We start from the raw sequence: 226,193 nt of genomic DNA on the forward strand, positions 1-226,193 counted from the left end.
GCGGGTTCGGCAGCCGGCACGTGATCCAGGGCTACACCTACGAAGGCCGCGGCGTGATCACCGTGGAACATGTGGAGAGCGTGAACAACGTGACCTGCATGCCAAGCGGGCCGGGGGGATGCCGCTTCGACCGCTACGCGCTGATTGAGGACTAGGCCCATGCCCTGTCGAACGGGGCACGGCTCTTTGGTCCTGTTTTCCCTAGCCCTGACGCCAATTTCGCGTTACGCTTGCCAGATAGACCCGGGAAAACCCGGGCAGAGCAGTATCGCAGCGCATAAGCGCTGCACGAGGCAAGGCAGGCATTCCATGACGGAAATGGCGCATGGCACCGTAGTGGTGCACACGGGCGACGCGGTTATTCCGCGATGGTGGAGCACGATTGATCGTGTGACCTTGGGCTGCGTTTTCGCGCTCTTTGCCATCGGCATCCTTCTGGGCTTCGCCGCCTCACCGCCCCTGGCCGAGCGCAATGATCATGAGCCGTTTTACTACGTCATCCGGCAGGCCTTCTTCGGCGGGCTAGCGCTGAGCGTCATGGTGCTGGTGTCGATGATGTCGCCCATTGCCGTGCGCCGCTGGGGCGTGATCGGCTTTTTCGCCGCCGTGGCCGCCGTGGCGCTGCTGCCGGTCTTTGGCACGGACTACGGCATGGGGGCGACGCGCTGGTACTCGCTGGGGTTTGCGTCCTTGCAGCCCTCCGAGTTCCTGAAGCCCGTGTTCGTCGTCTTCACCGCCTGGATGATGGCCGCCAGCCAAGAGGTCGCGGGCCCGCCAGGCAAGACCGTGTCGCTGTTTGTGACGGTGATGATCGTGGGCTTTCTGGCGCTGCAGCCGGACTTCGGCCAAGCGGCCCTGGTGATTTTCGCCTGGTCGGTGATCTACTTCGTGGCGGGCGCGCCGATGCTGATCCTGGCGATGGTCATCGCGGCGGTGGGTCTTGTGGGTGTCTTCGCCTATTCCGCGTCCGAGCACTTTCGCCGTCGCATCGATGGCTTCCTGAGCGACGACGTGGGGGAGAATACGCAGCTGGGCTTTGCCACAGACGCGATCCGGGAGGGCGGGCTTTTTGGCACCGGCCTTGGCGAGGGGTCCGTGAAATGGACGCTGCCTGACGCGCACACTGATTTCATCATCGCCGTCGCGGCAGAGGAATACGGGCTTGTCCTGGTGTTCGTGATCATCGCGCTTTACCTGACCATCGCGCTGCGCAGCTTCTCGCGGCTGATGAAGGAACGTGACCCCTTTGCGCGGCTGGCGGGCACCGGCCTTGTGTCGCTTCTGGCGCTGCAGGCGTTCATCAATATGGGCGTGGCCGTGCGGCTGCTGCCCGCCAAGGGCATGACCTTGCCTTTCGTCAGCTACGGCGGGTCGAGCCTGATTGCGACGGGGATTGCAGTCGGCATGCTTCTGGTGTTCACCCGCACCCGTCCACAAGGCGATATCGCCGATCACCTCTTGTCCCGCCAACGGTAGACCCATGTCGAAACACATCATCATCGCAGCAGGCGGCACGGGCGGGCATATGTTCCCGGCCCAGGCCCTGTCCGAGGCGATGTTGCGCCGGGGCTGGCGGGTGACCCTGTCCACCGACGCGCGGGGCGCGCGCTATGTCGGGGGCTTCTCCCATGCGGTCGAGATCCGGCAGGTGTCTTCGGCCACCTTCACGCGCGGGGGGGTTTTGGCCAAACTCGCGGTGCCGTTCCGGATTCTGGGCGGTGTGTTCAAAGCCACCACCCGGATGATGCGCGAAAAGCCCGACGTGGTCGTGGGCTTCGGCGGCTACCCGACGATTCCCGCCATGGCCGCCGCTTGGGCCACACGTCGTCCCCGAATGCTCCATGAACAAAACGGCGTTCTGGGCCGGGTGAACCGGATTTTTGCCAAACACGTCGCCCATGTGGCCTGCGGCACCTGGCCCACGGATGTGCCCTTGGGCGCGGATGCCGTTCATACCGGCAATCCGGTCCGCGCCGGTATCGTCGACCGGGCAGGGGCCCCCTACACGCCGCCCGGCGATTGGCCGATGAGCCTTTTGGTCTTCGGCGGATCCCAGGGCGCGCGGATCCTGTCCGATGTGGTCCCCGCCGCCGTTGCGCTGTTGCCAGAAGACCTGCGGGCGCGTTTGCGCATCGCGCAACAGGCCCGCGAAGAAGATGTCGCGCGGGTAAGCGAGGCCTATGACACCCTCGACATGCGGGTGGAGGTGGAGACGTTCCTGAACGATATGCCCCGCCGTCTGTCCGAGGCGCAGCTGGTCATCTGCCGCTCGGGCGCGTCGTCCGTGGCTGATATCAACGTCGTGGGCCGCCCCGCGATTTACGTGCCGCTGGCCATCGCCGTGCGTGATGAGCAGACGGCCAACGCGCGCGGGCCCGTGGATGCGGGCGCGGCCGTGCTGATGCCGGAAAGCCAGTTGACGCCCGAGGCTTTGGCCCAGACCATGACCCAGATCCTGACTCAACCCGAGGCTGCCACCGCCATGTCCGTTGCCGCCCTGTCCGTTGCCGTGCCCGATGCGACCGAGCGCCTTGTGGCGCTTGTCGAAGGCCTCGCCCCCCATTCTGCGCCGAAAGGTTAAGCCATGAACGCCGCCGTCACCAAATTGCCGACCCAATTGGGCTCCATCCATTTTGTGGGCATTGGCGGCATTGGCATGTCCGGCATCGCCGAGGTGCTTTTGAACCACGGCTACGATGTGCAGGGCAGTGACTTGAAGGCCTCGCCGATCACCGAGCGGTTGTCGGCGTTGGGCGCGCGGGTGTTCATTGGCCAGGTGGCCGAGAACCTGGCGGGGGCGGAGGTTGTTGTGATCTCCTCCGCGATCAAGCCGGGCAACCCGGAGCTGGACGAGGCCCGCGCGCGGGGCCTGCCCGTGGTGCGCCGGGCCGAGATGCTGGCGGAACTGATGCGCTTGCGGTCCAACATTGCCGTGGGCGGCACCCACGGCAAGACGACGACCACCACCATGGTCGCCACGCTGCTGGACCATGGTGGCGTCGACCCCACGGTTATCAACGGCGGCATTATCCACGCCTACGGCTCCAACGCGCGGGTCGGGCAGGGCGATTGGATGGTGGTGGAGGCCGATGAGAGCGACGGCACCTTCAATCGTCTGCCCGCCACGATTGCCATCGTCACCAACATCGACCCGGAACACATGGAGCATTGGGGCAGCATCGAGAACCTGCGCCAGGGCTTCCTCGATTTCGTGTCCAACATCCCGTTCTATGGCCTTGCCGTGTGCTGCACCGACCACCCGGAGGTCCAGAACCTTGTGGGCAAGATCACCGACCGCCGCGTGGTGACGTTCGGGTTCAACGCCCAGGCCGATGTGCGCGCGATCAACCTGCACTACAAGGCGGGCGTGGCCTGTTTTGATATCGCGCTGCAGGCCGAGGATATGGTGATCGAGGGCTGCACCCTGCCGATGCCCGGCGATCACAACGTCTCCAACGCCTTGGCCGCCGTGGCCGTGGCGCGGCACTTGGGCATGAAAGCCAGCGAAATCCGCGAAGCGCTCGATGGGTTCAAGGGCGTTAACCGTCGGTTTACCAAAGTGGGCGAAGTTGGGGGCATCACGGTGATCGATGATTACGGTCACCACCCGGTGGAGATTGCTGCCGTGCTGAAAGCCGCGCGCCAAGCCAGCGAAGGGCGGGTCATCGCCGTCCACCAGCCGCACCGCTATTCGCGGCTGCATTCCTTGTTCGAGGATTTTTGCGCCTGTTTCCATGAGGCCGACGTTGTCGCCATCGCCGAGGTCTACGCCGCAGGCGAAGACCCGATCGAGGGTGCGTCGCGCGATGATCTGGTCGCGGGCATGATCCGCCATGGCCATCGCCACGCCCGCGCGATCCTGAATGAGGATGATCTGGAACGTCTGGTGCGCGAACAGGCGCGTCCGGGCGATATGGTCGTCTGCCTTGGCGCCGGTACGATCAGCGCCTGGGCCAATGGCCTGCCCGCTCGCTTGGCCGATCTCGACAAAAAGGTCGTGGGCGCATGAGCCTCGCCCTCACCCTCGCGTGTATTTGGGCCGTGCTTTCGGCCTTTGTGGCGATGATGCCGATGCGTTTTCAATGGCCGCTGGGGTTTCCGCTGCTGGTCCTGTCGATCCCGATGGTGGGCTACGTCGGCTATAGCCACGGCTGGATCTGGAGCGCGGTGATCGTGGCGGGCGTGATCTCCATGTACCGCAATCCGTTGCGCTACTTCCTCAACCGCGCCCGCGGGAAAGTGTCCTGATGCCGGTGTCCCTGATCCTTGCATGCCTTTGGGCGCTGACCGCCTGCCTTGTCGGCATGGGACCGCGCCGGTTTCACATTCCCGCAGCCTGGGTTCTGATCCTCACCGGGATCCCGCTTCTGGGGTTCGTGACCTATCAGACCGGGCCGTTCTGGGGCGTTCTGCTTCTGCTCGGCGGCATGTCGGTGCTGCGCTGGCCGTTGATCCGAGCCGGCCAGCGGATGCGCCGCGCCATGGGCGGGAAAGCCGAGGAAAAGACCCCATGAGCGCGACCTTGTTGGCGGGTTTCGGGGCGATTGCCGGGGTTCTGGCGGGCTTCCTGACGGCGCGTCTGGCGCCCCTGCGCATCTTCGTGCTGCTCCTGATTGTCAGCCTTCTGGCGGGCGGATTGGCGACACTTGCGTTGCGCGTTCCGCTGATCGAAACGGACCCCTGGACCCTCATCGCCGTTTTCGTTGCCGTCGCGCCCTTTGCGATCTGCGTGGTTTTTGCCGGCGGCATCGGCCTTCTGGCGCGCCGCATCGCCACCCGGCGCGACGCGTCATGAGCCACACCATGCCCACCCCGCGCGGTCGCCTGACCGCGAACCGAGACCTCTCGGGCCTCACCTGGTTGCGCGTCGGCGGCCCCGCGGAATGGCTGTTTCAGCCCGCGGACACAGAAGATCTGTGCGCCTTCCTCAAGGCGCTGGACCCCGCCGTCCCAGTGTTTCCCATGGGCGTCGGCTCGAACCTGATCGTGCGCGATGGCGGTATCGACGGCGTGGTGATCAAACTGGGCCGCCCGTTCATGGATATCGTGGTGGACGGCAATGAAGTCACCGCTGGCGCCGCCGCTTTGGACGCCCGCGTGGCCCGCGCGTCGGCGGATGCGGGCCTTGATCTGACGTTTCTGCGCACGATCCCCGGCTCGCTCGGCGGCGCGCTGAAGATGAACGCCGGGTGCTATGGGTCATATCTCGCCGATCATTTTGTCTCGGCCCAGGCGGTGCTGCGCGATGGCACACCTGTGACGCTGACACCGGACGACATCACTTTCGCTTACCGCCAGACCGACATCCCCGACGGCGCCACGGTGATTTCCGTCACGCTTCGGGGCAGCTGCGAGGACAGCCGAGCGTTACACGCGAGGATGGAGGAGCAGTTGGCAAAACGCGACGCCACCCAACCCACAAAGGACCTGACCGCCGGATCGACGTTCCGCAACCCGGCAGGCTTCAGTTCCACCGGCCGCGCCGATGACACCCATGACCTCAAGGCCTGGAAGGTGATCGACGACGCAGGCATGCGTGGCGCCACGCGCGGCGGGGCCGAGATGTCGACGATGCACTCCAACTTCCTGGTCAACAAAGGTGGCGCAACTGCCGCAGATTTGGAGGGATTGGGAGAGGAAGTGAGAAAAAGGGTTTTCCAAACCCAAGGCATAGATTTAATGTGGGAAATCATGCGGGTCGGCAGGCCTGCGGGTCACTAAGCACAGCCTGAGAAGTGGAAACCGGTTTTCGGATCAAGCTGTGCGAAAGAGAAGACAGCACCGCCTGAGAACTGGGATCCAATTCCAAGATCACGCGGTGTGACATAAAAAGAATGCAAGGCCCTGCGCACAAGCGGGGACAATCGATCCGGCAGGCAACGTACCGGCTGGACAAAACAAGGACGTAAGCGGTGGCAGGGTTGAGCAGCCTTCCATCCCGTGTCGTCGTCTTGATGGGTGGCCCCTCTGCGGAACGCGAGGTGTCGCTCAGCACCGGGCAAGGGTGCGCAGAGGCGTTACGCGGTGAGGGATTTGACGTAATTGAACTGGACCCGGGCGTGACCCACGCCGGGGCGGAGCTGTGCGCGCGCCTCGCTGAAATCGCCCCCGATATCGTGTTCAACGCGCTCCATGGCCGCTGGGGGGAAGATGGTTGCGTGCAGGGCCTTCTGGAGTGGTTGCGCCTTCCCTACACCCATTCTGGCGTGCTGGCCTCGGCCCTCGCCATGGACAAGACCCGCGCGAAGGTCGCGCTGAAAGCGCACGGTCTGCCCGTGGTCGACAGCATGATCGCCCGCAAGGAAGACGTCTGCGCCGCCCATGTCATGCCCACGCCCTATGTGGTCAAGCCCAACAACGAAGGCTCTTCCGTCGGGGTCTATCTGGTGGAGGACGGCGCGAACCGCCCGCCGCAACTCAGCTCTGACATGCCCGATGAAGTGATGGTCGAGACCTTCGCCCCGGGGCGCGAGTTGACGACCAGCGTGCTTGGCGACAAGCCCGGCGATCCCGGTGCGTTGACGGTGACGGATATCGTCACCGACGGCTGGTATGATTACGACGCCAAGTACAAGCCCGGCGGCTCTCGCCACGTGGTGCCCGCCGATATCCCGCAAGAGATCTGGGACGCCTGCATGGATATGGCCACCCGCGCCCACACGGCGCTGGGGTGCCGGGGTGTCAGCCGGACGGACTTCCGCTGGGATGAGGCCCGAGGTCTTGAGGGATTGATTATTCTGGAAACGAACACCCAGCCCGGCATGACGCCGACCTCCCTGACGCCTGAACAGGCGCAGGCGGCGGGTCTGTCGTTCGGGCAATTGTGCCGCTGGTTGGTGGAGGATGCGTCATGCGACAGATAGAGGCCGGAGCCCCCGCGCAGCCGTCCATTGTCCGAACCTCGGTGCGGTCGATCATCCCGCGCCGCGCCGCACCCGCGCCCGGGTCTGCGCCCCATGATCCGGCGCCTTCCAAGCTGAGCTACCGGGTCACGCGGCTGTGGCTGACCCCGATCTTTCGCAAGGCCTTGCGCATTGGCATCCCGCTTTTCGCGCTATTTGCCGCCGTCGCCTGGTACCTCTCGGACGAGACCCGCATTGCCGGGCTTTTCGATGCCGCCTACGAGATCCGCCGTGAGGTTGAGAACCGGCCCGAGTTCCGGGTCAACGTCCTGGGCATCGATGGCGCGTCAGACGAGGTGACAGAGGTCGTCCGCGCCGCCCTGGCGCTGGACCTGCCGATTTCCTCCTTCGATCTCGACCTGGATGAATTGCGCGGACGCCTGGAGGCGCTGCCGCCGGTGCGCACCGCCGATCTGCGCATTCAGTCCGGCGGCTACCTGGCCGTGCGCATCGACGAGCGGTTGCCGGCAGCCCTGTGGCTGACCCATGAGGGGTTGAGCATCGTCGACGACGAGGGACATTTCGTGGCCGGTTTCGGCACGAGAGAGCTGGACGCGCCGCTGCCGCTGATCGGCGGGCAGGGGGCCAATCTGGTTGTCCCCGAGGCGCTGGCGCTGATGGAGGCCAGTGACATTCTGGGCGACCGGGTCCACGGCCTTGTGCGCATGGGCGAGCGGCGCTGGGACGTGGTGCTGACCAACGGCAGCCGCATCCTGTTGCCCGAAATGGGCGCCAGCGCTGCGTTGGACCGGGTGCTGGCCCTCGACGAAGTGGGCGAGATCCTGTCGCGCGACGTGACAGCAGTAGATTTACGCAACCCCGGTCGGCTGACCGTGCGGTTGACGGATGCGGCAATGGACGAGCTGCAGCGCATGCGCGCGCTGGCGGCCGAGCGAGCTGACGGAGATTCGGCGGGATGACTCTGCTCTATCAAACCCAACGGGCGATGCGGGCCAAGCGTACGGAAGCCATGCGGCGTGGCGTGATTGCTGTGCTGGACATCGGCACCTTCAAGGTCGCCTGCCTGGTGCTGAAATTCGACGGCACGGAGCCCGAGGATGACGGCATCGGCGCCATGGCGGGCCAGTCGTCCTTCCGCGTGATCGGGGCGGCCACGACACGCTCGCGCGGGGTGAAATTCGGTGAGATCGACGCGGTGCAAGAGACCGAGCGCGCGATCAGAACGGCGGTCCAGACGGCCCAGAAGATGGCTAACGCCCGCGTGGATCACGTGATCGTCTCTCTCTCCGGCGCGCGGCCCCGCAGCTACGGCCTGACCGGCGAGGTCGATCTGCAAACCGGCGCGGTGGAAGACCCCGATATTGGCCGCGTTCTGGCGATGTGCGACATGCCCGACATTGGCGGCAACCGCGAGGTGCTGCACGCGCAGCCGGTGAACTTCTCGCTCGACAACCGCTCGGGCCTGTCGGATCCGCGCGGCCATGTGGGCAACCGTCTGACGTGCGACATGCATCTGCTGACCGTCGATGGCCACGCGATCGAGACGCTTCTGCATTGCGTGAAGCGGTGCGATCTGGAACTGGCCGGTGTGGCCAGCGCGCCTTACGTGGCTGCGATGTCGTCGCTGGTGGAGGACGAGCAGGAGCTTGGTGCCGCCTGCATCGATCTGGGGGCAGGGGCCACGAGCCTGTCGATCTTCATGAAAAAGCACATGATCTTTGCCGATACCGTGCGCATGGGCGGGGCCCATATCACCCGCGACATCAGCCAGGGTCTGCACATTCCGGTGGATAAGGCCGAGCGGATCAAGACCAAGTTCGGCGGCCTGATGGCCACGGGGCTCGATGATCGGGAGATCATCGAATTGGACGGCGATACCGGCGATTGGCACCATGATCGACGTACCGTGTCGCGCGCCGAGTTGATCGGTGTAATGCGTCCCCGTGTCGAAGAGATCCTGGAAGAAGTCCGCGCGCGTCTTGATGCGGCGGGGTTCGAGCATCTGCCATCCCAGCGTATCGTGCTGACGGGCGGCGGCTCTCAAATTCCGGGCCTCGACGGGCTGGCCTCGCGCATCCTCGGCAACCAGGTGCGCCTGGGTCGGCCCATGCGCGTCGCGGGTCTGCCGCAGTCGGCCTACGGCTCTGCGTTTTCGGCCTGCGTGGGCCTCGCGCTCTTTGCGGCAAGCCCCCAGGACGAGTGGTGGGACTTCGATTTGCCCGCCGACAGGCTGCCTGCGCGGTCGGTCCGACGGGCGGTAAAATGGTTCCGCGACAACTGGTAACCCCTTCATCTGGGGTGCCAACGCTAAATCGCCGATAAAATCGCCACAAAACGGCCACATTTCGCGCATCCGGCGCATTTTCTACGTGACGACGCGGGGGAAGCCCGGTACGCTTGTGTCCAATAAATGAGGCAAATTCGGCAATTCCGACCAGAAGATCGGGGGCCAGGACTAGAAACAGGCGGACAGTACCCATGACTCTGAATCTTACCATGACCGACGCTCAACCCGAGCTGAAACCCCGTATCACCGTCTTTGGTGTCGGCGGCGCAGGCGGCAACGCCGTGAACAACATGATCGATCAGCAGCTCGATGGCTGTGAGTTCGTCGTGGCCAACACCGACGCCCAGGCGCTGCAGCAGTCCACGGCCCATGCGCGGATCCAGATGGGACAGCGCGTCACCGAAGGTCTTGGCGCAGGCGCCCGTCCCCAGGTCGGCGCCTCCGCCGCCGAGGAAAGCATCGAAGAAATCGTTGATCACCTTGCGGGCGCCCACATGGCGTTCATCACCGCAGGTATGGGCGGTGGCACCGGCACCGGCGCGGCCCCGATCATCGCACAAGCCGCGCGCGAGTTGGGCGTTCTGACCGTCGGCGTTGTGACCAAGCCGTTCCAGTTCGAAGGCTCCAAGCGGATGCGCCAGGCCGATGACGGCATCGAGGCCCTGCAAAAGGTCGTCGACACGCTGATCATCATTCCGAACCAGAATCTGTTCCGCCTTGCCAATGAGAAAACTACGTTCACCGAGGCCTTCGCCATGGCCGATGACGTGCTTTATCAAGGTGTTAAGGGCGTCACGGACCTGATGGTGCGTCCCGGCCTGATCAACCTCGATTTCGCCGACGTGCGCGCCGTGATGAACGAGATGGGCAAAGCCATGATGGGCACCGGCGAGAGCGACGGCGAAAACCGCGCGCTGCAGGCGGCTGAGAAGGCCATCGCCAACCCGCTGCTGGACGAGATCAGCCTGCGCGGTGCGCGCGGCGTGTTGATCAACGTCACCGGCGGTTACGATCTGACGTTGTTCGAGCTTGATGAAGCCGCCAACCGCATTCGCGAGGAAGTGGATCCTGAGGCGAATATCATCGTCGGCTCCACCCTGGACACGGCCATGGAAGGCCAGATGCGCGTCAGCGTTGTCGCCACCGGCATCGATGTGGCCGAGCGTCAGGCCGATGTGCCAATGCCCTCGCGTCAGTTCCACGCGACCGGATCGGCGCTTGCCGCCACTGAGGCCGCGTCAGAGCCCGCACCGGCCCCTGCGCCGGAAGTTGTTGAGGCCGACGTCGCCACAGCGCCCGAGGCTGGCCCGGAGCCCTCGCTGTTTGAGAGCTTCAACGCCGGGACGGACGATGCCGCCCCTGAGGTCGTGGCCGAGGATGACGTTCCGGCCCCCGCCTACCAACCCGCCGCCGCAGCACCCGCGCCTGCGCCGCAGCAACCCACGCCAGCCGCCGTGGCCGCCGAAAGCCAGGAGGCCTATATCGCCCCCAAACCGGCCGCAGGCGGATCGCCGACGCCGGAGGCTTTGGCCCGCTTGCGTGCCGCCATCCAGCGTGACGCACCGCGTGCCCCGCAGCCCGCCCCCGCTGCGCCGCAGCCCAAGGGCGGCTTGATGGCCGAACAGCCGCAGCAAAAGCGCGGCTTTGGGATCAATTCGCTGATCAACCGCATGACCGGTTCCGGCGAAGATGGCGCAGCGCCGGTCGAGCGTCGCCAGCCGACAATGGCCGCCCCTGCACCCGCGCCGATGCCCCAGGGCCACGCCGCGGACGATGGTGTCGTGGATCCCGATCAGGAGCGGATTGAAATTCCCGCATTCCTGCGGCGTCAGGCCAACTGAACATAGTCACTTTGTGACAGGAAAGACCGGCCCCGCGCCGGTCTTTTTCTTTTTAATCCCAGGGGTTTAAGTGGTTATCCACAACATGTCGGCAAGTTTTCGCCCAGACCACTAGGCATTGTTGCAGGGCGTCATAAACCTTGAATTGCCCCTAGCCCTTCGCCCCGGTACCCCCATATGCAGCGGAAACCGCGTGTGCCCCCTGGGCGCGAAACGGTGGACGTCTCCCGGCAGAGCGCCCTGACGCAATGGGCGACGCGGGACCGGACGGGACAGGAAAAGCAGGCGATCTGATGCAGGCAACTCTTCGAAAGACAGCGACGTTTACGGGCGTAGGGCTCCATACGGGCCGCTTGACCCGGGTGGCGATCCTGCCCCAGGCCGCGAACGTGGGCATCTGGTTCCGCCGCACCGACCTTGACGATGCCGCGATGATCCCCGCCCGCTACGATCTGGTTCCCCAAAGCCGCCTCTGCACCAAGCTGGTGGCCGAGGATGGCACCGAAGTCTCGACCGTTGAACACATCATGGCTGCGCTGATCGGGTCGGGCATCCACAACGCTCTGATCGAAGTGGATGGGCCGGAACTGCCCATTCTCGACGGCTCCGCCGCGCCGTTTGTCCGCGCGATCCTGGACGCGGGCATCCAGCGTCAGGCCGCGCCGATCCACGCGTTGGAAATCCTCAAGACCGTCCGTGCCAAGGATGGGGAGGCCTGGGCCGAACTGAGCCCCTCCGCCTGTCTCGAGATGGATTACACGATCGAGTTTGCGGACAAGGCGATTGGCTATCAGCGCCGAATTGCCAACCTGGCCAATGGCCGTTTCGTGCGCGAGCTTTGCGATAGCCGCACCTTTTGCCGCCGCGCCGATGTGGAAATGATGCACGAGGCCGGGCTGGCCTTGGGGGGCACCTATGACAACGCTGTTGTCGTCGACGGCGACGATGTGCTGAGCCCCGGCGGCTTCCGCCACGCCGATGAAGCGGTGCGCCATAAGATGCTGGATGCATTGGGGGATTTGGCTCTGGCAGGCGCCCCGATCCTCGGTTGCTACACCGGGTTCCGGGCCGGGCATATGGTGACGAACCAACTTCTGCGCAGGCTGTTCGCGACGCCGGGCGCGGTGCGCATTGTCGAATGCACGGACGTCCAGGCCGCGGCGCTGCCGGGTGTCGGGGTCAAGACCGCTGATCTGGCCCACGTGGCCTGACCTTGGTCTATCGTGGCCCGATGATCACGATCTGTCCAAGGGATTGCTTGCACGCGGTTGAGGGATTTTGCCCGCAAAAGGAATGTGCTAGAGCAATGCCATTGGGGGTCCGCTGCGGGCCCGACGCTCTGGGTTTGAGGCTATTCGCATGACAACCAACCGCTTTCGACTTTCCGGTGCGGCCCTTGGGCTGACGCTTGTCTTGGCGGGTTGCGGCGGTGGCGGTGGCAACGGACTTCTGGGGACGGGCTTGTTCGCCGGTGGCGGAGGCGGCGGGTTCTTCGCCGGGCGCAACGCCAACATCCCCTTGGAAGAGCTGGACGCAGAGACGATCTACCAGCAGGCCGAGTTTGAGCTGGAAAACGGCCGCCCCGACGACGCGGCCGAGCTGTTCATTGAGGTCGAGCGTCTGCACCCCTATTCGGCCTGGGCCGAGCGGGCGTTGATCATGGCGGCCTTTGCCTACCACGAGGATGGCGACTACGAGTCTGCGCGCGTTTCGGCTCAGCGTTACCTCGATTTCTACCCGGGCAATGAGGATGCGGCCTATGCGCAGTATCTTCTTGCGCTTTCCTACTACGATCAGATCGATCAGGTTGGCCGCGACCAGGGCGTGACGTTCCAGGCGCTGCAAGCGCTGCGCGTGGTGATCGAGCGTTATCCTGACAGTGAATACGTGCAGGACGCGATCTTGCGGTTCGACCTCGCCTTTGACCATCTGGCGGGCAAGGAAATGGAAGTGGGCCGCTATTACCTGCGTCGCCAGCACTATACCTCTGCGATCAACCGTTTCCGCGTTGTTGTTGAAGAATTCCAGACCACATCCCATACCCCCGAGGCGCTGCTGCGCCTGGTGGAGGCCTATCTGGCCCTCGGCCTGACGGATGAGGCGCAAACCGCGGGTGCGATCCTGGGCTACAACTTCCAGTCCTCGCCCTTCTACGACGATGCCTTCCGCCAGCTGACGGGGCAGGGGCTTTCGCTGGAAGCCGCCGGGGAAAACTGGTTGCGCGAAGTGTGGCAACAGACGGTGCAGGGCGACTGGCTGTAGCCTCTTGACCGGGCAGCACGCTTAGGCAACACACGATCTATGCTGCGTCACCTCGATATCCGCGATATGTTGATCATTGATCGGCTGGAGCTTGCCTTCCAGCCGGGTCTCAACGTGTTGACCGGCGAAACCGGGGCAGGCAAATCCATCCTGTTAGATTCCTTGGGTTTTGTGCTGGGATGGCGCGGCCGCGCCGATCTGGTGCGCGCGGGAGCTGAGCAGGGCGAAGTCGTGGCAGAGTTCCATCTGTCTGACGGCCACCCGGCCTTCGCGGTCTTAGAAGAGGCCGGGCTGCCTGCGTCCGACGAGCTGATCCTGCGCCGGATCAACACGCCCGAGGGCCGGAAAACCGCCTGGGTCAACGACCGCCGCGTTAGCGGCGAGGTGTTGCGGGCGCTCTCGGACGTGTTGGTAGAACTGCACGGTCAGCAGGATGACAAGGGCCTGCTGGACCCCAAGAACCACCGCGCCATGCTGGACGAATACGGAAACCTGGAAGCCCTGCGCGCCAAGGTGGCAAAGGCCTGGGCGTCGAAGAGAGACGCCGCCAAGGCGCTCTCTTTGGCGGAGAAGCAGTTGGCTGAGATGCGGGAAGAAGAAGACTTCCTGCGCCACGCGGTGGCCGAGCTGACCAAACTGGCGCCAGAGCCCGGCGAGGAAGCGGAGCTGGACGCCAAGCGCCGCCTGATGCAGGCCGCAGAGAAAATGCGCGAAGATGTGGCCCAGGCGATCACCGCCCTGGGTCTGAACGGCGCCGAAGGCGCGATGAGCGACGCGAGCCGGTGGCTCGACGGTGTGGTGGAGCATGCCGAAGGGCGGTTGGAAATGCCCATGGCCGCGCTGGAACGCGCGCTGGTCGAATTGGGCGAGGCGCAAGCCGGTATCGCCAGTTTCGCGGAGCGGTTGGAGTTCAACCCCTCTGAGTTGGAGATGGCGGAAGAGCGGCTTTTTGCGCTGCGTGGGTTGGCGCGAAAGCACAACGTGCTGGCCGATGATCTGGCGGGGCTCGCTGATACGCTTGGGGAGCGTCTGGCTGCGCTTGATGGCGGCGAGGCCGAGATTGCGGGGCTGACGCAGGCCCGCGATGCCTCCGATGCGGCCTATGCAGAGGCGGCTGACAAGCTGACGGCGGCGCGCGCGAAAGCGGCGCTCCGGCTCGACAAAGCCATGGGCGCAGAGCTGGCACCTTTGAAAATGGACCGCGCGGTTTTCGAGACCCGGCGGGAAGAAGCCCCCGCTGGCCCCGACGGCGTCGACACCATCACTTTCACGGTGGCCACGAACCCGGGCGCGCCCTCGGGCCCGCTCAACCGCATCGCCTCGGGCGGGGAGTTGTCGCGGTTCCTTCTGGCGCTCAAGGTCTGCCTGACCTCCGATCAGGCGGGGCTGACGATGATCTTTGACGAGATCGACCGCGGCGTCGGCGGTGCCACGGCGGATGCCGTCGGGCGGCGGCTATCGACCCTGGCCGAGGGCGGGCAGGTGCTGGTCGTGACCCACTCCCCCCAGGTCGCGGCACTTGGCGCGCACCATTGGCGGGTGGCAAAATCGGTCGAGAAGGGCGTGACCTTCAGCCGGGTCGTGCCGTTGTCTGATGCGGAGCGCGTGGACGAGGTCGCCCGCATGGTCGCCGGAGACACGATTACCGACGCCGCGCGAGAGGCCGCGCGGGAATTGTTGAAGGGCTGAGGCCACCCCTGCAAGGGAAACACTGAATTGCAAGACGCGCGGCTTTTCAAAGCCTTGGGCCTCGTCTACCGTTTCAGGCCAGACCTGGTTGCAGGGAAGATGGCCGCGCGGTGCCGACCCTTGCAGAACTCCGGCCACCTGACCCGCGCCAGAAAGCGAGCCCTCCCGTGGCAGATGATGCGCGTGGTTTCATCCAAGAGCAGGCCCATCGGGCCTCCATGGGGCTGCGCGGGGTCTGGTCGCTGCTGCTGGAAAAGGGACCGAGCCAGTTCCAGTTCTGGCTGATCGCGCTTTTCATCGGCATCGCGGCGGGATTTACGGCGCTGGGGTTCCGTAAGGGCGTCAGCTGGCTGCAAGAGACGCTTTATGGCGTCGATGACGTCCGAATGCTGCACAGTTTCGCCGAAAGCCTGCCGTGGTGGATGATCCTGATCATCCCGGTCGGCGGCGGCCTGATCGTGGGCGCGATCTTGCATAAGTTCACCCCTGACGGGCGCGTCCGCTCCGTCGCCGACGTGATCGAGGGTGCGGCATTGAACGAGGGCCGGGTGGAGGGGCGCGCGGGCCTCGCCTCGGCGCTCGCGTCATTGATCACCTTGGGCTCGGGCGGCTCGACGGGGCGAGAGGGGCCGGTGGTCCACCTGGCGGCTGTGATTTCGTCCAAGATCTCGCGCTGGATCAACGCGGACGGCATCACGGGCCGTGATCTTCTGGGCTGCGCCGTGGCCGCCGCCGTCTCGGCCAGCTTCAACGCGCCCATTGCGGGCGCGATTTTCGCCCTTGAGGTCGTGCTGCGCCACTTCGCCGTCCACGCCTTCGCGCCCATCGTCATCGCCAGCGCCGCCGGCACGGTGATCAACCGGCTGGAGTTCGGCGATGTGACAGAGTTCGCGCTGGCGGGCGATGGGATGCTGCGGTTTTACGTGGAGCTTCCGGCCTTCCTGATCCTTGGGATCCTCTGCGGTTTCGTCGCCGTCCTCTTCATGCGCGGCACCTTTTGGGCCGAGGATCTGGGCACCGCCTTGCAACAACGCATCAAACTGCCGCGCTACCTGCGCCCGGCCGTGGCGGGCTTGCTGTTGGGTGCCATCGCGATCTGGTTTCCGCATATCATCGGGGTCGGCTATGAGACGACCTCGGCGGCGCTCACCGGGGAATTATTCTTATGGGAGGCGATTGTCTTCGCCATCCTCAAGGCCATTGCCGCGGCCATAACCATCGCCGGGCGCATGGGGGGCGGCGTGTTTTCCCCCTCGCTGATGATCGGGGCGATCACGGGCCTGGCGTTTGGGCTGGTGGCGACGGGGATCTTCCCCGACGTCTCGGGTTCCGAGACGCTGTACGCGCTGGCGGGGATGGGGGCCGTGGCGGCGGCAGTTCTTGGCGCGCCCATCTCCACAACGCTGATCGTGTTCGAGCTGACGGGGGACTGGCAGACGGGCCTTGCCGTGATGGTGGCGGTGTCGATGTCCACGGCCATCTCCTCCAAACTGGTCCACCGCAGCTTCTTCCTGACCCAGCTGGAGCGGCGCAATATCCACCTTGCCGCGGGGCCCCAGGCCTACCTTTTGGCGATGTTCCGCGTGGGCCGGGTCATGCGGCCGATGACCCACGAGAATTCCGCCTCCGAAGAGCGTTTGCTGACGTTGATCGAGCAAGGGATCTTCACCGACACCAATGCCACGCTGGAGCGTGCATTGCCGATTTTCGAGCGTACAGGCCTCGATTTCGTGCCGGTTGTGCAGCTGTCGCCCAAGGGCGGGGCACCGGCGCTAGAGGGCGCGCTTTTCCACGTCGACGCGCTCAAGGCCTACAACAAGGCATTGGCGGCGACGGCGGCGGAAGAGCATAGCTGACGCGACATTTGGCCCCCGGTGTGGAAACAGAGTTTTTCTTTGGCGAATGGCGCGGCGCGCGGCATGGTTAACCCCATGATACGCAAGATTCTCATCGCTTTCGCCGTGCTGACGTTCAGCACCCAGATCACCCAGGCCCAAGGGGCCGCCGGGCGGTTGCAAACCGTGCTGTCCGGTGTGCCGCAATCGGTGTTTGAGGGCGGCGAAGGGCCGATTATTGCGGGGTTCGGCAATGGCGACGCGGTGCGCTGGATCGCCGTGCGCGGGGCCCAGGCCGGGCGCAATCCGAACACGCCGAACCGTTTTGCGGCCCTCCGGTCTGCCGCGCCGATGCAGCGTGAGGTGATTGATGGCACGCCCGACGCCGCAATCCGCGCCGCCGTGGGCCTGACCGCGCTCGATTGGGTCCAGACCTGGGAGGTGGCCCAGGGTCCGATCCGCATGGGGGCGATGGACATTTTTCCAGACAGCGAGATGCGCCTGCGCGGCGCGCTTTTCTCCAACGGCGCGTCTGAGGATCAGCGCGGTGGCGCGCCCGTGATGTGGCTGGGGGAGACGGATTACACCCCGGACCCTGCGCGCGTCGATCCTGCCCACCCGTTCGGCGGCGACATGGGCCTGCCCATGCGCATGGCGTTCCTGGGCAACCGCGCGATCTGGGCCACGGGATGGGCGGCGCTGGACGCGGTGCGCGCGCCTTCGGGCGCCAATTTGGCCGCGCGCGAGGATGCACAAGCGCTTCTGGGTGGGCTCCGCCGGGTCGGCAACCTGGGCGGGTTGGTGTCCGTTCGGTGTTGGCTGCGCAACGGGGGGGAGCTGCCGATCACAGGCGCCGAAACCGCCCCGGTGGAAGCTTTGGCGCTGGCCGATTACGCCAACCGAGAGACCGAGGGCGCTGCGATGGTGCTGGCCCTGGCCGAGGGTGTGGACGCCGATGCCCTTGCCACCCGCCTCCGCGATGCCTGGCCGATCCTCAGCGATCTGCCGTCCCCTGCTGAGCCCGAGATCACCTCGGGAGGGGGCTCGATCACCGTGACCATGCGCAGTGGCTGGGGGGAGGACGGGGCCGCGACGAATGCCGCCTATGAGGTGTTCCTGAACGCCCTGAACGGCGGGCGTCTTGGGTTCCTGTTGAACCGCTAAGCGGCTGACGCGGCTACAGTTTCTCGACGGCAACCCGGTCGCTGAAGAACGCGATGTGCCCGGCGATGGCCTCGACCCCTGCGTTCGGCGTCTCGTAGCTCCACGCCGCATCCACTGCGTCCCCGTCGGGGCCCGAGACGGTGTAATAGGTCGCCGTTCCCTTGTGCGGGCAACGGGTCGTGGACTCCGTCTTCTCCAGAAAGCTCATGCCAACGTCGCTGCGGGGGAAGTAGATCACTGGTTCCGCCGCGCCCTCGGTCAATTCCAGCGCGTCAGAGCTTTCCCCCAGAACAGCCCCGCTGGCGCGGACCACCCATGTGCCGGATGCTTTGCGGATCGAGATATGATCAGCCATGAGTGTAACCCCCTGAAATTTATGTGAGTGCGTTGTGTATCCCGAGCGGGGTGTGCTGCACAAGGTGTGTCCGATTTACATGACACTTGTATGTCAGATGCGCGCGATCAAAGCGGCGCGCAGGCCTGTTCCAGCCAGGCCGCCGTGGCGCTGTGGCCTTCGGCCTCTAGCAGCGGGGCGATCTTGGCCAAGACCTGTCCGTGGTAACTGTTGAGCCAGGCAATCTCTGCCGGGCCGAGCATGGCCGCGTCGATCAGGCGGCGGTCGATGGGGGCGAAGGTCAGTGTCTCAAACCCGAGCATTTCGCGGTGGGCATCGGCCCCCTCGGGGGCCTCGACAACGTGGATCAGGTTCTCGATCCGAATGCCGAACGCGCCTTCGCGGTAGTAGCCCGGCTCGTTGGAGAGGATCATGCCCGGCTCCAGCGGAACCTTGCCGCGCCGCGAGATGTTCTGCGGCCCTTCATGGACGCTCAGGTAGACGCCGACACCGTGGCCCGTGCCATGGTCATAATCGCGCCCTGTTGCCCAAAGCGGGGCGCGGGCCAGCGCATCCAGATGCATCCCCGCCACGCCCTTGGGGAAGCGGGCTCGGTGGACGGCGATCATGCCTTGCAGCACCAGCGTGAAGCAGGTGCGCGCCTCTTCATCGGGCGCGCCGACGGGCAGGGTGCGGGTAATGTCGGTGGTGCCATCCTCGTACTGCGCGCCGCTGTCGATCAGGAACAGCTGCCCCGGCAGGAGCGGCGCGTTGGTCTCGTCGGTCACCCGGTAATGCACAATCGCCCCATTGGCGCCCGCGCCCGCGATGGTGTCGAAAGAGATATCCTTTAGCGCGCCGGTCTGGGCCCGGAACGCCTCCAGCTGTTTGGCGACGTCGATCTCCGTCAGGGTGCCGCCGGGGGCGGTCTCATCGAACCAATGCAGGAACCGCGCCATAGCCACGCCATCGCGCAGATGCGCCTTTGTGGTGGCGCGAATCTCGGCCGTGGTTTTGCGGGCTTTGGGCAATACGCAGGGGTCGGGGGCGTTTGAAATCTCGATGCCGGCATCCGCGAGGATCTGGCGCACGGCCTGGGGCGCCGTCGCGGCATCGACCCGCACAGGGCCGGTTAACGCCGTTAACCCCTCTTCGAACGCGTCCCAAGGAGCTATTGTGACGCCGTCGCCCAGATCCAAGCCATCGAGCTTTGAGGGGTCCGAGAAGATCGTGACGGAACCGTCCACGCGCACGATTGCGAAGGCTTGGACAACCGGCAAATGCCCAAGATCCTGTCCGCGAATGTTGAGAAGCCAATTGATGGAATCGGGAAGGGTCAATATCGCGGCGGCCTCCCCTGCGCCGTGCAGGGCGTCGGCAATCGCGGCGCGCTTTTCGGCGCTTGATTGGCCTGCAACGGCGTCGGGGTAGGCCATCGCCGGGCCATCCGGGCGCGCAGGGCGGTCGGCCCAGATCGCATCCACCGCATTGGCGACGGGTCGCAGGGTGATGTGGTGTTTGGTCAGCGCCGCCTCCAGCCGCTTAACCTCGGCGCCCGTGTGCAGCCACGGATCATACCCGATAACGCCGCCGCTTGGCAGCGTTTCGATCAACCATTCCTCCAGGCTGGTCTCGGGCCAGTTAACCGGTGTGAAAACATCGGCGACTTGCGATTTTACCTGCACCCGGTAGCGGCCATCGACAAAGACTCCGGCGACATCTGGCAGCACGGCGGCGAACCCGGCAGAGCCGGTGAAGCCCGTCAGCCAGGCCAGCCGCGCGTCGCAATCTGCCACATATTCGCCTTGGTGCGCGTCAGCGCGGGGCACGAGAAAGCCGTTCAGGCCCTCGCTTGACAGATGCGCGCGCAGGTCGGCCAAACGTCCGACACCATCTTCGGGTCGCGTGGTTGCCGAGAAACTTTGAAACATCGCCATACTCCCCCTGTGCCGCACAGCGGCGACCGCGCCCGAGGCCGTCCCCGTCAGGGGACAAAGGAGGGCGCCCTGCGGCCCGCCGGGCCGAAAAACCGCCCGTTAACTCGCGCGTTTGATGCCCATCACCCGGGCCCGCGCCCGGGGATCCGTGTCAAAAAGCGATGCCAATTGCTCTGTGATCGCGCCCGCCAATTGCTCTGCGTCGGTGATCGTCACCGCGCGCTCATAATACCGCGTCACGTCGTGACCGATGCCGATTGCCAAAAGCTCCACCGCGCGGCGTTTTTCGACCATGGCGATCACGTCGCGCAGGTGCTTCTCCAGATAATTCGCCGGGTTCACCGACAGCGTGCTGTCATCCACCGGCGCCCCGTCCGAGATCACCATCAGGATCTTGCGCGCTTCCTGCCGGTTCACCATCCGCCGATGCGCCCATTCCAGCGCCTCGCCGTCGATGTTCTCCTTCAACAGGCCCTCTTTCATCATCAACCCGAGGTTGTCGCGCACCCGCCGCCAGGGCGCGTCGGCGCTTTTGTAGATGATGTGGCGCAGGTCGTTCAGGCGTCCGGGTTGCTGCGGACGGCCTTCGCCCAACCATTCCTCCCGCGCCTTGCCGCCTTTCCAGGCCCGCGTGGTGAAACCGAGGATCTCCACCTTCACGCCGCAACGCTCCAGCGTGCGCGCCAGAACGTCCGCGCAGATCGCCGCAATGGAAATCGGCCGGCCCCGCATGGAGCCGGAGTTATCCAGCAACAGCGTCACGACGGTGTCGCGGAACTCGGTGTCGTGTTCCACCTTGAACGACAGGGGCGTTGTCGGGTTTGCGACCACCCGCGCCAAGCGGCCCGCGTCGAGGATGCCTTCCTCGCGGTCAAATTCCCAGGATCGGTTCTGCTGTGCCTGCAAGCGGCGTTGCAACTTGTTGGCAAGACGCGACACCGCGCCTTTCAGCGGGTCCAACTGCTGATCAAGGTAGGCGCGCAGGCGTTCCAGCTCCTGCGCCTCGGCCAGTTCCTCGGCTGCGATCTCTTCGTCATTCTCGGTGGAGAACACGATGTAATCGGGGTCCGCGTCGGAATGCGGCATCGGGGGCAGGGGTTCCTGCGGGGCTTCACCGTCGGGCAGTTCCTGCTCTTCGGCTTCCTCCATCTCACCGTTGTCGTCCATCTCGACCTGGGCCTGAGACGCATCCTGCTGTTCTTCCTGGGACCGCTCGGGCGAGGCCTCGGCCTCTTCATCGTCGTTGTCGTCTTCGCCGGTGCTGTCGGGTGCGTCGTCTTCGTTTTCCTCGCCCGCATCATCCTCGGCGTCGTCATCGATATCGTCAGGGTCATCGCCCAATTGGTCGCCGTAGCCGAGGTCATCAATCAACTGCCGCGCGAATTTGGCAAATGACGTCTGGTCCGACAGGACGTCGCCCAGATCTTCGAGGGTCCCGTCGCAGCGGTCCTCGATAAACCCGCGCCACAGCTCCATCACATTGGCCGCTTCCGAGGGCAGCTCACGCCCGGTGGCGAGGTGGCGGATCAGGTAGCCCGCGGCCGTCGACAACGGCGCGTCGGAGGCGTCGCGGATCTCGCCATAGCCTTTGCGGCGGGCGTCGTTACCGATCTTCGCGTCGATGTTGCCTGCCGTGCCGGGCATGTCGCGGGCGCCCATCGCCTCGCACCGAGCGGCTTCCATGGCGTCCATCAGGTCGCGCGCCATGGCGCCCTGGGGGGCGTAGCGCGCGGCGGTGCCCGTGTCGTGATACTTGTGGCGCAGCGCCAGGCTATCCGCCGTCCCGCGTGCCAAAAGCACCTCGTCGCGGGTCATGCGGCGGCTGACCTGGGGCAGGCGCACGCTGTCGCCCGTCAGCCCGGGAGGGTCGACCGTGTAGGTCACGGCCAGATCGGGGTCATCCGCCATCACCCGCGTCGCATCGGCCAAGGCCTTCTTGAACGGGTCGGCGGGGTTATCGGAGGGATTGAACTTGCTCATCCCCGATATCTGGACCGCGAAGGGGGCAAGGGCAAGGGGCGCGCGCGGCTCTGGGGGCTAAAATCAGCCCTCGCTGGCGTCAAACCAGGCATTCACCGCGCAAGCGCAGGGGGCGGGCAGGCCTTGGTCCCAAGCCCAAGTAGCCAGGGTAGGGGGCGCGCCCTCGATCTGGCCTTGGTCCGAGACGTCATGGATCGTCTCACCGCTTTCGGGATCGGGGCGGTCCCAGTCCAATGCCCAATCGCCGGCCAAATAATCCACGACGCAGGAGAAGCCTCCGCCCATGGGGCGATCGTAGGTGGAATAGCTGAGGCCCACCACGACGAGGCCCGTATCGCCATTCGCAATCGTCAGGGTTTGGGTCCAGGGCGTGCGCCCGATGGCGATTTGCTCTTCATGCAGTAACAGCTGCCCGTCCGCTCCGGCCTCTAGCCGGGGCATCTGACCCATCCACGCCCCCGAGAAAGCGACAGCGCGCGCGACGGCCAGGATCTCTTGCGAGTCTGGGGCGGGCGCGGCGCTGAAGATGATCAGATCGGCGGCATCGGGTTCAGTTTCCGACGCGAGAAGCACGGCGGTTTCACAGCCAGGATGCCCGTCGAGCAGGTCGACGCAGGCCATGTCGATGATCCGGGGCAGCACGTTGGCCTCCGCCTCGGTCACCTGCGCGGATGCGGGGGCAGGCAGGGCGGCAAGGGCGCAGGCAAAAAGTGGGCGGCAAGCGTAGGACATGGAAAAGGCTCCGGTAACGACCGGATCAGATGTACCCAAGGCGTGCTGGCGCGTCGAGGGACGGATATCCCTAAAGCGGGTAGCGTTCCGTGCAGGATTGGACAGCCATAACCAATTCGCGCCCGTCGTCGGCCAGATAGGGCGTGCCGTCGCCGATGAGCACCGGGTAGAAGCTGGTGCGCGCCACGCTTTCGGCGTGGGCGTGGTAACCCTCGGCCTGCACAGCGATGTCGGGCAGGCGCATTTCGCCCCCGGCCAATTGCACCAGCGGCGCGGGAAGGGCGCTGACGGGAAGGGACGGCTGGCCTGTCAGGTCGACGGCGAAGGCATAGGCGTGGCCATAGGCTTGCAAGACCGCGGCACAGTGGAGCGCCATTTCTTCGCCCTCCTCCGTGGGCCAGTCGAGCGGTGAAGCCGAGGCGGGCGACAGGGCCGAAAGGAGGGCCCAGGACAGGGATAGTGTTGCGGCCAAAGCCACAGCAGACGTCACGGTAAGACGCATATCGTTCCCCTTTACGTGTTGCGGGGGCCGATCATGCAGGCGCCAGCCCCTCGCATTCAGCGTAGCAGTGCAGGTCACTGGACCCAAATCACGATTGCCCCGCGCGCGCGGTTACCCGGCGTCAGATTGCAGGGCCTCCACCAGGGCGTTGCAGAAGTCGAACTGACCCAAGATCTGGTCGTCAAAGGGCGTGTCGAGGGCCTGCGCCGTGGCGTCCATATGGGCCAGGTAGTGGTCTGTGGCCGCGTTGATCATCGGCAGCAGAACCGCAAAAACCTCATCAGGTGATTGCCCGGCGCCGCCTGGGCTGTCGGCCCAAAGCACGCCGGAGATCGAGGCCATGGCCCCTTCACGGGTCTGAAACCCCTCAAAATTCTCACTGTCGGGGCCGAAGATCAGCGACAGAGAACGGAAGAGGGCGGTGCAATTGAGCGTGTCCGAGAGGCTTTCGACCTCGGCCACAGGCGCGAGTGTCGCGTTGAGGGTCTGGGAAAGGTCGGTTTGGGCGGAGGCAGAGTTGGCAAGGCAGAGGAGGGCCGCGCAGGCCAGATGCCTCACGTCAGGAACCAATCGGGCGCCGCATTGCCACCGCAGAGCACGACGCAGACCCGCTCATCCGGCGTGGGCACATAGGCGCCCGAGGTCAGCGCGGCGAGGGCCACGGCGGCGCCGGGCTCTCCCGTCAACCGTGTGGCGTTCCAAAGGCGGGCGGCGGCGTTGAAGACCTCGGTGTCAGGCAGAACGATGGCCTCATCGACGAAAGCTTTGATCAGCGCGTAGCTGTCGACCCCGAGCCTTGGCCCGCCAAGCGAGCCGGCTGCGATGCCGCTGGCAGGCTCGTCGATGTCCGGGCCCTCGCGCAGGGATTTCTCCAGCGTGTTGGTGCCTTCCGTCTCGACCGAGACCACCTTCACGCGGTCCCGAAACCAGGCCGCGATGCCGCCGATCAGGCCCCCGCCGCCGGTGGCGACGATGATCGTGTCAATGCCGTCCATCTGGGCTTCGATCTCGCGCGCGAGGGTGCCCTGACCGGTGAGTGTGGGGATGGTGTCGTAGGGATGCACGGAGAGTGCGCCCGAGGTCTCTGCATAAGCTGCGTATTGCTCCATGCAGGCGCCCACGGAGCCCTCGGTCAGGATCACTTCGCCCCCGAAGTCCCTCATCCGCTTAAGTTTTTCTTCCTTGGCGATGACAGCGGGCACGAAGATGCGGCTCTTGTGCCCCAACGCCGTTGCCGCATAGGCCACGGCCGCGCCATGGTTCCCGCCCGAGGCCGCCACGACGCCCACGTCGGGCACATCGCGGGTCAGCATGTTGTAGAAGGCGCCACGAAGTTTGAACGACCCGGTGATCTGCGTGTGTTCCAGCTTGAAGGTCACGGGGCAGGGCAGGTCGAGGGCCTTGGCCTCGACCGACAGAACCGGGGTCTGGCGGATGTAGGGCGCGATAAGCGGGGCGGCGGCGGTGATGGCGTCGGGCAGGGGCTGTGTCATGGCGCGACGATGGACGGCTGCGCAGGTCGGGTCAACGGGGCGCGGCAGGCTTTTGCAAAAGCCTGGGCAGAGCCTTGCAAGGCTCTGTTCACCGCCCTTGGCCGGGCGCGTGCAGGAATTTGCAAATTCCTGGGGGTGCGGGTGTCAGAGGCCGGCGCAAGGATCAGGCGGCGCGGGGGCCGCGGGGCGGCCTTCAATCCGGCGTGCGATCTCCTGGCTGCGGCGCAGGATGCCCAGGGTGTTGCCGGGCAGGCCCGCCGCCCCCAGCACCGCGCCTTCGGCGGCGCCGCGTACGCGGGCCTCGGCGTATTGACCCGCGCGGCATTCCGCCTCGGCCTGGGTCTGCGGGATCGTCGGGATGTTTGGCACGCCAGGCACGTCGCTCAGCTGGATGCCGGGGGCAAGTTCGGGGTTCAACTGGGCGTTGATATCTGGGGTTTGGATGTCCGCCACGATGATCCCACGCTCTGGACAATCGAGCCGCGTGCCATTGGTCGCGGGACCAAGGACGGTGCAGGTCTCGCCCCTGGCAAGCGTCACCGTTTGCCCGGGAGAATACGTGGGCACGCAGGCTGCCAGCGCCAGCATCAGGGGCAAAAGAACAAGGCTTTTCATGGGGCCATATGGCCACGGAGTAGGCGTTTGGTCGAGGGGAAACTGGGCGGCGATAGTCCCGCTAGGACGTCGCGAGACTTCCGAAGCTGGCGAATAGAAAGACCAGCAATGACACGACGAAATACGCGATCCCCGCGCGGCGGCGGTAGAGAAGGCCCACGCACCCCACCGCCATGGGCAGGGCGACGGAGCCAAGGGAATATCCAATGAAACCGGCCCAATCAAAGCCATCCAGGCGGTCTTGGGTGATCACGATATAAAGGATCGGGCCCGCTTGCAGGGCGATCAGGCATGTGAAGGTGACCAAAACCCACCACGCGACAGGGGGGCGGGGTTTGGCCGGTTCCGGGTCAGCCAAGCGACATGGAGGCCGCGCTTTCCGGCAGCTCTTCATCGAAGCAGCGTTGGTAGAACTCGGCCACGGTCTGACGCTCCAACTCATCGCATTTGTTGAGGAAACTCACGCGGAAGGCGTAGCCCACGTCGCGGAAAATCTCAGCGTTCTGGGACCAGTTGATGACGGTGCGTGGCGACATGACGGTGGACAACTCGCCATTCATGAAGGCCGTGCGCGTCAACTCCGCCACGGTAACCATCTGGTTCATCGTCTTGCGGCCCGCCTCGGTGTTGTAGTGCGGGTTCTTTGCCAGAACGATGTTCACCTCGGCATCGTGGCTCAGGTAGTTCAGCGTTGCCACCAAAGACCAGCGGTCCATCTGCGCCTGGTTGATCTGCTGCGTGCCGTGGTAAAGGCCCGTCGTGTCGCCCAGACCCACGGTGTTGGCCGTGGCGAACAGGCGGAAGTTGGGGTTCGGCGTGATGATCTCGTTCTGGTCCATCAGCGTCAGCTTGCCGTCGGTTTCCAGCACGCGCTGGATCACGAACATCACGTCCGCGCGGCCCGCGTCGTATTCGTCGAACACGATCGCAACCGGATTGCGCAGCGCCCAGGGCAGGATGCCCTCGTGGAACTCCGTCACCTGCTTGCCGTCACGCAGCTTGATCGCGTCCTTCCCGATCAGGTCGATCCGAGAGATGTGGCTGTCGAGGTTCACACGGACGGTCGGCCAGTTCAGGCGCGCGCCGACTTGTTCAATGTGGGTGGATTTACCGGTGCCGTGGTAGCCCTGGACCATCACCCGGCGGTTGTAGCCGTAGCCCGCGAGGATCGCGAGCGTGGTGTCGGGGTCGAACTTATAGGTGGAATCGATCTCAGGCACGCGGTCTGTGGGCTCGGCAAAACCCTTTACTTTCATGTCGGTGTCGATGCCGAACACCTCACGGACCGAATATTCCTCGGTCGGTTTTGCATCGATGCTCAAGCTGGTGCCGTCGGCCATGGTGCCCTCAATCTCTCTGAAATCTCGTCGCGTCGGGATGCAACATATCTCGGGGGGCTGCAAGGGGAAGGGCGGCTGCACTGTTCACAACGTAAAAGGCCGGGCATCTGTGCCCGGCCGATTGCTTTATCAGGTGGCACCTGCGTTCTTTTCCGAACGTTAAGTCCAGATCTGGCTGTCGTTAGTTCCAGCAGCTGACGCGCACCGTCATGTCCTGGGCTTCGCGGCTGACATTCTCGCGGTTGAGCACGCCCAGGGGCTGCGCCGTCGTCACGCCGACGCCCGCCGCCTGCAACACGCCGATCAATTGATCGGCCCGCAGCGCCAGTGTCACGTCAGAGGGCAGGGTGCGGTCACCGACCGTCCCCGGCAGCACCATGCCGATCACATTGCCCGAAAGGTCGAGCACGGGCCCCCCTGCTTCGGTATCGGCGGTGTTGACGGTGAGGCGTTGGACGGTGTCTTCGCCATTCACGCCGCGCAGATCCGCCAACGAGCCGAATGACGTCGAGGCCGAGGACAGGGCCCCCCCGAACGGGTAGCCCGCCACGGCGATATCGGCGCGCAGTCGGGCCGGGTCGGTCGCCATGCGTGCAAACCCGAGGGGTGCCAGTTGTTGCGAGGGCGACAGTACGGCAATGCCGAGCGCGTCGTCGCGGTAAGTGACCGTGGCCTCATAGGCATTGTCGATCAGGATTTGACCGCATTGGCCCACCGCCTCCGTCGTCGTCAACACGGTGCCGCGCGCATCAAGGAAGAACCCGGTGCGCACAATGTCAGGGCGGCGCACGGTCAGGCCCGAGACCATGTCGATGCTCTCGTCCAGGCCCTCAGGCACCGCTGCGGGGTCGAGCGTGCCGTCAACAGCGGCGAAGCTCGCCTGCATCATCGGCAGCACCCGCTCCATCTGCGCGTCGGCCTGAGGCTCCCAAATCAGGGTGAAGCCCTTGACCGCGCCGCCGACCAGGCGCGCCTCGGTATGGCTGCGCAGGGTGGCGGATTGGCCGGTAAGCGTGAAGCTGTCGCGCCCCCGCTCGCGCTCGCCTTCCAGGGGCACGATGTCGAGGGTCTGCATGATCTCGTAGAGACCGAACAGCGTGGCCCGGTCGCCCGGCTGGCTGATCAACATGACACGCACGCCGCTGTCGTTGATTTCCTCATATTGGGCGAAGGGGAAGTTGTAACTGTCGAAACGAACCATCGACATCGGCAGATCCATCTGGATGCCCGCGCGCTGGTCCAACACGTTGCGCATGCCAAGCGCGTTCAACTCGCCCTGGTATTCTTCAAGCAATTGCGCCCGCTGGCGCGTGGTAAGGATGCCCGAAGGCTCCATCCCGCGCGAGGTCTGATAGGCCTGCATGGAGCCACGGGTGCCGGGGCCGAAGGCACCGTCGATGCGACCGGTGTAAAAGCCGAACCATTGCAGGGCGATCTGAAGCTCATCACGCTGCTCGCGGGTCAATTGGGCCTCGGACTGGCGGGCTTGCTGCGGGGTTTCATCGGGGGCGGCGACGGCGACTTCTTCTACCGGGGCTTCCGCGGGCGCCTCTGCGGTTTCTTCCTGGGCACCGGCGGCCACGGGGAAGAACTGCGTCGCATAAAGATCGCCGTCCTCGATGAAGCTGTCGCGCGGGATCAGGCCCTGGCCAAGCAATTGTTGCAGCACCAACTGACCGGTGCCCGCATCATAGGGACCAAGCGCCACGGCATAAAGGCCAGTGGTCGCGCGAAAACCGTTCACGTTTTCGACCAGCTGCGCATAGGCGCGGATGCGTTGTTCCGCCGTTGCAAGGTTTGGATGCGCCTCGATCTGGACCCAGACCTGGCCCTGTGCATGGGCGCTGGACGTCGTCGCGCCGATGAAACCGAAAACCACAAAAGTCAGGGCAAAAAGCCCCTGCAAAAACCGCATCGCCATATCTATCCTGAAGCCCTGTCTGTAATACTTGTGCGCGCTTGAGCGGCGCAATACGCAGCCCAAGCGACAACTTATCGACGCTTTGCGTGGATTGCACCCTGTTTTGCAATAGTTTTCCACAAGTCGTGACCGGGGCGTGGCGCAGATGCGGCAGGTCGTTAACGCCGTTAACCCTTTGGTTGGCCTGTGCGGCGTCTGGCGCGCCCACCGTTGAGCCTGGCCCACGCTTCATTGACCACGGCCCCCGCCCCGTCTAGAGCGTTGCGCCAAACCCGACCCACCCCGGAGCCCTGTCCATGGCCGACGCCAGCCCCCCTCGTTCGTTCCAAGAGATCATTCTGCGCCTACAGGCCTATTGGGCGGGCAAGGGCTGCGCGATCATGCAGCCCTATGACATGGAAGTTGGCGCAGGCACGTTTCACCCCGCCACGACCCTGCGATCCCTGGGCACGCGGCCCTGGACGGCGGCCTATGTTCAGCCCTCGCGCCGACCGACGGATGGACGCTATGGCGAGAACCCGAACCGGTTGCAGCACTATTATCAGTATCAGGTGATCGTCAAACCCTCGCCGCCCGACCTGCAGGACCTATACCTGGGATCCTTGCGGGCGATTGGCATCGACACGGACCTGCATGACATCCGCTTTGTGGAAGACGATTGGGAATCGCCCACCCTCGGCGCCTGGGGCCTGGGGTGGGAGGTCTGGTGTGACGGCATGGAAGTCAGCCAGTTCACCTATTTCCAACAGGTCGGCGGCCACGATTGCCACCCGGTCTCGGGCGAATTGACCTACGGGCTGGAGCGTCTGGCGATTTACATCCTTGGCATCGATCACGTCATGGACATGCCTTACAACGACCCCGACGCGCCGATCCCGCTGTCCTACGGCGACGTGTTCCGCCAGACGGAAAAGGAATACTCGCGCCACAACTTCGATGCCGCGACCACCGAAGCGCTCCTGCGCCATTTTGAGGACGCGGAGGCCGAGTGCCAGCAGTTGCTGTCCCATGAAGCGACAGATCCCAAGACCGGCAAGCACATCATCATGGTCCACCCGGCCTATGACCAGGCGATCAAGGCCAGCCACCTGTTCAACCTTCTGGACGCGCGCGGCGTGATTTCGGTGACGGAACGCCAGGCCTACATCGGGCGCGTACGCGCGCTGACCAAGATGTGCGCCGATGCGTTTGTTCAAACCTCGGCTGGCGGGGCTGAAGTGGCGTGACCTCCGGCCGGTTCATCGTTTACCTGATCATCGGCATCACGGTGGTCTTTGGCGTGGCGCTGTGGTGGTTCAACACCCGCGCCTACTACACGCCCCTGGAGGTTGTGGAAGTGTCGGTTCAGCGCCCCGATGGCGCACTTGTGCCATTGGACATCACCGGGGCAGAGGGCATCGACGCCACGACCTCGCCCCTGCGGTTTCGCGCGTGTTTTCAATTGGTTGACGTGGCCCCCCTGGCAGAGGCCGCGACCTATGACGACCCCACGCCGCTGATCGGCCCCGGCTGGTTTGACTGTTTCGACGCCACCGCCATCGGCGAAGCGCTGGAGGCGGGCGCGGCAACCGCCTACCTCGGCCAACGCAACGCCGCACGCGGTGTCGACCGCGTGGTGGCCATCTTCCCCGACGGGCGCGGCTTCGCCTGGACACAACTCAACGGTACTTTGGAGTAATTCCCATGCCCGATCTTCTGCTGGAACTCTTCTCCGAGGAAATCCCCGCCCGCATGCAGGGCAAGGCTGCCGCTGATCTCAAGCGGCTGGTCACAGACGGGTTGGTGGAGGCAGGGCTGACCTACGCCTCGGCCGGATCTTTCGTGACGCCCCGGCGGTTGGTCCTGACGGTTGAGGGGCTGACGGAAGCCTCGGCCACGACCGTGGAAGAACGGCGCGGCCCCAAGGTCGGCGCGCCCGAAAAGGCGTTGGAGGGCTTCTTGCGCGGCGCGGGCGTGGCGCGCGCGGCTTTAGAAGAGCGCGCAGAAAAGAAGGGCACGTTCTACTACGCCAAGGTCACGACCGAGGGCCGCGCGGCGTCAGAGATCATCGCAGAACTGGTGCCCCAGATCATCCGCAGCTTCCCATGGCCGAAGTCGATGCGCTGGGGCGATGGCGCCTTGCGCTGGGTGCGGCCGTTGCAGTTGATCCTCTGCATCTTGTCGCGCGAAGACGGCTCGGAAATCGTGCCGTTCGCCGTCGATGGCATCACCTCGGGCAACACGACAGAGGGCCACCGGTTTATGGCGCCGGGACGGTTCACTGTTTCGTCGTTCGAGGACTACGCGGCGAAATTGCGCGCTGCAAAGGTGGTCTTGTCCGCGTCGGACCGGGCGGAGGCGATCTGGCACGACGCCACCACGCAGGCCTTCGCAGCAGGGCTTGAGGTTGTGGAAGACAAGGGGTTGCTGGACGAGGTCGCGGGGCTGGTTGAATGGCCGGTCGTGTTGATGGGCGCGATTGATGAGGCGTTTCTGGGCTTGCCTGCCGAGGTGCTGCAAACCTCGATGCGCGAACACCAGAAGTTCTTCTCGGTCCGCAATCCGGCGACGGGCCGGATCGAGCGGTTCATCACCGTGGCGAACCGAGAGACGGCGGACGACGGCGCAACGATCCTTGCGGGCAACAGCAAGGTGCTGTCGGCGCGTCTGGCGGACGGAAAGTTCTTCTGGGACAACGACTTGCGCATCGCGCGAGAGGGCATGGGAGACTGGCGAAAGGCGCTGGAAAACGTGACTTTCGAGCGGCGCTTGGGCTCTCAGGCCGAGCGGGTGGAGCGGATCGCGGCACTGGCGCGAGAGATCGCGCCGATGGTCGGCGCAGACCCCACGGCGGCGGAAACGGCAGCGCGGATCGCCAAGGCCGATTTGAGCTCCGAAATGGTATACGAGTTCCCGGAACTGCAGGGCACGATGGGCAAATACTACGCGCTGGAGGCCGGGTTGGACCCCGCGATTGCGGCGGTCGCCGAAGAGCACTACGCGCCGCTCGGGCCGACGGATGACGTGCCGACGGCGCCTTTGTCGGTGGCCGTGGCGCTGGCCGACAAACTGGACCTGCTGACGGGCTTCTGGGCAATTGACGAGAAGCCAACGGGGTCGAAGGACCCGTTTGCTTTGAGGCGCGCGGCGTTGGGGGTTATTCGGATTGTTTTGGATGGGGGGCGACGTCTGCCGCTCCGTGCTCTTTTGGGTGAAGCCCAGGGCGCTTTGGCATCGCAATTCAATAAGCGTTTATCTGAATTGAAAGAAAAACGTCGCGGTCAGGCGGATCTAGCAGGTGTTGACACGACTGCCGATGGCGAAGGGCTAAGTATAATTCGCGGCGAGAACGATCCCTGGACCGAACTGCTCGGATTTATGCCTAAACCAGTTCTCGGAGCAGACCATGACCTCCTCGCCTTCTTCCACGACCGCCTCAAAGTCCACCTGCGCTCGGAAAGCATCCGCCACGACGTCATCGACGCGGCCCTCTCCATGCCGCCAACCGACGACCTCACCCTCGTCGTGGCCCGCGCCCGCGCGCTTCAAGCTTTCCTCGACACGCCGGATGGCGAGAACCTGATCCAGGGCTACAAGCGCTCGGCCAATATCCTGGCCCAGGCCGAAGCCAAAGACGGCGTCGAATACCGCTACGGCGCGGACGTGAAATATGCCGAAACCGACGAGGAACGCGCGCTGTTCACAGCGCTTGAAGCAGCGCGCAAAGCCATCGGCCCCGCGCTCCAGGACGAGCGGTTTGAAGAGGCGATGACCCAAATGGCCAAGCTGCGCGCCCCCATCGATGCCTTCTTCGAGGTCGTTCAGGTCAATGCCGAAAATGACATCATCCGCCGCAACCGCCTGAATTTGCTGCATGATATCTCGGAAACCTGCGGCTCGGTCGCGGATCTGACGAAGATCGAAGGCTAGAGCGGGCTGGCGCGGCCCCGCGCGGTTCGCAACACTCCTGCGGTAAACTGTCTTAGACCTGTCCACCAAACTGGACAGTTAACCTTTGGGTTGTATGTTTCGCGAGACCCAACCCTTGAGCCCGGCCCATGCTGACCACGCCCGATTTCACCGAGATCACGCCCACCGCCGATATCCGCACGGATCGGCACGGGAACCGTGCGAAATGCCTGCAGCGGTTGGCGCGGCTGGACATGCCAGTGCCCCATACGGTCGCGCTCAGCTTCGAGACGGTGCGCGCGATTGCCGATGGGCAAATGCCGGATCTGGAGGCGCTTGTGGGCGTTTTTGGCCCCGGCGCGTTGTTGTCGGTGCGCTCGTCCTCGCAGACGCCCGATTGGGGCGGTCCGGGCACAATCCTGAACGTCGGCATGTGCGACGCCACCGCGGATGCGCTTTCGGAGACCCACGGGCCGGACGTCGCGGGCGCCGTCTATACCAGCTTCATCCGGTCCTACGCCGTCGACGTTCACCGCCTCGACGCTGAGGAATTTGAGAACCCGATCACGCCGCGCCTGGCCAAACAGGCCTATGAGGCCGAGATGGAGGAGGCGTTTCCGCAAGATCCCACCACGCAATTGGCGGAAGTCCTGCGCTCGATGGCGCGGGCCTGGGAAGGCACGACGGCGCGATTATTGCGCCAGGCCCAGGGCGCGCCCGCGGATGCGGGACTTGGGCTGGTCGTGCAGAAGATGGCGCTGGGGCCGGGCCAGGGAATTTCCGGCGCCGGTGTCGTTCAGTTCGTCTCCTCAGATACCGGCACGGCGCAAATCACCGGGCGCTATCTGCCGCGTGGGCAGGGGCGTCAGGCCCTGACGGAAGGGGCGGCGCAGTTCATCGAAAGCGATCCGCGCGGGCCCGCGTTAGAGGATATCGCACCCGCCCAGGTGCAGGCGCTGCGCGACGCGCACGTGCTGATGCGCAAGCGTCTGCGCGAGGAAATGCAGATCGAATTCACCTTGATGGATGGTGCTTTGTCGATCCTCGACGCGGTACGGACCCCGCGCTCGGCCCGCGCGGAGGTGGAGGTCGCCGTCGCGCTGGCCAGCGACGGCATCATCGCGCGGGAAGAGGCCATAACGCGGATCCCCCCGTTCACGTTAAACGGGCTGTTGCACCGCCAGATCAAGGCAGGCGCGGCGCGCGATGTGTTGACCACCGGCATTCCGGCAGCTCCGGGTGCCGCGTCGGGCAAGATCGTGTTCTCTGCCGCCGCGGCCCAAGCCGCCGCCGCCCAGGGCGATCCCTGCATTCTGGTCCGCCGCGAGACCTCGCCCGAGGATATTCGCGGCATGCACGCGGCCCAGGCGATCCTGACGGAGCGGGGCGGCGTGACCTCCCATGCCGCTGTTATTGCTCGCGGATTGGGCCTGCCCTGCGTGGCCGGGGCGACGCAGTTACAGCTGGATCAGCGCAAGAAGACGATCACCGTGCCGGGCCGCAAAGTGTTCCATGAAGGCGATGTCATTACCCTCGACGGCTCCGCCGGAGAGGTCCTGGTGGGTGCTGCCGCGATGGTCGAGCCCGCCCTTGGCGGTGCCTTTGCCACGTTGATGGATTGGGCCGACGCGTTCCGTGACATCGGCGTGCGCGCGAACGCCGACACGCCCGAAGACGCTGCGATGGCGCAGCGTTTTGGCGTCGACGGGATTGGCCTGTGCCGGACCGAGCACATGTTTTTCGACAGCAACCGCATGACCGTGATGCGCGAGATGATTTTCGCCGAGAACGCTGAAGATCGCGCCGCGTCCCTCGACCGGTTGCTTCCGATGCAGCGCAATGATTTCATTCAGTTGTTCGAACTGATGAAGGGCCAGCCGGTCACCATCCGCCTCTTTGATCCGCCCCTGCACGAGTTTCTGCCCCGCGACCGCGACGGCATCCGCGCGCTGGCCGAGGCGCTGGATCTGCCGGTCAGCCGGGTTGCGCAGCGAATCGAAGCCTTGCAGGAATTCAACCCGATGCTGGGGATGCGGGGCGTTAGACTGGGCATCACGGTGCCCGAGATTTACGAAATGCAAGCCCGCGCGATTTTTGAGGCGACGGTGAAATCGTCCAAGAAGGGCGCCAAGGTTGTGCCCGAAATCATGATCCCTCTGGTCACCGCGCGCCGTGAGGTGGAGCTGGTGAAATCCTCTATCGACGCCATCGCGGCGGAGGTCCGGGCGAAGACTGGCAGCGATTTCACCTATTGTCTCGGCGTGATGGTCGAGACGCCGCGGGCCGCGTTACGCGCCGGTGAAATCGCTGAGCATTCCGAGTTTTTGTCGTTCGGCACCAATGACATGACCCAGATGACTTATGGCCTGTCGCGTGACGATGCCGGGCGTTTCATGTCGGCCTATGTGCAACAGGGCGTCTACCCCGAAGACCCGTTCCGGCAGCTTGATGTGGACGGGGTCGGGGAATTGATGCATTTGGGCGCAGAGCGGGGCCGCGCCGCGCGCCCGGAGCTGACCCTGTCGCTGTGCGGTGAGCATGGTGGCCACCCGGAGTCAGTCGACTTTTCGCGCAAGGCGGGCTTTGACTATGTGTCATGCTCTCCGTACCGGGTTCCGGTCGCAAAACTGGCTGCTGCGCAATTTGCTATCAAAGACAAGGCATTGGACGGCGACATTAAAGTATAGCTTTAACGGCGTTCACTAAATCTTGCGGTCGCTTCGGGCGTTTGCGCAGGATTCAGGGCGCGTTTTGTCATTTTTCCGATTTGCGTTAACACCCCTTCAAAGAAGACCGGTCAGGCTCCGCATCAGAATGGATCCGGCCAATTCCCTTGGAAGGGTGCAGTGATGAAGTTACGGTTTTTGTCCGCGGTGGCCGCGGGCCTTATGTCCTTTTGTGCGGCAACGGGCGCGTTTGCCCAGAACGTGTCGGCCACGGATGTGACGCTCAGCACGTCAGCCTCGGCCAATGGATTGTCAGGCGTCCTAGATCAATTGATGGGTATGGAGGCGGCGTCGCTGTCGGGCCTTTCGGCCAGCCGTCTGCGCCAGATCGGATCAGCCTTTGACGCGGGCCGCGCCCGCAACGACCGCCGTATCATGGATGTCGCTGAGTTGGACGCCCTTCGCGCGCCGCGCGGCAACGCGCAATGGCAGTGCCTAACGGAAGCGCTGTACTTTGAGGCACGGGGTGAGCCGATTGAGGGCCAATATGCCGTCGCCGAAGTGATCCTGAACCGGGTCGATGCCGCGAACTACCCCGATACCATTTGCGGCGTGATCACCCAGGGCACCGGCCGCCAATTCGCCTGCCAGTTCACTTACACCTGCGACGGCCGTCCGGAAGAGATGACCGACGCCGCCGCGATGCACCGTCTGGGCCATATCGCGCGCATCATGATCGACGGCGCGCCGCGCGATCTGACGGCAGGGGCGACGCATTACCACGCCGATTGGGTCAACCCCCGTTGGGCCAGCGTCTATCCGCGCACGACTGAGATCGGGATCCATCACTTCTATCGCCAGCAATACTGAGCGCACGTCGGATTTGGTCTGATTGACGCCGGAAGCTGGCTCTGTCGGCCTGCGCGTGCTGTGGTAAACGGCCCCAAACCGCAGTTTGGGGCGCGCCATGACCGACGAGATTACACAAGCCTTCAGCCACCCGATGGAACGGGCAAAGGCCACGGCTGATGATACGCCGCGCGACCGCATTTCGATGACGGATCACATCCGTGAGGTCGAGATCGGGGCGTTTCAAGCGGAACGGGGCGTGACCCAGAAGATCCAGTTCGATGTCGTTGTCGAGGTCGAGACGCGGGCCGAAAGTGCCACCGATGATGTGGACCGGATCCTGAGCTATGACACGATTGCCGAGGCGATAGACGCGGCCCTGGCGGCAGAGCGCGTGAACCTGCTGGAAACGCTCGCCGCACGGATCGCTGACGGTATTCTGGAGCATCCCCTGGCCGCGCGCGTTTTCGTGCGCATCGGCAAGTTGGACCGGGGGCCCTACACGTTGGGTGTCGAGATCTTGCGCGAAGCCCCGAAAGGCCGGCGCCGTTTGCGCCTGCTGGCGGATGCCGCGCCGCATCCGATTGTCGTCTATCTTTCGGACGCCGCGATCCATCGCGCTGATATGAAAGGTCTTTTGGATGCGCTGGAGCGTGCGGATGCGCCGCTGATCCTTTGCGTAGACGCCCCCAACCTGGCCCTCCCCGAGGCTGCCCATGCGATGCCCCAGCGGCGCATCGCGCTTCTGGCCATCGAGCAATCGGCCTGGGTTCTGGCGGCGCGCGACCCGCGCTGCGTGGTGGTCGATAGCCGAACCGAGCTCGATTGGGCGATGCGGCAAGGCAAGATCAGCGTCTGGGCGCCGTCGAAACTGGTGCTGGACGCCGTAGACGGGCCGGGCACCGACGTCACGGACCCGGTCGCACTGACCCATTGGCTGGCCGAGGCGTTTGAAGCGCAGCGGGTGATCTCCATCGGGGGACCCGAACCAGAGGCGTATCCCACCGATGCGATACCGGATCTTACCTGAGCCGCATCAAAAGGCGCGGGCCCTCGTTGTAGGGCGCGGGCTCGAACCCGGCCTTCTCCATCACGCGCAGGGAGGCGGTGTCTTCGGGTGCGACATGGCCGAAGAAATGGTCTTCCCGCAGGGTCGTGCGGGCGTGATCGAGCGCCGTGTTGAGGAACTCACTGGCCAGGCCTTGGCCCCAAACCTCTGGAATGAAATGGAAAAGCACCTCAAGCCCGTTCTCGGCAAAGCCGATGCGAAAGCCGCCGACGCCCACGTCGTGGCCCGCGTGGGTCAGGGTCCAGGGCGCAATCGCGTGGCGCGCCCAGTCCTGCTGGTCGCGGCTCAGGTCACCGGCGCCGGCCTCTGCGAAGAGGCGGGTGTAAAGCGGCAAGGCCTGCGGTTCGGGCGGGCGGCCCGTCAAACGCAGGGTCCGAAAGAGTGGCGTCTGAGTGTCCATACGCAATCGTGCCAGAGAAGAGGCCATCGCGCGAGCCTTGCTTTTATTGCTCGTGCAACGATCTGTCGCCCGCTTGTGCCCCTGCGCCGTGCGGGGTACGCGGTGCCATGAGTTGCTATTGGCGCGCCATTCCCAGCCTTGACCCCGCCCGCCCCACGGGCGCTTTGCCGATCGCCGGGGGCAGCGCTTGGTTTGACCATGTGGAATGCCTGAGCCGAGACGCCGCGCCCACAATCGTCCCCGTGGCAGAGGCGCCCTCACAGATCTTGCACAAGATCCAGGCCCCCCGGGCGGATTTGGCGGGGCTCTCCCTCGACCGTCCCCGGCTCATGGGGATCCTGAACACCACCCCCGATAGTTTCTCGGACGGAGGGCGGTTCAGCGGGCTGGAAGCGGCGGTCGATCATGTGAGGAAAATGCAGGCCGAAGGCGCGGATCTTATTGATATCGGGGGCGAATCTACGCGGCCCGGGGCGGAAGAGGTGCCCGTTGCCGAGGAAATCGCACGCACGGCCCCGGTGATCGACGCGTTGCGAGGCAGCGGTACGATCCTCAGTCTCGATACCCGGAAAGCGGCAGTGGCCGAGGCGGGAATGGCAGCGGGTGCGGCGATCCTGAACGATGTCTCGGGCCTTCGCTTTGACCCCAGGCTTGCGGAGGTGGCGGCCAAGGCGGGCGCGGACCTGATCCTGATGCACTCCATTGCGACGCCCGAAACCATGCAGGCCGAGGCGGCGACGGCCTACGACAACGTGCTGCTTGACGTCTACGACGGTTTGGCGGCTGCGATTGCGCGGGCAGAGGCGGCGGGCGTGGCGCGCCGCAAGATCGTGGTCGATCCTGGCATCGGGTTTGGCAAAACGCAGGCGCAGAACCTCGCCCTGATCCAACGGATTTCTCTGTTTCACAGCCTGGGCTGCGCGATCCTGTTGGGCGTCTCGCGAAAGGGCTTCATTGGCACTCTGGGGGCGGAGCCACAGGCGGACAGACGCGGGCCGGGCTCGGCGGGTGTTGGCCTATGGGCGCTGGGACAGGGCGTACAAGTGCTGCGTGTCCATGATATAGCTTTGCACAAGCAGGCCGTGGCGCTTTGGAGCGCCGCCCATAGTGCGTTGTAAAAAAAGACTTTTGAGAGAGTAGGGCGAATCATGACACGGAAACTATTCGGAACGGATGGGGTAAGAGGCCAGGCGAATACCTATCCGATGACAGCCGAAATGGCTTTGAAGATGGGTGCCGCAGCGGGGCGCTACTTCCGCCGGGACGGATCAGCGGCACACCGAGTGGTGATCGGAAAGGACACGCGTCTGTCCGGCTACATGATCGAGAACGCTTTGACGGCGGGCTTCACCTCGACCGGCATGAACGTGCTGCTTTTGGGGCCGGTGCCGACGCCCGCCGTGGGCATGTTGACGCCGTCGATGCGCGCGGATGTGGGCGTGATGATCTCGGCCAGTCACAATCCGGCCGTGGACAACGGCATCAAGTTCTTTGGCCCGGATGGCTACAAACTGGATAACGCGGCGGAATTGGCGATTGAAAACATGACGTTAGAGGGGGTCGAAGCAGCCCAGGCCGCCAATATCGGGCGCGCCAAGCGGATCGACGACGGGCGTTCGCGCTATGTGGAGCGGGTGAAATCCACGTTCCCGCCCGAATTGCGCCTCGACGGGCTGAAAGTGGTGATCGACTGCGCCAACGGCGCCGCCTACCGCGCAGCGCCCGAGGTGCTTTGGGAACTGGGCGCTGATGTCGTCAGCCTTGGCGTGTCGCCCGATGGTTTGAACATCAATCTGGGCTGCGGATCCACGAAGCCCGAGGCGGCGGCAGCAAAAATTCGAGAGGTCGGCGCCGATGTGGGCATCTGTCTTGATGGCGACGCGGACCGGGTCATCTTGATCGACGAGACCGGGGCCGTGGCCGACGGCGACCAGATTATGGCTTTGTTTGCAAAGCGTTGGGCCGAAGAAGGGCGCCTGAAGGGGAACACTCTCGCCGCCACGGTGATGTCGAACCTGGGGTTGGAGCGGTTTTTGGCGGAATCTTCCATCGCGCTGCACCGCACGGCGGTGGGCGACCGCAATGTGGTCGAGGCGATGCGCGCCAGCGGGTTTAACCTGGGTGGAGAGCAATCGGGCCACATCGTGATGACCGACTATGCGACCACGGGCGACGGCCTGATCGCGGGGCTGCAATTCCTGGCCGAGATGGTGCGCACGGGAACGCCCGCCAGCGCGCTTGCCCGCAATTTTGAGACCGTGCCGCAGATGCTGAAGAACGTCCGTTTTGAAAGCGGCGCCGCGCCGTTGGAAGCGCCTGGCGTGAAGGCGGCGATTGAGGCGGGTGAAGCCCGGCTGAACGGCTCGGGCCGCTTGCTGATCCGCAAATCGGGGACCGAGCCGCTGATCCGCGTCATGGCCGAGGCCGAGGATGAGGCGCTGATGACCGCGGTTGTCGACGACATCGTCGGCGCTGTTCAGGACGCAGTCTAAGCCTTTTTGGCCGGGTTTCCGGCGATGTAGGTCTGGGTGACGGCGCGGTCGTCGCCCATCATGATCGTTGGGAAGACCGCCTCCCAAATCGTCTCGGCCCGCGCGCTGCGCTGCGCGATGGCGGGGGTTGAGGCGAGGTCGAGGACGCAGAGGTCGGCCTCAAACCCTGTTGCGAGCCGCCCGATTTTTTCTTCCAGATGAAGGGCTTGCGCCGAGCCGCCGGTGGCGCGCCATATCAGCTCTGCCGGGTGCAATGCTTCGCCGCGCAGCTGCGCGATCTCATAGGCCGCCGCCATGGTGCGTAGCATCGAGAAGCTGGAGCCGCCGCCCGTATCCGTGGCAAGGCCCACGGGGATCGTGTCCGCCAGCGACATGTCGAAAAGGCCCGAGCCGATGAAGGTGTTGGACGTCGGGCAATGCACCAGCGCCGCGCCAACCTCGGTCAACCGGGCAATCTCGCGCGGCTCCAGATGGATCGCGTGGCCGTAAAGGCCGCGCGCGCCCAGAAGTCCATGGGCTTCATAGGTGTCCAGGTAATCGCGGGCCTCGGGGTAGAGGTCGCGGACCCAGGCGATCTCGTCCACCTGCTCGGACAGATGGGTCTGCATCAGGCAATCGGGGTGCTCGGCCCACAGCGCGCCGAGCGCGCTCAGCTGCTCGGGCGTTGAGGTGGGTGAAAAGCGCGGGGTGATGACGTAGCTGAGCCGATCAACGCAGTGCCATTTGCGCAGGAGCGCGCGGCTGTCGTCATAGGCCGATTGCGCCGTGTCCCGCAGGTTTTCGGGCGCATTGCGGTCCATACAGGTCTTGCCCGCCAGCAGCCGCATGCCGCGCGACTGGGCGGCAGTGAAGATGGCATCCACAGACGTGGGGTGGATGGTGCAGTAGCTGGCCACGGTCGTGGTGCCGCTCGACACGATTAAATCCAGATATCGCCCCGCGATATCAGCGGCATAGGCGGGGTTATGGAACCGCGCCTCTTCCGGGAAGGTATAGGTATTCAGCCAATCGATCAGCCGCTTGCCCCAGGACGCGATCATCGCCGTTTGGGGGTAGTGGGCATGGGCATCGATAAAACCGGGCAGGATCAACGCGTTGCCGTGGTCGATGACATCGGCATCCGGGTGCGCCGCGCGCAGATCCGCGCCTTCGCCGACCGCTGCGATGATCCCATCGCGGATGAGTGCGCCGCCCTTCGCCTCATGGCGCACTGCCTGTAATCCAAGCGTGCGGGGATCGCCCTCAAACGCCAGAACCTGCCCTAAAATCAGTCGCTGCGTCACGCGCGCCTCCGGTTTTTCCTGGCCGATGATAGCCCTTTCCGCGTGCCCATGTTAGGCCATTCGCACAGGCAAGACAGGGGTATGACGCATGGTAGTGGACGGCGAGGAACTCACCGAGGACGCACGCGACGCCTACGCCTTGGACAAGTCCCTACGCGCGCGCCTGCGCGAGGCGGTCGAGGCCCATGATGGTGCGGCCATCGACGCCCTGATGGAGCCGCTGCACCCCGCCGACATCGCGGACTTGCTGGAGCAGGTCTCGGCGGCGGAACGCGAGGCCTGGCTGACCCAATGGACGGGGATCGATGGCGAGGTCTTGTCCGAGCTGGAGGAGGGCCTGCGCGAGGAAGTCCTGACCCTGCTGCCCGACGCACAGATCGCGGTCGCGGTACGCGAGTTGGACTCCGACGACGTGGTCGACCTTCTGGAAGACGCAGCCGAAGATCAGGTCGAGGTCATTCTGGACGCGCTAGAGCCCGCGGACCGGGCCGCCGTCGAAGCGGCGATGGGCTACCCGGAGGATACCGCCGGTCGCCTCATGCAGCGCGAGATCGTCGCGGTGCCCGAGCATTGGACCGTCGGCGAGACGATTGACTACATCCGTGGCCAGGCCGGGCATTTGCCGGAAGAGTTTTACCACGTAATCCTCACGGATCCCCGAATGAAGCCAACGGGTTACGTGATGCTGGGGCGGTTGCTGGCGACGGTGCGCGGCGTCAAGCTTGCTGACATCACGGAAGACAGCTTTCGCCCCATTCCCGCAAGTCAGCCCGAGGAAGAGGTGGCCTACGCCTTCAACCAGTATCACCTGATCACCGCGCCGGTTGTCGATGACGACGGGCGGCTCGTGGGCGTAATCACCATCGACGACGCGATGATCGTTCTGGATATGGAGGCCGAGGAGGACATTCTGCGCCTGGCCGGTGTGGGCGAGGAATCGAGCCTTTCAGACGGTGTGATCGAGACCACGAAGCAGCGCTTTCCGTGGCTGTTCGTGAACCTTGTGACCTCGATCATCGCATCGCTGGTGATTGCGCAGTTCGAGGTCGCCCTGGCAACCATCGTGGCGCTTGCCGTGCTGATGCCGATCGTCGCGTCGATGGGCGGCAATGCGGGCACGCAGTCCCTGACCGTGGCGGTGCGCGCGATTGCGACGAAGGATTTGACGCCGTCCAACCTGCTGCGCGTCATCACGCGAGAGGCGGGCGTCGGCCTGATCAACGGCGCGATCTTCGCGGTTGTGATGGGGGTCGTGGGCGTTGTGTGGTTCGGGATGCCGTTGTTGGGCGTGGTGATCGGCGGGGCCATGGTGATCAACCTGCTCGTCGCGGGCCTCGCGGGCATCCTGGTGCCGGTTATTCTCGACCGCCTGCGGATCGACCCTGCGCTGGCGTCGGGCGCTTTTGTGACGACGGTGACCGATATCGTTGGCTTTTTCTCGTTCCTTGGATTGGCGGTGCTTTTGCTGCTTTGAGGGTCGCACAGGAGGAGCGCGACCGCCCGACGGGTCGTTACGGTTTAGATTGAATGACAAAAAAGGGGGGAGGCGGGCGTCAGCCGGGGACTTCCAGCGTCACCGTGCGGCCACTGCGGACGTATTGAAGGGTGGTCTCGCCAATCGCGGCGACCCGGCCGCCGTCCAGACGGTCTCCGACGGTGACGCGAACAAAGCGGCCCGAGGACAGGCGCACCAGCGCGCGGCGGTCTGACGCGGAGCCGCTGACCCCGATCAGGTTCACGTTGCGCAGACGGATTGCGTTGCGCTCGGTCGCGGCGCGGCTGACATCGGCGTTGGACGGGATCGAGGGCCCAGCGGCTACGGCGGAGGCCGCGACGGCGGTGGGTGCTGCGGTGGGCGTGCGATCCGCGCTGGCCACGATCTGAGCGATGTTGCCGGGGCGAGTGCGCGGTAGCAGGGACCGCGCCACGGCCAGTTCCGTGCCCTCCAGCGCCTGGGCGACGGCGGCCTCTACGGCATCGGGATCGGCCCCGCCATCCCCGCCTGGAAAGAGGGAGGCCTGTGCGGCAGCTTCTTGCGGAGACGCGGGTCGCGCAGCAGGCCGACGCTCGCTCAATTCCACCTGGGTCAGGCCGCCCAGAACCTGCCGCTCTCGGGTTTCCGCCAGGTCCTCGGGGCGCTCGGACGGGCGGAACGTGCCCAGGACCGCGTCTTCGATCTCTTCCGCGGCAGGGGCCGCTGCCGGAGCGATTTCGCGCGGGCGCGGGATGGCAACGAAGCCGGGCGGGGTGCCCAGAATAACAAAAGCGCCCTCGGGCGTCAGAACGCCCTGCGGCGTGGCGGCCACGAGGCCATCTTCTGTGAGGTCGAACTCGGTCCCGAAGGGCGGCGGCGGTGGGAACCGGCGCAGCGTTTCGCCCGGGTTCACGCCGGGATCAGGCAAGGCAACGGCGTCAAACGCGCTGACCTCAGGGTCGATTGAGGCGGTGTAGACCCGGTCCAGCAAGTCGAACGGCGCAAGATCCGGGCGCTCGGGCGAGCGTGCCCAGATCCCGTCCTCCGCATAGAGCGCCTCGGCCTCTTCCACCGAGGGGTTCAGGCCCTGATCGATGACCGGCAGGGGCGGCAGATCCAATTCCGCGTCAATGTCCGGCAGTGCGGCTTCGGTATCCTCGGGCACCACAGCGGCGGCGACCTCGACCGGATCGGCATCTGCAACGACCGTCGGATCATTCTCTGCCAGATCGACCCCATCGGCGGCGGCTTCGTCGGCCAGGGACGGTTCAACCGCGTCGACACCCGCCGTGCCATCCGCCGTTGTTCCGATCACCGGTGGCGCCGAGGTGACCTCCGGCGCGGGCAAGCCGCCTGTGGTAGCGACCTCTTGCGAGCCTGCGCCAAACAGGCGGGCGACGGCGCTGTTGGGCAGGAAGATCGCCGACCAGATCGCAACGAGTGCCAGAAGAAGCAACAGGATCGCGGTCAGCACCAACCCGGTCTTGAACGAGCCCCCCGTGGGGCGCACGGACTTGCGCATCAACAAGCCCGACGAAAAAGTCTCATCCCCCGTGGCAACGGCTGCGGCGTCGGGCGCCGGGGCGGCGTCGGCTTTGGGGCTGCGGCGCAAGAGGCCGCCCAAGGGCTTTGTCCGCGCCGCAGGCGCTGCGGCGGATGTTTCCGGCGCGTCCGGCGTCGCAGCCTTCGGCGCGATTCCGCCTTTGTCCCGGTTCAATAGCCCAGAAAGGCGACCCGTTTTGGGCGACGCATCCGGAGCTGCGTCGGTTGGCGCGTCAAAGGGCGAGGGGCGTCGCGGGGCGCTGGAACCGAGGTTGGGCTGCGGTTTGATCTCGACCCGGGGACGGGGCGGCTGCACCGCCGCCGCCGGGGCGCCGGTGGGCCGCGACTTGCTGGCATTGCGCACACGTTGCAATTGTTCCGCCAGCCGCGGCATCGGGGCAGCGCCGGACGCAGGCGCAGGCGTCGGCTCGGGGGCTGGCGGCGAGGCGGGCGGGGCTGCTTTCGCAGGTCCATCGGGATGCGCGAGACCCAGGCGAGAGCTGCGCTGTCCCACCAAAGATCCCCGCGCGGGGGGCGGCATCGCACGTCTGGCAGGGGTTGCGTCGGGCGCTGTCGGGGACGTGTCGGGGGCTGCTAGCGGACGCTCGACGCCATCAGGCGCTGTCGCTGGACCGCGCGTGGCCGAGACGGGACCGGACGTTCCCGGTGCGGGGGGCGTCGGTGTATCTGCTGGTTCGCCGCGTAACGCGCGCGCCCGTTGGCGGGCGGTTAGGGCGGCAGGTGACAAGGCCGGAGGAAGCGTGTCGTCATCCTCACCCGCGTCGCCGATAACCTCCGCCGGGGCGGCAGGGGGCGGGGGGGCCTTGGCGTCAGAAGGCGCGGGCGCGTCCGGTACCGCCGGTTCCGGTGTGGTGTCAGGACTTGGATCGGACGCAATCGGGGCGATGGGCCCGGAAACGCTTGGATCATCAATGGGTTGCACTGGCGTTGCTTCGGCGGCCTCGCGCTCTGCGGCGGTCGCGGCAGCAACCTGCAAGGCCTCGGCAAGCGCGGAGTTCTGATCCTCCGGCGCGGCGGGCGGCTCGGGGGCTTCAGACGCCTCTGGCGCGGCGGCTTCCAGTTCAACGGCTGCCTCGGGTTCTGAGGGAGGCTCAGGTCTCGGCTCCGGGCGCTGTTCTTCGGCGGCCTCAGAGGCCTCCGGCGCTGGCTGAATTTCCGGTTCCGGTTCCGGCTCGGGTTCTGGGTCAGGCTCCGGCTCGGGCTCGGGTTGGCCGAACATATCAGGCCCAAAGGCGATGCCATCGGCGGTGAAGCCCATCGCCTCCACCTCGTCGCCCAGATCGAAGGTCGGCACGCCCGGGAACCGCTCCATCGGCGGCATCGCGGCAAAGCCTTTGCCTGCAAAGCCATATTGCGACGCAAACCCGCGCGCTTCGTCCAAAGTCTCGCGCGCGACGACAGCGATCTTCACGCGATCCTCTTCCAGGGTGCGCCAGTCGTACTCCAGCTCGGTCACCGCGTAGGGTGTCAGGCCTTCAAGGCCATCCTCGATCCGGTAGGCGGTCAGGTCCGGGTCCGATGTCGGGGCGGTCAGCGAGGTATAGAGGATCTGGTCGTCTGGCAGCACCAGAAGCGTGCCAAACGCTTCGCCCTCCCGTTCGACCGCAAGAGCGCGCAGCTCAGCCAATGCGGCGCTCAGGTCCGGCACATCAAGGGACGTCTCTCCGATCATTGCCCAATGGCCAGCCGACTGGCGATGGGCCAGAGCGATGCCGTCAGACGACAGGAAGAGTGCAATATTCACAGTCAAGTCAGACCTCGATATTTCGTCTTTGCCGTGGCGCAAGTGCCACAATCCCCCCTCTTACAGGGGAATCCCGGCGGGTCAAACCATTCCAGCCGCCGCAACCCACCCATCGGCGATTTTTAGACTAAACCTTTTGCGGGCATGGCAAAAGGGGTTGGCTTGCCAAAGAAAAACGGCACCCAGCGAAAGGGGCGGCGGGAACCCATGCCCCGCCGCCCCCAAATTAGGCCGAATTGGTTAACGAACCCCTAGCTCGTTGCCGCCGAGAGCGCGCGGTCGAGGTCTTCGATCAGGTCCTTCACGTCCTCCGTGCCGATGGAAACGCGCACCACATTGGGTGCGGCACCCGCCGCTTCCTGCTGTTCGGGCGTCAATTGCCGGTGGGTGGTGGAGGCCGAATGGATGATCAGCGAGCGCGTATCGCCGAGGTTGGCGACATGGCTGAAGATCTCCAGCGAATCGACCAGCTTGATGCAGGCGTCGTAGCCGCCCTTGACGGCAAAGGTGAAAAGCGCGCCCGCACCCTTGGGGCAGACGTCCTTGACGCGATGGAAATACGGGCTGCTCTCAAGGCCCGCATAGGTCACGAAATCGACGCGGCTGTCGTCCTCCAGCCACTTGGCGATGGCCTGGGCGTTTTCCACATGCCGCTCCATCCGCAGGCTGAGCGTCTCGATCCCCATCAGCGTGTAATGCGCGGCCTGGGGGTTCATCGTCATGCCCAGATCGCGCAACCCGATGGCGATGGAGTGGAACGTGTAGGCCAACGGCCCGAACGTCTCCGAGAACTTTAGCCCGTGGTAGGCAGGCTCCGGCGCGCTGAGCGAGGGGAACTTGTCTGAGGCACCCCAGTCAAACGTCCCCGAATCGACGACGCAACCGCCGGTGACGGTGCCGTTGCCGGTCAGATACTTGGTCGTGGAATGCACGACCAGCGTGGCCCCATGCTCGATCGGGCGGTGCAGGTAGGGCGTGGCCGTCGTGTTGTCGATGATCAGCGGGATGCCTGCCTCATCGGCGATATCGGCCACGGCGCGCACGTCCATGATGTAGCCGCCGGGGTTGGCAATGGCCTCGCCAAAGATCGCGCGGGTGTCGTCGTCAATCGCAGCCTTCACGGCATCCAGATCGTCCATGTCGACGAATTTGGCCTCCCACCCGAAGCGCTTGATGGTCTGGGAGAACTGCGTAACCGTGCCGCCATAAAGGCGCGTTGAGACGACAACATTCCGCCCCGGCGCCATGATCGGGAACAGCGCCATGATCTGCGCCGCGTGACCGGACGAGCAGCACACAGCCCCCGCGCCACCTTCAAGCGTTGCGATCCGCTCCTGCAGCACGGCAACCGTGGGATTGGTCAGGCGCGAGTAGATATACCCCACCTCCTGCAGATTGAACAAAGCCGCCGCATGATCGGCATCGCGGAAGACATAGGCCGTGGTCTGGTAGATCGGCGTCTGCCGCGCGCCGGTGGCGGGGTCGGGCCGCGCGCCTGCGTGGATCTGAAGGGTGTCAAAGCCGTAGCTGGGGCCGTCTGTCATGGTGTCTCTCCGCCGTTTGAATTGAGGTTGGGCCGCTCTGCCCAACGAATTTCGCTCGCTTGTAGGCCACCCGGCCCAAGGCCCGCAACATCTCAGCCCCATCCAAGACCGTATGTTCTGCAAATCACCCGCCTGCCAAAACGCTCGGCCCGCTCCTTCATCTTGCCAAAAACAACTCAATCCTGCCCCAGGCCCCAAGCGCGACCCCATGGCACTGGACGCCGCCCGCCCAACAGGGCACAACCCGGCATAACGACCCAAACCGCGCGGAACATGACCCATGGCCAGCATCCTCAATCGTATCTTCACCTGGTGGAACGGCCAAACCATCGGCACGCAGATTTTCACCGCTCGAAAGGGCGAGAAAGTGGGCGAGGACGCGCAGGGCAATATCTTCTATCGCAACGGCGATGACAGCAAACGTTGGGTGATCTTCAACGGCGACATCGAAGCCTCGCGGATCGATCCCGAATGGCATGGCTGGCTGCACCGCACCTGGGATGAGCCGCCCTCGGAAAAGCCCGTGGTCCACAAGGCTTGGGAAACGCCGCATCTGCCGAACCTGACCGGCACTGGGATGGCCCATGCGCCCGCAGGCTCGATCCGCCGGGCAGAGCCTGCGCCGCGCCGCGATTATGAGGCCTGGACGCCGGAATAGCCGCGCGCATTTCTGCCCATCTGAATTCCGCCCCTTGGCCTGAGCCTGCTTGCAGGCTATCGAAGCCCTATGTCTGAGACCGAGTATTCTTTTACCGAGATCGCCACCGGCGGCGCCGTGCTTGCGGCGGCTGTGGGGTTTTTCCTCTACGCGTCGGGTCCTGGCGGGCCGTCGTCGGCGGGCAGTTACGAGCTGATTGCCGCGTTCCGCTCGGCAGAAGGGATCACCGTGGGCACCGAGGTGCGCCTGGGCGGCGTGCAGATCGGCACCGTCACGGGGATGGAGTTGAACCCGCAGACGTTCCTGGCCGAGACGACGTTTTCCGTCGCCAGCGACATCATCCTGCCCGACGACAGCGCCATCGCGATCGCTTCTGAGAGCCTTTTGGGGGGATCCTACGTCGAAGTTATCCCCGGCGGCTCGCCGTTCAACCTGGAAGCGGGGGGAGAGATCCTTGATACCCAATCCTCGGTCAGCCTGATCACGCTGTTGTTGCGGTTTGTCGGCGGAGCGGCGGACAATTGATGCGTGTTTTCCGTGCCTTATGCCTGTCCGCCCTCGTCTCCGCCGCGCCTGCCATGGCGCAGCAATTCGACGTCATTGATGGTGACGGCACGTTTGACGGCTTCCAGCTGGACACCGGGCAGGGCGACGGCACCGGCCTGACCCTGTCAGAAGGCGCGACGGGCGATATTGAGTTGAACCTCGGCACGGGCGGGGCTGGCGCGTTAACGACCTTTCCCGGCGTCACCGGCCCCGTGACCTCGATCAGTCAACCGGCCACGGAATTGGGCGCGGTGGTGTCGTTGCGCGCGCTCGACAAGATGTTGGGCCAGCCCACGGATATCGAATTGTCGATGGGCCAGACCGTGGTCTTTGGCCGCGTCGCGATCCGGGTTATCGAATGCCGTTTCCCGACTGCTGACCCTGAGGGCGACGCCTTCGCCCATCTGGAAGTGCTTGATCTGGAAGGGGAAAGCCTGTTCGACGGCTGGATGATCGCCTCCAGCCCCGCGTTGAACGCGCTAGAGCATGCGCGCTACGATGTTTGGGTTCTGGGGTGTTCAGCCTAGACGACCAGCGGCGCGTCTTCGGGCAATGCCATGAAATCGGCGGGTAGCATCAGCGCATGGCTCAATTCGGCGCGGTAGTCCGAGCGGGGCAATTCCACGGCGCCAAGGCTCATCAAATGATCGGTCACGAATTGAGTGTCGAAAAGCGTGAAGCCGCCCGCGCGCAGGCGGTGGATCAGATGGGCCAAGGCCAGTTTCGACCCGCCGGTGCGGCGCGAGAACATGCTTTCGCCGAAGAAGGCAGCCCCCAGCACGACCCCGAAAACGGCGCCCGCCATCCCCTCCTCATCCCAGATCTCGACCGAATGGGCGAGGCCTTTGGCGTGAAGCGTCAGGTAGCAGGTGGTCAGATCAGCGTTGATCCAGGTGGGCTCGCGATCCGCACAACCTTCCAGGACGCTGGCAAAATCGCGATTGATATGAACGCTGTATCCGCCCCGGTTGATCTGTCGGCGCAGTGAGCGCGAGATATGGAACCCGTTGAGAGGGAAGACACCGCGCCGCTGCGGGTCGACCCAGAAGACCTCCGGGTCCTCGGCGCCCTCCGACATCGGAAAGATCCCCGCCGCGTAGGCGCGGACCATGAGGTCCGGCGTCAGGATCGGCCGCGTCTTGGGATACATGTCATGTGCCATTGTGCCAGACATAGGTGTCTGGCACTAAAAAGCCCATTAAAACTTGGGAAATTGTGTAGTTTCGTTTTTTTCTATCCACTTAACCCGGCATTAAGACTGTTATTGTTTATTGTCGCTCAAGGACGTTTCACCGGGCTGACCCTTTGGCCAGCTGTTCCCAGCGGGAATGACGGTGAACAACCTTTGCACAGACGGCGCGACTTGAGGGTCTTTTCAGGACTTTCTCCGGCGCTCATTTGCCAGCGGACCTCACCCCGCTTGCAAGGTCGGCGCCAAGACGAGGCGCGCGCTCACATCCCGTGTACGTGATACCAGACAACCGGTGCCCCCTTGGAGGGACACCGGTTTGTCCGGTGTTACGGGTGATTGCGGCCAAAAGCCCGCTGCCTTGAATGGAACGGTCCGCCTTAAAGACGTAGTCGTGCGCTACAGGTTCTCTTCCAGCCACTTTTCCAGCCAGTGGATCGTGTAGTCACCGGTTTGCACGGCCTCGGCCTGCAACAACTGGTGAAACAGCGGCACCGTCGTGTCGATGCCGTCCACGATCAGCTCTCCCAACGCGCGGTTCAGGCGGGCCAGCGCCTCGGGCCGGTCACGTCCCTGGACGATCAGCTTGGCGATCAGCGAGTCGTAGTAGGGCGGAATACTGTAGCCGTCGTAAAGCGCGCTATCCATGCGCACGCCAAGCCCGCCAGGGGCGTGGTACTGGCTGATCCGACCGGGGCAGGGCGAGAAGTTGGGCAGTTTCTCGGCGTTGATGCGCACCTCGATGGCGTGGCCCTGCACCTGCAGGTCTTCCTGGCGGAAGCTCATCTCCTCTCCGGCGGCGACGCGGATCTGTTCGCGAACAAGGTCCACGCCCATGATCGCCTCGGTCACCGGGTGTTCGACCTGCAGGCGCGTGTTCATCTCGATGAAGAAGAACTCACCGTTCTCATACAAGAACTCGATGGTGCCTGCGCCTTCATATTTCATCTCGGCGACAGCATTGGCGCAGATCATGCCTATATGGTCTCGCATCTCGGGCGTGATGGAGGGGCCGGGCGCCTCTTCAAACACCTTTTGGTGGCGGCGCTGGAGCGAGCAATCGCGCTCGCCCAGATGCACGGCGCGGCCCTTGCCGTCGCCAAAGACCTGCACCTCGATATGGCGCGGGGTGCCGAGGTATTTCTCGATATAGACTTCATCATTGCCGAAAGCGGCCTTCGCCTCGGTCCGGGCAGACTTGAACGCGGTGTCGATTTCATCGGCGGATTTGGCCAGCTTCATGCCGCGCCCCCCGCCGCCTGCGGTGGCCTTGACGATGACCGGATAGCCGAAATCCTCACCGATCTTGCGCGCGTCCTGCACGGTCGGCACGCCCCCGGCAGAGCCCGGAACGCAGGGAATCCCCAGCGCCAGCGCGGTTTCCTTGGCGGTGATCTTGTCGCCCATCATGCGGATGTGTTCGGCCGAGGGGCCAATGAACTTGATGCCGTGGTCTTCCACCGCCTGCACGAAGGCGGCGTTCTCGGACAAGAAGCCATAGCCCGGGTGGATCGCCTCTGCGCCTGTAATCTCACAGGCCGAGAGGATCGCAGACATGCTGAGGTAGCTGTCGGTGCCCGGCGGCGGGCCGATGCACACGCTCTCGTCGGCCATGCGCACATGCATCGCGTCGACATCGGCGGTGGAATGTACGGCGACGGATTCGATGCCCATCTCGCGGCAAGCGCGGATGACACGAAGCGCGATCTCGCCCCGGTTGGCGATCAGGATCTTGCGGAACATGGGCAAAACCCCTTTTGGCTATTCGATGATCATCAGCGGCGCGCCAAATTCGACCGGGGCGCCGTCGCCCACGACGATGCGCTTCACGGTGCCTGCGCGGGGTGCCGGGATCTGGTTCATCGTTTTCATCGCTTCGATGATCAGCAGGGTCTGCCCCTCGGACACCTTGTCGCCGACGCTGACAAAGGCGGGCGTCCCGGGCTCGGCCTGCAAATACACGGTGCCGACCATCGGAGAGGTCACGGCACCGGGCGCTTGCGAGGGATCCTCGGACGCCGGGGCAGCGGCGGCGGGTGCGGCAGGTGCAGGGGCTGCCGGGGCAGGGGCGGCAACAGCGGGGGGCGCTTGCATCGTCACAGGGGCACTTGGTGCGGGTTGCTTGGCAACGCGGACGTTGAGCCAGTCATTCTCACCATATTCGCGCTTCACGTGCAGTTCTGTCAGGTCGTTTTCCCGCAATACGTCCGCCAGCGCCTTGATGAAGGCCACGTCGTTATCGTGCGTCTTTTCTGCCATGATGCTCCTACCCGTCTGTCGTTGCTTACTTGCGCTATAGCGCAGGGGTGACGTGGGGAAAACCCGCTGCGTGGGGTCATATGTGGGGACTTGCGCGGGCGTTTGCAGGGGGGATTGCCCAATAATGCGGCGTTTCTGGCGCATAATATGGCCTTTGCCCCACGGACGCGGTCCTCACGAAATTTTACCGTTTGATAAATTTTTGAACCCGTGCCAGCCTGATTCCCAGTCCAGCCATGTTTCAAGCGAGGCCCGATGCGTAACACTCCCTTCACCCCCGGTATCGCGCCGGCGCGCCTTGAGGCGTCCGAGTTGGCGCAAAACTTCACCGATCTGCATGCGCCCCTTGATGATCACGAGGCGCTGGTGGCGGCCGACCGCTGTTACTTCTGCCATGACGCGCCCTGCATCACGGCTTGCCCCACAGATATCGACATTCCGCTGTTCATTCGTCAAATCGCCACCGGCACGCCGGAGGCGGCGGCCAAGACGATCTTTGAGCAGAACATCCTGGGCGGCATGTGCGCCCGCGTCTGCCCGACGGAAACGCTCTGCGAAGAGGCCTGCGTGCGCGAAGCCGCCGAGGGTAAGCCGGTGCTGATCGGCCAATTGCAGCGCTACGCCACCGATGTGGTGATGGGCGCGGGCGTGCATCCCTTTTCCCGTGCCGAGGCATCAGGCAAACGGGTGGCCGTTGTGGGCGCGGGGCCTGCGGGCCTTGCCTGTGCGCACCGCCTGGCCATGCACGGCCATGACGTGGTGATCTATGATGCGCGCCCCAAGGGCGGTGGCCTGAACGAATACGGGATCGCGTCTTACAAAAGCACCGATGATTTCGCGGCGGCGGAGGTCGATTGGCTGATGAAGATCGGCGGCATCACTTTGGAGACGGGCCGCGCCCTGGGCCGCGATTTGACCCTGGACGGGCTGCAATCAGAGTTCGACGCCGTGTTCTTGGGCATGGGTTTGGGCGGCGTGAACGCCCTGCGCGCCGAGGGCGAAGATCGAGACGGCGTCTCCGATGCCGTGGATTTCATTGCCGACCTGCGACAGGCAGACGATCTGGGTGTGCTGCCCGTGGGGCGCAACGTGGTGGTGATCGGCGGCGGCATGACGGCGATTGATGCCGCCGTGCAGTCCAAGCTTCTGGGTGCCGAAAGCGTCACGGTCGTCTACCGGCGCGACCGCGCGGCGATGCCCGCGAGCCGCTATGAACAAGATCTTGCGGCCTCCAAGGGCGTGCGGTTCATTTTCAACGCGATGCCCCTGAAGGTTTTGGGGAATGGGGCCGCCGTGGCCCTAAAATGCGAATACACGCGCAGCGAAGGGCGCAGCCTCAGCGGCACCGGAGAGACCTTTGAAATCCCCGCCGATCAGGTCTTGAAGGCGATCGGCCAGACGCTGGACGGGGCGCCGGACGCGGTGGCTTTGGACGGCGGCAAGATCGCCGTGACCGGGCCAGGGCGCACCAGCGTGGACGGTGTCTGGGCGGGGGGCGATTGCGCGGCGGGGGGCGAAGACCTGACCGTGACCGCCGTGGCAGAGGGCCGCGACGCGGCGGAAGATATCCACGAAAGGCTGTCGTCATGATCCGCGCAACCCTCCTCGCTACGCTCCTCGCAGCGCCCTTGCCTGGCCTCGCCGATGTCATCCGTGAAGACGACGAATACCAGCGCGCGCGTGTCGCCGCCGGCGAACGGATTTCGCGCGCGGTCGGCTGCCGCGAGGGCGAATTGACAGGCGGCGGCTACCGCATGTCTGGCGCAGATACCGACGCGGCCTTCATCGTTCTGGCCAATTACCCGCTGGCCGATGGCCGCTGGCGCGTGGCCGTTCGCAACCAATCAGATGAGGCTCAGCCCCTGACCCTGTGGGTCTATGCGCTGTGTCTGATCGACTAACCGGAGAGTGATCCCATGGCTGACCTGACGTCCAACTTCCTCGGCATCTCATCCCCCAACCCCTTCTGGCTGGCTTCTGCGCCGCCGACGGACAAGGAATACAACGTCCGCCGCGCGTTCGAGGCCGGGTGGGGCGGGGTCGTTTGGAAAACCCTGGGGGCCGAGGGGCCGCCGGTGGTGAACGTCAATGGGCCGCGCTACGGCGCCATTTACGGCGCGGACCGGCGGCTGCTTGGTTTGAACAACATCGAGCTGATCACCGACCGTGACCTCTACATCAACCTCGAAGAGATTAAGCGCGTTAAGGAAGACTACCCGGACCGCGCGATGATCGTGTCGATCATGGTGCCTTGCGAGGAGGAGGCCTGGAAAGCGATCCTGCCCTTGGTTGAAGAGACCGGCGCCGATGGGATCGAGCTGAACTTCGGCTGCCCCCATGGCATGTCCGAGCGCGGCATGGGCGCGGCTGTGGGCCAAGTCCCTGAATACATTGAGATGGTGACGCGCTGGTGCAAGCAATATTACTCCAAGCCTGTGATCGTGAAGCTGACGCCCAACATCACCGACATTACCAAACCTGCGGCGGCGGCGATGCGGGGCGGGGCCGACGCGGTCTCATTGATTAACACCATTAACTCCATCACCTCGGTCAATCTGGACACGATGTCGCCTGAGCCGTCGATTGGCGGAAAAGGCTCCCACGGCGGCTACTGCGGCCCGGCGGTCAAGCCGATTGCCATGTCCATGGTCTCCGAGATCGCGCGGCACGCGGAAACCCACGGCCTGCCGATTTCTGGCATCGGCGGGGTGACCACCTGGCGCGACGCGGCAGAGTTCATGGCCCTCGGTGCGGGCAACGTGCAGGTCTGCACGGCGGCGATGACCTACGGCTTCAAGATCGTCGAGGAAATGATCAGCGGCCTGTCCCAGTACCTTGATGAGAAAGAGATTTCTTTGGACGACTTGGTTGGACGCGCGGTGCCGAACGTGACGGATTGGCAGTATCTGAACCTCAACTACGTGGCAAAAGCCAAGATCGACCAGGACGCCTGCATCAAATGCGGACGCTGTTACGCGGCCTGCGAGGACACCTCGCATCAGGCGATTTCTATGAGCGCGGACCGGGTGTTTGAAGTGATCGACGCGGAATGCGTGGCCTGCAACCTCTGCGTGAATGTCTGCCCGGTGGAGGATTGCATCACCATGGTCGAGATGGACGCGGGCGCGGTCGACCCGCGGACCGGCACGCCGGTCTCGCCCGACTACGCCAACTGGACGACCCACCCCCACAACCCGGGCCGCTTGGACGCGGCGGAATGATCGAGCGTCTTGATCATGTTAACCTGCAAACGGTGCAACTGGGCAAAATGATCGCCTGGTATGAAGAGATTTTGCTGATGAAGAGCGGCTACCGGCCGAATTTTCCCTTCGCCGGTGCCTGGATTTATGCGGGCGATGTCCCGGTGGTGCATCTGGTCGAGGTCGCCACACCACCGCCCGAGGCCAGTGACCTGGCGCTAGAACACGCGGCCTTCCGTGCCAAGGGCCTCGGCGATTTTCTGGAGCGATTACAGGCGGCTGGGGAGGCGTTTCGCGTGGTCCGCGTGCCCGATATGCCGCTGGTCCAGGTCAATGTTTGGGATCCCGACGGCAACCACTTGCACGTGGATTTCGACGCCGCTGAGGCCGAAGGGATCGAGATCGAGGACTTCAAGACCTCTAAGATCGAGGCGTAAGCAGGCGGGTGAAAAGCGTGTCGAGGAAGACCTCGGCCTCCGCCAAGGGATCGCGGCCGTCGCCCAGGACCGCGCGGACCTGCACGTCAAAATCCGCATAATGCTGCGTCAGCGACCAGATCGAAAAGATCAGGTGATGGGGGTCTGAGGGGGCGACTTTTCCAGCCTCCATCCAGGCGCGGATCACCTCGGCTTTCTCATCCACCAGCGCCTTCAGATCCGTCGACAACCCGTCGACCATGCGCGGCGCGCCTTGCACGATCTCTTGCGCGAAGAGCCTGGATTCACGGGGGAAATCCCGGCTCATCTGCAGTTTGCGCCGGACGTAGGCCAGCAGCTCGGCCTGTGGATCGCCCTCGGCGCGCATCTCGCGCAGCGGGGCCAGCCAGGTGTCCACCAACCCCTCCAGCAGGGTCACGTGGATCTCTTCTTTTGAGGCGAAATAGTACAGCAGATTGGGTTTCGACAGCCCGGCCTCAGACGCAATCGCATCCAAGGTGGCGCCGCGAAACCCGTGGGTCGAAAAGACCTCCAGCGCGGCTTCCAACACAAGCGCGCGGTTTTTTTCCTGGATGCGGGTCCGGGGTTTGGGGGCTGTCATCGATGCGCCTGTTCAAACGCTGCCCAAAGGCGCAGCAATTGGTTTCGCTCGGTGCCTAACTTGTTCCATCCGGAACCATAAGCCCCGGCGGGGTTATCGTTTATCAGCGGGCGAGGGTGGTTAACATTGACTGGCACGATTCATTTGCTAGCGTAGCCTTGACCAATTGGTCAAAAGAATTTGCATCGAAAGGGTGCAACAGGGGGAAAAAGCCATGGCTCTCGACCGCAGCAACCCGGTCCCCAACGACCTGAGCGCCTTTTGGATGCCGTTCAGCGCAAACCGGCAGTTCAAGAAACAGCCGCGCATGTTCGTGGGCGCCGACAAGATGCATTACACGACTGCCGACGGGCGGCAGGTGCTGGATGGCACCGCCGGGTTATGGTGCTGCAACGCCGGCCACAACCAGCCGCGCATCGTGGAGGCGATCCAGAAGCAAGCCGCCGAGATGGACTACGCGCCCGCCTTCCAGATGGGCCACCCCAAGGCGTTCGAGCTGGCCAACCGCTTGCGCGACATGGCCCCGAAGCCTTTCGAGCATGTGTTCTACACCAACTCTGGCTCAGAAAGTGTTGAGACGGCGTTAAAGATCGCGATCGCGTATCAGCGGGCGATCGGGCAGGGGTCCCGCACCCGGTTGATCGGGCGTGAGCGCGGCTACCACGGGGTGAACTTCGGCGGCATCTCCGTCGGCGGGATCGTCAACAACCGCAAGGTTTTCGGCTCCTTGCTGACGGGGGTGGACCATCTTCCGGCGACGCATCTGCCGGATCAGAACCGCTTCGTAAAAGGCCAGCCCGAGCATGGCGCGCATCTGGCCGACGAATTGGAACGCATCGTGGCGCTGCACGGGGCGGAAACGATTGCCGCCTGTATCGTGGAGCCGATGGCGGGCTCCACTGGCGTGCTGATGCCCCCTAAGGGTTACTTGGAACGCCTGCGCGAGATCTGCACGCGGCACGGAATTATCCTGATTTTTGATGAGGTTATCACCGGATTCGGGCGCCTTGGCAGCAGCTTCGCGGCTGAGCATTACAACGTCATGCCCGACCTCATCACCACGGCCAAGGGCCTGACCAACGGCGTGATCCCTATGGGCGCAGTGCTGGCCACCAAAGAGATCCACGACGCCTTCATGGGCGGGCCGGAACACCTGATCGAGCTGTTCCACGGCTACACCTACTCCGGCAATCCGATTGCCTCCGCCGCAGGTCTCGCGACGCTGGAGACCTACAAGGAAGACGGGCTATTCGAGCGCGCCGCCGAACTGGCGCCCTATTGGGCCGACGGTGTGCATTCGCTTCGCGACTGCCCCCATGTAATCGACATCCGCAGCGAAGGCCTGATCGGCGCAGTGGAGCTAGAGCCCATCGCCGGAGAGCCCACGAAACGCGCCTTCCAGGCCTTCCTTGATTGCTACGACAAGGGCGTTTTGATCCGCACCACCGGCGATATCATCGCCATGTCGCCGCCGCTGATCATCTCGAAATCCGAGATAGATCAACTCTTTGGCACGCTCCGCAGTGTTTTGCAGGGGCTCGACTGAATGGCAGAGACGGTCAGCGATAGCGCCCAGATGATCGCCCAGATGAACCCCGTGCAAATGCCGGGCCGTTGGGCGTTTCGCACCGTCTCGGCTCAGGAGTTAACGGCGTTAACAGATGTCCAGGCGATGTTTCGGGAGGGCGAGGGGATCTCCGTCCTCGTACCCGCCGCCGCGAATGAGCCGGCCATGGTGCAGATCACCTTGCAAGTCTTCTCGGACCTCGAAGGCGTGGGCCTGACCGCCGCCGTCTCTACCACGCTCGCCGAGGCGGGCATTCCCTGCAACGTCATCGCCGCCACGCTCCACGACCATATCTTCGTCCCCGAGGACCGCTGCGAGGAGGCAATCTTGCGCCTGCGCAAGAGGGCCGAGGAGGAGCCGAACTGATGGCAGAGGCAACCGCCACAACCCTGATCGATGAAGCCCGCGTCCGCGTCACCCGCTTCGACTTCGCCCCGGGCGACGAGACCGGCTGGCACATCCACGGCATGGACTACGTCATCACCACGCTGACCGATTGCCAGATGCGCCTGGAAGAGCCCGGTGGCGAGACGCGAGAGGTCTTCATCGAGGCTGGAACGGTCTACCGCCGCGACCAAGGCGTGGAGCACAACGTGATCAATGGCGGCACAGCGCCGATGACGTTTATCGAGACGGAACTGAAGTAAGGAAACCCCATGGCATCGCCCGCAGAAAACATGAAGATCGACGGCGCCCGCCTGTGGGACAGCCTCATGGAAATGGCCAAGATCGGCCCCGGCATCGCTGGCGGCAACAACCGCCAGACGCTGACGGATGAAGACGCCGAAGGGCGCGCGTTATTCCAAACCTGGTGCGATGCGGCGGGATGTACGATGGGTGTGGATACGATGGGCAACATGTTTGCGCGCCGTGAGGGCACGGACCCCGACGCGCTGCCGGTCTACGTGGGCTCGCACCTTGATACACAACCCACGGGCGGCAAGTACGACGGGGTTTTGGGCGTCCTCGGCGGGCTCGAAATCATCCGCTCTCTCAATGACTTGGGGATTAAGACCAAGCATCCTATCGTGGTCACCAATTGGACGAATGAGGAGGGCACGCGCTACGCCCCCGCCATGCTGGCGAGCGGTGTCTTCGCCGGAAAACACACGCAGGATTGGGCCTATGACCGCGTCGATGCCGATGGCAAAAAGTTCGGCGACGAGCTGAAACGCATCGGGTGGGTCGGTGATGAGCCCGTCGGCAACCGCAAGATGCACGCCTTCTTCGAGTTGCACATTGAACAGGGCCCGATCTTGGAGGCTGAGGGCAAGGACGTGGGCGTCGTCACCCACGGCCAAGGCCTGCGTTGGATCGAATGCACGGTGACGGGCAAGGAAAGCCACACCGGCTCCACGCCCATGCACATGCGCAAGAACGCCGGTCGTGGCCTCGCGCTTGTGACTGAACTGGTCCACGAAATCGCCATGAAAAACCAGCCCAACGCCGTGGGTGCCATCGGCCACATCGACGTCTACCCCAACTCGCGCAACATCATCCCTGGCAAGGTCGTCTTCACCGTCGATATGCGCACGCACATTCTCGACAAGCTCGAAGCCATGGTAGCCGAGCTGATGGAACGCGCCCCGAAACTCTGCGACGACATCGGCGTCAGCTTCGAGGCCGAGATCGTCGGTCAGTTCAACCCGCCCGCCTTTGGCGACAAATGTGTCACGGCGATCCGACAAGCGGCTGAAAGGCTTGGATATAGTCACATGGATATCGTATCCGGGGCAGGGCACGATGCGTGCTGGATCAATGATGTGGCCCCGACGGCGATGGTGATGTGTCCCTGCGTGGACGGGTTGAGCCATAACGAGGCCGAAGAAATAAGCCCGGAATGGGCGGCGGCCGGTGCGAATGTCCTGTTCCATGCGGTCGTGGAAACGGCGGAGATTGTAACATGAATTCAAAGATTTGGCTGGCAGTAGGCGCATGCCTGGCACTTACGGGCTGTGTGACGCCCACGCCTGAGGGTGAAAGCGAGATCCTGCCTGAAGAGGTGCTGGCGCTGGTGGCGCCGGGCCAGGATACCAACTCGGTCCGGCTCCAGGATGACGGCTGCTACTGGTATCTGCACCGCAATGTGGTCGAAAGCGTTTACATCCCACTTCTGACCCGCGACCAACGGATGATCTGCGTGGTGGCCCAGGGCTGACGGGCGCCATGCGTTAACGGCATTAACCAAAGCAACCTTGGGGGGTTCCATGAGCAAAGTGATCAAGGGCGGCACGATTGTGACCGCGGACCGTCAATGGAAGGCGGACGTGCTGATCGAGGGCGAGAAAATCGCCCAGATCGCAGAGAATCTCAGCGGTGATGAGGTCATCGACGCCTCCGAGGCCTATGTGATCCCCGGCGGCATTGACCCCCATACCCACCTGGAAATGCCCTTCATGGGCACGACCGCGGCCGAGACGTTTGAGACCGGCACCTTCGCCGCCGCGGCCGGCGGTACGACCATGCTGGTGGATTTTTGCCTGCCCGGTGAAGACGGTAGCCTGCTGAACGCCATCGATGCGTGGGACGCCAAGTCCAAGGATCAGATCTGCGTCGACATCTCCTACCACATGGCGATCACCGGCTGGAATGAGAGCATTTTCAATGAGATGGAGGAGGTCGTTAAGACGCGCGGCATCAACACCTTCAAGCATTTCATGGCCTACAAGGGCGCGTTGATGATCGAGGACGACGAGATGTACGCCTCGTTTAAGCGCTGCGCCGAGTTGGGCGCTTTGCCGCTCGTCCATGCCGAGAACGGCGACATCGTCGCCGAGTTGCAGCAGAAATATCTGGCCGAGGGCGTCTTCGGGCCTGAGGGCCACGCCTATTCGCGCCCGCCGGAGGTGGAAGGCGAGGCCGCCAACCGCGCGATCATGATCGCGGACGCGGCGGGCACGCCTTTGTACATCGTCCACGTCTCTTGCGAGCAGGCCCACGAGGCCATCCGCCGCGCGCGCCAGAAGGGGATGCGGGTCTTTGGCGAGCCGTTGATCCAGCACCTGACGCTCGACGAGTCCGAGTATTTCAACAAGGATTGGCAATACGCCGCGCGCCGCGTGATGTCGCCGCCGTTCCGGTCCAAGGACCACCAGGACGGGCTTTGGGCAGGCCTCGCGGCGGGCTCTCTGCAGGTTGTGGCCACGGACCACGCGGCCTTCACCGACGAGCAAAAGCGGATGGGCGTCGACAACTTCGCGATGATCCCCAACGGCACCGGCGGGCTGGAGGAACGCATGGCAATGCTCTGGACGCGCGGCGTCGAGACGGGCCGTTTGACGCCCGAGGAATTCGTCGCGGTGACGTCGTCCAACATCGCCAAGATCCTCAACATCTACCCGCTGAAGGGCGGTATCAACGTCGGCGGTGACGCCGATGTGGTGGTGTGGGACCCAAAACTTGGCCGCACGATTGCGACGTCTACGGCGAAATCTATCCTTGATTACAATGTGTTCGAGGGGATGGAGGTCAGCGCCTCCCCCCGCTACACGCTGTCACGCGGGGATGTGGTTTGGGCGGCGGGGCAGAACAGCCAGCCGCAACCGGGCCGAGGCCGTTTCGTGAAACGCCCGCCTGCGGCGAGCGCGAGCCAGGCGCTCAGCAAGTGGAAATCGCTCAATACGCCGCGCAAGATCGAGCGTGATCCGATGAACATTCCGGCGGGGGTTTGAGCTCCGTTTTTGAAAAGCAGTCCCGCCCGGCGGCACGCCGGGCAGCCCCCGACCGCCCCCCCGGGCGGGGGCTTCACCCCCACCCGCGGCCGGGGGCAGCCCTATGAGCAATACGTTGAACACAAACGGTAATCCGGGCGCGATGTCACCTGTCATTCAAGCCCAATCCCTCGACCTGACGTTTCAGACCAACGACGGCCCGGTTCAGGCGCTGTCGGACGTGTCGCTGAATATCAACAAGGGCGACTTCGTCTCCTTTATTGGCCCTTCGGGCTGCGGGAAGACCACTTTTCTGCGGGTCATTGCGGCGTTGGAGCAGCCCACCGGCGGCGAGGTCACCGTCAACGGCATGACGCCGGACGAGGCTCGCAAAGCGCGCGCTTACGGGTATGTGTTTCAGGCCGCGGGGCTCTACCCGTGGCGGACGATTGAGAAGAACATCAAGCTGCCGTTGGAGATCATGGGATACTCCGCCGCCGACCAGCAGGAGCGGGTGAACAACGTCTTGCAACTCGTTGATCTGGAAGGGTTTGGCAAGAAATTCCCCTGGCAGCTATCGGGCGGCATGCAGCAGCGCGCCTCCATCGCGCGGGCGCTCGCGTTTGATGCGGATATCCTGCTGATGGACGAGCCCTTCGGCGCGTTGGATGAGATCGTGCGGGACCGGTTGAACGAGGAACTTCTGAAGCTTTGGGCGCGGACGGAGAAGACGATTGGCTTCGTCACGCACTCGATCCCGGAGGCGGTTTACCTCTCGACCAAGATCGTCGTCATGTCGCCGCGTCCGGGGCGGATTACCGATGTCATCGAGAGCGATTTGCCGCGCGAAAGGCCGCTCGATATCCGCGACACGCCGGAATTTTTGGCCCTCGCCCACCGGGTCCGCGAGGGGCTGCGCGAGGGGCATGCCTATGACGACTAGCCCGTATTTTCGCCGTACACCCGCGCGGCACAGCCTGTACACAGTCTGTACACACGCGATTTGCGCACCCCGGTGGCTGACATGTGGCGAGAGCGTGCGCAAATGCGAAGGTTGCGCGCCATGACGGCCGTGGCAGAGCCCGACGCGCCCTGCGCCTTTTGCCTGGCGATGCGGCGGATCACCGGGGCGGTGTTGCCGATCCTGGTCGTGGTCGGCGTGATCATCGCGATCTGGTACGCCGCGGCCTACAACATGAACCGGGCCTGGACGCTCGATCAGGCGGAGCGGCGGGGGCTGGAGGTGACGGCCTCTGAGTTGTTCCAGGACACGATGTGGCAGGAACGCCCGCGCCTGCCGGCGCCCCATCAAGTCGCGATTGAGCTCTACAACACCACCTTTGGCGAGGCGATGTTCCGAGAGCGACGTGGAGAGCTACGCCCCAACCCGCGCAGCCTGTGGTTCCATGCCTTCCAAACCCTCGCGCCGACGCTTTTGGGCTTTGTGATCGGGACGCTTGCGGGGATGCTTCTGGCTGTTGCGATTGTCCACAACCGGGCGATGGATATGAGTGTGATGCCCTGGGCGATTGCGTCGCAAACCATCCCGATCCTTGCCATCGCGCCGATTGTGATCGTGGTTCTGAACGCCGTGGGGCTGACGGGGCTGGTTCCCAAGTCCTTGATATCGGCGTATCTTTCGTTCTTCCCGGTCGTTGTGGGCATGGTGAAGGGGCTGCGTAGCCCCGGCGCGATGGATCTGGATTTGTTGCGGACGTACTCGGCCAGCCGGGCCGAGACGTTCTGGAAACTCCGGCTACCGGCCTCGGTCCCGTTTCTGTTTGCCTCGCTGAAAGTCGGCATCGCGGCGGCGCTGGTGGGCACCATCGTGGCAGAGCTGCCGACGGGCGCGCGGTTCGGCCTGGGCGCGCGGCTTTTGACCGGCAGTTATTACGGCCAGACGATTCAGATCTGGAGCGCGCTGTTCATGGCGGCGATCTGCGCAGCGGTGCTGGTGAGCGTGTTGGGCGCGGTGGAGCGGGCGACGTTGCGGCGCATGGGGTTGGACCGATGAGCGGCGCGCGTGTGGTGAGGACGGGAGTGAGTTGTATTTGGCAAGATGAAGCAGGGAGCCTGTGCCCATGACGTCCCTTGCGCGCAGCGGCGGCGGTGGTGTCGCGCCTGTTGTCCTGGCGGGGGGCGTTGCGGCCACGGCTCTATTTGATTGGCGATTGACCGTCATGTTGGCGATTTGGCTCGGGGCCTGGGCCTTGAACGCCTGGTTGGCGCGCAGGGACGCCTCGGGCGCGCGGATTTTGGTGCCGGTGCTTTTTGGGTTAACGCTGTTAACCCTTTGGGAGGTGGCGGTGCGCCTCTATGAGGTCAGCCCGGTTATCCTGCCCGCGCCCTCTGCTATTGCCGCGGCCTTCGCGGCCAATTTATCCACGCTTTGGGCGGATTTCGTGCAGACCATCGTGCGGGGCGCGCTTGTGGGATATGTGCTCGGGTGCGGTCTGGCTGTGCTGACGGCGCTGGCCATCGACCGGTCGCGGTTTTTGCAACGGGGTCTTTTGCCGGTGGGCAATTTCATCGCGGCGCTTCCGATTGTGGGCACGGCGCCGATTTTGGTGATGTGGTACGGGTTTGGGCCGTCGTCGAAGGTCGCCGTTGTCGTGGCGATGGTCTTCTTCCCGATGCTGGTTAATGCGGTGCAGGGGCTGAAGGAAAGCGACGCGATCCAACGCGATCTGATGCACACCTATGCGGCCAGCTACGGGCAGACGCTGATGAAACTGCGCCTGCCCACGGCGATGCCGTTCCTGTTTAATGGCTTGAAAATCTGCACAACCCTTGCGCTAATCGGGGCTATTGTGGCTGAATTTTTCGGCTCACCCACGGTGGGCATGGGCTTTCGGATCAAGATCGAGGTGGGGCGACTGGCCATGGATATGGTCTGGGCCGAGATTACGGTCGCGGCCCTGGCGGGTTCGGGTCTTTATGGTCTGATGGCGCTGGCGGAGCGGCAACTGACATTCTGGCACCCGTCACAACGGAGTTCGCGCGCCTGAGGGGACGCCGAGGGGATCATGGCGCGATTGAGATAAAAAACGACAACCAAACTGGAGGGAAATACGATGAAACATCTGACATTTGGCGCCGCGGCGCTTTTGGCAAGCGGCGGTATGGCGTTTGCGGATGGTCATGCGGCGGAGGTCAACTTGCAGCTGCAATGGGTCACCCAGGCGCAGTTCGCGGGCTATTATGCGGCGTTGGAGAACGGGTATTACGACGAGGAAGCGCTGACGGTGAACATCATTCCCGGCGGGCCGGACATTGCGCCGCCGCAGGTTCTTGCGGGCGGCGGTGCCGACGTGATGCTGAACTGGATGCCGTCTGCATTGGCCGCGCGCGAGAACGGCTTGGCCGTGGTGAACATCGCGCAGCCGTTTGTGCGCTCTGGCCTGATGCTGACCTGTTGGGCCGATAGCGGCATCACCGAGCCTGCCGATCTGGCCGGTCACACGGTGGCGCATTGGTTCTTCGGTAACGAATATCCGTTCCTGAGCTGGATGTCGCAGCTCGGCATCGGCGTGGAAGGTGGCGAGGATGGCGTGACGCTGTTGCAGGCGGGCTTCAACGTGGATCCGTTGTTGCAGCGCCAGGCCGATTGCATGTCGACGATGACCTACAACGAGTATTGGCAGGTGATCGACGCGGGCGTGACGCCGGAGGAGCTGGTGACGTTCCGCTATGAGGACTACGGCGTTTCCACCCTGGAAGACGGCATCTGGGCGTTGGAAGAGAACCTGGAGGATCCAGAGTTCGTCGACCGCATGGCGCGGTTTGTGCGCGCGTCGATGCGGGGATGGGCCTGGGCCGCGGAGAACCCCGATGAGGCAGCGATGATCGTGCTCGATTATGACGAGACCGGTGCCCAGACCGAGGAGCATCAGTTGCGGATGATGGGGGAGATCGCCTTGCTTGTTGAGGGCGGCGATGGCCGTCTGGACGAGGAAGCCTACCAGCGCACGGTGGATACGCTGTTGGCGGGCGGCTCGGACCCGGTGATCTCGGCAGAGCCTGTGGGCGCGTTCACCCATGTGATCACGGACGCTGCGCTGGCGGAGTAATCCTGCCCATGTGACGGCAAGGGGCCCCGGGCGCGGCTGCGTGCGGGGCTCTTTTTATGGCGGCTTGGCCCGAGGCGCGTTAGCGGCGGATGTCAACCGTCGGATTCTCGGGCCCGGCCTCGATGTCGCGCAGGGAGGCGGACAGAGCCTCAGGTGCCGGCGCGGGCTCCGGTTCGTCGGACGTGTCGCTGGCGATCAGCGCCAGCACGGTCGCCTCGCGCGGCGGTTCAGGCGGGACGGGCACATGGTCATTGTCGCCGACCTCGAAGGTATCAAGCGGCTGAAAGTCATCCGTGGGCGCGGTCCGCGTCTCGTCCGCTTTGGCAGCGGCCAGAACCGGGCGCGCGGTGTCGGCGGGCGTGCTGAGCGCATCCGGCGTCTGGCGCTGGACGGCAGCTGTGCCCAGGACTGCGGGTTCCGCCCTGGGCGGAAGATTTGAGAATTCCATTCCACTCCTCCTAAACAAAAGTTCAGAGATCCCCGCGCACAATGCTGCGCGCAACAGGTTCACGAAGGGTTAATCCGCGCGGAAAGCTACGGCGAATTTGAATTGGATTGTCGGCCCCGTTGCCAGAACGGCGCGACCTCTGTAAAAAATCTGAAAAGCCTGTAAAGCCCAAGCGCTTCAAAGAACGGACCGGACATGGCGCAGACGCCTTCAGATCACCTGACCGGTAGCCGGATCCGGGAGCGGCGCCTGGCCCTTGGCCTCAAGCAGGGCGCTTTGGCGGAAGAGGTCGGCGTCTCGCCCTCTTACCTCAACCTGATCGAGCACAATCACCGCAGGATTGGCGGCAAGCTGCTGCTGGAACTGGCCCGCGTGCTGGAGGTTGACGCCTCGGCGCTTACCGATGGTGTGGATGCGGGGATCAGCGAATTGCTCGACGCCGCTGCCCGTGCCCTGGGCGATGTCCCGGCAGAGACCGCGCGGATCGACGAATTGGTGGCCCGCTTCCCCGGTTGGACCGCCCTTATCGCCGCGCAGGAGGCCCGCGCGCGCAACCTGGAAGGGCAGATCGATGCCCTGCGCGACAGGTTGGCCCACGATCCGGCGCTGGCCGAGGCGATGCATGAGGTGCTGTCCTCCGTCGCCGCGATCCGTACCACGGCGGATATCCTCGTGCGCGAGGCGGACCTGGACCCGGCCTGGCGCGGCCGCTTCCACCGCAACCTGCACGAGGATGCGGAGCGGCTATCGGAGCGCGCCACGGGGCTTCTGGCGCAGTTCGAGGCGCCCGGTGCCGGGGCGGATGTGTCGGCCCCGGAAGAAACCGTGGAGGCGATGTTCGAGGCGACGGATCACTACTTCCCCGAGATCGAGGCGGCTGGCGATGACCCGGAGGCGGCCATAAAGGCCATCCTGGCGCGCAGCGCGGGCATGGAAGACGCCCCCGCGCGGGCGCGGGGAGAAGCGCATTTGCGCGCCTATGCCGAGGACGCCCGGCGCTTGCCCATGGCGGGGTTCGCACCCGTGGCGGCAGAGGCGGGCTATGATCCGGCGCGGGTTCTGGCGCAGGTTGGCGGCGATGTCGCGCTGGTCCTTAGGCGTATGGCGAGCTTGCCCGCAGCCGATGGCCTCCCCGCGCGGGGGCTGGCGATTTGTGACGCCTCGGGCGCCTTGCTGCACCGTAGGCGGCTGCAGGGTTTCGCGATGCCCCGGGTGGCGGCGGGATGCCCGCTTTGGCCGCTTTACCGGGTGTTGGGACGGGTGGGGCAGGCGGATGTGGCGGTGATTGAGACGCCACAAGGGGCGCGGTTCAAGGCCTGGGCCGTGGCGCAACCTGTGGGCATAGGGCAAACGTTTGGCGGCGTGCCGAGGGTGGAGGCGACGATGCTGGTGATGCCGGTGGGTATGGACCCCGCCGACACAGAGGTGATTGCGGGCGGCCCCGGCTGCGGCATCTGTCCGCGGGAGGGCTGCGTCGCCCGCAGGTAAAGGCGCCGACAGCGGCGCGGGACGAGACCATTGCGTGCACGGGCTTGTCCATGCACAGTTAGACCAACCGGATCCGGGCTGTCGGGAGGCAGGGCGGATCAGGCTGCCTTGGGAGGAGGGCAGAAGATGAAGGGACCTGATCAAAACGGCGATAGCCCGCGCGCGCCCTCGGGCGGCGGCCAGGCGGAGGGTGCCGCATCGGCCCCCCGGTCCGGGCCCATCGGGCGTATTTTGATTGTCGAGGATGAAAGCAACATCCTGGAGGCGTTGAGTTTCATCCTCAGCCGCGCGGGCTGGGACGTGCGCGGCCATGGCAAGGGCGAGGACGCGCTACAGGAAATCGCCCGCCTGTCGCCCGATATCCTGGTCCTCGACGTGATGTTGCCCGGCCGCTCGGGCTTTGACATTCTCGCAGATCTGCGCGCAGCACCCGAGACCAAGGCGCTTCCGGTGCTGATGCTGACGGCCAAGGGCCAGGCCAAGGACCGTGAACAGGCGATGGCGCTGGGGGCCAACGGATTCCTGACCAAGCCGTTTTCCAACGCGGAGTTATTGCAGGTGGTCGCGTCGATGGGGGCCGCAACGACCGAAGACATCTCGGGTGGAGAGGGCTGATCCATGGCCCGCCGCCTGTTTCTGGAACGTCGCACCTACCGCCAGAACCGTCTGCAGGACGCGGCGCGGTTGCTGCCGTTTCTGGGCGCGATCCTGATTTTCGGCCCGATTTTCATTCGGGATGACGGCGCAGGCGCGCCGACCTTGGCCACGACGCTGGTCTATTTCTTTGCGGTCTGGCTTGGCATGATCGCCCTGACCGCCCTGGTCAGCCGCGCCCTGATCCGCTCTACCCCCGGCGAGGGTGAGGAGGGGCGCAAGGCCGCGCCGCCGCGCAAGGTGACTGCCGAGGAGGAGCCCTAGGATGCTCAGCCTTGACGGTCTGATCGCCGTTTGTGTGCTCTATGTGCTGGGGCTTTTTGCCATCGCCTTCTGGGCCGAGAAATCGGCGCGGCGCGGTGGGGCAGGGTGGCTCAACTCTCCGATCATCTACACGCTATCGCTGTCGATCTACGCGACCGCCTGGACGTTTTATGGCGCGGTCGGCTCTGCCGCGCGGTCGGGGCTGGAGTTTCTGACGATCTACCTGGGCCCCACGTTGGTCTTCGTGGGCTGGTTCTGGGTCCTGCGCAAAGTGGTGCGGATCGGGCGGGCGCAGCGTGTTACGTCGATCGCCGACATGATCTCCAGCCGGTACGGCAAATCCGGCGGGCTGGCGGCGCTGGTCACCTTGCTCGCCGTGGTGGGCACCACGCCTTACATCGCGTTGCAACTGCAATCGGTGACGCTGTCGTTCTCGGTTTTTGCGCAGCCCGGCGCGTTTGGCTCGGCGGGCAGCGGGGCGACGGCGGCCTGGCTTGCCGGCGGTTTGGCGCTGTTCACCATCGTGTTCGGCACCCGATCCCTTGACCTGAACGAGCGTCACCCCGGCCTCGTCAGCGCCATCGCGGCTGAGGCCGTGGTGAAGCTGGCCGCGATCCTTGCGGTGGGGGTCTTCGTGGTCTGGGGCGTGGCCGACGGCCCGGGCGACATGCTGGCGCGGATCGAGGCCAGCGCCGTGGCGCGAGAGCCCATCAATGGCGCGCGCTGGTTGGGCCTGACCGTTCTGGCCGGGGCCGCGATCCTGTGCCTGCCGCGCATGTTCCAGGTGCTGGTGGTCGAAAACTCGGACGAGCGGCACCTGGCCGTCGCCGGATGGGCCTTCCCGCTTTACCTGATGTTGATCTCGCTTTTCGTGGTGCCCATTGCCGTCACGGGGATGAGCTTGCCCGGAACCGGCGACAACCCGGACCTTTACGTTCTGACGGTGCCCCTGTCGCTGAACCAGGACGCGCTGGCGCTGCTGGTGTTTTTGGGCGGCTTTTCGGCGGCGACATCGATGGTGATCGTGGCCGCGCTGGCGCTGTCGACCATGGTCTCCAACCACATCGTCGTGCCGTTGTGGTTGCGGCTGAGCAAAAGCGGTGCCGCCATGGGCGGGGACATGCGCGGCGTGGCCCTGATGGCGCGGCGGATTTCCATTGCCGTCGTGCTCTTTCTGGGCCTGATGTACTACCGCCAGTCCGGTGGCACGGCGGCGCTGGCCTCCATCGGTTTGATCTCGTTTCTTGGCGTGGCCCAGGTGCTGCCTGCGCTGGTCGGCGGCATCCTGTGGCGCGGCGCCACGCGGGTGGGCGCGGCCCTGGGGATTGGGGCGGGGTTCGCCATTTGGGGCTGGCTCTTGTTGCTGCCCAACGTGGCCGAGACCGGCGGACTGATCGCGCCGATGCTCTCGGAAGGGCCGTTTGGCATCGCCTGGTTGTCGCCCGCCACGCCCTTGGGCTTGCAGGCCACGGACCCGCTGTTGACCGCGATGGTGCTGTCGCTGGGGGTCAACACGGCGCTGTTCATCCTGGGGTCGCTGTTCAGCTTCCCCTCACCGCTGGAGCGTTTGCAGGGCGCGCAATTCGTCAACGTCTTCGACCATTCGCGCGCGCTCAAGGGCTGGCGCGGGGCCGTGGGGACAGCGGATGACCTGTTGATCACCGCGCAGCGGATCATGGGGCCGGGCCGGGCCGGGCGTCTCTTTGCAGAGGTGGCCGAGGCCCAGGGCCGCGAGGGCGACCTGCCCGAGCCGACGCCCGATTTCCTGGAACGGTTGGAGCGCGAGCTGGCAGGCTCGGTCGGCGCGGCAACGGCCCATGCGATGGTGTCACAAATCACCGGGGCGGCGGCGGTTTCCGTGCGCGATTTGCTGGCCGTGGCCGATGAGACGGCGCAGATCATGGAGTATTCCAGTCAGCTGGAGGCAAAATCCGAGGAGCTCGCCCAAACCGCCCGCCGCCTGCGCGAGGCCAACGCCAAGCTGACCGAGCTGTCGGTGCAGAAGGACGCCTTCCTGTCGCAGATCAGCCACGAGCTGCGCACGCCGATGACGTCGATCCGCGCGTTCTCGGAAATTCTGATGCAATCCGACCCGGTCGACGACGCGGCGCGGGCACGGTTCAGCCGGATTATCCACGATGAAAGCCTGCGCCTGACGCGGCTGCTGGACGATCTGCTGGACCTAAGCGTGCTGGAAAACGGGCGGGTGACGCTGAACATGGATACGGCAGTGTTGGCCGATGTGATGGACCGCGCGATTTCCGCTGCGGGCGCCGAAGCCCATGCCCGCATGACCATCAAGCGCGACCGGTCGGCGGAAGATATCGTGCTCTGGACCGATGCGGACCGGTTGAGCCAGGTGTTCATCAACCTGATCTCCAACGCCCAGAAGTATTGCGATGCCGACGCACCGGAGTTGACGATATCCGTCGTCCAATCGGGCGCGGGGCTGACGGTGGAGTTTGCCGACAACGGATCGGGCATTCCGCCGCGCCAGGAGGCGCTGATTTTCGAGAAGTTCGCCCGCCTCGACACCGCGCGCGGGGCACCGGGGGCGGGGCTGGGGCTGGCGATCAGCCGCGAGGTGATGACCCGGCTTGATGGGCAGCTAAGCTTCCTTCCGGGACCCGGCGGCGCACGGTTCCGGGTGGCGCTGCCGGTGGCGGCGTTGCGGGCGGCGTAAGGAGTTTCTTAACGGGTTTTGTGCGAGGACTTGATCCATGTGACCCGCCAGAAGGCCCCGCCCAGAGATGTCCGACCCCGACACGCGCCCCGTACTCTCCCGCATCATTGCGGCCCATCTTGGCGTCGGTGCCCAGGCGGCGGCTTTGGAGCCAGCGCTGCAATCGGGCCTGACCCGCGCGATCCGGCGCGCCGCGATGCCCTTCGCGACGCTGACGCCCCAGGTTGCTGAGGTCAGCGTTATGGCCGAGGCGCGCCTGAGCGATGCGCTGGCGGCGATGCCGGACCATGGGCTGATCGCCGCGATGGAAGACAAGGAAGGCCGCCGCGGCCTCGTGGTGCTGGAACACCCCCTTGTCGATGCCTTAATCGAGGTGCAGGCCACCGGCCACGTGGAAGAGACCGAGCAACCGCCGCGCAAGGTCACCCGCATCGATGAAGCGCTGTGCCGGGATTTCATTGACCTGAAGTTGGGGGCCTTTGCCCTGGAAACGGCCGAGCAGGCGGGCCGCGATTGGCCGGACCGGATGCATTACGGCAGCAACATCGCAGATCGCGCGCAGTTGAACCTGTTGATGCCGGACCGGGGCTACCGGCTTTTGCGCACCTCTGTCACCTTGGGCGGGCGCAAGACCGGCACCCTGGTCATGCTGTTGCCCTGCGATCCCGCCGTGGCGCGGCGCCGCGCGCTTGTTGACCCGAAGGCAGAGGCGCCGGTGGATTGGAGCGCGCAGATGCTCGCCTGCCTCGGCTCTGCGCCGATGGCGCTCGACGCTGTTCTGATGCGCGTGACCCTACCGCTTGGAGAGGTTGAAGCCCTGGAAGAGGGGGATCTGGTGCCGTTTGACCACAGTGATCTGAGCGCGGTGACCCTGGAGGACGAGACAGGACACGTCTTTCTGCGCGGCGCGTTGGGGCAACTCTCAGGCAAGCGCGCGGTCCGCGTTGCGGGTCCGCAAAAGGGTGCAGCGGCACCGCAAGCGCCTGCAACGCCACCCGCGCCTGCGTCGATGCCCCAGGCGATGGCGCATCAGGAGAAGCCCGGCGCCTTGGCGGACCTGCCGCCGATGGCTGAGGCGCCCGCGCCCATGGGTGATCTCGACCCCGGCGCGCCAGCGGCAGGGGCGGATCCGGACGTGCCCCCGGGCGCGGTTGATCCCATCGCCTCGATGAAGGATTTCGACCCCAACGCCACTATGGCCTGAGGTCAACGCACTTCGGGCTTCGCGCCCAAGCTCTTGCCTTCCGCCGCGTCGCCCGCCAAAACCCTCCGCAATCGGCGCGTGGCGTCGTCCCAGCCGGAGCTTGCCCCATGTCGATCGCCACCTTCCGCACCACCGTTGCCACGAACCGCCCCCTTGCGGGCACCTTCATGAAGACACCCTCCGTCGATATCCTGGAGGTGCTGATCCTCTCGGGCCTCGATTTCGTGTGCATCGACGGCGAACATGCCCCCTTTGACCGCCAGTCGCTCAACGCTTGCCTGGCGCTGTCGCGGGCGGCGGATTTCCCGGTGCTGATCCGGGTGCCCTCGGGCACGCCCGAGAACATCGGCGCAGCCCTTGATCTGGGTGCTGTGGGCGTCGTCGTGCCCCATGTCACGGACGCCGACACCGCCGCAACCGTCGCCAAGGCCGCGCGCTATGGCCACGGCGGGCGCGGCTATGCGGGCTCCACCCGGTGGGCGGGTTATGCCACCCGCGCCATGCCCGACATCCTGGCCCAAAGCCAGGACGAAACCATCGTCATCGCCCAGATCGAGGACCCCGAAGCGGTGGAGGCCGCCTCCGCCATCGCCGCCACGCCTGGTATCGATGCGCTGTTCCTGGGCCCCGCTGATCTGACCGTCGCTTACGGCCAGACCGATCAGGATTGCGCCGAATTGCACGCCGCCATGGCCAGCGTGGGCGAGGCCGCCGCGGCCCACGGTAAGGCCTATATGACTTTTGTGGCCCATTCAGACCGCGCCAAAGCCCTGCGCAAATACGGCTTCGGCGCCTTCTTCATCGGCTCCGAGCATGGCTGGATCCTGGCCGGTGCGCGTGCCCAGATTGCGGGCATCCGCGAGATCGACTGACGCGCCAGCAGCCCAATTTCCGTCGCATTTGCCTCAAATCCGCCCCACCTCGGGCGGGTTTTTTCCCGCGTATCACCTCGGAAAGGGCGCAGCTCCCCCCACTTTCCGCCCCGCTTTGCCATCATACCTGTCCCATCGCTCCCGTGTATTGAGGGCAGCGCGTAACGAGGCAGCTAGTTTGGCACAACGGGACGAAAAAGGGTCCCACTTGCAGGAGCAGTCTTATGATGAAGTCTCGTTTCATCCCCGTCCTTATTCTTGGCGCCGCCCTGGCCGTATCCGGCTGCGTTGGCACCACCGACGTGTCCCGTGGCATCGGCACCGATGCCCTTCCCGTGATCGAAAACATCGAGGTCCAGGATTGGGACGTCGTGAGTGTCGAAGTGAACGTCCCCCACACGCTGACGTCTTCGGAAGCCAACACCATCAAGCCGCGCGCCGACATCGTCTGGCGCGAAGATCCGGCCGGTGACCGCCACGCCCAGGTTGATGCCCTGATCACCGCCGCGCTGGAGCCCGCCTTTGAGGCCGTGAACGGTGCCATCCCCGTGGTCGTCACCCTGGACCTCGCGCGTTTCCACGCCCAGACCCAGCGCGTCCGCTACACCTTTGGCGGCGAGCATGAGATCGAGTTCGTGATGACCGTGCGCCATGCGGAAACCGGCGCGATCCTGTCCGGCCCGATTGAGGTGGACCTGACGTTCGACGCCCTGGGCGGCGATGACGCCGTGGCTGCCGACGCCCGTGGTGAGACGCAGCGCGTCCGCATCACGCAGCGTTTCACCCAGTGGGTGCAGGATGAGTTCATCGGCCCCGCCGCCAGCACCTTGCTGCTCGCCTCGAACTGAGGCTTTCAGCCCACCCGATAACCCGCTAGAGGGGGCGCTATGACAGCGTCCCCTTTTCCCGTTCTTCGCCTGAAACCCAAAGCCGATGCCCGCCGCATTCGCCATGGCCACCCCTGGGCCTGGGCCGATGACCTTGTGCTCGACCGTCGCTCCAAGGGTGTGTCTGCGGGCGCGCTGGTGATGCTGGAAGATGCCGAGCGTCAGCCGATCGGCATCGGCATCGCCACCGTGGGCGCGCGCATCGGCCTGCGGGTGCTGGACCGCGCGCCGGGCGCGGTCATCGACACCGATTGGCTGCGCGCCAGGATCACGGCAGCCCACGCCCTGCGCGCGGCGCTTTATGACGCGCCGTTCTACCGCCTGATCCACGCCGAAGGCGATGGCCTGCCGGGCCTCATCGTGGATCGCTTCGGCGACACGCTGGTGATGCAACCCAACGCGATTTGGCTGGAAGAGCGGTTGGACGCCCTTTCAGCGCTGTTGCTGGAGGTGACGGGCTGCACAATCCTGATCAAGAACGGCACCTCGCGCGCCCGCGCGCTCGAAGAGCTGCCCGAAGAAATGCTAACGCTTACGGGCACGGCACCGGACGGCCCGCTGCCGGTGCCGATGAATGGCGCCACCTATATGGCCGACGTCATGGGCGGCCAGAAAACCGGCCTGTTCTACGACCAACGGCCCAACCACGCGTTGATCGCAGGCCTCTCCAAGGGCGCCCGCGTGCTCGACGTCTTCACCCATGTCGGCGGCTTTGCCCTCGCAGCGCTCGCCGCCGGGGCCGAGACGGCGCTGGCCGTCGATGCCTCGGAGCCTGCCTTGGCCTTGGCCGGGCAGGGGGCCGAGGCCATGGGCTGCGCCGCGCGTTTCACCACCCGCCAGGGCGACGCCTTCGCGGTGATGGAGGCCCTGGCCGCCGAGGGGCAAACCTTCGATGTCGTCATCGCCGATCCGCCCGCTTTCGCGCCGTCAAAACAGGCCCTCGACAAGGGCCTGCGCGCCTATGAGCGGGTGGCACGCCTGGCCGCCTCGCTTGTGGCCGAGGGCGGCACGCTGATGCTCTGCTCCTGTTCGCACGCGGCGGATCTGGGCAAATTCCGCGCCTCCTGCCTGCGCGGCATCGGGCGCGCGGGCCGCGATCCGCGCCTGATCTACACCGGCTTCGCAGGCCCCGATCACCCGGTCCACCCCAGCCTGAGCGACACGGGCTACCTCAAGGCCCTCGCGTTCAAGCTATGATCGCGGTGCTGGACGCCTGCGTGCTCTATCCAACGGTGCTGCGCCAGATCCTTCTGGGCTGCGCCGAGCGCGGCCTATACACGCCGATCTGGTCGGCGCGCCTGCTGGAGGAATGGGCCCGCGCCGCCGCCCGCAATGGCGGCGCGCAGGACGAACAGATCGCCCGGGCCGAGGCCTCTGCCGCCAACCGCCGCTTCCCGAACGCGCTGACCCCACCCGGCGATGAAGCCCCCCTCTGGCTGCCTGATCCTGCCGATATCCACGTGCTAGCGACGGCGATCCAAAGCGGCGCGCAGACCATTATCACCCAAAACCTCAAGGATTTCCCGGCGCGCGAGCTGGCCCACCATGGCGTCAAAGCCAGAGCCCCCGACGCGCTGCTCTATGATCTTTGGCTCGCCACTCCTGAGGCCGTCACCGACGCCGTCACCCAGACCCACGCTGAGGCCGAGCGTCTCTCAGGCCAAACACTCCCCCTGCGCGCCCTTCTCAAACGTGCGCGCCTGCCGCGCCTGGGCAAAGCCCTCAGCCGTTAGGCCGCTCCTTCATCTTGCCGATACAACTCCGGGGGTATGCGATCTTTTTCCCTGGAAAAAGACGCACAGGGGGCTGGCCCCCTGCGGCACGGCGCCGGCCACTCACTCCGACGGCAGTTCCGTGCGCCACCGCGCCTCCATCGCCTCGATGGCGGCGATCCGGTCGGCGGTCTTGGGATGGCTCATCAACCACGCCGGTGCCCCGCCGCCCTTCAGGCCGGCAAGGCTCTCCAACTTGGCGAACATGCTCTTTTGCGGCCCGGCGCCAAGCCCGGCGGACACCATCAGGGACGTCGCATAGGCGTCCGCCTCATACTCATCCTGGCGGCTTAACCGCGCGGCCAGAAGCGAGGCCACCGCGCCGCCGATCAGCGGCCCGATGCCGGGAATGAACCGGCCCAACACGCTGGCCAGCACCGCGCGTACCGCGTTCTGGCCGGAAAAATCCACCATCCGACGCCGCGTATGCCCCAGCGCCACATGGCCCAGTTCATGGGCGATCACGCTGGCCATCTCTTCCGCCGTCACTTCGCCCGCGAGGTAGCGGTTATAGAATCCGCGCGTCAGGAAAATCCGCCCATCGGGCGAGGCCAACCCATTGACCGCGTCGACCTCATAGACATTCACCCGGATCTTCTCGACATCCAGCACCTGCGCAAACTTCTCGGTGATCTCGCGCAGGCGTGCGTCCGCCAATTCGGTCGAGCGCGCGTCAAGGTCGCGGTTCGTGCGCCAGGCCGAGAACAGGTAGCTCACCAGGCCGTAGCCCACGGCAAGCAGGATGGGGGTCAGCTTCAACATGACTGGGATATGGGGCGTGCGGGCACGCTCGGCAATGGTTACGCCGTCAACAATTCCGTGCCGTGCCGCGAGAGGCGTTCGACCCCATCCGCGCCGACCAGCACCGTATGGCCCAAGGTCATCGCACGGCCCGGGTCGCTGTCCATCAAGATCATGTGCAGGAAGAAGGCCTGCCCCTCGTGCATGATTGTCGGGTTTCCCGAATAAAACATCGGGAACTCGACCCAGATCGGGTTGTAGGCGATCCCCATGCCATAGCCGCAGGCCTGCAGCCGCGCGTGCGATAGCCCGCGTTTGTCGAAGACGGCGGCGTGGGCGTCGAACACCTCCGCCATCGGACGCCCGGGGCGGATCGCGCTTTCGCAGGCCTCCAGCGCCTCTTCACAGGCCGCGTGCATCTCGCGGTGCTGCGGGGTCGGCGCGCCGATGATCACCGTGCGCATGGCGGCCGCGTGGTAGCGCGCGGCGCTGCCGGACCATTCCAGCGTCAGCTGATCTGAGGCGTCGAGGTGCCTGCGCCCCGCGTAGGACCGGCACAAAAGCGCATTTGCGCCCGAGCCGATCACCGTCTCGTTGCCCGCGGGTTCCCCTCCGCGCGACAGGATCGCGGCTTGCATGGCCGCATGGATATCGCCCTCAAACGCGCCGGGGCCTGCCGCTGCCAGGGCTGCATCCAATGCGGCGTCGGTCATCTCGGCGGCGTGGCGGATCTGCGCGACCTCTGCCGGGGTTTTCATCCGCCGCAGGTTGGCGATCAGATCTGAGGCTTCAATCATCCCTGGCAAGGCGCGTTCCACGGCGCGGCCATTGAAATGGCTCAGCCCCGCCGTCCGCGTCTCGATGCCCAGGCGCTTGCCCGATAGCCCCATGCGCGCCACCAGGGCGGCCAAATCCGCCGCCGGGTCCGCGCCTGCGTGCTCGGGCCAGACGTGGATGTGTTCATGAGGAATGACCGAGGTGTTCTGGGCCTGTCGCAGGTCGGGCAGGCGGGTGAGCAGTTCGATCCGCCCCTCGGCGTCCAGCACCATCGCCTGAAACATCGCGAAACCGAAGGTGTCATAGCCGGTCAGCCAATAGTGGCTTTCAGGCGCAAACAGGACGATGCCGTCGAGGCCTTCTGCCCGCAGTGCCGCGACGGCGCGCGCGGTTCGGGTGGCATATTCTTCCGGAGCAAAGAGGGGAGGTGTCATGGTGTCTCTCTTGTCGGGTGTGATTTCAGGCGGTGGCGCAGGGCGAGGCCCAGGCCGAGGGTGACCAGCCCCGCCACAAGGAAGCCCGACGCATTGCCCAAAAGCGAGGATAAAGCGTCGATGCGGTCGCCGAAGGCGTAGCCCAGGCCCAAGTAGACGCTGACCCAGATCGCCTCTCCGGCCATGTCGAAGATCGCAAAGCGGACCCAGCCCATGCCGATGCTGCCCGCGATGAAGTTCACGTAAGGCCCCAGCGGCGCGAAAAGCCAGGTGGACAGAAACACGCCCATCGCATCATAGCGGTCCAGCGAGGCCTGGGCGCGGGCGATCACCTTGGCGCGCGCGGGCCCGCGGGAGAGGCGGTCCAACACGCGGGTGCCGCCGGTCCGCCCAATCAGGTAGCCGGTATTGTCGCCTAGAACCGCCGCCGCCCAGGCCGCGAGCCAGACCTGCGCAAAGGTCAGATCCCCCGCCGCCACGAAGGCGCCCGCCGACAGCATCACCAGCGAGGTTGGGATCGGGATCAGAAGGCAGGAAAGGAAGGCGCACAAAGCCACGATCAACGCGCCATAGGACGAAACGAGCGATAGGACCGTATCGGTCATTGCGCGCGGTCACGGTGGGCCTGGATCGCGGCCTCGATCCGGGTGATCAGCGCGTCCAGCGGCACGCCTTGCTCTGCCGCGATGTCTTCAAGGCGATGCGGCCCGCCGCCGCCCGGTGCGCGGTTGACGGCCTCGATCATCACCTCGCGCGGCACGTCCCAGGATAGGGCGACATAGCCCGGCGACATCCAGCCCGCGATCTCCTGATCGATGTGGCGGGGATCGGCCCAGTAGATCGCATCCAGGATGGCGCTGATGGCGAAGAACAAGGTCAGCGCCACGGCGAGGGCGAATGCGGTCGTGAGCCAGGGGGCCTTGGTCCAAGCGGTCTTCAGGCGCGCGATCATCGCCCCAGCTCGCGCATCCCGCGGTCGAGGCCTTCAAGGGTCATCGGCACCATGCGGCCTTCGAAAATCTCACTGATCATCTGGGTGGACTGCGTGTAGCGCCAGTGCCGCTCGGGCGTGGGGTTGATCCACATGTGATCGGGCCATTGGGTGCGGGCGCGTTGCAGCCAGGTGCTGCCGGGCTCTTCATTCCAATGCTCATTGGCGCCGCCCGCGAAGGCGACCTCGTAGGGCGACATCGCCGCGTCGCCCACGAAGATGCATTTGTAGTCCGGCCCGTAGGTGTTCATCACCTCAAACGTCGGGATCGTTTCCGTCCAGCGGCGGCGGTTGTCGCGCCAGACGGATTCGTAGAGGCAGTTGTGGAAGTAGTAGTATTCGAGGTGCTTGAACTCGGCCTTGGCCGCAGAGAACAGCTCTTCCACGACCTTCACGTGATCGTCCATGGAGCCGCCGACGTCGAGAAACAGGATCACCTTCACCGCATTGCGCCGCTCGGGCCGGGTCTTGACGTCGAGCCAGCCCTGCTCAGCCGTCGCGCGGATGGTGCCGTCGAGGTCCAGTTCCTCCGCCGCGCCGTCGCGGGCCCATTGGCGGAGGCGTTTGAGCGCGACCTTGATGTTGCGCGTCCCAAGCTCGACATCGCCGTCGAGGTTCTTGAAATCTCGCTTGTCCCAGACCTTCACGGCGCGCCTGTGGCGGCTTTCGTGTTGGCCGATCCGCACGCCTTCGGGGTTGTAGCCGTAGGCCCCGAAAGGCGACGTCCCCGCCGTGCCGATCCACTTGCTGCCGCCCTGGTGGCGGCCTTCCTGTTCCTTGAGCCGCTCGCGCAGGGTCTCCATCAGCTTGTCGAAGCCGCCGAGCGCTGCGATCTCGGCGCGCTCTTCCTCGGACAGGTGCTTTTCGGCGAGCTTTTCCAGCCACTCGCGGGGGATTTCGGTGGCCTCCAGCACGTCCTCGGCGCTGATCGCCTCCAGCCCGCCGAAGGCGTGGGCGAAGGCCTGGTCGAAGCGGTCGAGGTGGCGTTCGTCCTTCACCATCGCGGCGCGCGCGAGGTAGTAGAAACCGTCGATATCATAGGTCACGAGACCCGCCGAGACACCTTCTAGGAAGGCGAGATATTCCCGGAGCGAGACGGGAATTCGGGCGGCGCGCAGGGTCTGGAAGAAGGGCAGGAACATGCCCCCTTGTAGCCCAGGGGGTGGGGGGCGGGAAAGCGAATATCAGGCGGGGTGCTCAAGCTTGAGCACCCAGGTCAACCCCTTGAAAAACAACCAAAAGGCAAAATTCGTTTACCTTTTGTTAACCTCAAACAGGCCGCTGCGAGGAGCGCGCATAGCGTGCGAGGAGGGGCGGGATCCCATGGGATATCAAGTCGGCGCAGGCAGCACGAACATCGCGATCGTGCCCACAAGGAAGCCGATGATCGCAAAGACAGCACCGTATTGGGCCATGTCGGCGCGGTTGCCGCCGCGGTAGCGCGCCAGGATCACGCCTGCCAGAATGCCAATGCCAGCGCCGATGAAATTCAGCATGTCTCAAGCCCCGTTTACCGGCCCGGCGACAGTGCCGCGACCTCGGTCAATCGCGCGCCGACGGCGGCGTTCGAACCGAAGCCATAACGGCCCCAGGCCAGGCCATCAAGGCGGACGCTGCGCGCCTCGGACGCGCGGCCCACATCGTCCAGCGCTTCGGCGCGGATCATCAGAAGCGTCGACAGGAGCGAGGCGTTTTGGGCGCGCGTGGCGGCGGGCAGGGCGCGCTCTGTCAGGCGCAGGGCCTCGGCCGTGCGGCCTGCTGACAGCGCAAAGGCGGCCAATTGCATGTCCACATGGGCGGATTGAATGCCGCGCGGGGCGACCCGCTCGAATATGGTAGAGGCCGATTGGAACGCCTCGATGGAGGTTTCCACATCGCGCGAAAGCGTAAGACGCCCGAGCGCGAAATAGCTGAACGCCAGGCGCGTGTCGTTCCACTGCTGCTGGCGGGCGATGCGCACGGCGCGTTCCGCCGCCGTGATCCGCGCAGCATCCGAGGAGCCCGGCCCAAGGGCCGCCTCAATCGCGGTGATCCAGGTGCGCGGCGTTTGCGAGCCCTGTCCGCCGCCCGCCTGGCCGCCGCGCGGATTGATCCGCGACAGCACGCCGGGCAGGGCAGAGGCCACCTGCGCGCGGGTCATGCCCGATTGCAGGGCGTCGTCGTAGTAGGTGCGCAGGACCAGCATATCAAACCCGGTCAGCACGGCGTTGAAATTGTCGTCGTTGAACACCGAATCCGACAGGCGGTAGAGGTCATTGAGCGGCCCGAGGGCTTGGGCGATTTCCTCGTGCAGGCAATCGCGGATTTCCTGGGGCGAGACGTCCGAGGGGATGAAGACGGCGACCCGTTCGCGGGTCTCCAGCGTGGTCCAATCGAGCGTCCGGCCCGCGCGGGCGCGGCGGAACTCGGCCCAGGAACTGACGCGGGGCACCACGAAACAGGCGGCTTGCGGCACCACGCGCTGCATCCGCGCGCGGGGCAGGGTTTCGATGGTGATCGAGGCGCTGCCAGAGGTGGCGCGGGTGATGTCGATGTCAGCCTCTGCCCGCAAACGGGCGAGCAGCAGGTTGAGGTCATGGGTCAGCGAGGCGGGCGCGCCGGAGGCGACGGCCACGGTGATCGGGCCTTCAAACCGGCTCATCCGGTCGATCACCCGGCCCGATTCCATCTGAAAGCTGAGGTCCAGGAAATCCGCCGCAATCGAGGTGTTGGACCGCGCGGGCGCAGCCACGCGCGCGGCGCCGAAGGTGTTCATCGCGGGCAGGGAGCCGTCCAGCGCCGCCACACCGCGCGCGGGCAGATCCGTGCCCACGCTGGGGGTGCAGGCGGCAAGGACAAGGGCGACGGCGGGCGCCAGAAGGGTCAGGGTACGAGACAAATACGAAAGCCTTTAGGTTCGAGAATACTTCATGAATTCAGTAGGCTGCCCGATGCGGTCGTAGAGCGTGCGGGCCGTGGTATTGCTGCGCTGGGTCAGCCAGTAGACGGCACTGCGCCCGTGGGCATCGGCGTCGGCATAGACCTGTTCGATCAGCGCGCGCCCGACGCCTTGTCCGCGCACGGACGGGGCCGCGAAAAGGTCTTGCAGGTAGGTCACGGGCTCCGCGCGCCAGCTGTGGGCGTGGATGATGATATGGACGAATCCCACCAGCGCGCCGTCGTGTTCCGCCACCCAGGCCTGCATGTCTTCAACGCCCGGGTCGCGCAGGCGGGCAAACAGCAGATCGTCATGGTCCTTTGCGATCTCGCCGCCATAAAAATCAAGGTAGCCACGCCACAACACGCCCCATGGGGCCCGATCCAGCGCGCCCAGGGGGCGTATGTCAAAGGAACTCGTCAAAGGGGTCTGCCATGGATTAGAGCGCGGGGCCGGAACGGATACACGAAGGCAATTTGCCGCGCGATTATGGCAGGAATCGGGCGTGCAGAAAGGTTCCTATAATCACATCCCGGCGATTGCCCGCCTACCGTTGCCCCCGGGCCATAAACGCAAGGCGTTCGAAGAGCGCCACGTCCTGTTCATTTTTCAGGAGCGCACCGTGCAGCTTGGGCAAGCTGGAAGCGCCGTCGCGGCGCAGATCCTCGGGCTGCAGGTCCTCGGCCAGAAGCAGCTTCAGCCAGTCCAGCACTTCCGAGGTAGAGGGCTTTTTCTTCAACCCCTGTTGATCGCGGATCTCGTAGAACTGGGTCAGCGCGGTGGTCAGAAGGGCGGGTTTGATGCCGGGGTGATGCACCTCGACGATCTTTTTCATCACCTCGATGTCGGGGAATCGGATGTAGTGGAAGAAACACCGGCGCAGGAAGGCGTCGGGCAGTTCCTTTTCGTTGTTTGACGTGATGATGACGATGGGCCGCACCTGGGCTTTCACCGTCTCGCCGGTCTCGTAGACGAAGAACTCCATCCGGTCGAGTTCCTGCAGCAGGTCGTTCGGGAACTCGATATCGGCCTTGTCGATCTCATCAATCAAGAGCACGCATTTGTCTTCCCGCGCGAAGGCCTGCCACAGCTTGCCCCTGCGGATGTAGTTGTTAACGTCGTTAACCTTCTCGTCGCCCAACTGGCTGTCGCGCAGGCGCGAGACGGCGTCATATTCATAAAGGCCCTGCTGCGCGCGGGTGGTGGATTTGATGTGCCATTCGATGATTGGCAGCCCCAGGGCGTCGGCCACTTGCCGCGCCAGTTCCGTCTTGCCGGTGCCGGGCTCCCCCTTGACCAGCAGCGGGCGTTCGAGGGTGACGGCGGCGTTGACGGCCACGGTCAGGTCTTGGGTCGCCACGTAATCGGCGGTGCCATCAAATCGGAGCAAGGGGTGTATCCTTCTGGGGTCGTTCACCAAATTGGCTACCTCACACACTATCTAGGTGACAAGCGATCATTGCAGGTGTAATCGACCGCGGAGGGCACCCATGGACTGGCAAAGGTTAGACACCATGAACGACACGAGCCCCACAGAGGGGAATACGATGAAAGCAGAAGTTTTCCTGCCGGATGACTATCGTCCCGCGGACGATGAACCATTCATGAACGAGCGTCAGGTGGAATATTTCCGCCGTAAACTGCTGAACTGGCGCGAAGAGTTGCTGGACGAAAGCCGCTCGACCGTCACCACGCTGCAAGACGGCACGCGTAATATCCCGGACGTGGCTGACCGCGCGTCCGAGGAAACCGACCGCGCGCTGGAGCTGCGCACACGGGACCGCCAGCGCAAGCTGATCGCCAAGATCGACCAGGCGCTGCGGCGCGTGGAAGAGGGCGAGTTCGGCTACTGCGACGTGACCGGCGAGCCGATTTCGCTCAAGCGGCTGGATGCGCGGCCCATCGCCACGATGAGCCTGGAAGCGCAGGAGCGTCACGAGCGCCGCGAAAAGGTCCACCGCGACGACTAGGCCAGCGACAACTGGCCACTTGGCGTTTTGAATTCAGAAGGGGCACCCATCGCGGGTGCCCTTTTGCGTGGAGGTGGCAGGATGCTGATTGGCAAGCAGGTAACGGTGATCGGCGGCGGCATTGGCGGCCTTGCGGCAGCGCTGGCCTGCGCGCGCCACGGCGCGGCGGTCACGGTGCTGGAGCGTGCCGAGGCGATCCGCGAGGTCGGCGCGGGCCTACAGATCTCGCCGAACGGCTGGGTCGTCTTGCAGGCCCTGGGCCTGGATGAAGCCGTCGCGGCCCAGGCCACGCGCGGCCAGGCTGTGCGTCTGCGCGATTTCCGGCGCGGGGCGGAGGTCTTCACGATGCCCCTGCGCGATCCGTTTCACTTCGTCCACCGCGCGGACCTGATCGAGGCGCTGCACGCGGCAGCCGTTGAAGCTGGCGTAGAGATTCGCCTCGGCGTGCAAGTGGCGCAGGTCGAGACGCAGGCGCATGAGGTGCAGCTGACCCTCGCCGATGGCACCAAGGAGGTCCACGGGCTGACGATTGCCGCAGACGGGTTGCATTCCGCCGGGCGCGCGCATCTCAACCCGCGCTCAAAACCTTTCTTCACAGGCCAGGTCGCCTGGCGCGCGCTGGTGGCGACCGAGGCGCTGCCGCCCGAGGTCCATGTCTTCATGGGCCCGGGCCGTCACTTGGTGCGCTACCCGCTCAGGGGCGGCGCGCTGACCAATATCGTCGCCGTGGAAGAGCGGGACGCCTGGGCGCCAGAGGACTGGATGCTGACCGATGATCCGCGCAACCTGCGCGCCGCCTTCATCGACTTTTGCCCTGAAATCAAAGACCTGCTCGGCGACGTTGAAGTGCCCAACCTCTGGGGTCTCTGCCGCCATCCGGTCGCGAGCCAATGGGTCAACGGCCCGCTCGCGCTTCTGGGCGACGCCGCGCATCCGACGCTGCCGTTCCTGGCCCAGGGCGCCAATATGGCCCTGGAAGATGCCTGGGTGCTGGCCGAATGCCTGGCGGGGATCGCCGACACCGGCGAGGCGCTGCACAGCTATCAATCCGCCCGCAAACCGCGCACCGCCCGGATCGTGGAGGCTGCCAACGGAAACGCCGCCAATTACCACCTGCGCCCGGGTCCCTACCGTTTCGCTGCCCACACCGCCCTGCGCGCGGCGGGCCGCTTCGCGCCCCACGCGGTCACCAACCGGTTCAACTGGCTCTACCACCACGACGTGACGCGCTGAGCCTCCCTTTCATCTTGCTCGAAAAACTCCCCCCGGAGGGCCGGTTTGCCACCCGCACCGCAAGTCGACATTCAGGAACCAAACAAACCCAACACTGAAATCAAAGATTTCAACGCCTTAAGGGACACGCCAGGTCCAATGTCGCCCTACTCCAGCGAATACTCCGGTAGGGTATCAAAGGCCTCGCGCAGTTTTTCGCCCCATCCGCTGGAGATTTCGGCGAAAAAGTCGTCATCGGCTTCGATCCGGCGGCGCAAGCCGTGGCGCAGGCTGTCGGTCTCGTAGAGATGCAGATCAAGGGGCATGCCGACGCTGAGGTTCGCCTTCAGGGTCGAATCAAAACTGACCATCAAGAGCTTCACCGCCTCTTCAAAGCGCATCGCCGGATCATAGGCGCGCACCAGGATCGGTTTGCCGTATTTCGTCTCGCCGATCTGAAAGAAGGGGGTGTCGTCGCTGGCCTCCACGAAATTACCCTCGGGATAGATCAGGAACATCCGCGGCTCGCCGCCGCCGACCTGACCGCCCAGGATCATCGAGGCGCCAAAGGCGCGTTCCGCCTTTTGCCCGCTTTGACCGGCCTGATCCGCGATGACCTCGCGCAGGGTTTCCCCGATCAACTTGGCGACCTGGAACATCGAGGGCGCTTCGACAATCGACAGCACGCCGCGATCTTCCGCCGCCAGCGAACGTTCGTTCAGCAGGCTGACAACGGCCTGAGTCGTGGCCAGATTGCCCGCCGTCATCAGGGTAATCGACCGCTCGCCCGGCACTTCCCACTGAAACATCTTCTTGAACACAGAAATGTTGTCGACACCCGCATTGGTCCGGGTGTCGGACATGAATACCAGACCGCGATCCAGTTTCATCCCCACACAATATGTCATCGCCCGTCGCCCCTTTGCCGCCCCCTATGTAGGGGCCACGTATTAAGGAAACACTACTACTGCTGTGCAACCTGGATGTCGACAGACATTGCTTCGCCCGAGGCGCCATAATGCAGGCCCGAGATCGGGGCGGCTTCGCGGTAGTCGAGCCCGGTGGCGACCCGCACGTAGCGCGGATCGGGCGAATAGCCGTTGGAGACGTCAAACCCGACCCATCCGATGCCGTCCACATGGGCCTCGGCCCAGGCGTGGGAGGCGTCCTGGTGGACCCGGTCGTTCATCATCAGGTAGCCTGAGACATAGCGCGCCGGGTAGCCCATCGCGCGGGCGGCGGCGATGAAGATATGGGCGTGATCCTGGCACACGCCCGCGCCCCCGGTGATCGCGCCTTCGGCGTCGGTGCCGGGCCCCGTGGCGCCGATGGTGTAGGGCACGGCCTCCACGATCCGGGCCGAGAGGGCGTGCAGGCGGGGCAGGTCGTCGGGCATTTCGTCCGCCAAACCATCCAGCAGTCCAAGGACCTTGGGACCCGCCGTGGTCAGCGCGGTGGAGCGTCGGAAATACCACAGCGGCGCATAGCTGCCGTTCTTGCCGACGGTGTGCTTGCCGATGACACCTGCGGTGTCTTCGACCTCCACCTGCCCCTCGCAGAGCACGGTGATTTCGCGCGCGCCCTCATCGAAGGAGACGAGGGCGACATGGTTCTGGTGCTGGTCGCGGAACGTCGTCTCGATCACGCCGCCGGTGACCTGCATGTTCCAGGTCAGGACATTTTGCAGACCGGGCCAGGACAGCGGCGTCAGGCGCAGCTGTTGCAGGCCGTAATGGGCGGGTTCCTCGAACTGGTAGGTCGTCGTATGTGAAATCGTTAACTGCATTAACCTCTACCCCAGGAACCTGTAATCGTGCTCGATCTGGGCGCCGAGCGTGCCGATGTCCGTCAGGAAATCCGTGAGGAATTCGTGCAGCCCGTCCTCGAACACATCGTCGATGGTGCCGTGTTTGAGCCGTGCCAGAACCACGTCCATCTGGTCGTGGCAGGGGTGACGCGCGCCGTAGTTTTCGGCCAGATACTCCAGGTTCGACGCCATTTTCTTGACGGTGAACCGCAGGCTGCGCGGCATCCTTGTATCAAAAATCAGGAAATCCGCGATGCCCTTGGGCGTCACGTTGCCGCCCATCAGCCAGCGATAGGACCGGTGCGAGGCGACGGCGCGCAGGATGGTTTCCCATTGCACGTTATCAAGGTCCGAGCCGACCTGCGTCATCGACGGCAGCAGCACGTAATACTTCACGTCGAGGATCCGCGCGGTGTTGTCGGCGCGCTCGATGAAGGTGCCGAGGCGACAGAAATCGAAGATATCCGTGCGCAGCATGGTGCCGTGCATGGCGCCGCGGACCAGCGCGGAATGCTGGCGGATCGTGGCGAGTGCTGCGGGCAGATGCTTGGGCGACACCGGATGTGCCAGCAGGTCCTTGAGGTTCATGTAGGCGTCGTTGATCGCTTCCCAGACCTCTCGGGTCAGCGCGGTGCGGGTGAGACGCGCGTTCTGGCGCGCCTCGGAGATCGACGACAGGATCGACGAGGGGTTGGCGCGGTCGCGCAGCAGGAAATCGATGGCTTTGGTTTCCTCAACCTCGCCGTAGAGGCTTTCGTAAAGCCCGCGCACCGCCGCCGTTTGCAGCACCGAGCGCCATTCATCATCGGACCCATCGGGCCGCGTCAACGCGATCCGGAAGCCGGTTTCAATAAGACGTGCCGTATTCTCCGACCGTTCCAGGTAGCGGAAGAGCCAGTAGAGACCGCCTGCGGTTTTGCCTAGCATTGCCCTAGTCCTCCAATACCCAAGTGTCTTTGGTGCCGCCGCCCTGGGACGAGTTCACCACAAGGCTGCCTTCCTGCAAGGCGACGCGGGTCAGCCCGCCGGGAGTTATGGTGGTCTTGTTCGGCGCCATCAGCACGAAGGGCCGCAGGTCGACGTGGCGCGGTGCCAGGCCCGCTTCGGTCAGGATCGGGCAGGTGGAAAGCGCGAGGGTGGGCTGCGCGATGTAGTTCGACGGGCGCGCGATCAGTTTGGCGCGGAAATCCTCCAGCTCTTTCTTGGAGGCCGCGGGGCCCACCAACATGCCGTAGCCGCCCGAGCCGTGGACCTCTTTCACCACCAGCTCTGCCAGGTTGTCGAGCACGTATTTCAACGCGTCGGGTTCCGAGCAGCGGTGGGTGGGCACGTTCTGCAGAAGCGCCTTTTCGCCCGTGTAGAACTCAATGATATCAGGCATGTAGCTATAAAGCGCCTTATCATCCGAGATCCCGGTGCCCGGCGCGTTGGCAATGGTGATGCCGCCCGCACGGTAGACATCCATGATGCCGGGCACGCCAAGCATCGAGTCCGGGTTAAAGTTCAGCGGATCCAGGAAATCGTCATCGACACGGCGGTAGAGCACGTCGATGGGTTTGTAGCCCTCCGTCGTGCGCATCGCGATGCGCCCGTCCTTGACCCGCAGGTCGTGGCCTTCCACCAGCTCCACCCCCATCTGATCGGCCAGGAAGGCGTGTTCGAAATAGGCGGAGTTGTGGATGCCCGGCGTTAGCACCGCGACGGTGCAATCGCCGTCGCAGGCCAGCGGCGCGCAGGCCGCCAGCGACCGGCGCAGGTTGGTGGGGTAGTTCTGGACCGGGCGCACCTTGATGCGGCTGAAGAGGTCCGGGAACATCTGCAGCATCGTCTCGCGGTTTTCCAGCATGTAGCTGACGCCCGAGGGCGTGCGGGCGTTGTCTTCGAGCACGAAGAAATCATCCTCGCCGGTGCGCACCAGATCGGTGCCGACGATATGGGTGTAGATGCCGCCGGGGGGGGCCACGCCGATCATCTGGGGCAAAAACGCCTCATTCGCGTCGATCAACTCACGCGGGACGCGGCCGGCGCGCAGGATCTCCTGGCGATGATAGATGTCATAAAGAAACGCGTTGAGCGCGCGCACGCGCTGCTCGATCCCCCGCGTCAGCCGCGTCCATTCGCGGCCCGAGATGATGCGCGGGACCACGTCAAAGGGGATCAAGCGCTCGTCCGCCTCGGTCTGTCCGTAGACATTGAAGGTGATGCCGGTGCGGCGGAAGAAGCCTTCCGCCTCGGCAGATTTCTTGCGCAGATCGTCCAGGTTCTCCCCCTGGAACCACGCGTCATAGGGCGCATAGGGCCCCCGTGCTTGCGGCGTGCCGCCGGTCATTTCGTCGAAAAATCGTGTCTGGTCAGTCATAAGTCCTCCAAGCCCGTGACCCTATCAGATGAGTCCCTGAGCGAAAGGGCCAGCCTTTTTTGCCTTGTTTTCCGAGGTCTGGAGGTACTTTGCCCAAAAAATGGGCGCTATGCAGACGTGTCCATCCAAATGGTGACGGGTCCGTCGTTGACCAGATGAACGTCCATATCAGCGCCAAACTGGCCCGTTTGCGTCGCAATGCCATGGCCGCGCAGAAGCGCAACCGCATGAAGATAAAGCGCTTCGCCTTGGTCCGGGGCGGCGGCGGTGGAGAAACCGGGCCTATTGCCGCGCGAGGTGTCGGCGGCGAGGGTAAACTGGCTGACCACCAGAGCGCTGCCGCCGGTATCGATGAGCGAGCGGTTCATCTTGCCCGCGTCGTCCTTGAAGATCCGCAGTTTGACGATCTTGGAGATCAGGCGCGCGGCCTCGGCCTCCGTGTCGCCGTCCATGGCGCAGAGCAGGATCAACAGGCCGGGGCCAGTCTGGCCGATGGTGGCACCGTTGACGTCCACGCGCGCCTCGGACACGCGTTGGAGTAAGGCCCTCACGTTAATTCGTCACGGCGCGGTGGGTTGGCGCCCGCGCGGGTCACGGTCACCGCCGAGGCCTGGACCCCAAGGGTCATCGCCGCGCGCAGGATATCTTCGGGTAAGCCCTTGGCAATCATCGCTTTATCCAAGGCACCCGCATCTTCCAGCCCGGCCAGAACGCCCGCATTGAACGTGTCGCCCGCGCCCACGGTGTCGACGACTTTCACCGCCTGGGCGGGCACGTGAATCTCGCCACCCTCATAATACCCCGTCACGCCCGACGCCCCTTGGGTGACCAGCACGATCTTGGGGCCCTTGGCGCGCAGGGCCTCGGCCAGGCTAGGCAAAGGATGATCCCCCAACAGCCAGCGCAAATCCTCGTCCGAGGCCTTGATGATGTCCGTATGGGACAGCATCTGGTCAAGGCGCACCCGGAACCGGGCTTCATCGGCGATGAAACCGGGGCGGATGTTGGGGTCAATCATCACCAGACGGCCCAGATCATCGGCGCGCTTGATCAGGGCGGCATAGGCATCGGCGCAGGGTTCGACCGCTAAGGAAATACCGCCGAAGAAACAGGCCTTCGCCGTCTCAGGGATCGCGGGCAGATCATCTTCCGTCAGCATCCGGCCTGCGGTGTTTTCGTCATAGAACGCGTAGCTGGCGTGACCATCGGTGAGGGTCACGAAGGCCAGCGTCGTGGGGCGATCAGTACGGTGGGCCAGCGCAGAGCCCACGCCATTGGCCATCAGGACACCGTCCAGACGCTCGCCAAAAAGGTCCGTGGACAGGCCCGAGAAGAAATCGGTCTGACTGCCAAGCCGCGACAGCGCCACGGCGGTGTTGAAGACCGAGCCGCCGGGGTAGGGGGCAAAAGCGGCCTCGTGGGCGTCGGTCTGACGGGGCAGCATATCGATCAGGGCTTCACCGGCGCATAGGATCATCGGGCGCGTCTCCATCTGGTTGCGCTGCCCGTGTTAGCGGTAACGACGACTACGGGGAAGCCAAAACGCACTCGGACCGCCGCGAGGAAGACCGCTGCGAGGAGGCCCGCCCGACAGGGAGGGCCGAGGAGGGCGGGGAAAAGCGAGCGCGCGTTCAGCGGTCGACCACTTCCAACCCGTAGAACACCGCGCCCGCCACAACCACGGCAGCAATCACCGCCAGCGCGATCTTGCCCCAGCTATAGGGCCGCTCGCCCTGGACCTTGCCGGTCTGGGCGTTGACGACAAAGCGGAAGCTTTTGTCGCGGTATTTATAGGCGGCGATCCAGACCGGCAGCAGGATGTGCTTGAAGGTGACGTCGTCCACATGGGTGTTCATTCGGTCGATCTTCTGGGCATCGCCGCCGATATCACGGCGGATGTCGCGCTGGATCTGCGCATCCATGATCCGCCGCGCCTCGTCCATGCCTTCGTCCAGCTCCACCGTGTAGCCCTCGGCCCGGAAACCCGACAGGAACTCGGGCTTGTATTCGGCCAGCGCCTTCAGATCCCAGGGCGCCAAAGCGTCGGTGTAGCGTTTGGGCAGCGATTTGGAGGCCAGCACCAGGATATCGTCAAAGAACCGCGCCACCCGGCCCGAGGCCGGGGTCCAGCGAATGCGCCGTTCCTGCCGGGGTTTGCCATCGGGGCCTTTTGTGGTCACGTAATAGGCCGTGCCGCGCTGGCCCCGGTAGCTGGTCTTGGTGTCGGCGTCATAGGTCCAGTAGGGCACATAGATCCCGTCGAGCGAGCTTTCCTTGCGGGCGTATTCCTTCAACCCGCCTGGCGCGAACCACAGGCCTTTCAGCCAATCGCTCATCGCGGCCTTGGCCTCACGCTCGGTTAGCTGGAATGGGATCAGGCCCTTGGGTTTGATGTGGCGGTGGGTGCCGGTGTCTGCGACCACGGGGGTGGCGCAGAAGGGGCATTCCTCGGAATGGGTGGCGCCGTCAAACTGGACCTGCGCGCCGCAAGACGGACAGGCAGAAACGCGGGTCTCTTCCATCTCGGCAGCCGCAACCTCGCCGCGCAGGGCGGCCTCGAAATCGTTTTCGACCAGCTCCGCACCGCCGCCCCAGGGGCCATCGCCGACCTCGATCCCTTCCTCGTTGCCGCAATGATCGCAGATCATTTTGCCTTCATTGGGCGCATAGCGCATGTCAGAGCCGCAGTTGGAACAGGGGAAGCGGTGCTCGTCTTCCGGGCGGGCGGTCTCGGGGGTGCTGTCGAAGGTATCGGACATGGGGCAGGGGTCTTTGCGAAGGGAGGGGTTGGCGCGAGTGTCCTGCGAGATGCCCTCGGGATCAAGCAGGGAAATCCGTAGGCGGGGCCCGCGGCTTCAGAGGAAGCGGTGCAGCGCGCGCGGCGCCATGATCCGCAGCGCGTTGTCGCGCAGGTGCAGGTGACGCCAGATGTGGAACGCGGCGTGGACACCGGCGATCAGCGCCAGGGCGTAGAACTGATAGACGTGGATCCAGGACACGATCCCATGGGCTTGCGGCAGATTCAAAGGCGGCGCGATGGGCAGAACGCCACCGGCTTTCAGCAGCACTGCAGAGGTCAGGCCAAGGCCAAAACCCGTGAGCGCCACGGCAAAAAGCCCCCAGATCAGCGTCTTGTGCAGGAGCGGATGAAACCTGCGGGCGGGGCCGGGCAGTTTTGGCCCGGGGCGCGAGGCGAGGCCCGCGCGCAGATGCCCGCCGGTCCAGATCAACGCGAGCGTCACAAAGATCAACCCGTTGATCGAATGCAGCTGAAACCACCCCGGCCCCATGCGGCGCAGGGCGTCGGGATCGGCGAACATGAACCAGATGAAAAACGGCAGGATGCCCCAGTGCAGCGCCTTGAGACGGGTGCGGCGGGAGGGGAGTTTGGGGCGGGGCAGGGTCATGTATCTCGCTTTCAGAACCCTCAAGGTAGCGCGATTGCCGCGTTTGGGCGGTCACATGGGCGTGTGTCACTTGGGCGATTGTCAAATGGGCGTGTGGCGGCCCGCTACCCGCGGAGGTTCAGGGAGACACCGGCGGGCGCGCGCAGGCCGGGGCGGTTGAGCCATTTGGGCGGGCGGGCCAGGGACAGGTCGGGGTGGCGCGCGAACAGCGCGGTGAGGGCGACGTTGGCCTCGATCCGGGCCAATTGCATGCCCAAACATACGTGGGGGCCGAAGCCGAAGCCCAGATGGGCGTTGGGGCGACGATCCGGGCGCAATTCGCCAGGGGCCTCCACGCGGTCGGGGTCATGGTTGGCGGCCAAAAGCAGCGCCGAGACCATGTCGCCCTTTTTGACCGGCGTGCCGAGAATTTCCGTGTCCTGGGCCGCGAACATCGCCTTGGTCATCATCACCGGCGAGAAATAGCGCAGAAACTCTTCTATCAGAAGGTGTCGCGTATCGGGCTGCGCCTTGAAATGCGCCTTCAGGTCAGCGTCCTCGGCCAAGGCGACGATGCCTGCGTTGATCAGATGCACCGTCGTCTCGTGACCCGCCAGAAACAGCAGCAACGTGATCGACAACAACTCCTCATCGCTCAGCCGGGCGCCGTCATCTTCGGCATGGACAAGGGCCGAGATCAGGCCGGGCCCGGGCGGCCTCTGCCGGGCCTGGGCAAACATCTCGCGAAACTCTCGGTGTACCCCGCTGAGCCGCAACACGGCGTAGATGGCGCGCAGCGGATTGCTGACCGCGCTGAGCGGCGCGATGCGCGCGGTCAGGCGGGCGTGGGTGTTTTCGGGGATGCCCAGAAGCGCGCAAATGGCCAGAAACGGCAGCGGACGGGTGTAGTGACGGACGATGTCGACGGGGTCGCGCGAGGGCAGCTTATCCAGCAATTGCCGGGCGCTGGCTTCGATCTTCGGGCGCATATCCTCGATGCTGGTGCGGGCGAAGGCCAGCTCCACCAGTTTGCGCTGGCGCTTGTGGGCCGGGTCATCCGTGACGATCATCGTGTGGAGCATGGGCTTGATCGCGGGGGGCATCCACCAGAACCGTTTCGCCAGGGACTTGCCGGTAATAGGCTCAGGGTCGCGGGGGAACATCTCGGGCGATTTCAGCAGCTTGCGCGCGGCTTCATCGGTTGTCGTGGCCCAGATCGGGCCCACCACGGGCACCTTCACCTTCACTAAAGCCCCCTCTGCCCGCATCCGCGCCAGTTGCGCGGCGGGGTCATCCAGAAAGGCCGTGTCGTTGAGCTTGTAGATCATCGCGTCGCCCATTTTTTTGGCATGTGCGTAGATGCGCGGCCCCTTGCGCGGCAAAGCGCCTTTTACTTGGTCGTCTGCGCCGCTAGGTTCCCACCATAGCACAAACAGGACCCAGCATGCAGCGCCCCGTCATTGGCATCATCGGTAACCACCACCTGATCAACGATCAATATGCAACCCATGCCGGCGGCGTGATGAACTCCGAAGCGGTGGCCGAGGTCTCCAACGGGTTGCCGCTGATCGTGCCATCGGACCCCAGCGTTGTCGACCTGGAAGCCCTGCTGGAGACCTGCGCAGGCTTCGTGTTCACCGGCGGGCGGCCCAACGTCCACCCCGAAGAATACGGCGAGGATTATACCGAGGCCCATGGCACCATGGACCGCAACCGCGACGCGCTGACCCTGCCGCTGATCCGCGCCTGCGTGGAGCGCGGGCAGCCGTTCCTGGGCCTGTGCCGGGGGTTTCAAGAGGTTAACGTGGCGATGGGCGGCTCGCTTTATCCAGAGATCCGCGATTTGCCGGGCCGGATGAACCACCGTATGCCCCCCGACGGCACGATTGAGGAAAAGTTCGAGCTGCGCCACGCCGTCACCTTCACCGAGGGCGGGCCGTTCCACCGCCTGATGGGCGCGCAGGAGGTGATGACCAACACGCTCCATGGCCAGGGCATCAAGAAGGCGGGGGCGCGGGTGATCATCGACGGCCATGCGCCCGATGGTACGCCCGAGGCCATTTATATTGCCGACGCGCCGGGCTTCACGCTGTCGGTGCAGTGGCATCCTGAATACCGCGCGGCGGAAGACCCGGTGTCGCGCCCGCTTTTCGCGGCCTTCGGAGAGGCCGCGAGCGCCTGGGCCGCGGGCAAGCGCCCGGTGTCTGTGGGCGAGGTCGCCTGAGGGGTCTTTGACGCCCCCAAACCTTCTCAAATGCAAATTCTTGTTGCCTGCGCGCAGGCGGCTCGGGCATTGTTGGGCCCATGGGATAGCGTCCCATGGGCAATGATTGTTGACGTATTGGGGCCGTGCCCACCCCGTTTTTTATGATGCAAGCCTTTGTGCTCAATTGAAAAAACCGAAGAGGTCCCTGCCATGATTTCCAACGCTTTGAAGTCTTCCGTTGCTGCTTTCGTCCTCCTCTCCAGCCCCGCATTCGCGGATTGGAGCGCGAATTTGATCTCGCTGGGTGCGACCGGCGCGGGGGTGTCGGGGCAGGTGGAATGCGCCCCGAACGGGTCCTTTGCGACCGTCTGGGGGACGGGAACCTATACCTCGGACAGCTCGATCTGCACCGCGGCTGTGCACTACGGCTGGATCGCCCACGCCGAGGGCGGCGTGGTCAGCTTCCGCCAGGTGCCGGGGATGGCCTCCTACGCGGGCTCGACCCAGAACGGCGTGACCTCCTCGGATTACGGCAGCTGGGATTCCAGCTTTCAGATCACCGGCGCCTCGCCGTTGGCGGGCGGCGTGACGCCGATCAACTGGGGTGACAACGCTGACAGCCTGGGCGTCGCCGGATCGCTTGGCACCTATTTCACCTACGCCTGCCCGGCGGACAGCGTCGGGGGCGGGTCAGTCTGGGGTACGGATGTCTACACATCTGACAGCGTGATCTGCGCCGCAGCGGCGCACCGGGGCCATATCTCGGCGGCGACGGGCGGGATCGTGACGATCATGATCCTGGGCGGCCAGCCCTCGTTCACCGGGTCGAACCGCAATGGTATCGTGTCCTCGGATTACCCGGAATGGCCGCGCAGCTACGTGTTCCAATAGGGCCGTCAGGCGCCTGCTCAGGTCTGGCGGGCGCCGCGTAACTCTTTGATATGCAGGCGAATGCTTTGCCAGCGCTCGGCCTCTTGTCGGGCGCCGATCTCGCGGGCTTCCTTGGCCTTGCGCGCGGCCTCAAACTCGGCGCGGTCGCCGTGTGCGGTGTAGAGCGCGTGGGCATATTCAGTGATGGAACTGGTTTGCATGGGCTGATCCTCCGATTGGTTTCGGGTCGTGAGCTTGCTAGGGCAAGTGTACCATAAACGGCGGGGTCTGACGAGCGCCGCAATATGGGGAGACTCCCCCAGTGTGGGGCGCGGGACGCGGGGTTAGCGTCCTGACATGCCGCATTTGCGCGGCGCGTGACCCCTCCGTCCACCGATCCGGCTGGACATCTTTTATGAGAAAGCCTGTTCCATGTTCAAAGCCCTTGCCCTATCCGCTGCCACCCTTCTGAGCCTTGCCGCATTCCCGGCCACGACCCACGCCGGTCCCGGTCAAAGCACCGAGGCCACGCAACCCGCCCGGACCTTCGCCCAGGGCTTCACCCGGATTTCCTGGGCCACCACGCTGGACCATTTGTTCAACGGCCAGGGCGGCGGGATGTGGGGCATGGTCGTGTGCCCGCCGGGATCTGCGCGCGGCGCGCCGATTTGGGGCAGCGGTGTTTACACCTCCGACAGCCCGATCTGCGTGGCGGCGGTCCATGCCGGGCTGATCACCCCAAGTGCCGGCGGAAACGTCGTGATTACCATCGCGCCGGGCCAGCCATCTTACGCCAGCAGCACGCGAAACGGCGTCACGTCCTATGGCTATGGCTCCTGGCACCGGAGCTACACGCTGCACTGAGCCGTTTCAGCCGTACTCCGCCAACATCGCGTTCAGATCGTCGAGGGTATTGGCCTCGTCCAGCGGCTTGTCCTTGCGCCAGCGCGCCATGCGCGGGAAGCGCAGGGCGACGCCTGATTTGTGGCGGGGGGAGGCCTGGATGCCCTCGAATGCGATCTCGAACACATGGTGCGGGGTCACGGCGCGGACGGGGCCGAAGCGGTCGGTGGTGTTCTTGCGCACCCAGGCCGTGATCTCGCGGAATTCCTTGTCGGTCAGGCCGGAGTAGGCCTTGGTGAAGGGCACCAGATCGGGCCCGTTCCAGACCGCGAAGGTGAAATCGGTGTAGAGCGTCGCGCGCCTGCCCGAGCCTGCCTGGGCGTAGATCATCACCGCGTCGATGGTCAGCGGGTCGACCTTCCATTTCCACCAATCGCCCTTCTTGCGGCCCGCCAGATAGGGCGCGGACAGGCGCTTGAGCATCAACCCCTCCGCCCCGATCTCGCGGCTGATCGCGCGAGCGGCGCGCAGCTCGTCCCAGGTTTTGGCGGGTACGGCGGGGGAGATCCGCAGCGGCGCCTCGGGTGGAAGGGCTGCGACCGCCTCTTCCAGGATCGCGCGGCGATCGACCAGGGGCGTCTGGCGCAGATCCGCGCCCTGCCATTCCAGCAGGTCGTAGGCCATGACGATGCAGGGGGCGTCCGTCAGCAGCTTTTTCGGCACCGTCTTGCGCCCGATCCGGGGCTGCAGCTTGTTGAACGACATCGGCGCCTCGCGCGTGCGGTCATAGGCCAGCACTTCGCCGTCAATCACCGTGCCCGAGGGCATGAAATCGAGCAGCTGCGCGAATTCCGGGAAGCGGTCGGTCATCAGCTCTTCCCCGCGCGACCACAGGTAGCGCTCGCCCCCGCGCAGGATCAGCTGGCCGCGGATCCCGTCCCATTTGCGCTCGGCCAGCCAGTCGGCGACATCGCCCTGATCCTCGGGCTCCCCCTCCAGTTGATAGGCGAGGTAGAACGGGTAGGGGCGGCTGAGGTCCGCCGTCGGGTCCGGCGCCTCGATCAGGCTTTCCCACGAAACGCTGTCGGGCGACCAATCGCCCATCAGGCGGTGCGTCAGCTCGGCCTCTTCGATGCCCGTGGCCTGGGCCAGCGCCCGCGTCATCAGCTTCTGGCTAACGCCCATGCGCCAGCCGCCGGTGATCAACTTGTTGAAAACGAAGCGTTCTATCGGCGGCAGGCCATCCCAGGCCGCAAGAATGGCGGCCTTGCGGGTGTCCTCTTCCGCGTTGTCGAGCCCGCGAAGCGTGGCGATCCAGCCGCTGAGGGATTTTTCGATGCGCGTCTGGGGTTCCGGCAGGACCAGCGCGATGGTCTCGGACAAATCGCCCACGACCGGGTAACAGGCCTCGAACAGCCACAGCGGAATGCCCGCGCGCTCCGCCGCCCATTCTCGCAGCTTGGTGGTGGTGATCATCCGGCGCGGACGGCGGCCTGACAGGAGCGCGATGGTCCACAGGCGGTCATCCTCGGGCGCGGTGCGGAAATACTCGGCCAGCGCGGCGGTCTTGACGCTGGTCTTGGTGGTCTGGTCCAGCGTGGTGAAAAGGGCGGCAAAGGCCTTCATGTGTGTGCCTTGAGGAAGCTGCCAAGCGCGTTACAGGCCTGGGTTGCCGCAGGCGCGACGCCCGCTTTCAGGTGCCAGACATGTTGCAGACCGGGCCAGAGATCGAGGCTCGCGTCATCCATCCGCGCCGCCAGCGCGGCGGCATCCTGGGCCAGAACCTCCCCTTCCGCCGCCTGCAGCAAGGTTGGCGGCAGGCCCGTGAGGTCGCCGTTGAGCGGGCTGACCGAGGGATCGCTGGCGTCCACCCCGGGCAAATACGCCCTCTCTATCCGCTTGGCCCAGGCGGCGGGGATCAAACGCTCAGATGGGGCGGCGGAAAAGCGCGCCTCCAGACTGTCGCTGAGATCGGCGATGGGCGCGATCAGCGTCGCCGCTTTGGGCAGCGGCAGCCCGGCGTCGCGGGCGCGCTGCAGGGTCAGCACGGCAAGGTTGCCGCCCGCGCTGTCGCCGCCGATGGCGATGGGCGCATCGCCGCTTTGCACCAGCTGTTGATAGGCGGCGAAGACCGCGTCCGAGGCGGCGGGGCAGGGGTGCTCGGGCGCCAGCGGGTATCGGACGAGGTAGGCGCGCAAGCCAGCCGCCGCCGCGATATGGGCCACCATTGCGCGGTGGGTGCCGGGGCTGCCGATGGTGAAGCCGCCGCCGTGGATGTAGAAGAAAAACCCTTTGCCCTCCGTGCCTTGGGGGGTGAGGATCTGGGATCCGCCAGGCAGGATTTCCACTGTCGTTCCCTTGGGCATGCGGCAGGTCAGCGGGGCGGTCAGGGCGAAGATCCGGCGCGCCAGCGGCTGGGAGGCGACGAGCCACAAAAGGCTCCGCTCGACGGATTTTGCGTAGAGGGCGAAGAGCCGGTCGATCGGGGTCAGGACGCTCATGCGGTCTCTTCCACCTCATCGAGGTCTTCGCCGCCGAACTCCGTCTCGACGATGCCGGCGTCATAGCCTTGTTCCGACAGCCATTTGGAGAATTGGGCCGTGTAGCCGTGGGTGACGAAAACGCGGCTGGCCCCCGTGGCGGCGATGGCGGCGTTCAGGCCCTTCCAGTCGGCGTGATCGCTGACCACGAAACCACGATCCGCCGCGCGCCTGCGCCGCACACCGCGCAGGCGCATCCAGCCCGAGGCGAAACCGGTGGAGGTCGCGCCAAACCGCTTCATCCAGGCCGAGCCAAGGGCAGAGGGGGGCGCAAGGACGATGGCATTGGGGTGGCTTTTGGCGTCGACACCGTCGATCACGGGCACGGTCTCGGGCAGGGAAAGGCCCTGGGCGCGCAGCACGGCGTTTGTCCCCTCCACCGCGCCGTGGGTCAGGATGGGGCCAAGGGACGGGTCCAGCAGGCGCATGATTCGTTGTGCTTTTCCAAGGGCATAGACGCCCAGAACGGCGCGCTTGCCCTCGGTCACGCAGGCGGCCCACCAGGCGTTGAGGTCACGCGCCAGCGCCCCTTGAGAGGGCCAATCATAGATCGGCAGGCCGAAGGTGGATTCGGTGATGAAGGTGTCACAGCGCACCGGCTCGAACGGCTCGGACAGGCCATCGTCGATGGTCTTATAATCCCCCGAGGCGACCCAGACCTCTCCGCCGACCTCGACGCGGATCTGGGCGGAGCCGGGCACATGTCCGGCGGGGTGAAAGCTGATCTTCGCATCGCCGATCTGGTGAGTGACGCCGTAGCCTGTCGTTTCCATCCGGATATCGCCCAGGCGGTGGCGCATGACCGGGGCGGAGCCCTCGGTGGCCAGATAGGCGCCATGGCCGGGGCGGGCGTGGTCCGAGTGGCCATGGGTGATCAACGCCCGCGGCACGGGGCGCCACGGATCGATATAGGCATCGGCGGCGGGGCAATAGATGCCCCTTTCGGTGAATTCCAGAACCATGCCCGAACCATAGCCCGAGCCGTGCCGTCCGGCGAGGGCAGGGCGGCGTTATTTCGCGTCTCCCGGAGGGCCGCGCTATTCGGGGGGCGGCAGCAGTTTCAACTCGCCGCTGGCTTCCAGATCGCGGATCGTGCTGATCAGATCTGCCATGGCGGCTTCCCCCTCTTCTGGTTTGGGCGTGCCCAGACCTTCCGCCTCGTCGCGCATTTGTTCGGCCAGGCGTTTGGACATGTTTTCCAACAGAAACTCGACCGACAGGGGTGCTGCCGTCAGCCCGGCGGCAAAGGCCACGATGATCGACTGCGGATCCGCTTTGCGCACGATGATCGGCACGTCGGTCGGGTCCACACGAACGGGGATGTGGTTGAACGAGAAGATCGACTTGCGCACTTCCTTGGCAAAGGGCGCGTCGCGGGTGTTGAGCCCGTCGAGCATCTTTTCGCGGGTCGCCTGCGGGGTGGAGTTCAGGATCGCGCCCACCCGTTCGGCGGCTGTCTTGACGAAGGCCTGGGGCGGGATCGCTTCAAGGACCTGGGCGATATGCACACCGATCCGTTCCACCAGCTCTGGCGTAATCGTCTCGGTCAGGGCGACGGTATGGGCCAGGATTTCACCGCGATCCTCGGGCATATCGGCCAGCAGCGCGGCGGCTTTGGCGACGGTCAGCTTCGACAAAAGCACGGCGCAGACCTCGGCGCTTTCGCTTTCGAGAAGCGGCGCGAGGATCTCGACCGGCTGTTTCGCGACCCGCGCCCAGGGGTCATGGCCTTCGCTACGCTCCGCGTCTGTTTTCAACGCGCTGAGGGCGTTTTGGCTCAGGTGCGGCTCCAGCAGAGTCAGGGTTTCTTCCAGCCCATCCGGGAAACTGAGCGCCAGATTGTCGATCAGGAAGGTGAATTCACGCACAATCTCGGCCAGCGTCTTGCGGTCGATCGTGCCAAGCCCGGCGATGATATGGGCGATCCGCGTTTGGTGGTGGGGCGCTAGCCGTTGCACCCCCGGAGACACGCCTTGCCCCAACAAGAGCCGCACGATGACGGCCGCCTTTTGCTGCGGCCCCATACGGCGCGGGGTCACATCGATCATTCGCAGTGGCGGCTCAGCGTCGACATCCAGCGTTGCCGGTTGAGATCCTTGGTCAAATTCGCGCAGCAAGCCCATGTCGGCCCTCTCTCGTCACCCGAGGACAGGCCTAGAGCAAAAGCCTTAAGGATCAGTTAGGGGCGCGGGGCCACCGCGTAAGTCATTAAAAGCGCTCCTTTCGGCGCCCTAATTGGGGTCCCGCCCACGCGGTCGCGCGGGCAGGATCAGGTGCTCTAGCTGGTGGCCGTGGCCACGCAGGTCATCGCCTCTGCGTCCCAGGTCATGCCGCCGGCGCAGCTGATTTGCGCCTCTGCGGCGGGCATGTGCCAGCTGCATTGCGCCTGAGCAATCGCGGGAACGACAAGCAGGATGCTGGCGGCAAGAAGGGTCTTGATCGTCATGAAAGAACTCCTGTTCGGTTGAGCGAAACGTTTACGCAGGGGAAAGGTAACACGACAGCCGCCCCCGGCAAGGCGCGACATCTGTGCCGCCCTTGTCCCGCGCGGGGTGCCTGATCTTTGTGCGTCGCGCGGCGGTGTTAGTCGCCAAAGACGCGGGCAAAGATCGTGTCGACGTGTTTCGTGTGATAGCCGAGGTCGAATTTCTCCCCGATCCCGTCCACGCCGAGCGCCGCCACGACGGCCTCATCGGCCAGAAGCTCCTCACGGAAATCCGTGCGTTCTTCCCAGACCTTCAGCGCGTTGCGCTGGACCATGGCATAAGCGTCCTCGCGGCTGACACCCGCTTGCGTCAGCGCCAGCAGCACCCGCTGGGACATCACCAGACCGGGGAATTTGTTCATGTTGTCCATCATGTTGTCAGGGAAGATCAGCATCTTGTCGACAACACCGGTCAAGCGGTTCAGGGCGAAGTTCAGCGTGATCGTGGCGTCTGGCCCAATCGCCCGCTCGACGGAGGAATGCGAGATATCGCGCTCGTGCCAAAGCGCCACGTTCTCCATCGCGGGCACGACGGCCATGCGCACCAGACGGGCGAGGCCCGTCAGGTTTTCCGTCAGCACCGGGTTCTTCTTATGCGGCATCGCGGAAGAGCCCTTTTGCCCGACCGAGAAGAACTCCGCCCCCTCCAGCACTTCGGTGCGTTGCATATGGCGGATCTCGGTGGCGACGTTTTCGATGCTGCTGGCAATTACACCCAAGGTGGCAAAGAACATCGCGTGGCGGTCGCGGGGGATGACTTGGGTGGAAATCGGCTCGGGCGACAAGCCAAGCTGCGCGCAGACGTGTTCCTCCACGCGCGGATCGATGTTGGCGAAGGTGCCGACAGCGCCTGAGATCGCGCCGGTGGCCACTTCCTCGCGGGCGGCGCGCAGGCGTGTCCGGTTGCGGTCCATCTCGGCATAGAAGCGCGCGAACGTCAGGCCCATCGTCGTCGGTTCGGCATGGATCCCATGGCTGCGCCCCACGCGCACGGTCATCTTATGCTCCAGCGCGCGGCGTTTCAAAGCTGCGAGGAGACGATCTAGATCGCCGAGGAGGATATCGGCCGCCCGCACGAGTTGCACGTTCAGGCAGGTGTCGAGCACATCAGACGACGTCATGCCCTGATGCACGAAGCGCGCCTCTTCGCTGCCCACATGTTCCGCCAGATGGGTGAGGAAGGCGATGACGTCGTGCTTGGTGACGGCCTCAATCTCATCAATCCGGGCCACGTCGAACTCTACGTCGCGGGCCTTCCACACGGCCTCTGCATTCTCGCGCGGGATCACGCCCAGATCGGCCATCGCGTCGCAGGCATGGGCCTCGATCTCGTACCAGATGCGGAACTTGGTCGCGGGCTCCCAAATGGCGGTCATCTCTGGGCGGGAATAACGGGGGATCATGGGCTTGCCTTTCGCGGAGGAATTCGGCTGTCTGATACGAAGCTACGGCAAGGGGGGCAAGGGAATGCGGCGATTGGTGGCTTTGTGGGTCCTGTGCCTCGCAGGCGGCGCCCAGGCCGATGCCTGGGAGGCGCTGGACGGTGCTAGTCTTGTCGCGGCCCTGACCGACCGCACGGTGACCTACGACACGGGCGCGACCCAGCATTTCTATGCCTCAGGCCGCACGCTTTACACCCATGGGGAGCCGTCGTGGGGCTCCTGGCGCGCGGAGAACAACCAATATTGCAGCAATTGGCCGCCCTCGCCGACGTGGGATTGCTATGATGTGTTTCGGGGCGGCACGGCGGGGATCAGTTTCCTAGATGAATGGGGCAATGCCTACCCCGGCGTGATCGAGCCGGAATGAAGCGCCTTGCCGATCTGGAAGGGCGCTGGCGTGTGACGCGTGAGGTTGACGACCGCAGGGCGGGTCTGACCGGACGGTTTGAGGGAGAGGCCGTTTGGGCCCCGGATGCGGAAGGTTTGATCCAGACCGAGGAGGGCGTGTTGAGTTATGGCACGGCACCGCCGATGCAGGCCACGCGCCGCTACCTGTGGCGCGAAGAGGGCGGCGCGCTTCGGGTATTCTTCGAGGACGGGCGCGCATTTCATACCGTCCCCAAGGCGGGGCAGGTGGCGCTGCACGATTGCCCGCCTGACATCTACCGCGTGCGCTATACCTTTGATAGCGCTGAGGTTTTCACAACCATCTGGCACGTCACCGGGCCGCGCAAGGACGCGGTGCTGACCACGCATTTCACAAAGGTAAACGGCGTTAATCCTTAGCTTGCTTTCAGGGGTGACGCGGGCAACTCTCGGACCATGCCGCAATCACTGGAAGTGTCCGCCATGCGCCTGCCTGCCCTCGTCTGTCTTCTGTCCGTCAGTATGGTTTTGCCGGGTGCAGCCCAAGACGGGGAGGCGTTTTTCTGGCATTACAGCGCCGAGTTTCCCATCGATCCAAGCCAAGCGCAGCTGAACCTTGTGGCCACGCAGCCCGGTGACACGTCGACCGGGGATCTGCCCGGCGGGTTGATCTGGGCGCGCTGCGTCCCCGGCAATGCGGCGGGCAATGTGGCCCTGCGGATGGAGGCATATCCCTCCTCCGGGATCGCCTTTGATGCCTATGATGTGCGCATGTCCGACGTGCCGGTCGGCAATGAGTTGATCGTGGCCACGAACATTGTCAGCCCGGAAGTCGGCGACCCCACCGGCGGGCATGAGACCTTCGTGAATGCCCAAGGCCCCGAGATGGCCATGCTGGCCAATGCGCCCTTGTTTTACTACGGCATCACCGGGTTTGACGATTTCTACTACCCCTTCGATCTGACCGCAAACCAGGACTACGTGGGGCGCTTCATCGCCGATTGCGCCAGCCTTACCGCGCCGCCCATCGTCCCCATTTTGCCCCTGCCGATCACACTCGCGCCGGACCTCGGCCCCAACATCTCGGGCCACGACTGGGTGCGGTTCACCGAGATCAGCGATGACATTTTTCAGACGACCTTGCAGGTCAGCTACGGCGTGCCCGAGACCGACGATGTGGTGATCATGGGCCAATGTTTCATCGGCGCCCAGGGGCCACTGGTGGCGCTGCAAGTGGCAGCGGACATCGACGGTTTGGCCGAAAATGCCGCCGCCATCCTGCGGATCAGCAACGGCGCGGGGCAGGAGGTTGAGGTGGAGGGCAGCGTCGTCGGCACGGCGATTGAACTCGGCATCTCGGGGATCGAGCTGGTTCTGGAGATGTCCGACCCCGCATGGCTGGTGATCGCCGGCGATCCCACGGTCCGGTTTGAACGGGTCGGTGGCGCCGGGGGCTTCACGTTGACCGGCAATGGGCCAAGCACCCTCGGGCCGTTTCTTACGGATTGCGATCAGATCGGGGATCTGACGCCCGAAAGTGGCCTAAGCCCTGCCGCTCCGACTGAAGCGCAGGACGGTTATCTGTCCTGCGACAACTTTGGGCGGGTCGCGTCGCGCGAAAGCGGGCGGCCCACGGTCGTCACCTTCCGAAACGAGACGGGCCTCTACCGCGGGCTGCTGTGGATTGACCCCGACGGCGTGCCCGTGGACCAGGGCGGCCTGAACCCGGGTGAGGCGCTCAGCTTCACGACAGACCCCGGCCATGTCTGGATGGCGACCGATGGACCCGGAAATTGTCGTGAGATGATCCAGCCTGTGCCGGGCCAGACAGGTTATGATCTGACAGTGCAGTAATCATTCAAGCGCAATATCTTGCGGCGCGACGTTAAAGTATCACTTTAACCGCTCTCTGCCACTTTGGCGGCGGCCATGATCCGGTCCGCCTTCTTGCGCACGAGCACGCTGCGCAGGTCATGCATCGCCAGCAGAAGCCTGTCGGTCACGTCCTCCAGATCATCTTCGCTGGCACGGCTCTGGGCCCAATGGGTCGTCAGGTTGAGGTAGTCGACCGCGCGGTGGATATCGTCAATATCGCGGTCCGCCAGAACCGCGCGACGCTCCTCCAGCCACTCGGTGATTACGGCGTTCTCCTCGGCGCTCAGCACATGATCGCCGTGGGGTTTGATGTTGCCGTTGCGGGTGTTGACCATCGCGATCTCGTCCATCTCGATCCGGCGCTGCCGGTTCTCGGTGGAGACCCGAAACACCGCAGCGCCGTTTTCGCGAATGCGGAAGTAGAATTCGGGCAGGTCAGTCATGGGGCTTGGTCCGTTGCGGGGCGTTTGGGTGACTGTCCGGGCTAAGGGCGCAGGCGTCAAGGCGCAGGGCTAAACGCGCCGGGCCACCATGTAAAGGCGCGGGGGCGTGCCGGGCTGGGTCAGTTCTTCCACCGCCTCGAACCCAGCGCCGAGGATCGCCGCGCGCAGCGCGTCCACCCGCTGGTGGGTCACGAAGGGCGCCTTGCCAAGAAGCGTCATGACGCTGACGAGCGGCTTGAAGAACCACCTTTCGCCAAGACACGCGGTCTTGGAAATGAACAGCCCGCCGGGTTTCAGCATGCCGTTGATCTGCGCCAGCGCCTCCGCCTGATCGGGCAGCAGATGCAAGAGGTTCAGGGCAAGGATCGCGTCATGGGGCGCGGTTTCCGTGATCTCCGGATCTCCCGTGGCGCCGGTCACGAAGGTGATGTTGTTCGCTCCTGCTTTCGCCGCCTTTTCCCGTGCGATCTCGATCATCGCCGGCGAGATATCGGTCGCGGTGATGCGTGCCACATTGGGGGCCAGCTCCAGCGCGGTCGAGCCGGTGCCGCATCCCAGCTCCAGCACCCGGTCGGTGGGCGACAGATGGGCGATGGTCCGCGCGAGCGTGGCGCGATAGCCCTCCATATCCGAGATCGCCGAAGTCGCGTATTTGGGCGCGGCTTTGTCCCAGAATGTCTTGGATGAGGTCACGGCTGAGGCTCCTTCTCTGCGCCGATCCTACGGCGCGGCGGGTGGGGAGGCCACGGGGAAACTTTGCCCACAACGCCCCCCTTCAGGCCTTGATGGGGGCCAATCCCTTGGCGATCCAGCGCTGTGCGATGGCGAAAACGATCAGCGGCGGCACCATGGCGATGACCGCGAGGGTCAGCGAGGCGGAGGAGCCGATGCGCAACAGGGCGATGCCGCTGACCACCGTCGCGCGGTCCGGGGCGGACGGGTTGGCGACCAGCGGCCAGAGGTATTGGTTCCAGCCGAGTACGAAGAAAAACGCCAAAAGCGCCGCCAGGATCGGGAGGGAGAGGGGCACGATGATGTCGATGAAAACCCGCCACGGACCGGCACCGTCGAGGCGTGCGGCCTCCACCACTTCGGGGGGCAATTGCTTGAGTTGCTGGCGCAGGATCAGGGTGCCGAGGCCCGTGGCGGTGACGGGCAGGATGAGGCCGGTGTAGGTGTTCAGAAGGCCCAGGGCATCCGTGACCAGGATCGTGGGGAGGATGCGGGATTCGATGGGCAGGAACAGCGGCAGGATCAGGAGGGGGAAGATCACGCCCGCCCCCGGCACGCGGAAAAAAACCAGTGCGAAGGCGGCCAGAAGCGAGGTCGCGGTCTTCACGAGGGCCACGCCCGTAGCGATGACGAGGGAGGTGCCCAGAAGCTGCCAGAGGTCGGGTCGCGGGGACGTGGGCGACGGGGGGGCCACCAATTCGGCCAGCGCCGTGGGGGAGAATCCGGCAATCAAAAGGAGTGCGGGCGGCCCCAGCATGAGGACGCAGCCGAGGATCAGGATCACGTGGTCGGTGAGGCGCGCGCGGGGCATGGATAGGGGGTAGCGGGCGGCGGGGGAATGGGCAAGGGGCGGTGGAGAATGCGGGATTGCTCAAGCTTGAGCAGGATACCTAACCCATTGAACAGGCAAGATATTCGCTTTGAACTTAACGATTTGTTAAGGATTTTAGCGCCGCTTTGGGGCGCGGGGCAGAGGGATGGCGCCGGCGGTTAAAGCGTTGCGCCAGAAACCCGAGACATCAGCTTGTTTCGGACCGCGCGCAACATCTCAGTGTCGGGGGCGTTTCCATTTGATCTGCTGACGCAGGTTCAAATCGGAACGCTTTAGTCGAGCAGACGGGCCACCAGTAGCGACAGTGCTCCGGCCGTCTCAGGCATGCCGCGCGCTTGCAGGTCGTCGAGGCCGACGAAGGCGCCATAAAACAGCATTGCGGCGGAGCGGGGGTGGCCGAGCGGCTCTAGAAGGTCCGCGACGTAATCGATGCGCGCCGTGTCGATGGCGGCGACGGCCCGGGCGACCTCGGCGTCGCGCAGGGACCAGGCGCGGATGGCGGGCTCGATCAAGAGGCCGCCGAACCGATCCGGCGCGCCGTCGTTCGCGATCTGCGCCAGGTGGCGCAGCTTGGCTTCGGGCGAGGGGAGGTCGTCTAACGCGGCGACAATGCCGGTGAAGGCCTTGTCCTGCCACATCGCGAGCATGGCGGCGTGGAAGGCGGGGACGTCCTTGAAATGATGGTAGAAACTGCCTTTTGTGGACCTCAGGCGGCGGGCCAGCGGCTCGGCCTTCACGGCCTCTGGCCCGCTTTCAGCAAGCGCGCGGAAGCCTGCGGCGATCCAGTCATCGGGGGTGAGGCGATTTGTCATGAAGGGACCATACGGATGCGTATTGTGCGGCGCAATGGGTTGAGCATACGGTAGCGTATGGAAATTTTACGAGAGGGATTCCCGATGACTGTGCGCGCTTTGAATGTTCCGATTGCGGTGGCCGGGGGGCTGTATCTGGCGACGGCGGCGATCCACGCGTTGGTGGGCGGGCCAGAGGTCAACGCGCCGGTGCAGGCGAGCGACTTGGACCCGCTGGTCCGCGCCGTGTCGGCGGTGGTGTGGCACGCGCTGACGGCCCTGTTCATTGTGCTCGGGGTGGCCCTGCTGTGGACCGCGCGGCGGGTGAGTGTGGCGTTGGTGTGGGTGGTACTGGCGGTGTCGGTGGCGTTTGTGGGCTTGTTTTTGGGGGTTGGAGTCGTGGCGCTGGGGAGCGTATGGCCGATGCCGCAGTGGGTGCTGTTTGGGGGGATTGCGGGGGTTTTGGGGTGGGGGGTTAGGGTGTGTAGCGATGGTCGGTTCTGAGCCCAGGTTCACCGATGCTGCAACCTAAACCAACTGCTCCTTCTTTTGAGCCGCCAAGAACGTGACGAAATCAAAGGCAGTTCTGCTAAGAGTTTGTGGCACAGGATTTTCGACGATTTCGCCGTCAGTGCTGCTTGTGACAGAAACGGCCGTTTTTGGCTTAATTGTTTTGGCAGCTCGGTAATGTCATCAAAATCTTAGATCGAAATATGAGGTGGCGACGCTCTTCGAGAAGAAGGCGATGATAAGGATCACACCACAAACGAACACTGGCCGCGCGAAATGGCTCCGTATCGTTAGCATCTGATATGGCAGGTAGAGCCCAAGCATGAAGCATAGAAAGAACTTCAAGGATGTTTGGGCTCCTAGATACTGACTGATGGACGGCAAAACTCCAAGCTGCTGCGCCCGGAAGATGGCAAGATAGAGTGTCGAAACGCCGATTAAGGTGGTTACAGTGACAAACGCAAAATAAGCACCTCCAAACATCTTCATCCGAAAATAGGCACCATCCCAACGCTGGAATTCACTACGGAAAGAAATTGGCTCTATCGTCTTTCCAACACTTGGCACCGCCATCCAAACTTCTGCAGTAATCTTGTCGAGTATCCAGTCTATCATTCGAGCTGCAAGCAGCATGTGTAATGTCGTGAGTGCCAAAAATATCATTTGTAACAGTTCGGTGCCTGCTTGCTGATGGAGAAAGGCGGCAGCGCTCATGAAGACCGCCGCCAACGCTAGAAGAACGGCGGTGAAACCCCTAGCAACGTCTATAACTGTTTTGGCCTCTAGCGCCTTGACCTCAGGCATACTTAAATCGGCTCCCTTTGAATGCTTTGAAAAAAGTCACAACGAACCAGCTACTTCAAGCGGTTTTTTTCGAGCTAATTTATGACCGGAAAAAGCTCATACGTTCCTGTCACCGGCGATAACAACCGTATTTGGCAAAGTGCTTTTTGAAAGCTGACTTAGACGCTTGCAAAGCGAAAACTCACTCAGTCCCGCAGAGTCGACTCTTCTGTGGCTCGAGCCTTCAGTTCTTTAAAACCTTGCCGAAACTTTGATTCGATAGCGCCCGAACCGCCCCCATGGGGCGGGCTCTTCACGCCCTCCCCTCGGTTCGGGCGCGGTTGCGCGGAGAGGGTGGGGTTTGGGATAGGTAAGGCGGGCCGAGGCCCGCCCTACCGTTCAGCTCAGGTCCGCGCAGAACATTTGGATGCGGGTGCAGGCTTCCTTGAGGTTCTCGTCGGACGTTGCGTAGGAGACGCGGAAGGCGGGGGAGAGACCAAACGCCCCGCCGAAGACGACGGCGACGCCGGTTTCCTCCAGGAGCGCTTTGGCGAAGGTCTCGTCGGTGTCGATTGTTGTGCCTCCGGCAGACGTCTTGCCGATGCAGCCGTGGATGGAGGGGTAGACGTAGAAGGCGCCCTCGGGCGTGGGGCAGTCGATGCCCTCGGCCTCGTTGAGCATCTCGACGACCATGTTGCGGCGGCGCACGAACTTTTCATTGTTGGGGGCGAGGAAGTCCTGGGTGCCGTTCAGGGCCTCGACCGCGGCCCATTGGGAGATGGAGCAGGGGTTGGAGGTGGATTGGGACTGGACCTTGCGCATGGCCTTGATCAGCTCCAGAGGGCCCGCCGCGTAGCCGATGCGCCAGCCGGTCATGGCGTAGGCCTTGGAGACGCCGTTGCAGGTGAGGGTGCGGTCGATGAGGGCGGGCTCGACCTGGGCGGGGGTGGCGAACTGGAAGTCGTCGTAAACGAGGTGTTCGTACATGTCGTCGGTCATCACCCAGACGTGGGGGTGCTTGAGCAGGACATCGGTGAGTTGCTTGAGCTCATGCGCCGTGTAGCCCGCGCCGGTGGGGTTGGAGGGCGAGTTGAAGATGAACCATTTGGTTTTGGGGGTGATGGCGGCGTCGAGTTGCTCGGCGGTGATCTTGTAGCCGGTCTGGGAGGGGCCTTCGACGAAGACGGGCTCGCCCCCCGCCAGCAGCACCATATCGGGGTAGGAGACCCAATAGGGCGCGGGGATGATGACCTCATCACCCGGGTTCAGGGTGGCCATGAGGGCGTTGTAGAGGATCTGCTTGCCGCCGGTGCCGACGGTGACCTGGGAGGTCTCATAGGACAGGTCGTTGTCGCGCTTGAGCTTGGCGACGATGGCCTCCTTCAGCTCGATGATGCCGTCGACCGTCGTGTACTTCGTCTTGCCCGCATCCATCGCCGCCGCGGCCGCGTCCTTGATGTTCTGGGGGGTGTCGAAGTCAGGCTCACCGGCGCCGAGGCCGATCACGTCCTTGCCCTGAGCCTTCAGCTCATTGGCGAGGTTGGTGACGGCGATGGTGGGGGAGGGTTTCACCCGGGCGAGCGTGTCGGAAAGGAAGGGCATCGTGTCGCGTCCTTTGGGGATGGAGGCCGGGATTTCAGGCCTATATTGCGGGTAAGGATTGCATAGAGCGGCCTCCCGCCGCGATCAACCTCTAGGAGGGATTTCCGATGGACGACCTGCCACTGGACGCAACAACGTGGTTCGATGCTGACACGACGACCTTCGGCGACCGCGTCACCGGCGCGCGCGAGGCGGCGGGGCTGACCCAGCCGGAGCTGGCGAAACGGCTGGGGGTGAAGGTGAAGACCATTCGCGCCTGGGAGAACGACCAATCCGAGCCGCGGGCTAACAAGTTGGGGACGCTGGCGGGGATTCTGGGCGTGTCGATGATGTGGCTGCTGGCGGGGCAGGGCGAGGGGCTGGACAGCCCGGAGTTGTCGCAGCCGGTGGACAGCGACGTGGAGAAGATCCTGATCGATCTGCGCCAGATGCGGCAGGAACAGGTCTCCCTGGCCGAGCGCATGGGGTTGATCGAGAAGCGGCTGCGGGCCGCGTTGGGCAACCCATGAGTGAAACGCGGGAAATCCGGCTGAAACGGTTGCGCCTGCGGGCGTGGCATCGGGGCATCAAGGAGATGGATCTGATCCTGGGCGGCTGGGCGGACCGGAATCTGGAGGGCGTAGATGAGGCGACGCTGGACGCCTTCGAGGCGGTGATGGCGGAGTCTGATCACGACCTCTATCAATGGGTGTCGGGCCAGATGGAGGCGCCTGCGGAGCTGGCTCAGATGATCGAGCGGATCGGCGCGGACATGCGTCCAACCTTGGGGCGCGGCGCCTGAGGGGTGAGGTAACCCCCTCATTTGCAAGGATCTTTTTTGACTTAACGGAATGTTCGTGTTTTTCCCCGAATCTACAGCGAAAGCAGTGATTGCGGAGCTAAAATCATGAGTATGCATGCGCCCCTTGCCTCGCCAACCCAGTCCGGGTTCCTGGTGGGCTATTTGGAATCCCTCGCCATGGTGGAGCGCCTGCATCGGCTGCTTCTCGATGTGATCAAGGATGAATTCGAACGGCTGGGGGTGCTGGACATCAACGCCGTCCAGGCCCTGTTGTTGTTCAATATCGGCGACAATGAGGTGACGGCCGGCGAGTTGAAATCGCGCGGCTATTACCAGGGCTCCAACGTCAGCTACAACCTCAAGAAGCTGGTCGACATGGGGTATATGCACCACCAGAAATGCGAGATTGACCGCCGCTCGGTGCGGGTGCGCCTGACCGAGAAGGGCCGCCATGTGCGCGACACCGTCGATGGGCTGTTCGAGCGGCACTCGGAAGGGCTGGAGAAGCAGGGCGTGCTGAGCGCGGACGGCGTGGACCGGCTGAACCACTCGCTCAAGCGGATCGAGCGGTTCTGGTCAGATCAGATTCGCTACATTTATTGAGGCGGTTGCGGGCCTGGGGACGGGTCCGGCAGTCGCCTCGCAGAACGGTTTTGGCCGGGTGATGACACGGGTGATTTGACGTCGTTGGTTCGGTGTAGGTGGTTTGACGTCGTTGGTTCTAGGTCGTTTGTTTGACGTCTTTGGTTTGAGGCCGCTGGTTTGACGTCATTGGTTCGGGGTCGACGGATCGACGTCGGCGGTTTTGAGCGCGGCTCTTGGGGCCCAGTTGGGTGCGAAAATGCCATCAGATCGGTCAATTGGGTAAGGTCGGACCGGGGCAGAGGCGTCGCCCACCCACCCACCCCGACACCTCTGCCCCGGGGCGCTTCTCTGAGTAGGTCGCGTGGGTATCGGAGGATGCGAAGGGCGCATCTCAGAGGGCGTTTTGTCAGGGGGCCGTAGGCCGCGTGTGGGCGTCGTCGATGCGGTGCCGAATGGGACGCTCAGGTTCGGAGGGAGCGCTTCATAGGGCGTTTCGTTGGGGCGATGAGCCGCGAGAGTACGTCGTGGATGCCGTCGCGGATGCGGCGCCAAGTGGGCCGCGCGGGTGCGGGGGGGCGTGTCGGCGGGCGTTTCGTTGGAGGCGTTGAGCCGCTTTAGGACGTCGCGGATGCGGTGCGGAATGGGTCGCTCGGGTGCGGAGGGCGCGTGTCAGCGGATGTTTTGTTAGGGGTGGTGAGCCTCGCAAGGAGGTCGCGAGTGGACGCCGAAGGGGCCATTTGGCTACTGGGAAGGTTAGCCTGGGGCGTTGAAATTGCCGGCCTCAGAGGCCAGGGCTTGGGCTCAGTTGGTTTGAGCGGCGCCAAGGGGGGCGAGGTCGGGCAGGCTGTATCCGGCTTCGGCGAGGGCGGGGCGGATCTGATTGTCGAGGGAGCGCCGAACGACGGGGCCTCGGAAATGCAGCACGATCACGCCGTCGGCGTTGATGAAGAACGTCTCGGGCATCGCGACGACGCCCCAGTCGCGGCCATTTCGGGCCTGCACGTCCGCGCCGATCAGATCATAGGGATTGCCCAGTTCGTCGAGGAAGGACAGCGCCTGGCCCTCTCGATCCCGGTAGTTCACGCCGTATAGCGGCACGCCGGCCTCGGCCAGGGCGGTCAGGGTCGGATGCTCGGCCCGGCAGGGCGGGCACCAGGAGGCGAAGAAATTGAGGATCACGAGATCCTCCTGCTCCAACGCCTCGCGGGTCAGAAGCGGCGTGCCGGGCAGCTCGGTCAGATCCAGGGCGGGGGCCGGGTTGCCCTGCAGCGGCGAGCGCAGGGATTGGGTATCGACGCCGGTGTTCAGCGCATTTTGATTGTTCGCCAATTGCCACCCGGCGATGCCGAAAAAGCCCGCCGTCAGGGCCAGCGGCAGAACCATCAGCCAGTTGATCTTCATGGATTGGCCCCCCGCGTGCGGCGCGCTTCCACGTCCGACAGCCGTTTCGCGACCCGGCGCGCGCGCGCGATGGAGGCGACGATGAGCACCAGTACGCAGGCGATCGTTCCGGCGTAGGCCGACAGGACCGGCACGGCATAGGGTCCAAGATCCACCATCATGCCATTTGCTCCTGCGCGATCAGGGCTTTGAGGCGGCGGGCGCGAATCTCGGTCCGGGTGCGATAGAGAAGGAGCGCGAGGAACAGCAGGAAGAAGCCGCCGATGCAGGTCCAGAGCGGATAGGCGAAAACGTCGGCGACGTTTTCTTCTGCGTCCAGGCTCAGCGATGCGCCCTGGTGCAAGCCCTGGTTCCAGAACAGGATCGCGTAGCGCGAGATGACCGCGAAGACGGTGCCCACGAGGCAGAGGACCGAGGTCAAATCGGCGGCGGCGTCGGGGTTTTCGACCGCCTCCCACAGGGCCATGTAGCCGAGGTAGAAAAGGAATAGGATCAGGAAGGACGTCAGCCGCGGGTCCCATTCCCACCACGTCCCCCACATCGGTTGGCCCCAGACCGCCCCGGTAAAGAGCCCGATCAGCGCGAAAACCATGCCGATGGGCGCGGCGGCCTTGGCGGCCAGCGCGCTGACGTGGTGGCGGCGGATCACCCAGATCAGCGAGGTCACCAGCATCATGAACCAGATGGACGTGGCCATGATCGCGGCGGGCACGTGGATGTATATGATCTTGACCGTCGAGCCCTGGCGGAAGTCATTGGGGGTAAAGAAGAACCCCCAGACCAGCCCGCCGACAAGGCACACGAGTGCCGCGGCAGACACCCAGGGCAGGAGCGCGCCGGAGGTTGCCATGAACCGTCGCGGGTTCGCGTATTCCCAAAGCGAGGACATGGCGGGAACATAGGCCCGCATTTTACCCGTCACAATGCGACGTTCTCGACCGTCCTAGCGCAGATTGACGCGGAGTGCGGCGGCGGCGGCGAAGGGCAAAATCGCGCAGGCCCCAAGGGTGATGCCCGCCGTCAGGATCAGGGGCGTGGCGGCGTCGAGCCCCTGGACACCTCGGGTCGCGGTGAGGGCGCCGAAGATCAGCGTCGGCACGTAAAGCGGCAGGACCAGCAGCGACAACAGGAGCCCGCCGCGCTTGATCCCCACGGTCAGCGCGGCGCCGAAGGTGCCGATGGCCGAAAGCGCGGGCGTGCCGACAAGGAGCGAGGCGATCAGCCAGGGAAACCCCGCCGCGGGCAGGTTCAGCATCACGCCCAGAAGCGGCGCGGCAGCAACCAGCGGCAGGCCGGTCGTCAGCCAATGGGCCAGCGCTTTCAGGGCGGCGGCGGCTTCCAGGGGCAGGGGAGAGGTGGCGATCAGGTCCAGCGTCCCGTCCTCCCAATCCAGCTGGAAGATCCGGTCGAGCGACAGAAGGCAGGCCAGAAGCGCCCCGAGCCAGAGGAGACCGGCGGCGATCTCGGCCAGGCGGTCGGACTCGGGCCCGATGCCGAAGGGGACGAGGGCGGTGAAAATCAGGAAGAAGGCGAGGCTGAGGCCGAAGCCGCCGCCCGCGCGCAGCGCCAGGGCGAGGTCGCGTTTCAAGAGCCCGATCACAGGGAGGCCCTCAGGAACGGATCGTCGGCGAAGGGGTCATCGGCGGGCAGGCCCTTGGCGATGAAAGGCGTGATGTCGAGGGTGCGGGCGCGCGGCAGGCCCAGGTCGATGTGGGTGGCGATGATTGCGGCGCCGCCCGTTTCCAGATGCGCCTCGACCGCGCGGGCAAAGCGCGCCGTGTTTTCCACGTCGAGAGAGACCGTCGGCTCGTCCAATGCCCAGACGGGCCGGCCCGTGACCAAGAGCCGCGCGAGCGACAGGCGGCGCTTTTGCCCGGCGGAAAGCTCTCCGGCCAGGCGGTCGGCGAGCGGTGCCAGCGCGAAGGCCTCGATGGCCGGCGCGATGGTGGTGGTGCCGAAGATGCCGGCCCAGAACGACAGGTTCTCGGCGACGCTCAATTGCGCTTTCAGCCCGTCGGCGTGGGCGGCGTAGGCGATGGCCCCTTCGGCGCACGCCAGGGTGCCTGCCAGCGGCGGGGTCAGCCCCGCCAGGGTGCGCAGGAGCGTCGTCTTGCCCGCGCCATTGGGGCCGCGCAGGATCAACGCCTCCCCCGAGGTCAGGGAAAACGACACGCCAGCAAGGACTTGCGCGGGCCCGCGGGCGCAGGCGAGGTCGGTGACGGTCAAGACCATGGGGCATTCGGTAGCGGGTTTGGCGGAGGGGGGGAAGGGGACGGTGCGCCCCCACACCTGCGAAAAGCTGCGAGGAGCGTGCGCGGAACGCGCCAGCGAGGAGGGGTTGGAGGTGATTGACGCGGGCTCAACGGCAATGTATGCGATTGCATACCAAACCCCGTAGAGACGTTTTGCCCGATTGTTTGCCGCGCGCAACTGGGGGCACATGCACCATACCAGACCTCGCAGCACCGAAGCAGGAGCAGCCCATATGCCCATCACTGTTGGCCACGACACATCCAAGACCCGCAAGACCCTGACCGTAGGGGGCCAGTCGGTCGCCTATTACTCGATCCCTGCCGCCGAGGCCGCGGGCCTGGGCGATTTCTCCAAGCTTCCCGCCGCCCTGAAAGTGGTGCTGGAGAACATGCTGCGGTTCGAGGATGGCAAGACCGTCTCCGTCGACGACATCAAGGCGTTCAGCACCTGGGCGACCCAGGGCGGCAAGAACCCCCGCGAAATCGCCTATCGTCCCGCGCGCGTTTTGATGCAGGACTTCACCGGCGTTCCGGCGGTCGTTGACCTCGCCGCCATGCGCGACGGGATCAAGGCCCTTGGCGGGGATCCGCAAAAGATTAACCCCCTTAACCCTGTTGATCTGGTCATCGATCACTCCGTCATGATCGACGAGTTCGGCAACCCGCGCGCGTTCCAGATGAATGTGGACCGCGAGTATGAGCGCAATATGGAGCGCTACACTTTCCTCAAGTGGGGTCAGACCGCGTTCAACAATTTCCGCGTGGTGCCGCCGGGCACCGGCATCTGCCACCAGGTGAACCTGGAGTATCTGTCCCAGACTGTCTGGACCGACACGGACCAGACCGGCGCGACGGTGGCCTATCCTGACACGCTCGTCGGCACCGACAGCCACACCACCATGGTCAACGGCGCTGCCGTTCTGGGCTGGGGCGTGGGCGGCATCGAGGCCGAGGCCGCGATGCTGGGCCAGCCGATTTCGATGCTGATCCCTGAGGTTGTGGGCTTTGAGCTGACCGGCGCGATGATGGAAGGCACGACGGGCACGGACCTGGTGCTGAAGGTCGTGGAGATGCTGCGCGAGCGCGGCGTTGTGGGCAAATTCGTGGAGTTCTACGGCAAGGGCCTCGACACGTTGCCGCTCGCCGACCGCGCCACCATCGCCAACATGGCGCCGGAATACGGCGCAACCTGCGGCTTCTTCCCGATCGACGGAGAGACGCTGCGGTATCTGCGCACCACGGGCCGGGACGAGGACCGGATTGCGCTGGTCGAGGCCTATGCCAAGGAGAACGGCTTCTGGCGCGGCGACGATTACGCGCCGGTTTACACCGACACGCTGCACCTGGACATGGGCACGATTGTGCCTGCGATCTCGGGGCCGAAACGGCCTCAGGATTACGTCGCTTTGACCGGCGCGAAGGAAGCCTTCGCGAAGGAAATGGCAGAGACCTTCAAGCGTCCCATGGGCAAGGAAGTGGCCGTCGAGGGCGAAGATTACACGATGGAATCGGGCAAGGTTGTGATTGCTTCGATCACCTCCTGCACCAATACCTCGAACCCTTACGTGATGATCGGCGCGGGCCTTGTGGCGCGCAAGGCCAAGGCGCTGGGCCTGAACCGGAAGCCCTGGGTGAAGACCTCGCTGGCACCCGGCAGCCAAGTCGTTTCGGCCTATCTGGAAGCGGCGGAGTTGCAGGACGATCTGGACGCCATCGGCTTCAACCTGGTGGGCTATGGCTGCACGACCTGCATCGGTAACTCGGGTCCGTTGCAGGAGGAAATCTCCAAGGCGATCCATGAGGGTGACTTGGTGGCGACGTCCGTGTTGTCGGGCAACCGCAACTTTGAGGGGCGGATTTCGCCTGACGTGCGGGCGAACTACCTGGCGTCTCCGCCGTTGGTGGTGGCCTATGCGCTGGCCGGAACCATGGACATCAACCTGGCCACGGACCCGATTGCACAGACGCCCGATGGGAAGGACGTCTATCTGAAAGATATCTGGCCCACGACCCAGGAAGTCGCTGAATTGGTTGAACAAACCGTGACGCGTCAAGCCTTCCAGGAGAAATACGCATCGGTCTTCACGGGCGATGAGAAGTGGCAGGACGTCTCCGTTCCGCAGCAGGAAACCTACGACTGGCCCGCGACCTCGACCTACATCCAGAACCCGCCCTACTTCCAGGGCATGACCATGGCGACCAAAGAGATCGAGAACATCGAAGGTGCGAAAGTGCTGGCGCTTTTGGGGGATATGATCACCACCGATCACATCTCGCCTGCCGGGTCGTTCAAGGACACGCACCCCGCCGGTCAATATCTGGTGGAGCGTCAGGTGCCGGTGCGGGAGTTCAACTCTTACGGCAGCCGTCGCGGCAACCACGAGGTGATGATGCGCGGCACGTTTGCCAACATCCGGATCAAGAACGAGATGCTGGATGGGGTTGAGGGCGGTTACACGCTGGGGCCGGACGGTCAGCAGACGTCGATCTTTGACGCGGCCATGGCCTATCAGGCACAGGGCACGCCGCTGGTGATTTTCGGCGGGGAGCAGTACGGCGCGGGGTCCTCGCGCGACTGGGCCGCGAAGGGGACGAACCTTCTGGGCGTGAAGGCGGTCATCGCCGAGAGCTTTGAGCGGATCCACCGGAGCAACCTCGTGGGCATGGGGGTTATCCCGTTCGAGTTTACGGGTGGCGATACCCGTAAGTCCTTGGGATTGAAGGGGGATGAGACGGTGTCGATCCACGGGCTCGATAGCGTGACGCCGCTCGCCGAGGTGCCCTGCACGATCACCATGGGCGACGGTTCCGTGAAGGAAATCACGCTGAAGTGCCGGATCGATACGGGCGTGGAGATCGAATATATCGAGAACGGCGGCGTGCTGCATTACGTGCTGCGCAATCTCGCCCGTGAGGATGAGCCGATCGCGGCGGAGTAAGCGACGCGCTACAAGACATGCGGCGGGGCCTTTTCGGAGGCCCCGTTTGCGTTTCAGGACATCAGGCCGACCTGGTCGTAGTGATCGCGGACCCACTCCTCGAACCCGATGCCGGTGCTGGCGTGGGCCTGGGCGTAGGCGTCGAGCAGAAGGTTGACGATGGAGGCGCGCCCGAACGGGTTGTGGATGTAGCGCAGGCCCAGTTGCTTGCGCGCCTCGTCCAGGGGCACGCCCTTGAAAACATGCAGATATATCGTGGCGGCAAGGCCCGTCCGGTCCGAGCCGGATTTGCAGTGGATGACCATGGGTTTGGGCATCTCGCGGATCGCATCGAGCAGGCCCAGAAGCGCCTCACGCCGGGGCAGGATCACGGCGCGCATTTCCAGCGCGCGGAACTCCAGGCCAAGATCGGCGCAGGCCTGGGCCTCCAGCAGGCTCGGCACCGAGGTCGACCCGCGTAGGGTCAGGACCGAGGCCGCGCCCTTCGCCTTCAGGCGCGCCAGCCGCGCGGGGCTGGGATGGTTCTGGCGCCAGACGTCCGCGTCCAGCTTGTGGAAGTTGGTCCAGAGCGCGCGCAACGCCCCGTGGTCCTTGAACCAATAGAGGAACCAGTGCCGGAGGGCGGAGCGGGGAGGCGTCTGCGTCATCGGTGTCGCGGTATCATGCACGGCCCCGTGAGGTCCAGCGGCCTTGCGCGGGGCCCCTGGCCTCGCCAAGGTGCAGGGATGAAAGGCTTTCCCGATCTTCCGCCCCTGTGGCTTCTGGCGTTCATGGGCCTGGCATGGGCCATGGCGCGGCTCGTGCCGATCCTGACGGTGCGCGCGGGCGCGCTGCAAACTATAGGAACGCTGGTTGCGATTGCGGGCGTTGGCCTGATCTTCTGGTCGGCGTGGTGGTTCTGGCGCAAGAAGACCACCATCGAGCCGCACCACACGCCGGGCACCTTGATCATCGAGGGGCCCTACAGGCTGAGCCGCAACCCGATTTACCTGGGCATGATTGTGATCCTGACAGGGCAGGTCCTGTGGCTTGGCGCCCTGTCGCCGGCCCTGTTGCCGCCGCTGTTTCTGCTGGTTCTGACAACGCGTTTTGCCAAGCCGGAAGAGGCCGCACTGCTGGCGGCGTTCGGCGAGGAGGGGCGCGCCTATCTGGCGGCCACGCGCCGGTGGGTCTAGGGCTCACGCGTTTTGTCACACTGTCTCGCGAACGCTTGATTGGCCTTCGCCGCGCCGATGCCCTACCTATCGATGGACCGGGGACAACGGACGGATGACCACCTTATGACGCACCGCTTTGGGATACTGAGCGCCGCCGCGCTTGCGGTTTTCGCGACGCCTGCCTTGGCCGATGACCCGGTCGTGGTGGAGCTGTTCACCTCGCAGGGGTGCTCGTTGTGCCCGCCCGCCGATGCGCTTCTGGGCGAATTGGCCGAGCGCGAGGACGTCATCGCCCTGGCGCTGCATGTGGATTACTGGGACTACATCGGCTGGGCCGATACCTTTGCCCACACCGCCTTCACCCAGCGCCAGCACGCCTACGGCGAGGCGGCGGGGTCCACAGTCGTCTACACGCCGCAGATGGTGATTGGCGGCGTCGACCACGTCATCGGCAACCGCACCATGGAAGTCGCCGACGCGATTGCCGCCCATCGCAGCATTGCCAACCCCGTCTCGGTGGAGACGACGCCCGAGCAGGGCGGATGGCAAGTGCGCGCGGTCTGGATCGGAGAGGGGCAGGCGCCCCAGATGATCGTGCAGGTCGTCACCTATTCGCCCCAGGAACATGTCGACATCACCCGCGGCGAAAACGCAGGGCTATCGACGGCGTACCATAACGTCGTGCGGTCCTGGCAGGTCGTGGCGGATTGGTCCGGCGCGCAGGCGTTTGAGGCGCAGGTCCTGCCCACGGGCGATATGCCCCATGTGGTGATCGTGCAGACCGACGGCCATGGCGCGATTCTGGGCGCGGCCCGGTTGGACTAGGACTTCAGTTTTTAGGACGGCGCCCGCGCGGCTGCCTTCTCGGCCCGTTCGGGCTTCCAGCGATTGTGAACCCAAAACCACTGCTCTGGCGCGGCATGGACCCGCGCCGCCAGGCTGTCGTTGAGCGCCTGGGTCATCGTATCGGCATCGGTGTGGGGGATCGGCGCTTCCAGCTCGATCGTGAAATCGAGGCCGTTTTCCAGACGCGTGGAATAGATCGGCACCAGCAAGGCGTTGTATTTCAACGCCATTTCGGCGGCGGCAGTCGAGGTCGGGGCGGGGTGGCCCATGAACTCGAATATCTTGCCGTCAAAAAGGTATTGATCGATCAGGATCGCCCCCTGGGCGCCCGAGCGCAGGTGTTTCACGAAGCCCGCGAGCCCGCGCCGGTCACGGGTGAAGGCACCGCCGCCCACGTCTTCAATCGTCGCGATGTAGTGGGCATTCAAGTAGTCGTTGTTCAGGGGCCGGTAGAGCCCGCCCATCCGGTAGCCGCGCGCGTTGAGTGCCGCGCGCCCGGCCTGGTAATTGCCGTAGTGGCCCGAGATGAAAAGAATCGGCCGCTCCTCGGCCCGGGCCTCCTCGCAGGCGGCCCATCCGGGGCCGGTGGGCTCCCACATCAGCGCGCGAGTCATCTGGTGGGGGGTGGCGTAGTTCTCCATCACCACGCGGCCCACGTTGTCCAGCACGGCGCGTGTCAGGCGGGCGCGCTCGGCCTCGGCCATGTCGGGGTAGATCATCGCAAGGTTCTTGTCGGCCTGCCGTTTGCGCCCGGTCAATGGCCCGACGACAGTGCGAAAAAGCCAGCCCATGGCCGCCACGCGGGCCCGGTGGGGCAGGCGCAGGGCGACCCAGATCAGCCCGCGCCACAGGCGGTCGATCAGCCAGTCAGACGGTTTGCGCCCGGGTGTGGACATGGAATTACGCTCCGGGGGCAGGGGCGGCAGATAAGCGGGTTTCGAGGTGCCAGACATAGACACCGGCCCCCACGATCACAAGCGCGCCCAGAAACGTCGTGGCGTCGGGCACCTCGGCAAAGAGGATCAGGCCCCAGATTGTGGAATAGAGGATCCCAACATAGCCAAAGGGCGCGACGGCCCCGGCCTCGGCCGTGGTGAGCGACCGGATCAGCAGGAATTGCCCGGCAGCACCCACGATGCCGAGGCCCAGGAAGATGCCCCAATCGGTGGCGGCGGGCGGTTGCCAGACCGGGACGACAAGGGTGGAGGCCGCCAGCGTGCCGATGAGGGCTGTGTAGAGGAACGAGGTCAGAATCGGCTCATCCCGGCCCAGAAACCGCGTGGTCAGCGCGTAGGAGGCGTAGCAGAACCCGGCGGCCAACGGCAGGAGAGAGGCCCATGACATCACGTCGCCGCCGGGGCGGATGATGATCAACGCGCCGGTCAGCGCCAGGGCGATGCCGAGGATCCGGCGCGGGCCGAGGCGTTCGCGCAGGACCAGCGCCGCGCCCAGGGTCAGCAGGACCGGGTGGATGTTCATGACGGCGGTGGCGGAGGCGATTTCCATGAACGACAGCGAGGTGAAAAAGCACCAGGTTGCCGTGAAAAGAAACGCCGAGCGCAGCAGTTGCAGCCCCAGGTGCCGCGTGCGGATCAGCGCGCGCAGGCGCGGCGCGAGGATCAGCGCGACCACCAGCATTTGCCCGGCGTAGCGCGCCCAGACCACCTGCATCACGTCGAACCGCGTCGTCAGGATCTTGGCCACGGCGTCCATCGCCGAGAACAGAAGGATCGCGGAGAGCATCAGGAGGATGCCCTGGGCGGTGGGGGAGAGGTTTTTCACCCGCCAGATTGCTCGGGGGCAGTGTTACGCGCGGCGGCGGCCTCCAGCGCGGGGCGGAGTTGCTCGAACGGATAGCCGTGGGACGTGCCGATTTCGATGATCGTATCGACGGGCACATGGCCTGCCGCGCCAAAGGCCCAGACGACGGTGCAGCGGTTACCCGAGGCACAGTAGCCCACCACGGGGCCTTCCGCATCGGCCAGCGCATCGACCTGCTCATCCACGTGATCCTGGCTCATGGTGTGGCCCTGGAACGGGTTGTAGATGAAATCGATGCCATGGGCCTCGGCCTCGGCCTGGAAGACGGCGGCGTGGAGCGCGGGCGGGTTCTCCATATCGGGGCGATTGCAGATCAAGGTCTTGACGCCCATCGCCGCGAGGGTGGCGACATCGGCAGGCTCGATCTGCGGGGTGACGGAATAGGTGGTGGTGATTTGGCGAAGGTCCATGGGGCAAGTCCCGGGCTGATGCGTGTGGGCGCAACCTGCCCGATCCCAGCGCCAAGGGCCAGAGCGCGGCGCGGGAAAGTCGGGCGCTCCATTTGATGCATATCAAGGTGGGGCGCGCGGTGCTTTGGCAGGTTTATCCCCAGAGGGCGCCGTCAGGGGCCATGGAGAGGAGTGCGCAGGGATGCGAGACGACTTCAAACAACGGCGCAAGGCGTTGTTGGCACGGTTGCAGGACCTGACCCAACGGATGAGCCGGATCGACGCGGAGCTGGATGTGCCCAAGACCCGGGATTGGGAAGACCGGGCGATCGAGTCGGAAGGCGACGAGGTGTTGGAAGGCCTGGGCCATGCCAGCGAGGCCGAGGTCGCGGCGATCCAGGCGGCTTTGGCGCGCATGGACCGGGGCGAGTTCGGCATTTGCACGTCATGTGGGGAAGAAATCTCGGCCGAGCGGTTGGACGTGTTGCCGTTCACGCCGCTTTGTCGCGACTGCGCAGCGGAGCGGGCGTGATGGGAAAAGGATCATGCGCGGGGTGCACGGGCACCGGCGGTTGCGCCCGGATGGAACAGATCAACGCCCAGTTTATGGGCCATAAGGGGGATGTCAAAGGGCAGCCAGTTCTCGGTGATCAGCCCGGCGGCGTCGAAATGGTAGAAGTCCATGACGTCCATCCAGACCGCCCGTCCGGTGGCGGGCATCCCTAGGTAGGGGCCGGTCTGGGTGGCGTAGAGCCGCCCGCCGGTCAGCGCAAAACGGCCATCGGCGATGCGCACGAAATGGCCCTTGGAGTGGCGGTCCGGCACGGCCTCGCGAAACGGGATCTGGTGGTGGCGGCGAAAGCCCTCCACCCCGCGGCAGATGCCAATGCCCGCCGCCGCATAATACATGAAGTTCGGGTCCCAATGGTCCATGTTCAGCTTGGCCACGTCCGTGCCCACATAGGTGTTGAGCCCGTGGTGCATGTCCAGCACCGCCGCCATGGACGCAGTGCCGCCCACCACGTCGACCTCGCCCATCCGCACCCCGCCCGCGCCCTTGGGGCCGGGCCACATGCCGGGCGCGCCGGGCATCGGCGGCAGCGGGAACTGACCCGCCTGATCCATCAGGTCGAGGAAATCGGGCAAGATCCAGGCCCGCACGATCTGGCCCGCCTCGTTGAGGTGATGGACCTCGCAGATCCGCAGATGCACAGCCCCGCCGGTGGGCGCGATGCCCAAGAGCGGCTCGGTGAACGTGCCCTGCCAATGGCCGAAAGAGCCCACGAGCGGAGAGAATCTTTGCGCGTCGGTGCGCGGATCGGGGTGGTTGTCGCCCGCGATGAAGATCTCGGGCCGCCATTCGGCATCGGGCAAGGCGCGGTGTAGATCCCCATAGAAGCGCGCGATCTCCGCGCCGGTGCTGGTGCCATAGGGATGGGCGATTTCTGCCACGGCATCAGGCGCGTAGGCCTGCGCGACGTTCCCGCCCTGTGCCAGCGCCGTCAAATGCGCCCACACCCGTGCCTTGTCTTGACCCAAATCCCGCATCTTCCCGGCCCGCTCGTTTTTTTGCAATCCTATGCAAAAACCTTGCGTCAGTTGCGAGGGGCTGTCTAGATGCAGATGACACATGGGCGCGAGGGGTACTTCAGATGGCACAGATTCAGCTTAAACATGTCGCCAAGCGGTGGGGCAGTTTTGTTGGCGTGGATGATTTCCACCTGGATATCGCGGATCAGGAGTTCCTGGTGCTGCTGGGCCCGTCGGGCTGCGGCAAGACCACGACGATGCGGATGATCGCGGGCCTCGAAGACCCCACCGACGGCGAGATCTGGATTGGCGACCGGGAGGTCACCGCGCTCGACCCCAAGGACCGCGACGTGGCGATGGTGTTCCAAAGCTACGGGCTCTACCCCAACATGACGGTGTGGGAGAACATTCGCTTCCCCCTCAAGGTGCGCAAAGTGCCCGAGAGCGAGCACGAGGAGCGCGTGGCGCGTGCCGCTGCGATGGTGGAGCTGGAAGACTTCATGCACCGCAAGCCCGCCGCCTTGTCGGGCGGCCAACGCCAGCGCGTGGCCTTGGCCCGCGCGATTGTGCGCGAGCCTCAGGTGTTCCTGATGGACGAGCCGCTGTCCAACCTCGACGCAAAGCTGCGGGTCAGCACCCGGGCACAGATCAAGAACCTGAGCCATGAGTTGAAGGTGACGACGATCTACGTGACCCACGACCAGATCGAGGCGATGACCCTGGCCGACCGTGTGGTGGTGATGAAAGCGGGTGTCGTTCAGCAAGTGGGCACGCCCACGGATATCTACGACAAACCGGCCAACACCTTCGTGGCGGGCTTCATCGGCTCTCCGGCGATGAACCTGATGGAAGGGGAGATCACCGATGGCACCTTCAAGGGCGACAACGTAGACGTCTCGGGCCTGTCGGGGCCAAACGGCAAGGTCACGCTGGGGTTCCGGGCCGAGGATGCGCTGGTGACGGAGGCGGGCCAGGGCGCGATCAACGCGCCGGTATACTCCATGGAGCTTCTGGGCGATGCGACAATGGTCACGGTGCGCGCCGGCGGCGCGATGGTGGCGGTGAAGGCGGCCAAGGATTACCGGGCGAAGATCGGTGAAGCGGTTGGCATCAGCCTGCCCGAGGGGATCACGCATTTGTTCGATGCCACGACGGGCGACCGCGTCGGGGGATGACATGGGCCGTGATCTCTACGGCAAACGCTGGCAACCGGGCCCGCAGGGCGGTCATTACCTTAACGTCGACCCCAAGCACGCCCGCGCGGCGCTGAGGGCTGAGACCCCGGCGTCGGTGCATCGCACCAAGTGGCTGTGCCTCGATTGTCTCAAGACGCTGCAGGACTTTCACACCTACGGCAGGGAAAGGCGCACCTGCCCCTCCTGCGGCGGGACGGCCAAACGGGTGGGGGTGCGGTTCCGACCGCCGAAACTGAGGGATTTCCGCGCCTGGAAAGCGACGATCACCTGGTTGGAGACCGGGCGCTGGCCCGCCGATGACATTACCCGCTTGCGCCAGGCCCTGGACCGACGGCGGGGGATCAGACGACACTAAGGCAGGCCGCCGGGATCGGCCTGAGGCTATCTTTCAAGGAGAAATGACGATGAGGGGATCGCGTCCCGAGCAGGCGGTGTTGAGCCGCGACACGGACATGGACAAGACCGAGGCCACCCGCGCGGTGATCGAGGGGATGGTGGACGGGCTGAACGACCACCGGATCGCCGATATCGGCGAGTTCTTCGCCGAGGGCTTCAAGTGGATGGGCAACCGGGGCTGCGGCACCAAGAAGGGGCTGCGGGAGTTCCAGGACAACTGGCAAAAGCCGTTCCAGGCCGCGTTCTCGGACAAGGTCTGCGTCGATGAGGCGCGGCTCTACATGGGCGAATGGGCGGCGGCGTTCGGGCGCCAGGAAGCGACGCATTCGGGCCGCTTCATGGGCGTGGAGCCCACGGGCAAACGGGTGAGCATCCGCTACATGGATTTCTGGAAAGTGGTCGATGGCAAGATCGTCGACAACTACGTCATGGTCGATTTCCCCGACGTCCTGGCGCAATTGGGCGTGGATGTGTTTGGCGGCGAGGGCTGGGAAGCCTTTGACGAGGGCCGCGCGGTGCCGCCCGCGCCCTGAGTCTTCACAAATTGAGCGGCTTGCGCCGCAAGTTTTTTGTTCAAGAGCCGCCCCCCAAGGGGGCGGGAGGGGGCGCTGCCCCCTATGCGCCTTTTCCAAGGGGAAAAGATCGCAGACCCCCGGAGTTGTAAGGGCAAGATGAAGGGGAGGGGCGCTCCTGGCTTCATCTTGCTAAATACAACTCCCGCCGGAGGCAGGGTTGGGCTTGGTGCTGTCTTATTCTCCCAAAGCGATGCCTTCGCGGCGCGGGTCGGCGCCGCCCATCAGCCCCTCGGGCGTGATGGCGATGGCGTGAAGGCCGGAGGTGAGGCCGCGGATGTTGACCTCGTACCCCAGCGCCTCGAGGGCGGGGGCGAGGGCCTCGGCCTCGGTGCCTTCTTCCACGTCGTAGGTGCCGAAGCGGTTCACGGCGTGGGGCAGGGCGAGGGCGTCCTGGATGTCCAGGCCCCAGTCGTAGTGGGCGATGATGGCGGTGGCCACGTAGCCGATGATGCGCGAGCCGCCGGGCGAGCCGATGGCGAGGATCGGCTGGCCGTCCTGCATCACGATGGTGGGTGACATGGAGGAGCGGGGGCGTTTGCCGGGCTCGAGCCGGTTGGCGATGGGCACGCCGTCGGCATGGGTGCGGAAGGAGAAGTCGGTGAGTTCGTTGTTGAGGAGGAACCCGCCGGGCGTCATCAGGCGCGAGCCGAAGCCGTTTTCGATCGTGGTCGTCATCGACAGCACGTTGCCGTAGCTGTCGACGATGGAGATGTGAGAGGTGGAGGGGAATTCGATGCTTTGGTCATCGGCGTAGAGCATCGCGTGGTCCCATGTGGGGGTGCCCGGCGCGACCTCTTCGAGGGCCATGTCGGTTTCCAGGAGGGCAGCACGCTCGGCGATGTAGGCAGGATCGACGAGGCCTTCGGTCGGCATCGGCACGTAGTCGCTGTCGGCCATGTAGCGGCCCCGGTCGGCGAAGGCGAGGCGGGAAGCGTCGCCGATGATGCGCCAGGCGTTGGGGTCCTCGGGCGTCGTCAGGTCGTAGGCGGAGGCCATGCCGAGGATCTGGCCCACGGTCAGCGCGCCGGACGAAGGCGGGCCCATGCCGCAGACGTCCATATCGCGGAATTCGGCGCAGACGGCGGGGCGCTCGATCACCTCGTAGACGGCGAGGTCGCGCATCGACAGGACCCCGGGATTGCCCTCGGCGTGACGGATGGTGGCGATGATCCCTTCGGCGATGGGGCCTTCGTAGATCGCGTCCGCACCCTGGGCCTGCATGGCGCGGAGCGTTGCGGCATAGGCGGGGTTCATCAGGGTGCTGCCTTCGGCCAACGGCGTGCCGCCGGGTAGGAAATAGGCGGCGGTGGCGGGGAAGGTGGAGAGCCGCTCGGCATCTCCCGCGATGGAGCCTGCCATGCGGGGGGAGACCTGGAAGCCGTCCTCGGCCAGGGCAATTGCCGAGTCCAGAAGGTCGCCCCAATTGGCGCGGCCCCAGCGGCGGTGGGCGTCTTCCATCAGTGCGGGTGTGCCGGGGGTGCCCACGGAGAGCCCGCCGACGACCGCGTCCCAGAAGCCCATGGTCTCGCCGTCGTCGGTCTGGAACAGGGTTGGCGTGGCGGCGAGCGGGGCGGTTTCGCGGCCGTCGAGGGTGGTGAGCTCTCCACTAGCGGCATCATACCAGACGAGGAACGCGCCGCCGCCGAGGCCGGAGGACTGCGGTTCCACCAGACCCAGCACGGCCTGGACGGCGATCATGGCATCGGCTGCCGTGCCGCCGGCGGCCAGAACGTCGGCCCCGGCCTCGACCGCCAGGGGGTTGGCGGCCACGACCATCCAGTCCTGCGCCACAACGGGATCGCCCGCATCGCGGGCGGCCATGGCAGCGGCGGCGCGGTCAGACAGGGCGTAGGGCGTTGTTTCGGTGGCAATTTCCGGGTCGACGGCGTCGGCGGCTTGCTGTGCAAAGGCGGGCGCAACGCAAGTCATGGCGACGAGCATCAGGGGCAGAGTTGGGCGCATGGGGCTTCTCCGAGGCTAGGGGACAGGTCTTGCAGGGTGACGCAACGGCACCCAAAGGAAAAGCCCCCAGCGTCCAGGCAGGCGGTGATCAGCCGAGGAAAACGCCTAGGACCACGCACATCAGGCCCAGGACCGATAAAAACAACGCGCCCATGTTGATCGCCACGACCCGTTGCAGGCGCGCGCGCATGGCGTCGTCTTCCAACCCTGAGCGTTTGGCAGCGAAGGCCTCATAGATGCAATATCCCAGCAATCCCAGGCCGATAACGGTTACCGCTGCGCCGCCCCAGACCAACCATTCCATCTGTGCACCTCTTGTTGCCTGGCGCGACACTAGTGATGTCTTGGCCGACCGCAAGCCTTGCGGGGGGCGGGCGGCGCGGCTACGGAAGGGGCTTCGAGATGCCACCGCAACAAAGAGGTCCGAGCCCCGATGGATGACATGCAAGACAACACGATTGAAGGCGGTGCCCGCCCCGACAGCTACCGCGTCACAGCAGATGAGCTGCGCCAGTTCATCGAGCGGATGGAGCGGTTGGAGGCCGAGAAAAAGGACCTTGCCGATCAGCAGAAAGAAGTGATGGCCGAGGCGAAGGCGCGCGGCTACGACACCAAGGTGATGCGCAAAGTGATCGCGCTGCGCAAGCGCGAGCCCGATGACATCGCCGAGGAAGAGGCGGTTTTGGAGATGTACAAAGAAGCGCTCGGGATGAGCTGAACGCCTTCTTGGGTGCGGTGATCGTTCCAAGGTAACGGATCGGTCCAATGCGCCCTGCGTTTGAAGGCCCTGCCTTGGCGGCGGGCTATCTCTTGCCGTGTATCATGTGGCGCAGCAGGTCGCGCAGGGCGCCGATGTCGGCGCGGTTCGCCTGTGCTTTGGGGTGCAGCTGGGCATAGGCCTGATCGGCCCGGCCGGGGTGGGTCAGAAGCGCCTGCAGGTCCCGGGGCGCGATGGGAATTTCGACGCGATAGTCGGCATGGCCCGAGGCGACGGGGACCTCGTAGATCAACCGCCCGTCGGCGCGGCGCGTCACCAGGGGTTTCCACGCGCCACCGTAGAACAGGATCTCATCCGCGCCACCCAAGGCCCGCGTCAGCACGTCCGTGTTGGCGCCGCCGTGGGGCAGGGTGGCCACGCGCCGAAACCCGGCCTTGCGCAGAACCCGGCCCGAGGCGGGATTGACGGGCCGCACGAGGCCGTGAAGGTAGGCCGCGAGGCGATGATCCTCGGCCAATTGCACCAGGCCTTCGGCGATCTCACTGGCATAGCCGTGGCCCCAGGCCCCAGGCGCGATGTGGTAAGAGATGTTGAGCCCCGGATACCCCCCGCGATGGGTCAGCCCGGCCAGGCCCAGGGGCGCGCCATCGGCCAGGACACACCAGCGCCCAACCCCGTGGGTATCCCAATGGCGTAGGTCCTGGGCCAGGGTCTCTGCGATGGCCTCGGGGGTGGGCGGCGTCGGGTCGGGCCTGTGCCCGTGCATCGCGGGGTCCGACATCAGCTTCACGACGAAAGGCAAATCGTCCTGTGCGATTTTGAGGGCGCTCAGGCGGCCGGTCTGAAAGCGCTCTGGCGCTTTCATGGGGCGAGCAAAGTCACCCCGGGGATGCGGGCGATCACGTCCATATCCTCATCATAGCTTTGGGACATGTCATCCATCAGCGCTTCGGTCCAGCCGGGCAGGTTGAGCGTCTCTTCGATCTCACCCTCCTTGGCGTAGCGCTCCAAGAAGGCGGCCAGGACGCGGCGGCGCTGGGTTTCGGTTTCAGGCGGATTGTCATCCAGCCAGACCCGCATGCGCCGATAGCCCTCTTCCTCCATGATCGAGGCGGCCAGATCGTCGATCCCGTCCAGATCCGCCGTCGGGCCAACGCCCGCCATTTCACGCAGGATCTCACCCCAGAGCAGCGGCGTATCCTCATTGCACCAGGTGGTGATGCGGCAATCGGGGTGGGCCAGTTGCAGGCGGCGCAGGGTCTCGGACCAGGCGACGGCGTGGGGCTGCATGTTCTCGGTGAACTCGCGGAAATCCGAGAAGCGGGAGGCCTTGAAAAGCGCCGGGATCAGGGTGGCGGGGTCGCGCATGCCGATGAAGAACTCCACCTGCGCCTCGGGGAAAAGCGCGCGCAGGCCAGTGGCGGCACGTTCGATCATCGGCCAGATCTGCGCGCCTTGCACGACGAGGCGGTTGATGCACACGAACCGCGGATCGGAGAGGACCAGCCTGTCGACCTCGGCGTCATCGACAATGGCATCGAGCAGCGCATCCTGCACGTCTTCCCCCGCCGGGCGTCCCTTGAGCGCGCGCGCGGTGTCGCGGATGACCGCCCGGTAGCGCCCCGGCGTCGGCACGCAAATGCCCGCCTGCGCAAGGCGCAACCGGTTCTTGAGCAACGACATAATCAGTTGATCGGCGTCGGTGCAGGGCGCGCCGAGATGATAGACAACCTGCATGGCCTGTGTACTGCCCTGATCTATTTTCAGGGAGTGTATACCCGAGGCGCAAGCGGGCGCAATTGCCGTTCTATCGGCGCCCCGCGCTTGTCTGTGACCCGGCCCTGCCGGTCTTGGTGCCTGCCGTCGTTTTCCCCGTTGCCCGCAAGCGCCAAACCTTGCTATAGCGCGCCTGAGGCGCAGATTGCGCGCCCATGTGCCCCTATAGCTCAGCTGGTAGAGCAACTGATTTGTAATCAGTAGGTCCGCGGTTCGAGTCCGTGTGGGGGCACCATTTTCCAATCCGAACATGGATGAAGACATCCGGCAGGGCACATATTTGCGGGGCCTTGCGGTGAGATGTTGTCCGGATTGGTCCAGCTTCATCCCAAGAAATGCCCCTAGATTGGGGGCGTTATTGGGGGAAGACCACTGACGGCAGCCATGGCGGCCTTCGTGGAGATTGACTATGAAAAACCTTGATCTCGCGACGGCGTCATACAACCACGAGGTGGTTGTCCCATGCCCAACGCGTTGTTTCGACGTGGACTGGTGTAGCGCCCAAAAGGGTGATCACACGGCCTAGCCCACTCGTCAGCAGTGCCTGACCGGAGCGTGACACTGCAAGTCCGCATACGTCATTCACCTCGGCTTGGGAGATACAGGCCCCGAGTGTCGCGTCGAAGAATTGAACCAAACCGCCGCGGGGCGAGGTCACTGCGATGAGCCGGCCCGCGTCCAGAAAAGCGATGCTGCCGACGTATCCTTGGATCTGGCGATGCGAGGCTTGCGGGGCTTCCAGCATCTGCGGGCGCGCGCCTGGGGAATGCAGCATCAACAAGGGAGGGTGTTCCTGATCGGGGCCGTTCCATTGGAGGCCCGCTGCCACCCTGCCGTCGGGCGTCACATCGAGGTGGCGAATGGAGTTCATGCGCAGGGGATCATCGAGTTCGACGATGTCCCGGACGCCCTGATCGACATCAACGTAGGCGAGATTTGAGCGCATGGTCGCGAGGTTCAACGGCGTGCGCCCGCTTTCGGGATGCGTGGCGATCCCGCCGTTTGCGATGACGAGCGTGTCGCTGCCGGGCAGCAGGGTCACGTCGTGCGGTCCAATGCCTCCTGACGGCACATCACCCAGGCGGGCATAGCCTTGCCGCGCATCCCAAAGACCGATGCGGCCTTCGAGCGTGTCGAGATCATTCTCCGTCGTGAACAGGAGACTTCCGTCCTGGGAAAACACGCCGTGGCCGTAGAAGTGCCGGTTGGGCGGCGGCGTGAGACGGGCCACTTCGATGCCGCGGACACAATCGACGACCAACGCAAAGCGGCCGGGGCGGCGCGCGAAAGCGACGGCTTCCGGGCGTTCGGGATGGGCGGCGGCGGCATGGCCACGATCAGGAATTGGCAGGTTGAAAAGGACAGAGCCGTCCTCTGCGAGGCCGCAGAGGTGGTAGCTGCCGTCTGAGTGCCGGGCAGCGGACAGGAAGGCCGGAGCATGGGCATCTGCCCAGGTCACGTTCGGGATCAGAGTTGCAGCACCGATCCCGGCCATCAAGTCCCGTCGGTTCATGGACTAGTCCCCATCCAAAGAGTTGAACCCGGCAGCGACGCCGAGCGATGGCCCAAGTTGGGTTGCGATCAAGGCCCGCACATCTTGAATACGTTGTTGCAGCACCTCGATCCGGATGCGCCCCTGGGGATCAGCCACGGCTGCGAAGGTGGGCTCTTCCAACGCCCGCAACCTTTCAACGGCGGAGGAGAATTGGGCGTCGATGTCCGATTGAAGCTCTGGGTCCGTTTGCGACAGGATCCGGGCCAGGTCGGCCAGGGCCTGCAGTGATCGATCCACATGTCTGGCGGACCGTCCCGAGCGACGCGCCTCGGCCCGGTTCGGTCGTGGCGCCTCGAAGCTTCCCAAGGGCCGACCGAGCCGAAGATCGGCGGTGAATTCCAAACCCGTAGTGAGCGCTCCGAACAGGACCCGCATGGCCTCGTCCGGGCTTTGGAACCGTTCGTTGGAACCCGCGGAGAGCATGAGGGGCGCGAACTCGCTCAACCACTGGTCATGGATCAGCTGCGAGGTGGCTGCGATGTCGGTCGCGATGGCTTGCGCCAGGGCACAGCGATACGCAGGGTTTCCCATAGATGAAACTTCGGGGTTGTAGAGAAGGAATTCCAGGGCGTAGAAGCCGCGGGCGGCTACGGAAACCGTGGCATATTCGGCGGGATCGGCAACGGCGGCATCTTCGTCCGCGATAAGGCCTGTAAGGCTGCGCCCCGTCATGCCGCGGGTGTCGGGCCAGAACGACAGGGCAAAGTAGCGCCCATCGGTTTCCACCGGACCGAAGGTGATGTGGCTCACATCAATCCAAGCGTCAAATGCCGCGTGAAAGGCGGCTTCGAATTCCGGGTCGCCGGGCAGGCACGCCTCCTGGGTCACCGAGGCCATGGCGGCTGTATCGGCTACCAAGGCCGCGTAACGCGGCAGGATGTGGGTCTCGACGGCCTCGGAGATGATGTTTGGAACGGGTTGAGTGGCAGCGCTTTGCGGGAGGACGAGAGCGGCGCAGAGAAGTAGGCGTCGAAGCATGTCAGAGGCTTTCCAGGAAGCGGATGAGGGCGGCGCGATCCTCGGGTGGCATTTCCACCACCGCATCCCGCTGAGCCTGCGCCTCACCGCCATGCCAAAGGATCGCTTCAAGGAGGTTCCGGGCGCGGCCATCGTGGAGGAAATAGGTGTGGCCCGAGACCAGCTCGGTCATCCCGATCCCCCACAGGGGCGGCGTTCGCCATTCGTAGCCGTTCGCGCGGGCCTCCGGGCGGTGGTCCGCCAGGCCCTCGCCCATGTCATGGAGCAGCATATCGGTGTAGGGCCAGATCAGCTGGAAGCTCTGCGCCGGATCGCGCTCTAGCCTGTGGGTGACAAAGTTGGGGCGGTGGCAGCCGGTGCAGTTGGTCTCATAGAACACTTCCCGGCCGCGAAGGACTTGCGGGTCATCCACGTCGCGCCGCGCCGGGACGGCGAGGTTCTGGCTATAGAACGTCACGAGGTCGAGGCCGATCTGGTCGATCTCAAACCCGTCCTGTTCCGGGTCATCCCCGTGGACGCCATCGACACAGGCGACCTGCAGGGCGGTGCATTCGCCCCAACCGTTCGGATGAACGGGGCTGGATATGCCGATGTCACCGGCAAAGGCGCCGGCAGATTGCTCCAGCACTGTTGGACTGCCGGCTTTCAGACCGAAGCGCCCGAGCATCGGCGCGTCGTAGACGCGCGACCATACGATGTTCGGGCGACCTGAAATCCCGTCACCGTCGCGGTCGTTCGGATCGGCCCAGGCCAGAATATCCTCTGCCGGGATCGCTTCCAAAAGACCCAACCCAATCATCTGTGGGGCCACACGCGGGCTTAACATAGCCTCGGGGTGCAAGGGGCCGTAGCCAAGGTCATCCGCGCTGTAGGTCGGTTGGCGCAGGACCGCGACCTCACCGCCGGACAGCGCGACCTCAAACTCTTCGTATTGGATGCCGAGGCTGTATTCGGCCTCATGGCCCGGCAGGCTGAAGTCCTGCAGCTGCGTCCCATAATTAGGTTCCGGGAGCGTCGCGAAGTAATCCTGGATCGCACCTGCGTCGAACTGTTCCGGGCCGGGGATGGAGATGCGAAGGAACATCGAAACGGCACTGTCCTGCGGTCCTTCGGGCGGGTGCCCGCGCCCGTCTTTCAAGTGACATCTTTGGCAGGACCGGGCGTTATAGAGCGGCCCAAGACCGTCCGAGGCAAGGGTCGAGGCGGGCGGAGACACCCAAAGCCGCCGGAACAGCCCGTTGCCGACCCGGAAGTTCAATTCGTCCTCGAAGCTGAGGTTGGCAGATGGCTGCGAAAACGCATCGGCATTCAAGCGGGGGCGCACCGTTGCCGCGCCACCGGAATTCTCTTCAAAGGCAAAGGGCGCCGACAGGTCTGCTGGCAGCGCCGTGACTGCCGCGATCCGCTCGCGTTCCTCGGCGGTGCGTGGGATCACGTCAAGGTGGAGGTCTTGCAGGCCCGCCCATGCGGGTTGTTGCGGCTCTTGTGCAAAGATGATCGCCGGAATGGTGAAGGCCGTCACGACGGGCACCAGATAGAGGAAGCGTTTCAGCATGAGTGAACCCCGGGACATGGGATGCGCCGAAGCGCATCCCACCGCGTTTGCTTTATTGGAAAACCGCCGAGGGGTTATCCAAGCTGTCAGAGCCTTCGAACTCGATGCCGTCGAGGCCAAGGGCTGCGACGACCCTCTCGATCGAGCGGGTTTGCTCGATCAGGCCATTGACGCCGCCCATGATCAGCATCTCGCCGCCTTCATTGCCGCGTTCGAGCATCTCGTCATAGGCGAAGCCGCCCTCTGCTGCGGTTTTGATGGCGCCAAGTGCGAGGACAGCTTCGGCAAGGCGGGTGCGCATCTCGACATCCAGTTCTGCATCCGCGGCGATGACCAAGTCGGAAAGGGACGGGCCAGAGACGAGCGTCCCGTCAATCCGGGAGTACTGGCCGAGATAGACGTTCCGCACGCCGACACCATTGAAGAAATGGTCGTTATGGGTGTTGTCGGCGAAGCAGGAATGCTCTTCCTCCGGGTCGTTCAACATCAGGCCGAGGCGCATCCGTTCCCCGGCGGTCTCGCCGTAGCTGAGGCTGCCCATACCGGTCAGCATTGCTGCCAGACCGGCCTGTTCATCCTCCATCAGGGCCGCACGGGCGGCGCCGTCTCCGACCCATTGGGCCGCCATCCATTCCAGGTCCGAGACCAGAAGCTCTGTTGCAGCCACCAAATAGTCGACACGGCGGTCGCAATTGCCGCCGGTGCAGCCGTCACCTTGGACGAAATCGGTGTACGGCCGGTCGCCCGCGCCGTCGCCGTGACCGTTCAGGTCCTGGCCCCAAAGGAGGAATTCGACGGCGTGGTAGCCCGTGGCGACATTGGCCTCGACGCCATCGGCCTCATGTAGGGTTTCTTCCAGCAAAGCGGCATTGATCACCGACGCATCAACCTGCGTGCCGGACAGGGTGAAGGTCGCGTTGGCGATCACGTTGAGCGCTGCCAGTTCGTTTTCATCCGTGGGCCCGCCATAGGCACCGTCGACGTAATCAATCAGCCCCTCATCAAGCGGCCAGGCGTTCACGCGGCCTTCCCAATCATCGACGATGGCGTTGCCAAACCGGAAGACCTCGGTCTGCTGATAGGGTACGCGGGCCTCCAGCCACGCCGCGCGGGCCGCGGTAAGAGCCTCTGCTGACGGGTCAGCCACAAGGGCGGTAATGGCCTCTTCCAGGGCCTGGGCGGTGATCAGGCTGTCTTCATAGCCCGCCGCCGCAATATCGGCATAGGTGTTCAGCACATCAGCGGCCTCTTGGCCAACGGCAGGTGCCGAGAGGCAGGTGGCCAGCGCCGTCGTGGTTAAAATCGTTCGTATCATCGCGCTCATTCCTTTGGTGCGTGGTCGGTTCGGTCGACTGGCTGGGCCAAAGGCTGTGGCTGGGTCGATGGAAGTGGATCAAAGAGAAGCTCAAAGGACGGCGACGGCTCTGCATCACAACACATGCATTCCAACAGCAGCTCACGGCGTCTGATGCTGCATTCGTCGGTTGCTCGCTTGGCCGTCATCTGCGCCCCCAAACTCCAGGGCTGACTCGCCCTATGGATGTAAAGCTGACTCAAACTGTCGGAAAAGGCAAAGGCCAATGCAGGGTCTGCGACGTTGTCGCATGGGGCGCGGTAAGTGGGCCTGACGAAATTCATCGGTAACCTCATGTGCCTGAAGCTAGGAGCACCGATTGCGTGGGGGTAGCATTTTCCGTTTGAAGCCCGTTGTGGCCAAGGGACCGGGTCCGTGCGTCAGGCCTCCAGATCCAGAAGGTCGAGGATATCGCCGCAATTGCGGACTTTTCCGCCGCAGCAATCGGCCAGCAGGAAGCCCACGAGAGAATTGATCGCGGCGATGTTCGCGGCGTAGTGGATCTCGCGTTGATGCCGGGTGCTGGAGACCAGCCCGGCGCGTTTCAGGACCGCGAGGTGTCCCGACAGCGTCGAGGGTTTCGCCGCCAGATGCTCGGCGATGGAGAGGGAGGGCACGCCTTCGGGCGCGCGCCGGACCAGCAGGCGGAAGGCGGCCAGGCGCGTTGGGTGCGCCAGGGCGGCGAAGGCGTCGATGGCGGTGTCCTGCTCCATGCTTCGGTAATGCCCGAAATATCGAAGCTTGACCAGAGGGGGCATTTGCCATAGCCCGGTCCTCAATTCGGCAAGTGCCGAAATGAGGGGCGCTTTGAGCGATACATTGATCACGTCCGAGGTCGATTTCGACGCTGACGGCAAGCAAACGGGCTATCTGCGGGTGCCCCATTCGGTAAACCGCTCGGCCTACGGCTGGATCCCGGTGCCGGTGAGCGTCATCAAGAATGGCGCGGGCCCTACGCTGGTGATCAGCGCGGGCGTCCACGGTGATGAATACGAAGGGCAGATAGCTGTCGCCAACCTTATCCGCGATCTGCAAACGAGCGATCTGCGCGGCCGCCTGATCCTTCTGCCGATGCTCAATTTTCCTGCTGCCGAAGTGGCCCGCCGTGTCTCGCCCATCGATCAAGGCAACCTCAACCGCCTGTTCCCGGGCGAGGCCAAGGGCACGCCCACGGCGATGATCGCCCATTTCCATGAGGAGGTGATCCTGCCGCTCGCCGACTATGCGGTCGACCTGCACTCCGGTGGCACCTCATTAAGGTATCCCGCGACGGTGCTGCGCGGCCCGGCCCATTCGTCCGCCGAAGAAGAAGGGCTGGCGCTGCTGACCGAAGCCTTCGATCTGCCCTACGGCTGGCTCTTTACCAGCGGCGGGGGCACCGGTAGCACGGCGCGCACCGCGATGGGTGCGGCAAACCGCAAGGGCGTGATCAACGTCATGGCCGAGTTGGGCGGGGGAGGGGGCGTCACCCCCGACATCCTGCGCCGGACCGAGCGGGGATTGCGCCGCATTTTGGCGGCCCTTGGCATGTTGCCCGGCGTGGCGCTTGATCCTCCCCAGGGCACCCGGATGCTGACGTCCGAAGGGATGATCCCCTCCTATCAGCCCGGTCTGTTCGAGCCCCTGAAAGGCATCGGTGATGACGTGGCCGAAGGGGAGCAAATTGCCTTGATCCACCATCCCGAGACGCCGGGGCAACCGCCCGATGAGGTCTTTTCGCCCCATGACGGTATGGTTCTGGCCCACCGCGCCCTGGCGCAGGTCCAGCGCGGTGACGTCCTTTTTCAGATCGCCGCCGATGTTTGACAACACAGAATGCATGGCGCGTAACGCCCTGAATTTAAGCCACTAAAACAGGTTGAAGGACACCCGATGACACTCTCCCGCCGCCTGATGGCCGAATGGCTCGGCACGTTTTCGCTGCTCGCCACCGTCGTAGGGTCGGGCATCATGGCCGAGCGACTGGCGGACGGAAACGTTGCCGTGGCGCTTTTGGGAAACACCATCCCGACGGGCGCGATCCTGGTGGTGTTGATCACGGTCTTCGGCCCGATCTCGGGCGCGCATTTCAACCCGGCGGTGACGCTCTGTTTCGCCCTGCGCCGTGAGATCGCGCGGCACGAGGCGGCGCTCTACGTCGCGGTCCAGATCTTCGGCGGCATTGTCGGGGTCCTCGCGGCGCATCTGATGTTCGAGCATCCGCTGATCGACCCCTCCACCACGTCGCGCACCGGCATCGGCCAATGGGCGGGGGAGTTTGTGGCCACTTTCGGATTGGTCGGAACGATCCTGGCCTGCCTGAAGGCGCGCCCGCAGGCGGTGCCGATGGCGGTCGGGCTCTACATCACGGCGGCCTATTGGTTCACCTCATCGACGTCCTTCGCCAACCCCGCCGTCACCATCGCGCGTGGGTTCTCGGACACGTTTGCAGGCATCGCACCCTCCGATGTGGTGGCGTTTATCGCGGTGCAATTGGTTGCCGCCGTCCTGGCGACGGGGTTCTTCGCGTGGTTGCTGGAGGACGGCGCGCCTACAGGCTGAACGCGCCCTGCACAGCGTCACGGGTGGTGTCGGCCTTGGCGGAGGCGAACACCGTCTCGCCGCGTTTGAGGACGTAGAACCTGTCCGCCAGATCGAAGGCGAAGTCGAAGTATTGCTCGACCAGTACGATCGCCATTTCGCCCTCATCGCGCAGCTGCGCGATAACGCGGCCGATCAGTTGGATGATGTTGGGCTGAATGCCCTCCGTCGGCTCGTCCATCAGCAGAAGCTTGGGCTTTGTGACCAACGCGCGACCAATGGCGAGCTGTTGTTGTTGCCCACCGGACAGGTCGCCGCCGCGGCGGTTCTCCATCTCGCGCAGAACCGGGAACATCTCGTAGATGCGCTCTGGCACGTGGCGGTCTGCCTTGGGCAGACACGCCAGCCCGGTCTCCAGGTTTTCGCGCACCGTGAGAAGGGGGAAGATCATCCGGCCTTGGGGCACGTAGCCGACACCCATCTGAGCCAGTTTGTGCGCGGGTAGCTTTGGCACCGCCGTCCCGTCCAATGTTACCTCGCCGCCCGAGCGCGCGTGGGTCCCCGCAATCGCCTTCATCAAGGACGTCTTGCCCACGCCATTGGTGCCCATGACGCAGGTCACATTGCCCTTCGTGGCCTCGATGGACACCCCATTGAGGATCTGGCTGCCGCCGTAGTGGAGCGTTAAATCGCGTGTTTCCAGCATGTTAGCGCCCCAGATAAACTTCAACGACACGCGCATCGGCCATCACATGGTCGAGCGTGCCCTCGGCCAGAACCGCGCCTTCGTGGAGCACGGTGACGCGGCAATCGAGGCGGCGCACGAATTCCATGTCATGCTCTACCACCACCACCGCGTGGCTTTCGGCAAGGCGCTTGAGCAGCGCCGTCGTATGCTCGCGCTCTGCGGTGGTCATGCCAGCGGCGGGCTCATCAACCAGCAGTAGCTTGGGGTCCTGGGCCAGCAGCATGCCGATTTCCAGCCACTGCTTTTGCCCGTGGGACAGAATGCCCGCAGGCTCGCCCAGATGGTCGGACAGGCCGATCTCTTCCGCGATCTCCTCGATCCGGGCGCGGTCCGCGTCGCTGGTCTTGTCGAAGATCGCGGCCAGGGGGCCGCGCGGTTTTTTCAAAGCGACGCGCAGGTTGTCCTCGACCGATTGATCCTCGAACACGGTGGGGCGCTGGAACTTGCGCCCGATCCCTTCCTGGGCGATCTGCGCCTCGGACATCGACAGAAGCGAATGGCCCATGTCGCCCCAGCGCACGCTGCCGGTGTCGGGCCGGGTCTTGCCCGTCACGATATCCATGAAGGTCGTCTTGCCCGCGCCGTTGGGGCCGATTACGGCGCGCATCTCGGGCAGGCCGATGGTGAAGCTGAGGTTGTTGATCGCGCGGAAGCCGTCGAAGGTGACGGACACGCCCTGGACCTCAAGAAGCGTGCTCATGCGCTTTTCTCCGATTTCGGCTCCGCCGGGGCCTTTCTGACGACGTAGTCGACCAACCCGCCAAGGCCTTTGGGCGCAAAAAGCGTGACCAGAACGAAGCCCAGGCCAAGGAGAACCGGCCACCAGTCGACCCATTCAATTGTGAACGCCCCCAGCGTCACATCGGGCGCGCGCCCGCCGGTGAAATAGGTCGAGAGTAGGGAGACGACTGCCGCGCCAATAACCGCCCCATAGAGCCTGCCGCGCCCGCCGATGGCGACCCAAACGGCGAGGTAGATGGAGGCGATGGGCGCGATTTCATCGGGGTTGATGATGCCCGCCTGCGGATAGTAGAGCGCGCCCGCCACGCCGCAGAGGATGCCGGAAAGCGTGAAGACGAACAGCTTGAACACCTCCACCCGGTAGCCCAGGAACCGCACCCGCAACTCATCATCGCGGATGCCGCGAATGATGTTGCCGAACTTGCCCGAGATCAGCCAGGCCGCGCCGATATACGACAGGCCAAGGGCCACGGCAGAGGCCCAGAAAAACCAGATGGAGACGCGATCCTGGCCCGCTTCCACCCCGGGAATGTTCTGCAGGCCAGAAAGGCCGTTGTTGCCGCGCAGGCCGGTGTCGTTCTGGAAGAGGTAGAGCGAGAGCGCGAGGGTCATCGCTTGCGTCAGGATCGACAGGTAGACGCCGGTCACCCGGCTGCGGAAGGCCAGCCAGCCAAAGACCAGCGCCAGAAGGCCCGGAACCGCCACGATCAGCAATAAGGACAGGAACAGGCTGCCGGAGGCCGCCCACATCCACGGCCAATCATCCGCGCCCACGACGCTGAAGATCTGTAATGCGGTGGCCTGGCTGACCTCGGTCTCCGTGGGGGGGATGACCCCCTCGGCCAGGTTGGCGCGCACGACCGCCTGGGTCCGCGCGGTCATCAGCCACATGCCGATGACGTAGCCGCCCAGGCCGAAGAACGCGAAGTGGCCGAGCGACAGGATCCCGCAGTAGCCCCAGACCAGATCCATGGCGAGCGCGGCGAGGCAGAGGCACAGGGTCATGCCGAGGGTTTTGGTGAACGAGATCGACATGGCGCCGGTCCCGTAGGCTTCCGACAGGACGGTCACGCCAAGCGCGAAAAGGGCCAGCGCGCCGATGAAGATCGGGACGGAGCGGTTGCGGGTGAAGATGCTCATGCGCTCAATCCCCCGCCGCACGGCCCTTGAGGGCGATGATGCCCCGCGGCCGGAACTGGATGAACAGGATCACGAAGAGGATCATGTAGGTCTGCGCGGCCAGCGTGTTGGAGGGGTTGAGCCATTCAACGGCCTTCTGGAACCCGCCGATCATGCTGGCGCCAACAAGCGTGCCAAAGATATTGCCGACGCCGCCTACCACGACGGTCATGAAGCTTTGGACGATGTAATTCGCGCCCATGTCCGGCGTCACCTGGGCGAAAAGGCCAATCGCCACGCCCGCGATCCCTGCAATGCCGGAGCCGAGGCCAAAGGTCAGCATGTTGATCCGGTCCGGGTTGATGCCCATCGACGCCGCCATTGCCGGGTTCTGGGTCACGGCGCGGACCTCTAGGCCCAGGCGTGTGCGGTTGAGGATCAGCCAGAGGACGACGAAGAAAACGAGGCCCAGGATGAAAATCGCGATGCGGATGGACGAGATGGAGACGACGTCATTGATCGTGACCGAGCCTGCCAGCCAATCCGGCGGCGTGAAAGGGCGGGCCTGGGTGCCGAAGATCTGACGGGTGATCTGTTGCAGGGCAATCGAGATGCCGAAGGTCGCCAAGAGCGTTTCTAGCGGGCGATGGTAGAGCCATCGAATGACCGAGCGCTCCATGGCGACGCCCATCGCGAAGGTGACCGCGAAGGCCAGGGGCAGGGCGATGGCGATCGACAGTGTGTAGTCGGGCACCAGCGTCTGGACGAGGTAGCCAGTGTAGGCGCCCGCCATGATGAACTCGCCATGGGCCATGTTGATCACGCCCATGACGCCGAAGGTGATGGCGAGGCCGATGGCGGCGAGGAAGTAGATCGATGCAAGTGACAGACCGTCGAGCGACAGGTCGACGAAGCGATAGGCGCCCACGCGGGTCTCGATCCCGTCGAGCGTGGCGCGGGCGGCGTCGGTGACGGGTTGCGAGGGCTCGACATATGCTTCGAAGAAGACGTGGTTGGCCAGTGCGTCGGCCACATCGGCGTCGCTCGGGATCGGCTCGGCGAGGCCCTCTGCCACCAGCGCGGCGTAGGCCGTGTCACGGGCAGCCTCCGACGACAGCGTGGCCACGGGCACGCCGCCGACACGGCCCTCCACGATATTGGCGGCCAGCACGTCACGTTGCGCGTCGCGGCTGATCCGGGGCGGGGCAAGCTCGGCCTCCACCAGCATCGCGTAGGCGTCGTCTTCGGGCAGCACCGCTGTTCCCGGCGTCAGGACGTCAGCGATATTCGCGTCCTCGGGCAGGGTGGCGCTTACATTGCGGCGGGTGGACAGCAGTTGGTTGAGCGTCGCGCGCGCCTCAAGGCTGACGTTGCCCGTCAGCGTTTCAATCGCCGCGATCCGGTCCGCGTCCGCTTCGGCAAACGCAATCACCAGTGACGGCAGCACGATCTCCAGCCGGGCACGAACTGCCGGGTCATCTTCGGCGTCCAATCGCGCTTCCAGCAGCGGCAGGTAGCTTTCCTCGGGATCATCCGCGACGGTTTCCAGCGCCTCCAGCCGCGCCACGGGGTCCGCAGCGCCCAGTTGGAACTGCACCAGCGCGCCGCCGATCACCCGGCGCACGCCGCCGTTGGGGCGCAGCTGCGTGACCTCGCGTGAGCCCGCCTCGCCAATCGCCTCGCCTGAGGAGATATCGAGCAGAACAAGCGGGTCGGCGTCTTCATGTTCGACATAGACGAACAGGCCGTCTGCATCGCGGCGAAAGACCTCGCGCGCTTGCCAGCGGGCGAGGAAACCGGGAAGCTCGGAATGTCCGCTGGCAACCAGCGCATCCAGCGTCTCCCCCACGGTGCGGCGGGACGGATCGCTGATCTGCTCGGCGTGGGTTTGCAGCAGGTCCTGCAGCGGGGCGTCTTGCGCTGACGCCACTGCGGGGACGCAAAGCACCGCAAACACGGCGAGAAGTCGTATGAATTTCATGGGGTTGCCTGACAGCAAGAGTGGTATGGCGGGCCGCATGACGCGACCCGCCGCAAGTCTTAGTAGTTGGACTGGATCTGCACGCAGGTCTCGGTCTCGGTGTTGTACATGCCGCACTCCAGACCGGGCCAATCGCTGACCAGAACCGCCGATTCAGGCAGGAAGTCGGTCCAGGCATCGCCCGGCACCGGATCGGTCTGGCTGATGATGTCGAACTGACCATCGGGGCGGATCTCGCCGATCAGCACGGGCTTGGTCAGGTGATGGTTGGGCAACATTTCCGCAATCCCCCCCGTCAGGTTCGGCACCTGGATGCCGTACATCGCGTCACGCACGGCGTCGACATCGGTGGTGCCTGCGGCCTCAACGGCCTGCACCCACATGTTGAAGCCGATGTAATGCGCCTCCATCGGGTCGTTGGTCGGGCGTGCTTCATCGCCGATGAACGCGTGCCAGTTGGCGATAAACTCCTCGTTTTCGGGCGTGTCGGCGGACTGAAAGTAGTTCCACGCGGCCAGGTGACCGGCCAGGGGCCCGGTGTCGAAACCTGCGAGTTCCTCTTCCCCGACCGAGAAGGCCACGACGGGGATGTCATCGGCTTCCACGCCCTGGGCCACAAGCTCGTTATAGAAGCCCACGTTGGCGTCGCCGTTGATGGTGGAGATCACGCCGACCTGATCGCCGGTTTCCCCCAGCGCCACGACGTCGGCCACGATGGAAGACCAGTCGGAATGGCCAAAGGGCGTGTAGTTGACGAAGATGTTCTCCGACGGCACGCCCGCGTCGAGCAGGTATTGCTCCAGAATGCGATTGGTCGTGCGGGGGTAGACATAGTCGGTGCCCAGAAGCGCGAAGCTTTCCACGCCCAGTTCTTCAAGGAAATAATCCACCGCCGGGATCGCCTGCTGGTTCGGTGCGGCGCCGGTGTAGAACACGTTGAGCGAGGATTCTTCGCCCTCGTACTGGACCGGGTAGAACATCAACCCGTTCAGCTCTTCCAGGACCGGCAGCGCGGATTTGCGCGACACGGAGGTCCACGCGCCGAAGATCACGTCGACCTCGTGGACCGTCAGCAACTCGCGCGTGCGCTCTGCAAAAAGCGGCCAGTCAGAGGCCGGGTCGACGACGACGGGGACGATTTCTTCACCCAGAAGCCCGCCTGCCGCGTTTTGTTGTTCGATCAACATCAACATGACGTCGCGCAAGGTCGTCTCGGAAATTGCCATCGTGCCGGTCAGCGAGTGCAGGATACCCACACGAATTTCTGCAGATGCAGCATGTGCGGAAACCAGCGACAGTGCGCTGGCAAGAAGTAGTTTTTTCATGGAGCCCCCTCAGGCGTAATCAAGTGTCTTTGCGCGTGCAGCATAATGGATACCCATTGACGTGGTGTTGTCTGCCGCTACTTTTGCGCCTGGCTGGTGCGTTTATTGCACCAGGCGGTGGGGGCCCCATGAAACACTTGAAAATCTACCGCGCGATCCGGCTGATCCACCGCACAGGCTCGATCCGAAAAGCCGCCGCAGAGCTGGCGATCTCTCCCTCGGCGCTCAACCGGTCGATCCAGGCGTTCGAGGATGAGCTGTCTTTCGCGGTGTTCGAACGCCTGCCCGGTGGCGTCCGCCTGTCAGAAGCCGGAGAGCTGCTTTTGGACGTCATCGACCGCCATTTGCTGGAATTTCACCAGTTGCAAAGCCAGCTCGGATCGCTGCGCGATGGCGAAACCGGAGAGTTGCGGATCTCCATCGGGGACGACATTGCCGCTGGTCTGATCCTCGAGGCCTGCCTGGAGATGCAAGAGCGTTTTCCCAAGGTCGCCCTCGACATCACCTACGACACCAGCGTCGACAGCCTGCGCCAGAGGCGCGTTGACCTGGCGCTGCTGACCAATCCCGCGACCGACGACACGACCGAGGTCGTCCATGCCAGCGCGTGCCGGATCGTGGCCTGCGCGTCGGGGGGTGAGACGCCCCGGGGCATCTGGGATCTTTCCGACACCCGTGTATTGTTGCCCGGTGAGGCGACGGGCACGCGCACGGCGATCAACCATGTCTTGCGGCGCAATCAGCTGTCGTTCCCCAAGGCCACTGCGCTGTCGGCTTCTCATCTGGCGCAGTATCACCCGGCGGCCTGTGCGGTGGCGATCTTTCCGGAGGTCATTTTTGGCTCCGGGGCCAAGCCCCTGCCGTTCGATTTCGGGACGGTCCAGATCTGCATTCTGCGCATGGCGCGCAGGCCACTGATCCGCCCGGCCCAGACGTTCATTGGCGTTCTGCAGCGCCGTCTGGATGAGGCTTTAGCCGCGTAACGCCAAGAGGTTGGCCATCAGCCGGTAGGCGCCGGGCACCAGATGCGCAAGTTGATGGTGCAGGTTCAGCGCGACATGGGCATGCCAGCCCTTGCCGATGTTCCCCACCAGAAGCCCGCCATCGAGCGGCGCCTCATCGGGATCAGCCATGCGCAGAAGCGGCTGGTAGACGTCCGACCAGGTCTTGGCGAAGTAAAGCCCGCGCTCTTTCTGCCATCCTGCCCAATCCTCGGGGCCGATCGGGTTGGGCCCCGCGAAAACCGGGTGGTCCGGCTGCAGAACTGTCACCTCAGCCTCGGCATCGGTGATCCGCCAGCGCAGGGACGGAGAGCCGATTTCGATGGGGGCGGGCGGCGTCGCGCCTGGGTCCCAATTGTCCCCAGGGCGGTGATAGAGCGTGACAAGTGTCCCGCCCGCAGCAACCCAAGCGTTCAATTTGCCCACCAAAGGCCCCAAGGCGGGGCGGAAGCGGTAGGCGAAGACGCCGACCAGCACGGCGGCGAAACCCTCAAACGGGGCTGCGTTCGCCAGATCCGCGTCTGACAGATCCGTCACATCCATCCCCACCGCGCGCAGGGCGTCTGCCACCCGGTCATTGCCCGCGCCGATGTAGGCCACGCGCCCCTCGGGCAGCGCCACATCCGCCAACCGCAGTGAAAACACCGCCGGGCGGTGGCTGAGCGTGGGCGAAATGTGATCGTGCTCCAGCAGTTTTGCCGTGCGCGCCGGGGTGTTGCCGATCATGACGGGCAGCATATGCAGCCCCTCCGCCGCGTCTTCGGGAACGATGAGCGTCACGCCGTCCGCTTGCCGTTCCTGCTCAAACCCCTCGGGCAGATCAAAACGCGCACCTTCGGCTGCCACGCCCACCTGCACCGTCCGCGCGGGCCTGCGCAGGTTCAGGATGGCACGCTCCTCCGCGACGTCGGCCAGTGGTGTCGGAAGCACCAACACGGGCCGTTCCAGCGTGACTTCCACGCTTACGTCAACGCCGTGGATCGGCGCGGTGACGCGCACGGCGGGCCGGCGCGGCACCAAGGGGTCGAATGTGTCGGGGTAGGAGTCACTGGGCGGCGCATCGTCGGCGATCCGCAGGCCGCCCGCCACCACGTCCATCCCGGGACCAGGCAGGAGTTCTACTGCCGCGCCGCCTGTGACCTCGATGGCCACGTCCACGCTGTCCCCCGGGAGTGTCGCAACCCGGTCCGGCAGCGCCCGTGCCGAGACACTTGCCACCAAGTGAAGCAGCCGCGCCATTTGAAGGCGCTTTCGTTCCAGCCGATGGGCGTGGACCTCGGGCACCGAGGCCCAGGTCAGCGCCGCGTAGGCCTCCGCCCCGATCCGCGCCATGACGTCGAACTTCGGGAAGGCGTCGAGCGTCGCATCGACCAACCCCTGCTCTGCCTCTAAGCCGATATCTGCTAGTGTTTGCGGTAGGTTATCTGTCACCGCGCCGCTGTCGTCGCCGACATTGGACCATGCCAGATGCAGCGGCCAATCCCGCTCCCTCCCTGCAGGCACCCAATGTCCCATGCCCTGGGTCCGGTGGAACTGCCGCGACCATTGGCCGATCCGCTCATAACTCATCCCTAGAACCGGGTCGCGGCCCTTCGCCGCGACTGTGACCGTTGCGGGCGGGGGCGGCACCTCATCATCATAGGACCCGCCCGCGCCTGAGAAGGCGGGCAGATAGAGTTTTGACACCTGCCAGGGGGGTAGTTCGCATTCAAACGCCGGGTCTGCAGCCGCTGCCACAACGGCCATCGCGGCCTCGGTCATCGCGCGGTGGTGGCCGTGCTGGCCGGGGATGTCGAGGAACGTGGGGCAGATGATATCGGGCCGCTCGGTGCGGATGATCTCCACAAAGCGGGTCATTAGCCGTTCGCGCCCCCAGATCGCCATGGTCTCCGTGCCGGATTTTGAGAACCGGAAATCCGTGATCGTGTCGTCGGCCGATTGCCCATGCCAATACTGCACCATGTCCAGCACGTCCGCCGCCCCCTCCATCTCAGCGGTGCGCAACGCGCCCAGATCCGGGCCCGCCTCGGTCCCGATGTCGTTCTGCCCGCCTTCCCCCCGGGTGGAGCAGGCGTAGGACAGGTTCACCCCGTCGCGCAGCCACAGCGCAGCCAGCATCGCGGTCGTCTCATCATCGGGATGGGCCCCGGTGTTCATGAACCCCACGACGCTGCGCAAACCGGCCATGGCGCGCCAGACGCGGGCGATCAGCGGGTCGTGGGCTTCCGTCAGGATGCGGGTCTGGGTGGGGTTTGACATCTGCAACGGCTCCTAAACGGCGTCCATAAGGCGGGGGGAGAGGGCGGTATTCACGACCAGTGCTGCGGCACCCAGCGTCGCGGCCATGCGCCCGGCGGTGCCCGCGATCAGGCGCGGTCGGGCGCGATCCTCGCGGTTCGAGACCGAGCGTTCGGGCAAGCTCACGCGGCCCGCGAGTTCCTCCAACAGGGCAGGGGGCATGGCGCCGGTCATGACAATCGCCTCGGGGTCGATCAGGTTCTCCAGCATCTGGACCGAGTGGCCCAGGGCCTCGGCGGCATCGGCCAGCCAGGCCTCCAGCGCCTGAGGGCGGGCCGCGTATTGCAGCGACAGATCATCGACGGTGCGCGCGGCGATCCCCTCTGCCTCCAACGCGCGCACCAGGGAGACGCGGCTGGCGCGTTTTTCCAGCGGGCAATGCCCATTGCGCGTAGCGACGGGAATGTGCCCGATCTCTCCGGCGTTCCCAAAAGCGCCTGCAAAGACGGCGCCGTCGATGACGACGCCCAAGCCAAGACCCGCCCCGAAGTACAAACAGGCAAACGTCCCCAAACCCTGCGCCGCGCCCAAGATCCGCTCGGCCATGGCGGCGGCGTTGGCGTCGTTTTCCAGCGTGACCGGCACGCCCAAGGCATCGCGCAACACGGCCTCGGGGGCGACATCGCCCCAGCCGGGGAGCTGCGTCGCGACGTCTGAAAGGCCAGTCTGCCCGATTGGGCCGGGCATCACCACGCCCGCCCCGAAGACCGTGCCGTGGCGCAGGCCCGCCGCTTCGCCGCGCGCGGGAAGCTTTGCCACCAGCGGTAGCACGTGTTCGGGCCGGGCCGAGGGCAGGGCCATCCGTTCGGTGTGCAGCACCTGCCCGCCCAGATCGATCCAGGCTGCCAGCACCGCGTCAGGCCGGATCTCCACCCCCAGCGCCAGATGCGAGCCGCGCGCCAGCGCGTACGTGACGGCGGGCAGGCCGCGCTGGCCCTCGCGTTTGCCGGCCTCCACCACCCAGCCTTCGTCGGAAAGCTCGGCGATGATGTTGCTGACCGCTTGGATGCTGAGGCGCGAGGCGCGGGCGATCTCGGCGCGTCCGGCCTCACCCTCGCGGCGCAAATGTCCCAGGACCAGCCCCCGATTGTAGGTGCGCGAGCGCAAGGCGTTGGAGCCGGGAGGGGGAAGCGCGCTGGCCATGTCTGACGAATAACTCAACTTACTTGATAGCTCAACGCCTCTGCGTTAGCGTCATTGCAATGACATCGGCCGGAAGAGCCGTAGGCCCAAGTAAATCAACGACTTACAAACGCATCTCAGGGAGAGACTCATGCTTCTTAGACCCCGGACCACCCTTGCGACCCTTGCTGCAACCGTTGCCCTCACCGCTGGCGCGGCCTCCGCGCAGGAGCAGGTCACAATCGAATACTGGCAGTATTTCTTCGAGGCCCGCGTGACCGCGATGGAGCAGCTGATCGAGAATTTTGAAGCCGCCAACCCCAACATCAACGTCGAGATGACGCATTTCCCCTACGCCGATTATCGCACGCGGACCGCCGTGGCTGTGCCCTCGGGCGAGGGGCCGGACATCGTGCAATTGTTCTACGGCTGGCTGAACGACTACATCGACGCGGGCCTGATCCAGCCGCTGCCCACCGACACCTTCTCGCCCGAGATGGTCGAGGCCGAATTCTTCCCGATGGTCCAGGCGATGGAGCGCGATGGCGCCTATTTCGCGCTGCCCACCGCGGTGCGGTCGCTGGCGCTGTTCTATAACGAACGTCTGCTGGAAGCAGAGGGCGTCGAAGTTCCCACCACGCTGGATGAGCTTGTCGCTGCCGCCGCCGCGACGACCGAGCGCGATGGCGCGGGCAACATGACCCAAGCGGGCTTCACCACCGGCATGACCGCCCAGGACCACCATTGGTTCCGTGAAGTTCTGGTGCGTCAGATGGGCGGCGATCCCTATACGGATGGCTATCAGACGGTGAACTACGACACCGAGGCGGGCCGCGCCGCGCTTGATTTCTACCTTGGCCTGGAAGAGCAGGGCGTGACCCAGTCGGGCTTCATGGATGAGCCCCAGGCCGCCTTCCGCTCGGGTCGCGCGGCGTTCCACATCGACGGCTCCTTCCGGATCGGCGCGCTGAACGGCGAGCGTGGCTTGCGCTGGGGCGTGACAGAGCTTCCCGCTAATGCCGACGGCGTGCGGTCCAACTACTCGTCCTACTGGGTGAACGCGATCACCTCGTCGGCGGAGGGGCCGGAATACGACGCGTCGGTCCTGTTCATGGAGTACATCACCTCGCCCGAGGCGATGCAGATCTGGCTCGACACCGTGGGTGAGTTACCCGCGCGCGTCGAGGTTGGCATGACCGAGGAGAACGCCAATGATCCGGTCTTCGGGCCGTTCATCCGGGGCTTGGAATACGCCAACACCACGATTTTCGCTGATGAAAGCGCGCAGCGCCAGGTGCTTGTGGACATGGTGGAACGGGTGCAGCTGCAAGATATGGACCCCGGCGAAAGCCTGAGCATGGCCGCCGAGGCAGAGCAGGCGATCCTCAACGAATACTACGGCGACTGACCTCCCTGTCGCGACTGGCCCCGGGCGCCCTTGCGCCCGGGGTTGGCCCTATCACCTCTCTGAGGCCTGATCCCCATGGCGAGCACCTCCACCCCCGACGCCGCCCGCCCCCGCACCACGTCCGAGGGCAAGGGCGGGCTGACCATTGCCCAAAAGCGCACGCTCTGGGCCTGGGGGTTTCTGGCTGTGCCGGTCATTTTCTACGTCGTGATTCGGTTCTACCCGACCGGAAACGCGATGGTCCTGTCGTTCCAGGAATGGAACCTTCTGGGCGACAGGACCTGGGCCGGGCTGGAGAACTACCGCGTACTTTTTGCCGACCCGGTGTTCTGGCAGGTCTTCCGCAACACCTTCATGTATTTGCTTCTGGGCACGCCGATCAGCCTCGTGATCGCGTTTGTGATCGCCTATCACTTGGACCAAGTCCGCTTCATGCACGGCACGATCCGAGCGTTGTATTTCGTGCCGTTCATGACCAGCGCCGTCGCCATGGCCTGGGTCTGGCGCTGGTTCTATCAGGACGTGCCCATCGGGTTGTTTAACAACTGGCTGGCCACTTTCGGCATCCCGCAAATCGACTTCCTGGATAGCACAACCAACGCGCTGCCGTCGATCCTGGCGCCCGCGATCTGGGCCGGTCTGGGCTTCCAGATCATCATCTTCATGGCGGGCCTGCGCGCCATCCCGCGTACGTTTTACGAGGCCGCGAAAATCGACGGTGTCTCCACCTGGACGGTGTTGTGGGAGATCACTTTGCCTCTGCTGCGACCCACCATAGTCTTCGTTGTGGTCCTTAGCTCCATCGGCTTCCTGCGCATTTTCGACCACGTCTTCAACATGACCACCCAGAACCCCGGCGGGCCGCTGAACGCCACCAAGCCCTTGGTTCTTATGATCTACCAGACCGCTTTCGACAGCTTCGACATGGGCTACGCCGCGGCCCAGACCGTCGTGCTCTTCGTCATCCTGCTGATCGTCAGCCTGATCCAACTGAGCCTGTTGAGGGATCGCTAGATGAGTACCGCTGATGACCTCACCGTCCGCGCCTCATCCGAGGCACTGCTGAAGGCGCCCGCCGCGCCGCGCAAACGCAATCTGGCGCAATACATCCGCTGGAGCATCCTGTTCGCAGGCGGCCTGCTGATGGTCATGCCGCTGGCCTACATGATCTCCACCTCGATGAAGTGGCCGTGGGAGGTCTACGAGATCGGTCTGATCCCCGAGGAACCGACGCTCGAAAACTACACCTACGTCCTTGAAGACGGGCGCTTCTTCGGCTGGTTCATCAACTCCCTGATCATTGCCGCGATCACCACCGTCTCATCGCTCTTCTTCGACAGCCTCGTCGGCTACACGCTGTGCAAATTCCGCTTCCGGGGCCGCTACATCATCTTCATCGCGATCCTCTCGACCCTGATGATCCCCACGGAGATGCTGGTGATCCCATGGTATATGATGAGCCAATCGCTGGGTTGGCTCGACACCTATTGGGGCATCATGTTCCCCGGCCTGATGACCGCTTTCGGCGTCTTCCTGATGAAGCAATTCTTCGAGACGGTCCCCGATGATTTCCTAGAGGCCGCGCGCATCGACGGCCTCAATGAGTTCCAGATCTGGTGGCAAGTCGCCATGCCGATGGTGCGCCCCGCCTTGGCGGCGCTCGCGATCTTCATTTTCCTGGGCAACTGGACGGCGTTCCTCTGGCCGCTGATCGTAACGACCTCGCCCGACCTCTATACGCTGCCCGTGGGCCTGTCGTCCTTCGGGGATGAGGCCGATGTCGCGTGGGAGCTGATCATGACGGGTGCCGCAATTTCGACCCTGCCGACACTGATCTTTTTCCTGATCTTTCAGCGATTTATCATTCGGGGCGTCGTTATGGCGGGTCTTAAAGGGTGAGCGGCGATCCGGCAAAGCCGGTGAAAGATCCAGTGGATCTTTCAAGCCGCGAACGGGCGGAGCCCTGGCAAGGCGGTGGTCCGGCAAAGCCGGTGAAAGGTCCAGTGGATCTTTCAAGCCGCGAACGGGCGGAGCCCCGGGACACCTCCGTTTTCCCGGACCCAACTTACCGCGACACGGTCCTTGCCCCTCTGTTTGAGGGCGTGAAGACTCACTTCGCGGACCACATGGACACGATCAACCGCGCGCATCTTGTGATGCTGGTGGAGACGGGGATTTTGGTCCGCGAAGATGGCGCGGCCATCGCCAGCGCGATGGTCGATATCAAGATGAACGTCGACCGAGAAACCCTTGAATACACCGGCGAACACGAGGATTGGTTTTTCCTGGTCGAGGCGGAACTACGCGCCCGCTTAGGGGATCTGGGCGGTTCGTTGCATACCGCCCGGTCCCGCAACGACATGGACCATACCATGTTCAAGATGGCCCTGCGCGCACGGGCCGAGGAGGCCTTGGGGCGCATGATCACCCTCGCGCAAGCCCTTCTGGATAAGGCGAAAGCCGAGAGGGATACGCTTATCGTCGCTTATACCCATGGCCAACCGGCACAGCCCTCCACCTTCGGGCATTACTTGTCTGCCGTGATCGAGGTGCTGCTGTCCGACGCGAAACGCCTGCAAGGGGCGATCCACCACGTCGATCATTGCCCCATGGGGGCGGCAGCGATCACCACGTCGGGCTTTCCGATTGATCGGGAACGGATGGCGGAATTGTTGGGTTTTCAATCGGTTAAGGTGAACTCCTACGGTTGCATCGCCGGGGTGGATTATGTCACGGGCCTCTACTCTGCGCTGAAACTTCCGATGGTCCATCTGGGCCGCGTGGTGCAGGATATGGCTTTCTGGTCGGCGTTTGAGGTTGGACAATTGCACGTTCCGCGCAGCCTTGTGCAGATCAGCTCCATCATGCCGCAGAAGCGTAACCCGGTGCCGATTGAACATCTGCGCCATCTCGCCTCCGTTGCGGCAAGCCGTTGTGATACAATGATAAATGCGATGCACAACACGCCGTTCACAGATATGAATGATAGCGAGGGAGAGGTGCAGCAAGCGGGCTATGGCGCGTTTGATCATGCGGGACGCGTTCTTGATCTGCTGACGGCTTTCCTGCCAGCGTGCTCGATCAACGCGGACCGGGTGGCGCGGACCACGGACGCGGCTTGCATCACCATTACCGAATTGGCCGATACATTGGTGCGTGACGAGGGGCTGAGCTTCAGGCAAGCCCATGATATCGCGGCAAAAACATCTCGTGCAGTGATCGCTGACGCTCAGCCCCTCCGCGGCGGCTACGCCGCCTTCTCGCAGGCCTTTGAAGCGGCAATGGGCCGGGCGCCCAAGCTTGATGAAAGCGGCTTCGCCACGGCGGTGGACGCGCGCAGTTTCGTTGCGCGCCGGGACCGGACGGGTGGCCCTGCGCCGGGCGCGCTGGATGCAGCCTTCCAAACATATCAAAGCAATATCAGCGCTTTATTGAGCGATCTTGAAGTATCACTTCAACGGCGTGCCGCTGCCGAAACCACCTTGAACACCGCTTTTGATGCCCTCCTGAAAGGCCCCCGATGACCGACCTGATCCTGAGCGACCTTGTCAAACGATATGGTGACACCGAGGTGCTGCACGCGATCAATCTGACCGTGGCACCCGGCGAATTCGTCGTGTTGGTGGGGCCGTCGGGATGTGGGAAGTCCACCACGCTCAGGATGATCGCGGGTCTGGAAGAGGTCACATCCGGCACCATCGAGATCGGCGGGCGTGTGGTGAACAATCTGGAGCCGAAAGAGCGCAATATCGCGATGGTGTTCCAGAATTACGCCATTTATCCGCATATGTCGGTGCGCCGGAACATTGGCTTTGGGCTGAAGACATCCAAGCTGTCGAAAGCCGAAAAAAACGCGCGGATTGAAGAGGTTGCGGGTATCCTCGACATGACAGACCTTCTTGAACGTAAACCCGCGCAGCTTTCGGGCGGGCAGCGCCAGCGGGTCGCGATTGGCCGCGCGATGGTGCGTGACCCGGCGGTGTTCCTGTTTGATGAGCCGTTGTCGAACCTAGACGCGCAACTGCGCACGCAGATGCGGTTGGAGATCAAGAAACTCCACGCCAGTATGGGCCGGATGATGGTGTTCGTGACCCACGATCAGGTTGAGGCCATGACCATGGCCGACCGTATCGTGATCATGAAGGACGGCCACATTCAGCAGATCGGCACCCCGGCCGAGGTCTATCACACGCCTGCCAATACCTTTGTCGCGCAGTTCATCGGGGCGCCCGCCATGAACCTTTTACCCGTGGAAAGCACCGGGTCCGGTGTGCGACTGAAGAACGGACATGCCTTTGATCTTCCGGGGTTATCTGCCCCGGAGGGTGAGGCGATTCATCTTGGCATCCGGCCTGAGGACCTGACGGCGGACGGCGACACCTTCCTGACCGGCACCGTCTCGGTCGCAGAGCCGCTTGGCTCGGAAACGCTTGTCTATGTGGATGTTGATGGGACCGAGTTGACTGCGACTGCGTCGGGGCGCACGCCACCCAAGCCGGGCGACACGATCCATCTTGGGTTTGCGCCGGAGACCGCGCATCCGTTCGATGCAAACACCGGTCGACGGCTGTCGATGGGCGCCTGACCGAGGCGCCAGTCCGGCCATTGGTAACTTGTTCCCTTAGGCGCCCGACAACACCAAGCAGAGGGCATTCAAAGAAGAGAGCTGCAATCCCAGCGCGGGTGACGAGGGCTTTTCCACCGACCTTGGGCTCGATCTCAGCCCACAAACCTAGGCGCTTTTGAGCCGTTGCGTTAACTCGCGCCGCCGCATGAATTTGCGGGCCAGGGCGCCGTAGGCATCTTCGGGGGGCGTTTGGCGAGTGATGTCCTTGAGCGCGGGGAACAGGTCCAGCAGTTCCAGGCGCGGGGCCAGGCCCATCATCTGCATCGCCATCGGGCCGGGGTAGAAGCTTTCGCTGGGAGCGTCCTCGGCAAAGATGATCTGGTGCGCCTCGAACATCAGGTGGACGTAGGTCACCTGCCGTTTCCCGTTGGCGATACGGATGCCCGGCGGGCCGCCGCACAGATGCACCGCGCGCGCCAGCGTGTCCCGGTCAAGCAGCATCCCATGTTGACGCGAGACCAACAGATCGCGCGCGACCCCGAGCACGCCTTTGGGGATTAGCACGGGCCGCAGGGTCGGCTTGGCGCGCAAGGCCGCGGTATCCAGCGCGCGCCGCCCGATCCACTGGATCGGCTGGGGGCCGTTGTCCATGGTGCAGACCAGATCGCCGACGCGCAGATCGTCGATCAGGACATCGCCCCGCGGCGTGCGAATGGCGGTGCCCGAGGTGAAACAGACGACGCCGGTGTTTTCCTGGGTGAAGGTTCCATCATCGGCGGTGGCGCCGGTGAAGGTCAGGGAATTGCCCGCGCCGAAGCGCGTGTTGTTCGTGTAGTCGACCGCCTGACCTTCGGTATCTAGAGTATTGGATTGGTTGAGAATTCCGTCATCGGCCTGGTCGGCATAAAGCTCTTTCAGGTTGTCATAGTAGCCCGCGAGATTGATGAAATCGTTGTTGGTTGAGGACCCGTCGTTCAGCCCGCCACTGTTGCCGGCGTTGAAATCCGTGATGGTGTCGTGGCCATCGCCCGTCTGATAAATGAAGGTATCGTCGCCATCCCCGCCGGTAAGCACGTCATTGCCGGTGCCGCCGTCCAGCGTGTCATTGCCCGTGCCGCCATCAATCGTGTCGGCGCTGCTGCCGCCGGGCGGCGTCGTGGTAAAGACGGTTGCCGGATCGAAGGAGCCGCTGTCGTAGAACAACGTGAAGCTTTGCTCGTTTCCGTTTGCGTAGGTCAGCGTGACGTCGGTGAAGCCGCTGCCAGAGCTGGTGCTGATCCCGGTGTAATCCTCTTGCAGGACGATCTTGTCGATGCCGAGGTCAAAGTCCCCAATCGTCAGGGTGCCGCTGTCATTGGTGTTGGACACCAGCACGTAATCGGCGACGCCATCGCCTTCCCCGGCGCCGGGGCTGTTGTTGAAGCGGATGGTGGCCGAGCCGCCGACAGGTGCGGTCCACTCGAAGTAGTCCTGGCCGCTGGTGCCTTGGAAATTGTCACCCGAGACGACCTGTTGATAGCTCGGCGCCGTGCTGTCGCCCCCGGAAAGGGAATCGTTTCCGGCACCGCCCCAAATCAGGTCATCACCCCCGCCGCCGTCAATCGTGTCTGCCCCGTCGCCGCCATCAATCGCATCATCACCGCTGGTGATCTGATCGCCGTCCGCGTCGGTATAGCCCACGCCCATCGTGTCATTGCCGCTGGTGCCATCGACAACCAGAACCTCCGCGATGCCGTCGTTCACATCGAAAGAGAACGTGCCGTTGGGATCGCCGTTGTCGAAGTCATTGGTCTCGTAATTCAGCATGTTGCTGGCGTTGCCCGAGAACTCCAGCGCATAGGTGGTGCCTGCGCCATCGGTAAACCCGGCGACAGCGTCCGAGCCGCCGGCGGTGGCAAAACTGATGTCCTGGTAGATGTATTCGACGTTGAAATCGCCGCTGCCGGTGTCCGTCAGGACGACTTGAAACGAATTGTCAGATCCGCCGCCGAATTCCTGGACGTCGTCCCATGTGATGGTGATTTTGCCGTTGGTGGCGTCGAAATCCCAATAGATCTCACCGCCTTCTGTGATGTCGATGTCGGTGAAGAAGGGCAGCAGCGTGGGCACGGAGAAATCGGAAAAGCCCGTCTGGTTGAAGCTGTTGTCGGCGGTGCCAAAGGTGATTGCGCCGTTGGAATTGACGTAGATCTCGGTGTAATTGCCGCCGAAAAAGTCGAGCCCGCCTGAAAAAACCGACGTGACGTCGATCTCGACGGCCCCGTCATCGTTATTGCCGAGTGCTTTGGTGCTCGTCGAAAAGACGTTTTCGCCGAAACCCGCAGGTCCGCCCAAGCCAGAGTTCATCGTCGCCATTCTGCCGTCCTTTTCACCATTCTGATGCCGTCGCACGGGGCGGCGGTCTGGGGGCAAGGAAGCTGGGACTCCTGAAAAATCCGGTTAACGCGGCCAAGAACTGCGCGGAAAACTGTCGCAAATTTTAAAAGGTTTGGCGCGGAATTCAGGTCAACTGGAACTGTTTGCGAAACTCTGAGGGCGAGGTGTTGATCTGGCGCACAAAGGCGCGGCGCATCCGCTCGGCGTCGCCAAACCCGCAGCGGGTGGCGATGGTCTGGATGCTGTCGTCCGTGCCTGAAAGCAGATCTCGGGCGCGGTCCACGCGGATTGCCTCGACCGCCTTGGCGGGCGGCGTGCCCATGGTCTGGGCGTAGCGGCGCGCGAAGCTGCGCGGGCTCATGGCGCAGGCGCGCGCCATATCCTCGACGGTGATCTTGCGGTGCAGGTTTTCCCTGATCCAGCCGTGCAGCGGCGCAAAACGGCCCTGGGTGTCGCGCGCCTGCCGATCCAACTCGGCGCTGAACTGCGATTGCCCGCCCGAGCGGACCATTGGGGTGACGAGTGAACGGGCCATGGCCATCGCCGCGTCAGGGCCCAGGTCCTCGTCAATGATCGCCAGGGACATGTCGATTCCCGCCGTGATCCCGGCCGAGGTCCAGACTGCGCCGTCCCGGATGTAGATCGGGTCGACCTCGACATTTACGGCCGGATACCCTTCGGCCAATTGCCTGCAATCCTCCCAATGGGTCACGGCGCGGCGGCCATTCAAAAGGCCCGCAGCGGCCAGCACGATGGCGCCGGAGCAAACCGAGCAGACCCGTTGCGCCTTCCCCGCCAGGTGTTTGATCTGGCTTATGAATCCCGCATCCTCAGCGGCGGGATAGGCGCCGTCACCGCCGACAATGACGAGCGTGTGGAGCGGTGTGTTTTGCCACGCATCAAGGGGCGTCGTGTCGATCTGCAGGAGGGTGTTGGTGGCAACAGCGCCGCCGGATTTCGACACCACATGGGTGGCGTAGGCGTTCGGGGTGTCGGGGGTAGCGCGGGCATGGGTGAAGACCTGAAGCGGCCCGACAAGATCCAAAAGTACGCAATCGGGGTAGACGACGAAGACGACAGTCTTGGGGACGAATTTGGCAGAAAAAGAGGTCATGTTGTCCTTTATGCCAATCGTGATCGCGGTAATCTAGGGTCAATAACCACCCGATCCGGAGGCCACAGATGCTGATCCTGAAACCCAATTGTGAATGCTGCGACGCTGATCTGCCCCCCGAAAGCCCGCAGGCGCGCAGCTGCTCGTTCGAATGCACCTTCTGCGCCGATTGCGCCGCGACACGCTTCAACCACATCTGCCCGAACTGCGGCGGAGAGCTTCTGCGCCGCCCGATCCGACCGGCGGCACTTTTGGCGAAATACCCCGCCTCGACCGAGCGGTTCAACAAGGCCCACGTGGAATGCGCCGACCTTCAGGGTGCCCTATGAAGACCCTTGCAGCACTGGTGTTTGAGGGGTTCGAAACCCTCGATTATTTCGGCCCGATGGAGATGTTGGGTGGTTTGGGCGAGCAGACGGAGATCATCACCGTCGCCCAAACCCTTGAGCCCGTTGCCAGTGTTCATGGCCAACGGATCGTGCCGGATCGCGCGATTGCGGGCGGAATGGACTATGATCTTCTGTTCATCCCGGGCGGCGACACGGCGATTGAGGTGGCAGACGATGCGGCGCTGGTGGCCTGGTTGCAGGAGGTATCGGAAAGGGCCGAGCGGGTGATGACCGTTTGCACCGGCTCCATCCTCTTGGGCATGACAGGCGTGCTGGACGGCAAGCGGGCGACGACCAACAAGCGCGACTTCATCGCCACGGTGCCGCTTGCGCCCAAGGTGGATTGGGTGCGAGAGGCGCGCTGGGTGCAGGACGGGAAGTTCTACACTTCATCCGGCGTGTCAGCGGGCATGGACATGGCGCTGGCGGTCATGGCGGATCTCTTCGGCATGGCGCTCGCGGACCGGATCGCACTGGGGTGCGAGTATGAATGGCAGAAGGACCCGGCCCGGGACCCCTTCGCGCATCTGGCCGGGTTGGTATAGGTTAACGGCGTTAACCTTCCCACAGCAGCGTGTCGGGGTGGAACTGCGACCAGGCGAACCAGAACGCCTGGTGGCTGCCCAGGTCCGCCCCGTCCGCGCCTACGGCCCGGATCCCGCCGGCGTCCAACTCAAGCCGCACGTTCTCCACCGCAATCTCGGCCCCGCTGCGCAGCGCCAGAAGCGCGCTGGCCCGGGGGAAGGCAATTGGCTGGCCCGAGGCGGTGATCACACCGATCACATCCTCCTGGATCGGCAGGCGCGGGTCCACGTCGCCCACGGGGAAGATGGGCCCATTGGCGTCGCGGGTATTGCGGAAGTCGAAATCACGGCCCAGGGCAAGGGCTTCGACCAGCACGGTCGTCTCGGGGTAGGCCTCACGCCAGGCGCCCCATTCAGTGGTGATGACCGTGGCTTGCTCCAACTGGATGCCACGCTCCAGCAGCGGCCCAGTCACGGCGCGCCCGGTGAAGGTGTCGAAAAGCGACCAGGTCGTGATGTCATACATCACCTTGTTGGACCGGATCAGCAGGCCGGTCGTTCGCAGAATGGGCCGTTCAACCCCCACGGGCATCTCATCGGTGAAATAGGCCTGCGCCGCGCCGCAGAGGGTGCAGTAGGGAATGCCCAGATCGCGCCCGCCGAGGGTGTCGTTGACCATCTCGCGCACTTCCATGATCCGACGCGGATAGGCGCGGGCCTCTCCATTGATGACGATGCCGAAGACGACATCGTCGTCGTCAAGCCACGTCGCCTCCTCGGCGGAGGTCACGCGCGGATTGTCGGCGGCGGGGATGCAGTTGCAGGTCTCGTCCGAGCGGCCATAGGCGCGGTCGTCGATCAGCACGCCGCCCCAATCCACCAGATGCCAGTCGATGTCGCCTTCGGTAAAGATCCGCTCCCACCCGGGGATGAAGTTCATGAAGATCGTGCTCTTGTGGTCCAGATAGCCGTCATAGGCGGGCATGTCCCAGGCCATCAGATGATCGATCACCTCGCTGCGGTGGTGGAAGCCGTCGACTTCGATATCCAGTAGCGCAAGGACCGTTTCCGTCAGGACGGCATTGAACTCGGGCCGCCAGGAAAAGCGCATCATGTCGGTCAGCGCCCAGGCCACGCGCGGGTCGCCCGCCGCGACGATCGTTTCCATCGCGGCGCGGTCCGCCAGGTCCCAGTCGCGCTGGTTGGTGCCCAGGGCCACAAGGTCTGTGACGGCAGAATAGAGGTCATCGGACAGGGGGCCGTCTGGCACAGCGGGGGGCGTGCCAAACTCGGCGATGACATAATCGGGCAGCTCAGTCGTCTGCGCCTGGGCCAAGGGCGCCCAAAGCAGAGTCAAGGCGGCAAGCGCGCCCCAGAGCGGTCGAAAAAGCGTCGTCATCTGTGGGTCCCCCAGCCTATGCGTCCTGGCCGCAGCATAGGGCGACTGCGCCGCATCCGGCTTCACGTTTGCATGACAGCTGCGTGAGCCTGTTCTTTGGGGACAACTTGCGGTTAGGCTTGTGCCGCATGAGGTACCGATCAGACATCAGCGGCACGCGCCACACCTTCGCCTCGCTCAAGGAGCTCTTGGCCAAGGCCTCGCCCGAGCGGAGCGGGGATCACCTGGCGGGCCTTGCCGCAGGCAGCCCGTTGGAGCGGTTGGCCGCGCAGATGTGCCTGGCCGACGTGCCCCTGCGCGATTTTCTGGGCGACGTGCTGGAGGTCGACGGCGACGCGGTCACGGCGCTGATCGCCGATCAGCACGACGCGGGTGCCTTTGCCCCGATCAGCGCCCTGACGGTCGGGGATCTCCGCGATTGGCTTCTGGACCCGAGCGTCAAAGGCAAGGAGCTGGCCGCAATTGCCTGGGGTCTGACGCCCGAGATTGTCGCCGCCGTCAGCAAGATCATGCGGGCCCAGGATCTGATCGCCGTTGCCGCGAAGGTGGAGGTTGTGACCCGCTTCCGCTCGACCATCGGTCTGCGGGGGCGGCTTTCGACCCGCAATCAGCCCAACCACCCGACGGACGACAGCCGCGGGATCGCGCTGTCGGCTCTGGACGGCCTGCTTCACGGCGCAGGGGATGCGGTGATCGGCGTGAACCCGGCCAAGGACACGGTGGCGGATTACACCCGCGTTTGCGAGGTGCTGGAGGCGATCCGGGTGCAGCTCAACATCCCCACGCAGCACTGTTGCCTCGGCCATGTGACCACGGCATTGGGCGCGATGGAACGCGGCGCGCCGGTGGATCTGGTGTTCCAGTCCGTGGCGGGCTCTGCGGCGGCAAACGACGGCTTCGGCGTCACGCTTCAGATCCTGGACGAGGCCCATGAGGCGGTCCGTGCGTTGGGCCGCGCCGACCCGGACGCCAATCTGATGTACTTCGAGACCGGGCAGGGCGCGGCGCTGTCTGCGGACGCCCACCACGGCATGGACCAGCAAACGATGGAGGCCCGTGCCTACGCCGTCGCGCGCCGCTACAGGCCGTTACTGGTGAACACTGTCGTGGGCTTCATCGGGCCAGAGTATCTGGCCGACGGCAAGCAGATCATCCGCGCGGGCCTGGAGGATCATTTCTGCGGCAAGCTTCTGGGTCTGCCGATGGGCGTGGACGTCTGCTACACCAACCATTCCTACGCCGACCAAGAGGATATGGATATCCTGCTGACAACGCTGGCGGCGGCGGGCGTCAGCTTCGTGATCACCGTGCCGGGCGCCGATGACATCATGCTGAATTACCAGTCGCTTTCGTTCCACGACGCCCATTTCATTCGTGACACCCTGGGCCGCCCCCCGGCCCCGGAATTTGAGGCCTGGATGGCGGCCCACGGCATCGGCTCGCCCGATGTGAGCCTGCCATCGCTGGAAACGGCCTTAGCGCAGTTAAGGCTGCCGGGCGCATGAGCGAACAGGTCCCGGGTCCCCTCGCATCGATCACCCAGGCGCGTCTGAGCCTGGGTCCGCGCAAGCGCGCGCAAGACACGAGCACCGCGCTGGCCTTCGTGCTGGACCATGCGCGGGCGCGGGAGGCGGTCCTGTCCGAGTTGGACGTCGAAGGGCTCTCGCACAGTCTTGAGAAGTCCGGGCTCCCGCATCAGGTGCTGACCAGCGCGGCGGGGACGCGGGACACCTACATTCGTCGCCCGGATCTGGGGCGTCGGCTGACGCCAGAGGACCGGGCGCGCATTTCCGGCGCGAACCCGGCGGATGTCGCGCTCGTTCTGGGCGACGGGTTGTCTGCTATCGCCGTGGCGCTCAACGGCGCGGCCTTCATCACGGCTTTGGCGGAACGGCTGACCGCGCGCGCGCTCAGCTTCGGCCCGGTGATCCTTGCCCGCCAGGCCCGCGTGGCGCTTGGGGACGATATTGCGCGGGCGATGGGCGCGCAGACCATCGTCATGGCGTTGGGAGAGCGGCCGGGCCTTTCCGCGGCCGACAGCCTGGGCGTCTACATCACGCACCGCCCCTCTGACGCCACCCCGGACAGTGCGCGCAACTGTTTGTCCAACATCCGCGAGGCCGGATTGTCCGTCGCCGAGGCGGCACAAACGGCAGAGGGGCTGATCCTTGCGATGCGCGATTTCGGCGGCAGCGGTGTGGCCCTGAACACTGCTTTGCAGGGCGGGGCGATCACCGACGATTAAGCGGTGATGCGAACCGGCACGCTTGCCAGGGCATGGATCGTGCTGTTGATCGCGGGCACGATTGGCCCTGCCAACTCGAACCGTTCGATCCGGTCGGCCAGGGCATTGAACAGGCACGTCATCTCTAACCGCGCCAGATGCATGCCGAGGCAGGCATGGACGCCGTGGCCAAAGCCCACGTGGCCGCGCGTGGTGCGGGTGATATCGAAGCGGTCCGGGTCCACGAACTGCGCCGGATCCCTGTTGGCGGCACCGTAAACCATCAGGACGCGTTTGCCCTGGGGCAGGGCAAACCCCGCGACCTCCGTATCCTCGGTGATATAGCGTGAGAACGCCTTGATCGGGGTGTTCAGGCGCACGACCTCTTCAATGGCGTTCTTTACCAACGTGCGATCCTCGCGCAGCCTCGCCCACTCCTCCGGGTGCTGAGCAAACAGCATCATGGCGTAGCCGATGGCCGAAATCGTCGTGTCGAGGCTGGGGGCGATGTAGTCGCGCATCAAGGCGGTGGCTTTCTGGACGTCCATGCCCTGTGCCAACCCGCGCCGCATTGCCTGGTTGGCCATGCCCCCCGGCGACAGCGCGTCAAGCGTTGCGGGATCGTCGAGGTAGGCGCGCAGGGCGCGCATCCCGTCCCAGGCGGCTGCCCGCCGCTCCCTCGGGTCGCCCATCAGTTCGAAGGTGGCAGCCCCCCATTCCAGCATGTTCTCCTTGCCTTCACCGCTCAGCCCCACGAGGTCGCGCACGACTCTTAGGGGCAGGTAGGGCGCCAGCTCTGCCGCCGCGTCGAAACTGCCTTGGGCGGTGACGCGCTCGGCAATCACCCGGGCTTCGAACTCAACCCGGTCGCGGACCGCTTGCAGCGCCTTGGGCGTCAAAGGTGCAAAGGTAATGGCGCGGGTGACATCGTGTTGCGGTGGGTCGGAGTTGAGCGTGCTGCCAATGAGCCGCGCGTTCACGTCTTCATTGACCGAAACACCCTTGCCCGAGGCAAAGACACGCGTGTTGCGCAGCGCGGCCGTCAGCGCTCCGTGCCCGCAAATAGCAAAAAGCCCGTTGCGCGGCAGCCAGACGACGGGGCCATGGGACAGCATCTTCCTGTACGCCGGGACGGGGTCCGCCACGTTGTTGTCGCTGTAGAAATCCACGTCGCAGGGGGGCGGGTTCGGAAGGGACAGGGCTTCTTCCTTTCAGCAGAGAACTCGAACGACATTCTGCGGGGAAGGGGGCCGGAAGCAAAGACCATATGACGAGCCATACTGCGCCGTGCTGTCTGTCGGGTCGATACTGCTTCCAATCCAAGACAAATCAAGGCCACTTTGTTGGGGAGATTGCCGGACTTCTTGCAAAGCGGGCGGATCTGTTAACGCGACCGGCAAGAGTTTTTGGTAGGCATACCGCCAAAGTCATGTTCAAAACTGGCCAAGACGATCCGATGACGAGGCACGCTATCCCCGACAAAAGTGACAAATTGGACCTGCGCGCTGCCAGCGCCGACCTCCACAAAGTGGCGGAGAAGCTTCAATTGGCCTTTGAAGCCTCGCAAATGGGGGTTTGGGAGTTCGATGAAGCCACAGGCCAGGTCCATTGGGATGACCGGATGCTGGAGATCTACGGGATCGAGGATGGCAAAAACATCCGCCCCGATGACTTCTGGGAAAGCCATCTGCACCCCGATGACCTAGAATCGACCCTTGCCTACGCCGAGAAGTGCAAGGCCGAGAACACGGATTTCCGGCGCGACTACAGGATCCTGCGCGAAGATGGCGGCATTCGTCACATTCGCAGCCTCGCGCGCAGTGTCGTCAGCCCCGGCCAACCCAGCCGGCTGATCGGCGTCAACATCGACGTCACCAAGGATTACCTGCGGGCAGAGGAACTTCAGAAAGCGCAGCACCAACTGAAATACGATGCGCGCCATGACGCCCTGACGGGTCTGGGAAACCGGCGCGGCCTAGATGAGATGACGCGGGCGCTGTTCAATCGCCTGTCGGCGACGGACGAATACTGCGTGATGCATGTGGATCTGGATCACTTCAAACAGGTCAATGATCGTCTGGGCCATCTTGCGGGCGATCACGTGCTCGTCTCGATCGCAGCGGCGCTGGTGCGGGTGATCGGGCGTCTTGGCACGACGTTTCGCGTGGGCGGGGACGAGTTCGCGGTGTTGTTTGAAAAGGCCCCGACGGAGGAGAAGATCATTGCGCTTTGTGAGGCATTGGTGCGTGCCTGCGCCGCCCCATTGTCGTTCGGCGGGCAGGATTGCACCGTCAGTGCCAGCATCGGCTATGCCGTTGGCAAGGGCCCTCCGCGCAACCCGTCAGAGGTGTTCATCAACGCCGACGCCGCCCTTTATGCGGCCAAGAAGGACGGGCGATCGGGCTACAAAGGTTACCACGCGGACATGGCTGCCAGCGCCCCCGCGATGATCCGGGAGCAACGCGGTGATATCTTCAAGGCCGATGAATTGGTCTGTTATTATCAACCGCAATTCGATGCCCGCACCCTCGATATCGTGGGCGCCGAGGCATTGGTACGGTGGCATTGTCCCAAACGCGGCGTTCTGGCCCCCGATGCGTTCCTTCCCCAGGCAGCCCGGGCGGGGCTGCTGCACGAGGTGGACGCGCGTGTGTTCGACATTGTGGCGGGCCAACAGACGGCGTGGTGTGAGGCGGGCATTACCTTCCCCATCGTGTCGGTCAACACCTCGCCCGCGCGGTTGCGCGCGCCCGGCCTGCTCGCCATGGCCCGCGCCGCCCTGGAACGCCACCACAGGATCTCGCTGGAACTGCTGGAGACGGCGTTCCTAGACACAATCGACGACGCCCTGGCCATGACGCTGACCGGACTTCGGGATCTTGGCCTGCGGATCGAGCTGGATGATTTCGGGTCCGGCCATTCCTCTGTCGCCGCGCTGCAGACGATCCAGCCGGATCAGGTGAAGATCGACCGAAGCCTGATCGCACCGCTGGAGAGCAATCCGCGCCAGGTCGAAACGCTGCAATCCCTGTCGCGCATCGCCCGGCTGGCCGGGGCAAACGTGGCGATTGAAGGCTTGGAAAGCGGGCTGCAACTGGCGGCTATTCGCGACGTGGACTGTGATGTCTTGCAAGGCTACACGCTGCAACGCCCCATGCCCGCCGATGCGTTCACCGCCGTTCTGGCCCGCGCCCAAGATGGATTGTCCCAACGCCGCGCGTGACGCGACGAAGCAACGCGTGGAGGCGCAAACCCCCTGACGTCGGGTGCATTCCCACTCCCCCACGAACACGACCGATCCGCACTGGTCTTTCCCGCCGGATTTTCGCAAGCTGCCGCCGATCCCCCTGCCTCAGCCTAGCGGAGAAATTGATGCGCCAGCCCTTCACCCCCCCGAAATCTCATAAGGCCGCGCGATGACGCGGGTGGTTTCAATCGGCGAATGCATGGTGGAACTGGCGCCTGCGGGCACCGAGACGAGCTTTGAGATGTCGTTTGCGGGCGATACCTTCAACACGGCTTGGTATCTGGCGCGCCTCGCGCCGGGCTGGCAGGTGGAGTTTCTGACGGCCATCGGCACCGACAGTATCTCGGACAGCTTCCTGTCGTTCGCGGCAAAGGCGGGCGTTGGGACCCAGCATATGGCGCGCCGCCCGGACCGGGGCCTTGGCCTTTACCTGATCGAGCTGACGGACGGCGAACGCGCCTTCCACTATTGGCGCGACACCTCGGCCGCCCGCACGCTGGCCGACGATGAAGAGCAGTTGACCAAGTCGCTTCAAGGTGCGGACATCGTGTTTTTCAGCGGCATCACCCTTGCGATCCTGTCGGAAGAGGGGCGCGAAGTCCTGTTTGATGCCATCTCCGAGGCGCAGGCCGGCGGCGCGGTCGTGGCGTTTGACCCTAACATTCGCGAACGGCTCTGGAGTGACCCGGACGAGATGCGCGGCGCGATCATGGAGGCCGCGCTAAGCTCGGAAATCGTGCTGCCGTCGTTTGATGAGGAAGCCCATCACTTCGGGGACAAGGACCCCTCTGCGACGGTCGCGCGCTACCTGTCGGCGGGTGCCACCAGCGTTGTGGTCAAGAACGGCGGCGGCGATGTGCATTTCTCCTGCGGCGGAGAGGCGGGCGTCGTGACGCCTCCGCCCGTGGGCGAGTTGGTCGATACTACGGCGGCGGGCGACAGCTTTAACGCGGGCTTTTTGGCCAACCTAATCGCTGGAAAATCCCCCGCAGAGGCTGTCGCAGCCGCCTGTGCCGTCTCGGGCCAGGTGATCCAGGCCCGGGGCGCGTTGGTGGACAGCGTCACCTGAGCCAAGGGGGCGCGCGTGTTTCGGTTCATCCATTCCTCTGACCTGCACCTCGGGAAATCTTTCGGGACGTATCCTGAGGATGTGCGCGTGCGCCTGCAACAGGCCCGGCTGGAGGTGATCGGAACGTTGGCCGGGATCGCCCGCGACAACGGGGCGCGCGATGTGCTGCTGGCGGGCGACACCTTCGACAAGTTGAACGCGGCCCCCAAGGTCATTCGCGGCGCGATCAACGCGATGAAAGAGGCCTACGACATCACCTGGTGGGTGATGCCGGGCAACCATGATCATGTGAACGCGTCCGAGTTGTGGCGCACGTTTACGCGCGATGCGCCGGACAACGTGCAGGCGCTGTTGGATGCAGCACCGGTGGACCTGGCCGATGGCGTCGTGCTCTTGCCCGCGCCGCCCACAGAACGCCATCCCGGCCGCGACCTGACGGAATGGTTCATGGACGCCGCAACCGGCGATGCGTCCCGCATCGGGTTGGCCCATGGCTCGATCCGGGGCTTTTCTTCGGAAGAGGGCGGCGCCTCGATCCTGTCGCCCGACCGCGCGCGCGACGCGGGCCTTGCGTATCTGGGGTTGGGCGATTGGCATGGCCAGCTGCAAGTCAATGAAAACACGTGGTATTCCGGCACGCCTGAGGCTGATAGCTTCAAGCACGCGGCCACGCCCTCGGCGCTTCTTGTGGAAGTCGATGGGGCGCGTGTATCGGTGACGTCGCATCCGACGGCCCGGATGATTTGGCGCGCGATCGAGGTCGAGCTAATGGGAGAGGAGGAAACAATCGCACTTCCATCCGAGGCTCGCGCTCAAACCTTAATGGCGTTAACCCTTTCGGGCCGTGCCCGTCCGGCCCTGCGCCAGTGGATTGAGGCCGACTTCGCCCAAGCCGCCCCGGATTTTCTCTGGGCAGAGGCCAATCTGGAGGGGTTAGCGCTGATCCATGACACCTCGGACCTGGACCGGATCGACCGCCAGGGCGCGTTGCGGGCGGCGGCAGAGGCCCTGGCGGCTGAGGCCGACGACACCGATCTTGCGCCAGCGGACCGCGCCACGGCGCAGGCGGCCCTGTCGCTGCTTTTCTCCTACGTCGAGGAGGCCTAAGATGCGCCTGCGCGCCCTCCACCTTGGCAATGTGCGCAAATTTGCGGGCCAGCGCGCCTCCATCACCGGGATCGGCGACGGCATCACGGTGGTGTCCGAGGCCAATGAATTCGGCAAATCGACCTTCTTTGATGCGCTCCACGCGCTGTTTTTCGACAAATACAGCTCTGCCGCCAAACAGGTGAAAAGCCTGCAACCCTACGCCAAGGGCGGTGTCGAGATCGCCGCCGAGATCGAGACCGACGCGGGCACGTTCCGGGTGGAAAAGACGTTCCTGAAATCCGGTGGCGCGGCCCGTATCCTGCGGTTGCCCGCAGAGACCGTGCTCGCCCAGGACGACGAGGCTGAGCGCTGGCTCTTGGATGTTCTGGGCTCTGACAAGAACGGCCCGGCGGGCCTGCTGTGGGTGCGCCAGGGCGTCACGGGGCTGGAGGCGGAGGGGAAGACTGAGACGCTCAAGCAATTGGAAACACGACGTGATTTGCTGTCGTCGGTCAGCGGCGAGATCGACACGATGACCGGCGGGCGGCGCATGGACCGGGTGATGAAACGCGTCGCGGAAGAGCTGAAGGGGCTGGTCACTGCGACCGGCAAACCGACGGGCGCCTGGCGCACATTGATCAGCGATATCGCCGATATGGAGCAAAATCTGTCGGCGCTGGACGCCCAGATCAACAAGCTATCCGCCGCGCTGACGGGCCGCAAAGACGCTGAAACCCAGCTGGCCACCTTGGATCTGGCCGAAGCAAAAGCCGCCCGCGCGCAAGCATTGAGCTTGGCGCAAGACGCCTTCGCCGAGGCCAAGGCCCACGCAGGCCGCATCGAGCGGGCCGAGCAGAGCCACCGCCTGGCGCAGATTGAGGCGCAGGCCGCGCGAGGGCGGCTGGACAGGTTCTTGTCGGCTACTGAGGCGTTAACGGTGGCGCGGGGCACGGCGGAGAAAACCGGTGAAGCCGCCGCCCAAGCAACCGTCGAAAGCACGCGCCTTGACGCGGTTTTGGCGGAAGCACGCGCGGCCAAGTCCCACACGGAGGCCGAGGTCGCCAAGGCGCAGGCGGATCAGGAAGCCGCGCGGGCTCAGCTGGCGGCGCGCGCCGCCTTGGCGCGTTCAGATGACTTGAAGAAACAATTGCAACAGATTGAAGAAGCTCAGAAAAGAAGGGACGCCGCTGCGGCCTACGCGAAGGCATCACCGGCCACGCCGGAGTGGTTAAGCCAGGTTGAGCAGGCCGAAAATGCCGTCGCCGTGCAATCCGCAGCGGTTGCCCTGCGCTCTGCTTCTCTGCGAATTTCCTACTCGGGCGAGGCCCGGATCACACGCGATGGGGCGCCTCTACCGGGCGAAGAAGACGTCGCGTTGCGCGGCCCAACAAAGTTAACAATACCCGGGATCGGTACGGTGGTTCTGCAGGTGCCAGACGCCGGAGACGCGGACCTCGCGCAAAGCGAGCGCGCCCGTGATGCGCTGTTGGCCAGCGCCGCGGTGGGGTCGGTGCAGGAGGCCCGGGAACTGGCCGCGCGCCGTGCCCGCGCGGTTCAGGAGCGGGAGACGGGGGACGCGATCCTGAAGACCTTGGCGCCCAACGGCACGGAAAAGTTGCGCGCCGAAAAAGCCTCGGCTGATCTGGCGGCAGAAGGGGCGGACACCGCGCCGATGCCTGCGCCGGAGGTCTTGGAAACGGCCCTGTCTCAGGCCCGGGCCGCCGATTCGACGGCGCAGGCGGCCTTGGAGCGCAGTGAGGCCGCCGCCGCCGCCGCGCGCGAGGCGGCGATCCGGGCGCAGGCGGCAGAGCAGGGGGCGAAATTGGCGGTGCAAAAGGCGGAGGCGGAGGCCGGGCCCGAGGAAGGGCGCGATACCCTGCGGACCGATTTAATCCGAGCCGAGGCCCAGGCCGCCGAAGCGCTGACAGACACCGCCCGCACTCTCGCGGACCTGCGCGCCCAAGCCCCCGATTTGGTCACAGCCAAGGCCGAACTGACCCGCGCGCAGGAGGCGCAAAGCGCCGCCGACGGGCAGATGCAAACCCTGCGCGTGCGCATCGCCGCGCTGTCGGCAGAGATCCACGCCCTGGCCGAAGCCGGCGTGGAAGAAACCCGTGACACCTTGGCCGGAGAGCTGGAAACGGCCCGTGCCCAGGGGGCTCGTTTTGCCTCCAAAGCCGCCGCCCTGACTCGCTTGCAATCGGCTCTGGAGGCCGAACGCACGGCGGCGCAGGACACGTACTTCGGCCCGGTCCAGGAAGAGCTTAAGCCACTTCTTTCGATCGTTTACGATGATGCCGGGCTTCAATTCGATAGCGACAGCCTGCTGCCCGCAGGCCTTTCCCGCGAGCAGACGGAGGAGCGGCTAGATCACCTGTCCGGCGGCACGCAGGAGCAGATTGCGATCCTCACCCGGCTGGCCTTCGCGCGGCTTTTTCGAGGGCAGGGGCGGCACATGCCCATCGTGCTGGATGACGCGCTGGTCTACTCGGATGACGGGCGGATCATGAAAATGTTTACGGCGTTAACCCGTGTGGCTGAGGATCAGCAGATCCTCGTTTTCACCTGTCGCACCTTGGCGTTTTTGCAACTGGGCGGCACGCGGCCCGAGGTCACGATCCGTGACCTTTGAGCAGATCCGCACCTTCCTCTGGGTCGCGCGCCTGGGCGGGTTTCGCAAGGCCTCGGACCGGCTGAACCTGTCGCAACCCGCCGTCTCAACCCGGATCTCCAACCTTGAAGATGAACTGCAGGTGTCGCTGTTCGAGCGTGGGCCCGGGCAGTTGATCCTGACCAAACATGGCCAGCAACTGTTGGCCTATGCCGAGCAGATGCTGTTCGTGGAAGAAGAGATCAAGAACCGCGTTGGCAACGCCGCCGAGACCGAAGGGCTGTTTCGGATTGGTGCCTCCGAGACCATCGCCCAGGCCTGGTTGCCTGAATTTCTTCTTGCGTTCTCAGCGGCTTACCCCCGGGTGAACGTGGATCTGACGGTCGATATCTCGGGCGCTTTGCGCGACGCATTGGTCGAGCGTCGGTTGGATCTCGTGTTTCTGATGGGGCCGATCTCCGAGTTCTCGGTCAAGAATGTCGCGCTGCCGCAGTTCGACTTGCATTGGTACCGCGCGGCACATCTTAACGACGTTAACCTCGCTGAGATCCCGGTGATCTCCTACTCCTCCAAGACCCGCCCGCACCGCGAATTGACGAGCGAGCTGGCACGCCGCGTGGGGCCAAAGATGCGGGTATTCTCCTCCGCATCGCTGTCCGCGAGCCTGCGGATGATCGCGGCGGGCATCGCCGTCGGGCCTTACCCCCGGGTGCTGGCGACCCCGTTTCTGAAGGAAGGACAGGTGGTGGAATTCGACCCCGATCTCCCCCTTTCCCCCTTGGAATTTACCGCGTCCTACCTGGCGGAGCCCCGTAGTTTCCTGGTCGAGAACAGCGCCGAGATTGCGCGTGACGTGGCTGAGCGGTGGCACGTGGAACACCCGACTTAGGCATCCAAAATATCTATCACAACATATACAAAATGATAATTTGATTTAAACACGCCACCCATGTGAAGCTTCATCGAGCCGTTAAGGGGGCCTCGATGACAGCGCAACACATGCCAGACGCCGCGGCGATCCGCGCCAGCATTCGGTCCGGCGCGTTCACGGGCCATACTTCGGGCATGGCGCCGGGCAAGCTTCAGTGTAACCTCGCGATCTTGCCAGCCGTCCATGCGCTCGACTTTCTGCGGTTTTGTCAGCGCAACCCAAAGCCGTGCCCCGTTGTGGGCGTCAGCGAGACCGGTGATCCGATGCTGCCGACCCTCGGGCGAGATATCGATATCCGCACCGACGTGCCCCGCTACCGCATCTTCCGCGATGGCATCCTGAGCGCTGAGGTTAACGACATTAACGATTTGTGGCGCGACGACTTGGTGACCGTCGCGCTGGGGTGTTCCTTCACTTTCGAGAACGCGCTGATCCATGCGGGCATTCCCGTGCGCCACATCGAGGACGGGGTAAATGTGCCCATGTTCCGTACCAACATCCCCCTCGTCTCCGCCGGGCCGTTCACCGGCCATATGGTCGTGACGATGCGCCCGATCCCGGAAGCGATGGTGGACAGAGCCCACGCGATAAGCGCCAAATTTCCCCAAGCCCACGGGGCCCCGATTGCCACGGGCGACCCGCGCGCGTTGGGCATCCAAGACCTTTCGATGCCCGATTACGGGGATGCAGTGGCCGTCAAACCCGGCGAAGTGCCGGTCTATTGGGCGTGCGGCGTCACCCCGCAGAACGTGCTGCTCGATGCGCGCTTGCCGCTCTGCATAACCCATTCCCCCGGCCATATGCTGATCTCGGATGTGGCCGAGGACGCTGAAACCCCGATTTACCAACAATAACACCAACATGGAGAAGAACATGAAACACTTTACAGCGATCCTTGCAGCCTCGACCGCCTTGACGGGCGCGGCGCACGCCCAAGATCTGTCCGTCGTGGGCAGCTGGTCTGGCCTGCCACTGCACGGCCAATACGAGGCGCCGTTTTGGACCGAGACGATGACCGCCGCGGGCTTCAATGTGGAACTGACCACGCACAACCAGATGGGCCTGGGCCTGTCCGAGATCTACCCGCTTCTGGGCCAGGGCGTTTACGATGTCGCGATGACCGTGGGCGATTATGCGGTGGGTGACGCGCCGGAGTTGGAAGGCCTCGACGTGCCGCTTCTGGCCCTGACGGCGGACGAAGCGCGCGCCATGGTCGACGCCGCGCGGCCGATGGTTTCGGACATTTTCCGGGACCGCTTCAACGCCGAGGTGCTGGCCATCGCGCCGTACCCGCCGCAGGTCGTTTTCTGCAACGCAGAGATCACCGGGTTGGACGATCTGGAAGGTCTGCAAATCCGCGCCTCGGGCCGGATGACCGCGCTGTTGCTGGAGGCATTGGGCGCCGAGGGTGTGAACGTGTCCTTCTCCGAGGTTCCCGGCGCGCTGCAAAACGGCGTCGTGGATTGCGCCGTGACGGGCGCCGGATCGGGCTATTCGGCGGGCTGGTGGGAGGTCTCGACACACCTTCTGCCGATCCCGCTTGGCGGCTGGGACAGCGTCGTGACGGCGATGAACCTCGACACCTGGAATGGCCTCTCGGAAGAGCAGCAGGCCACCGTCCGGTCCGAGATCGTCAGCGGGTTTGAGGACCCGGCCTGGGCCTCGGCTCAGGACGCTTTGGTCAACGATATCGCCTGCCTCACCGGCAACGGCGACTGCCCCGCGGGCGACGCGCGCGACATGGTTCTGGTGGAGGCCTCGGAGGCCGATTTCGCCCGCGCCCGCGACGTGCTGACCTCCACCGTTCTGCCCGATTGGGCCGAGCGGGCGGGCGGCGATTGGGCCGAGCGTTGGAACGCCTCCGTCGGCCAAGTCGTGGGCGTCACGATCGAGTAAATCCATGGGCTTGCGCGGGTGCTCAAGCTTGAGCACCCGTCTAACCCTCTGAAAGGAAACCATAACCATGGAACTGGCTTTGATCGACCGGCTGCGGCGGCTCAACCGCGCGATTGCGCTTATCGTGGGCGTGGGTGTCCTTTGCGTGGCGGGATTTGTCGTGCTCGACATCCTCCTGCGGCAGGTTGGCGAGGGCTTCGGCGGCACCGATGAGATCGCGGGCTACACCATGGCGCTGGCAACCGCTTGGGGCATGTCTTACGCGCTGCTGGAGCTGGGGCACGTGCGCATCGACCTGCTGCGCACCCGCACCGGGACGACGGCGAAGGCGCTGTTCGATCTGCTGGCGATGGTCGCCATGTCGGGCGTCGTCGTGGCCATCGCGGTGAAGGCCTGGCCGGTGGTGGAGCGGGCGATCACCAACGGGTCGCGCGCCAACACGCCGCTGGAGACGCCGCTGATCTGGGTGCAGGCGCCGTGGTTCGCGGGCTGGGTCTGGTTCGCGGTGATGTCGTGCCTCGTCACATTGTGCACGCTGAGCCTGGTCGTGAAAGGCCGATTTGCCGAAACCGAGCCCTTCGTGGGCGCCTTCGCAGAACAGGACAGCCTCTGATGGTTACCTATATTTCAGTCGGTCTTCTGGGGCTGTTGGCCCTGTCGATCCCGGTCGGTATCGTGTTGTTTTTGCTGGGGTTTGGGGTGGATCAGTTCTTCTCCAACTTCCCATTGTCACGCGCTTTGGGGAACATGGTTTGGACCTCTTCGAACTCGGCCACGTTGATCGCGATCCCGTTCTTTGTGCTTCTGGGCGAGGTGCTGGTCCGCTCCGGCGTCGCGACCAAAACCTACGCCGCGTTGGACCGTTGGGTCAGTTGGCTGCCGGGCGGCTTGGTCCACGCCAATGTGGCGACGGCGACGATGTTTTCGGCCACGTCGGGCTCTTCCGTGGCGACGGCGGCGACGGTTGCGACGGTCGCCATGCCCCAGGCGGAAAAGCTGGGATATGACCCAAAACTGTTCTCGGGCGCCATCGCGGCGGGGGGCACTTTGGGCATCATGATCCCACCGTCGATCAACCTGATCGTCTTCGGTTTCCTCACCCAATCCTCGATCCCGCAGCTGTTTTTGGCGGGGCTGATCCCAGGCATATTGCTGGCGCTGTCGTTCATGGCCGTCGCCGCGATCATTTGCCTGATCCGGCCCGAGTTGGGTGGGGTGCGGCGCACTTTCCCGTTTCCGCAAGTGTTAAGGGCGTTAATAGATCTGCTGCCGATCCTGGTGCTGTTCGGGTTAATCGTAGGCTCGATCTATCGCGGGTGGGCCACCCCGACGGAGGCCGCGGCGGTGGGCGTGGCGGGCGCGCTGATCATCGCGACAGTGGCGGGCGGCATGTCTTTGGCGATGATGCGAGACGCGCTTTTGGGCACGTTGAAAATCACCTGCATGATCATGCTGATCATCATCGGCGCGTCGTTTTTGAACTTCACCCTGGCTTCCGCCGGATTGGGGCGGGAATTGACCGAGTTCATGGAAGGCCTGGGCCTGGGGCCCTTCGGCTTCATCATGGCGGTCGTGGTGCTGTATATTGTGCTCGGCTTCTTTATCGAGACGCTTTCGTTAATGGTGGTAACCATTCCGATCATCGTGCCGATGGTCCTGGCGCAGGGCTACGATGCGATCTGGTTCGGTATCCTGATGATCGTACTGATCGAGATGGCGCTGATCACGCCGCCGGTGGGCCTGAACCTTTACGTCGTTCAAGGCGCGCGAAAATCGGGGTCCTTGAACGAGGTGATGCTGGGGGCGATTCCGTTTGCCCTCGTGATGCTCGCCATGGCGTTCTTGCTGATCGCCTTCCCGCAAATCGCGCTCTGGCTGCCAAACGCGCTTCAATAACCCGTTAACACCGTTAAGACATGGACTGCGGACGCCTCGGGCGGCCCGCAAATGGAGGAGAACTGACATGGCATGGCAATTCTGGGTCGACCGGGGGGGAACCTTCACCGACATCGTCGCCAAAACGCCCGAGGGGGCGCTGCGCACCCACAAATTGCTGTCGGAAAACCCCGAGGTTTATGCCGACGCCGCCGTCCACGGGATCCGGGAGTTGCTGGGGTTGGGACGCGATGAGGCGTTTCCCGAGGGCATGGTTAACGCCGTTAAGATGGGCACGACCGTGGCCACGAACGCGCTGCTGGAGCGGAAGGGGGAGCGGACGCTTCTGCTGATCACGCAAGGTCAGCGCGACCTTCTGCGGATCGGATACCAGAACCGGCCGCGTCTGTTCGACCTGAATATCGAGCTGCCGGAACTGCTCTATGAGGATGCAGTGGAAGTGACGGAGCGGCTTGCGGCGGACGGGGAAGTCATCACGCCGCTGGATGAGGCGCGGGCGCGGGCCGACCTGCAGGGGGCGTTTGACGCGGGCTATCGCTCTGTCGCGATTGCGCTGATGCACTCCTACCGTTTCAACGATCATGAGGTGCAGTTGGGCGAAATCGCGCGTGAGATCGGGTTCACGCAGATCTCGCTCAGTCATCAGGCGTCGCCTTTGATCAAACTGGTCGGGCGCGGCGACACGGCGGTGGTCGATGCGTATTTGTCTCCGATTCTAAGGCGTTACGTGGATCAGGTGGCTGGAGCCTTGGCGAGCGACGCGCGGTTGATGTTCATGCAATCGAACGGCGGATTGACGGATGCGTCGATGTTCCATGGCCGCGACGCGATCCTTTCGGGACCTGCGGGGGGCGTCGTGGGGATGGTGCGCACGGCGGCAGAGCTTGGCTACGACAAGCTGATCGGCTTCGACATGGGCGGCACGTCCACGGACGTCTGCCACTACGCGGGCGAGTATGAACGCAGCTTCGAGACCGAGGTCGCGGGCGTGCGGATGCGCGCGCCGATGATGTCGATCCACACGGTGGCGGCGGGCGGCGGCTCGATCCTGTCCTACCAGGATGGGCGAATGCAGGTGGGGCCGGAAAGCGCGGGCGCGAACCCGGGGCCGGCTGCGTACCGCCGGGGCGGGCCCCTGACGGTGACCGATTGCAACGTTTTGTTGGGCAAGCTTCAGCCCGCGCATTTTCCCGCGGTATTCGGGCCGGACGCGGACCTGCCGCTGGACGCGGACGTCGTGCGCCGGAAGTTCGAGGCGCTGCGGGCCGAGATCGGGACCGAGAAAAGCGTTGAGGATCTGGCTGAGGGGTTTCTGCGGATTGCCGTGGAAAACATGGCTAACGCGATTAAGAAAATCAGCGTTCAGCGCGGCTATGACGTAACGAAATACACGATGAACTGCTTTGGCGGCGCGGGCGGGCAACACGCCTGCCTTGTGGCCGATGCCCTTGGAATGGAACGGATTTTCATCCACCCCTTTGCGGGCGTTCTCTCGGCGTTCGGCATGGGGCTGGCCGACATTCGGACCATGAAGGAACAGCAGTTGGGCGCGCCGATTGCCCAGGATGCAAGCGCCGCGATGGCGTCTTTGTCAGCCACCGCGCGCGCCGAAGTTGCCGCGCAGGGGCTGGCCGATGCTGACATCCACGTCGTGCAGACCGCCCATATCCGCCCGCGCGGCGCGCAGCAGAGCCTTTCGGTGCCCTTTGGAACGGCTGACATCATGACCGAGGCTTTCGCGACGGCCCACAAACAACGCTTCGGCTTTGCGCCGGACACCTCGGACCTGCTGCTCGACGTCTTGGTGGCCGAGGCGGTGGGCGAAACCGGGGAGGCGGTTTCAATGCCCGACCCGGTCGCCACGCAGCGCCAGGAAACCCCGGTGCGATGCGTCTCGAACGGGGTGTGGCACGACATCCCGCTGGTCGACCGCATGACACTGAGCCTCGGGCAATCCGTGGACGGACCCGCGATCCTGACGGAGCCGACGGGCACCAATATGATTGAGGCTGATTGGCGCGCGACCGTGGCGCAGGGGGGCAATCTTATACTGGAACGCACCCGCCCGCTGGAACGGGCGGAAGCCATTGGCACGCAGGTCGATCCGGTGATGCTGGAGGTGTTCAACAACCTTTTCATGTCCATCGCGGAGCAGATGGGCGCGACGCTCGCCAATACGGCGTACTCGGTTAACATCAAGGAAAGGCTGGACTTTTCCTGCGCCATTTTCGACGAGAACGGCGATCTGGTGGCCAATGCGCCCCATGTCCCGGTGCACCTTGGGTCGATGTCGGAATCTGTGCGCACGGTCCTGAAGGCCAATGAGGGGCGCATCAAGCCCGGCGATGTCTTCATGATGAACAACCCCTTCAACGGCGGCACCCATCTGCCCGATGTGACTGTTATTACGCCCGTTTTCCACGGCGACCGCATCGCCTACACCGTCGCCTCTCGGGGGCACCACGCGGATATCGGGGGCAAAACGCCGGGCTCCGCGCCGCCGGACAGTCGGGTGATTGAGGAAGAGGGCGTTGTCATCGACAACTTCCTTCTTGTGCAAGAAGGCACCTTGCGGGACGCCGAAACGCGCCGTCTTCTGGCCTCGGGCCAATATCCTTGCCGCAACATCGAGGAGAACATGGCCGACCTTGCGGCGCAGATCGCCGCCAATGAGACGGGCGCGGAAGAGCTGCGCAAGATCACGGCGCAGTTCGGGTTGCAGACGATCCACGCCTATATGGGCCACGTTCAGGACAACGCGGAGGAGAGCGTGCGCCGCGTGCTGGACGTGTTGAAGGACAGTGAATTCACCTATCCGTTGGATACGGGCGCTCAGGTGAAGGTCAAGATTTCTGTCGATAAATCAAGCCGTTCCGCGACGCTGGACTTCACCGGCACAAGCCCGCAGTCCGAGTTCAACTACAACGCGCCGTTGGCGATATGCCGGGCGGTGGTTCTTTACGTTTTCCGCACGTTGGTGGGCAGCGACATCCCGATGAATGAGGGGTGCCTGAAGCCGTTGAACCTGATCGTGCCGGAAGGCTCGATGATCAATCCCTTGCCGCCCGCGGCTGTGATCTCGGGCAATACTGAGGTGAGCCAGGCGATTGCCGACACGCTTTACGGCGCGCTCGGGGTGATTGCAGGAAGTCAGGGGACGATGAACAATTTCGTCTACGGCAATGCGCGTTTTCAGAATTACGAGACGATTTGCGGCGGCACCGGCGCGGGGGATGGCTTCCACGGCACTTCTGCCGTGCATTCGCACATGACCAACACCCGGATGACCGACCCCGAAGTGCTGGAGACGCGGTTTCCGGTGCGGGTGGAGGAATTCCGGGTCCGCGAAGGTTCGGGCGGGCAGGGGCGCTGGCGCGGTGGGGAAGGGATCACCCGGCGGTTGCGGTTCAACGAGGCGATGACGGTCACGGTTCTGTCGTCACACCGGAAGGTGCCGCCCCACGGGATGGCGGGCGGTGGGCCGGGCGGGGTGGGCGAAAACCTCGTGACCCGTGCCGATGGCACACGACTTGAGCTGCGCGGCAATGATCAGGCCGAGCTGGCACCGGGTGACGTCTTCACCATGCACACGCCGGGCGGTGGTGGGTTCGGCGTGGCCTGACGCAGGGCCCGAGTGCAACAGGGGCGCGGGCAGCGCGGCGTGATCAGCACGCGGAGCACGGGCCGCGATCAATCAAGGTCGCGGATGACTTTCAGGGTCCGGAACTCTTCCTGTTCCGGCTCTGCCGCCAACAGCATCGGCTGGGGGCGGGCCTTGGAATAGGTATGGCTTTCAAGGCGGCTCAACTCTCGTTTCACCAGTTCCACCTGGAACAGAAGCCGTTCCTTGGACTCGCGCAGATGCGCCATGGCGTCTTCCAGGTCCTGCTTGTCATCGCCGCAGAACCCGCTGGAGTCGTCAATCGTGACAATGTTGAGGGCGGGCATCAGCACCAGATCCAACGCGTCGCGGTAGACCTCGGAGGCCAGGGCATCGAGGGGGTGGCTGAAGCCGTCATCATGCAGAAGCGCGCGGTGAGGGTTGCCGACAAAGCCCGCAAAACGCACCAAAACCCGCGACGGGTCGTCCCCGTGGGTGGAGTGGATCATCCGCAACTGCCGCATCGTCAGGCCCGGCAGGGCGAGTTCGAAGTCCGGGTTGGAATAGACGCTGTTGGAATCCGAGAACGTGCTCAGAATCGGCGTGAGCACGTTGACAAGTTCAGGGCAGAACACCTCTTCCATCGGTTGCTCGGCAACGAAGGTGATCCGGTGGCGGTGATCGGCCTTGGTCACAACGACAGCCACCGCGATCCAAGGCTCTGCAGGGGCTGCATTGGATAATGTGATCGAAAGCCCTTCTGCGTACTGCACTGCCGGAGCCATGGGAACCTCCGTTTCCGCATTCCGTTAAAGTTGTAGAGAAAATCCGTTAAGAAAGCCTTAACGTAAGGTAACCTCGTATGCCTCAGGCGTCGAGGAGATGGAAGCGCCCGAACATGTGGGTGACGACGCCATGTTCATCGGCCACCGTTTTGCCTTCGCCCTCACACTTCAGGATCTTTCCGTCGGCCCGGATCAGGCGGGCTTCAAAATGGTAGGGCTCGCCGTTTTCAATGGCGGTGTCCCAGAGCGCCTGCAGGCGTTCGCGGTCATCGTGGTGGAACAATTCCGTGGTGTTGGTGGGTGAGGGCGGTTTGTTGGACGGGTCATGGCCTAGAAGCGAATAGAGGCCCGAGCTCCAATACGGGAGATCATTGATCAGATCGTAGGAATAGAACGCCATCCCCATTTCGGCCTGAATTTCTTCAAGTTGTTCCATCAAATGGGCTTTGTGCGTGCGTTCTGTCACGTTGCGGAAGATGCCGATCAGACGCGAGGGGGTGCCGTCGTCATCCACAATCCGGCTGCCCGCGGCCTCAACCACGACCATGTGGCCATTGGCCCGGATCAGGCGCTTGGTGAATTGGTAGGGCTCGCCTTTTTCGATACAGCGTTCCACCAGTTGCGCCACCTCGGCGCGGTCGTCGGGGTGATAGTATTTGATCCCCTCCTCCAGGGTGGGCATCTTGTCGCCGGGCTCCAACCCATGGATGGCGTGGACCTCGTCGGACCAGAACAGCTTGCTGGAGGCCAGATCCAACTGCCAATGGCCAATGTTGCCAAAGCGTTGCAGCAGATCGATCGCGGTGCCGGTGGAGATATCATCGACCACGGTGGCAACCACGCCCATGACGTCGTCAGACTGGTTGCGGAAGGGTGTCACCGACAGTTGCTTGACGGTGCGATTGTCGTTGAACATCAGGCCGCGTTCCGAGCGGAACTTGAAGACATCGTTGCAGATGGAGGCCAGCGATGACATCTCAGGGGGCAGTTTGCATTGCGACAGGTGGACGCCCGTGGCGGGCAGATCGCTGATGTTGAACTGCGCCATGGCCACTTGCGAGGCACGGCGCACGATCAGGGCCTGATCGATCACCAGGACGGGGAAGGGGACCACTTCCAGCGTGGCGGCCAGCTCAGTCGAGACGCGCTGCAACTCGGCCGAGTTGACCTGCAGCTCCTCGTTCACGGTGATCAGTTCTTCGTTGGTGGATTGCAGTTCCTCGTTGGAGGTTTCCAATTCCTCGTTGGTGGCTTGCAGCTCTTCGTTGGTGGACTGCATTTCCTCGTTGATCGACTGCAGTTCCTCGTTGGTGGTTTGCAGCTCTTCGACGGTTTGTTGCAGGGCCTCGCGGGTCTGTGCGACTTCGACTTCCATCTGGCGAATGTAGGTCTGCCGTTCGCCCTCGCTCAGGGTCTCGACCTCGGCGATCTGGGTGTCCTTGGTGCGCGTCTCCAGCGCGACGAGCAGGTGGTCTTCGCCGGTGTCGATGCCGGGCAGGGGATAGCAGACACTGCGGGCCTGGTTGAAATCGGGGCCGGTCAGATCGTGCCAGCGCCCGGTGCGCTGTTGCTTGGTTTTCATCGCGGTCGCGATGAGGCCCTGGATCTCATCGACCAGGGGTTTGCGCAGATTGCGGATGCCGATCCACAAAGGCGCGTTCTCGGTCAGCTGTGTCAGGGGCGAGATATCGCCGAACACACGCACCATCTCGCCGCCACGGGTGACGATGAACCCGTTGGGGGCCACGGCGCGGGCCAGCGTGTCGAACATGCCGGTATCAAGGGCCGGGCGCTGCAGGCTGGTGTCGGCGCGGCTGACGATCTGCGGCGGCGCTTTGCGCCCGTAGGCGCTGTTGCCCATCTCGAACCGCGGCGGGTTCGAGACGCTGATGCGCCGTTTGGAGAAGATCTTGTCGCCGCCTGCGCGCATTTCGAACAGGCTTTCCATGTTGCCGACCGTCTCGGAGGTGCCCAGAAACAGCATGCCGTCGGCGTTTAGCGCATAGTGGATCCGGTGCAGGACCCGGTTCTGCAATGCGGCGTTGAAGTAGATCATCACGTTGCGGATCGAGACGAAATCCACGTTCAGGAACGGCGGATCGTGGAAGATGTTGTGCATCGAGAACAGGGTGACAGAGCGCAGCTCGGGCACCACCTCGATGCGGCCGTCGTGGATGTTGAAGTATTTCTCCAGGAAGACATCGGGGATGTCGGCGGCGGCGGTGATCGGATAGCTGCCGCGCCGCGCCACTTCCAAGGCGCGGTCGTCGATGTCAGTGGCAAAGATCTGCACGCGGGACTTCTTCAGCTTGTCGATCCCGCCCATCGCCTCGGCCAGGATAATCGCGATGGAATAGACCTCTTCGCCCGTGGCGCACCCCGCCACCCAGACGCGAAGCTGACCCAGGTCCTTGCCCTGCACCATCTCCTGGAATTCATTGCGCAACTGCTCGAACTGGTTCTGATCGCGAAAGAACCGCGTGACCGAGATCAGCAGATCGCGGTAGAGCGCCTCCACCTCTTCGCCGGACGTGCGGCAATAGGCGACGTAATTGTCGTAATCCCCGATATCGAGCGCGGCCATCCGGCGGTTGATCCGCCGCGCCACGGTGTTTTCCTTGTAGTCGCGGAAATCCACGTTGGTGCGCGCCAGCAGGATCTGGAACAGATCCGACATCTTGCTGGGGCGTTCATTCAGGCGGCGCAGCTGGTCGAAATCGCGCGGGCTGGCGAGGATTTTCGACAGGTGGACGCCAATCTGCTCGGGCGAAAGCGTCAGGTCGATGCACCCGGTTTCCGCCGCCGCTTGGGGCATCCCGTCGTATTTCGCGGTGGAGACGTCCTGGGCAATCGTGATGCCGCCGGCTTCGCGGATCGCCTGCACACCGTAGCTGCCGTCGCTGCCGGTGCCCGACAGGACCACGCCAACGCAATGCTCGCCGACTTCGCGGGCGAGGGATTTGAACAACCGGTCCGCGGAGGGTTTGGGCGACGCCGGGTGGCCCGAGGGCTCCACCAGCCGCAGTTTGCCGTCTTCCAGGATCACGTCGGTATTGGGCGGCGTGATGAAGATCGTGTTTGCTTCGGGTTTGGTGCCGTCCTTCAACTCCACCACCGGCAGCGGCGTCTCGCGAGAGATCAGGGAGGTCAGCAGGCTCTTGTGGGTCGGCGACATGTGCTGCGCCAGAACGTAGACCGCGTTCACATCAGGCGACAGGTTCTGGGCCAGGGTGGAGACGGCCTCCAACCCCCCGGCGGAAGAGCCGATGCCAACGAAAAACGGCGCCTCGGTCGTGGCGGCGGTCTCGGCGTCTTTTTGGGCGGTCTCTTTGGGCATGGGGCGAAACTCCAACGGTCTGATGCGAAGTCTTCCACGGGGTCGCGGGCGTTCGCAACAATCTCGGATCGCTTGCGCGACCCAAGTTCAACTATCGGTAAAATTCGCCGGGCAAACGGCTGGACTGTGGCCCGCGTGCCCTACCCAAGACGGAAAGGTTAACGCGACTCAAAGGTTAACGTGCCGGTCAACCGCTGGGGCCCCATCGCCGTCATCTCGACAATTAACGCGCCGTCGGGGCCGGGGGCGAAGGCCACCCCTTGCCCGTCGGGCGAGGCAAGGTCCATGCGGCTGTCAGACGACGTGCCGGAAATCGCAACCTGGGCGTTCTCGGTGCCCGAGAACACGACGTTGCCATCGACAGACGCGCCGTTCACCGCCACTTCCCATTGCCCCTGGAACCGCCCCTGCACGGTGGCGCATCCCAATGTGCCACCCCAATTGCTGGCGCTGGAGGCGTCGGCATCAAGCGTGCAGCGGATGCGCAGGCGGGCGCCATCGGGGGCGGTCAAACGCGCGTTTGTGCGCCATTCGCCGGACATCCAGGTGGGGATCTCCGCATTTGCGGGCGCGGCGAGGGGCAGGGGGGCGGCAAGGGCTACCATCAAAGCAAGGTAGGGACGCATTAGATTTCCTTTCGTCTGACCAGTCGGATCAGGGCTGGCAGAAACCATAGGGCCGCGATCAGGGCCATCCATAACGCCGAGATCACAAAAACGCCAAACTGGGGCATCGAAGCCGTCGCGCTGAGCAAGGTTGCGCCGAAGCCGAGCGTCATGATCAGGGTCGAGGCGACCATGGGGGGACCGGCGTGGCCCAGGGCCTCGCCCAGGCGCGTACCGCGCGGCCCGTTGGAGCGTTTCCAGCGGTTGAGGTAGTGGATCGTGTTGTCGACCGCGATGCCGAAGGCCACCGTCAGCGCAATCGCCGCCGTCATCGTCATGCCGCGCCCGGACAGGTACAAAACGCCCTCAATCGCCATCATCGGCAGGGCGCTGACGGCGGTCGCCAGCAGCGCCAAGGCGACGGAGCGTTGCGACAGCGCCACCACCAACGAGATCGCGGCCAGCGCGATGTAGAAGGAAGAGCGCATGGCATCGACCGTCTCGGGCACCACCTCATGGGCCAGCAGGGATTGGCCCGCCAGCCGCGCGACGTCCTCTAGCCCGGCCTCTTCAATGCCGGTTTGCAGGCGCTCCAACTCGGCCCCGAACCGCTCTGGCCCATTGCCGAGGGGCACCAGGACCGGCAGGGCCACCGCAAGCCCGTCTTCGGCCCGGAACCGCTCGGGCACCATGGGTGCGTCATCGCCTGCCGTAGTGTTCGGCCCGCTCAGCGCCAGGGCCGCGACGGTGGCGATCCGCTCGCTGTCCGCCGCCGTCAGGCCGGGTTCCCCATCGGTGTCGTCGATCACGACGAATAGGCTGGCGGAGCCCAGGCCCTGTTCCTCCATGAAACTGAGGTCGCGGCCCAGGGGGGCATCCTCGCGGATGTGCTCGGACAGGGAGAAATCCGGATCGGTGCTGTTCACGCCGGGGATCAGGCCGAGGACGACGACGACGGCCACGACTGCCATGGTGCGCGGATGCAGCAGCCCGCTTTGGGCGGGCCGCATGACGTGGCTGAACCCGGCGGGGTGGTTCACCTCGCCCCGGATGATCAACCGGCTGAGGAGCGGGAACAAAAGGTAGACCGAGGCGAAGCCGCTGAACACCGCCGCCGGGCCCCAGACCGCCAGTCCCCAGAGCGCGTCACTGCCCGCGAACCCGAAGCTCGCCAGCGCGAGCGCCGAGGTGAGCGAGGTCATGAAGGCGGCGGGCATGACGTTGTGGACGGCCTTGTCGAGGCCGCCTTCCTCTCGGCTGGCATAGAACAGGTGCAGCGTGTCGGCGAAGGCCAGGACCATGACCAGCATCGGCAGGGTCGACAGCCAGGGGTCGAGCGCTTCGCCCGCCCACCCAAGCAGCCCCATGAACCACAACACGCCGCAGATCGCGGGTGCGGCGCAGACCAGAACCGCCCGGACCGAGCGCAGGATCAAAGCCCCCACGAGGATGCAGATCAGCACCGCCACGGGCGTGACCAGCGTTTGGTCCCGGATTAGGTTGTCCGAGATCTGACGCTCCACCTCGGCCTGGCCCACGGCAGCGACCGACAGCGGGGCGGCGGCCTCGAACAACTCAGGCAAGGCGCCCGCGATGTCGCCCCGCACGGCGCCCGGTACTGCGATGACGTGCAACAACGCGGCATCGCGCGCCTCTGTCACCAGGGCGCCCGCGGCGGGGCCAGCCTGAGCGAAGGTGGCGAAACGCTCTTCCAGCGGCGCGGTGTCATCGGCCAGGATCAGCGGCGTGGTGGAGCCTTCGGCAGGCAGGGAGAAGAGGCTGACAACCTCGGCCACGCCATCGGTGAACTGCAGATCGAGGATCAGGTTTTCCAGGGCCTCAAAGGCCGCCGGATCCGCCAGGTCATCGGCGCGCACCAGCAAGGCCTCATCGGCGGCACCCAGCTGAAAACGCTCCTGAAACGCGGCATAGGCGAGGTAGCCTTCGCTGTTGCCCGACAAGGCGCTGACAACGTCAGCCTCCACATGCAGATCGCGCGCGCCCCACAGCGCGAGGATTGTGATCAAAAGCGCCAGCACTCCCTTCAGCCAGCGCCCGGTGCTGATCCCTCTTGCAACTGTGGTGTCTGTCATCTGGGGTCGCCTGTTGTTTCATCTCGGCACCATGGATGGCGCTCGTTTATCTGCCCGCGCATTAACCGTTGAACGTACATAGCGCACAATGGCCAACTGACCAGGGTTTCAGACCATTGGACTATTATGACGGATTTGACAAATCGCCTTGCTCCATTGCGGGTCGGGCGGGCCATGGGCCTGCTGCAGCAGGTGGCGGAAGATGAGGCTTTGACGGGGCGGACGGTGACGCTTTCCGGGCGCGAGATGCTCAACTTCGCGTCCTGCAGTTATCTGGGCCTTGAGATGGAACGCGCGCTGATCGAGGGCGCCGTTGCGGCCACGCGGGCTTACGGCACGCAGTTCTCTGCCTCCCGCGCGTTTATCTCTGCGCCGCCTTATGCCGAGGCCGAGGCGCTGTTGCGTCAGATGACGGGTCGCCCGACGCTTCTGGTGCCCTCCACCTCGCTCGGGCATCAGGCGGCGTTGCCCCTGCTGGTGGCGGCGGATGATCTTGTGCTGATCGACGTGCAGGCCCACGCCAGTTTGCACGTCGCGGCGGCTTTGCTGAAAGCGCAGGGCGTGCGGGTGCAAACCGTGGCCCATTCCGCGCCGGATCAGATCGCGCGCAAGCTGAAGGCGTCAGGCGCGCCGAAGGTCTGGCTGTTGATCGATGGCATCTATTCGATGATCGGCGACATCGCGCCTTTTGCGGCACTGGATGCGCTGTTGCACGCCGATCCGCGCCTGCATTTTTACGTCGACGATGCCCATGCCACCGGTTGGTGCGGCGCGCGCGGGCAGGGGATGGCGCTGGAGCATTGGCCGGAGCATCCCCGCGTTGTCGTGGCGCTGTCGCTCAACAAGAGTTTCGCCTGCGCCGGTGGGGCCTTGGCCCTGGCCACCGAGGAACAGGCGGAGGCCGTGCGCGCCTTTGGTCCTGCAATGACGTTCTCGGGCCCGGTGCAGCCGCCGATGCTGGGGGCGATCCTGGCCTCTGCCAAGTTGCATTTGGGGGCAGGCTTGGGCGGGCGCCAGGCGGCCCTGCGGGCGCGGATCGCGCGGTTCAACGCAGGCGCGGCGCGCCTTGGTCTGCCGCTGGCCTGCGATGCCGTCACGCCGATGCGCTACATTCGGATCGGCGACCTCGCCCGTACCGGGGAAGCTGCCATGGCCTTGCAATCAAACGGGTTTTTCGTGGCGACCGTGGCACCGCCCGCCGTGTCAATCCGCGACGTCGGGCTTCGCATGACCCTCACCTCGCACCATACGGACGCCGATATCGATGCGCTTCTGGAGGCTGTGGCATCGGCGCTGCAAGCCCCTGAGCGCGCGGCGGCCGAGTAGGTGGGCACCGCCCTGACGCCGGCCGAGGCGATCCTGCGCCGCACCGGTCCCAACAACATCACCGTGCTCTTTGAGGCTGGCGCCTCTGGATCAGGGGGCGGTTTCGATCCGGCCCGCGCGTTTCGCGGCGTCCAGATGCTGGCCGAGGGGGCCGAGCGGTTCTGCGCGCCGCTTACAAGCGGACACTTCGAGAAGCCGCGCCCGGTGGATTGGCCCCGCCACGTCTGCCTGGTCGAAGAACCCAACGCTACGGCGGCCGCGGTCATGGACCTCACGCGGCGACTTGCGCTGCCATCTGACCGCCCCCTTTGGCGCGTTCTTCTGGTCAATCCAGAGGGTCCAGGCTGGTCCGGCGTGGCGTTGCAATTCGACCATGCCATCGCCGACGGCACTCGCATCGCGCGGCACCTCGTGGCCAACGTGCGCCCCGCAGCGCGGGACGTGGCCGCGACCGATGACCTTGAAACGCTTGGGTTTTCCGACCTCCTGCCTCAGACAGATGCGCGCCTTCTTGTCAGCCCCATTGGCCTCTGCCGTGTGCCCTTCGCTGCCCTGCGCGGTGCGTTGCCGGACGCGATCAGCCATGGGGACGCGCTGTTGCGCCTTGCCCGCGCCGCACTGGATACGCAGCCCGAATTCGAAGCCGTGCCCGCGCGCCGCAAGGACCACGCTACTGTCGCCAAGATCGATGCGCTGCAAAGCGGTGGCCGTCTGGGCAACCATGCGATGATGGAGGAAATCGACCTGTCCAAGCCTTCGGTGAAGGGGGAAACGGCCCTCTTTCGCCCCCGTCGCACGCCCCTGGCAGAGAGCCTGCGCATGGGCGCCGCGCGTCTTGTGCCCGCGCCCCTCCTGCGCCGGATCGTGCAGGCGGAGTTCTCGCGTGCGGGCATCGTGCAGACCATTGTGCCGGTCACGCGCAGGCCTGTGCCGCTTTTCGGTCTGCCGCTGAAGGCCATTCACCCCGCCGCACCCGCCCTGGGGCGCCCGCTGATCGCCCTGACGGCAGCGCGCTTTGGCGACGGGTTTGACGTCAGCGTGACGGCCCATGGCGCCGATGGCGCGGCGGTTGCGGGGTTGTCTGAACGGGTGGCGGCGGCGATGGCGCGCGCACTTCAATAGAAAATCTCGATTGATCTATGGGCGATTGATTGCGAAGCTGCCCCCATGATCCACAAGCTTGAAATGTTCATCGCTGTCGCGCGCGAAGCCCACTTTGGTCGCGCGGCAGAAAGCCTGGGCCTGACGCAGCCCACGTTATCCACTGGAATCAAGCAGTTGGAGGAGATGTTGGGGGTGCAGCTGATCTTCCGGGGCTCGCGTTATGGCGGCCTGACGCCCGAGGGTCAGCGCGCGCTCGTCTGGGCGCGGCAGTTGGTCAGCGACGCGCGCACCTTCCGGCAAGAGATGCGCACGGCGCGCCACGGGCTTTCCGGGATCGTGCGCCTCGCGGTGATCCCCACGGCGCTGACCTGGGCTGCCTCGCTCAGCGCGCGGTTCACCGCCGCCCATCCCAATGTGCGGTTCACCATCCTCAGCCGCACCTCGGTCGAGATCCTGTCGATGCTGGAAAATCTGGAGGCCGATGCGGGGCTTTCGTACCTTGATAATGAGCCCCTGGGCCGCGTCACGACCGAGCCGCTCTACCGTGAGCGTCACACCGTTGTGTGTCACCGCGACAGCGACATCGCCTTGCAGGACAGCGTCGAATGGGCCGATCTGGCGGGCGAGCGCCTGTGCCTTTTGACCGGCAACATGCAGAACCGGCGTATCATTAACGAACACTTCATGGCCGCCGGTGTCGCGCCCGAGGCGCAGGTGGAAAGCAACTCGACCGTCGTTCTGGCCGCCCATGTGGAGGCCGGCGATTGGATCACCATCCTGCCCACCGACATGGCGCGCTTCCTGTGCGCCGGCAAGCCGCAGCTTGTGGTGCGCCCGATCGAAGGGGCGGGCATGGACCACGCCGTGGGCCTCGTCGCGCCCTACCGCGAGCCCCATACGCCGGTCCTTGACGCCCTCATTTCCGAGACACGGGCCCTGTCGAAGGCCTATGTCTGAGACTTGAGCAAAAGAGTCAGGTTTTACAGGGGGAAGGGCGGTTGCGTGCTCTTCCGCATTATTGAGAAAGTCAATCGACCAACGGGATAACGATATTGAAATTCGAATGAGGATGAGGCAACCAAAGGGCGACACTTTCGGAGCCCGCCATGTCCCCCACAGCCGCCCCGTTTGACCCCGCCGAGGTCGACGCGATTATCCAGCAAAACATGCATCTTGAGGGGCCTTTGCTGCCCATCCTGCATGACGTCCAGGCCGCGTTTGGCTGCGTGCCCGACGCGGCGCGCGCGCCGATTGCCGACGCGCTCAACATCACCGAGGCCGAGTTGCACGGGGTGATTTCCTTCTACCACGACTTCCGACGTCAGCCTGCGGGCAAGCGCGTGCTGAAGATCTGCCGGGCCGAGGCCTGTCAGGCGATGGGCGCCAACGAGATGTCGGACGCGGTGCTGTCGCAGTTGGGGCTTGGGTGGAACGAGACCGTCGCGGACGGCTCTCTGACCGTGGAGCCGATCTATTGCCTCGGCCTTTGCGCCTGCGGCCCGGCGGCGATGATCGATGGGAAAGTGAAGGGCCGTGTCACGGCTGAGGGATTGCTGGCGGAGGTGTCGCCATGAAGGTTTGGGTGCCCCGGGACGCGGCCGCAAAGGCGCTTGGCGCGGATGATGTTGCGGCGGCGTTTGAGGCGGCGGGCGCAGAGGTTGTGCGCAACGGCTCTCGCGGGATGATCTGGCTAGAGCCTTTGGTTGAGGTAGAACGCGACGGCGTCCGCGTGGGTTATGGCGCGGCGTCGGTGGCGGATGTGGCGGGGATCATGGATGGCTCCGCAGAGGACCTCGGCCCGGTTGAGCAGATCCCCTTTTTCGCCAAGCAAAACCGGTTAACGTTTCAGCGCTGCGGCGTGATCGACCCGCTTGATCTGGCCGAGTACGAGGCTCACGGGGGCCTCATCGGTCTGCGCAAAGCGCTGGAGATGAGCGCGGAAGAGATCACCACCCATGTCACCGACAGCGGCCTGCGCGGGCGCGGCGGCGCGGGCTTCCCCACGGGCATCAAGTGGAACACGGTGCGCGGGGCCGAGGCCGATCAAAAGTACATCGTCTGCAACGCGGACGAGGGCGACAGCGGTACCTTTGCCGACCGGATGATCATGGAGGGCGATCCGTTTTGCCTGATCGAAGGCATGGTCATTGCAGGCCTCGGTGTGGGGGCCACGAAGGGCTACATCTACCTGCGCTCGGAATACCCGGATGCGATTGAAGTGATGAATGCGGCGATTGAAATTGCACGTCAAAACAACGTGCTAGGGGCCGTTCTTCATTCGTCACATGAATTCGATATCGAGGTCCGTGTCGGCGCGGGTGCCTATGTCTGCGGCGAGGAAACCTCGCTTCTGAACTCGCTGGAAGGCAAGCGCGGCGTCGTCCGTGCCAAGCCACCGCTGCCCGCGTTGGAAGGCTTCCTCGGGCGGCCCACGGTGGTGAACAATGTGATCTCGCTGGCCACCGTTCCGGTGATCTTCGAGAAGGGCGCCGAGCATTATGCCAGCTTCGGCCTTGGCCGCTCCAAGGGCACCATGCCGATCCAGATTGCGGGCAACGTCAAGCACGGGGGCCTGTTTGAGACAGCCTTCGGGATGCCGCTGGGTGAATTGGTTAACGACATCGCGGGCGGCAGCGCCTCGGGCCGCCCCGTGAAAGCCGTGCAGGTCGGCGGGCCCCTGGGCGCCTATTTCGCGCCCGAGAAGTTCGACACGCCCTTCGCCTATGAGCCCTTTGACGGGGCAGGCGGGCTGATCGGCCACGCGGGCGTTGTGGTCTTTGACGAGAGCGCCGACATGCTTGGCATGGCGCGTTTCGCCATGGAGTTCTGCGCGATTGAGAGCTGCGGCAAGTGTACGCCCTGCCGCATCGGGGCCGTGCGCGGGGTGGAAACGCTCGACCGGATCCGCGAAGGCGACGCCACGGCGATCCCGCTGCTGGTGGACCTGTGCGACACCATGAAAGAAGGCTCGCTCTGCGCGCTGGGGGGCTTCACGCCCTACCCGGTGATGAGCGCGTTGGAGCAATTCCCGGACGAGTTTTCGGGCGTAAGGGAGGCAGCGGAATGAGCGCGGTTTCTGTGGCAGGCGGTGGCGCAGCGGGGGCCAGCCCCCGCACCCCCGGGATATTTTTGGAACGAGGAAGAACAGGGAGCGCGTGGGCATGAAAGATTTCATTATTCCAGATGCCGATTATCTCGGGCGCGATTTTGGAACGCCTGCCAAGAAGGGCAAGCCCGTTACCCTGACCGTTGATGGATTCCCCGTGACGGTGCCCGAGGGCACCTCGGTCATGCGCGCGGCGGCGGAGATCGGCTTGTCGATCCCCAAGCTCTGCGCCACCGATAGTGTCGAAGCCTTCGGCTCCTGCCGCCTGTGCGTCGTGGAGATTGAGGGGCGACGCGGCACGCCCGCGTCGTGCACCACGCCGGTGGCCGAGGGCATGGAGGTGCGCACGCAGTCGTCCAAGGTGAAGAAGATCCGCAAGGGCGTGATGGAGCTTTATATCTCGGACCATCCGCTCGATTGCCTGACCTGCGCGGCCAACGGCGATTGCGAGTTGCAGGACATGGCGGGCGCCGTTGGTCTGCGCGATGTCCGCTATGAGGCGCCGCAAAATGGCAGCCTGATCAATCACTTCGAGCAGCGCGTGGGCGATCAGCCCAACCCCGAGTGGATCCCCAAGGACGACAGCAACCCGTATTTCACCTATGACCCGGCCAAATGCATCGCCTGCTCGCGCTGCGTACGGGCCTGTGAAGAGGTGCAGGGCACCTTCGCTTTGACGATGGAAGGCCGGGGCTTCGGCAGCCGCATCTCCGCCGGTGGGCCGGACACGGATTTCCTTGGCTCGGACTGTGTGTCTTGCGGCGCCTGTGTGCAGGCCTGCCCGACGGCGACGCTGCAAGAGAAGAGCGTGATTGAGCTTGGCACGCCCGAGCGTTCGGTCATCACCACCTGTGCCTATTGCGGGGTCGGCTGCTCGTTCAAGGCGGAACTCAATGGCGACGAGCTGGTGCGCATGGTGCCCTACAAGCACGGCGAGGCGAACCGGGGTCATTCCTGTGTGAAGGGCCGCTTTGCTTATGGCTACGCCAACCACGCCGACCGGATCCTAAACCCGATGATCCGCGACAGCATCGATCAGCCGTGGAAAGAGGTCAGCTGGGAAGAGGCGATTGGGTTCGCCGCCGCGCGGATGCGCAAGTTGCAAGAGGACCATGGGCGCAAGGCGATTGGCGTCATCACCTCCTCGCGCTGCACCAATGAAGAGACGTACCTGGTGCAGAAGCTGGCGCGCGGTGTGTTCATGAACAACAACACCGACACCTGTGCGCGGGTGTGCCATTCGCCCACGGGCTATGGCTTGGGCCAGACGTTCGGCACGTCCGCGGGGACGCAGAACTTCGACAGTGTCGAGCATGTCGATGTGGCGATGATCATCGGCGCGAACCCCACGGATGCGCATCCGGTCTTTGGCTCGCGCCTCAAGAAACGCGTGCGCGCGGGGGCGAAACTGATCGTGGTCGATCCGCGCAAGACGGACTCCGTGCGCTCTGCCCATATCGAGGCGGCGCACCATCTGCCCCTGCGTCCAGGCACCAACGTCGCCGTGGTCACGGCGCTGGCCCATGTGATCGTCGACGAGGGGCTGTACGATGAGGCCTTCATCCGCGAGCGCTGCGATTGGAACGAGTTCGAGGAATACGCCGAGTTCATCCGCGATGTCCGTCACTCGCCCGAGATGACTGAGATGCTCACCGGCGTCCCGGCGGAAGAGCTGCGCGCGGCGGCGCGGCTCTATGCGACCGGCGGCAACGGTGCGATCTACTACGGTCTGGGTGTGACCGAGCACAGCCAGGGTTCGACCACGGTCATGGGCATTGCCAACCTCGCGATGCTGACGGGCAACCTGGGGCGTGAGGGCGTGGGCGTGAACCCGCTGCGCGGCCAGAACAACGTGCAGGGCGCCTGCGATATGGGCAGCTTCCCGCACGAATTGCCCGGCTATCGCCATGTAAAAGGCGATGAGGTTCGCGCGCTCTTTGAAAGCACCTGGGGCGTGGAGATTGACCCGGAGCCGGGCCTGCGTATCCCCAACATGCTGGACGCGGCTGTGGGGGGCTCGTTCAAGGGCCTCTACTGCCAGGGCGAAGATATCCTGCAGTCCGACCCCGATACGCACCACGTGGCCGCAGGCCTTGCGGCGATGGAATGTGTGATCGTCCACGACCTGTTCCTGAACGAGACGGCGAACTACGCCCATGTCTTCCTGCCGGGCTCTACCTTCCTGGAGAAGGACGGCACTTTCACCAATGCCGAGCGGCGCATCAACCGCGTGCGCGAGGTGATGAAGCCCAAGAACGGCTATGCGGATTGGGAAGTGACCCAGCTGCTGGCCAAAGCCATGGGCGCGGATTGGCACTATACCCATCCGTCCCAGATCATGGACGAGATCGCGGCCACGACGCCGGGCTTTGCCAACGTCAACTATGCCATGCTGGAAGAGCGTGGCTCCGTCCAATGGCCGTGCAATGACGCGGCACCTGACGGCTCGCCGATCATGCACGTCGACGGCTTCGTGCGCGGCAAGGGGCGCTTCATCGTGACGGAATACATTCCGACCGATGAGCGCACGGGCCCCCGCTTCCCGCTGCTGCTGACGACGGGCCGGATCCTGTCCCAGTACAACGTTGGCGCGCAGACGCGGCGGACCGACAATGTGGTCTGGCATGAGGAGGACGTGCTGGAAATCCACCCCCACGACGCCGAAGTGCGCGGCGTGAAGGAGGGGGATTGGGTCAAGCTGGCGTCCCGCGCGGGCGAGACCTCGCTGCGCGCCACGCTGACCGACAAGGTGGTGCCGGGCGTCGTCTATACCACCTTCCACCACCCCGACACCCAGGCCAATGTGATCACCACGGATCACTCGGATTGGGCCACGAACTGCCCGGAATACAAGGTGACGGCGGTCCAGGTCGGTCTGTCGAACGGCCCGACGGAATGGCAGCGCGAATACAACGCCCAGGCCGCCCAGTCGCGGCGCATCGCGACGGCGGCGGAGTGAAAGCCAGCCGCTCCATATCGGCCCAGGCCTTTGGGCCTGAAGGATCGCGCAAAGTGGCGCGCTCCCTGCCGGAAGAGGTGCCCGTCGCCGTGACGGTCAACGGCACCTCCCAGGCGGTGATGATGTGCTCGCCCGCCGATCTGGAGGATTTCGCCACGGGATTTGCCTTCACGGAAGGGTTCGCGCTTCCCGATCAGATCGAGCGGTTGGAGATTGTGGAGCTGGAGGCCGGCATCGAGGCGCGCCTTTGGGTGCCCGATGATGTGGCCGAGGCCCTGGGCGACCGCCGCCGCGCGATGATGGGACCGGTGGGCTGTGGCCTTTGCGGCATCGACTCGCTGGAGCAGGCGATGCGCGTCCTCCCGGTGCTGCCGGACGGCGGCGCAATCGGCTATGCTGAGGCCGCAGGCGCGCCCGATGTGTTGCGGGGGCATCAGCCCCTGCACGACCTGACCCACGCGGTCCACGCGGCGGGCTTTCTGGTGCCGGGGCAGGGGATCATCGCGGCGCGCGAAGACGTGGGACGTCACAATGCGTTGGACAAGCTGGTCGGCGCGCTTTTGCGTGATGGCGTTGATCCTGCCACGGGCGCGGTCGTGCTGACCTCGCGGGTGTCGCTTGAGATGGTCCAAAAGACCGTGCTTCTCGGCTGTCCGATCCTGATCGCCGTCTCGGCCCCCACGGCCCACGCCGTGCGGGTCGCTGAGGCTGCCAACCTGACGATTGCCGCTTTCGCCCGCGCCCATGACGACGGCGGGCGGCTAGAGACATTCACCCATCCGCAACGGACCCTTCGGAGCCAGACTGATGCCGCATGAAAAATTGACCCGCATGGCCAACCAGATCGCCAGCTTCTTCGCTACGCAACCGGGCGCCGATCAGGCCGAGCGTGTGGCGGCGCATTTGAACGACTTCTGGGGGCCTGAGATGCGCGCGGCCCTGAAAGCTCAGGCCGCAGAGGATGACGCGGACTTGGCACCTCTTGTGCGCGACGCGATCCCCTTGATCTGACGACAACACCTGGATCGGCCCCCGGGGCGCTCCCGCCGACGACGCGAAGGCAGAGCCTTCGGCCGCCGTTTGGGCGTAGCGCCGTGGGCAGTGCCCCGCCGGGGGCGGGGCCCTGCGTCACGGCGGGTGCGCTTTCCTTGAGTCGGCGGTGCGGGGCGGGAACGGCGGATTGAGTTTTCTTGGCAAGATGAAAGGGGAGCGTGGGGCGGGTGGCGCGCATCGTGGCTTGAGGAAGGGCGTGAAGACGCGCTAGGCTGGTTTCAACATTTGGCCCTCAGTTTCAAATAATGGAACCATGCGCATGTCTGATACCAAAGCCAACCGCCGCTACCGCAGCCAGGAATGGTTCGATAACCCCAATAATCCGGGCATGACCGCGCTTTATCTGGAGCGGTACCAGAACCAGGCGTTCACGCGCGGCGAGTTGCAGGCCGACAAACCCATTGTCGGCATTGCGCAGACCGGCAGCGATCTGGTGCCCTGCAACAAGATCCATGTGTTCCTGATGGACCGGATCAAGGCGGGCATTCGCGACGCGGGCGGCATCCCGTTGGAGTTCCCGGTGCATCCTATTCAGGAGACGGGCAAGCGGCCGACGGCGGCTCTGGATCGCAACCTTCAGTATCTGTCGTTGGTCGAGGTGCTGCACGGCTATCCCATTGACGGCGTGGTGCTGACGACGGGCTGTGACAAGACCACGCCGGCGATGCTGATGGGGGCCGCGACGGTGGATCTTCCGGCGATTGCGCTGAATGGCGGGCCCATGCTGGACGGCTGGCACAAGGGCAAGCGTGCAGGCTCTGGCACCGCGATTTGGGAGGGTCGGCGGCTGCTGGCGACCGGTGAGATCGACTATGAGGAATTCATGCAGATGGCCTGCGCCTCTTCCCCGTCGCTCGGCCATTGCAACACCATGGGCACGGCCTCCACGATGAACGCCTTGGCGGAGGCCTTGGGCATGACGTTGCCCGGCGCCGCCGCGATTCCTGCGCCGTTTCAGGAGCGGATGGAGATGGCGTATCTGACCGGCAAACGCGCAGTTGAAATGGTGGAGGAGGATTTGAAACCCTCCGACATCCTGACCCGCGCCGCCTTCGAGAACGCGATTAAGGTGAATACCGCCATCGGAGGCTCGACCAACGCGCCGCCGCATCTGCAGGCCCTGGCGCGGCACGCGGGCGTTGCCTTGCATGTGACGGATTGGGAGAGCGTCGGCCACGCGCTGCCGCTTCTGGTGAACATGCAGCCGGCCGGCGAATACTTGGGCGAAAGCTTCTTCCGCGCGGGCGGCGTGCCAGCGGTGATGGGAGAGCTTCACGCGGCGGGCCTGCTGGACGCCACCGTAATGACCGCCTCAGGCAAGCCGCTTGACGAGGCGCTCGGCGGGGCCGTCAGCCGTGATCAAGACGTCATACGCCCTGTGGCAAACCCGATGCGGGAAAACGCGGGCTTCGCGGTGCTGTCGGGCAACCTCTTCGACAGCGCGCTGATGAAGACCTCCGTCATCTCCGAGGATTTCCGCACGCGCTTCCTGAAGGACAACCAATACGAGGGCCGGGCCGTCGTCTTTGAAGGCCCCGAGGATTACCACGACCGGGTCAATGACCCGGATCTCGCGGTGGGCGAGGATAGCATCCTCTTCATCCGGGGCGTGGGCTGCGTCGGCTATCCCGGCTCGGCCGAGGTGGTGAACATGCAGCCGCCCGATGCGCTGATCAAGGGCGGGATCAAGCACCTGCCGACCGTGGGCGACGGCCGCCAATCGGGCACCTCTGAAAGCCCGTCGATCCTGAATGCCTCGCCGGAAAGCGTCGTGGGCGGCGGGCTGGCCTACCTTCAAACAGGGGACCAGGTGCGGCTGGATCTCAACGCCGGCACGCTGAACGCGCTGGTCCCAGAAGCGGAGTGGGAGGCCCGCAAGGCCGCCTGGAGCCCGCCGGAACTGCATCATCAAACGCCCTGGCAGGAGCTCTATCGCAAACATGTCGGCCAACTGGCCGACGGCGGTTGCCTGGAACTCGCGACGGCCTACCAGCGCATCGCGAAGGACCTGCCTCGGGACAATCACTAGCCTGCTCAAGCTTGAGCACATAGGATAAACCCCTGAAACAAAACCAATTCGCGTTTGACGTTAACGCTTTGTTAACCGCCTCGCACACCCCGCCCCCCAGGCTCCCCCCTTCATCTTGCCCAAAAAACTCCGGGGGAGGGGTGCATCCTTCAGGATGCGCCGCGGGGGCAGAGCCCCCACACAACGCTGCCCCGATACCACTGACGCCAACCCAACGCCCGCCGCGCGCCCGTGCCGAAGGCGCGGGCGCGCGGCCCCCGGCGATCGCCCGGGCCGCAGGCCCTGGGGGAGCGCAAACCCTCAAAACCCACCTTCAAAGACCAGCCAAAGCCGTCTCCAGATCCCCGTAACCCGTGAAGCGCCGCTCGAACGCCAGCCCCAGGCGCTCGGCGTAGCCGCGCGCCAGCTCGGTCAGGGCGGGGTCGTCGACCTGGGCCTGATAGACCAGCGTCGTGTAATTGCCGAAGTACATGTCGCGCAGCTCGGGGAAGCGGTCTAACCCCAGCGGCTTGGTCACGAAGGCATCGAATTGCTTCACCAGAAAGTCCGTCAGGTAGAAACACGTCATCTCACCGCGCGCCTCGAAGGCCTGATTCCCCTCGAAAAAGGAATAGCAATGGGGGCCTTCCAACATCTCGACCCCCAGATCGGCGCAGCGCGATTGTAACACTCCGCCGGTTCCGCAATCGGCGTAGAGCACGAAAACATCGTCATACTCGCCGCGCCGGGCGGTTACGGCGGCCTCGACCGCGTCAGGGATCTGATCCGGCGTGTTGTGCAATTTCGCGGGCAGGCAGTGAAGATCCAAATGATCCCAAGCGTTTAGCCGCTTTAGCGCCAGCACTTCATGGGCCAGCGCGCCGCAGGCCAGCAGCAGAATCCGCCCGGATTTCTGTGCATCCATGCCAAGCTCAACCAGATCGCCATCATCCATGTGCATTGAAACACCTTTCACACGCCCGTGCGCTCACGGACCCGTCACTTGAGCGAAGCGGCCCCGCGCCGCAAACCTCACCCCAGACAAGACAACATCACAACCTCACAACCGACACCACATATAAGGGACCCGACCTCATGGCCGCACCAACCACAAACATCTCCGCCCCCGCAGCGCTGCCTGCGATCAACCTTAACACTGTTGCGCTGATCCTGCTGTCGGGTGCCGTTGGCACCCTGGCGTTCGACCTTTGGGGCAAGGCGATTGCGCCGCTTCTGGGCCTGGGAGGCCTCGCCCCCGTAGGCCTGGCGCGCGGCTTTCTTGGCGCCCTTGGCCTGCCGAACTCCGGCGCCTGGGGCAACCTGATGCACCTGTTTCTGGTCGGTGTGATCGCCTACCCGGTGGGCTGGCTGTTCATCGCCCGTCCCATCCTTGCCCGCGTCGTGCCGGGCCTGCATTGGACCATCGCCTCGGCCCTTTACGGCGTAGCGCTGTGGGTCTTTGCCATAGGTTTCATCGCCTGGGTTGCGGGCAACCCCGTGTTCCTGGGCTTCGCCCGCATCACCTGGGTCGCCCTGGCAGGCCACGTGTTCTACGCCGTGGCGGCGGCGGCCACGGTCCAGTATCTGGACCGCCTGCGCACCGCTTAATCACTACAAGCGGGCTGTCCTGTCAGGACGGCCCGCTTTTGCTTTTCAGGACCACCGTATAGGTGACGAGCGCCAACGCGCCGCCCAGGGCCAGGGGGGTTAGCATGGCGATCATGCCATTGCCCCAGGCCAGTACCAGCCAGATTGTCAGCGCCGAGGCGACAAGCGCGAAGGCCACGCAGCCGAGGATGATTTTTGCTTGGATCGAGATCATGGTTTTGCCCTTTTGTCGTTCATTCCCAACGGCATATGGCGCGGATTTTGCCCCCGCCAAGGGCTGAGATCACCCTGCGCGAAAAAACCGCGGCCCCAGCACGGCGAGGGTGATGCCTGTCAGGATCACCAGGCCTGAGACGGCCTCCCACGCGCCGACGGTTTCCCCAAGGACGATCCATGCGGTGAGCAGGCCGACCACCGGGATCCCCAAGGCAAAGGGCGTGACCTGCGCCGCCGGGTGGCGCGACAGCAGCGCCCCCCAGATCGAGTAGCCGATGATGGTTGAGATGACGGCGACGTAGACGACGCCGGCCCATCCCGAAAGGCTCATCGCGGCGATGGTCGCAAAGGGAGCGGGGCCTTCGAGGGCCAGTGACAGGGCAAGCATGGGGATCGGCGGGATCAGGCTGGACCAGATGAAGAGCGCGGCCATGTTGACGCCGGGCAGGCGGCGGAAGACGAGGTTGCCGCTGGCCCAACAAAGCGCGCCGCAAAGCACCAGGCCCAGGCCCACCAGCGTGATGTTGCCGCCGCCGGCAACCCCGAAGCCCGCCACGCCAAGACACGCTAACGCGACGCCCGCGATTTGCGGTGGCGACACGCGTTCCTTGAAGAAGACGGCGGCCAGAAGGATCGTCAGCGGCGCCTGGCTTTGCAGGATCAGCGAGGCGAGGCCCGCCGTGACGTCGGCGCGCATGGCCGAGAACAGGAAGCCGAACTGGCCCATATTGACCAGGAGGCCCACGGCGATGATCGCCTTCCAGGACGCCGGACGGGGGAAGAAGAAGATCAGCGGGATCAGGATGGCAAAGCGCAGGCCCACGAAGAGGAGGGGGGGAAGTTCCTCCAGCACCATCTTCATTGCCGTAAAGTTCGACCCCCAGGCCACGATCACCAGAAGCACCAGCGCCAGGTCACGCGGCGGCATCAGGGAGCGGGCATCGGACGGGGGGCGGGGGCCGGACATGGGGGGAGTAGGCCCGCGCGGCGGGGCGGGCGCAACCGTTAAAAGGGCGCGCTAGAGCGAGGTGGAGAACATCGCGAGGCGAGTACCCGTCCGCTCCCATCCCAGGCTGGTATAGAAGCCCTCGGCCATATCGGTGGGGTCGGCGACGACCCAGATCTCACGGCACTCGAGGCTTTTGGCATGGGCACTGAGGGCGGTGATCAGGCGGGTCGCGAGGCCCTGGCGGCGCCACGGCTCGGCGACGCTCAGCTCATTGATCCACATGTCGGGGTGCTTGTCGGGATGGTGGTGGTGCATGCCCGAGCACATGCCGCAGATCACATCTGCGTCGCAGGCGATGACGATATGCTGCTTGGGATCGGCCAGGAAGCTGGTGAGCCGGTCTGGCAGGACGGGGCCGTCGAAGACGTCCTCGTGGACCTGGTCAAAGAGCGGCGCGTGGTGGGGCTCGGCGAGGAGGATTTCGGTCATCGGGTGTCCGGGCATGAAAAAACCTGCGGCGGGGCGTCCCGGCCGCAGGTTGAAGGTAACAGAGAGCGGCGCTTAAGCCGAGGCGCTCATCTGGTTGTGCTTGCGCGCGACCCATTCCTTGGCCGTCTCCACCGCCACGGCGGCGTCGCGGCAATAGGCGTCAGCGCCGATGGCCTTGCCGAATTCATCATTCAAAGGCGCGCCGCCCACCAGCACGATGTAATCGTCGCGGATGCCTTTTTCGTTCATCGTGTCGATGACAACCTTCATGTAGGGCATCGTCGTGGTCAGAAGGGCAGACATGCCGAGGATGTCGGGCTTCTCGGCCTCCAGTGCGTCGAGGTAGGATTCCACGGCATTATTGATGCCCAGATCCACGACCTCGAAGCCCGCGCCCTCCATCATCATCGAGACGAGGTTCTTGCCGATGTCGTGGATGTCGCCCTTCACGGTGCCGATCACCATCTTGCCGACGCGCGGCGCGCCGGTCTCGATCAAGAGCGGCTTCAGGATCGCCATGCCGCCCTTCATGGCGTTGGCGGCCATGAGAACCTCGGGCACGAACAGGATGCCGTCGCGGAAGTCGTTGCCGACGATGGTCATACCGCCCACGAGCGCCTCGGTCAAAACGCGGTAGGGTTCCCACTTGCGCTCCAGCAGGATGTTCACGCCTTCTTCGATTTCCTCTTTGAGGCCGTCGTAAAGGTCGTCGAACATTTGCGCGACAAGGTCGTCGTCGTCCAGTTCGGACAGGATGATGTCGTCTTCTTGGTCGGACATGATGGGCTTCCCTGCTAACCGGTGGATGTGCCGGTGTTTTTTTCACTATCTAAGGTTTTCACGGGTGAGGTGACGGCTGTTTGCGACATGGGGGGTCGGCTGTGCGACCTCGGTTGTAGATGTTCTTCAAATGTTCTACGCTCGTCCGATGAGTATCAGGCGCCAACCAACGCCCGCGCGGGGCGCGCGCAGCAACGCCGTGGGGCGGTTCGAGCGTCATGGGCGCGAGGCGCTGGATGACGGTTGGGATCTTGTAGAAGAGGTGCCGCCGCTGCGCACCGAAGTGACGGAGGAAGTGGCGCGAAGTGTGATCACGCGAAACACCTCGCCCGACATTTCGTTTGACCGCTCGATCAACCCGTACCGGGGCTGCGAGCATGGCTGCGTTTACTGCTTTGCGCGGCCGTCCCATGCCTATCTGGGCCTGTCGCCGGGGCTCGATTTCGAGACCAAGCTGATCGCACGGCCCAATGCGGCTGAGGTGCTGGAGCGCGAGTTGCGGCGGCCGTCTTATTGCTGCGATGTGATCGCCATTGGCACCAACACCGACGCCTATCAACCGATTGAGCGCGACCGCCGCGTGATGCGCGGCGTGTTGGAAGTACTGGCGCGGTTTCGCCACCCGGTGGGCATTGCCACCAAGGGCGTTTTGATCGAGCGGGACGTGGATATTCTGCGCGAGATGGGGCAGGCGGGGCTGGCGCGGGTCGGCATTTCGGTCACCACGTTGCAGCGGGATCTGGCGCGCCGGATGGAGCCCCGCGTGCCCTCGCCCGCGCGCCGGTTGCAGGCGATTGAAACTCTGTCCAAAGCCGGCGTGCCCGTGCGGGTCATGGTCTCTCCCCTCGTGCCGGGGCTCACGGATCATGAGGTGGAGGGGATTGTCGATGCCGCCCGTGATGCGGGCGCCGTAGCGGCCTCGATGATCCCGATCCGTCTGCCGCGCGAAGTGGCGGACCTGTGGCAGGAATGGCTGGCCGAGCATTACCCCGAGCGGGTGGGCCGCGTGATGTCGAAGCTTCGCGACATGCATGGGGGCAAGGCCTACGAGGCGGAGTTCGGCAAGCGGATGCGCGGCGAGGGGATCTGGGCCGATCTGTTGCAGCAAAGGTTCAAGCGGGCGGTGCGGGCGGCGGGCCTTGCCGAGCGTTTGCCACCGCTGCGCTGCGATCTGTTCGAGGTGCCCTTTGCCAAGGGCGATCAATTGGCGCTGTTTTAGCGACGCCGGGGGCAAGAGCCTTCGAAGGCTCTTGGCACGTCCTTCGAAGGACGTGGCGCGGGACGTTTTGCTTTGGTTGTGATTGTCAAAGGTCCGTCCGGTGACACGGGCGCCCAGACCATGTGAATGGTCTGGCAAATCTCTTCGAAGAGATTTGGGCGGGTGGCTTAGGGGGTTTCTTCCACCACATGCACGGGTTCCTGGTTGCAGACGATCACAACCTGTCCGCCGTTGATCACCGCCCGGTCGCCGCGGCGGCTCAATTCTTGGCAAAACAGATCCCCGCCCAGGATGCGTTCCACATCGCGCAGTCGTCGCCGCACGACGCCGCCCTGACAGGCCGCTTTGGAACTGAACAAGTGAATCATCCATTTTTCTGGATCGATACAGGGCGGCATCGGTGTGCGCGGGGCGCGGGGCGGGGTAAATGCATCTCTCGTGGCCCTCAGTCTGGGCTGATCTTGGGTAACCTTGGGTGAACGGCCTCAGGCCTTCGCGCGGCGGCGTCCGCGGCGTTCGCGGGTCGGCCCGCCGCCACCTTCTTCGGTGCCATCAACGCCCGAGGAAAACCCGCCAAGTTCCATTGCGATCTGATCCAGGCTGGGCGCGTCGCCGCGCGGCGACGTCTCCAGCGCGGCGCGCATGTGGGACAGGTGTTCGGGCGTGGTGCCGCAGCAGCCGCCGATGATGGTGGCACCACAATCGCGCGCCAGAACGGCGTAGCGCGCCATCAACTCGGGCGTGCCGTCATAGTGGATGTGGCCATCCACATACTTCGGGATGCCCGCGTTGCCTTTGGCGACCACGGGTCGTTCGCTGCCCGAGGCGCGGAAACCGAGAACCGTGCGCAGAAGATCCGAGGCACCGACGCCGCAGTTGGCGCCGTAGGCCAGGGGCGTATGGTCCAGTTTTTCGACCATCGCGGACATGCCCGCCGAGGTCAGGCCCATCATCGTGCGCCCTGCGGTATCAAAGCTCATGGTGCCGACCCAGGGCATGCCCGACAGCTGCGCGGCTTCGGCGGCGGCCTGGTATTCCTCGGGGGCCGAGATCGTCTCGACCCAGAGCACATCGGCGCCGCCCGCTTTGAGCCCTTCGGCCTGTTCGTGGAACATCTCGACGGCCAATTCGTGGGTCAGCGCGCCCATGGGGGCCATGATTTCACCGGTCGGCCCGACGGAGCCTGCGACAACGACGTCGCGGCCCGCGCTGTCGGCCACCGCACGCCCGATCTCGGCGGCGGCTTTGTTCAGCTCGAACACACGCGATTGGGCATCGTGGAGTTTCAGGCGCGCGGCGGTGCCGCCGAAGGAATTGGTCAGGAACAGGTCCGAACCCGCATCGACGGCGCCTTTGTAGAGTTGGGTGATGCGGTCGGGGTGGTCGATGTTCCACAACTCTGGCGCATCGCCCGATTGCAGGCCCATGTTGAACAGGGTCGTGCCGGTCGCGCCATCGGCCAGGAGCCAATCGCGGGAGGCAAGCATGCGGGAGAGGGCGTCGGACATGGGGGGCTACCTTGAAAGAGAAAACGCGCGCCCGAGGGATGGCCCGGACGCACGTTATGAGCAAGATGCAAAATCTGCATGATTTTTATGAACCGGGCTCATCCCGCGCTCAAGTAGCGCGAAGCGCGGTAGCGCATTCCCGCGCTCAAGTAGCCCGAAGGGCGGTAGCGCAAAAAAAAGGAGTCTTCTTCAGACTTCGTTCATCAACTGCTCTTGCGCGACGGCCATCAGGCTTTCGTATTTCGCGCGCACCTCGGCCTCGGGAAGTTTGCCATCCAGATCGCCCATGACCTTGCGCATGACGTCTTCGTGCCCGGCCTCCTCAAAGTCGGCCTTTACCACTGCGGCGGCGTAGGCATTGGCGTCGTCGCCGGATTTGCCCAGGGCCTCGGCCACCCAGAGACCCATCAGCTTGTTGCGGCGGGCCTGGGCTTTGAACTGCATCTCGGCATCATGGGCGAACTTGTTTTCAAAGGCATTTTCGCGGTCGTCGAAGGTGGACATCGGGCGCTCCGTTCCAAGGGGTGAGGGGTGTTGGCGCAACCTTAACGCCCCGCGCCAAGGGGCCGCAAGTTCATCTTCGCCCTGACGCCGCCGCGCGCTTGCGACACAACGCGCGTTGCCCTATAGCCCGTTGCAATTGGTGGCCACAGCCCTTGAGCCGCCCGAAACCCTGGGAAAACACGCATGGCACGCCGGAAGCTGGTCTACGAAGGCAAAGCAAAAACCCTTTATGAAGGGCCCGAGCCCGGCACGTTGGTGCAATATTTCAAGGATGACGCGACCGCCGGGAACGGCGAGAAGAAGGACGTGATCGACGGCAAGGGGGTGCTCAACAACCGCCTGTCCGAGTTCTTCATGCAGGGCCTCGGCAACATCGGGGTGCCGACGCATTTCATCAAGCGGCTGAACATGCGTGAGCAGTTGATCCGCGCGGTGGAGATCATCCCGCTGGAGGTGGTCGTGCGCAACGTGGCGGCGGGCTCGATCTGTCCGCGTCTGGGGATCGAGGAGGGCACGCCGATGCCGCGCCCGATCGTGGAGTTTTATTTCAAGAACGACGACCTGAAGGACCCGATTGTCAGTGAAGAGCATATCATCGCTTTTGGCTGGGCGGCGCAGCAGGATCTGGACGATATGGTGAGCCTGGCGCTGCGGGTGAATGATTTTCTGAGTGGTCTGATGTTGGGGGTCGGCATCAAGTTGATCGACTTCAAGATCGAGATCGGCCGGATCTGGGACGGTGATTTCATGCGCCTGATCGTGGCCGATGAGATCAGCCCCGACAGCTGCCGTTTGTGGGACATCGAGACCGGGCGCAAGTTGGACAAGGACGTGTTCCGGCGCGATCTGGGGGATCTGGCGGACGCCTATACGGAAGTGGCGCGGCGGCTGGGGATCATGCCGCAGGGGCCTGTTGGGGCGACGAAGCCGACGTTGATCAACTGAGGCCCTGGTTTGGGCGAAGAATTGAGCGTGCGGCGCGGGTTTCTTGCGTCGGATTGAGTTGTATTTGGCAAGATGAAGGGGAGGCCGCGCGATGAAAGCTGTCGTCACCGTGATGTTGAAGCAGGGCGTGTTGGATCCGCAGGGGGCGGCGGTGCAATCGGCGCTGGGCTCGCTGGGGTTTGAGGGTGTGAATGGCGTGCGTCAGGGCAAGGTGATCGAGCTGGATCTGGCGGACGGGACCAGTGAGGCGCAGGTGGGTGAGATGTGCGAAAAGCTGCTCGCCAATACCGTGATCGAAAGCTACCGGGTGGATATGGGCTAGGGCGCCCTTGGTGCAGGCCCGGCGGTTCTTCCAGGGGTTGCCGTTTGCGCTTTGCCTCGTGAGTCTGGGTTTGGCCGGGTGGACCGCGACCTCGACGCTGCGATCAGAACTCACCTTTGAGGTGCGTACCATCCTTGGCAATGGGATTGACCGATTGCTGGATCTGGATGGCGAGACATCGGAGCCTGCCACTGAGGCGCGGGTCGTGGCGCGCGTCGTGTCGGGGCCACGGTCTGTTGATATCATCACCGTGACGGGCGTGCCGCTGGACGGGCTTGTCGAGGGCACCCGAGGGGTCGCGCATTTGACCCGGGCGCGGCGGGCTGACTATGGGCCGGTGCAATTCCCCAGCGATTTTGGGCCCTCGTTTCTGATGGGTTTTCTTGGCCTGGGTTTTGGGGCATATGCGGCGCAACGCCGTCGCAGGCGGGCATGAAGGGGATATCACCATGAAAGCTGCCGTTCTCGTCTTTCCGGGATCCAACTGTGACCGGGACCTGGCTGTGGGCTTCCGCAGCGCGGGGTTTGACACCCAGATGGTCTGGCACAAGGAGACGGCGCTGCCCGAGGGCAGCGACGTGGTGGGCATCCCCGGCGGGTTCTCTTACGGGGATTACCTGCGGTGCGGCGCCATCGCGGCGCAATCGCCGATCATGAGCGCGGTGGCGCGCTTTGCGGAGCAGGGCGGGCATGTTCTGGGCGTGTGCAACGGGTTCCAGGTGCTGTGCGAGACGCGGCTTTTGCCGGGCGTTTTGATGCGCAATGGCGGGATCAAGTTTGTCTGCCGGCCCGAGCCGCTGATCGTGGCGACCACGGCCAGCCCGTTCACCGATGGCTATGGCCTGGGTGATCAGATCACCGTGCCGGTCGCGCACCACGATGGCAATTTCCAGATCGACGACGCGGGCCTTGCGGCCTTGCAGGGCGAGGATCGTATTGCCTTCACCTATGCCGACAATCCCAACGGCTCGCGCGCCGATATCGCGGGCGTGTTGAGCGCCAATCGGCGCGTGATGGGGATGATGCCGCATCCGGAGCGTTCGGTGGACGCAGCCCACGGCGGCACCGACGGCAGCGCGCTTTTCGCGTCTTTGGCGGCGGCGCTGGTCGCGGCCTGAAGCCGCACGCCTGCCCCCGAGCAAGCGCGCGCCCCGGCGCAGCCCCCTTGAGGCGCGCCCGGGCGCGGCATAGTCTTCGCCCATGAGCCTTGTTGATCGTCCCGCGACCCCACCCCTGCGTGGTATCCGACGCCCCTGGGTGTTGCGCGTGCTGATGGTTCTGTTCCTGGGCGGCGCGATTGCGGTGATCTGGATTTCCAACATCCTGCTGACCGAACGCTTTACCGAGACGACGCGCAACCGCGCGGAGGTGCGGCTGGCGCTATATTCAGGCTCGGTCCTGTCGGAAATCCAGCGCCACCAGGTGGTGCCACTGCTCCTGTCGCGCGATCCGTCGCTGATCCGGTCATTGGAGGCCAATGACTATACGCAGACCTCGCAATACCTGATCTCGTATGTGGAGGATATCGGCGCGGCCTCGATCCTGCTTCTCGACCGCGAGGGGCGTGTTGTGGCGGCCACGGACCGCGCGCGGATTGCCGAGCGGCGCGACAGTGACCCTTTCTTTGTTGAGGCGACACGCTCGCCCAACACGGTCTTTACCTCGAACGAGCCCGAGACGGGCCGGTTTGATTTCACCTTCTCGCGCCAGATCGAGAACGGCGATGGCCTGCTGGGCGTGATCCTGGTGGAGATCGATCTGGCGCGCCTGGTGGAACGTTGGCGCGGGGCCTCGGAAGCGGTGTTTCTGACCAATTCCCAGGGCGATATCATCCTATCGACAGAGCCGCGCTGGCGCGGGCGGACTGAGGCCGAGGCGATGGCGCTGCGCACGCCGCCCAACGCCATCCAACGCGCGCTGGAGGGGGCGGGGGATTGGGCCTTTGGCGATCCCAGTCCGAACTTCTTCGGCTCAGCCACGATCCGGCTGGAAAGTCGCATTACCTTCAGGGGTTGGCGGATCGTCAGCTATACCGCCTATACCTCGGTGAGGGAGCGTGTGAACGGGGTTCTGGCGCTTCAGATCATGGGATTCGCGCTGCTTCTGGCGGGCGCGTTCTATCTGTTGAGCCGCCGCGCGCGGTTGCAGACGGCGGTGCTGGCGCGCGAGTCGGCGGAGTTGCGCCGCCTCAACGCACGGCTACAGCGGGAAATTGCCGAGCGTCAGAGGGTCGAACGGACCCTTGAGGAGGCCGAATTGAGCCTGCAGCAAAGCCAGAAATTGGCGGCCCTGGGCGAGATGTCGGCGGCGGTGTCCCATGAGTTGAACCAGCCTCTGGCGGCGATGAAAACCTACCTGGCCGGTGCGCGACTTTTGCTGCAGCGCAAACGCACCGAAGAGGCGGCGTCGAGCTTCCAGCGCATCGATGATCTGATCGAGCGGATGGGGGCGATCACGCGGCAGCTGAAATCCTATGCCAGAAAGGGCGGAGACGCGTTGGAGCCGGTCGATATGCGCGACGCCTTGAAGGGCGCGCTGACGATGATGGAGCCGCAATTGCGCAGTGACACGGTCCACATCACCCAGTCGCTGCCGCGCAAGCCCGCGATGGTCCTGGCGGATCGTCTGCGGCTGGAGCAGGTGATCATCAATTTGCTGCGCAATGCGCTCGACGCGATGGGGGGGCGGTATGACAAGGAAATCGACCTGATTATCGCGGAAGGTGACGAAGTTGTGTTGACCGTGCGCGACAACGGGCCGGGGATTGACGATCTGGATGCTTTGTTCGAGCCATTCTACACGACGAAGAAACCCGGAGAGGGGGTCGGCCTTGGGTTGGCGATCTCATCGGGGATTGTGAAGGACCTGGGCGGGCGCCTCTCGGCGCGCAACGGGGAAGAGGCGGGCGCGGTCTTCGAGGTGCGCTTGCCGGCACTGGGTGAGGCGCGCAACGCGGCGGAATAAAGGCCGTGGGGCGTGGTATGGATTGGACTGGCCCCTGTGTGGGCCGATGAACTGAGGTCGTCGCGCCAGGAGGGCCCGTGAGAGGCTTGGCACACAACGCGCTCAAGATGCCCGACGGGCGGTAGCGCAAAAATGCGCCCTTTAGGTGCGCCAAGCGCGGCAGGGCAAAAAATGCGCCCTCAAGTAGCGCGAAGCGCGGTAGGGCAAAAAAACAAGGAGTCTTCACTCATGAAGATCGCGATTGTAGATGATGAGCAGGACATGCGGCAGTCGATCAGCCAGTGGCTGGCGCTGTCGGGCTTCGACACCGAGACCTATGCCAGCGCGGAAGAGGCGCTGAAGGGCATCGGCTCGGATTTTCCGGGCGTCGTGGTGACGGATGTGAAGATGCCGGGCATGGACGGGATGGCGTTTCTGAAGCGCCTGATGGGGGTCGATAGCGGCATTCCGGTCATTCTGATCACCGGCCACGGCGACGTGCCGATGGCGGTGGAGGCGATGCGGATCGGGGCCTATGATTTTCTGGAAAAGCCGTTCAACCCGGACCGGATGACGGATCTGGCCAAGCGGGCGGGCCAGCAGCGGCGTTTGACGTTGGATAACCGCGCGTTGCGGCGGGAGTTGAGCGACGGCACGGTGCTGATGCGCAAGCTGATCGGGTCGAGCCCGGTGATGGAGCGGTTGCGCGAGGATATTCTGGATCTCGGTCAGGCCGACGGCCATGTGTTGATTACGGGTGAGACGGGGACCGGCAAGACGTTGGTGGCCCATGCGCTGCACGCTGTGGGGCCGCGCGCGGGCAAGCATTTTGTGGTGCTCTCCTGCGCCGCCCATGAGGAGGAAGAGCTGTCGGCCAAGCTGTTCGGCCCGGTGGGCGAGGATCAGGACAAGCCGCTGGTCGAACAGGCCCGCGGCGGCACGCTGGTGCTAGAGGATGTGGAGGCGCTGTCCCAGGCGCTGCAAGCGCGCCTTCTGACGTTCATCAACGACCAGGGCACGCCCGCCGAGACGCGGATCGTCGCCATTTGTAACGCGCCCGAGCCGGACCAATGCGAAGGCGCCTTGCGGCCGGATCTGTTCTACCGCCTCGCCGCCATGCGCATCGATCTGCCGCCTTTGCGCCAGCGGGGCGAGGATATCCTGACCCTCTTCACCCGGTTCGGAGAGCAATTCTCCGAGGAATATGGCACCGACGCGCCGCAAGTCACGGCGCAGGAGGCGGCGCAACTGTTGCAAGCGCCCTGGCCCGGCAACGTGCGGCAGCTGATCAACATCTCCGAGCGGGCGATCCTGCAGCAACGGCGGGGGTCCGGCTCCATTGCCTCGCTTCTGATGTCCGACAACACCCAGATCGCCCCGCAGGCGATGGGCGAGGGTAAGCCGTTGAAGGAATACGTGGAGGCGTTCGAGCGGATGCTGATCGACAACACGATGCGCAGACATCGCGGCTCCATCGCCAGCGTCATGGACGAGCTCTGCCTGCCGCGCCGGACGTTGAATGAGAAGATGGCGAAATATGGGTTGAGCCGGTCGGATTATTTGTAAGGGGCGTGACTGATCTATGGGCAAACCTAATCATTGCGTTCTCAATCGGCCTGCTCGTTCTGACTTCAATTCTGGGCGGGTATCTGGTTGGGGTCGGCAGATGGCGCTTGGGCGGTTGTCTTGTCGCAGCCTGCGTGTTTCTGATCCTGAAGGACAATACGCCGGGAGGGCAGTTCAGCGACCTTCCGTTGTTGATAGCGGCGGTGGCCCTCTACCTCGCGCTTGTCGGCCTAACGGCAGGATTTATTCGGCTTCGCGAATGGGGGCGGGCCGCTGGTCTCGTTACCGTAACGGTCCTTGCTGCGACGGTTCCCCACCTTCTGGGCCGTTTGGAAAATGCCAGGATCGAGGCGATGGTTTTGGATGCGGCTTTGGTGCCGGCGGAGCTTCACCTTTCTGGGGCAAGCATAGTGATCCTGGATGCACCCGACATCGGACGCCTGCAACTGGCGGAGCGTTTTGATCTTGCTTCGGTTCACGTCGTTTCTTTCCGTGAGAGACCGCTGGCGCCGCTGCGTTCATTGTCGGCAATCCCTCTGATCCTGTCGCAAACTGAGCGACCGGACTTTATCTTGACCACGTCGCATTATGGCAGTTTTTCCGAGAACTACCCTGAACATGCCAGGCTTTCGCCCGAGCTTGCCGAGCATGTCTGGGAAGAGGCCTACCTGTTTGACGCCAGCGCATGGCCCGCGCCCGAAAGCCTGATCGCGCGGCAAGTCGTGGCACACCGCCGAGTACCGCTTCTGGGTTTTCCTTGGACGCAGAGTGGGCAGTTGGCCCTGGATGCGGGGCAAACCTTTCAACCCTTGTTTTGCGCGGTCGAGCGAGATCTGCGCCGCTTCTGTGATCCCTAGCGATGCCGGGACTTGGGGGCATATAGCGGCGGGCGGTTGTCGCATTGGCGTGCCTGCCTTGCGGCTGCGGTGTTCGGGCCTTTCGTCTGTTTCATTTCCAAACCCCATCGTTTCCCCATTGTCTTTTCGTTCTTCCCGCCCTTAATGTAATTGGACTGGCCCATTGGTCAGACAACAGGTTCTCTGCCCCTTTGACGTTTGTGCAGCGCGATGACGCCGCACCCACAAAGGGCGCAGGTCACTTGGCCCTCGCGCGAGAATCCGCGCTTTGGGTCGCCTTTAACCGCCTCGCCCCGTGACACGGGCAGGCTTCTTGATTGGATGGCAGGTCAACACGCGGCCGCGCCACCCGGAGAACGCAGCGATGCATGGCCTCGGCGCTCAGATCGAACACGTAAGGCGACTTCCCGTCGCCTGTGTTCGTGCCGCCAGGCCCCTCGCTCTAACAGCACAACGTGACACTTCGATAGCGACACTGCAGGGCTTTGCCCCGTGCAGGCGCGCGGGGCTGTCACGGGCAAGGATACAATGGCAAAAACAATGCTCATCGATGCCACCCACGCGGAAGAAACCCGCGTTGTGGTGGCAGATGGAACCAAGGTCGATGAATTCGATTTTGAGTCGCTAAACAAGCGGCAACTCGCAGGCAACATATATTTGGCAAAGGTAACGCGGGTCGAACCCTCGTTGCAGGCTGCGTTTATTGATTACGGGGGGAACCGGCACGGTTTCCTGGCATTCTCGGAAATCCACCCCGATTACTACCAGATCCCGATCGCCGACCGCGAAGCGCTTCTGGCCGAAGAACGCGCCTATGCCGAGCAGCAGGCGAAGGAGGAGGAGGAGGAATCCGCCAAACCCAAGCGCCGCCGCCGCCGCCGTCGCACCGATACCAAGGCGGAAGAGGCCGGCCCGGATGCGGTGGCCACCGGCACGCCCTCGGGCATGGATGTCGTCGATCTGGAAGACGGCGAAGAGGCCGATTCCGTCGAAGGTCTGTCGCCGATGGAGCTGGTGAAAGAAACGCCGGTGGAAGAGCCTGAGGGGGATGCTGAGGGTGAGGCTGATGCGTCGGATGCGGATGAGGGTTCCGATGACGGGGCCGAAGATGGCGCTGATGATGGCGCTGATGACGGGTCCGATGATGGCTCCGATGACGGGGCGGACGCAGAGGCTGACGCGGATACAGAAACCGTGGCAGACGACGATGCCGTCGAGGAAATCCGCCCGGTCCGCAAGCCGCGCCCGAAGAAATACAAGATCCAGGAGGTCGTCAAAGTCCGCCAGATCATGCTGGTGCAGGTCGTCAAGGAAGAGCGCGGCAACAAGGGTGCGGCGCTGACCACCTATCTGTCGCTGGCCGGTCGTTACTGCGTGCTGATGCCCAACACCGCGCGCGGCGGCGGGATTTCCCGCAAAATCACCAACGCCGCCGACCGCAAGAAGCTCAAGGACATCGCCACGGCCCTGGACGTGCCCCAGGGCGCGGGCCTGATCGTGCGCACGGCGGGCAGCCAGCGCACCAAGACCGAGATCAAGCGCGACTACGAATACCTGCAGCGCCAGTGGGAACAGATCCGCGAGTTGACCCTCAAGTCCATCGCGCCCGCCCCGATCTACCAGGAAGGCGACCTGATCCACCGCACCATTCGCGACCTCTACAACCGCGATATCGATGAGGTCATCGTGGAAGGTGAGGCGGGCTACAAGCACGCCAAGGACTTCATGCGGATGATCATGCCGTCCCACGCCAAGAAGGTGAAACGCCACACCGGCGGCGTGCCCTTGTTCGCGAAACACAAGGTGGAAAGCTACCTGTCGGACATGTTCAATCCGACGGTGCAGCTGAAATCCGGCGGCTACATCGTGATCAATATCACCGAGGCTTTGGTGGCGATTGACGTGAACTCGGGTCGGTCCACGAAAGAGGGCTCGATCGAGGATACGGCGACGAAAACCAACCTGGAGGCCGCTGAAGAGGTGGCGCGTCAGGTGCGCTTGCGCGACCTCGCCGGTCTGATCGTGATCGACTTCATCGACATGGATGAGCGGCGCAACAACAACGCTGTTGAGAAGCGCATCAAGGATAAGTTGAAGACCGACCGCGCGCGCATTCAGGTGGGCCGGATCAGCACGTTCGGCCTGATGGAAATGTCGCGCCAGCGCCTGCGCCCCGGCATGCTGGAGGCCACGACGCAAGGCTGCCCGCATTGCCACGGCACGGGCCTCGTGCGCTCGGACGACAGCCTGGCGCTGTCGATCCTGCGCCAGCTGGAAGAAGAAAGCGCGCGGGGACGCTCCAAGGAAGTGCTGCTGACGGCACCCGTGGGCATCGTGAACTACCTGATCAATTTCAAGCGCGACTACCTCGACAGCATCGAGGCGCGCACCGGCATGGCGATCCGGATCGAGGCCGATGCCGCGTTGGTGGTGCCCGACTACAAGCTTGAGAAGTTCAAGACCGCCACCCGCAAGATCACCGCCGTGGCACCCATCGTGTCGATGGATGCGGGCCTGATGGATGACATCGATGAAGATGTCGCCGACGAGGATCTGGTCGACGAGGTCGAAGAGGCCGTCGAGGTCGCAGAGGACGCCAACGACGAAGGGGGGCAGCCCAAGAAGAAACGCCGCCGCCGTCGGGGGGGCCGGGGCCGCCGCCGGAACAGCGATGAGAACGGCGACAACGGTAACGCCGCCGAGGACGGCCCGAAGGGCACGGAGGAGGGGGCCGCCGAGGCGGATGCCGAGGCGCCCGCAGCCGCTGAGCCCGCGCCGGAGGACGGTGAAGAACAGCCCAAAAAGCGCCGCCGCTCGCGGCGCGGGGGGCGAGGCCGCAAGTCCGAGGCGCCGGTTGACGCCGATGGTTTGGCCGCAGCGGAGAATGCGTCGGACGCTGCAGAGGCCGAGGCCCCTGCGGCAGAGGCTGCCGAGGCTGCGCCATCCGATCCTGTTGCAGAGCCCGAAGCGGCCCCGGAAGTGGCCGCTGAGCCGGCCCCTGAACCCACGCCCGAGCCGGTCGCGGCTGAGGCGCCTGCGCCAGAGCCGGAGCCAGCCCCAGAGCCTGAAGTCGCTGAGCCTGAGGTCGTTGAAGCCGAAGCCGCGCCGGAACCCGAAGCCGAGCCCGAGCTCGTCGCGGCAGAGCCGACGCCCGAGCCCGCAGTGGCCGTGCCCGAAGAACCCGCCAAGCCGAAACGGCGCGGCTGGTGGTCGCGCGGCTAGCACATGATCCCAAAAAAAGGGCGCCCCAGCGGGCGCCCTTTTCGCATGGGTAACCCAAATCGCTCAGCGCGAGGTATCGCGAATGATCGCCACGATGTCTTGCATGTTCGACAGCGGCACATAGCCCTGCACCATCTGATCGCCAAAGACGAAGGACGGCGTCCCGGTGATCCCCATCCGCTGCCCCAGCGCATAGTTCGCGTCGATGGTCGTCTGCACCAGCGGGTCTTCCATCGCCTCAAAGATCGCCTCGCTATCCAGGCCCAGATCGTCAGCCAAGCGCGCCAGCGCCAGCTCTGTCACGTCCGAGCGCATCGCCATCAGCGCGTCGCCGACCTGCTCATAAGCCTCGCCGCCAAGCGCGATGTTGGTCGCAATCGCGAAGCGCGACGCGAGGACCGATTGCTCGCCCAGGATCGGGAATTCCTTGGTGATGATGCGGATGTTGCCATCGGTTTCCACCAGTTCGGTCACTTCCGGGTGCGCGCGGCGGCAGAAGCTGCAGCGATAATCGACGAACTCCACGATCACCACGTCGCCGTCGGGGTTGCCGCCGACGTGGTCGAAGGCCGAGTTGAACAGCGCGGGCGCGTTTTGCACCACGGCGACTTCCTGGGCGGCGGCTTCCTCTTCGGCCTGGCGCTGTTCCAGCACCGCGATCGCCTCCATCAGGACCTCGGGGTTATCCAGCAGATATTGCCGGATTTCGCCGCGAAAGGCCTGGCGCTCGGCGTCGGTCATGTCGCCAATGTCGGTCGCAAACGCCGGGGCGGCCAGGACGGCCAAGGCGGCCACGCTCATCATCAATCGTTTCATCCATCTCTCCGCTCAACGGGTGTTTGCCCCGGTCTAGCACATCGGAACGGCGACGCCATTGACGAAACCGCCCGTGGATGGTCTCACACTTTCGTGACCTTGCCGGAGCCGCCCCATGCGCCAATCGACCCGATCCCACGTCGACCCGTTCATCGTGATGGATGTCATGGAACAGGCCCGCGCCGCGGAGGAAGCGGGGCGTCACATCATCCATATGGAAGTCGGCCAGCCGGGCACCGGCGCGCCGGAGGCCGCGCGCGCGCGTCTGGCCGCCGAGATGGCGGCGGGCCCCCTGGGCTACACGGTGGCGTTGGGCCGCCCGGATCTGCGCGCGGGCATCGCAGCACTCTACGCCGAGTGGTACGGCGTGGATCTGGACCCGTCGCGTGTGGTTCTGACGGCGGGCGCGTCGGGTGCGTTTATCCTCGCCTTCACGGCGCTTTTTGATGCGGGCGCGCGGGTGGCCTTGGGCGAGCCCTGTTATCCGTCCTATCGCCAGATCCTCTCTGCCCTGTCGTTGGAGCCCGTGGGTCTGCAAACCCATATCGAGACGCGGTTTCAGCCGACGCCCGATCACCTTGATCCGTCCCTCGACGGGTTGATCGTGGCAAGCCCCGCCAATCCGACGGGCACGATGCTGTTCAAGCCAGAGTTAACGGCGTTAACCAATGCCTGCGCCGCCCAGGATATCGCCTTGATTTCAGACGAGATTTACCATGGCCTCCAGTATGAAGGCCGCGCGGTAAGCGCGCTGGAAGTGACGGACGATGTCTATGTCATCAACTCATTCTCTAAGTATTTCTCCATGACCGGATGGCGGCTGGGGTGGATGGTGGTCCCGCCGGATCACGTGCGCACGATTGAACGGTTGGCCCAGAACATGTTCATCTGCCCCTCGCACGCCGCCCAGGTCGCAGCCTTCGGTGCGCTGTCGCCTGAGGGTCGCGCCGAGTTGGACCAGCACCGAGAGACCTACGCGAAGAACCGCCAGATCCTGCAAGAAGGCCTGCACGCGGCGGGGCTGACCAACACCGCGCCCGCCGACGGCGCCTTCTACGTCTATGCCGATGTGAGCCATCTGACCGATGACGCCCGCGCTTTCGCCGCGCGGATCCTGGACGAGGCGGGCGTTGCCGTGACCCCCGGCCTTGATTTCGACAAATCGCGCGGGGCGGGGACGTTGCGGTTCAGCTACGCGCGGGCGACGGGCGATATCGAGGAAGGCGTCGCGCGCCTTGGCACGTTCCTGACAAGCCTCTAGGCCGCGCCCTTGGGATCGGCTAAACAGAGGCCAATCAACAAAGGGGAAAATCCCGTGTTTCGAGCAGTTCTGATCCTCGCGCTCCTGTGCTTCAGCGCGCCCGTTGCGGCGCAAACCCTGGGCGCCTCGGCGCGCGCCTTGCCCGAGGGCTCGTCCTTGGAGGGCAACCGGAGGGGCACTGAGCTGACCCTCGCGCTCAGCCAGGCGGTGCCGTTCCGGGTCTTCACCCTGGATGATCCGATGCGCGTCGTGGTGGACTTTCGCACCGTGGATTTCTCGGCACTGCCCGAGGATTTCGACGATGCGCGCCACGTGGAAAGCGTCGCCATGGGCGGGGCTGCGACGCCCGGCTGGTCGCGGATGGTCCTGTCGCTCAACACGCCGCAAGCGCTGGATACGGCGGCGATGGAGACCGACGACAGCACCGGCCAAGCTATTGTTTCGCTGACGCTTTCCCCCTCGGACGCCGAGAGTTTCGCCGCTGCCGCCGGGGCGCCGCCGGGTCTGAACGCGGTGCTTTTGCCTGTCGTCACCCAAGCCGTGCCGCCCCAAGATAATATCCTGGTCATTATGCTGGACCCGGGCCACGGCGGCGTCGACCCGGGCGCCATTCGCGACGGGTTCACCGAGGCCGACTTGATCCTGACCTTCGCGCGGGAGCTGCGCGAGGTGATGCGCCGGACCGGCCGCATTCAGGTGGAAATGACCCGCGACGCCGATATCTTCGTGCCCCTGCCCACCCGCGTGACGCTGGCGCGTGCGGCGGGCGCGGACCTGTTCATCTCGCTCCACGCCGATGCGATTGCCGAGGGGCGCGCCCAGGGCGCCTCGGTTTACACGTTGGCCGATGAGGCCACGGATGTGGCCACCGCCGCACTGGCCGAGCAGCATGACCGGGCCGATCTGTTGCAGGGCATTGACCTGAGCGGCAGCGATGATGAGGTGGTTGGGGTTCTGCTGGATCTTGCCCGGATCGAGACCGCGCCGCGGTCGCGCGCCTTCGCCGATATCCTTGTACAAGCCATTGAGACCACAGGATTAGACCTGCACGCGCAGCCGCGCGGGGAGGGGGCCTTTTCGGTCCTGAAGGCAGCGGATTTCCCGGCGGTTCTGCTGGAGATCGGCTTCCTCAGCGCGGGCGGAGATCTGGAGAACATTCGCAACCCGCAATGGCGCGCGCGGATGCAGGCGGCGATCACCGGGGCGGTGATTGCCTGGAGCCAGGCGGATGCGGCGGCAGATGCTCTCAGGCGGCAATGATCAAAGCCCGGTGAACCGGGCCAGCCAGACGGAATGGCCGCGCAACTCGGCATCATCAGGGCGGAACCAGATGACTTCAAAGCCGTTCTCAGCCAGCAAGGCCCGGTAATCGTCCGGGTCCAGGCTGGCGTGGTAGACGGGGCTGTTCCCGACGCGGCCGACGCGTACGCCGGCCTCTGGCCCCGAGGTGAACATCAACCGCGCATCGGCGCGCGAATGGGCGGCGAAAACCGGGAACATGTCCCGCTGCGCCTGGGGCGTGAGGTGGAAAAAACTGTTGAACGCCAGAAGGATATCGAAGCGCTGCCCCAGCGCCATCTCGCGCATGTCGGCCAGAACACGGGTGACTTCGGGCACCCGCAGGGCGCATTCCGCCAACATCTCGGGCGCGCCATCGACACCGGTCACGGCATCGCCGCGCGCCACGAACCACTCGGCAATCGGCTGCCCCGAGCCGCACCCCAGATCGAGCACCCGCAGGGGCGCGGCACGCCCGGCCACGCAGGCCTCCAACGCCGGACGCTCCCACAGCGATTGCCCCCGTTCGCGCGCCCACCGGGCAGCCTCGACACGGTAGTTTGGCAATATGTCCTCTGGCCCCTTCATCACAACAGCGTAACCCTACGTTTCCACGGCGAAAACCCGCCCAGTTGCTTTTGACCGACGCCCTCCGGGCGCGTATAACGGGTGCAGTATTGGGGAAGCAGGCAGACCATGCGATTCATTATCGGATTTTTCGGCGCGATTTTCAGCGCCGTGACCCTGGGGTTGGTCTTTGCCGCGCTTGGCGTGGGCGGGCTGATCTACATGTATTCCCAGGGCCTGCCGGACCATGAGACGCTGTCGAATTATTCGCCGCCGACCATCAGCCGCATCTACTCGCGCCAGGGTATGATCGTCGACGAATTTGCCACCGAACGGCGCTTGTTTACCCCCGCCGAAGAGATCCCGGACCTGGTGTCTTTTGCCTTTGTCTCGGCTGAGGATCGCAACTTCTACAACCACCAGGGCTATGACCCGCGCGCCATTGTGGCCGCCTTCGTGGATGCCGTCCGCTCGCGCGGGCAGGACGTACGCGGGGCCTCGACCATCACCCAGCAGGTGATGAAGAACTTCCTTCTGGACGGCTCGCGCACCGTGGAACGCAAGGTGCGTGAGATCATTCTTGCCGCCAGGATCGAGCGGACGCTCAGCAAGGACCGCATTCTGGAGCTGTACTTAAACGAGATTTTCCTGGGCCAGAACTCCTACGGTGTGACCGCTGCGGCCCAGACCTATTTCAACGCGACGCTGGAAGACCTGACCCTAGAGCAGGTGGCTTATCTGGCGGCGCTGCCCCAGGCGCCGTCGCGATTCCACCCCGTCGATGACTATGAGCGCGCGATCATCCGCCGCGACTATGTGCTGCGCGAAATGTATGAGAACGGCTATGTGACCCGCGAAGAGATGGAGGCGGCCCAGGCTTCGCCGCTGGAAACGGTGCAGGGCGGCCATATCGAGGCGTTCCGCCTGTCCCGTCCGCCGCGCAACTACTTCACCGATGAGATCCGCCGCCAGTTGTCCGCCGAGTTTGGCGCCGATGAGTTCTTCTCGGGCGGCTATGCGGTCCGCTCGACCATGGACGAAAGCCTGCAAGAGGTGGCCGAAGCCTCGCTGCGCCGCGCGTTGGAGCGGTTTGACCGCAACCTGGGCACCTGGCGCGGGGCGACCGATACGATTGACCCATCGCTGCTGACGGACGAGGCAAGCTGGCGCGAGGCGCTTGGCGATGCCGAAATCGCGCGCGACATCGACGGCTGGTTTGCGGCAGTGGTGTTGGAGGTTGGCGACACCTCGGCCCGGATCGGGATCGAGGGTGTGGAAGAGGACGAGGATGGCCATTTCATCCCCGCCAACGACGTCACCTGGGCGCGGCCCCTGCGCGAGGACGGCTCGCGCGGCAACACCGCACGGGTGGCGGGCGATTTGTTGTCCGTCGGCGATGTGGTCCATGTGCGAGCGATGACGTCCGACAGCGACGGCAGCTTTATCCGCTGGACCCTGCGTCAGATCCCGGAAGTGCAGGGCGGGTTCATGGCGATGGACGTGCATACCGGCCGCGTGTTGGCGATGCAGGGCGGGTTCTCGTACCAATTTTCCTCGTTCAACCGCGCCACCCAGGCCACGCGCCAGCCGGGGTCGAGCTTCAAGCCCTTCGTTTATGCGGCGGCTTTGGACTCGGGCTATTCGCCCAACACCATCGTCATCGACGCGCCGATCGAGGTCTCGACCGGTGAAGGCATCTGGCGGCCCCAGAATGCGTCGAACCAGTTCTATGGACCCTCGCCGTTGCGCACGGGGATCGAGCGCTCGCGGAACCTGATGACGGTGCGTCTGGCCCAGGATGTGGGGATGGAGACCGTCGCGCGCTATGCCGAGCGCTTTGGCGTTTATGACGACATGCAGCCATTCCTGGCCAATTCGCTCGGCGCACAGGAAACCACGCTGTTCCGCATGGTTGCGGCCTACGCGATGTTCGCCAATGGCGGCGAGCGGGTGGAGCCGACCTTGGTGGACCGGATTCAGGACCGCTACGGGCGGACGGTCTATCGCCACGACCAGCGGCTTTGCCCGGACTGCGAATTGGCATCGCTGGAAGAAGGGCTGGCCCCGCGCATCGTGTCAACGCGCGAGCGGGTGATCGACCCGATCACGGCCTATCAGCTGACCTCGATGATGCGCGGCGTGGTCCAGCGCGGCACGGCAGCCAGCACGGTCAACCTGCCGGTGCCTGCGGCGGGCAAGACCGGGACCACGAACGATACCCGCGACGTCTGGTTCGTGGGCTATACCTCGAACATCGTGGCGGGCTGCTACATCGGCTACGACACGCCCGAGACGATGCGCGGCGGGTCGGGCGGCGGCATGTGCGGCCCGGTGTTCCAGCGCTTCATGCTGGAGGCGATCGAGGAATATGGCTCGGGCGATTTCCCGGTGCCGGAAGGCGGGCAGTTCTACCCCATCGACCGCTTCTCGGGTGCGCGCCTTCCGTCCGGTGCCTCGGGCGACAATGTCGTCTACGAGCTGTTCCGCGCGGGCGAAGAGCCCTATGCCGGGCTTTTGTCGGTGATCGACGGGGGGTGGGCGATGTCGTCTGACATTCCGATGTTCACCCAGGGCGACGGCGGTGGAGATGGCGGCGGCGGACAGGGCACGGTGGTTGAGACCTCGGGCGGTGAGACGGCCCGGGTGCCGACGAACACCGGTTTCGGTACGCTCAGCGCCGGTGGCTTGTACTAACCTATCCGCCGGGCGCCAGACTTTTGCAAAAGTCTGGGCAAAGCCTTGCAAGGCTTTGGCTGCGCCCCGGGCTTCGGTCGCGCCTTGAGGGTTGCCGTGCGCTGGTTTATCCCTTGCGCAACCAAACTCCGAAGGGGCCGTCATGCGCGCCGAAACCCAAGCCAACATCGACAAGATCCGTAATTCACTGACCCTCTTGGGTCAGCGCATGGATATTGAGACCGCCCCGCATCGGTTGGAGGAATTCAACGCGCGCGTCGAAGATCCGGACCTGTGGAATGACCCCGAGAAGGCGCAGAAGTTGATGCGGGACCGGCAGGTGCTGGTCGACAAGCTCAAGCAATATGAGACGATCAAGCAGGGCGTGGATGACAATGCCGAGTTGATCGAGTTGGGCGAGATGGAGGGGGACACCGAGGTGGTGGAAGAGGCCGAGGCCGCGTTGGCCGCCCTGGTCGAGGACGCCGCCGCCAAAGAGCTGGAGGCGCTGCTCGACGGCGAGGCTGACAGCAATGATACGTTCCTAGAGATCAACTCGGGCGCGGGGGGCACGGAAAGCTGCGATTGGGCCTCGATGCTGGCGCGGATGTATACGCGGTGGGCAGAAAAGCAGGGCTATGACGTAGACCTGCAGTCCTTCTCGCCGGGTGAAGAGGCGGGGATCAAATCCGCCGTTTACAAGATTTCGGGCCACAACGCCTATGGCTGGTTGAAGTCCGAGTCCGGGGTGCACCGGCTCGTGCGGATCTCGCCGTTTGATAGTGCCGCCAAGCGGCACACGTCGTTTACCTCCGTGAAGGTCTATCCGGTCGTCGATGACAACATCGAGATTGAGGTTAACCCCTCTGACATCCGGCTCGACACCTATCGGTCTTCGGGCGCGGGGGGGCAGCACGTGAACACCACGGATTCCGCGGTGCGGATCACCCACCACCCGACGGGGATCGTGGTGACGTCCTCGGAGAAATCTCAGCACCAGAACCGCGACATCGCCATGAAGGCCTTGAAATCAAGGCTCTACCAGTTGGAGTTGGACAAGCGCTCGGCCAAGGTAAACGAGGTGCATGAGAATGCGGGGGATGCGGGCTGGGGCAACCAGATCCGGTCCTATGTGTTGCAGCCTTACCAGATGGTGAAGGATCTGCGGACCTCGTTCGAGACCTCTGACACGCAGGGCGTGTTGGATGGGAACATTGATGGCTTGATGGCCAGCGTGTTGGCGATGGATGTGTCGGGCAAGAGCCGTGCAGAGGCCAATGCGGACGACTGACTTGCCGATGCCGCGCTTGGGGCGGGCGTCGAGTTTGAGTTGTATTTGGCAAGATGAAGCAGGGAGGCCGTGCCCATGACCGAGCTTTGGCGCAGGGGGGCAGCGGAGTTGTCGCGTGCGATTGCGGCGCGGGAGGTGTCTTGTGTTGAGGTGATGCGGGCGACGCTGGGGCGGATCGATGCGGTGAACGGCGCGGTGAATGCCATCGTGTCGTTGCGCGACCGGGAGGCCTTGATGGGCGAGGCGCGGGTCGCGGACGCGGTCGGCGGGGGCGGATGGCTCCACGGGGTGCCGGTGGCGATCAAGGATCTGGTGGCGGTGAAGGGGCTGCGCTCGACCTGGGGCTCGCGGCTATTTGCGGATTTTGTGCCAGACGCGGATGACGGCTTGGCTCGCGCGTTGCGGGGCGCGGGGGCCATGATCATTGGCAAGACCAATGTGCCGGAATACGGGCTGGGGTCACATTCCTCGAACGGGGTGTTCGGGGTGACGCGCAATCCGTTTGATCTGTCGCGCACGGCCGGGGGATCCTCTGGCGGGGCGGGGGCGGCGCTTGCTACGGGGATGGTGAGCCTCGCTGACGGGTCCGACATGATGGGCAGCCTGCGCAACCCGGCGGCCTGGAATGACGTGTACGGGTTCCGACCCTCGGTCGGGCTTGTGCCGGGTGAGCCGCGGGACAATGTGTTGTTGCACAGGCTCTCAACCCTGGGGCCGATGGGGCGCAGCATTGAGGATGTGGTGGCATTGTTGGGGACGATGGCGGGCCGGGCGATGGAAATTCCCGCCGCCCCAAAGGCGCCGAAGGTCGCCTGGCTGGCCGATTGGGGCGGCGCATATCGGATGGACGCGGGGCTTTTGGTCGAGGGGGCCATGGCGCTGGCGCGGGGCAAGGATCTGGGCTGGCGGATCGAGGCCATGGCCCCGCCGATGTCCGCCGAGGCCCTTTGGGACGGCTGGACGACGCTGCGGTCGTTCGTGGTGGCCCAGGAGCTGGCCCGTCCCTGGCGCAGTCCGGTGGAACGGGACCTTCTGAACCCGCAAGCCATTTGGGAGGTCGAGCGGGGCCTCGCCCTGACCGGCGATGCCGTGGAACGCGCGGCCCAGATCCGGCGCGATTGGTTGGCCGTGCTGGACCGGCTGTTCGAAACCTATGACGCCATCGCGTTGCCCGCCACGCAGATGTGGCCCTTCCCGGCGGAGTGGGATTGGCCGCGCGAGATCGGGGGCCAGCCCACGGACACCTATCACCGCTGGATGGAATGCGTCGTGCCCGCCAGCCTCGCGGGACTGCCCGCGCTGGCGCTGCCGGGGGGCTATAGTGACACCGGATTGCCCCATGGGTTGCAGTTGATCGGGCCGCATGGCGCAGACGAAAAAGTGCTGGCGATGGGGGCGGCCTGGGAGGCGATGATCGGCCCGCGCGTGGCGCGCGATCCGGCCTGACACGCCCGCTTTACGCGACGCCCCGCCTGCCGCTACACTTCAGGCGGGAGGATCAGACCATGTCAGAGACCACCGTACATCCCGTCGGCGAGGGCGCGCCGGATATTCGAGAGCTCCACCTGCGTGACATCTTCACCGCTTTGCGCCTTGGCTTGAAGGATTTCCTGCGCAAGCCCGCGATGGGGCTGTTCTTTGCGGCTGTCTATGTGGTGGGGGGCTGGCTTTTGTACCTGTTTCTTTTCGTGACCCATCAGGAGTGGTTGGCGATCCCGATCACCGTAGGCTTCCCGCTTCTGGGGCCGTTCCTTGCCGTAGGGCTCTATGAGGTCTCGCGTCGTCTGGAGGCGGGGCAAACGACCTGGGCGCGCAATGATATTCTGGGCGTGATCTGGCAGCAGCGCCTGCGGCAATTGCCGTCGATGGCCTGGGTGGTGATCATCTACTTCCTGTTCTGGTCGTTCTTCGCCCACATGCTGTTTGCCCTGTTCCTGGGCCCCTCGGCACTGACTAATGTGACCAGCTCTTACGCCTATCTGTTGCAGCCCGAGGGCGTGTTGATGCTATTGGTCGGCACGGCGTTCGGGGCGGCCTTTGCCTTCGTGCTCTTCTCGCTGACGGTGGTGTCGCTGCCGCTGTTGCTGGACCGGGAGGTCGACTTCGTCACGGCGATCATCACCTCGATCTCGGTCGTGAAGCAGAACTTGCCGGTGATGCTGACCTGGGGTGTGGTGATTGCGGGGCTGACGTTTCTGGCGATGGTGCCGGGGCTTTTGGGGCTTTTCGTGGCGCTGCCGGTTTTGGGACATGCCACCTGGCACATCTACCGCCTGGCAACAGTCACCGGGCCCGGCGCATAAAAAAGCCGGGCAGGGCGCCCGGCTTTTCCTTGGAATGTCAGTTGGTTCAGTCCTTGGCGGTCGGCGCGGGGCCGGCGGCTGCCGGGCGCGGGATCGCCGAGGACGGTGCCTCGGGTGCAGAGGGCGCCCCGGTGGAGACCGGGGTGCGCGCTGTCGGGACCGGATTGTTGGCGCCGGTGGACAGCGGATCTTCGGCGCGCTGGACGGAGCCTTCGAAGTGAGCGCCGCTTTCGATCGCGATGGTCTTGTGGATGATGTCGCCTTCCACGCGCGCGGTCGAGGTCAGGCGGACCTTCAGGCCGCGAACCCGGCCCACGACGCGGCCTGTGACGACGATGTCGTCGGCCACGATCTCACCTTCGATGTTGGCGCTTTCGCCGACCGTCAGCAGATGCGCGCGGATGTCGC

215 protein-coding genes and 1 tRNA gene (2 of these 216 running past the window's edge) are annotated in these 226,193 nt (G+C 64.6%); 120 read left to right on the forward strand and 96 right to left on the reverse strand.

Annotation, left to right across the window (positions count from 1 at the left end; translation table 11 throughout):
* From AC6I9R_RS09650 to AC6I9R_RS09730, 17 genes are all read left to right on the forward strand, one after another.
* Positions 1-155: the 3' end of a hypothetical protein gene (locus AC6I9R_RS09650; protein WP_461425358.1), read on the forward strand. 328 nt of this gene lie to the left of the window's left edge; only the last 155 of its 483 coding nucleotides appear in the window; its start codon lies beyond the left edge, outside the window; it ends in the stop codon at positions 153-155.
* Between the two features lie 154 nt (positions 156-309).
* Positions 310-1,476: a putative lipid II flippase FtsW gene (gene ftsW / locus AC6I9R_RS09655; protein ID WP_461425359.1), complete on the forward strand. Its 1,167-nt coding sequence runs from the start codon at positions 310-312 to the stop codon at positions 1,474-1,476.
* A gap of 4 nt (positions 1,477-1,480) precedes the next feature.
* On the forward strand, positions 1,481-2,581 hold the full coding sequence (murG, locus tag AC6I9R_RS09660; protein ID WP_461425360.1) for an undecaprenyldiphospho-muramoylpentapeptide beta-N-acetylglucosaminyltransferase: 1,101 nt from the start codon (positions 1,481-1,483) through the stop codon (positions 2,579-2,581).
* A 3-nt stretch (positions 2,582-2,584) separates the two neighbouring features.
* Positions 2,585-4,009, forward strand: coding sequence for a UDP-N-acetylmuramate--L-alanine ligase (gene murC, locus AC6I9R_RS09665; RefSeq protein WP_461425361.1), 1,425 nt, complete (start codon positions 2,585-2,587; stop codon positions 4,007-4,009).
* Positions 4,006-4,248: a DUF2484 family protein gene (locus AC6I9R_RS09670; protein ID WP_461425362.1), complete on the forward strand. Its 243-nt coding sequence runs from the start codon at positions 4,006-4,008 to the stop codon at positions 4,246-4,248. Before murC ends, AC6I9R_RS09670 begins: the two co-directional genes overlap by 4 nt.
* On the forward strand, positions 4,248-4,514 hold the full coding sequence (locus AC6I9R_RS09675; RefSeq protein ID WP_461425363.1) for a DUF2484 family protein: 267 nt from the start codon (positions 4,248-4,250) through the stop codon (positions 4,512-4,514). The genes AC6I9R_RS09670 and AC6I9R_RS09675 overlap by 1 nt, the downstream gene beginning before the upstream one ends.
* Positions 4,511-4,795, forward strand: a complete 285-nt coding sequence (locus AC6I9R_RS09680) for a hypothetical protein (RefSeq protein ID WP_461425364.1) — start codon at positions 4,511-4,513, stop codon at positions 4,793-4,795. The genes AC6I9R_RS09675 and AC6I9R_RS09680 overlap by 4 nt, the downstream gene beginning before the upstream one ends.
* Entirely contained in the window at positions 4,792-5,721 is a 930-nt protein-coding gene (murB, locus tag AC6I9R_RS09685) for a UDP-N-acetylmuramate dehydrogenase (RefSeq protein WP_461425365.1), read from the forward strand. The genes AC6I9R_RS09680 and murB overlap by 4 nt, the downstream gene beginning before the upstream one ends.
* 191 nt (positions 5,722-5,912) lie before the next feature.
* Complete coding sequence (locus tag AC6I9R_RS09690) at positions 5,913-6,863, forward strand: D-alanine--D-alanine ligase (protein WP_461425366.1); 951 nt, start codon at positions 5,913-5,915, stop codon at positions 6,861-6,863.
* The gene (locus AC6I9R_RS09695; RefSeq protein WP_461425367.1) at positions 6,851-7,822 is read left to right on the forward strand and encodes a cell division protein FtsQ/DivIB; all 972 of its coding nucleotides are present in this window, start codon (positions 6,851-6,853) and stop codon (positions 7,820-7,822) included. Before AC6I9R_RS09690 ends, AC6I9R_RS09695 begins: the two co-directional genes overlap by 13 nt.
* Positions 7,819-9,147 carry a cell division protein FtsA gene (ftsA, locus tag AC6I9R_RS09700; RefSeq protein WP_461425368.1) on the forward strand — a complete coding sequence of 443 codons (1,329 nt, stop codon included), beginning with the start codon at positions 7,819-7,821 and terminating at the stop codon, positions 9,145-9,147. The genes AC6I9R_RS09695 and ftsA overlap by 4 nt, the downstream gene beginning before the upstream one ends.
* A 194-nt stretch (positions 9,148-9,341) precedes the next feature.
* Positions 9,342-10,991 (forward strand): cell division protein FtsZ, encoded by a 1,650-nt coding sequence (gene ftsZ, locus AC6I9R_RS09705; protein WP_461425369.1) that lies wholly within the window; start codon positions 9,342-9,344, stop codon positions 10,989-10,991.
* 293 nt (positions 10,992-11,284) lie between these two features.
* Positions 11,285-12,202 carry a UDP-3-O-acyl-N-acetylglucosamine deacetylase gene (lpxC, locus tag AC6I9R_RS09710; protein ID WP_461425370.1) on the forward strand — a complete coding sequence of 306 codons (918 nt, stop codon included), beginning with the start codon at positions 11,285-11,287 and terminating at the stop codon, positions 12,200-12,202.
* A gap of 148 nt (positions 12,203-12,350) precedes the next feature.
* Entirely contained in the window at positions 12,351-13,253 is a 903-nt protein-coding gene (locus tag AC6I9R_RS09715; RefSeq protein WP_461425371.1) for an outer membrane protein assembly factor BamD, read from the forward strand.
* A 39-nt stretch (positions 13,254-13,292) separates the two neighbouring features.
* On the forward strand, positions 13,293-14,942 hold the full coding sequence (recN, locus tag AC6I9R_RS09720; RefSeq protein ID WP_461425372.1) for a DNA repair protein RecN: 1,650 nt from the start codon (positions 13,293-13,295) through the stop codon (positions 14,940-14,942).
* A gap of 218 nt (positions 14,943-15,160) precedes the next feature.
* A complete protein-coding gene (locus tag AC6I9R_RS09725) occupies positions 15,161-16,798 on the forward strand; it encodes a chloride channel protein (protein ID WP_461426598.1) in 1,638 nt (545 codons plus the stop codon).
* A 75-nt stretch (positions 16,799-16,873) separates the two neighbouring features.
* Positions 16,874-17,941 (forward strand): hypothetical protein, encoded by a 1,068-nt coding sequence (locus AC6I9R_RS09730; RefSeq protein ID WP_461425373.1) that lies wholly within the window; start codon positions 16,874-16,876, stop codon positions 17,939-17,941.
* Positions 17,942-17,954: 13 nt separating this feature from the next.
* On the opposite strand, the gene AC6I9R_RS09735 is transcribed toward AC6I9R_RS09730, so the two are convergent.
* From AC6I9R_RS09735 to AC6I9R_RS09785, 11 genes are all read right to left on the reverse strand, one after another.
* Positions 17,955-18,296, reverse strand: coding sequence for a DUF427 domain-containing protein (locus AC6I9R_RS09735; RefSeq protein WP_461425374.1), 342 nt, complete (start codon positions 18,294-18,296; stop codon positions 17,955-17,957).
* 107 nt (positions 18,297-18,403) lie between these two features.
* Positions 18,404-20,206, reverse strand: a complete 1,803-nt coding sequence (locus tag AC6I9R_RS09740) for an aminopeptidase P family protein (protein WP_461425375.1) — start codon at positions 20,204-20,206, stop codon at positions 18,404-18,406.
* A 105-nt stretch (positions 20,207-20,311) separates the two neighbouring features.
* Positions 20,312-22,192 (reverse strand): cobaltochelatase subunit CobT, encoded by a 1,881-nt coding sequence (gene cobT / locus AC6I9R_RS09745; RefSeq protein ID WP_461425376.1) that lies wholly within the window; start codon positions 22,190-22,192, stop codon positions 20,312-20,314.
* Positions 22,193-22,255: 63 nt separating this feature from the next.
* Complete coding sequence (locus AC6I9R_RS09750) at positions 22,256-22,924, reverse strand: hypothetical protein (protein ID WP_461425377.1); 669 nt, start codon at positions 22,922-22,924, stop codon at positions 22,256-22,258.
* Positions 22,925-22,994: 70 nt separating this feature from the next.
* On the reverse strand, positions 22,995-23,426 hold the full coding sequence (locus AC6I9R_RS09755; RefSeq protein ID WP_461425378.1) for a hypothetical protein: 432 nt from the start codon (positions 23,424-23,426) through the stop codon (positions 22,995-22,997).
* A gap of 111 nt (positions 23,427-23,537) precedes the next feature.
* Positions 23,538-23,984 carry a hypothetical protein gene (locus AC6I9R_RS09760; protein ID WP_497863101.1) on the reverse strand — a complete coding sequence of 149 codons (447 nt, stop codon included), beginning with the start codon at positions 23,982-23,984 and terminating at the stop codon, positions 23,538-23,540.
* Positions 23,981-24,919: a threonine/serine dehydratase gene (locus AC6I9R_RS09765; RefSeq protein ID WP_461425380.1), complete on the reverse strand. Its 939-nt coding sequence runs from the start codon at positions 24,917-24,919 to the stop codon at positions 23,981-23,983. The genes AC6I9R_RS09760 and AC6I9R_RS09765 overlap by 4 nt, the downstream gene beginning before the upstream one ends.
* A gap of 144 nt (positions 24,920-25,063) precedes the next feature.
* Positions 25,064-25,534 carry a hypothetical protein gene (locus AC6I9R_RS09770; RefSeq protein WP_461425381.1) on the reverse strand — a complete coding sequence of 157 codons (471 nt, stop codon included), beginning with the start codon at positions 25,532-25,534 and terminating at the stop codon, positions 25,064-25,066.
* Positions 25,535-25,595: 61 nt separating this feature from the next.
* A complete protein-coding gene (locus AC6I9R_RS09775; protein ID WP_461425382.1) occupies positions 25,596-25,841 on the reverse strand; it encodes a glycosyltransferase family protein in 246 nt (81 codons plus the stop codon).
* Between the two features lie 43 nt (positions 25,842-25,884).
* Positions 25,885-26,874, reverse strand: a complete 990-nt coding sequence (cobS, locus tag AC6I9R_RS09780) for a cobaltochelatase subunit CobS (RefSeq protein WP_461425383.1) — start codon at positions 26,872-26,874, stop codon at positions 25,885-25,887.
* Between the two features lie 181 nt (positions 26,875-27,055).
* A complete protein-coding gene (locus AC6I9R_RS09785; RefSeq protein ID WP_497863102.1) occupies positions 27,056-28,789 on the reverse strand; it encodes a serine protease in 1,734 nt (577 codons plus the stop codon).
* A gap of 302 nt (positions 28,790-29,091) precedes the next feature.
* Here AC6I9R_RS09785 and AC6I9R_RS09790 point away from each other — a divergent pair, with 302 nt between their 5' ends.
* From AC6I9R_RS09790 to AC6I9R_RS09815, 6 genes are all read left to right on the forward strand, one after another.
* The gene (locus tag AC6I9R_RS09790) at positions 29,092-30,021 is read left to right on the forward strand and encodes a glycine--tRNA ligase subunit alpha (protein WP_461425385.1); all 930 of its coding nucleotides are present in this window, start codon (positions 29,092-29,094) and stop codon (positions 30,019-30,021) included.
* Entirely contained in the window at positions 30,018-30,473 is a 456-nt protein-coding gene (locus AC6I9R_RS09795; RefSeq protein ID WP_461425386.1) for a DUF6446 family protein, read from the forward strand. The genes AC6I9R_RS09790 and AC6I9R_RS09795 overlap by 4 nt, the downstream gene beginning before the upstream one ends.
* 5 nt (positions 30,474-30,478) lie before the next feature.
* Positions 30,479-32,704, forward strand: a complete 2,226-nt coding sequence (gene glyS / locus AC6I9R_RS09800) for a glycine--tRNA ligase subunit beta (RefSeq protein ID WP_461425387.1) — start codon at positions 30,479-30,481, stop codon at positions 32,702-32,704.
* A 128-nt stretch (positions 32,705-32,832) separates the two neighbouring features.
* Positions 32,833-35,370, forward strand: a complete 2,538-nt coding sequence (locus AC6I9R_RS09805; RefSeq protein ID WP_461425388.1) for a putative PEP-binding protein — start codon at positions 32,833-32,835, stop codon at positions 35,368-35,370.
* Positions 35,371-35,532: 162 nt separating this feature from the next.
* Positions 35,533-36,219: a cell wall hydrolase gene (locus AC6I9R_RS09810; protein WP_461425389.1), complete on the forward strand. Its 687-nt coding sequence runs from the start codon at positions 35,533-35,535 to the stop codon at positions 36,217-36,219.
* Positions 36,220-36,316: 97 nt separating this feature from the next.
* Positions 36,317-37,228 (forward strand): dihydroneopterin aldolase, encoded by a 912-nt coding sequence (locus AC6I9R_RS09815; RefSeq protein WP_461425390.1) that lies wholly within the window; start codon positions 36,317-36,319, stop codon positions 37,226-37,228.
* Here the strand turns inward: AC6I9R_RS09815 and AC6I9R_RS09820 are convergent.
* Positions 37,221-37,667, reverse strand: a complete 447-nt coding sequence (locus tag AC6I9R_RS09820) for a GNAT family N-acetyltransferase (protein ID WP_497863103.1) — start codon at positions 37,665-37,667, stop codon at positions 37,221-37,223. The genes AC6I9R_RS09815 and AC6I9R_RS09820 overlap by 8 nt on opposite strands.
* A 107-nt stretch (positions 37,668-37,774) precedes the next feature.
* Here AC6I9R_RS09820 and folP point away from each other — a divergent pair, with 107 nt between their 5' ends.
* Positions 37,775-38,785 (forward strand): dihydropteroate synthase, encoded by a 1,011-nt coding sequence (gene folP, locus AC6I9R_RS09825; protein WP_461425392.1) that lies wholly within the window; start codon positions 37,775-37,777, stop codon positions 38,783-38,785.
* A 30-nt stretch (positions 38,786-38,815) separates the two neighbouring features.
* Complete coding sequence (glmM, locus tag AC6I9R_RS09830; protein WP_461425393.1) at positions 38,816-40,159, forward strand: phosphoglucosamine mutase; 1,344 nt, start codon at positions 38,816-38,818, stop codon at positions 40,157-40,159.
* Here glmM and guaD read toward each other — a convergent pair.
* Positions 40,156-41,442 carry a guanine deaminase gene (gene guaD, locus AC6I9R_RS09835; protein WP_461425394.1) on the reverse strand — a complete coding sequence of 429 codons (1,287 nt, stop codon included), beginning with the start codon at positions 41,440-41,442 and terminating at the stop codon, positions 40,156-40,158. The two genes, glmM and guaD, sit on opposite strands and share 4 nt — an antisense overlap.
* A gap of 88 nt (positions 41,443-41,530) precedes the next feature.
* On the opposite strand from guaD, the gene mgtE reads away from it, so the two are divergent.
* A complete protein-coding gene (gene mgtE / locus AC6I9R_RS09840; protein WP_461425395.1) occupies positions 41,531-42,916 on the forward strand; it encodes a magnesium transporter in 1,386 nt (461 codons plus the stop codon).
* Between the two features lie 79 nt (positions 42,917-42,995).
* Here the strand turns inward: mgtE and AC6I9R_RS09845 are convergent, their stop codons facing one another.
* Together AC6I9R_RS09845 and AC6I9R_RS09850 are read right to left on the reverse strand one after the other, a co-directional pair.
* Positions 42,996-46,223 (reverse strand): hypothetical protein, encoded by a 3,228-nt coding sequence (locus AC6I9R_RS09845; RefSeq protein WP_497863112.1) that lies wholly within the window; start codon positions 46,221-46,223, stop codon positions 42,996-42,998.
* A gap of 251 nt (positions 46,224-46,474) precedes the next feature.
* Positions 46,475-47,767 (reverse strand): O-acetylhomoserine aminocarboxypropyltransferase/cysteine synthase family protein, encoded by a 1,293-nt coding sequence (locus AC6I9R_RS09850; protein ID WP_461425397.1) that lies wholly within the window; start codon positions 47,765-47,767, stop codon positions 46,475-46,477.
* A 280-nt stretch (positions 47,768-48,047) separates the two neighbouring features.
* On the opposite strand from AC6I9R_RS09850, the gene AC6I9R_RS09855 reads away from it, so the two are divergent.
* The 3 genes from AC6I9R_RS09855 to AC6I9R_RS09865 all read left to right on the forward strand — a co-directional run bounded on the left by AC6I9R_RS09855 (position 48,048) and on the right by AC6I9R_RS09865 (position 49,498).
* Positions 48,048-48,425: an NADH:ubiquinone oxidoreductase subunit NDUFA12 gene (locus AC6I9R_RS09855; protein ID WP_461425398.1), complete on the forward strand. Its 378-nt coding sequence runs from the start codon at positions 48,048-48,050 to the stop codon at positions 48,423-48,425.
* A gap of 69 nt (positions 48,426-48,494) precedes the next feature.
* The gene (gene mlaD / locus AC6I9R_RS09860) at positions 48,495-48,950 is read left to right on the forward strand and encodes an outer membrane lipid asymmetry maintenance protein MlaD (RefSeq protein WP_461425399.1); all 456 of its coding nucleotides are present in this window, start codon (positions 48,495-48,497) and stop codon (positions 48,948-48,950) included.
* Positions 48,950-49,498 carry a DUF2155 domain-containing protein gene (locus tag AC6I9R_RS09865; protein WP_461425400.1) on the forward strand — a complete coding sequence of 183 codons (549 nt, stop codon included), beginning with the start codon at positions 48,950-48,952 and terminating at the stop codon, positions 49,496-49,498. The genes mlaD and AC6I9R_RS09865 overlap by 1 nt, the downstream gene beginning before the upstream one ends.
* Here the strand turns inward: AC6I9R_RS09865 and aat are convergent.
* The 3 genes from aat to accB all read right to left on the reverse strand — a co-directional run bounded on the left by aat (position 49,495) and on the right by accB (position 52,419).
* Positions 49,495-50,133 carry a leucyl/phenylalanyl-tRNA--protein transferase gene (gene aat, locus AC6I9R_RS09870; protein WP_461425401.1) on the reverse strand — a complete coding sequence of 213 codons (639 nt, stop codon included), beginning with the start codon at positions 50,131-50,133 and terminating at the stop codon, positions 49,495-49,497. The two genes, AC6I9R_RS09865 and aat, sit on opposite strands and share 4 nt — an antisense overlap.
* Before the next feature lie 426 nt (positions 50,134-50,559).
* On the reverse strand, positions 50,560-51,903 hold the full coding sequence (accC, locus tag AC6I9R_RS09875; protein ID WP_461425402.1) for an acetyl-CoA carboxylase biotin carboxylase subunit: 1,344 nt from the start codon (positions 51,901-51,903) through the stop codon (positions 50,560-50,562).
* A gap of 18 nt (positions 51,904-51,921) precedes the next feature.
* Positions 51,922-52,419, reverse strand: coding sequence for an acetyl-CoA carboxylase biotin carboxyl carrier protein (gene accB, locus AC6I9R_RS09880; protein ID WP_461425403.1), 498 nt, complete (start codon positions 52,417-52,419; stop codon positions 51,922-51,924).
* A gap of 255 nt (positions 52,420-52,674) precedes the next feature.
* Between accB and AC6I9R_RS09885 the strand changes: the two genes are divergently transcribed.
* The 4 genes from AC6I9R_RS09885 to AC6I9R_RS09900 are packed head-to-tail and all read left to right on the forward strand — an operon-like array spanning position 52,675 to position 56,056.
* Positions 52,675-54,009 carry an NAD(P)-dependent oxidoreductase gene (locus AC6I9R_RS09885; RefSeq protein ID WP_461425404.1) on the forward strand — a complete coding sequence of 445 codons (1,335 nt, stop codon included), beginning with the start codon at positions 52,675-52,677 and terminating at the stop codon, positions 54,007-54,009.
* Positions 54,006-54,320 carry a hypothetical protein gene (locus AC6I9R_RS09890; protein ID WP_461425405.1) on the forward strand — a complete coding sequence of 105 codons (315 nt, stop codon included), beginning with the start codon at positions 54,006-54,008 and terminating at the stop codon, positions 54,318-54,320. The genes AC6I9R_RS09885 and AC6I9R_RS09890 overlap by 4 nt, the downstream gene beginning before the upstream one ends.
* Positions 54,321-54,335: 15 nt before the next feature.
* A complete protein-coding gene (preA, locus tag AC6I9R_RS09895) occupies positions 54,336-55,640 on the forward strand; it encodes an NAD-dependent dihydropyrimidine dehydrogenase subunit PreA (protein WP_461425406.1) in 1,305 nt (434 codons plus the stop codon).
* A complete protein-coding gene (locus AC6I9R_RS09900) occupies positions 55,637-56,056 on the forward strand; it encodes a VOC family protein (protein ID WP_461425407.1) in 420 nt (139 codons plus the stop codon). Before preA ends, AC6I9R_RS09900 begins: the two co-directional genes overlap by 4 nt.
* Here the strand turns inward: AC6I9R_RS09900 and AC6I9R_RS09905 are convergent.
* The gene (locus AC6I9R_RS09905; protein ID WP_461425408.1) at positions 56,040-56,657 is read right to left on the reverse strand and encodes a TetR family transcriptional regulator C-terminal domain-containing protein; all 618 of its coding nucleotides are present in this window, start codon (positions 56,655-56,657) and stop codon (positions 56,040-56,042) included. The genes AC6I9R_RS09900 and AC6I9R_RS09905 overlap by 17 nt on opposite strands.
* 214 nt (positions 56,658-56,871) lie before the next feature.
* On the opposite strand from AC6I9R_RS09905, the gene aptA reads away from it, so the two are divergent.
* The 10 genes from aptA (at position 56,872) to AC6I9R_RS09955 (ending at position 65,944) form a co-directional block, all read left to right on the forward strand.
* Positions 56,872-58,203, forward strand: a complete 1,332-nt coding sequence (gene aptA, locus AC6I9R_RS09910) for an omega-aminotransferase AptA (RefSeq protein WP_461425409.1) — start codon at positions 56,872-56,874, stop codon at positions 58,201-58,203.
* Positions 58,204-58,590 (forward strand): ACT domain-containing protein, encoded by a 387-nt coding sequence (locus tag AC6I9R_RS09915; protein ID WP_461425410.1) that lies wholly within the window; start codon positions 58,204-58,206, stop codon positions 58,588-58,590. It abuts the gene before it with no gap.
* Positions 58,590-58,871: a cupin domain-containing protein gene (locus tag AC6I9R_RS09920; RefSeq protein ID WP_461425411.1), complete on the forward strand. Its 282-nt coding sequence runs from the start codon at positions 58,590-58,592 to the stop codon at positions 58,869-58,871. The genes AC6I9R_RS09915 and AC6I9R_RS09920 overlap by 1 nt, the downstream gene beginning before the upstream one ends.
* 9 nt (positions 58,872-58,880) lie before the next feature.
* Positions 58,881-60,131, forward strand: coding sequence for a Zn-dependent hydrolase (locus AC6I9R_RS09925; RefSeq protein WP_461425412.1), 1,251 nt, complete (start codon positions 58,881-58,883; stop codon positions 60,129-60,131).
* The gene (locus tag AC6I9R_RS09930) at positions 60,128-60,382 is read left to right on the forward strand and encodes a hypothetical protein (protein WP_461425413.1); all 255 of its coding nucleotides are present in this window, start codon (positions 60,128-60,130) and stop codon (positions 60,380-60,382) included. The genes AC6I9R_RS09925 and AC6I9R_RS09930 overlap by 4 nt, the downstream gene beginning before the upstream one ends.
* Positions 60,383-60,431: 49 nt before the next feature.
* The gene (hydA, locus tag AC6I9R_RS09935; protein WP_461425414.1) at positions 60,432-61,895 is read left to right on the forward strand and encodes a dihydropyrimidinase; all 1,464 of its coding nucleotides are present in this window, start codon (positions 60,432-60,434) and stop codon (positions 61,893-61,895) included.
* A 103-nt stretch (positions 61,896-61,998) separates the two neighbouring features.
* Entirely contained in the window at positions 61,999-62,817 is an 819-nt protein-coding gene (locus tag AC6I9R_RS09940; RefSeq protein ID WP_461425415.1) for an ABC transporter ATP-binding protein, read from the forward strand.
* Between the two features lie 168 nt (positions 62,818-62,985).
* Positions 62,986-63,888, forward strand: coding sequence for an ABC transporter permease (locus AC6I9R_RS09945; RefSeq protein ID WP_461426599.1), 903 nt, complete (start codon positions 62,986-62,988; stop codon positions 63,886-63,888).
* 166 nt (positions 63,889-64,054) lie between these two features.
* Positions 64,055-64,882 carry an ABC transporter permease gene (locus tag AC6I9R_RS09950; RefSeq protein ID WP_461426600.1) on the forward strand — a complete coding sequence of 276 codons (828 nt, stop codon included), beginning with the start codon at positions 64,055-64,057 and terminating at the stop codon, positions 64,880-64,882.
* 66 nt (positions 64,883-64,948) lie between these two features.
* Positions 64,949-65,944 (forward strand): ABC transporter substrate-binding protein, encoded by a 996-nt coding sequence (locus AC6I9R_RS09955; protein ID WP_461425416.1) that lies wholly within the window; start codon positions 64,949-64,951, stop codon positions 65,942-65,944.
* Between the two features lie 79 nt (positions 65,945-66,023).
* On the opposite strand, the gene AC6I9R_RS09960 is transcribed toward AC6I9R_RS09955, so the two are convergent.
* A complete protein-coding gene (locus tag AC6I9R_RS09960; RefSeq protein ID WP_461425417.1) occupies positions 66,024-66,392 on the reverse strand; it encodes a hypothetical protein in 369 nt (122 codons plus the stop codon).
* A 195-nt stretch (positions 66,393-66,587) separates the two neighbouring features.
* Here AC6I9R_RS09960 and AC6I9R_RS09965 point away from each other — a divergent pair, with 195 nt between their 5' ends.
* The 9 genes from AC6I9R_RS09965 (at position 66,588) to AC6I9R_RS10005 (ending at position 76,177) form a co-directional block, all read left to right on the forward strand.
* The gene (locus AC6I9R_RS09965; RefSeq protein WP_461425418.1) at positions 66,588-67,880 is read left to right on the forward strand and encodes a helix-turn-helix domain-containing protein; all 1,293 of its coding nucleotides are present in this window, start codon (positions 66,588-66,590) and stop codon (positions 67,878-67,880) included.
* 126 nt (positions 67,881-68,006) lie between these two features.
* The gene (locus AC6I9R_RS09970; protein WP_461425419.1) at positions 68,007-68,495 is read left to right on the forward strand and encodes a response regulator transcription factor; all 489 of its coding nucleotides are present in this window, start codon (positions 68,007-68,009) and stop codon (positions 68,493-68,495) included.
* Positions 68,496-68,498: 3 nt separating this feature from the next.
* Entirely contained in the window at positions 68,499-68,798 is a 300-nt protein-coding gene (locus AC6I9R_RS09975) for a hypothetical protein (RefSeq protein ID WP_461425420.1), read from the forward strand.
* 1 nt (position 68,799) lies between these two features.
* A complete protein-coding gene (locus AC6I9R_RS09980) occupies positions 68,800-71,481 on the forward strand; it encodes an ATP-binding protein (RefSeq protein ID WP_461425421.1) in 2,682 nt (893 codons plus the stop codon).
* A 67-nt stretch (positions 71,482-71,548) separates the two neighbouring features.
* Positions 71,549-72,685: a FliM/FliN family flagellar motor switch protein gene (locus AC6I9R_RS09985; protein WP_461425422.1), complete on the forward strand. Its 1,137-nt coding sequence runs from the start codon at positions 71,549-71,551 to the stop codon at positions 72,683-72,685.
* Positions 72,686-72,792: 107 nt separating this feature from the next.
* The gene (locus tag AC6I9R_RS09990) at positions 72,793-73,557 is read left to right on the forward strand and encodes an HpcH/HpaI aldolase family protein (RefSeq protein WP_461425423.1); all 765 of its coding nucleotides are present in this window, start codon (positions 72,793-72,795) and stop codon (positions 73,555-73,557) included.
* 224 nt (positions 73,558-73,781) lie between these two features.
* Entirely contained in the window at positions 73,782-74,405 is a 624-nt protein-coding gene (locus AC6I9R_RS09995) for a DUF6778 family protein (RefSeq protein WP_461425424.1), read from the forward strand.
* Between the two features lie 39 nt (positions 74,406-74,444).
* Positions 74,445-75,641 carry an RSP_2647 family RNA methyltransferase gene (locus tag AC6I9R_RS10000; protein WP_461425425.1) on the forward strand — a complete coding sequence of 399 codons (1,197 nt, stop codon included), beginning with the start codon at positions 74,445-74,447 and terminating at the stop codon, positions 75,639-75,641.
* On the forward strand, positions 75,638-76,177 hold the full coding sequence (locus AC6I9R_RS10005; protein ID WP_461425426.1) for an RSP_2648 family PIN domain-containing protein: 540 nt from the start codon (positions 75,638-75,640) through the stop codon (positions 76,175-76,177). The genes AC6I9R_RS10000 and AC6I9R_RS10005 overlap by 4 nt, the downstream gene beginning before the upstream one ends.
* A gap of 102 nt (positions 76,178-76,279) precedes the next feature.
* On the opposite strand, the gene AC6I9R_RS10010 is transcribed toward AC6I9R_RS10005, so the two are convergent.
* The 9 genes from AC6I9R_RS10010 to AC6I9R_RS10050 all read right to left on the reverse strand — a co-directional run bounded on the left by AC6I9R_RS10010 (position 76,280) and on the right by AC6I9R_RS10050 (position 83,466).
* Complete coding sequence (locus tag AC6I9R_RS10010) at positions 76,280-76,978, reverse strand: M48 family metallopeptidase (protein ID WP_461425427.1); 699 nt, start codon at positions 76,976-76,978, stop codon at positions 76,280-76,282.
* Positions 76,979-77,016: 38 nt separating this feature from the next.
* Complete coding sequence (locus AC6I9R_RS10015; RefSeq protein WP_461425428.1) at positions 77,017-78,168, reverse strand: M24 family metallopeptidase; 1,152 nt, start codon at positions 78,166-78,168, stop codon at positions 77,017-77,019.
* Positions 78,165-78,773: a DedA family protein gene (locus AC6I9R_RS10020; RefSeq protein ID WP_461425429.1), complete on the reverse strand. Its 609-nt coding sequence runs from the start codon at positions 78,771-78,773 to the stop codon at positions 78,165-78,167. The genes AC6I9R_RS10015 and AC6I9R_RS10020 overlap by 4 nt, the downstream gene beginning before the upstream one ends.
* Complete coding sequence (locus AC6I9R_RS10025) at positions 78,770-79,120, reverse strand: hypothetical protein (protein ID WP_461425430.1); 351 nt, start codon at positions 79,118-79,120, stop codon at positions 78,770-78,772. The genes AC6I9R_RS10020 and AC6I9R_RS10025 overlap by 4 nt, the downstream gene beginning before the upstream one ends.
* Entirely contained in the window at positions 79,117-80,301 is a 1,185-nt protein-coding gene (locus tag AC6I9R_RS10030) for a vWA domain-containing protein (RefSeq protein WP_461425431.1), read from the reverse strand. The genes AC6I9R_RS10025 and AC6I9R_RS10030 overlap by 4 nt, the downstream gene beginning before the upstream one ends.
* 189 nt (positions 80,302-80,490) lie before the next feature.
* On the reverse strand, positions 80,491-80,655 hold the full coding sequence (locus AC6I9R_RS10035) for a hypothetical protein (protein ID WP_461425432.1): 165 nt from the start codon (positions 80,653-80,655) through the stop codon (positions 80,491-80,493).
* Between the two features lie 14 nt (positions 80,656-80,669).
* Positions 80,670-82,037, reverse strand: a complete 1,368-nt coding sequence (locus AC6I9R_RS10040; RefSeq protein WP_461425433.1) for a DUF2927 domain-containing protein — start codon at positions 82,035-82,037, stop codon at positions 80,670-80,672.
* A 12-nt stretch (positions 82,038-82,049) separates the two neighbouring features.
* Positions 82,050-82,499, reverse strand: a complete 450-nt coding sequence (locus tag AC6I9R_RS10045; RefSeq protein ID WP_461425434.1) for a GNAT family N-acetyltransferase — start codon at positions 82,497-82,499, stop codon at positions 82,050-82,052.
* Positions 82,500-82,623: 124 nt separating this feature from the next.
* Entirely contained in the window at positions 82,624-83,466 is an 843-nt protein-coding gene (locus AC6I9R_RS10050) for an AAA family ATPase (protein WP_461425435.1), read from the reverse strand.
* Positions 83,467-83,623: 157 nt separating this feature from the next.
* Here AC6I9R_RS10050 and dksA point away from each other — a divergent pair, with 157 nt between their 5' ends.
* The gene (dksA, locus tag AC6I9R_RS10055; protein WP_461426601.1) at positions 83,624-84,046 is read left to right on the forward strand and encodes an RNA polymerase-binding protein DksA; all 423 of its coding nucleotides are present in this window, start codon (positions 83,624-83,626) and stop codon (positions 84,044-84,046) included.
* Positions 84,047-84,127: 81 nt separating this feature from the next.
* On the forward strand, positions 84,128-85,279 hold the full coding sequence (locus AC6I9R_RS10060) for an FAD-dependent monooxygenase (protein ID WP_461425436.1): 1,152 nt from the start codon (positions 84,128-84,130) through the stop codon (positions 85,277-85,279).
* 146 nt (positions 85,280-85,425) lie between these two features.
* Here AC6I9R_RS10060 and AC6I9R_RS10065 read toward each other — a convergent pair whose 3' ends face one another.
* The 9 genes from AC6I9R_RS10065 to AC6I9R_RS10105 form a co-directional block, all read right to left on the reverse strand.
* On the reverse strand, positions 85,426-86,166 hold the full coding sequence (locus tag AC6I9R_RS10065; RefSeq protein ID WP_461425437.1) for a proteasome-type protease: 741 nt from the start codon (positions 86,164-86,166) through the stop codon (positions 85,426-85,428).
* Positions 86,167-86,222: 56 nt separating this feature from the next.
* Complete coding sequence (locus AC6I9R_RS10070) at positions 86,223-87,044, reverse strand: transglutaminase family protein (protein WP_461425438.1); 822 nt, start codon at positions 87,042-87,044, stop codon at positions 86,223-86,225.
* A 6-nt stretch (positions 87,045-87,050) separates the two neighbouring features.
* Entirely contained in the window at positions 87,051-87,992 is a 942-nt protein-coding gene (locus tag AC6I9R_RS10075; RefSeq protein WP_461425439.1) for an alpha-E domain-containing protein, read from the reverse strand.
* A 4-nt stretch (positions 87,993-87,996) separates the two neighbouring features.
* Positions 87,997-89,424: a circularly permuted type 2 ATP-grasp protein gene (locus tag AC6I9R_RS10080; protein WP_461425440.1), complete on the reverse strand. Its 1,428-nt coding sequence runs from the start codon at positions 89,422-89,424 to the stop codon at positions 87,997-87,999.
* Positions 89,425-89,531: 107 nt separating this feature from the next.
* The gene (gene dtd / locus AC6I9R_RS10085) at positions 89,532-89,975 is read right to left on the reverse strand and encodes a D-aminoacyl-tRNA deacylase (protein WP_461425441.1); all 444 of its coding nucleotides are present in this window, start codon (positions 89,973-89,975) and stop codon (positions 89,532-89,534) included.
* Complete coding sequence (locus AC6I9R_RS10090) at positions 89,972-90,901, reverse strand: carbohydrate kinase family protein (RefSeq protein ID WP_461425442.1); 930 nt, start codon at positions 90,899-90,901, stop codon at positions 89,972-89,974. The genes dtd and AC6I9R_RS10090 overlap by 4 nt, the downstream gene beginning before the upstream one ends.
* Before the next feature lie 154 nt (positions 90,902-91,055).
* Positions 91,056-92,183 carry a TFIIB-type zinc finger domain-containing protein gene (locus AC6I9R_RS10095; RefSeq protein ID WP_461425443.1) on the reverse strand — a complete coding sequence of 376 codons (1,128 nt, stop codon included), beginning with the start codon at positions 92,181-92,183 and terminating at the stop codon, positions 91,056-91,058.
* A 96-nt stretch (positions 92,184-92,279) separates the two neighbouring features.
* A complete protein-coding gene (locus AC6I9R_RS10100; protein ID WP_461425444.1) occupies positions 92,280-92,831 on the reverse strand; it encodes a cytochrome B in 552 nt (183 codons plus the stop codon).
* Between the two features lie 104 nt (positions 92,832-92,935).
* Positions 92,936-94,150, reverse strand: a complete 1,215-nt coding sequence (locus AC6I9R_RS10105) for a cytochrome P450 (protein ID WP_461425445.1) — start codon at positions 94,148-94,150, stop codon at positions 92,936-92,938.
* Between the two features lie 104 nt (positions 94,151-94,254).
* On the opposite strand from AC6I9R_RS10105, the gene AC6I9R_RS10110 reads away from it, so the two are divergent.
* Both AC6I9R_RS10110 and AC6I9R_RS10115 read left to right on the forward strand, forming a co-directional pair.
* Positions 94,255-95,034, forward strand: coding sequence for a gamma-glutamyl-gamma-aminobutyrate hydrolase family protein (locus AC6I9R_RS10110; protein ID WP_461425446.1), 780 nt, complete (start codon positions 94,255-94,257; stop codon positions 95,032-95,034).
* Between the two features lie 192 nt (positions 95,035-95,226).
* Entirely contained in the window at positions 95,227-95,907 is a 681-nt protein-coding gene (locus AC6I9R_RS10115) for an LCCL domain-containing protein (protein WP_461425447.1), read from the forward strand.
* A 17-nt stretch (positions 95,908-95,924) separates the two neighbouring features.
* On the opposite strand, the gene AC6I9R_RS10120 is transcribed toward AC6I9R_RS10115, so the two are convergent.
* On the reverse strand, positions 95,925-96,107 hold the full coding sequence (locus AC6I9R_RS10120) for a hypothetical protein (protein WP_461425448.1): 183 nt from the start codon (positions 96,105-96,107) through the stop codon (positions 95,925-95,927).
* 211 nt (positions 96,108-96,318) lie between these two features.
* Here AC6I9R_RS10120 and AC6I9R_RS10125 point away from each other — a divergent pair, with 211 nt between their 5' ends.
* Complete coding sequence (locus AC6I9R_RS10125; protein WP_461425449.1) at positions 96,319-96,750, forward strand: LCCL domain-containing protein; 432 nt, start codon at positions 96,319-96,321, stop codon at positions 96,748-96,750.
* A gap of 6 nt (positions 96,751-96,756) precedes the next feature.
* Here the strand turns inward: AC6I9R_RS10125 and AC6I9R_RS10130 are convergent, their stop codons facing one another.
* From AC6I9R_RS10130 to purB, 6 genes are all read right to left on the reverse strand, one after another.
* Complete coding sequence (locus tag AC6I9R_RS10130; protein ID WP_461425450.1) at positions 96,757-98,355, reverse strand: ATP-dependent DNA ligase; 1,599 nt, start codon at positions 98,353-98,355, stop codon at positions 96,757-96,759.
* Positions 98,352-99,230: an alpha/beta hydrolase gene (locus AC6I9R_RS10135; RefSeq protein ID WP_461425451.1), complete on the reverse strand. Its 879-nt coding sequence runs from the start codon at positions 99,228-99,230 to the stop codon at positions 98,352-98,354. Before AC6I9R_RS10135 ends, AC6I9R_RS10130 begins: the two co-directional genes overlap by 4 nt.
* Positions 99,227-100,231: a ligase-associated DNA damage response exonuclease gene (locus AC6I9R_RS10140; protein ID WP_461425452.1), complete on the reverse strand. Its 1,005-nt coding sequence runs from the start codon at positions 100,229-100,231 to the stop codon at positions 99,227-99,229. The genes AC6I9R_RS10135 and AC6I9R_RS10140 overlap by 4 nt, the downstream gene beginning before the upstream one ends.
* Before the next feature lie 75 nt (positions 100,232-100,306).
* Complete coding sequence (locus AC6I9R_RS10145) at positions 100,307-101,392, reverse strand: FliG C-terminal domain-containing protein (protein ID WP_461425453.1); 1,086 nt, start codon at positions 101,390-101,392, stop codon at positions 100,307-100,309.
* A gap of 155 nt (positions 101,393-101,547) precedes the next feature.
* A complete protein-coding gene (locus AC6I9R_RS10150) occupies positions 101,548-101,715 on the reverse strand; it encodes a hypothetical protein (RefSeq protein ID WP_461425454.1) in 168 nt (55 codons plus the stop codon).
* A gap of 137 nt (positions 101,716-101,852) precedes the next feature.
* Positions 101,853-103,157, reverse strand: a complete 1,305-nt coding sequence (purB, locus tag AC6I9R_RS10155) for an adenylosuccinate lyase (protein ID WP_461425455.1) — start codon at positions 103,155-103,157, stop codon at positions 101,853-101,855.
* A gap of 64 nt (positions 103,158-103,221) precedes the next feature.
* On the opposite strand from purB, the gene AC6I9R_RS10160 reads away from it, so the two are divergent.
* Genes AC6I9R_RS10160 through AC6I9R_RS10170 form a run of 3 tightly spaced genes read left to right on the forward strand, consistent with a single transcriptional unit; the run spans position 103,222 to position 105,416 of the window.
* Positions 103,222-103,563: a hypothetical protein gene (locus AC6I9R_RS10160; protein ID WP_461425456.1), complete on the forward strand. Its 342-nt coding sequence runs from the start codon at positions 103,222-103,224 to the stop codon at positions 103,561-103,563.
* Positions 103,560-103,982: a DUF6314 family protein gene (locus AC6I9R_RS10165; RefSeq protein WP_461425457.1), complete on the forward strand. Its 423-nt coding sequence runs from the start codon at positions 103,560-103,562 to the stop codon at positions 103,980-103,982. The genes AC6I9R_RS10160 and AC6I9R_RS10165 overlap by 4 nt, the downstream gene beginning before the upstream one ends.
* Positions 103,983-104,018: 36 nt before the next feature.
* On the forward strand, positions 104,019-105,416 hold the full coding sequence (locus tag AC6I9R_RS10170) for a VHL beta domain-containing protein (protein ID WP_461425458.1): 1,398 nt from the start codon (positions 104,019-104,021) through the stop codon (positions 105,414-105,416).
* A gap of 44 nt (positions 105,417-105,460) precedes the next feature.
* On the opposite strand, the gene AC6I9R_RS10175 is transcribed toward AC6I9R_RS10170, so the two are convergent.
* From AC6I9R_RS10175 to AC6I9R_RS10190, 4 genes are all read right to left on the reverse strand, one after another.
* Positions 105,461-105,880, reverse strand: a complete 420-nt coding sequence (locus tag AC6I9R_RS10175) for a hypothetical protein (RefSeq protein WP_461425459.1) — start codon at positions 105,878-105,880, stop codon at positions 105,461-105,463.
* A gap of 69 nt (positions 105,881-105,949) precedes the next feature.
* A complete protein-coding gene (locus AC6I9R_RS10180) occupies positions 105,950-106,573 on the reverse strand; it encodes a class I SAM-dependent methyltransferase (RefSeq protein WP_461425460.1) in 624 nt (207 codons plus the stop codon).
* An 82-nt stretch (positions 106,574-106,655) separates the two neighbouring features.
* Positions 106,656-107,423 (reverse strand): carbohydrate ABC transporter permease, encoded by a 768-nt coding sequence (locus tag AC6I9R_RS10185; protein WP_461425461.1) that lies wholly within the window; start codon positions 107,421-107,423, stop codon positions 106,656-106,658.
* Between the two features lie 293 nt (positions 107,424-107,716).
* Positions 107,717-108,256 (reverse strand): TetR/AcrR family transcriptional regulator, encoded by a 540-nt coding sequence (locus AC6I9R_RS10190; RefSeq protein ID WP_461425462.1) that lies wholly within the window; start codon positions 108,254-108,256, stop codon positions 107,717-107,719.
* Positions 108,257-108,340: 84 nt separating this feature from the next.
* On the opposite strand from AC6I9R_RS10190, the gene AC6I9R_RS10195 reads away from it, so the two are divergent.
* On the forward strand, positions 108,341-108,739 hold the full coding sequence (locus AC6I9R_RS10195; protein ID WP_461425463.1) for a hypothetical protein: 399 nt from the start codon (positions 108,341-108,343) through the stop codon (positions 108,737-108,739).
* 189 nt (positions 108,740-108,928) lie between these two features.
* Here the strand turns inward: AC6I9R_RS10195 and AC6I9R_RS10200 are convergent, their stop codons facing one another.
* Both AC6I9R_RS10200 and AC6I9R_RS10205 read right to left on the reverse strand, forming a co-directional pair.
* Positions 108,929-109,549, reverse strand: a complete 621-nt coding sequence (locus tag AC6I9R_RS10200; RefSeq protein WP_461425464.1) for a hypothetical protein — start codon at positions 109,547-109,549, stop codon at positions 108,929-108,931.
* Between the two features lie 378 nt (positions 109,550-109,927).
* On the reverse strand, positions 109,928-111,130 hold the full coding sequence (locus AC6I9R_RS10205; protein ID WP_461425465.1) for a pyridoxal phosphate-dependent aminotransferase: 1,203 nt from the start codon (positions 111,128-111,130) through the stop codon (positions 109,928-109,930).
* Positions 111,131-111,237: 107 nt separating this feature from the next.
* Here AC6I9R_RS10205 and AC6I9R_RS10210 point away from each other — a divergent pair, with 107 nt between their 5' ends.
* From AC6I9R_RS10210 to AC6I9R_RS10220, 3 genes are all read left to right on the forward strand, one after another.
* The gene (locus AC6I9R_RS10210) at positions 111,238-111,639 is read left to right on the forward strand and encodes a helix-turn-helix domain-containing protein (RefSeq protein WP_461425466.1); all 402 of its coding nucleotides are present in this window, start codon (positions 111,238-111,240) and stop codon (positions 111,637-111,639) included.
* A complete protein-coding gene (locus AC6I9R_RS10215) occupies positions 111,636-111,911 on the forward strand; it encodes a succinate dehydrogenase assembly factor 2 (RefSeq protein ID WP_461425467.1) in 276 nt (91 codons plus the stop codon). Before AC6I9R_RS10210 ends, AC6I9R_RS10215 begins: the two co-directional genes overlap by 4 nt.
* A gap of 105 nt (positions 111,912-112,016) precedes the next feature.
* Entirely contained in the window at positions 112,017-112,514 is a 498-nt protein-coding gene (locus AC6I9R_RS10220) for a MarR family winged helix-turn-helix transcriptional regulator (RefSeq protein ID WP_068358825.1), read from the forward strand.
* Positions 112,515-113,297: 783 nt separating this feature from the next.
* Here the strand turns inward: AC6I9R_RS10220 and AC6I9R_RS10225 are convergent.
* From AC6I9R_RS10225 to ccmA, 5 genes are read right to left on the reverse strand one after another with little or no spacing between them, the layout of a single operon-like run.
* Positions 113,298-113,897 (reverse strand): DsbE family thiol:disulfide interchange protein, encoded by a 600-nt coding sequence (locus AC6I9R_RS10225; RefSeq protein WP_461425468.1) that lies wholly within the window; start codon positions 113,895-113,897, stop codon positions 113,298-113,300.
* A complete protein-coding gene (gene ccmD / locus AC6I9R_RS10230) occupies positions 113,894-114,058 on the reverse strand; it encodes a heme exporter protein CcmD (protein WP_461425469.1) in 165 nt (54 codons plus the stop codon). Before ccmD ends, AC6I9R_RS10225 begins: the two co-directional genes overlap by 4 nt.
* The gene (gene ccmC / locus AC6I9R_RS10235; RefSeq protein WP_461425470.1) at positions 114,055-114,786 is read right to left on the reverse strand and encodes a heme ABC transporter permease CcmC; all 732 of its coding nucleotides are present in this window, start codon (positions 114,784-114,786) and stop codon (positions 114,055-114,057) included. Before ccmC ends, ccmD begins: the two co-directional genes overlap by 4 nt.
* Before the next feature lie 54 nt (positions 114,787-114,840).
* Positions 114,841-115,497, reverse strand: a complete 657-nt coding sequence (ccmB, locus tag AC6I9R_RS10240; protein WP_461425471.1) for a heme exporter protein CcmB — start codon at positions 115,495-115,497, stop codon at positions 114,841-114,843.
* A complete protein-coding gene (gene ccmA, locus AC6I9R_RS10245; RefSeq protein ID WP_461425472.1) occupies positions 115,494-116,129 on the reverse strand; it encodes a heme ABC exporter ATP-binding protein CcmA in 636 nt (211 codons plus the stop codon). Before ccmA ends, ccmB begins: the two co-directional genes overlap by 4 nt.
* A 253-nt stretch (positions 116,130-116,382) precedes the next feature.
* Here ccmA and acnA point away from each other — a divergent pair, with 253 nt between their 5' ends.
* Positions 116,383-119,088, forward strand: a complete 2,706-nt coding sequence (acnA, locus tag AC6I9R_RS10250; protein ID WP_461425473.1) for an aconitate hydratase AcnA — start codon at positions 116,383-116,385, stop codon at positions 119,086-119,088.
* A gap of 53 nt (positions 119,089-119,141) precedes the next feature.
* On the opposite strand, the gene AC6I9R_RS10255 is transcribed toward acnA, so the two are convergent.
* Entirely contained in the window at positions 119,142-119,735 is a 594-nt protein-coding gene (locus AC6I9R_RS10255) for a tyrosine-protein phosphatase (protein WP_461425474.1), read from the reverse strand.
* Positions 119,736-119,813: 78 nt separating this feature from the next.
* Between AC6I9R_RS10255 and AC6I9R_RS10260 the strand changes: the two genes are divergently transcribed.
* Complete coding sequence (locus AC6I9R_RS10260) at positions 119,814-120,263, forward strand: methyltransferase family protein (RefSeq protein ID WP_461425475.1); 450 nt, start codon at positions 119,814-119,816, stop codon at positions 120,261-120,263.
* Positions 120,264-120,320: 57 nt separating this feature from the next.
* Complete coding sequence (locus AC6I9R_RS10265) at positions 120,321-121,070, forward strand: DUF1223 domain-containing protein (RefSeq protein ID WP_497863104.1); 750 nt, start codon at positions 120,321-120,323, stop codon at positions 121,068-121,070.
* 11 nt (positions 121,071-121,081) lie between these two features.
* On the opposite strand, the gene AC6I9R_RS10270 is transcribed toward AC6I9R_RS10265, so the two are convergent.
* The 3 genes from AC6I9R_RS10270 to AC6I9R_RS10280 are packed head-to-tail and all read right to left on the reverse strand — an operon-like array spanning position 121,082 to position 123,322.
* Positions 121,082-121,987 carry a lysophospholipid acyltransferase family protein gene (locus tag AC6I9R_RS10270; RefSeq protein ID WP_461425477.1) on the reverse strand — a complete coding sequence of 302 codons (906 nt, stop codon included), beginning with the start codon at positions 121,985-121,987 and terminating at the stop codon, positions 121,082-121,084.
* Positions 121,988-121,991: 4 nt separating this feature from the next.
* Positions 121,992-122,873 (reverse strand): DMT family transporter, encoded by an 882-nt coding sequence (locus AC6I9R_RS10275; protein ID WP_461425478.1) that lies wholly within the window; start codon positions 122,871-122,873, stop codon positions 121,992-121,994.
* Positions 122,870-123,322, reverse strand: coding sequence for a protein tyrosine phosphatase family protein (locus AC6I9R_RS10280; RefSeq protein ID WP_461425479.1), 453 nt, complete (start codon positions 123,320-123,322; stop codon positions 122,870-122,872). Before AC6I9R_RS10280 ends, AC6I9R_RS10275 begins: the two co-directional genes overlap by 4 nt.
* A 181-nt stretch (positions 123,323-123,503) precedes the next feature.
* On the opposite strand from AC6I9R_RS10280, the gene AC6I9R_RS10285 reads away from it, so the two are divergent.
* The gene (locus AC6I9R_RS10285) at positions 123,504-123,833 is read left to right on the forward strand and encodes a TraR/DksA family transcriptional regulator (RefSeq protein ID WP_461425480.1); all 330 of its coding nucleotides are present in this window, start codon (positions 123,504-123,506) and stop codon (positions 123,831-123,833) included.
* Between the two features lie 11 nt (positions 123,834-123,844).
* Here AC6I9R_RS10285 and AC6I9R_RS10290 read toward each other — a convergent pair whose 3' ends face one another.
* Complete coding sequence (locus AC6I9R_RS10290; protein ID WP_461425481.1) at positions 123,845-124,840, reverse strand: ester cyclase; 996 nt, start codon at positions 124,838-124,840, stop codon at positions 123,845-123,847.
* 113 nt (positions 124,841-124,953) lie between these two features.
* On the opposite strand from AC6I9R_RS10290, the gene AC6I9R_RS10295 reads away from it, so the two are divergent.
* From AC6I9R_RS10295 to AC6I9R_RS10305, 3 genes are read left to right on the forward strand one after another with little or no spacing between them, the layout of a single operon-like run.
* Positions 124,954-126,006: an ABC transporter ATP-binding protein gene (locus AC6I9R_RS10295; RefSeq protein WP_461425482.1), complete on the forward strand. Its 1,053-nt coding sequence runs from the start codon at positions 124,954-124,956 to the stop codon at positions 126,004-126,006.
* A 1-nt stretch (position 126,007) separates the two neighbouring features.
* Complete coding sequence (locus AC6I9R_RS10300; protein WP_461425483.1) at positions 126,008-126,382, forward strand: hypothetical protein; 375 nt, start codon at positions 126,008-126,010, stop codon at positions 126,380-126,382.
* 49 nt (positions 126,383-126,431) lie between these two features.
* Positions 126,432-126,956, forward strand: coding sequence for an ester cyclase (locus AC6I9R_RS10305; RefSeq protein WP_461425484.1), 525 nt, complete (start codon positions 126,432-126,434; stop codon positions 126,954-126,956).
* Between the two features lie 216 nt (positions 126,957-127,172).
* Here AC6I9R_RS10305 and ggt read toward each other — a convergent pair whose 3' ends face one another.
* A complete protein-coding gene (gene ggt, locus AC6I9R_RS10310) occupies positions 127,173-128,960 on the reverse strand; it encodes a gamma-glutamyltransferase (protein WP_461425485.1) in 1,788 nt (595 codons plus the stop codon).
* An 88-nt stretch (positions 128,961-129,048) separates the two neighbouring features.
* The gene (locus AC6I9R_RS10315; RefSeq protein WP_461425486.1) at positions 129,049-129,264 is read right to left on the reverse strand and encodes a hypothetical protein; all 216 of its coding nucleotides are present in this window, start codon (positions 129,262-129,264) and stop codon (positions 129,049-129,051) included.
* A gap of 129 nt (positions 129,265-129,393) precedes the next feature.
* On the opposite strand from AC6I9R_RS10315, the gene AC6I9R_RS10320 reads away from it, so the two are divergent.
* Positions 129,394-129,678: a DUF2312 domain-containing protein gene (locus tag AC6I9R_RS10320; RefSeq protein WP_461425487.1), complete on the forward strand. Its 285-nt coding sequence runs from the start codon at positions 129,394-129,396 to the stop codon at positions 129,676-129,678.
* An 85-nt stretch (positions 129,679-129,763) separates the two neighbouring features.
* On the opposite strand, the gene AC6I9R_RS10325 is transcribed toward AC6I9R_RS10320, so the two are convergent.
* Both AC6I9R_RS10325 and AC6I9R_RS10330 read right to left on the reverse strand, forming a co-directional pair.
* Positions 129,764-130,543, reverse strand: a complete 780-nt coding sequence (locus AC6I9R_RS10325) for a GNAT family N-acetyltransferase (RefSeq protein WP_461425488.1) — start codon at positions 130,541-130,543, stop codon at positions 129,764-129,766.
* On the reverse strand, positions 130,540-131,415 hold the full coding sequence (locus AC6I9R_RS10330; RefSeq protein WP_461425489.1) for a hypothetical protein: 876 nt from the start codon (positions 131,413-131,415) through the stop codon (positions 130,540-130,542). Before AC6I9R_RS10330 ends, AC6I9R_RS10325 begins: the two co-directional genes overlap by 4 nt.
* Positions 131,416-131,613: 198 nt before the next feature.
* Between AC6I9R_RS10330 and AC6I9R_RS10335 the strand changes: the two genes are divergently transcribed.
* A tRNA-Thr gene (locus AC6I9R_RS10335) sits at positions 131,614-131,689 on the forward strand.
* Positions 131,690-131,890: 201 nt separating this feature from the next.
* Here AC6I9R_RS10335 and AC6I9R_RS10340 read toward each other — a convergent pair.
* The 5 genes from AC6I9R_RS10340 to AC6I9R_RS10360 all read right to left on the reverse strand — a co-directional run bounded on the left by AC6I9R_RS10340 (position 131,891) and on the right by AC6I9R_RS10360 (position 137,609).
* Positions 131,891-132,967: a DUF1513 domain-containing protein gene (locus AC6I9R_RS10340; RefSeq protein WP_461425490.1), complete on the reverse strand. Its 1,077-nt coding sequence runs from the start codon at positions 132,965-132,967 to the stop codon at positions 131,891-131,893.
* Positions 132,968-132,970: 3 nt separating this feature from the next.
* A complete protein-coding gene (locus tag AC6I9R_RS10345; protein ID WP_461425491.1) occupies positions 132,971-133,987 on the reverse strand; it encodes an imelysin family protein in 1,017 nt (338 codons plus the stop codon).
* A 1-nt stretch (position 133,988) separates the two neighbouring features.
* On the reverse strand, positions 133,989-135,560 hold the full coding sequence (locus AC6I9R_RS10350) for a di-heme oxidoreductase family protein (RefSeq protein ID WP_461425492.1): 1,572 nt from the start codon (positions 135,558-135,560) through the stop codon (positions 133,989-133,991).
* A gap of 34 nt (positions 135,561-135,594) precedes the next feature.
* Positions 135,595-136,857 (reverse strand): imelysin family protein, encoded by a 1,263-nt coding sequence (locus tag AC6I9R_RS10355; protein WP_461425493.1) that lies wholly within the window; start codon positions 136,855-136,857, stop codon positions 135,595-135,597.
* 419 nt (positions 136,858-137,276) lie between these two features.
* Positions 137,277-137,609 carry an ArsR/SmtB family transcription factor gene (locus AC6I9R_RS10360; RefSeq protein WP_461425494.1) on the reverse strand — a complete coding sequence of 111 codons (333 nt, stop codon included), beginning with the start codon at positions 137,607-137,609 and terminating at the stop codon, positions 137,277-137,279.
* Positions 137,610-137,703: 94 nt separating this feature from the next.
* On the opposite strand from AC6I9R_RS10360, the gene AC6I9R_RS10365 reads away from it, so the two are divergent.
* Together AC6I9R_RS10365 and AC6I9R_RS10370 are read left to right on the forward strand one after the other, a co-directional pair.
* The gene (locus AC6I9R_RS10365) at positions 137,704-138,702 is read left to right on the forward strand and encodes a succinylglutamate desuccinylase/aspartoacylase family protein (RefSeq protein ID WP_461425495.1); all 999 of its coding nucleotides are present in this window, start codon (positions 137,704-137,706) and stop codon (positions 138,700-138,702) included.
* A 66-nt stretch (positions 138,703-138,768) separates the two neighbouring features.
* Positions 138,769-139,437, forward strand: a complete 669-nt coding sequence (locus AC6I9R_RS10370) for an aquaporin (RefSeq protein ID WP_461425496.1) — start codon at positions 138,769-138,771, stop codon at positions 139,435-139,437.
* Here the strand turns inward: AC6I9R_RS10370 and urtE are convergent.
* The 5 genes from urtE to urtA are packed head-to-tail and all read right to left on the reverse strand — an operon-like array spanning position 139,427 to position 145,330.
* Positions 139,427-140,122 (reverse strand): urea ABC transporter ATP-binding subunit UrtE, encoded by a 696-nt coding sequence (gene urtE / locus AC6I9R_RS10375; protein ID WP_461425497.1) that lies wholly within the window; start codon positions 140,120-140,122, stop codon positions 139,427-139,429. The genes AC6I9R_RS10370 and urtE overlap by 11 nt on opposite strands.
* A 1-nt stretch (position 140,123) precedes the next feature.
* Positions 140,124-140,864 (reverse strand): urea ABC transporter ATP-binding protein UrtD, encoded by a 741-nt coding sequence (gene urtD / locus AC6I9R_RS10380; protein ID WP_461425498.1) that lies wholly within the window; start codon positions 140,862-140,864, stop codon positions 140,124-140,126.
* Positions 140,861-142,045 carry an urea ABC transporter permease subunit UrtC gene (gene urtC / locus AC6I9R_RS10385; protein ID WP_461425499.1) on the reverse strand — a complete coding sequence of 395 codons (1,185 nt, stop codon included), beginning with the start codon at positions 142,043-142,045 and terminating at the stop codon, positions 140,861-140,863. Before urtC ends, urtD begins: the two co-directional genes overlap by 4 nt.
* A gap of 4 nt (positions 142,046-142,049) precedes the next feature.
* Complete coding sequence (gene urtB / locus AC6I9R_RS10390; protein WP_461425500.1) at positions 142,050-144,005, reverse strand: urea ABC transporter permease subunit UrtB; 1,956 nt, start codon at positions 144,003-144,005, stop codon at positions 142,050-142,052.
* A gap of 59 nt (positions 144,006-144,064) precedes the next feature.
* On the reverse strand, positions 144,065-145,330 hold the full coding sequence (urtA, locus tag AC6I9R_RS10395) for an urea ABC transporter substrate-binding protein (RefSeq protein ID WP_461425501.1): 1,266 nt from the start codon (positions 145,328-145,330) through the stop codon (positions 144,065-144,067).
* A gap of 128 nt (positions 145,331-145,458) precedes the next feature.
* On the opposite strand from urtA, the gene AC6I9R_RS10400 reads away from it, so the two are divergent.
* Positions 145,459-146,313, forward strand: coding sequence for a LysR family transcriptional regulator (locus AC6I9R_RS10400; protein ID WP_461425502.1), 855 nt, complete (start codon positions 145,459-145,461; stop codon positions 146,311-146,313).
* Here the strand turns inward: AC6I9R_RS10400 and AC6I9R_RS10405 are convergent.
* Together AC6I9R_RS10405 and AC6I9R_RS10410 are read right to left on the reverse strand one after the other, a co-directional pair.
* Entirely contained in the window at positions 146,302-148,590 is a 2,289-nt protein-coding gene (locus AC6I9R_RS10405; RefSeq protein ID WP_461425503.1) for a PIG-L family deacetylase, read from the reverse strand. The two genes, AC6I9R_RS10400 and AC6I9R_RS10405, sit on opposite strands and share 12 nt — an antisense overlap.
* A gap of 12 nt (positions 148,591-148,602) precedes the next feature.
* Entirely contained in the window at positions 148,603-149,772 is a 1,170-nt protein-coding gene (locus AC6I9R_RS10410) for an ROK family transcriptional regulator (RefSeq protein ID WP_461425504.1), read from the reverse strand.
* Between the two features lie 130 nt (positions 149,773-149,902).
* Here AC6I9R_RS10410 and AC6I9R_RS10415 point away from each other — a divergent pair, with 130 nt between their 5' ends.
* The 5 genes from AC6I9R_RS10415 (at position 149,903) to AC6I9R_RS10435 (ending at position 155,744) form a co-directional block, all read left to right on the forward strand.
* Positions 149,903-151,159, forward strand: coding sequence for an extracellular solute-binding protein (locus tag AC6I9R_RS10415; protein WP_461425505.1), 1,257 nt, complete (start codon positions 149,903-149,905; stop codon positions 151,157-151,159).
* Positions 151,160-151,234: 75 nt separating this feature from the next.
* On the forward strand, positions 151,235-152,173 hold the full coding sequence (locus AC6I9R_RS10420) for a carbohydrate ABC transporter permease (protein ID WP_461425506.1): 939 nt from the start codon (positions 151,235-151,237) through the stop codon (positions 152,171-152,173).
* Positions 152,174-153,058, forward strand: coding sequence for a carbohydrate ABC transporter permease (locus tag AC6I9R_RS10425; RefSeq protein ID WP_461425507.1), 885 nt, complete (start codon positions 152,174-152,176; stop codon positions 153,056-153,058).
* A gap of 104 nt (positions 153,059-153,162) precedes the next feature.
* Positions 153,163-154,683 carry an argininosuccinate lyase gene (gene argH / locus AC6I9R_RS10430; RefSeq protein WP_461425508.1) on the forward strand — a complete coding sequence of 507 codons (1,521 nt, stop codon included), beginning with the start codon at positions 153,163-153,165 and terminating at the stop codon, positions 154,681-154,683.
* Positions 154,680-155,744: an ABC transporter ATP-binding protein gene (locus tag AC6I9R_RS10435; RefSeq protein WP_461425509.1), complete on the forward strand. Its 1,065-nt coding sequence runs from the start codon at positions 154,680-154,682 to the stop codon at positions 155,742-155,744. Before argH ends, AC6I9R_RS10435 begins: the two co-directional genes overlap by 4 nt.
* 147 nt (positions 155,745-155,891) lie before the next feature.
* On the opposite strand, the gene AC6I9R_RS10440 is transcribed toward AC6I9R_RS10435, so the two are convergent.
* Both AC6I9R_RS10440 and AC6I9R_RS10445 read right to left on the reverse strand, forming a co-directional pair.
* Entirely contained in the window at positions 155,892-158,081 is a 2,190-nt protein-coding gene (locus AC6I9R_RS10440; protein WP_461425510.1) for a Hint domain-containing protein, read from the reverse strand.
* A 145-nt stretch (positions 158,082-158,226) separates the two neighbouring features.
* A complete protein-coding gene (locus AC6I9R_RS10445; RefSeq protein ID WP_461425511.1) occupies positions 158,227-159,216 on the reverse strand; it encodes a GlxA family transcriptional regulator in 990 nt (329 codons plus the stop codon).
* A 68-nt stretch (positions 159,217-159,284) separates the two neighbouring features.
* Here AC6I9R_RS10445 and AC6I9R_RS10450 point away from each other — a divergent pair, with 68 nt between their 5' ends.
* Complete coding sequence (locus AC6I9R_RS10450; protein WP_461425512.1) at positions 159,285-159,545, forward strand: DUF1272 domain-containing protein; 261 nt, start codon at positions 159,285-159,287, stop codon at positions 159,543-159,545.
* Complete coding sequence (locus AC6I9R_RS10455) at positions 159,542-160,150, forward strand: DJ-1/PfpI family protein (protein ID WP_461425513.1); 609 nt, start codon at positions 159,542-159,544, stop codon at positions 160,148-160,150. The genes AC6I9R_RS10450 and AC6I9R_RS10455 overlap by 4 nt, the downstream gene beginning before the upstream one ends.
* Before the next feature lie 10 nt (positions 160,151-160,160).
* Here the strand turns inward: AC6I9R_RS10455 and AC6I9R_RS10460 are convergent, their stop codons facing one another.
* Complete coding sequence (locus AC6I9R_RS10460) at positions 160,161-161,528, reverse strand: DUF3179 domain-containing (seleno)protein (protein ID WP_461425514.1); 1,368 nt, start codon at positions 161,526-161,528, stop codon at positions 160,161-160,163.
* Between the two features lie 128 nt (positions 161,529-161,656).
* On the opposite strand from AC6I9R_RS10460, the gene AC6I9R_RS10465 reads away from it, so the two are divergent.
* Together AC6I9R_RS10465 and eutC are read left to right on the forward strand one after the other, a co-directional pair.
* The gene (locus AC6I9R_RS10465) at positions 161,657-163,033 is read left to right on the forward strand and encodes an ethanolamine ammonia-lyase subunit EutB (protein ID WP_461425515.1); all 1,377 of its coding nucleotides are present in this window, start codon (positions 161,657-161,659) and stop codon (positions 163,031-163,033) included.
* Positions 163,030-163,773, forward strand: coding sequence for an ethanolamine ammonia-lyase subunit EutC (gene eutC / locus AC6I9R_RS10470; protein ID WP_461425516.1), 744 nt, complete (start codon positions 163,030-163,032; stop codon positions 163,771-163,773). Before AC6I9R_RS10465 ends, eutC begins: the two co-directional genes overlap by 4 nt.
* On the opposite strand, the gene AC6I9R_RS10475 is transcribed toward eutC, so the two are convergent.
* Positions 163,770-164,921: a cytochrome P450 gene (locus AC6I9R_RS10475; RefSeq protein WP_461425517.1), complete on the reverse strand. Its 1,152-nt coding sequence runs from the start codon at positions 164,919-164,921 to the stop codon at positions 163,770-163,772. The two genes, eutC and AC6I9R_RS10475, sit on opposite strands and share 4 nt — an antisense overlap.
* Positions 164,922-165,208: 287 nt before the next feature.
* Here AC6I9R_RS10475 and AC6I9R_RS10480 point away from each other — a divergent pair, with 287 nt between their 5' ends.
* The 10 genes from AC6I9R_RS10480 to AC6I9R_RS10525 all read left to right on the forward strand — a co-directional run bounded on the left by AC6I9R_RS10480 (position 165,209) and on the right by AC6I9R_RS10525 (position 180,113).
* On the forward strand, positions 165,209-166,975 hold the full coding sequence (locus AC6I9R_RS10480) for a putative bifunctional diguanylate cyclase/phosphodiesterase (protein WP_461425518.1): 1,767 nt from the start codon (positions 165,209-165,211) through the stop codon (positions 166,973-166,975).
* 193 nt (positions 166,976-167,168) lie between these two features.
* On the forward strand, positions 167,169-168,068 hold the full coding sequence (locus AC6I9R_RS10485) for a sugar kinase (RefSeq protein ID WP_461425519.1): 900 nt from the start codon (positions 167,169-167,171) through the stop codon (positions 168,066-168,068).
* A gap of 15 nt (positions 168,069-168,083) precedes the next feature.
* Positions 168,084-169,175: a metallophosphoesterase family protein gene (locus AC6I9R_RS10490; RefSeq protein ID WP_461425520.1), complete on the forward strand. Its 1,092-nt coding sequence runs from the start codon at positions 168,084-168,086 to the stop codon at positions 169,173-169,175.
* A 1-nt stretch (position 169,176) separates the two neighbouring features.
* Entirely contained in the window at positions 169,177-171,789 is a 2,613-nt protein-coding gene (locus tag AC6I9R_RS10495) for an AAA family ATPase (RefSeq protein WP_461425521.1), read from the forward strand.
* Positions 171,779-172,657 carry a LysR family transcriptional regulator gene (locus tag AC6I9R_RS10500; protein ID WP_461425522.1) on the forward strand — a complete coding sequence of 293 codons (879 nt, stop codon included), beginning with the start codon at positions 171,779-171,781 and terminating at the stop codon, positions 172,655-172,657. Before AC6I9R_RS10495 ends, AC6I9R_RS10500 begins: the two co-directional genes overlap by 11 nt.
* Before the next feature lie 95 nt (positions 172,658-172,752).
* Positions 172,753-173,553, forward strand: coding sequence for a putative hydro-lyase (locus AC6I9R_RS10505; RefSeq protein WP_461425523.1), 801 nt, complete (start codon positions 172,753-172,755; stop codon positions 173,551-173,553).
* 19 nt (positions 173,554-173,572) lie between these two features.
* Positions 173,573-174,595 (forward strand): TRAP transporter substrate-binding protein, encoded by a 1,023-nt coding sequence (locus tag AC6I9R_RS10510; protein WP_461425524.1) that lies wholly within the window; start codon positions 173,573-173,575, stop codon positions 174,593-174,595.
* 67 nt (positions 174,596-174,662) lie between these two features.
* Positions 174,663-175,208, forward strand: coding sequence for a TRAP transporter small permease subunit (locus AC6I9R_RS10515; protein ID WP_461425525.1), 546 nt, complete (start codon positions 174,663-174,665; stop codon positions 175,206-175,208).
* Positions 175,208-176,491 carry a TRAP transporter large permease gene (locus AC6I9R_RS10520; protein ID WP_461425526.1) on the forward strand — a complete coding sequence of 428 codons (1,284 nt, stop codon included), beginning with the start codon at positions 175,208-175,210 and terminating at the stop codon, positions 176,489-176,491. Before AC6I9R_RS10515 ends, AC6I9R_RS10520 begins: the two co-directional genes overlap by 1 nt.
* A gap of 67 nt (positions 176,492-176,558) precedes the next feature.
* Complete coding sequence (locus AC6I9R_RS10525; protein ID WP_461425527.1) at positions 176,559-180,113, forward strand: hydantoinase B/oxoprolinase family protein; 3,555 nt, start codon at positions 176,559-176,561, stop codon at positions 180,111-180,113.
* Between the two features lie 68 nt (positions 180,114-180,181).
* Here AC6I9R_RS10525 and AC6I9R_RS10530 read toward each other — a convergent pair whose 3' ends face one another.
* From AC6I9R_RS10530 to AC6I9R_RS10545, 4 genes are all read right to left on the reverse strand, one after another.
* Positions 180,182-180,877 carry a hypothetical protein gene (locus tag AC6I9R_RS10530; protein ID WP_461425528.1) on the reverse strand — a complete coding sequence of 232 codons (696 nt, stop codon included), beginning with the start codon at positions 180,875-180,877 and terminating at the stop codon, positions 180,182-180,184.
* Positions 180,878-180,959: 82 nt separating this feature from the next.
* A complete protein-coding gene (locus AC6I9R_RS10535; protein WP_461425529.1) occupies positions 180,960-184,214 on the reverse strand; it encodes a chemotaxis protein CheB in 3,255 nt (1,084 codons plus the stop codon).
* 158 nt (positions 184,215-184,372) lie between these two features.
* Positions 184,373-184,840 carry a hypothetical protein gene (locus AC6I9R_RS10540; protein ID WP_461425530.1) on the reverse strand — a complete coding sequence of 156 codons (468 nt, stop codon included), beginning with the start codon at positions 184,838-184,840 and terminating at the stop codon, positions 184,373-184,375.
* The gene (locus AC6I9R_RS10545) at positions 184,840-186,912 is read right to left on the reverse strand and encodes an efflux RND transporter permease subunit (protein ID WP_461425531.1); all 2,073 of its coding nucleotides are present in this window, start codon (positions 186,910-186,912) and stop codon (positions 184,840-184,842) included. Before AC6I9R_RS10545 ends, AC6I9R_RS10540 begins: the two co-directional genes overlap by 1 nt.
* A 126-nt stretch (positions 186,913-187,038) precedes the next feature.
* On the opposite strand from AC6I9R_RS10545, the gene AC6I9R_RS10550 reads away from it, so the two are divergent.
* From AC6I9R_RS10550 to AC6I9R_RS10590, 9 genes are all read left to right on the forward strand, one after another.
* Complete coding sequence (locus tag AC6I9R_RS10550) at positions 187,039-188,238, forward strand: aminotransferase class I/II-fold pyridoxal phosphate-dependent enzyme (protein ID WP_461425532.1); 1,200 nt, start codon at positions 187,039-187,041, stop codon at positions 188,236-188,238.
* Positions 188,239-189,360 carry a hypothetical protein gene (locus tag AC6I9R_RS10555; protein ID WP_461425533.1) on the forward strand — a complete coding sequence of 374 codons (1,122 nt, stop codon included), beginning with the start codon at positions 188,239-188,241 and terminating at the stop codon, positions 189,358-189,360.
* Positions 189,361-189,405: 45 nt separating this feature from the next.
* Positions 189,406-190,299, forward strand: a complete 894-nt coding sequence (locus tag AC6I9R_RS10560) for a LysR family transcriptional regulator (RefSeq protein ID WP_461425534.1) — start codon at positions 189,406-189,408, stop codon at positions 190,297-190,299.
* 149 nt (positions 190,300-190,448) lie between these two features.
* Entirely contained in the window at positions 190,449-190,916 is a 468-nt protein-coding gene (locus tag AC6I9R_RS10565; RefSeq protein WP_461425535.1) for a formate dehydrogenase subunit gamma, read from the forward strand.
* Positions 190,913-192,409, forward strand: a complete 1,497-nt coding sequence (locus AC6I9R_RS10570; protein WP_461425536.1) for a formate dehydrogenase beta subunit — start codon at positions 190,913-190,915, stop codon at positions 192,407-192,409. The genes AC6I9R_RS10565 and AC6I9R_RS10570 overlap by 4 nt, the downstream gene beginning before the upstream one ends.
* A 94-nt stretch (positions 192,410-192,503) precedes the next feature.
* Entirely contained in the window at positions 192,504-195,407 is a 2,904-nt protein-coding gene (gene fdhF, locus AC6I9R_RS10575; RefSeq protein ID WP_461425537.1) for a formate dehydrogenase subunit alpha, read from the forward strand.
* Entirely contained in the window at positions 195,404-196,225 is an 822-nt protein-coding gene (fdhD, locus tag AC6I9R_RS10580) for a formate dehydrogenase accessory sulfurtransferase FdhD (protein ID WP_461425538.1), read from the forward strand. Before fdhF ends, fdhD begins: the two co-directional genes overlap by 4 nt.
* A complete protein-coding gene (locus AC6I9R_RS10585) occupies positions 196,215-196,418 on the forward strand; it encodes a formate dehydrogenase subunit delta (protein ID WP_461425539.1) in 204 nt (67 codons plus the stop codon). The genes fdhD and AC6I9R_RS10585 overlap by 11 nt, the downstream gene beginning before the upstream one ends.
* Positions 196,419-196,719: 301 nt before the next feature.
* On the forward strand, positions 196,720-198,489 hold the full coding sequence (locus tag AC6I9R_RS10590) for an IlvD/Edd family dehydratase (RefSeq protein ID WP_461425540.1): 1,770 nt from the start codon (positions 196,720-196,722) through the stop codon (positions 198,487-198,489).
* A 313-nt stretch (positions 198,490-198,802) separates the two neighbouring features.
* Here the strand turns inward: AC6I9R_RS10590 and AC6I9R_RS10595 are convergent, their stop codons facing one another.
* A complete protein-coding gene (locus AC6I9R_RS10595; protein ID WP_461425541.1) occupies positions 198,803-199,429 on the reverse strand; it encodes a DUF1638 domain-containing protein in 627 nt (208 codons plus the stop codon).
* 134 nt (positions 199,430-199,563) lie between these two features.
* Here AC6I9R_RS10595 and AC6I9R_RS10600 point away from each other — a divergent pair, with 134 nt between their 5' ends.
* Entirely contained in the window at positions 199,564-200,076 is a 513-nt protein-coding gene (locus AC6I9R_RS10600) for a hypothetical protein (protein WP_461425542.1), read from the forward strand.
* A 22-nt stretch (positions 200,077-200,098) separates the two neighbouring features.
* On the opposite strand, the gene AC6I9R_RS10605 is transcribed toward AC6I9R_RS10600, so the two are convergent.
* From AC6I9R_RS10605 to AC6I9R_RS10620, 4 genes are all read right to left on the reverse strand, one after another.
* Positions 200,099-200,290, reverse strand: a complete 192-nt coding sequence (locus AC6I9R_RS10605) for a hypothetical protein (protein ID WP_461425543.1) — start codon at positions 200,288-200,290, stop codon at positions 200,099-200,101.
* A 69-nt stretch (positions 200,291-200,359) separates the two neighbouring features.
* The gene (locus tag AC6I9R_RS10610; RefSeq protein WP_461425544.1) at positions 200,360-201,259 is read right to left on the reverse strand and encodes an EamA family transporter; all 900 of its coding nucleotides are present in this window, start codon (positions 201,257-201,259) and stop codon (positions 200,360-200,362) included.
* 51 nt (positions 201,260-201,310) lie between these two features.
* Positions 201,311-201,730: a GNAT family N-acetyltransferase gene (locus AC6I9R_RS10615; protein WP_461425545.1), complete on the reverse strand. Its 420-nt coding sequence runs from the start codon at positions 201,728-201,730 to the stop codon at positions 201,311-201,313.
* A 72-nt stretch (positions 201,731-201,802) separates the two neighbouring features.
* On the reverse strand, positions 201,803-202,510 hold the full coding sequence (locus AC6I9R_RS10620; protein WP_461425546.1) for a corrinoid protein: 708 nt from the start codon (positions 202,508-202,510) through the stop codon (positions 201,803-201,805).
* A 148-nt stretch (positions 202,511-202,658) separates the two neighbouring features.
* On the opposite strand from AC6I9R_RS10620, the gene AC6I9R_RS10625 reads away from it, so the two are divergent.
* The gene (locus tag AC6I9R_RS10625; RefSeq protein WP_461425547.1) at positions 202,659-203,729 is read left to right on the forward strand and encodes a PA0069 family radical SAM protein; all 1,071 of its coding nucleotides are present in this window, start codon (positions 202,659-202,661) and stop codon (positions 203,727-203,729) included.
* Positions 203,730-203,896: 167 nt separating this feature from the next.
* Here AC6I9R_RS10625 and AC6I9R_RS10630 read toward each other — a convergent pair whose 3' ends face one another.
* From AC6I9R_RS10630 to AC6I9R_RS10640, 3 genes are all read right to left on the reverse strand, one after another.
* Positions 203,897-204,097, reverse strand: a complete 201-nt coding sequence (locus tag AC6I9R_RS10630) for a hypothetical protein (protein ID WP_461426602.1) — start codon at positions 204,095-204,097, stop codon at positions 203,897-203,899.
* Between the two features lie 117 nt (positions 204,098-204,214).
* On the reverse strand, positions 204,215-205,237 hold the full coding sequence (bmt, locus tag AC6I9R_RS10635) for a betaine--homocysteine S-methyltransferase (protein WP_461425548.1): 1,023 nt from the start codon (positions 205,235-205,237) through the stop codon (positions 204,215-204,217).
* A gap of 189 nt (positions 205,238-205,426) precedes the next feature.
* Positions 205,427-205,741, reverse strand: coding sequence for a DUF1476 domain-containing protein (locus AC6I9R_RS10640; RefSeq protein ID WP_461425549.1), 315 nt, complete (start codon positions 205,739-205,741; stop codon positions 205,427-205,429).
* Between the two features lie 183 nt (positions 205,742-205,924).
* Between AC6I9R_RS10640 and purC the strand changes: the two genes are divergently transcribed.
* The 8 genes from purC to AC6I9R_RS10680 all read left to right on the forward strand — a co-directional run bounded on the left by purC (position 205,925) and on the right by AC6I9R_RS10680 (position 215,596).
* The gene (gene purC / locus AC6I9R_RS10645; RefSeq protein ID WP_461425550.1) at positions 205,925-206,686 is read left to right on the forward strand and encodes a phosphoribosylaminoimidazolesuccinocarboxamide synthase; all 762 of its coding nucleotides are present in this window, start codon (positions 205,925-205,927) and stop codon (positions 206,684-206,686) included.
* A 91-nt stretch (positions 206,687-206,777) separates the two neighbouring features.
* A complete protein-coding gene (purS, locus tag AC6I9R_RS10650; protein ID WP_461425551.1) occupies positions 206,778-207,008 on the forward strand; it encodes a phosphoribosylformylglycinamidine synthase subunit PurS in 231 nt (76 codons plus the stop codon).
* Positions 207,009-207,129: 121 nt separating this feature from the next.
* Positions 207,130-207,444 (forward strand): hypothetical protein, encoded by a 315-nt coding sequence (locus AC6I9R_RS10655; RefSeq protein ID WP_497863105.1) that lies wholly within the window; start codon positions 207,130-207,132, stop codon positions 207,442-207,444.
* A gap of 13 nt (positions 207,445-207,457) precedes the next feature.
* Positions 207,458-208,126, forward strand: a complete 669-nt coding sequence (gene purQ / locus AC6I9R_RS10660; RefSeq protein WP_461425553.1) for a phosphoribosylformylglycinamidine synthase subunit PurQ — start codon at positions 207,458-207,460, stop codon at positions 208,124-208,126.
* 82 nt (positions 208,127-208,208) lie between these two features.
* On the forward strand, positions 208,209-209,972 hold the full coding sequence (locus tag AC6I9R_RS10665) for a sensor histidine kinase (RefSeq protein WP_461425554.1): 1,764 nt from the start codon (positions 208,209-208,211) through the stop codon (positions 209,970-209,972).
* 228 nt (positions 209,973-210,200) lie between these two features.
* Positions 210,201-211,517 carry a sigma-54-dependent transcriptional regulator gene (locus AC6I9R_RS10670; protein ID WP_461425555.1) on the forward strand — a complete coding sequence of 439 codons (1,317 nt, stop codon included), beginning with the start codon at positions 210,201-210,203 and terminating at the stop codon, positions 211,515-211,517.
* Positions 211,518-211,522: 5 nt separating this feature from the next.
* A complete protein-coding gene (locus AC6I9R_RS10675) occupies positions 211,523-212,374 on the forward strand; it encodes a hypothetical protein (protein ID WP_461425556.1) in 852 nt (283 codons plus the stop codon).
* A 528-nt stretch (positions 212,375-212,902) separates the two neighbouring features.
* Positions 212,903-215,596, forward strand: coding sequence for an Rne/Rng family ribonuclease (locus AC6I9R_RS10680; protein WP_461425557.1), 2,694 nt, complete (start codon positions 212,903-212,905; stop codon positions 215,594-215,596).
* Between the two features lie 63 nt (positions 215,597-215,659).
* Here AC6I9R_RS10680 and AC6I9R_RS10685 read toward each other — a convergent pair whose 3' ends face one another.
* Complete coding sequence (locus AC6I9R_RS10685; RefSeq protein WP_461425558.1) at positions 215,660-216,412, reverse strand: DsbA family protein; 753 nt, start codon at positions 216,410-216,412, stop codon at positions 215,660-215,662.
* Between the two features lie 115 nt (positions 216,413-216,527).
* Between AC6I9R_RS10685 and AC6I9R_RS10690 the strand changes: the two genes are divergently transcribed.
* Positions 216,528-217,673 (forward strand): aminotransferase class I/II-fold pyridoxal phosphate-dependent enzyme, encoded by a 1,146-nt coding sequence (locus tag AC6I9R_RS10690; RefSeq protein ID WP_461425559.1) that lies wholly within the window; start codon positions 216,528-216,530, stop codon positions 217,671-217,673.
* A 54-nt stretch (positions 217,674-217,727) separates the two neighbouring features.
* Positions 217,728-218,933: an N-acetylmuramoyl-L-alanine amidase gene (locus AC6I9R_RS10695; protein ID WP_461425560.1), complete on the forward strand. Its 1,206-nt coding sequence runs from the start codon at positions 217,728-217,730 to the stop codon at positions 218,931-218,933.
* Here the strand turns inward: AC6I9R_RS10695 and AC6I9R_RS10700 are convergent, their stop codons facing one another.
* Positions 218,934-219,518, reverse strand: coding sequence for a class I SAM-dependent methyltransferase (locus AC6I9R_RS10700; protein ID WP_461425561.1), 585 nt, complete (start codon positions 219,516-219,518; stop codon positions 218,934-218,936).
* 129 nt (positions 219,519-219,647) lie between these two features.
* On the opposite strand from AC6I9R_RS10700, the gene AC6I9R_RS10705 reads away from it, so the two are divergent.
* The 4 genes from AC6I9R_RS10705 to AC6I9R_RS10720 all read left to right on the forward strand — a co-directional run bounded on the left by AC6I9R_RS10705 (position 219,648) and on the right by AC6I9R_RS10720 (position 225,785).
* On the forward strand, positions 219,648-222,212 hold the full coding sequence (locus AC6I9R_RS10705) for a penicillin-binding protein 1A (protein WP_461425562.1): 2,565 nt from the start codon (positions 219,648-219,650) through the stop codon (positions 222,210-222,212).
* 142 nt (positions 222,213-222,354) lie between these two features.
* Positions 222,355-223,482 carry a peptide chain release factor 2 gene (gene prfB / locus AC6I9R_RS10710; RefSeq protein ID WP_461425563.1) on the forward strand — a complete coding sequence of 376 codons (1,128 nt, stop codon included), beginning with the start codon at positions 222,355-222,357 and terminating at the stop codon, positions 223,480-223,482.
* Between the two features lie 75 nt (positions 223,483-223,557).
* Positions 223,558-224,928, forward strand: coding sequence for an amidase (locus AC6I9R_RS10715; RefSeq protein WP_461425564.1), 1,371 nt, complete (start codon positions 223,558-223,560; stop codon positions 224,926-224,928).
* 59 nt (positions 224,929-224,987) lie between these two features.
* Positions 224,988-225,785: a DUF2189 domain-containing protein gene (locus tag AC6I9R_RS10720; protein WP_461425565.1), complete on the forward strand. Its 798-nt coding sequence runs from the start codon at positions 224,988-224,990 to the stop codon at positions 225,783-225,785.
* A gap of 46 nt (positions 225,786-225,831) precedes the next feature.
* Here AC6I9R_RS10720 and AC6I9R_RS10725 read toward each other — a convergent pair whose 3' ends face one another.
* Positions 225,832-226,193, reverse strand: partial view of a bactofilin family protein gene (locus AC6I9R_RS10725; protein WP_461425566.1) — the 3' portion only. It continues 244 nt past the right edge of the window; 362 of the gene's 606 nt are visible here — the last part of the coding sequence; its start codon lies beyond the right edge, outside the window; it ends in the stop codon at positions 225,832-225,834.

This window comes from Gymnodinialimonas sp. (assembly GCF_059726805.1).

Bases quoted from the DNA above. Each gene is read 5' to 3' on its own strand.
- AC6I9R_RS10315 (WP_461425486.1), bottom strand. From the start codon at position 129,264: ATGGAATGGTTGGTCTGGGGCGGCGCAGCGGTAACCGTTATCGGCCTG.
- cobT (WP_461425376.1), bottom strand. From the start codon at position 22,192: ATGAGCAAGTTCAATCCCTCCGATAACCCCGCCGACCCGTTCAAGAAG.
- AC6I9R_RS10370 (WP_461425496.1), top strand. From the start codon at position 138,769: ATGACACTCTCCCGCCGCCTGATGGCCGAATGGCTCGGCACGTTTTCG.
- AC6I9R_RS09765 (WP_461425380.1), bottom strand. From the start codon at position 24,919: ATGACACAGCCCCTGCCCGACGCCATCACCGCCGCCGCCCCGCTTATC.
- folP (WP_461425392.1), top strand. From the start codon at position 37,775: ATGAGTTGCTATTGGCGCGCCATTCCCAGCCTTGACCCCGCCCGCCCC.
- AC6I9R_RS10515 (WP_461425525.1), top strand. From the start codon at position 174,663: ATGGAACTGGCTTTGATCGACCGGCTGCGGCGGCTCAACCGCGCGATT.
- AC6I9R_RS10345 (WP_461425491.1), bottom strand. From the start codon at position 133,987: ATGCTTCGACGCCTACTTCTCTGCGCCGCTCTCGTCCTCCCGCAAAGC.
- lpxC (WP_461425370.1), top strand. From the start codon at position 11,285: ATGCAGGCAACTCTTCGAAAGACAGCGACGTTTACGGGCGTAGGGCTC.
- AC6I9R_RS10295 (WP_461425482.1), top strand. From the start codon at position 124,954: ATGGCACAGATTCAGCTTAAACATGTCGCCAAGCGGTGGGGCAGTTTT.
- AC6I9R_RS10060 (WP_461425436.1), top strand. From the start codon at position 84,128: ATGCTGATTGGCAAGCAGGTAACGGTGATCGGCGGCGGCATTGGCGGC.
- AC6I9R_RS10670 (WP_461425555.1), top strand. From the start codon at position 210,201: ATGAAGATCGCGATTGTAGATGATGAGCAGGACATGCGGCAGTCGATC.
- preA (WP_461425406.1), top strand. From the start codon at position 54,336: ATGGCTGACCTGACGTCCAACTTCCTCGGCATCTCATCCCCCAACCCC.
- AC6I9R_RS09955 (WP_461425416.1), top strand. From the start codon at position 64,949: ATGAAACATCTGACATTTGGCGCCGCGGCGCTTTTGGCAAGCGGCGGT.
- mlaD (WP_461425399.1), top strand. From the start codon at position 48,495: ATGTCTGAGACCGAGTATTCTTTTACCGAGATCGCCACCGGCGGCGCC.
- AC6I9R_RS10330 (WP_461425489.1), bottom strand. From the start codon at position 131,415: ATGCAGGTTGTCTATCATCTCGGCGCGCCCTGCACCGACGCCGATCAA.
- AC6I9R_RS10340 (WP_461425490.1), bottom strand. From the start codon at position 132,967: ATGAACCGACGGGACTTGATGGCCGGGATCGGTGCTGCAACTCTGATC.
- AC6I9R_RS10175 (WP_461425459.1), bottom strand. From the start codon at position 105,880: ATGACTGACCTGCCCGAATTCTACTTCCGCATTCGCGAAAACGGCGCT.
- AC6I9R_RS10170 (WP_461425458.1), top strand. From the start codon at position 104,019: ATGCCGCAATCACTGGAAGTGTCCGCCATGCGCCTGCCTGCCCTCGTC.
- AC6I9R_RS09915 (WP_461425410.1), top strand. From the start codon at position 58,204: ATGGCAGAGACGGTCAGCGATAGCGCCCAGATGATCGCCCAGATGAAC.
- AC6I9R_RS09730 (WP_461425373.1), top strand. From the start codon at position 16,874: ATGATACGCAAGATTCTCATCGCTTTCGCCGTGCTGACGTTCAGCACC.
- AC6I9R_RS10570 (WP_461425536.1), top strand. From the start codon at position 190,913: ATGAAGGTTTGGGTGCCCCGGGACGCGGCCGCAAAGGCGCTTGGCGCG.
- AC6I9R_RS10480 (WP_461425518.1), top strand. From the start codon at position 165,209: ATGACGAGGCACGCTATCCCCGACAAAAGTGACAAATTGGACCTGCGC.
- urtA (WP_461425501.1), bottom strand. From the start codon at position 145,330: ATGAAAAAACTACTTCTTGCCAGCGCACTGTCGCTGGTTTCCGCACAT.
- AC6I9R_RS10320 (WP_461425487.1), top strand. From the start codon at position 129,394: ATGGATGACATGCAAGACAACACGATTGAAGGCGGTGCCCGCCCCGAC.
- AC6I9R_RS09965 (WP_461425418.1), top strand. From the start codon at position 66,588: ATGGCGCAGACGCCTTCAGATCACCTGACCGGTAGCCGGATCCGGGAG.
- AC6I9R_RS10210 (WP_461425466.1), top strand. From the start codon at position 111,238: ATGGACGACCTGCCACTGGACGCAACAACGTGGTTCGATGCTGACACG.
- AC6I9R_RS10485 (WP_461425519.1), top strand. From the start codon at position 167,169: ATGACGCGGGTGGTTTCAATCGGCGAATGCATGGTGGAACTGGCGCCT.
- AC6I9R_RS10280 (WP_461425479.1), bottom strand. From the start codon at position 123,322: ATGGACCTTCGCCAAATCACCACCACCTATTCCGTCACCCCGCAGATC.
- AC6I9R_RS09985 (WP_461425422.1), top strand. From the start codon at position 71,549: ATGTCCGACCCCGACACGCGCCCCGTACTCTCCCGCATCATTGCGGCC.
- accB (WP_461425403.1), bottom strand. From the start codon at position 52,419: ATGGCAGAAAAGACGCACGATAACGACGTGGCCTTCATCAAGGCGCTG.
- AC6I9R_RS10020 (WP_461425429.1), bottom strand. From the start codon at position 78,773: ATGACCGATACGGTCCTATCGCTCGTTTCGTCCTATGGCGCGTTGATC.
- AC6I9R_RS10130 (WP_461425450.1), bottom strand. From the start codon at position 98,355: ATGAAGGCCTTTGCCGCCCTTTTCACCACGCTGGACCAGACCACCAAG.
- AC6I9R_RS10585 (WP_461425539.1), top strand. From the start codon at position 196,215: ATGCCGCATGAAAAATTGACCCGCATGGCCAACCAGATCGCCAGCTTC.
- AC6I9R_RS09905 (WP_461425408.1), bottom strand. From the start codon at position 56,657: ATGACAGCCCCCAAACCCCGGACCCGCATCCAGGAAAAAAACCGCGCG.
- AC6I9R_RS10565 (WP_461425535.1), top strand. From the start codon at position 190,449: ATGTCCCCCACAGCCGCCCCGTTTGACCCCGCCGAGGTCGACGCGATT.
- AC6I9R_RS10185 (WP_461425461.1), bottom strand. From the start codon at position 107,423: ATGCCCCGCGCGCGCCTCACCGACCACGTGATCCTGATCCTCGGCTGC.
- AC6I9R_RS10715 (WP_461425564.1), top strand. From the start codon at position 223,558: ATGACCGAGCTTTGGCGCAGGGGGGCAGCGGAGTTGTCGCGTGCGATT.
- AC6I9R_RS09865 (WP_461425400.1), top strand. From the start codon at position 48,950: ATGCGTGTTTTCCGTGCCTTATGCCTGTCCGCCCTCGTCTCCGCCGCG.
- AC6I9R_RS10685 (WP_461425558.1), bottom strand. From the start codon at position 216,412: ATGAAACGATTGATGATGAGCGTGGCCGCCTTGGCCGTCCTGGCCGCC.
- AC6I9R_RS10095 (WP_461425443.1), bottom strand. From the start codon at position 92,183: ATGTCCGATACCTTCGACAGCACCCCCGAGACCGCCCGCCCGGAAGAC.
- murB (WP_461425365.1), top strand. From the start codon at position 4,792: ATGAGCCACACCATGCCCACCCCGCGCGGTCGCCTGACCGCGAACCGA.
- AC6I9R_RS10665 (WP_461425554.1), top strand. From the start codon at position 208,209: ATGAGCCTTGTTGATCGTCCCGCGACCCCACCCCTGCGTGGTATCCGA.
- hydA (WP_461425414.1), top strand. From the start codon at position 60,432: ATGAGCAAAGTGATCAAGGGCGGCACGATTGTGACCGCGGACCGTCAA.
- purC (WP_461425550.1), top strand. From the start codon at position 205,925: ATGGCACGCCGGAAGCTGGTCTACGAAGGCAAAGCAAAAACCCTTTAT.
- AC6I9R_RS10000 (WP_461425425.1), top strand. From the start codon at position 74,445: ATGACAGCGTCCCCTTTTCCCGTTCTTCGCCTGAAACCCAAAGCCGAT.
- cobS (WP_461425383.1), bottom strand. From the start codon at position 26,874: ATGGCCGACGGCACCAGCTTGAGCATCGATGCAAAACCGACCGAGGAA.
- AC6I9R_RS10465 (WP_461425515.1), top strand. From the start codon at position 161,657: ATGAGGTACCGATCAGACATCAGCGGCACGCGCCACACCTTCGCCTCG.
- AC6I9R_RS10225 (WP_461425468.1), bottom strand. From the start codon at position 113,897: ATGAAGATCAACTGGCTGATGGTTCTGCCGCTGGCCCTGACGGCGGGC.
- AC6I9R_RS10120 (WP_461425448.1), bottom strand. From the start codon at position 96,107: ATGCAAACCAGTTCCATCACTGAATATGCCCACGCGCTCTACACCGCA.
- AC6I9R_RS10510 (WP_461425524.1), top strand. From the start codon at position 173,573: ATGAAACACTTTACAGCGATCCTTGCAGCCTCGACCGCCTTGACGGGC.
- AC6I9R_RS10265 (WP_497863104.1), top strand. From the start codon at position 120,321: ATGCCCTACCTATCGATGGACCGGGGACAACGGACGGATGACCACCTT.
- AC6I9R_RS09785 (WP_497863102.1), bottom strand. From the start codon at position 28,789: ATGCGGTTTTTGCAGGGGCTTTTTGCCCTGACTTTTGTGGTTTTCGGT.
- eutC (WP_461425516.1), top strand. From the start codon at position 163,030: ATGAGCGAACAGGTCCCGGGTCCCCTCGCATCGATCACCCAGGCGCGT.
- AC6I9R_RS10690 (WP_461425559.1), top strand. From the start codon at position 216,528: ATGCGCCAATCGACCCGATCCCACGTCGACCCGTTCATCGTGATGGAT.
- AC6I9R_RS10400 (WP_461425502.1), top strand. From the start codon at position 145,459: ATGAAACACTTGAAAATCTACCGCGCGATCCGGCTGATCCACCGCACA.
- AC6I9R_RS09740 (WP_461425375.1), bottom strand. From the start codon at position 20,206: ATGTTTCAAAGTTTCTCGGCAACCACGCGACCCGAAGATGGTGTCGGA.
- ccmA (WP_461425472.1), bottom strand. From the start codon at position 116,129: ATGGTCTTGACCGTCACCGACCTCGCCTGCGCCCGCGGGCCCGCGCAA.
- purB (WP_461425455.1), bottom strand. From the start codon at position 103,157: ATGATCCCCCGTTATTCCCGCCCAGAGATGACCGCCATTTGGGAGCCC.
- ftsZ (WP_461425369.1), top strand. From the start codon at position 9,342: ATGACTCTGAATCTTACCATGACCGACGCTCAACCCGAGCTGAAACCC.
- AC6I9R_RS10285 (WP_461425480.1), top strand. From the start codon at position 123,504: ATGCGAGACGACTTCAAACAACGGCGCAAGGCGTTGTTGGCACGGTTG.
- AC6I9R_RS10455 (WP_461425513.1), top strand. From the start codon at position 159,542: ATGAAGACCCTTGCAGCACTGGTGTTTGAGGGGTTCGAAACCCTCGAT.
- ftsW (WP_461425359.1), top strand. From the start codon at position 310: ATGACGGAAATGGCGCATGGCACCGTAGTGGTGCACACGGGCGACGCG.
- AC6I9R_RS09990 (WP_461425423.1), top strand. From the start codon at position 72,793: ATGTCGATCGCCACCTTCCGCACCACCGTTGCCACGAACCGCCCCCTT.
- AC6I9R_RS10530 (WP_461425528.1), bottom strand. From the start codon at position 180,877: ATGGCTCCGGCAGTGCAGTACGCAGAAGGGCTTTCGATCACATTATCC.
- AC6I9R_RS10150 (WP_461425454.1), bottom strand. From the start codon at position 101,715: ATGACGATCAAGACCCTTCTTGCCGCCAGCATCCTGCTTGTCGTTCCC.
- murG (WP_461425360.1), top strand. From the start codon at position 1,481: ATGTCGAAACACATCATCATCGCAGCAGGCGGCACGGGCGGGCATATG.
- aat (WP_461425401.1), bottom strand. From the start codon at position 50,133: ATGGCACATGACATGTATCCCAAGACGCGGCCGATCCTGACGCCGGAC.
- AC6I9R_RS10630 (WP_461426602.1), bottom strand. From the start codon at position 204,097: ATGATTCACTTGTTCAGTTCCAAAGCGGCCTGTCAGGGCGGCGTCGTG.
- AC6I9R_RS10415 (WP_461425505.1), top strand. From the start codon at position 149,903: ATGCTTCTTAGACCCCGGACCACCCTTGCGACCCTTGCTGCAACCGTT.
- AC6I9R_RS09950 (WP_461426600.1), top strand. From the start codon at position 64,055: ATGTTGGCGATTTGGCTCGGGGCCTGGGCCTTGAACGCCTGGTTGGCG.
- AC6I9R_RS10540 (WP_461425530.1), bottom strand. From the start codon at position 184,840: ATGCGTCCCTACCTTGCTTTGATGGTAGCCCTTGCCGCCCCCCTGCCC.
- AC6I9R_RS09735 (WP_461425374.1), bottom strand. From the start codon at position 18,296: ATGGCTGATCATATCTCGATCCGCAAAGCATCCGGCACATGGGTGGTC.
- AC6I9R_RS09980 (WP_461425421.1), top strand. From the start codon at position 68,800: ATGCTCAGCCTTGACGGTCTGATCGCCGTTTGTGTGCTCTATGTGCTG.
- AC6I9R_RS10520 (WP_461425526.1), top strand. From the start codon at position 175,208: ATGGTTACCTATATTTCAGTCGGTCTTCTGGGGCTGTTGGCCCTGTCG.
- aptA (WP_461425409.1), top strand. From the start codon at position 56,872: ATGGCTCTCGACCGCAGCAACCCGGTCCCCAACGACCTGAGCGCCTTT.
- AC6I9R_RS10620 (WP_461425546.1), bottom strand. From the start codon at position 202,510: ATGTCCGACCAAGAAGACGACATCATCCTGTCCGAACTGGACGACGAC.
- AC6I9R_RS09750 (WP_461425377.1), bottom strand. From the start codon at position 22,924: ATGTCCTACGCTTGCCGCCCACTTTTTGCCTGCGCCCTTGCCGCCCTG.
- AC6I9R_RS10140 (WP_461425452.1), bottom strand. From the start codon at position 100,231: ATGGTTCTGGAATTCACCGAAAGGGGCATCTATTGCCCCGCCGCCGAT.
- AC6I9R_RS09920 (WP_461425411.1), top strand. From the start codon at position 58,590: ATGGCAGAGGCAACCGCCACAACCCTGATCGATGAAGCCCGCGTCCGC.
- AC6I9R_RS10705 (WP_461425562.1), top strand. From the start codon at position 219,648: ATGCGATTCATTATCGGATTTTTCGGCGCGATTTTCAGCGCCGTGACC.
- AC6I9R_RS10605 (WP_461425543.1), bottom strand. From the start codon at position 200,290: ATGATCTCGATCCAAGCAAAAATCATCCTCGGCTGCGTGGCCTTCGCG.
- AC6I9R_RS10720 (WP_461425565.1), top strand. From the start codon at position 224,988: ATGTCAGAGACCACCGTACATCCCGTCGGCGAGGGCGCGCCGGATATT.
- AC6I9R_RS10525 (WP_461425527.1), top strand. From the start codon at position 176,559: ATGGCATGGCAATTCTGGGTCGACCGGGGGGGAACCTTCACCGACATC.
- bmt (WP_461425548.1), bottom strand. From the start codon at position 205,237: ATGTCCGACGCCCTCTCCCGCATGCTTGCCTCCCGCGATTGGCTCCTG.
- AC6I9R_RS10260 (WP_461425475.1), top strand. From the start codon at position 119,814: ATGAAAGGCTTTCCCGATCTTCCGCCCCTGTGGCTTCTGGCGTTCATG.
- AC6I9R_RS10640 (WP_461425549.1), bottom strand. From the start codon at position 205,741: ATGTCCACCTTCGACGACCGCGAAAATGCCTTTGAAAACAAGTTCGCC.
- AC6I9R_RS10220 (WP_068358825.1), top strand. From the start codon at position 112,017: ATGAGTATGCATGCGCCCCTTGCCTCGCCAACCCAGTCCGGGTTCCTG.
- AC6I9R_RS10015 (WP_461425428.1), bottom strand. From the start codon at position 78,168: ATGACACCTCCCCTCTTTGCTCCGGAAGAATATGCCACCCGAACCGCG.
- AC6I9R_RS10115 (WP_461425447.1), top strand. From the start codon at position 95,227: ATGATTTCCAACGCTTTGAAGTCTTCCGTTGCTGCTTTCGTCCTCCTC.
- AC6I9R_RS10010 (WP_461425427.1), bottom strand. From the start codon at position 76,978: ATGTTGAAGCTGACCCCCATCCTGCTTGCCGTGGGCTACGGCCTGGTG.
- urtD (WP_461425498.1), bottom strand. From the start codon at position 140,864: ATGAGCACGCTTCTTGAGGTCCAGGGCGTGTCCGTCACCTTCGACGGC.
- AC6I9R_RS10100 (WP_461425444.1), bottom strand. From the start codon at position 92,831: ATGACCCTGCCCCGCCCCAAACTCCCCTCCCGCCGCACCCGTCTCAAG.
- AC6I9R_RS10205 (WP_461425465.1), bottom strand. From the start codon at position 111,130: ATGCCCTTCCTTTCCGACACGCTCGCCCGGGTGAAACCCTCCCCCACC.
- AC6I9R_RS09680 (WP_461425364.1), top strand. From the start codon at position 4,511: ATGAGCGCGACCTTGTTGGCGGGTTTCGGGGCGATTGCCGGGGTTCTG.
- glyS (WP_461425387.1), top strand. From the start codon at position 30,479: ATGCCCGATCTTCTGCTGGAACTCTTCTCCGAGGAAATCCCCGCCCGC.
- AC6I9R_RS10305 (WP_461425484.1), top strand. From the start codon at position 126,432: ATGAGGGGATCGCGTCCCGAGCAGGCGGTGTTGAGCCGCGACACGGAC.
- ccmC (WP_461425470.1), bottom strand. From the start codon at position 114,786: ATGTCCTCGCTTTGGGAATACGCGAACCCGCGACGGTTCATGGCAACC.
- AC6I9R_RS09975 (WP_461425420.1), top strand. From the start codon at position 68,499: ATGGCCCGCCGCCTGTTTCTGGAACGTCGCACCTACCGCCAGAACCGT.
- acnA (WP_461425473.1), top strand. From the start codon at position 116,383: ATGCCCATCACTGTTGGCCACGACACATCCAAGACCCGCAAGACCCTG.
- AC6I9R_RS10425 (WP_461425507.1), top strand. From the start codon at position 152,174: ATGAGTACCGCTGATGACCTCACCGTCCGCGCCTCATCCGAGGCACTG.
- AC6I9R_RS10145 (WP_461425453.1), bottom strand. From the start codon at position 101,392: ATGGGCTTGCTGCGCGAATTTGACCAAGGATCTCAACCGGCAACGCTG.
- AC6I9R_RS10125 (WP_461425449.1), top strand. From the start codon at position 96,319: ATGTTCAAAGCCCTTGCCCTATCCGCTGCCACCCTTCTGAGCCTTGCC.
- AC6I9R_RS10065 (WP_461425437.1), bottom strand. From the start codon at position 86,166: ATGACATATTGTGTGGGGATGAAACTGGATCGCGGTCTGGTATTCATG.
- urtB (WP_461425500.1), bottom strand. From the start codon at position 144,005: ATGAAATTCATACGACTTCTCGCCGTGTTTGCGGTGCTTTGCGTCCCC.
- AC6I9R_RS09670 (WP_461425362.1), top strand. From the start codon at position 4,006: ATGAGCCTCGCCCTCACCCTCGCGTGTATTTGGGCCGTGCTTTCGGCC.
- AC6I9R_RS10595 (WP_461425541.1), bottom strand. From the start codon at position 199,429: ATGCACATGGATGATGGCGATCTGGTTGAGCTTGGCATGGATGCACAG.
- prfB (WP_461425563.1), top strand. From the start codon at position 222,355: ATGCGCGCCGAAACCCAAGCCAACATCGACAAGATCCGTAATTCACTG.
- AC6I9R_RS10160 (WP_461425456.1), top strand. From the start codon at position 103,222: ATGCGGCGATTGGTGGCTTTGTGGGTCCTGTGCCTCGCAGGCGGCGCC.
- ftsA (WP_461425368.1), top strand. From the start codon at position 7,819: ATGACTCTGCTCTATCAAACCCAACGGGCGATGCGGGCCAAGCGTACG.
- AC6I9R_RS10600 (WP_461425542.1), top strand. From the start codon at position 199,564: ATGGCCGCACCAACCACAAACATCTCCGCCCCCGCAGCGCTGCCTGCG.
- AC6I9R_RS09930 (WP_461425413.1), top strand. From the start codon at position 60,128: ATGAATTCAAAGATTTGGCTGGCAGTAGGCGCATGCCTGGCACTTACG.
- murC (WP_461425361.1), top strand. From the start codon at position 2,585: ATGAACGCCGCCGTCACCAAATTGCCGACCCAATTGGGCTCCATCCAT.
- AC6I9R_RS10090 (WP_461425442.1), bottom strand. From the start codon at position 90,901: ATGATCCTATGCGCCGGTGAAGCCCTGATCGATATGCTGCCCCGTCAG.
- AC6I9R_RS10615 (WP_461425545.1), bottom strand. From the start codon at position 201,730: ATGACCGAAATCCTCCTCGCCGAGCCCCACCACGCGCCGCTCTTTGAC.
- AC6I9R_RS10270 (WP_461425477.1), bottom strand. From the start codon at position 121,987: ATGTCCACACCCGGGCGCAAACCGTCTGACTGGCTGATCGACCGCCTG.
- AC6I9R_RS10355 (WP_461425493.1), bottom strand. From the start codon at position 136,857: ATGATACGAACGATTTTAACCACGACGGCGCTGGCCACCTGCCTCTCG.
- AC6I9R_RS09855 (WP_461425398.1), top strand. From the start codon at position 48,048: ATGGCCAGCATCCTCAATCGTATCTTCACCTGGTGGAACGGCCAAACC.
- AC6I9R_RS10680 (WP_461425557.1), top strand. From the start codon at position 212,903: ATGGCAAAAACAATGCTCATCGATGCCACCCACGCGGAAGAAACCCGC.
- AC6I9R_RS10535 (WP_461425529.1), bottom strand. From the start codon at position 184,214: ATGCCCAAAGAGACCGCCCAAAAAGACGCCGAGACCGCCGCCACGACC.
- ccmD (WP_461425469.1), bottom strand. From the start codon at position 114,058: ATGATGGTGGATCTTGGACCCTATGCCGTGCCGGTCCTGTCGGCCTAC.
- AC6I9R_RS10445 (WP_461425511.1), bottom strand. From the start codon at position 159,216: ATGACCTCTTTTTCTGCCAAATTCGTCCCCAAGACTGTCGTCTTCGTC.
- purS (WP_461425551.1), top strand. From the start codon at position 206,778: ATGAAAGCTGTCGTCACCGTGATGTTGAAGCAGGGCGTGTTGGATCCG.
- fdhF (WP_461425537.1), top strand. From the start codon at position 192,504: ATGAAAGATTTCATTATTCCAGATGCCGATTATCTCGGGCGCGATTTT.
- AC6I9R_RS10255 (WP_461425474.1), bottom strand. From the start codon at position 119,735: ATGACGCAGACGCCTCCCCGCTCCGCCCTCCGGCACTGGTTCCTCTAT.
- AC6I9R_RS10325 (WP_461425488.1), bottom strand. From the start codon at position 130,543: ATGAAAGCGCCAGAGCGCTTTCAGACCGGCCGCCTGAGCGCCCTCAAA.
- AC6I9R_RS10405 (WP_461425503.1), bottom strand. From the start codon at position 148,590: ATGTCAAACCCCACCCAGACCCGCATCCTGACGGAAGCCCACGACCCG.
- AC6I9R_RS10200 (WP_461425464.1), bottom strand. From the start codon at position 109,549: ATGCCTGAGGTCAAGGCGCTAGAGGCCAAAACAGTTATAGACGTTGCT.
- AC6I9R_RS09790 (WP_461425385.1), top strand. From the start codon at position 29,092: ATGGCCGACGCCAGCCCCCCTCGTTCGTTCCAAGAGATCATTCTGCGC.
- AC6I9R_RS10610 (WP_461425544.1), bottom strand. From the start codon at position 201,259: ATGTCCGGCCCCCGCCCCCCGTCCGATGCCCGCTCCCTGATGCCGCCG.
- accC (WP_461425402.1), bottom strand. From the start codon at position 51,903: ATGTTCCGCAAGATCCTGATCGCCAACCGGGGCGAGATCGCGCTTCGT.
- AC6I9R_RS10435 (WP_461425509.1), top strand. From the start codon at position 154,680: ATGACCGACCTGATCCTGAGCGACCTTGTCAAACGATATGGTGACACC.
- AC6I9R_RS09960 (WP_461425417.1), bottom strand. From the start codon at position 66,392: ATGGAATTCTCAAATCTTCCGCCCAGGGCGGAACCCGCAGTCCTGGGC.
- AC6I9R_RS10545 (WP_461425531.1), bottom strand. From the start codon at position 186,912: ATGACAGACACCACAGTTGCAAGAGGGATCAGCACCGGGCGCTGGCTG.
- AC6I9R_RS09945 (WP_461426599.1), top strand. From the start codon at position 62,986: ATGCGGCGGATCACCGGGGCGGTGTTGCCGATCCTGGTCGTGGTCGGC.
- AC6I9R_RS09970 (WP_461425419.1), top strand. From the start codon at position 68,007: ATGAAGGGACCTGATCAAAACGGCGATAGCCCGCGCGCGCCCTCGGGC.
- AC6I9R_RS10075 (WP_461425439.1), bottom strand. From the start codon at position 87,992: ATGCTAGGCAAAACCGCAGGCGGTCTCTACTGGCTCTTCCGCTACCTG.
- AC6I9R_RS10550 (WP_461425532.1), top strand. From the start codon at position 187,039: ATGACGGATTTGACAAATCGCCTTGCTCCATTGCGGGTCGGGCGGGCC.
- AC6I9R_RS10360 (WP_461425494.1), bottom strand. From the start codon at position 137,609: ATGGAGCAGGACACCGCCATCGACGCCTTCGCCGCCCTGGCGCACCCA.
- AC6I9R_RS09885 (WP_461425404.1), top strand. From the start codon at position 52,675: ATGCGTAACACTCCCTTCACCCCCGGTATCGCGCCGGCGCGCCTTGAG.
- AC6I9R_RS10440 (WP_461425510.1), bottom strand. From the start codon at position 158,081: ATGGCGACGATGAACTCTGGCTTGGGCGGACCTGCGGGTTTCGGCGAA.
- AC6I9R_RS10030 (WP_461425431.1), bottom strand. From the start codon at position 80,301: ATGTTCCTGCCCTTCTTCCAGACCCTGCGCGCCGCCCGAATTCCCGTC.
- urtE (WP_461425497.1), bottom strand. From the start codon at position 140,122: ATGCTGGAAACACGCGATTTAACGCTCCACTACGGCGGCAGCCAGATC.
- AC6I9R_RS09900 (WP_461425407.1), top strand. From the start codon at position 55,637: ATGATCGAGCGTCTTGATCATGTTAACCTGCAAACGGTGCAACTGGGC.
- AC6I9R_RS09675 (WP_461425363.1), top strand. From the start codon at position 4,248: ATGCCGGTGTCCCTGATCCTTGCATGCCTTTGGGCGCTGACCGCCTGC.
- AC6I9R_RS09755 (WP_461425378.1), bottom strand. From the start codon at position 23,426: ATGCGTCTTACCGTGACGTCTGCTGTGGCTTTGGCCGCAACACTATCC.
- AC6I9R_RS10410 (WP_461425504.1), bottom strand. From the start codon at position 149,772: ATGGCCAGCGCGCTTCCCCCTCCCGGCTCCAACGCCTTGCGCTCGCGC.
- AC6I9R_RS09715 (WP_461425371.1), top strand. From the start codon at position 12,351: ATGACAACCAACCGCTTTCGACTTTCCGGTGCGGCCCTTGGGCTGACG.
- urtC (WP_461425499.1), bottom strand. From the start codon at position 142,045: ATGAGCATCTTCACCCGCAACCGCTCCGTCCCGATCTTCATCGGCGCG.
- AC6I9R_RS10135 (WP_461425451.1), bottom strand. From the start codon at position 99,230: ATGAGCGTCCTGACCCCGATCGACCGGCTCTTCGCCCTCTACGCAAAA.
- AC6I9R_RS10190 (WP_461425462.1), bottom strand. From the start codon at position 108,256: ATGACAAATCGCCTCACCCCCGATGACTGGATCGCCGCAGGCTTCCGC.
- ggt (WP_461425485.1), bottom strand. From the start codon at position 128,960: ATGCGCCCAACTCTGCCCCTGATGCTCGTCGCCATGACTTGCGTTGCG.
- AC6I9R_RS09810 (WP_461425389.1), top strand. From the start codon at position 35,533: ATGAAGTTACGGTTTTTGTCCGCGGTGGCCGCGGGCCTTATGTCCTTT.
- AC6I9R_RS10460 (WP_461425514.1), bottom strand. From the start codon at position 161,528: ATGACGACGCTTTTTCGACCGCTCTGGGGCGCGCTTGCCGCCTTGACT.
- AC6I9R_RS10035 (WP_461425432.1), bottom strand. From the start codon at position 80,655: ATGCTGAATTTCATCGGCGCTGGCATTGGCATTCTGGCAGGCGTGATC.
- AC6I9R_RS10105 (WP_461425445.1), bottom strand. From the start codon at position 94,150: ATGGGCGACGCGATGATCTACAAGCTCAACGACACGGCCTTTCTGGAT.
- AC6I9R_RS10005 (WP_461425426.1), top strand. From the start codon at position 75,638: ATGATCGCGGTGCTGGACGCCTGCGTGCTCTATCCAACGGTGCTGCGC.
- AC6I9R_RS10420 (WP_461425506.1), top strand. From the start codon at position 151,235: ATGGCGAGCACCTCCACCCCCGACGCCGCCCGCCCCCGCACCACGTCC.
- dksA (WP_461426601.1), top strand. From the start codon at position 83,624: ATGAAAGCAGAAGTTTTCCTGCCGGATGACTATCGTCCCGCGGACGAT.
- AC6I9R_RS09995 (WP_461425424.1), top strand. From the start codon at position 73,782: ATGATGAAGTCTCGTTTCATCCCCGTCCTTATTCTTGGCGCCGCCCTG.
- AC6I9R_RS10025 (WP_461425430.1), bottom strand. From the start codon at position 79,120: ATGATCGCGCGCCTGAAGACCGCTTGGACCAAGGCCCCCTGGCTCACG.
- AC6I9R_RS09940 (WP_461425415.1), top strand. From the start codon at position 61,999: ATGAGCAATACGTTGAACACAAACGGTAATCCGGGCGCGATGTCACCT.
- recN (WP_461425372.1), top strand. From the start codon at position 13,293: ATGCTGCGTCACCTCGATATCCGCGATATGTTGATCATTGATCGGCTG.
- AC6I9R_RS10070 (WP_461425438.1), bottom strand. From the start codon at position 87,044: ATGCAGTTAACGATTTCACATACGACGACCTACCAGTTCGAGGAACCC.
- AC6I9R_RS09695 (WP_461425367.1), top strand. From the start codon at position 6,851: ATGCGACAGATAGAGGCCGGAGCCCCCGCGCAGCCGTCCATTGTCCGA.
- AC6I9R_RS09815 (WP_461425390.1), top strand. From the start codon at position 36,317: ATGACCGACGAGATTACACAAGCCTTCAGCCACCCGATGGAACGGGCA.
- AC6I9R_RS10080 (WP_461425440.1), bottom strand. From the start codon at position 89,424: ATGACTGACCAGACACGATTTTTCGACGAAATGACCGGCGGCACGCCG.
- AC6I9R_RS10590 (WP_461425540.1), top strand. From the start codon at position 196,720: ATGTCTGATACCAAAGCCAACCGCCGCTACCGCAGCCAGGAATGGTTC.
- AC6I9R_RS10560 (WP_461425534.1), top strand. From the start codon at position 189,406: ATGATCCACAAGCTTGAAATGTTCATCGCTGTCGCGCGCGAAGCCCAC.
- AC6I9R_RS10195 (WP_461425463.1), top strand. From the start codon at position 108,341: ATGACTGTGCGCGCTTTGAATGTTCCGATTGCGGTGGCCGGGGGGCTG.
- mgtE (WP_461425395.1), top strand. From the start codon at position 41,531: ATGGTAGTGGACGGCGAGGAACTCACCGAGGACGCACGCGACGCCTAC.
- AC6I9R_RS10215 (WP_461425467.1), top strand. From the start codon at position 111,636: ATGAGTGAAACGCGGGAAATCCGGCTGAAACGGTTGCGCCTGCGGGCG.
- AC6I9R_RS10505 (WP_461425523.1), top strand. From the start codon at position 172,753: ATGACAGCGCAACACATGCCAGACGCCGCGGCGATCCGCGCCAGCATT.
- AC6I9R_RS09850 (WP_461425397.1), bottom strand. From the start codon at position 47,767: ATGACAGACGGCCCCAGCTACGGCTTTGACACCCTTCAGATCCACGCA.
- AC6I9R_RS09890 (WP_461425405.1), top strand. From the start codon at position 54,006: ATGATCCGCGCAACCCTCCTCGCTACGCTCCTCGCAGCGCCCTTGCCT.
- AC6I9R_RS10300 (WP_461425483.1), top strand. From the start codon at position 126,008: ATGGGCCGTGATCTCTACGGCAAACGCTGGCAACCGGGCCCGCAGGGC.
- AC6I9R_RS09725 (WP_461426598.1), top strand. From the start codon at position 15,161: ATGGGGCTGCGCGGGGTCTGGTCGCTGCTGCTGGAAAAGGGACCGAGC.
- AC6I9R_RS09820 (WP_497863103.1), bottom strand. From the start codon at position 37,667: ATGGACACTCAGACGCCACTCTTTCGGACCCTGCGTTTGACGGGCCGC.
- AC6I9R_RS10450 (WP_461425512.1), top strand. From the start codon at position 159,285: ATGCTGATCCTGAAACCCAATTGTGAATGCTGCGACGCTGATCTGCCC.
- AC6I9R_RS09805 (WP_461425388.1), top strand. From the start codon at position 32,833: ATGCTGACCACGCCCGATTTCACCGAGATCACGCCCACCGCCGATATC.
- AC6I9R_RS09770 (WP_461425381.1), bottom strand. From the start codon at position 25,534: ATGAAAAGCCTTGTTCTTTTGCCCCTGATGCTGGCGCTGGCAGCCTGC.
- AC6I9R_RS10625 (WP_461425547.1), top strand. From the start codon at position 202,659: ATGAGTATCAGGCGCCAACCAACGCCCGCGCGGGGCGCGCGCAGCAAC.
- AC6I9R_RS10495 (WP_461425521.1), top strand. From the start codon at position 169,177: ATGCGCCTGCGCGCCCTCCACCTTGGCAATGTGCGCAAATTTGCGGGC.
- AC6I9R_RS09925 (WP_461425412.1), top strand. From the start codon at position 58,881: ATGGCATCGCCCGCAGAAAACATGAAGATCGACGGCGCCCGCCTGTGG.
- glmM (WP_461425393.1), top strand. From the start codon at position 38,816: ATGACACGGAAACTATTCGGAACGGATGGGGTAAGAGGCCAGGCGAAT.
- AC6I9R_RS10110 (WP_461425446.1), top strand. From the start codon at position 94,255: ATGCAGCGCCCCGTCATTGGCATCATCGGTAACCACCACCTGATCAAC.
- AC6I9R_RS10165 (WP_461425457.1), top strand. From the start codon at position 103,560: ATGAAGCGCCTTGCCGATCTGGAAGGGCGCTGGCGTGTGACGCGTGAG.
- AC6I9R_RS10350 (WP_461425492.1), bottom strand. From the start codon at position 135,560: ATGTCCCGGGGTTCACTCATGCTGAAACGCTTCCTCTATCTGGTGCCC.
- purQ (WP_461425553.1), top strand. From the start codon at position 207,458: ATGAAAGCTGCCGTTCTCGTCTTTCCGGGATCCAACTGTGACCGGGAC.